Origin of the sequence: Enterobacter sp. ku-bf2 (genome assembly GCF_001742765.1) — a bacterium.
GTDB lineage: Bacteria > Pseudomonadota > Gammaproteobacteria > Enterobacterales > Enterobacteriaceae > Enterobacter > Enterobacter quasiroggenkampii.
The window spans coordinates 1-228,395 of the sequence record NZ_MDVW01000018.1 but is presented as its reverse complement, the minus strand read 5'-3'; the positions used below and the strand labels follow the sequence as shown (position 1 = coordinate 228,395).

The window sequence follows — 228,395 nt, the reverse complement described above, 5'->3', positions numbered from 1 at the left end:
GTGAGCTGGTGGTGAAGACCGGTGAGGGGGAGTGCCGGGTCACGCTTCCGGCGCCCCGTACCGCGTCATCTATACAGAATATCGGAGAACAACTGTGTCATTAAGAGCACCGTTATTATTGCTGATCGTCCTGTCCGTGAAGGCGATGGCGGCAGCCTGCTGGATAACCTCCATGACCGCCATTAACTTTGGCAACGTCGTGGCGGGCAATACCACCTCCGTCAACACCGAGGTCAAGTTTAGCTGCCAGGCCGACAACGAAGGCAGGACGGAATATCTCAACGTCTGCCTGAGCAGCGTAGACGCCCCGCCCTTTGAGATGATCTCGCCGGGGGATCAGGAGGGAAAACAGTACACCCTCCTCTTCCGCCTGCTGAACGGTGCTGCGCGATCTCAGGAGCTGGGGCCTGCCAGCAGCGGGAACCTGATTCAGCAAACTCTGGCCGCGGAGAGCAATGCCAACGTCAGCGGTACCTTTCCGCTTATCGCGACCATTCCGGCAGGGCAAAGCCAGCTTCCGGCCTACCACTATTACAACTACAACATGAATCTGCGTATCGCCTGGCACAGCGCCCTGCGTCAGGATGCCCTGCAAAACTGCTCGGACGGTTCCGCAGAGGGGGAGCAGGTGCAGGGCGGCACCAGCGCGCAGGCCGAAATCAGCCAGGGATGCTACATCGAGCGCGTGACGCCCCTTAACTTCGGCACCCTGACCAGCACCGCGACCCTGCGTCCGACGCGTTCCACCGCCACCCTGACCACGCGCTGTCCGGCCGGAACCGCGCTCACCCTTGCCATGGGCAAAGGCAACCATGCCAGCGGTAACCAGCGGCAGCTCTGCAACAGCGAGGGCCAGTGCCTGCGCTACGGGCTCTGGCAGGATGAGGCGGCCACGCAACGCTGGGGAGATCAAAGCAGCGGCGATGCGCTGCAGGTCACCAATCCCGCTGGCGGCACCCAGAACTACACCGTTTACGGCGAGGTCCCGGCGCAGCCGCTAACCGGCACCGGGGAATTTATTGATGACGTGATTATCACGCTGACTTATTAAACCACCCAAAATCCTGCCTGGATCAATGTTATCGGTAACAGTGGCGTTAAAATAGCCAGCAATGCAGCCCGGAAGGCGTAGGCCTTCTCTTTTTATTTTTTATCTCTGTTTTTATTACAAGAACTTATGAAATACCTGCTTGCTGACGCCATCGTCTACAACGACGAGGACGGTTCTGTTTCTCTTATCAATGCGCCGGACGATGATGCGCAGCTCCTCACCTGTACGGCCAATACCATCATGAAGCTGCTGGTTCAGCATCATGGGAACGTCGTTGAACGGGAAACCTTTCTCCAGGAAGTCTGGGATCGGCGAGGGCTCCAGGGGTCTAACAACTCCTTAAACCAGTACATCAGCATTCTGCGCAAGATGCTGGCGACACTGCTTCCCGACGCGCTGTTTATCGTTACCGTACCGAAAACGGGCTTTATGCTCAGCGCCGATGTCACGGTCACTCCGCTGGAGGAGGCTCCGCCGACCGCCGAAACGGCGAAACCTGCATGGCGCGTTCGCCCGGAAGGGCTGTTCTGCGGCGCGCTCACGCTGGTCGTCGTTGCGCTATGCCTCTGGATCGCGCTCATCAAGCCAGAAAATTCACAGCGGGAGATCCATCTGCTAACGCACATTGGCACCTGCCCGGTCTACACCTTTACGCCGCTGGCGGACGTGTTTCACGGGAAGGCGATTACGCTGGCGCAAACGCTTCAGAAGGACGGCCATCTTCCGTGCCTGAAAAATTCAATTTTCTACATGCACATTCAGAGAACGCTTTTCTACGGCCACGAAGGGCGGCTGGTGCTCTCCCAATGTTCCCTCACGCAGGGTAAAGCCAGCGCCTGTCGTACGCTTTACTATTACGAGTGGTGATATGAGACACAAAAAAGTTTGGCTAATCCTGATCCTCAACCTGCTGCTGCTGGGCACCGTGCTGGCATGGTACTTTCACACGCCCCCGCTGTCGGTGGCCTGTGACGGAAACTTGACCTTCTCCGACCGGCGCGACAGCCACGATTTCACCTTTGACGGTGAGATCATTATGCGTTTTCATCCCGACAAAACGGGGTACATCACGGTTAACGGCAGTGTGGTGAATGCCCCGCGCAGCTGGGAGATTTCCCGCCAGGAGATGTTTAAATGGCGTCACGTGGAAGGTGAACTGTATGAGATCGTTATTCAAAAAGTGGAGCGTTTTAGCCATGACGCCATGCCGCCCGGGGTCTTTGAAAAATACGTTGCCGGCCTGACGCTGGGCAATAAAAGGCTTCTGACGATCGAGCGCACGCCGGAAGACGCGCTGGTGATCAGCAATTTCTATTCGCCGGTGCTGATCTGCTCGGAATAATGTCGACGGGTCAGGTTATACTTGCCGCCATGACTCTTCGCATTCGCCCCACCACCCGCAACGACGTTGCTGCCCTGTCCGCCATTGAACGCGCGGCGGCCGGGCGCTTTCGTGACTTCCCGGCACTCGCCTGGCTTGCCGACGGCGAGGTCATTTCCGCTGAGCAACACCTCGGCTATGTCGAACGCGGGCTAAGCTGGCTGGCGCTGGCAAACGACTACCCCGTCGGGTTTATCCTTGCCGAAGCCCATCCGTCTTCACTGTTTATTGTCGAACTCTCGGTTGATCTGGACTGGCAGGGAAAAGGGATCGGCAGGCAGCTCATCGCCTGCGTGGCAGACCATGCCCGTAACAGGGGGCTGACAGCGCTGACGCTGACGACGTTCGGGGACGTACCGTGGAATGCGCCGTTCTATGCCCGGCTGGGGTTTGAAAAAATGACGACCCTGACGCCTGAAATGCGTCAGAAAAGGGAAGAAGAGACAGCGCACGGTTTCGCGTATGAAACGCGCTGCGCCATGCGCCTGCCTCTGTAATATCGCCCGGTGGCGCTGCGCTTACCGGGCCTACAAAACCACGAACCGTAGGCCGGGTAAGGCACAGCCGCCACCCGGCAAAAGCCACGAACCGTAGGCCGGGTAAGGCGCAGCCGCCACCCGGCAAAACCACGAACCGTAGGCCGGGTAAGGCGCAGCCGCCACCCGGCAAAACCACGAACCGTAGGCCGGGTAAGGCGCAGCCGCCACCCGGCACAACATACGGCGTTAGAACGTTTCCCAGTTATCACCTGCATCAGCGGTAACCGTTTTACGCGCCATCGCCGGTGCTGCAACGGTTTTCGCGGAAGCGAATTCGCGCGCTTTCATCTGCTCCTGCTGAATGCGGAACACCGCCACGGCCTGCGTCAGACGGCTTGCCTGCTCTTCCAGTGCGGCTGCCGCTGCGGCAGACTCTTCCACCAGCGAGGCGTTCTGCTGGGTCACGCGATCCATCTCAGCCACCGCCAGACCGACCTGGTCGATACCGCGGCTCTGCTCGTCAGACGCAGAGGCGATTTCGCCCATGATGTCCGTGACGCGGGTGACCGCATTCACGATCTCACCCATGGTTTCACCAGCGCTTTCGACCAGCGTTGAACCCACTTCAACGCGACCCACGGAGTCTTCAATCAGGCTCTTGATCTCGCGTGCCGCCTGGGCGCTGCGCTGGGCCAGGTTACGCACTTCACCTGCCACCACCGCAAAACCACGGCCCTGCTCGCCCGCACGCGCCGCTTCTACCGCCGCGTTCAGTGCCAGGATGTTGGTCTGGAAAGCAATGCCGTCGATCACGCTGATAATGTCGGCAATTTTCTGCGAACTGCCCGCGATATCGCGCATGGTCTGCACCACGTTATCCACCACTTTGCCGCCTTTCTGCGCGGTTTCGGAGGCGCTCAGGGCAAGATGGCTCGCCTGACGGGCGTTCTCGGCGTTCTGCTTAACGGTCGCGGTCAGCTGCTCCATGCTGGCAGCGGTCTCTTCCAGGGAAGCGGCCTGCTGTTCAGTACGGGAGGAGAGGTCATTGTTGCCCATCGCGATTTCACTCGCGCCGCTGTAGATCGCATTCGCGCCGTTACGCACGTCGCCAACGGTACGCACCAGCTCGCCCTGCATATGGCGCAGCGAGTCGGCCAGTTCACCCATCTCGTTGGTGCCCTGAACTTCAATACGCTTCACCAGGTCGCCGCTGGCGATATGGCGAATGTTATCGATCAGACGATTCAGCGGGGAGATCAGCGTCTGCTTGATGTTCAGCCAGACGGCCACGATCACCACCAGCACGGCAATCAGGACGCTGATCAGCACCCAGATAGCCTGGCTGTAGGAGCTGTTGCTGTCTTCGACCGCCATCTGGTACAGCTTGTCGTTCTGCTGCAAGTAGCTCACGTACTGCTTCTCAAAACCGTCCTGGTAACTCTGGGTCGGCTGGTCGAAGAAGGCGTTGATTTTGCCCGCGCCCAGCAGCTGGATCAGCTCCGCCAGCGCGCCGTGGTAAATATCATAGTTACGCTTGATCTCCATGGCATCCGCATCGCTTTGACGCGGATCGCGCGGCAGGGCTTCGTAGGCAGCCCAGTTTTTTTCCGCCTGCTTCAGAGACACAGAGGCGATTTGCATCAAATCGTTCACGGTCGCGCCGCTGCCGATATTGCTCTGATCCATCATGTAGCGGATACCCGCGCGGTTCAGGGTATTACGGGTTTGCAGCAACGCTACCCAGCTGGCGTTCAGCGTGGACTGTTGCTGGCGAATGGTTTGCAGAACGGTGAAATTCTCTTTGTCATTCTTCAGAGCATTAAAGAAAAGACCACCGGATGTGAGTTGTAAAAGGCCAAATATCGCTAAAACCAGCATTAAGCTGGTGACAATCTTGATACGGTTTAACATGTTTTCTCTTTCCTCAGACAGATACAGAATTTTCGGCCTGGAAAGGGAAAACTTTACGAAATTCATCCTGGAATTTGTGGTTTTTACTCTTCATCCCGCGCTGCGTTATGACGGTTTCCGAGTTCAATAAACTCTTCCAGCAGCGCCGTCAGCTGTTTCATCTTCTCCGGCGTATATTCCGCCTCAATCTGCTGATACGCCTCTTCCACCTGCGCCTGGGCGTGCTCATACAGCGCATTGCCCTCTTTGGTCAGCGAGACGTACAGCTTGCGCTGGTCGTTCACCGGCTTTAAGCGCAGCACCAGACCGTCGCGCTCCATGCGCGTCAGAATGCCGGTCAGGCTCGGGCGCAGGATGCAGGTGCGAAACGCCAGATCGTGAAAATCCATCGACGGATGTTCAGCCAGCACGCGCACAATACGCCACTGCTGCTCGGTCAGATTATGGCGCTTCACAATCGGGCGGAAGTAGGACATCGCCGCTTCCCGCGCCTGCAGCAGCGCGATGGTTAATGAATCATGCATAGCCTGTTCCCTTCACATCATTAACAAGTAAACAAACACGAAAAGATGTTTTTATAAACAACACGTTTTCTGCCAAAAAGTCTAACAGAAACCCATTAATTTTATTAACAAACTGATTTTACTATACATAAAAAAGAATATGTAAATTTATTGTTATTCATATCACAAATTTTTCACTTCTGATTGCGAAATAAACAGCAAAAGCATAAAACCAGATCATTAACATATTAATGAAATCCAAACCGGACCTCCGGCCTGAGGAGTATGTGAATGAAAGGTACCGTTTTTGCCGTCGCCCTCAACCATCAAAGCCAGCGCGAAGCCTGGCGTGAGGCGTTTGAAAAAGCCCCCTACAACACGCCGCCGAAAACGGCGGTGTGGTTTATCAAACCGCATAACACCGTGATTCGCGCGGGCGAGCCCATTCCGTTCCCGCAGGGGGAAACGGTGCTGAGCGGCGCCACGGTGGCGCTGGTCGTGGGCAAAACCGCCAGCAAGGTGCGCGTGGAGGACGCCGCGGAATATATTGCGGGATACGCGCTCGCCAACGAGGTGAGCCTGCCGGAAGAGAGCTTCTACCGCCCGGCCATCAAGGCCAAATGCCGGGACGGATTCTGCCCGCTTGGCGAACCGGTCGCCGTTGATAACGTGGATAACCTGACCATCATCACCGAGATCAACGGCCGCGAAGCGGACCACTGGAACACCGCCGATCTGCAGCGTAACGCTGCCGAACTGCTGAGCGCCCTGAGCGAGTTCGCCACCCTTAATCCCGGCGATGCGATCCTGCTCGGTACCCCGCACAGCCGCGTTGAGATCCGCCCGGGCGATCGCGTGCGTATTCTGGCGGAGGGGTTTCCGCCGCTGGAAAACCCGGTGGTGGATGAACGCGACGTCGCTAACACACACCGCACGCCGCCGCACGCCACGCTGTTTGCCCTCGGTCTGAACTATGCCGATCACGCCAGCGAGCTGGACTTCAAGCCGCCCACCGAGCCGCTGGTCTTTATCAAAGCGCCTAACACCTTCAACGGTGACAACCAGACCTCGGTGCGCCCGAACAACGTCGAGTACATGCACTATGAAGCGGAGCTGGTGGTGGTCATCGGCAAAACGGCGCGTAAGGTGAGCGAAGCCGAGGCGATGGACTATGTTGCGGGCTATACGGTCTGCAACGACTACGCCATTCGTGACTATCTCGAAAACTACTACCGCCCGAACCTGCGGGTGAAAAGCCGCGACGGGCTGACCCCCATATCCCCCAACATCGTGCCAAAAGAGGCCATTCCCGACCCGCACAACCTCGCCCTGCGCACCTTCGTGAACGGCGAGCTGCGTCAGGAAGGCACCACGGCGGATCTGATCTTCAGCATCCCGTACCTGATTGCGTACCTGAGCGACTTTATGACCCTGCAGCCGGGCGACATGATTGCCACCGGCACGCCGAAGGGGCTCTCCGACGTGGTGCCGGGCGATGAGGTGGTGGTGGAAGTGGAAGGCGTGGGACGCCTGGTGAACCGAATTGTGAGTGAGGAGACGGCAAAATGAAAAAGATAAACCATTGGATCAACGGAAAAAACGTCGCGGGCAGCGACTACTTCCACACCACTAACCCGGCCTCCGGCGAGGTCCTGGCTGAAGTGGCCTCCGGCGGTGAAGCCGAAATCCATCAGGCCGTTGCCGCCGCCAAAGAGGCGTTTCCGAAGTGGGCCAACCTGCCGATGAAGGAGCGCGCGCGCCTGATGCGTCGTCTGGGCGATCTGATCGACCAGAACGTCCCGGAGATCGCCGCCATGGAAACCGCCGATACCGGGCTGCCGATCCACCAGACCAAAAACGTGCTGATCCCGCGCGCCTCGCACAACTTCGAATTTTTCGCCGAGGTGTGCCAGCAAATGAACGGCAAGACCTACCCGGTTGACGACAAGATGCTCAACTACACCCTGGTACAGCCGGTGGGCGTCTGCGCGCTGGTGTCGCCGTGGAACGTGCCGTTTATGACCGCCACCTGGAAGGTCGCGCCCTGTCTGGCCTTAGGTAATACCGCGGTGTTGAAGATGTCTGAACTCTCCCCGCTGACCGCCGACCGTCTGGGCGAACTGGCCCTCGAAGCGGGTATTCCGGCGGGCGTGCTGAACGTCGTTCAGGGCTACGGAGCGACGGCAGGCGATGCGCTGGTGCGTCATCACGACGTGCGCGCGGTCTCTTTCACCGGCGGCACCGCCACCGGGCGCAACATCATGAAAAACGCCGGGCTGAAGAAGTACTCCATGGAGCTGGGCGGCAAATCCCCGGTACTGATTTTTGAAGACGCGGATATCGAGCGCGCGCTGGACGCCGCCCTGTTCACCATCTTCTCCATCAACGGCGAGCGCTGCACCGCGGGCTCGCGCATCTTCATCCAGCAGAGCATCTACCCGGAATTCGTCAAGCGCTTCGCCGAGCGCGCCAACCGCCTGCGCGTGGGCGACCCGACCGATCCAAATACCCAGATTGGCGCGCTGATTAGCCAGCAGCACTGGGAGAAAGTCTCCGGCTATATCCGCCTCGGCATCGAGGAAGGCGCAACCCTGCTGGCGGGCGGCCCGGACAAACCGACCGATCTGCCTGCACACCTGAAAGGCGGCAACTTCCTGCGCCCGACCGTGCTGGCGGATGTTGATAACCGCATGCGCGTGGCGCAGGAGGAGATCTTCGGGCCGGTGGCCTGCCTGCTGCCGTTCAAGGACGAAGCAGAAGGGCTGCGCCTGGCCAACGACGTGGAGTACGGCCTGGCGTCATACATCTGGACCCAGGACGTGAGCAAGGTACTCCGTCTGGCGCGCAATATCGAAGCGGGCATGGTGTTCGTCAACACCCAGAACGTGCGCGACCTGCGCCAGCCGTTTGGCGGCGTGAAGGCCTCCGGCACCGGCCGCGAGGGGGGTGAGTACAGCTTCGAGGTGTTCGCGGAGATGAAGAACGTCTGCATCTCCATGGGCGACCATCCGATTCCAAAGTGGGGGATCTGAAAATGGGTAAATTAGCGTTAGCGGCAAAAATCACCCACGTGCCGTCGATGTATCTCTCCGAGCTGCCGGGTAAAAACCACGGCTGCCGCCAGGGCGCTATCGACGGACACAAAGAGATCAGCAAGCGCTGCCGGGAGCTGGGCGTCGATACCATTATCGTCTTCGACACCCACTGGCTGGTGAATAGCGCCTACCACATCAACTGTGCGGACCATTTTTCGGGCGTCTACACCAGCAACGAGCTGCCGCACTTTATCCGCGACATGACTTACGACTACGACGGCAACCCGGAACTCGGCCAGCTGATAGCCGACGAGGCGGTGAAGCTTGGCGTGCGCGCCAAAGCGCACAACATTCCGAGCCTGAAGCTCGAGTACGGCACGCTGGTGCCGATGCGCTACATGAACGCGGATAAGCACTTCAAAGTGGTCTCTATTTCGGCGTTTTGCACGGTTCACGACTTCGCCGACAGCCGCAGGCTGGGCGAGGCCATCGTCAGCGCCATTGAAAAATACGACGGCACCGTGGCGGTGCTCGCCAGCGGCTCGCTGTCGCACCGCTTTATCGACGACCAGCGCGCGGAAGAAGGGATGAACAGCTACACCCGCGAGTTCGACCGCCAGATGGACGAGCGCGTCGTGAAGCTGTGGCGCGAGGGTCAGTTCAAAGAATTCTGCAGCATGCTGCCGGAGTACGCCGACTACTGCTACGGCGAGGGCAATATGCACGACACGGTGATGCTGCTGGGCATGCTCGGCTGGGACAAATACGACGGCAAGGTGGAGTTTCTCACCGAGCTGTTCGCCAGCTCCGGCACCGGCCAGGTCAACGCCGTTTTCCCGCTGTCCGCCTAAGGAGCCACCATGCCGCACTTTATTGCTGAATGTACCGACAACATCCGCGAGCAGGCCGACCTGCCGGGGCTGTTCGCCAAAGTGAACGAGGCACTCGCCGCCACGGGCATCTTCCCTATCGGCGGTATCCGCAGCCGCGCCCACTGGCTGGACACCTGGCAGATGGCCGACGGAAAACACGATTACGCCTTTGTCCATATGACGCTGAAGATTGGTGCCGGGCGCAGTCTGGAGAGCCGGGAGGCCGTGGGGGAGATGCTGTTTGGGCTTATCAAAGCGCACTTCGCGGAGCTGATGGCGAGCCGCTACCTGGCGCTGTCGTTTGAGCTCGACGAACTGCACCCGACGCTCAATTACAAACAGAACAACGTGCATGCGTTGTTTAAGTAGCGGACCCACACCGCCCGTACCCTACATCGTAGGCCGGGTAAGCGCAGCGCCACCCGGCAACAGCCGCATAAAGGATACTCCATGCTCGACAAACATACCCATACCCTGATCGCCCATCGTCTGCATCAGGCGGAACAGTCCCGGGAGCAGATCCGCGCGATCTCGCTGGACTATCCGGAGATTACGATTGAAGACGCCTACGCCGTCCAGCGCGAATGGGTGAGCCTGAAGATCGCCGAAGGCCGCGTGCTGAAGGGCCACAAGATCGGCCTCACCTCTAAAGCGATGCAGGCCAGCTCGCAGATCAGCGAGCCGGACTACGGCGCACTGCTGGACGACATGTTCTTCCATGACGGCAGCGACATTCCCGTCGATCGCTTTATCGTCCCGCGCATTGAAGTGGAGCTGGCGTTCGTGCTGGCAAAACCGCTGCGCGGCCCGAACTGCACGATCTTCGACGTCTATAACGCCACGGACTACGTCATCCCCGCGCTGGAGCTGATCGACGCCCGCTGCCACAACGTCGACCCGGAGACCCAGCGTCCGCGCAAGGTCTTCGACACCATCTCCGATAACGCCGCCAACGCGGGCGTGATCCTCGGCGGCCGTCCGATTAAGCCCGACGAGCTGGACCTGCGCTGGATCTCCGCCCTGCTCTACCGCAACGGCGTGATCGAAGAGACCGGCGTGGCCGCAGGCGTCCTGAACCACCCGGCCAACGGCGTGGCGTGGCTGGCCAACAAGCTTGCGCCGTACGACGTGCAGCTTGAGCCTGGCCAAATCATTCTCGGCGGCTCGTTTACCCGCCCGGTGCCCGCCAGCAGAGGCGACACCTTCCACGTCGATTACGGCAACATGGGCTCCATCAGCTGCCGCTTTGCCTAGGAGAGCACGATGCAAAACGCATTTAAAGCGGCGCTAAAAGCAGGCCGTCCGCAAATTGGATTATGGCTGGGGCTGACCAGCAGCTACAGCGCCGAGCTGCTGGCCGGAGCAGGCTTCGACTGGCTGCTGATCGACGGCGAGCACGCGCCGAACAGCGTGCAGACCGTCCTGACCCAGCTGCAGGCTATCGCCCCTTATCCGAGCCAGCCGGTGGTCCGCCCGTCGTGGAACGACCCGGTGCAGATCAAACAGCTGCTGGACGTGGGTGCACAAACCCTGCTGGTGCCGATGGTGCAAAACGCCGACGAAGCGCGTCTGGCGGTACGTGCCACCCGCTACCCGCCTGCGGGCATTCGCGGGGTGGGCAGCGCCCTGGCACGCGCGTCGCGCTGGAACCGCATTCCCGATTACCTGCAGCAGGCCAACGACGCCATGTGCGTGCTGGTGCAGATTGAAACCCGCGAGGCGCTGAAAAACCTGCCGCAGATCCTGGACGTGGAAGGTGTCGACGGCGTGTTTATCGGCCCGGCGGATCTGAGCGCCGACATGGGCTTTGCCGGCAATCCGCAGCACCCGGAGGTGCAGGCCGCTATTGAGCAGGCGATCGCGCAGATACGCGCTGCCGGTAAAGCTCCCGGCATCCTGATGGCGAATGAACCGCTGGCAAAACGCTATCTTGAGCTCGGCGCGCTGTTTGTCGCCGTCGGGGTCGACACGACCCTGCTTGCCCGCGGCGCGGAAGCGCTGGCGGCACGCTTTATCGAAACACCGGTTACGTCAGTTCATAACAATAAATCCGTCTACTAAACGTAAGATCTGGAGCGCATCATGACGACCTCTACCCTGCAAATGCATGATAATAAAGCTGTTGAACACCGCGTCATTCACAAGCTGTTCCGACGCCTGATCGTCTTTCTCTTTATCCTGTTTGTCTTCTCGTTCCTCGATCGCATCAACATCGGCTTCGCCGGGCTGACAATGGGTAAAGATCTGGGCCTCACGTCAACCATGTTTGGCCTGGCCGCGACGCTGTTTTACGTCACCTACGTGCTGTGCGGCATCCCGAGCAACATCATGCTGGCGAAGATCGGCGCACGCCGCTGGATCGCCGGGATCATGGTGGTATGGGGTGTGGCCTCTACCTGCACCATGTTCGCTACCAGCCCCGAAACCCTTTACGTCCTTCGCATGCTGGTGGGCATTGCCGAAGCCGGTTTTCTGCCGGGTATTCTGGTCTATCTCACCTGGTGGTTCCCGGCCTATCACCGCGCCCGCGCCAACGCGCTGTTTATGATTGCCATGCCGGTCACCATGATGCTCGGCTCGATCCTCTCCGGGTACATTCTGGCGATGGACGGACTGTGGAACCTCAAGGGCTGGCAGTGGCTGTTCCTGCTGGAAGGGCTGCCGTCGGTGGTGCTCGGCGTGGTGACCTGGTTTTACCTCAACGACACGCCGGACCAGGCCACCTGGCTGGAGGAGGACGAAAAGCAGGCGCTCAAAACGATGATCGCCCGCGAGCAGGAGGTCGCGATTGCCCAATCCGTCACGCCGCGTTCGACGCTGCGCGAGGTGCTGACCCCGGCGGTGCTGCTCTACACGCTGGCCTACTTCTGCCTGACCAATACGCTGAGTGCGATCAACATCTGGACGCCGCAGATCCTGCAAAGCTTCAACACGGGCAGCAGCAATATCGTCATCGGCCTGCTGGCGGCGATCCCGCAGTTCTGCACCATCCTCGGGATGATCTGGTGGAGCCGCCGTTCCGACAGGCTGAAAGAGCGAAAAAAGCACACCATCCTGCCGTACCTGTTCGCCGCGGCGGGATGGATGCTGGCCTCCGCGACGGATCACAGCCTGATCCAGCTGCTTGGCATCATCATGGCCTCAACCGGATCGTTTACCGCCATGGCGATATTCTGGACCACGCCGGATCGGGTTATTAGCCTGCAGTCCCGCGCGGTGGCGCTGGCGGTGATCAACGCCATCGGCAACGTCGGCTCCGCCGTCAGCCCGCTGCTGATCGGGATCCTGCGCGACGCGACCGGCAGCTTCAGCTCGGGGCTGTGGTTTGTGGCCGGGCTGCTGGTGGTCGGCGCGCTGGTGCTGACGCGCATTCCGATGACGCAGCGGGATCAACAGAGGAACGATCATGTGCCAGAACCCTATCGCCAACATTGATATCAGCAAGGAGTACGACGAAAGTCTGGGCACCGACGATGTGCACTACCAGTCGTTCGCCCGCATGGCGGCCTTTTTTGGCCGCGACATGCAGGCGCATCGTCACGACCAGTACTTTCAGATGCACTTTCTCGATACCGGGCAAATCGAGCTCCAGCTCGACGATCACCGCTATTCGGTGCAGGCGCCGCTGTTTGTCCTCACGCCGCCGTCGGTGCCGCACGCGTTTATCACCGAATCCGACAGCGACGGTCACGTGCTGACGGTGCGCGAGGATCTGATCTGGCCGCTGCTGGAGGTGCTCTACCCCGGCACGCGGGAGGCCTTTGGCCTGCCGGGGATCTGCCTCTCGCTTGCCGACAGGCCGGACGAGCTGGCGGCGCTGAAGCACTACTGGCAGCTGATTGCCCGGGAATCCACGGAGCAGTTGCCCGGGCGCGAGCATACCCTGGTCCTGCTGGCGCAGGCGGTGTTTACCCTGCTGCTGCGCAACGCGAAGCTCGACGACCACGCCTCAGGCGGCATGCGCGGCGAGCTGAAGCTGTTCCAGCGCTTTACCCAGCTGATCGACACCCACTACCACCAGCACTGGACGGTGCCGGAATACGCCAGCGAGCTGCACCTGACCGAATCCCGACTGACCGATATCTGCCGCCGCTTCGCCAACCGTCCGCCAAAACGCCTGATCTTCGACCGCCAGCTGCGGGAGGCCAGGCGCTTGCTGCTCTTCTCCGACAGCACCGTCAGCGAGATTGCCTGGCAGCTGGGGTTCAAAGATCCGGCCTATTTCGCCCGCTTTTTTAACCGCTTAGTGGGATGCTCGCCCAGCGCGTATCGGGCGCAGAAAGTACCGGTTTCCTGAACGCATCACGGTTCGTAGGGCGGGTAAGCGCAGCGCCACCCGCCGAAAAGCCGCCCAGATCACAAAACCACATCCCCCCCGAAAAGTACCCGTCGTTGTCCCAAACGTCCCTTCACGTTACGTCCCTCTCAGGCTTCAATTAAACAACAAAAACAAAACATAAATTTAACAACACTATTCCGATACGAGGTCCCTATGAAGCCTGAAGAGTTCCGCGCTGATGCCAAACGTCCGTTAACCGGTGAAGAGTATTTAAAAAGCCTGCAGGACGGGCGTGAGATTTATATCTACGGCGAGCGCGTCAAAGACGTCACCACCCATCCGGCATTTCGCAATGCGGCAGCCTCCATCGCGCAGATGTACGACGCGCTGCACAAGCCGGACATGCAGGACACGCTGTGCTGGGGCACCGACACCGGCAGCGGCGGCTATACCCACAAGTTCTTCCGCGTGGCGAAAAGCGCCGACGACCTGCGCCAGCAGCGCGATGCCATCGCCGAGTGGTCGCGACTGAGCTACGGCTGGATGGGCCGCACGCCGGACTACAAAGCCGCGTTCGGTTGTGCGCTGGGCGCCAACCCGGCCTTCTACGGCCAGTTCGAGCAGAACGCCCGGAACTGGTACACCCGCATTCAGGAAACCGGCCTGTACTTCAACCACGCCATCGTTAACCCGCCGATCGACCGCCACAAGCCAGCGGACGAGGTAAAAGACGTCTACATCAAGCTGGAGAAAGAGACCGACGCCGGGATTATCGTCAGCGGCGCGAAAGTGGTGGCCACCAACTCTGCCCTGACCCACTACAACATGATCGGCTTTGGATCCGCGCAGGTGATGGGCGAAAACCCGGACTTCGCGCTGATGTTCGTCGCGCCGATGGATGCCGAGGGCGTGAAACTTATCTCCCGCGCCTCCTACGAGATGGTGGCAGGCGCAACCGGATCCCCTTACGACTATCCGCTCTCCAGCCGCTTTGACGAGAACGACGCCATCCTGGTGATGGATCACGTGCTTATCCCGTGGGAAAACGTGCTGATCTACCGCGATTTCGACCGCTGCCGCCGCTGGACGATGGAAGGCGGTTTCGCCCGCATGTACCCGCTGCAGGCCTGCGTGCGCCTGGCGGTGAAGCTCGACTTCATCACCGCCCTGCTGAAGAAATCCCTGGAGTGCACCGGCACCCTGGAGTTCCGCGGCGTGCAGGCGGATCTCGGCGAAGTGGTGGCCTGGCGCAACATGTTCTGGGCGCTGAGCGACTCCATGTGTTCCGAAGCCACGCCGTGGGTCAACGGCGCGTATCTGCCGGACCACGCGGCGTTGCAGACCTACCGCGTGATGGCCCCGATGGCCTACGCCAAGATCAAGAACATCATCGAGCGTAACGTCACCTCCGGGCTGATCTACCTGCCGTCCAGCGCCCGGGACCTGAACAACCCGCAGATCGATCAGTATCTGGCGAAATACGTGCGCGGCTCCAACGGCATGGATCACGTCGAACGCATCAAGATTTTGAAGCTGATGTGGGATGCCATCGGCAGCGAGTTTGGCGGCCGTCACGAGCTGTACGAAATTAACTACTCCGGCAGCCAGGATGAGATCCGCCTGCAGTGTCTGCGCCAGGCGCAGAGCTCCGGCAACATGGACAAGATGATGGCGATGGTCGACCGCTGCATGTCCGAATACGACCAACACGGCTGGACGGTGCCGCACCTGCACAATAACAGCGATATCAACATGCTGGATAAGCTGCTGAAATAGCGCAGCGGGAGGTTTTCATGCAATCAGAACAACGCCTGCGTTTTCGCGACGCGATGGCCAGCCTGTCGGCCGCGGTCAATGTTGTCACCACCGAGGGTGAGGCCGGACGCTGCGGCATCACCGCCACCGCCGTCTGCTCGGTCACGGACACCCCGCCGTCGGTGATGGTATGCATCAACGCCAACAGCGCCATGAACCCGGTATTCCAGGGCAACGGCAGGCTGTGCGTTAACGTGCTGAACCACGAGCAGGAGATCATGGCTCGCCATTTCGCCGGGATGACCGGTATGACGATGGAGGATCGCTTTGCCCTCTCCTGCTGGCAGAAAGGCCCGCTGGCGCAGCCGGTGCTCAAGGGCGCGCTGGCCAGCCTTGAAGGCGAAATAAGCCAGGTGCAAACCATCGGCACGCATCTGGTTTATCTTGTTGAAATTAAAAACATCATCCTGAGTGATGCGGGCCACGGCCTGATCTACTTCAGGCGCCGTTTCCACCCGGTCATGCTGGAGACGGAAGCCGCCGTGTGATCTCCCTCGCGCTGGCCTTTTTTCCGGCCAGCGCCGCTTTCTGCAAAAACTCCTAAGGTTTCCGCTAAATCACGCCGTTATATACCCATAAGAGAAATTTTCTGTGCCTGAATACTGACAGGTTGTGTCAGTGCACCCGCATCATTCAGCGCATGCCTATATATACAGGATGACCTTATGGCTAAAACGACGCGGAGCCGCTCGGCTGAACGTCTGGTCGATATTCTCCTTGAGCTACATTTAAACGGTGTGGTAAACCGCAGTGCGCTAATGGAGAAATTTAAAATTACCGAGCGCACCGTCTATCGGGATTTAAATGCACTCTCTCCCATTGTTGAACATACCGGTAACGGGCTATATCGTCTGATTCATTCTGCACAATCGCCCGGCGGACAAGGATTGCACCACACTCTGGCTAACTTTCTGAATGCCGACAGCTTTTTCCCTGAAAGAAATACGGAATTCTGGCAAAAGCTTGAAACGCGCGTAGATGAAAACCATATTCTTATTCTTGGTAATGAAGCGGAACACACGTTAGAACGCGATATTCGCCGTCATTTAACGAAAGTTGAGAAATCGATTAAAAACCATAATGTTTGCCAGATCGTTTATAAGGGCAAAACCCGCCTGATTAATCCCTATAAACTCATTAACAAAAAAAATATATGGTATTTACAAGCCACCGAAAATAACCGGCTGAAATCCTTCTCATTGAGCCAGATTAGCTGGTTTGATATTCAGAAAACGACCTTCACTCCCGAAGAAAATGTCCTTGAGCTGCTGGAAAAAAGCCTTGATCCCTGGGTGTCCGAAGATACTTTCGCGGTGAAAATATTCATTAAAGATAATATTTCACATTACTTCCTGCGCCGCGATCTTCTGCCGGAACAGGAGTTGGTGGAGGAGCAACAGGGCGGCGTCACGCTGCGCTGCCAGGCGGCCCACGAGAACCAGATCCTGCCGCTGCTGTTCTACTGGCTCCCCCATATTCAGATACTGGAACCAAGCTGGCTGAAGGAGAAGCTCATCAGGACGCTGGAAAGCTATCTGGCCGTGGAGCGTACCCCGAATAATCAAGTGATCTCAATCACATAATTTCGCCCCCTGGCGGCGAGCCGGAACCGCTCGTCGCCCCCTTTGACCGCTCACCTGTCACTTTCAACCACTCATTCATTTACCGTCCTTTACGCGCGCGTTGATCTGGCACGATCGCTCCAGCATTAATCAATACCTCCTCACAACGAACCCTGACCCTTTTTTCTTTACATAAAAAACCAGGTCTTACTATGGATACTAAAAAACTACTGAAGCACGTGCCCTGGGCCTTACTCGGGATCCTCGGCGCTTTTTGTCTGGCGGTTGTCGCATTACGCCGGGGCGAACACGTAAGCGCCCTGTGGATCGTGGTCGCGTCGGTTTCCGTCTATCTTGTGGCTTATCGCTACTACAGCTTATACATCGCGCAGAAGGTCATGAAGCTCGACCCGACGCGTGCCACCCCGGCGGTCATTAACAATGACGGCCTGAACTACGTGCCAACCAACCGCTACGTGCTGTTTGGTCACCACTTTGCCGCGATCGCCGGTGCGGGCCCGCTGGTCGGCCCGGTACTGGCCGCGCAGATGGGCTACCTGCCGGGTACGCTCTGGCTGCTGGCGGGCGTGGTGCTGGCGGGTGCGGTGCAGGACTTTATGGTGCTGTTTATCTCTTCTCGCCGTAACGGCGCCTCTCTGGGTGAGATGGTCAAAGAGGAGATGGGCCGCGTACCGGGGACTATCGCCCTGTTCGGTTGCTTCCTGATCATGATCATCATCCTTGCGGTGCTGGCCCTGATCGTGGTGAAAGCGCTGGCCGAAAGCCCGTGGGGTGTCTTCACCGTCTGCTCTACCGTACCGATTGCGCTGTTCATGGGGATCTACATGCGATTCCTGCGTCCGGGACGCGTGGGTGAAGTGTCGGTGATTGGTATCGTACTGCTGGTCGCCTCCATCTACTTCGGCGGCGTGATTGCGCACGACCCGTACTGGGGCCCGGCGCTGACCTTCAAGGACACCACTATCACCTTCGCGCTGATTGGCTATGCATTTATCTCCGCGCTGCTGCCGGTCTGGCTGATTCTGGCCCCGCGTGACTACCTGGCCACCTTCCTTAAAATCGGCGTTATCGTCGGTCTGGCGATCGGCATCCTGCTGATCAACCCGGATCTGAAAATGCCTGCGGTAACGCAGTACATCGACGGTACCGGCCCGCTGTGGAAAGGCGCCCTGTTCCCGTTCCTGTTCATCACCATTGCCTGCGGTGCGGTCTCCGGCTTCCACGCCCTGATCTCCTCCGGTACCACGCCTAAGCTGCTGGCGAACGAGAAAGACGCACGTCTGATCGGCTACGGCGCGATGCTGATGGAGTCCTTCGTAGCGATCATGGCGCTGGTTGCCGCGTCCATCATCGAACCGGGTCTGTACTTTGCGATGAACACCCCACCGGCGGGTCTCGGCATTACGATGCCTAACCTGCATGAGATGGGCGGCGACAACGCGGCGCTGATTATGGCGCAGCTGAAAGACGCCAGCGCACACGCGGCGGCGACCGTCAGCTCCTGGGGCTTCGTGATTTCGCCTGAGCAGATCATGCAGACCGCGAAAGACATCGGCGAACCGTCCGTGCTGAACCGCGCCGGTGGCGCACCGACGCTGGCCGTCGGTATCGCACACGTGTTCCACAAAGTGCTGCCGTGGGCGGACATGGGCTTCTGGTACCACTTCGGTATTCTGTTCGAAGCGCTGTTCATCCTCACCGCGCTGGACGCCGGTACCCGTGCGGGCCGCTTCATGCTGCAGGACCTGCTCGGTAACTTCGTGCCGTTCCTGAAGAAGACCGACTCTCTGGTAGCGGGCATTCTGGGTACGGCGGGCTGCGTCGGCCTGTGGGGCTACCTGCTGTATCAGGGCGTTGTCGACCCGCTCGGCGGCGTGAAGAGCCTGTGGCCGCTGTTCGGTATCTCTAACCAGATGCTGGCTGCCGTGGCGCTGGTGCTCGGCACCGTGGTACTGGTGAAGATGAAGCGCACCAAATACATCTGGGTCACCGTGGTTCCTGCGCTGTGGCTGCTGCTCTGCACCACCTGGGCGCTTGGCCTGAAGCTGTTCAGCGCCAACCCGCAGCTGGAAGGCTTCTTCTTCATGGCTAACCAGTACAAAGAGAAGATTGCCGCAGGCGGCGCAGACCTGACAGCCCAGCAGATTGCCAACATGAACCATATCGTGGTGAACAACTACACCAACGCGGGTCTGAGCATTCTGTTCCTGGTGGTGGTGTACAGCATTATCTTCTACGGCATCAAAACCTGGTTGAAAGTGCGTAACGCTGAAGGCCGTACGGACAAAGAAACCCCGTACGTACCGGTGCCAGAAGGCGGCGTGAAGACCTCTTCACACCACTAACACAATGGCGGGTGGCGCTGCGCTGACCCGCCCTACAACGGTACTGTAGGCCCGGATCGCTGCGCGCCACCGGGCTTTTTCTTATCAGGACACGTTATGTTTGGTAACTTAGGCGAAGCAAAAAAATACCTCGGTCAGGCGGCGAAGATGCTGATTGGCATTCCGGACTATGACAACTACGTTGAGCATATGAAGACCAACCATCCGGATAAGCCATACATGACCTACACCGAATTCTTCCGCGAGCGTCAGGAAGCGCGCTACGGCGGAAGTGGAGAAGGCGGCGTCCGCTGCTGCTAAAGGAGAGACCATGACCCCGATTGCCGTTACCCTGCTGACCGGTTTCCTCGGCGCCGGTAAAACTACCCTGCTGCGCCACATTCTGAACGAGCAGCACGGCTTCAAAATCGCCGTCATCGAAAACGAATTTGGCGAAGTCTCCGTAGACGACCAGCTGATTGGCGATCGCGCCACGCAGATCAAAACCCTGACCAACGGCTGCATCTGCTGCACCCGCTCTAACGAGCTGGAAGACGCCCTGCTGGACCTGCTCGACAGCCGCGATCGCGGTGAAATCGACTTTGACCGTCTGGTGATCGAGTGCACCGGCATGGCCGACCCCGGCCCGATTATTCAGACCTTTTTCTCTCACGAAATCCTCTGCCAGCGCTACCTGCTGGACGGCGTGATTGCCCTGGTCGATGCGGTCCACGCGGACGAGCAGATGAACCAGTTCACCATCGCCCAGTCTCAGGTGGGCTACGCCGACCGCATCCTGCTGACCAAAACCGACGTGGCGGGCGAAAGCGTTAAGCTTCGCGAGCGCCTGACGCGCATCAACTCCCGCGCGCCGATTTACACGGTGACGCACGGCGATATCGACCTGTCTCAGCTATTCAACACCAACGGCTTTATGCTGGAGGAGAACGTCACCGCGAAACCGCGCTTCCACTTTATGGGAGACAAGCAAAACGACGTGGCGTCAATTGTGGTGGAGCTGGATTATCCGGTGGATATCAGCGAGGTTTCCCGCGTGATGGAGAACCTGCTGCTGTCGTTTGCCGACAAGCTGCTGCGCTACAAGGGGATGCTGTGGATTGACGGCGAGCCCAACCGCCTGCTGTTCCAGGGCGTGCAGCGCCTGTACAGCGCCGACTGGGACCGACCGTGGGGCGATGAACCGCCGCACAGCGTGATGGTGTTTATTGGTATACAGCTGCCGGAAGAGGAGATTCGGACGGCGTTTGCAGGTCTGAAGAAATAGCCTCCCCGCTTAACTATGCGCTCCGAACAATCCCCTCTCCCCTGTGGGGAGAGGGGTGAGCGGTAAACTTATTTCACTGCCTCCGGCAGCGTCACAATCCACAGCTCGCTGTCGGACTCCGGCTTCTTCAGCGGCTTCACGCTGAGCGTGGTTTCCACCGGTTTATCATCCAGCGTCAGCTTACCCTCCGCGTTTACCCGGTAATCCTTAAGCTTCTTGCCCTCGACCGGGTTTTGCATCGCCACCTTCACGCCAAAATCGTTATCGTTCGCCACCGCAAGCGTTTTGCTGTCGATCAGCGCCAGTCCTTCAGCCTTCTCCTGCTGCCAGCCCAGCGCGCGGAGATCGACCACCTGCGTTTTTGACGCAAGCGTAATGCCGCGCTGCGCCAGGGTTTTCTCATCATCAAATTCCGGGTACTCGCCCGGCTTGTCAAAGGCGGAAAGATCGCTCGCCTTGCTGAGATCCACCTTGTAAATCAGGTTACGCATTCCGTCGTTTTTATCGCTTCCCTGCTCAATCAGCAGGATGTGCTGATTATCGAGCGCCACGATGTCGCCGATTTTGGCGTCGCTATTTTTGTCGTAGGCCGCGCTGTCGATAGGGTAACCGTACATCGCGGTTTTGCCGGTCGTCGGGTCAAAGCTCACCAGACGGGTGAACAGCGCCTGCTTTTTGCTCTTACCGTCGATGTCCAGCGTGCTTTGCACCGCGGCGATAATCCGTCCGTCCGGCATCCGAGTCAGGCCTTCAAAGCCCCGGTTGGGCTGGCGCCATTTGATGATGTTTGGCAGACCGCCCGCGATAGATTTTTCCCCTTCCGCGGCCTGCGGCCCGTGGATCGCGAGGGTCTTGCCTTTGCTGTCGACGTTAATCAGGAACGGGCCGTACTCGTCGCACAGCCAGTAGCCGCCTTTGCCGTCCGGCGTGATGCCTTCCGTATCCAGTCCGCGGTTGTCACCCTTGAGCGTCTTTAAGGTATCGCTGAACGCCACTTCATTGGTGGAACCAATCACGCCGCTTTGCAGCGGCAGACCGTTAATCTCGCCTTTATCGTCATGCAGCGGGCGGGCATCAACCGCCTCCGCTTTGCCGTTCTGGACGCGGATGGTCATCAGCAGCGGCGCGAAATCTGGCGTGACAAATATTTTGGCTTCGTTTTTACCCATTTTTGGCGCATCGGCGTTGGGACCGCGATCGGTCACGGTCGCAAACGTCAGGGCATCGCCCTGCTTGCCCGTAAACAGCAGGCCAGAACCAATCCCCACCGGGAGCCCATTCGGGAACGCATCGGCAAACGCGCCGCTGTATTTCACATGGGAGCCCTCGGGGAAGCTGACGACATAGCGCTCAGCGGTAGGCTGTGCCGCCAGGCCAGAGAAAGAGAGCGCACAACCGATAAGCACAGGAATAATTTTTCTTTTCATATTGTTAGCATCCAGTAAGTGAAGCCAACAACGTAAAGAATAAACGTGTCAGAAAAATGACATGGAAAGGCAATCGGCATGGGCGAATGAACGTATATTCATTGCCCGGAAATGTAAGGTTGTGTTGTATTGTGTGTCATCTGAAATATTTTTGGAAATTATTAGAAACTCAATTAATTCACCTCTAATCACTATCCCTTCCTCGTTCAGTTTATGTTTAGTCAAAAAATTAAACGGTGCCTAAACGTCCGAACATCACGCGTTGACACCTCGACAATCAAACATCGATGCAACATTTCAAATAAAAAAGTTAACAATATCAGTATAAAACAGCGACCTTCATCACATTTGCAGTCATAAACATCGCTTGTTAAGGTGCCCCCAGATGAATTTAATGACGAGGCATAAAACATGAAAAAACTGAATATCCTTCTTCTTTCTGCTCTGACCGCCCTCTCGGGTTCCGCTCTGGCAATGGGTGGCAGCATTGAGCAGGGTAAAAACTTTACCAACCTCAACCTGGAAATGGGGAAATCCTCATCCGGCCTGTATGCCGAAAGCAACTGGCTTAAAAACACCGATGACGGTACCCAGACCGGCGGCGTGGGCGCAGGCTACAACCTGGAAGTAGGCCCGGTAATGCTGAATGCAGGCGCGAAAGCCATCTACATCGGCCCGAAAAAAGGCGATAACGGCGTGGCGTTCCCGATCGGCGGCGGCGTAAACGTTGCTCTGACCGACAGCATCCACGTGTACGGTGAAGGCTACGTGGCGCCAGAAGGGCTGAACAACAGCGTGAAAAACTATGTGGAAGCCAATGGTGGCGTAAGCTGGACGCCGATCGCGCCGGTGACCCTGAAAGTGGGCTACCGCCACGTGAGCGTTGATGGTAAAGACGGTCGTCCGAACCACACGCTGATTGACGGCGCATATGTAGGCGGTGGAGTCACCTTCTGATGAAACACCGCATGACCGCGCTTTGCGTTCTGAGCCTCACGCTGATGCTCACCGGCTGCGTCCAGTACAAATGGGTGAAACCGGGCGTCAGCGACGCGGAAATGAATAAAAAGCTCACGGAATGCGAAGCGCAGGCACTGATCGATCTTCCCCCGGATAACGTGGTGACCGGTTCGAGCTCGGAAAAAACGGACAAATCAAAAAAGAAAAAGGATATTTCCACGAGCTACACGGTTGAAGATGCGAATGAATATCGCCGGGATACGCTGGTTGACAGCTGCATGTTTAAAAGCGGCTGGGACAAGATCGAAGTGCAATAATCACCTTAAAAAAACCTGCCGGCTGGCAGGTTTTTTTATGATCTCTTACTGACGCACCACCACCAGCTTCTGGTTCACAAACTCTTTGATCCCCAGATCCGACAGCTCGCGTCCGTAACCGGAGCGCTTCACGCCGCCGAACGGCAGTTCTGGCGCGGTATCGGTAAGCCAGTTGATGTACACCATCCCGGTCTCGATCCGCGACGCCATTTTCTTCGCGCGCTCGATATCTTGGCTGAATACCGCCCCGCCCAGGCCGTAGTGGGAGTCGTTCGCCAGCGCGACTGCCTCGTCGTCGTTTTTCACCACGTACATCTGTGCTACCGGGCCGAAGAACTCTTCAAAGTACGCCGGGTTGTCGCGCGAGATGTTCGTCAGGATCGTCGGTTCAAAAAAGCTCCCGTCGCGCTGCACCGGCTTGCCGCCATAGTGCAGCGTCGCGCCGTTTTTCACCGCCTCGTTAACCTGTTTGGCCAACGTTTCTAGCGCATCTTTCGACGACAGCGGCCCCAGCGTGGTGCTTTCGTCCAGCGGGTCGCCAATCTTCACCTGCTTAAACGCCTCGGTGAATTTGCTCAGGAAGGCATCCGCGATCTTTTCATGCAGGATAAAGCGCTTCGCCGCGGTACAGACCTGCCCGGCGTTGTTGAGCCGCGCATTCACGCCAGTCTTGACGGCTTTGTCCAAATCCGCGTCATCCAGCACCACGAAGACGTCGTTACCGCCCAGTTCAAGGGTAGATTTCTTGATGTGCTTCGCCGCCTGTGCGGCCACCACGCTACCGGCTTTTTCGGAGCCGGTTAATGCGGCACCCTGCACGCGATCGTCGGCAATGATGTTCGCCACCTGCTCGGACGAGATAAACAGGTTAGTCCATGCCCCTTCCGGCGCGCCCGCCTCGCGGACCAGGTGGGCAAAGGTCTCGGCGCAGTGCGGCACGATGCTGGCATGCTTGGCGATTACCGGGTTGCCCGCCGCCAGGTTTGGCGCCAGGACGCGCATCAGCTGGTAATACGGGAAGTTCCACGGCTCAACGGCCATCAGCACGCCGATGGGGTGGTGCTCCACCCACGCTTCGCCGAGTTCGGATTGATACTTCACCGGAGCCAGGAACTGCTTCGAGTTGTCAGCGTAATAGCGGGCGATCTGTGCGCACAGCTTCACTTCGCCGCGGCTCTGTTCGATGAGCTTACCCATCTCCTGGCTGGCAATTTTCGCCAGCTCCTCGGTGCGCTCGTCGATCAGGTCGGCAAGCTTATGCAGCACCGGCAGGCGCTGGCTGATGTCGCCTTTCGCCCAGTCCGAATGGTAAAGCGCATCGGCCGCTTTCAGCGCCGCGTCGATATCCGCGTCGGTATGCGAGGGGTATTCTTTGATGAGCTGGTTAGTGGCAGGATTTACTGTCTGATAAGCCATGTCGAATCTCCTTGTTTTACCGCTTAGGGTATTAAGGTTAGTCAACATGACTGGCTGTGGACGTAAAGTTGGGTATATCCGGAAGGTTCTTAATGAAGCGCTGCCAGACGGTTCGCTGACGTGGTATAAAAAACGTCCAGAAGGAGTGCTTATGACCGATACCCGACACATCCGGCAGACTTTTCACCGCGCCTCAGGCCTTGAGCTGCGCAGCACGTGGCAGAGCACGCAGGCGTACAAACGCCACAGTCACCCTCAGCTCTCTATCGGCGCGATTATGGAAGGCCAGACCTGCTGCATTTGTCATGACAAAGAATACATCCTTAACCCCGGGGACCTCATCGTGATCCCGGCCTGTGCGCCGCACAGCTGCAACCCCGTCGCCGGGCAACCGCGCAGCTACCATATGCTCTATATCGACACCGATATTCCTCTGGCGCTCCAGGTGATTCGCGACCCTACGCTGTTTAAGCGCTACCTGGATATTGTTGAGATGATGTCGCCTGTATCCGTGGATACGCTGCTTTCAGCCCTGCCCCGCTGCGTGGAAAACGCAGATGCGCTTCGCTCAACCAGTCAGCACGTGCGGCAGGCGTTTCTTGCCGACCTGACCGCACCGCCTTCGCTTGACGAACTTGCCCAACGATTCTCGCTGCGCAAGGAGACGCTGATCCGCACCTTCCGGCAGGATACCGGCCTGACGCCGGGCAGCTTCCTCAACATCTCCCGCGTGGAGTTCGCCAAAGCGCGGCTACGTGCCGGGGACGACATCGCCGACGTTGGCTACCAGAGCGGCTTTGCCGACCAGAGCCATTTTCATAAGACTTTCGTCAGCTATACCGCCGCCACGCCGCGCCAGTACGCGACGGGCCGATCAATATCAGACAATAAATAACGTTGGCATCACCGTAGCCTGACCTCAGATTGTTAACCGAGGTTGCTATGGAACTGTTCTTCCCTTCTGCTTTTCTCGCCCTGGCGCTGGCGCATTTTGTTGCGCTGTTGAGCCCGGGGCCGGACTTCTTCCTGCTGGTGGGCTACGCGGCGCGCTACCGGCTGCGCGGCAGCGCTGGATTGTGCGTCGGCATCGCCGCGGGTAACGCGCTTTATATTGTTCTGGTGATTATCGGCTGGAACGCGTTGCGCCAGTTTGCATGGCTGTTTACGCTGATAGAGCTTTGCGGGGCGCTGTATCTGCTGTGGATCGGCTCGCATCTGGTGCGCAGCCAACCGCAGGCGATGAGGCTGAATGAAACCCGTCAACACTGCCCCTCGCTGCGCAAGCAGATCCTGCTGGGGCTCGGCTCGGCGCTGCTTAATCCGAAGAACGCGTTGTTCTATCTGGCGCTGATGACGGCGCTACTGGGGCCGGACGTGACGCTGCTTCAGCAGGCAACGTGCGGCGTCTGGATGGTGATGGTGGTGCTGGCGTGGGATCTGGCTCTGGTGTCGATGATGGGGCTATCGGCGGTGCAACAGAAGCTCAGCCGTGCGCTGTGGCTGATAGAGCGCACGGCGGGGGTGGTGCTGATGGGGTTTGGCGGGTGGGTGCTGTGGCGGGTGATATGAAAGAATCTTATCAGCCGTTTTCTATGCCCCTAACCGATAATCCCAGTCATCCGAATGAATAACGTTACCGTCACGGTAATGCCAGGTAATCTTTTCATAACGAAGCAAAACAAGCTCAAGATGACCCTGTTTTTCATGGTAAGTCTCTTTCACGTCATGCATTAATGAAAACACCGTGACGACCTTCACCGCTTCAAGCGTTATCGTGAAATAGATTTCTTCCTGACCGGCATCATTGATTCTGTACAGGTCGATAGTCGCTTTCCTGAACGTACCGCCCGTGCTGAGTGCTTTATAGAGAAAAACGCTGGAGGCATCAATTTCCTTCTCAATCAGAAAGGGACGATGCTGGCGTTTGCTCAATGCTCTGCCATTATGCAGGTCAGAATTATAGCTTACGTTATGATAGAGCCCTAAAACCTCAATCTGGTTTTCACGGCCATTAACTTTCACGCTGCCTTTTATGCTATTACCCGCATCGTCAGTTAATGACATATATCCCGGAATGGCCATTTACATATCCTTATCGAATGGAAAAGAGTGTTCAACAGTTGAGATCATAACGGCGAGACATCTTTTACCCTGCGGGCTTTTTATTTTGAACATCTCCCTGATTGAATCCACAAAAAGCTTATTACTTTCTGCCTCCGTTTCGGGGAAATTCGCAAACGCGCAAATTTGTTCAACAGTGAGTAACGGTTTATCGTCTTTTAAGATTGCTAAGACACCTTCAGGGTTATGTGGGATGGCTTCAGAAAGCGCCGCCTTTAAATCTTCAGCCGTACTGGCGTCCACTCCGGGTTCAAGGGCACTCGCCACGGCTAACCATGCCTGAGTTCCTTTACTTATCTCTGGTATGACATGATTCCACCATTCCGACTCACCCGTATCATTTGAATCCAGTTCCGCTACAACAGACATGGCGCCTTTGCCGTTTATCATCTGCAAGATCTGTTCAGGAGTGTGGTTTTTGGCAAATAAACCCATCGGTAAACACAAGAAGAATAGCGCAATAATATACTTCATTATCGCACCACCAGTATTGTATCACCCGAATCATAAATCATATGACGCTTGTCCTGACCGTTCATAATGATGCAACCTGCTGATGCAGTACCTGGCGGCTGGCCTTTTTTATCACCATGAATTTGAAAATGATCTCTACCAAAGGTATTGGTCCCCGCTATAGGCTCAAGAATAATGGCCTCAGCACTTTTATGATTATTCCACCCGGCAATAAAATAAATACCTCTGGGAATGGGGCCTCTGTTTCGTTGACTTTCACACTCTGGCTTATCTTTCGATTCACCCGCACCGCTGTAGCAGTTAGCGACAAACACACCATTATGGCTCAATACCCCCGTCGAAACTTTATACTCCCATGTCATCGATACCGTCTCCTTTCATAAATAGTCCTTTATCTTATGGCTAACAGGAGCGTTAAAATGACTACGACAGTCACAAAACATTACGTCCGAAAATAAATAAGCACAAAAAATATAGAAAAATTAATAATAGAAAATTTAGATGTATATATTTTTTATATAGACGCCATTGGTTCACACTGAGAATGCGTCTCCCCCTTACACCAGTTTTGCACTTTTGGTTCACTTGCCTCTATCCTTAACCCATGGAAAAAATTGCTGAACTCAAACGCGCCAAGCTGTTGGCGCTGTCGCTGCTGCTGGTTGCCGCCGCGGCCTTTATCACCACCCTGTTCCTGCCGCAGACCTTCTGGGTGCGCGGCGTCAAGGCCATTGCCGAGGCGGCAATGGTCGGCGCGCTGGCTGACTGGTTTGCGGTGGTCGCGCTGTTCCGCCGGGTGCCGATTCCCTTTATCTCCCGCCATACGGCGATCATCCCGCGCAATAAAGACCGGATCGGCGACAATCTTGGCCAGTTCGTGCAGGAGAAGTTTCTGGATACCCAGTCGCTGGTGGCGTTGATTCGCCGCTATGAACCTGCCCAGATGATTGGTGCCTGGTTCAGCAAGGCTGACAACGCCCAGCGCGTCGGGCTGCATCTGATGCAGGTGATGAGCGGTTTTCTCGAGCTGACCGACGACGGGCGCATTCAGCGCCTGCTCAAACGCGCGGTGCATAAGGCCATCGACAAGGTCGATTTCACCGAAACCAGCGCCGTGATGCTGGAGAGCATGACCAAAAACAACCGCCATCAGGTGCTTCTGGACACCATCATCAATCGCCTGATTACTTTGATTCAGCGGGAAAGCACGCGGGACTTTATCGCCGACCAGATCGTCCACTGGCTCAAAACCGAGCATCCCCGCAAGGCGATGGTGCTGCCCACCGAGTGGCTGGGCGATCAGAGTGCGGAGATGGTATCGAACGCGGTCAACACGCTGCTGGACGATATCAGCCACGACCGCACGCACCAGATCCGCCAGGCGTTTGACCGCGCCACGCTGAAGCTTATCGACAACCTGAAAAACGATCCGGACATGGCGGCCAAAGCCGACAACATCAAGCATTACCTGAAAAACGATGAGGCGTTTAACCGCTATCTGGGCGAGATGTGGGCCGATCTGCGCCAGTGGCTGAAGGCGGATATGCAGAGTGAGGACTCGCGCGTGAAGCAGCGCATCGCCAACGCCGGGCTGTGGTTCGGTGAAACGCTGACGAACGATGCGAACCTGCAGGCCTCGCTGAACGAGCATCTGGAGCAGGCCGCGCACCGCCTCGCGCCGGATTTTGCCGCGTTCCTGACACGCCACATCAGCGACACGGTGAAAAGCTGGGATGCCAAAGACATGTCCCGCCAGATTGAGCTGAACATTGGCAAGGATCTGCAGTTTATCCGCGTCAACGGCACCCTGGTGGGCGGGACGATTGGCCTGATCCTGTTTTTACTCTCGCAGCTGCCTGCCGTGCTGGGACATTAATCCGCTTTGGGCGGTGCGATGACGTAGCGCGTCGCCTCAAAACGGTTCAGGATCAGGTGCACCAGAAAGACCATCGTCAGCGTCGCCACCAGCGAAAAGGTAACGGAGGTGATGCGGTACAGATCGCTGAACACCAGGTCCGTGTCCGGGTGCATGTTCTGCCCGAACATTATCCCGATGGTGGTGATGCTGGAAAAGCCCACGCCCGCCCCCACCTTCTCCATCACGTGGAGTCGGGCACCAAACGCCAGCCCAAGGCCGATCAGCGGCATCATCAGCAGCATATGGCTGCTGTGATCGTAGAGGATCAGCTGCACCACCAGAATATAGAGACAGCCCAGCACCACGCCGACCACGCGCCAGATAGAGCTCATCACCGCGCCGCGATAGTGCATCGGGAACAGGATCAAAATCCCTGCCATCAGCGCCGAAAGCGAATCGCTTAAATCGCTGATCTGAAAAACGACGAATATCAGCGTCGCGACGGTGCCGGAGAGCAACGACTCGTGGCGCACGCGGGCGTCGTCTTTCTCAATCAGCGGCGGCGGCTTGCGGGGCTCCACGTCCGGCAGAAGATAGTTCATCAGCGCGCTCAGGCACACCGCCATCACGCTCGCTTCGATGTTGGAAAACAGCAGCGTGTGCCAGTTGGTGGTGGGGTAGCTCATAAAGTTGAGCATCACGCTCTGGCACACCACGCCCATCGAACCGAACAGAAACAGCGGGCCTTTACTCATAAAGCGAAAGCGCATCACGTACAGGGCAAAGACCACCAGCGTCATGATGATCGGCCATTGCGACAGATAGCCGATGATAATCACCATTTCAACGCAGTTGAGCGATGCGCTGAAGATAAACTGCTTCGCCACGTGGCGGTTAAACACCGGCACCAGCGAGAGCAGCATGATCGGATAGACCACGAAAAAGACGCCGTAGCTGGTGTTGTAGAAACTGGAGATGCTGAGCGCAATCATCCCGGCAAAGACGATGCGCAGGGTCTGGCGAAAGTCGTTTGCCGTGTAGACGATGTTGCCGTGCGGGGTAAAGACCCGCGCCAGGGTACTAATAGACATAGTGAAGCAGGCTTACCAGGTGAATCTGCATCCCGGAGAAGAAGCGCGCAAACGGCCCTTCGCTGTTGTAGAGCTGCACGGTCGCGCGGGCGCCGGTCGGCAGATGCTTCGGCAGCGCCTCGTCCAGCGTCACGTGAATGCGCATGCGCTGAGCGTCGCGCACCCAGCGGTTAGAGGTTTCCGGCTCGGAGAGCTGGCCGTTAACGGCCTCCTGACCTGCCAGGATCCCCGCGTCGCTGCTGGTGACGTGGGCGCGGAAAACGTGTCCCGGGAAGGCGTCAAACACCACGGCCGCATCGGTGCCCTGATGGGTATGGCGCAGGCTCTTCTCACGGAAATCGGCCACGATATCGGTCTGGTTGTTCACCAGCGCCAGCGCGGCGGAACCGGATGAAGCGTAGAAGCCGGGGCTCAACTGCAGGTTACTGATCGTACCGTCCGCCTGGGCGTAGACCTTCGTCCAGCCGAGATTCAGCTCTGCTTCATCCAGCGCGTTACGGTATTTTTGCAGCGTCACGTTGCGGTGCTCGTCCCGCTCGCCGCGCTGGATACGCAGGTTCTGGATGTTGGCCTGAATTGAGCTGACGGACTGTTCGCTGCTCTGCCAGGTCGTGCGGACTTTATCCAGATCCGCCTGCGAGACGTTCTGCAGCGTGCTCAGCTTCTGGTAGCGATCAAAGGTCACTTTGTCGTTACGCGCGGTCAGCACGGCGGTTTTCAGGCTGGCCTGCGCGGCGGCGATCTGCGCATCCAGCTGTTCGTTGGACAGGCGTGCCTGCTCGAGCGCAATTTGCGCCGCTTCCACCTTATTGCGAAACGGCGTGTCGTCGAGCTCAAACAGCAGATCGCCTCTCTTCACCTGGCTGTTGTTGTGGACATGTACCGCCGCCACGTAACCGGAGACACGCGGAGACACCGGCGTCACCACGCGCATCACGGTGGAGTCCGGCGTCAGCGGGATCCAGATATCCGCGACGATAAAGTAGACAAACATCAGCAGGAAAGAGGCAATACTCACCCTTACCCAGCGGGCAAACTTTTGTTCAGGGGTCATTATTTTTCGGTCTTGTTATCTTCTTCGCGGATTGTCCGCAAATTGCAGGCGATTTGATTCAACGTGGCGCTGAAAATGTCGAGATGTTCCGGCGCGATGTTTTGCGATACGCGCGCCTGATACGTCTCAATCACCTGAGTGAGCCTTTGTAACAGGGCTTTTCCCTCAGGTGTCAGCGTCAGAAGCCGGATGCGCTTGTCATAAGGCGATACAGCGCGCAGCAGGTATCCCTGCTTTTCCAGCTGTGTCAGGGTGCGCATCAGCGGCGGCAGTTCAATGCCCTGCACCTCCGCCAGCTCACTCATTGAGACGTTATCCCCGAGCTGATGAAGCTGCATCATCACCGTCCAGCTCGACTGGGTTAACCCGGTATCGAGAATGGCCTCGTCGATGACGGCACGCCACTGGCGCACGATCATCGCCATTCGCATGCCCATCGGCCTGCGGCAGAACAGTTCTTCTTCACTCATGGGGAAACCTCTCGTCACACACGGCCAAGATAATAGTTATCAGGGTAACTATCAAGAAACGAGAGGCGAAAGCGCAGGAATTGCGAAAGGTGTTACTGGAGGCGATGTACGCGTAGGCCCGGTAAGCGCAGCGCCACCGGGCGTTTTTAGCGGCTAAAAAGCCTCTTTACAGCGGCCTTCCCCGACGCCGTCACCACCACCTCCCGATACCCCGCCACCCGCTGGATCCAGCCTTTACTTTCCAGATGATCGAGCAGCAACGCGCCGGCTTCTCCGCCCAGGTGAAACCGCCGCTCGCTCCAGTCCAGGCAGGCGCAGCAGGCCTTCCGGCGCGGATGCGCGCTTAACGAAATGCCCAGCGTCAGGAACTGCTCCCGGCCATAGAGTGTCAACGCTGAACCGTCAGCCTCCAGCCAGCCTTCCGCCTGCATGAAATCATAGATCTGCACCGCCACCGCGCCTGCGAGATGGTCATAGCAGGTCCGGGCTTCACGCATGGCTTTCGGCGCGGTGGTTTCCGGCGGGGTAATGCGGCTCCACGAAAGCCCCATCATCTGCTCCACCAGCGCTGCCACGTCGTGCCCGGCAAGACGATAATAGCGATGCCGCCCTTGCGACAGGCAGGTTATCAGTTGCCCTTCAAGCAGTCGGGCGAGATGCCCGCTGGCGGTCGACGGTGCGACATCTGCCGCCGCGCTCAGTTCAGTGGCCGTCCACGCCCGCCCGTCCATTAGCGCACAGAGCATCTTCACGCGCGACGGATCGGCCATTGCAGCCGCCACCGCGGCAATCGCCTTTTCCAGCATCGCGCTGTTATCAGGGGGTAAACTCGTCTTAAGCATGGGCCGCCCAGGGTTCGGTGATCTCTGCGGCCAGCTTATCATCATCCGTCAGCAGAATAAGGTGATTCGCATGGTCGCTGTACTGAGTCAGGATAGACACACCGCGTGCCGCCAGCGCCGCTGCGATCTCGCCCAGCTCGCCAGGGCGTTCCTGCTTAAGCTTTCTGATCACCGGCTTTCGCACCGCCTGCACGGTAAACCCGGCGTCGAGCAGCACGCGTCGCGCTTTTTCCCCGTCTTCCACCAGGAAATGGGCATGTGTACCAAATACGCCACCGCCCTCCAGCCCCACGCCGTTGCGGCCCAGCAGCTGCCCAAAGCGCGCCAGTTCACCCGGGATATCGCGAAAAATGACATGAACGTCATACATCGGCGTGTCCTCCGGTTTCAGAGGTATATTCCCGCACGACCTGCGCCACCCGAATGCGGTAGTACGCAAAAATTGACTCCCGTCCTTCGGCCTGCGCCGCCTGATGAAAGACGTTCTGCTTCCAGCGGCGGACGGCCTCTTCATCCCGCCACCAGGAAAGGGAGAGGATTTTGCCCTCGGTCGTCAGGCTCTGGAACCGCTCGATATCAATAAAACCGTCAATGTCCGCCAGCAAAGGCTTAAGCTCTGCGGCAAGCTGAAGATAGCGCGCCTGATGGGCAGGCGCGGCTTTGGCTTCGAAAAGGACTGCGATCATGGTTTTCTCTCCGTTGTGATGTAGGGGAGAGAATGCAGGAGGGAAAAGCACAATGCTTCGGCAAGGAGCGAAGTGTTGCGCCGGATGGCGCTGCGCTTATCCGGCCTACGGCTCATGTAGGCCCGGTAAGCGCTGCGCCACCGGGCGGGTTTTAACCCACCATCGACCTCGGCTCCATAAACGCCCGAATTCCCCACTCACCCATCTCGCGCCCCAAACCGGAGTGCTTAAACCCGCCGAACGGCGCTTTCGGTTCATGGGCCAGGGTGTTCACCAGCACGCGACCGGCAACAATCTGCTGCGCCACGCGTCGTGCGCGGTCCACATCGCCGCCCAGCACCATCGCGCTCAGGCCGTAGTCGGTGTCGTTGGCAATGGCGATCGCCTCCGCCTCGTCACGATAGGGGATCACGCACAGCACCGGACCGAAAATCTCGTCGCGGGCAATGGTCATCCGGTTGTTCACGTCGGCAAACAGCGTCGGACGCACGAACCAGCCGTCCTGCGTGCCGTCCGGTCGTCCTTCACCGCCCGCCAGCAGGCGTGCCCCCTCTTCGAGGCCTTTACGGATATAGCCCTGCACCCGCAGCCACTGCTTCTCGCTGACCATCGGGCCGACGTCTGTCGCACTGTTGCGCGGATCGCCGGATTTCACCGCCGCCACGGCCTGCGCCAGCGCGGTTTCGATCTCCGCCTTACGCGAGTAAGGCACCAGAATGCGCGTCCCGGCCACGCACGCCTGCCCGCTGTTCATAAACCCGGCCTGGATCACCAGCGGGATCGCCTGCGCGAGATCCACATCATCCAGCAGGATCGTCGGCGATTTACCGCCCAACTCCAGCGTTACGCGCTTAAAGCTTTCCGCCGCGTTGCGCAGGATCGCCTTGCCGGTATTCGTGGAACCGGTGAACGAGATTTTTGCCACGTCCGGATGACGGCTAATCGTTTCGCCGACCGTCTCGCCGCGTCCGGTGACGATATTAAATACCCCTGGCGGTAATTCAGCATCGCGCAACGCTTCAGTGACAATCTGCGTTTGCAGGGCGCTCATTTCGCTCGGCTTGATCACCGCCGTGCAGCCCGCGGCGAGCGCGGCCGCCAGTTTGCCGCAGATAAACCCGGCATCGCTGTTCCACGGCGTAATCAGCCCGGCCACGCCAAGCGGCGTCATCTGCACCGTTGCGGCACCTGCGGGGGTGACAAACTCAAACGCCTCAAGCGCCTCGATGGCCTGCGCAATCACCTCTGCCGGATAGCTTGCCATCCACGCGGAGCGCGAGGCGGGCGCACCGTACTCCTCGACAATGGCGTCCAGCATCGCATCGTGACGGGCGGCCACGGCGGCGTGCATGCGCTTCAGCGCGGCGATGCGTTCCTGCTTTGTGGTCTGCGACCATGCCGGAAACGCCGCTTTTGCCGCCGCGATAGCGCGTTCAGCGTCAACCTCATCCGCCAGACGAACCTGGCCGATGACCTGCGCCGTCGCCGGATTGTACAAATCAAACCGCTCGGTACCGTGCGGGGTAACAAACTCGCCGTTAATAAAGATCTGTTCGATAGTGTGCATATCACCCTCCTCAGGCTGTGTGAGCACAGTCTGGCACGGCTTCTCCGTTGCGATAATCCACGCTATGCTGCAAGGGTTGTTTCGATTTTCAGGATAATCTATGCATCGTTCAGGTCTGACAGAGCTGGAAGTGGTGATGGCGGTGGTGCGGCGCGGCAGCTTTCGCGGCGCGGCACAGGAGCTGGGGATGTCCGCCACGGCGGTCAGCAACGCCATCGCCGGGCTGGAGAGCCGCCTTGAGACGCGACTTTTCAACCGCACCACCCGCAGCGTAGCGCTTACCGACGCCGGACAGCGCTACGTGGCGCGTATCGGCCCCGCCCTGCAGGAGATCCGTCTCGCCGGGGAGGCGATCCACAGCGAAACCGGGGAACCTGCCGGCACGCTACGGCTAAACGTGCCGAATCATATCGGCACCCTGTTTCTGGACCAGCTGCTGATCGACTACATGATCCGCTACCCGAAAATGCGCGTGGAAACGGTGAGTGAAGCAAGGATGATCGACATCGTTGCCGAAGGCTATGACGCAGGGATCCGCCTCGAAGAGTCCGTTCCGCAGGACATGATCGCCGTGCCGCTGACCGGAGAGATCCGCCAGCTCGTCACCGCCACGCCGGACTATTTCGCCCTTCACGGCATACCCGAGACGCCGGACGATCTGCTTTCACATCAGGGGATCGGCATGCGTATGGCGCACGGTGGGATCTACCGCTGGGAGCTGGCCCGTCGGGGGGAAACGTACGCGCTTGCCGTGCCGCCGCGCTTTGCGACGTCCGATCTTTTTGCCTCGATCCGCGCCGTGAAAGCGGGATTAGGGGTGGGATTTTTACCGGAACTCTATATTCGGGACGAGCTGAAAAGCGGGGAGCTGGTGAGCGTCTTAAACGACTGGACGCAGCCGTTTGCCGGGCTGCGCCTGTACTACCCCGGCCATCGCCACGTCCCGCCAGGGCTGCGGGCGCTGGTGGCGATGATCCGCGAGCGCGGAATTATTCCAGGTTAGCTTTATTCAGCCCGTACGCCGCATCCAGCGAACCGGGCGCCATGCGGGAGGTGATCCCCAGACGGTTCCAGGCGTTGATCGCCACGATGGCGAAGTTCAGCTCTGAAATCTCCACGTCCGAGAAGTGCTCCGCCACGCTGCGGTACAGCGCGTCACTCACCCCGTGAACGCCAATCTGGGTCAGCGCTTCGGTGAAGGCCAGCGCGGCTTTTTCACGGGCGCTGAACAGCGGGGACTCGCGCCAGGCTGCCAGATGGTACAGGCGCAGTTCGCGCTCGCCGGCGATTTTCGCCTCTTTTGAGTGCATATCCAGACAGAACGTACAGCCGTTCAGCTGCGACACGCGAATGTCGATCAGGTGCTTCAGCGCCGGATCGATGGAGGTTTTTGCTACCTCCATGCTCAGGGCAGACAGCGCGTTGGCGAGGGCAGGTGTAACTTTATGGTGGTTAACGCGAGTGCTCATGGTCTTTCCTCTTTTTGTGCGGCATGTGCCGTGCGATGAGGCAAATCTACGCCGTTCATGACATAGTAAAAAGATACAAAAAGCGTGAAATGAGGTAGGACATGAAGCCGGGCTATCACGAGATTTATTCCCGCTACCGCGACAACATCATGCGCGGCGTGCTGAAGCCGGGCGACAGGGTGCCTGCCATCCGCGTGCTGGCGGAAGAGCTGAAGGTGGCGCGTAAAACCGTCGAAACGGCGTACGCCATTCTGACGGGTGAAGGATATCTGGTGAGCCAGGGCGCGCGCGGCACGCGGGTTAACCCGGACTTACTGCTGCCGGATAAGACTGCCCCTGCGGAGCAGCCCACCGGGGCGCTTCCGGCCTCGCTCATCAGCCAGCGCGAGCGGGCCGGGTTTCTGCGCCCCGGCATCCCTGCCCTCGACAGTTTTCCGTATAAAAAATGGCTGCTGCTGGCGGGCCAGGCGACGCGCGCCATGCGTCAGGAGGAGATGCTCAACCCGCCGGTGCTGGGCTGGTATCCGCTGCGCCAGGCCATCGCCAGCTACCTCAACATCTCGCGCGGGCTCTCCTGCACCGCCGAGCAGGTGCTGATCACCAGCGGCTACAGCGGCAGCCTGCGGCTGATCCTCGACACCCTCGCCAGCCGCAGCGACAAGGTGGTGTTTGAAGATCCGGGCTATTTTATGGGCCAGCAGCTGCTCAAGCGGATCGTGCCGCGCCTGCACACCGTGCCGGTCGATCGCTGCGGCATCGACACGGACTACCTGCTGCGTCACCATCGCGACGCCCGTTTTGCCATCGTCACCCCGTCACACCAGAGCCCGCTGGCGGTGACGCTTTCCCTGCCGCGTAAGCAGCAGCTGCTCGACTGGGCCAGCCAGAACGAGGCGTGGATTATCGAAGACGATTACGACGGGGAGTTTCACTACACCCGCAAGGTGCTGCCGTCGCTGAAAAGCCTCGACCAGCACGACCGGGTGATTTTTATGGGTACCTTCAGTAAAACCATCATGCCGTCGCTGCGCATGGGCTACGTGGTGATGCCCGCCAGCACCGTCGGAGCCTTTACCGACTGCGCGGACATCACCACCAGCGGCCAGCCGGTGCTGACGCAAAAGATCCTCACCGCGTTTCTCAACGAAGGGCATTTTTTCCGTCATCTGAAAAAGATGCGCGCGCTGTATCAGACCCGCCGCGACTGGATGATTGCCGCCCTGCAGGAGGTGTATGGCGATCTGTTTTTCACCGAGCAAAACGACGGTGGGATGCATATCGTGGCGTTTCTGACCAAAGGAAGCCGTGATCGGGAAGTGGCGCGCTGCTGGCAGGAACAGCAGCTGCAGGTCAATGCGCTCTCGGAGTGGTATCGCGGGTCGGGCAAACGTTACGGGCTGGTGATGGGCTATAACAACGTGCGCTCGTATCAGGAGGCGCTGGATTTACTGGAAAGGCCGAAGCGGCAGACGTTTGCGCTGTTGCGCTGAAAATCGCCCGGTGGCGCTACGCTTACCGGGCCTACGGGATCGAGTAGGCCGGGTAAGGCGCAGCCGCCACCCGGCGACGACGTGGATCACACATCATATCGCGATAACCCAACGTCCTTGAGTTGCTCGTCGCTCATCTGGCTCAGGATGCGGCGGGTGCGGTTGATGCGATACCAGTTACGCAGCGTTTTTGCGATCCAGACAAACACAATAAACGGACGTTTTGAACGATTCTCGTAGAATTCCATGATGCTCTCCTCACTGTGTCAGTGGGGTTATCATCCCGGAAATCCACCCGTGCAATACAGATGCAAAAACAACTTTTGTTTAACATACAGATCCGCTAAAACAGTATCTGCATGGCAATTTTCGCAGCAATCTGTACTGGTTTTATAATCTGTATGGTGAAAACAAAGGATACAGCATGACACGCTACCAACATCTGGCCAATCTTCTGGCTGAACGCATTGAGCAAGGGCTGTATCGCAGCGGCGAACGTCTGCCGTCGGTGCGCACGCTGAGTCAGGAGCACGGCGTGAGCATCAGCACCATACAGCAGGCCTACCAGATCCTCGAAAACCTCCAACTGATCACGCCTCAACCGCGCTCCGGCTATTTTGTCTCACCGCGCAAAGCCCAGCCGCCCGTCCCGGCGATGACGCGCCCGGTGCAGCGCCCCGTGGACGTTACCCAGTGGGATGAGGTGATGATGCTGCTGGACGCCCGCGCCGACAAAGAGATGATCTCCTTCGGCGGCGGTTCGCCGGACATTAACCAGCCGAGCCTGAAGCCCCTGTGGCGCGAGATGAGCCGCATCGCGCAGCATAACCCTGGCGAGATGCTGAGCTATGACGTGCTTGACGGGCGTCTGGAGCTGCGCGAGCAGATCGCCCGCCTGATGCTCGACGGCGGCTCCACCGTTTCGGCAAGCGACATTGTGATCACCAACGGCTGCCACGGCGCGCTGTCGATTGCCCTGCTTTCGGTATGCAAACCGGGGGATATCGTGGCGGTGGAATCGCCGTCGTTTCACGGCACCATGCAGATGCTGCGCGGGTTTGACATCAAGGCGATTGAAATTCCCACCGACTCTGAAACCGGGATCAGCATCGAAGCGCTAGAGCTGGCAATGGAGCAGTGGCCAATCAAGGCGGTGATCCTGGTGCCCAACTGCAATAACCCGCTCGGGTTTATCATGCCGGAGGCGCGGAAAAAGCAGGTGCTGGCCCTCGCCCAGCGGCACGATATCGTGATTGTCGAGGATGATATTTACGGCGAGCTGGCGGCGGAGTACCCGCGCCCGCGCACCATTCATTCGATGGATATCGACGGCCGCGTGATCCTCTGCAGCTCGTTTACCAAAACCGTGGCGCCGGGCCTGCGCGTCGGCTGGATTGTGCCGGGACGCTACTACGACCGGGTAATGCACATGAAATACGCCGCCGGCGGATTTAACGTGCCGGGCACGCAGATGGCGGTGGCGGCGTTTATTCGCGACGGTCATTACCATCGCCATGTGCGCCGTATGCGCCAGATTTATCAGCAGAATATGGAAACCTACACCTGCTGGGTGCGGCAGTATTTTCCGGCAGAGATTTGCGTCACGCGCCCGCAGGGCAGCTTCCTGTTGTGGATTGAGCTGCCGGAGAAGGTCGATATGGTGTGCGTCAGCAAGCAGCTGTGCCGGATGAAGATCCAGGCCGCGGCCGGGTCGCTGTTTTCCGCCTCCGGGAAGTACCGCAACTGCCTGCGGATCAACGTAGCGCTGCCGCCGACGGAGAAACATCGCGAGGCGTTGAAGAAGCTGGGTGAAGCGATTGTGATTGCGATGGAGGAGTAGTGTTTTGCCGGGTGGCGGCTTCGCCTTACCCGGCCTACGTTCTTGCCGTTGTAGGCCCGGTAAGCGCAGCGCCACCGGGCAACAGGCCGCACTACTCGTCGAAGTACCAATACCCCTGGTTAATCAGCCCGGTGAGCTCTTCGACAAACGCCGGGTTTTTCAGCGCATCGCCCAGCTCGGCCTGACCGAGTTCGGTGTAGCGGCACAGCGCATCCGCCGCCTTCGCGTCTACCGTCTCAAGCTGTTCGCTGTTGATGAAGAAGCTGCCGTTGATGTTCAGCACGCGCAGGCCGCTCAGGCGAGACAGCGTTTCGCCGCCCTGCAGCGCGTCCAGCACCTCTTCCGGCGCGTACGGCGGCTCGGCGGCGGCAATATCCAGCTCGTGGCGCGGCGTGGAGACAAAACTGCCGAACCATTTTGTGAAATCATCTGGCTTGGCGATCATGTCGATCATCATCTGACGAATGCGATCGAGCTCGTACTGCTCCACGCGGCCCGGGTGTTCGCGGCAGGTCAGATCCGGATCGCTGTAGTGCTCGCCGCCCAGATCGTTTTCCAGCGCATAATCGGCGAAGCTGCTGATCAGATCGCGGCCGTTTGGCCCACGGAAGCCGACGGAGTAGTTAAGCGCCGTTTCATGGGTAAAACCGTCGTGCGGGAATCCAGGCGGAATATAGAGAATATCGCCCGGGGCCAGATCTTCGTCGATGATCGGCTCGAACGGATCCACATGCAGCAGCGCCGGATGCGGGCAGAACTGACGCATCGGCAGCTTGTCACCCACGCGCCAGCGGCGGCTGCCCATCCCCTGAATGATAAACACGTCGTACTGATCGATATGCGGACCCACGCCGCCGCCCGGTACGGAGAAGGAGATCATCAGATCGTCCAGACGCCAGTCCGGCAGAACGCGGAACGGACGCACCAACTCCGCCGCGGGCATATGCCAGTGGTTCACCGCCTGCGCCAGCAGCGACCAGCCGGTTTCGCCCAGATCGTCAAAGTGCTCGAACGGACCATTGCTGGCCTGCCATTTACCGTTGAAATGGCTCACCAGACGGCTATCGACCTCCGGCTCCATCGCCAGACCCGCCAGCTCGTCCGGGGTAATCGGGTCGACAAAATTCGGGAAGGCATTTTTCAGCACAACGGGTTGCTTTTGCCAGTATTTCTCAAGAAATTCCGGCCAGTTCAGGTTCAGTTGATACGCCATGGGTAGCACCAGTGAGAAGGGAAACAGGCGCGATTATAGGCAAGAAGGCAGAGGGGGAACTTGTCATGGGTCAAACCAGCACGTGTAGGTCGGGTAAGGCGAAGCCGCCACCCGACACAAACACGCCGCGAAAACTTAATCCAGCTTCAGCTCGTCATAGTGGGTAATCAGTTTACCCACGATACCGTAGTCCAGCGCTTCTGCCGGGGACATCCAGAAGTTGCGGTCGGTGTCTTTTTTCACTTTTTCCAGCGGCTGGCCGGTAGCGTCGGCGATCAGCTTGTTCACGCGATCCAGCATGCGGATGATCTCGCGCGCTTCGATCTCAATATCGGTCGCCTGACCGCGCACGCCGCCCAGCGGCTGGTGGATCATGAAGCGGGTATTTGGCAGCGAGTAGCGGTGCTCTTTTTTCGCAGCCAGGAAGATGGTGATCCCGGCGCTCGCGACCCAGCCGGTGCCGATCACGTGCACTTCCGGGCGAATGAATTTGATGAAGTCGTGGATGGTGTCGCCCGCTTCCACGTGGCCGCCCTGGCTGTTGATGTACAGCTTGATCGGATCGTTGCTGACGCTTTGCAGCAGGATCATCTGGGTGATCACTTTCTGCGCCAGCTCCTGGTTGATCTCACCGGAGATCACAATCGAACGAGACTCCAGCAGTTTTTGCTGCAGAGCGCCCGCGCCGTTTGACCCTTCCGCCTTTTCCTTGTCGCTTTCTTTCAGTGTGTAGTGCATTGTTATTTCCTCAGCTTGTCGCGCTCAAAACCAGAGTGTAGCCTGTTTTACCGATCAAAGTCCTCACAGACAAATAACGAGGGAGCTTATGCATATTGCCCATGTTGCACTGTGGACCCGAAACCTGAACGCCCAGGTTCAGTTCTGGGAAACGGTTTTTAATGGCCGCAGCAACGAACGCTACGTCAGTAAAAATCGTCCCGGGTTTGAATCAAACTTTATTACGCTGAATGACGGACCGACCATCGAGCTGATGACGCTGCCGGACCTGCCCGCAGCCCCGTCACATCCGGAGTTTATCGGCTGGGCGCATATTGCCATCAACGTCGGCAGCAAGGCGCAGGTGGACGACATGGCCGAACGGGCGCAGGCCAGCGGCACGTTGCTCAGCGCCCCGCGCATGACCGGAGACGGCTTCTATGAAGCGGTCATCGCGGACCCGGACGGCAACCGGATTGAGCTGGTCGGTGCATAACATCAGCGTTTCGTTCCTGAACTCGCCCGGTCACGGATCGCTATACTTCATATGATTATCATATTGTTAAATGATAATTATAATTAATGTGTTAAGATGAAAGTCAGCATAAACAGTCCCTTACGTCACTCCTGGGGGCTGTTTGCATCCTCGACATGTAAATCAGCACCGGGGCGGTGAATGGAACACATTGTGTATGTGGTTGATGACGATGACGCAGTCAGACAGTCCGTAATCGGGCTGCTGGAATCCGCGGACTTAAAAGCCATCGGCTTTTCATCGGCAGAAGCGTTTCTTCAGCACCGCTTTGAAGAGCTCCCCTCGTGCGTGGTCCTCGATATGCAGATGCCCACCATCTCGGGTTTTGAGGTGGCAGATGCCCTCAAGGACAGCGGGCGTGAAATCCCGATTATCTTTCTCACCGGCCACGGCACCATTCCGATGTCGGTGCGCGCCATAAAAGGCGGCGCTTACGAATTTCTCACCAAGCCCGTCGAATCCACCGCGCTTATCGACGCCATTGAGTCCGCGCTGCAGCTGGCGGAAAACAATGCCGAGCGCAATAAAGAGCACTACGCCCTGAAGCAGCGCCATCTCTCCCTCACGCCGCGCGAACACGAGGTGCTCACGCTGGCGATAAGCGGCATGCTGAACAAGCAAATTGCCGCCGAGCTGGGCGTCAGTGAGATCACGGTGAAAGTGCATCGCCGCCGCGTAATGGAGAAAATGCAGGTGCGCTCCGTGGCAGAGCTGGTCAGGGCCGTTGAGCGCCTGACCAAAAGCCAGCCTGCGGAGTAACGTTTACCCTTCCTGTACCGCCAGCGGCAGCGCAAAGGCAAACACCGTGCCGTAAGGCTCCCGGCGGCGCGCGCTCAGCTTCCCGCAGTGGCGCTCAATGATGCTGGCGCTGATGGTCAGCCCCATCCCCATCCCCTGTGGCTTGGTGGAGTAGAACGAGTCAAAAATCTGCTCCAGCCGCTCGGGCTCAATGCCGCTCCCGGTATCGGCGATCTCAACGATCGCTTTCCCGTCCGCGTTGCTGGTGCTGAGGGTGATGGTGCAGGCGCGATCCTTCACCTCGGCCATCGCCTCAACGGCGTTCATCACCAGGTTAAGCAGCACCTGCTGGATCTGCACCCTATCGCCGGTGATAAAGCTGTCCTGCGCCTTCAACAGGTAATCAACGCTAATGTGTCGCTGCTCCAGCTCGCTGCGGGAGAGCGCGATGATATGGTGGATCAGATAGTGCAGATCGATGCGCGAGAAGGTGGGATCCTGCTTGCGCGTCAGGGACTGGATGCTGCGAATGATCTCCCCCGCCCGAGCGCCTTCCGCGGCGATCTCTTCCAGCCCTTCCCGCACTTTATCCAGCCGGGCCGGCTCCCGGCTGAGCCAGCGCAGGCTCGCTCCGGCGTTAGAGACGATCGACATCAGCGGCTGGTTGATCTCATGGGCGATAGAGGAGGTCAGCTGCCCGACGGTGGTGGCGCGGGACACCCTCGCCAGATCCGCCTGCGCCACCCGCATGGCATCCTCCGCGGCGCGCTGGCTGGTGATATCGGTGATGATGCCGTAATACTCGTTCACCTCGCTGCCCACGCCCACCGGATCGCCAATCCCGAGGATATAGCGCGTTGAACCGTCGGTACGCTTCACCCGAAACTCCGCGCGCATGGAGAGCCCTTCGCGCACGCTCTGCGTGACGATGGTGCTGATGCGGGCGTAATCGTCTTCATGAACGAAGGTCAAAAATTCCGCCATGGAGATCATCTTTTGCTGCTCGGGCAGGCCGAGGATGCGGGCGTACTCCTCCGAGACAAACATCAGATCCTGCTCCAGCTCCCAGCGCCAGCTGCCGGTGTGGCTGATCTGCTCGCCCAGCATCAGCGAGGTCTGGCTGGCGCGTAGCTCTTTTTCCACCCGACGGCGCTGGATGTTCTCCCCCAGCAGCTCGGCGTACAGCCGCGCCGTCTCCAGGGAGACCGCAGCCTGCGCCCCCAGCAGGCTCACCACGCGAGAATGCTCGGCGGTGAAAACCTCCGGCATCAGGCGGTTTTCCAGGTAGAGCACGCCCACCAGCCGCGCCTGTTTGAACATCGGGACGCACATGACGGCCGCTCCCGAGGTCACCAGATAGGGATCCTGGCTGAAGGGGTGAAACTCCTCCGGCTTACCGGTGCGGATCTCCTGCCCGGTGCGGATCACCGCCGCCAGCACCGACAGGGGCATGTCGGTCGCCGTCGGCACGTCTTTCAGGATCCGCACCCGCACGCCGTCGGTGCTGGTCCAGGCGCTGGCCTCGATCTCCGGGATCAGGTTATCGCTCACGCGAAGCAGCAGGCCGCGCTGCGCCCCGGCGCGTTCGAGGAGGATCGTCATCAGGTTTTCGATTAAGCGCTCAAGATTGATCTCTTCCGACAGCGCGCGGGAGGCTTTGATGACGCTCTGCAGATCGCGGATGGTCTCGTTCTGGGCGAACGCCACCGTGTCATAGGCGCTCGCCTGCCCTGAGGCCAGCAGATGCGGGAAATCCTGCTCCAGCTGGCGCACCTTGGCCTGCGCGCCCGCCCGGCCCCAGGCGGCAATTGCGCCACGGAAGTGTGCGTCAGAGGCGGTTGGATAGCCGCAGGCCAGCGCAAAGCGGCCCGCCAGCTCGTGGGCCAGGGCATTAATCGGATTAAACCCGCCCTCGCGGGAGAGCCGGACCGCCTTCTCATACTGCTCAAGCGCGATGCTGTTCATCCCGTCCAGACGCACGATTTCGGCGTAGATCAGCGCCTCTTTATCCGCGAACGTGCCGGGATTAATGCGCGCCCAGAGGGCGATTTTGTCATAGTGAGCGTGAATGCTGCGACGGTGGTTCGCCGAGAAGGTCTCCGGCGTTAACTGACGCGAAAGCGCCAGCGCGCTGTAGAGATGGTAATCCAGCAGATGAATGTGCCCCGGCGCAGACCACGCGTACCAGCCCGCCATCTCCAGATCCGCCTGCGCGTCGGCATACTCGCCGCAGGTAAAGTGGGCCATGCCGCGGTAGAGCCAGTACCAGAACAGCATGGTGGAGGTCTGCTCCGGTGCCTGCTCCGGCGACGCGGGCAGCAATGCCTCCGGCAGCACCTGCGATGCGGTCCAGGTGCCGATAACAGGCGTGCGCAGGAACTCAACGTAGCCGCGCTGGACCATCAAAATGGTCTCCACGTCCTGGAAGTGGGTTTTACGCACGAACGCCAGGCCGCGATCGATGCTGGTCAGCACCCCGTCCAGGTGATCGCCCCGGGAGAGGAAATTAATGACCTGGTGGCAGGCCGCAAAGCAGGCCATCGTCATATCCCCGTGGGTCACCGCCGAGGTAAAGCAGGCCTTCGCGCACTCGATGGTAAACGATAAGGGCTGGGTCCAGACGCTGAGCTGGTCGAGCGGCAACAGGGTTTTAGCTTCGAATGCGTCGTAGCCGTGGCGATTCACCAGCTCGCGGGCCAGGGTGCCGTACTGGAAGCCGAGGCGATACTCGGCGTAGCGGTGGCCCATCAGCACGCCAAACCAGGCCATCGCCGTGGTGGAGGCGCCGGTAATACCGTGGTCGAGCGTCAGGTGCATCATGCGGCAAAGCAGTAAAAAGTGCAGGCGCGGACAGATGAAGCTGGCGCAAATGCTGGCGCTGTAAAGCAGGTTCATCACCGCTTCGGTTTCCGGGTTATCCATCCGCGAGAGCGGGACAAACAGGCTTTGCGGCGCGTCGCCCGCGCGGTTACAGAAGTGTTCCCAGGCCTCGTCGCAGTCGGCATCTTCCGGATAGCGGCCGATCTGAATACCAAAGACCCCCAGCCAGCAGAGCGCTGCCTCCAGCGCCAGACGGCTGTCCGACTGGCGAATGTACACTTCCACCAGCAGATTGGCCGCCAGCGCCTTTTCGGTCAGCCCGCCGGGGCACCCGAGAATGGCGTCACACAGCTCGCGGGTTCGCGCCAGGTGCCCCAGCGCAAACTCGCAGCCCGCCTCTTCGATATCGAGCATAAAGTCTGACACCGTCCCGGCGTTGCCCAGCGCTCGGGCTGTCTGGATATAGCTTAGCGCCGAGAGATAATCCCCCGAGCGTTTCGCGCGTCGCGCGGCCAGCAGGCTCAGCTCGCGGAACATCTGGCGCTGCGGGGCGGGCTGGATGCTGTCCAGCGCGGCCGTGACGTGATGTACGGCGCGAAACAGCAGCTCGTTCCCCGCCGCCTGCCGCGCGGCGTCAGCCAGCAGGCTGGCGGTGGTCAGATGAAGATGGCTTTTCTCATGCCGATCCAGCAGCGCAAAGGCGGCCTCCTGCACCCGGTCATGGGTGAAGGAGTACGCTTTCTCCGTCAGCACGATCAGCTGCGCCATGACCGCCGGATGCAGCGCGTAGCGCATTTCCGCCATCGATATACCAACCACGCGGCAGATCATCTCCATTTCGCCCGTGCCGCCGAGGCAGGCAAGGCTGCCCAGCAGGTGACGCGTCTCGTCGGGCAGCTCTTCCAGCTTCTCCAGCACCAGGGTGACGACGTTTTCGGTGTAATGCCGGGCGCGGATCGCCTGCAGATCGTAGTGCCACTTGTCCTGATATTTGTTGTGCACCACCAGCCCGTCATCGACGATGCGGCGGAAAAATTCGTGAACAAAGAGCGGGTTGCCCCCGGTCTTTTCATGGATCAGCGTGGCGAGGTCGGTCGTCGCCGTGCTGCGGGTGCGAAATACTGTCCCCAGCCAGCGGGACACGGCTTTGACAGAGAGCGCCTGCGGGACAATTTCGCTCGCGTGCTGTGCCGCCTCCGGCAGGCTCGCCAGCTGCTGTTGCAGTGCGGGTTCGGACAACGAACCGATGTCGCGGTGCGCCACAACCACCAGCAGCGGGATCGCGCCGCAGTTCACCAGCAAGTAGTTGAGCGTATGCAGGCTGGCGGCGTCGCTCCACTGGAGATCGTCGAGCACCAGCACCAGCGGGCAGCCCTGCGAGGCAAAGGTTTTCACCAGCGCCAGCACCATATGGCTGAAGCGCGCCCGGGCATCAATGGAAAACGTATCCGCCGGGAAGCGCGGCTTGCGCTCAAGCAGCAGGCCCAGCTCGGGCACGAGGCTGACGGCCAGCGCCTCGTGTCCTTCCAGGGCGCGAGAAAGACGGATTTTCCACTTCGCCACCTCGTCTGCCGGCAGGCCCAGCAGGTGCAGGGCCAGGGGGCGGAATGCGGAGCTTAATACGCCGTAGGGCAATGACGGTGAAAACTGATCCACTTTGCCCACCGCCAGCAGCACCGTACGCTGCTGGAGCGTTTTTAACGCCGTCGCAATGATGGAGGATTTGCCGATCCCCGACGGCCCGCCGATGGTCACCAGCTCCGGCACGCGGTTCTCCCCCACCCGCTCAAACGCGGCAATGACGTCATTCGCCTGCGGATGCGTCGCGAACAGCGAGTCCGCCAGAAGAATCGCCGGGGTGCGGTCCTGCTGGCCGGGGGTAAAGGCGACGATCTCACCCTCACCGGTCAACGTCGCCTGGCAGCGGCGGAGGTCGGCAATCAGCCCGTCGACCGTCTGGTAGCGGTTATCCGGGTGCTTCTCCAGCAGCTTCAGGATGATGGTCGACAGCATTCCCGGCACGTCCGGGCGTATCGCATCCGGAGCCAGCGGTGCCGAGGCAATATGGTAGTGAGCCCAGTTGGTCCGATCGTCCTCCCCCAGTTCAAACGGCAGGCGTCCGGTCAGGAGTTCATACAGCACCACGCCGAGGCTGTAGAGATCGCTGCGGCCATCGACGGGGCGCTGGGTGCGGGAGGTGTGCTCCGGGGACATATACGCCGGCGTGCCGCCTGAAACGGCAAGCCGGGTCTGCGCGAAGGCGCCGGAGAGGCTACATGAAAGGCCAAAGCTGCCCAGACGGCAGGTGGCATCGTGATGAACAAAAATATTGCCGGGCTTGATATCGCCGTGGATCAGGTTTTGCAGATGCATCTGTCGCAGAGGAACGCAGATCTGGATCGCCAGCTCGATAAAGCGCGCGATCCCCGAGATCGCCCTGCCCGCGCGCCGCGCCAGCAGCTCAAAGGAAAACGGGGCGTACACCAGCGCGAAGCGTCCCCGGTACTGGGTGGACGCGACGGCGCGAATGGCCCAGCTGTCCTGCAGCGCGTCACGCAGCGCAAACTCGTTTTTCAGCAGCCGGGTTGCCCGCTCTTCCTCTTCGTCGCTGACCGCGGTGGCGATAATGAACGAGCCGCCGGAATGAGGATGTCGCGCGTGCATCCAGGCGATTCCGCCCTCCTGCGCCAGCACGGTAAAAATCACATCCTCTTTAAGGACAAAAACCCGCCCCTGGTGAAGATTTCCCTGGGCGGGCCAGAATGCAGGCTGCTCGTGTTCGTTCATCCGCGATCCTTATTGTCGGCGGGCCAGCTCCCGCTGAATATGATCCAGCAGAATATCGATGTTAATCGGCTTACGCAAAAAAGCAGCGGCGCCCAGACCGAGAGCGTACCGCTGCATATTTTCATCAGCATGACCGGAGATAAAGAGCACGGGCGGAGGCGGTACGGCCAGCAGCCGCAGCTTGTCAAACAGCTCAAGGCCGCTCATGCCCCGGAGCTTGATATCGGTGATCACCAGCGCCGCGCCGGACAGGGCAAGCGGATGGCTCAGAAATACCTCTGCCGAATCAAACGTGTCGGTTGAATAGCCTTCCGACTCCAGGAGATTACTCAACCCGCTGCGGACGGAACGTTCGTCATCAATGATGGCAATGCGCCACGGCAGCGTCATGCTGTTATTCCTCTAACCAGTCATTTAACGTCGCGAGGGTCCTTCGCGGGCGCAGGGGGCGCCGTGCCGCTGATTTTCGGTACGCATTCGTGACGAAACCAGGCGAGGGTGAGCGGTTCGCGACTCAGTAAACGTCGTCCCACCGGGATAAGCTGTTCGCCCACCAGCATGCCGAACAGGCCAAGCAGGGCGACAACCGGCGGTGCCGGGGAATGGACGTCGAGCAGAGCGTAAATTACCCCAGCAACCACGCCACACACCAGCGAAATTATCCATGCTTTCATGATGACGCTCCCGTCTGCGATGCCGCCTGCGGAACGGTCACCTGAGGAGGTGGGGCGCCGTCGCGGGATAAGAGATGGCGCGTCGCCTGTTCACCCGCCAGCATCCCCAGCAGGCCAATCAGCGCCAGCGCGGGCGGCGCGGGGGAGCGCACCTTCAGCACGGCATACATCAGGCCAATCAACACGCCTGCCGCAAGGGATATCAGCCCAGTACTCATCGTGAACTCCAGAGAAAGAGGCAGCGGCGAGCCGGATGAGGGACCAGCCCGCCGACGGGACTTAGCGAGCCGGGACCGGCGCTAAGGTGCGGTGCTCGCTCTTCTGGCGAGACGGCGCTTTATGCACCATGGTGTAGGCGTAATCCACGCCCATGCCGTACGCGCCGGAGTGCTCGCGCACGATGTCCATCACCGCGGTGTAGGTCTCTTTACGCGCCCAGTCGCGCTGCCACTCCAGCATTACCTGCTGCCAGGTTACCGGGATCACGCCCGCCTGGATCATGCGCTGCATCGCGTAGTCGTGGGCTTCTTTGGAGGTGCCGCCGGACGCGTCCGCCACCATATAAATTTCGTAGTCGCCTTCCAGCATCGCGCACAGGGCAAAGCTGTTGTTGCACACTTCGGTCCACAGACCGGCAACCACGACCTTCTTCTTGCCGTTGGCCTTCAGCGCGTCGCGCACCTTCTGGTCGTCCCAGGAGTTCATGGAGGTGCGCTCCAGAATGTCCTGACCCGGGAACACGTCCAGCAGCTCAGGATAGGTGTTACCGGAGAAGCTTTCGGTCTCTACGGTGGTGATGATGGTCGGGATGTTGAACACCTTAGCCGCTTTCGCCAGCGCCACGGTGTTGTTTTTCAGCACCTGGCGGTCAATCGACTGCACGCCAAACGCCATCTGAGGCTGGTGATCGATAAAGATGATCTGACAGTTCGCAGGGGTTAACACTTCGAGCTTTGAAGAGGTCATAGCATTTTCCAGTGGTTAAGGGTAGAAATCGCCGCGAGCGCCGCGGCGATAAAGTCACCCTCATCCTGCGGTTTTCCTTCTCCGCGCGTAATTATCTCTTCGTATAGTTAACCTTAGGTATAGTTATACTTTGGTATACCTATCCTATTGTATAACTGGATCTTTGCCGAAACCGGTTCCCATAATCCTGACCATTCCCCTCTCAGTCAGGAGCAGTTATGGTTACCCTCGGTAAAGCCGATCTCATTCTGGTTAACGGCCAGTTTCACACCGTCGATCGCGAGAATCCTGTCGCGGAAGCCGTTGCCGTGCGCGACGGAAAATTTCTGGAAGTGGGTACCGTCGCCGAGGTGATGCAGCACCACGGCGACGGCACCAAAGTGGTGGATTTGAAAGGCCACACCGCCATCCCCGGCCTCAACGACTCGCACCTGCACCTGATCCGCGGCGGGCTGAACTACAACCTCGAGCTGCGCTGGGAAGGCGTGCCCTCCCTGGCCGACGCCCTGCGGATGCTGAAAGAGCAGGCGCTGCGCACCCCGTCGCCGCAATGGGTGCGCGTAGTCGGCGGCTGGACCGAGTTCCAGTTTGCCGAGCGCCGCATGCCGACTCTCGACGAAATTAACGACGCCGCGCCGGATACCCCGGTCTTCATCCTGCACCTGTACGACCGCGCCCTGCTCAACCGCGCCGCGCTGAAGGTGGTCGGCTACACCAAAGACACGCCAAACCCGCCGGGCGGGGAGATCCAGCGCGATGCCAACGGCAACCCGACCGGGATGCTGATTGCCCGTCCGAACGCCATGATCCTCTACGCCACGCTGGCCAAAGGGCCGAAGCTGCCGCTGGAGCAGCAGGTCAACTCCACGCGTCAGTTCATGCGCGAGCTTAACCGTCTGGGGCTGACCAGCGCCATCGACGCGGGCGGCGGCTTCCAGAACTACCCGGAAGATTACGAGGTGATCGCCGAGCTGCACGCGAAAAAGCAGATGACCATCCGCATCGCCTACAACCTCTTTACCCAGCGTCCGGGCCACGAGCTGGAAGACTTTGAAAAATGGACCGACATGCTCACGCCGGGCCAGGGCAGCGACTTCTTCCGCCACAACGGCGCGGGCGAGATGCTGGTCTTCTCTGCCGCCGATTTTGAAGATTTCCTCGAACCGCGCCCGGATCTCGCGCCGGGCATGGAGGACGAGCTGGAGCGCGTGGTACGCCATCTGGTGGAGCACCGCTGGCCGTTCCGCCTGCACGCCACTTATAACGAATCCATCAGCCGCATGCTGGACGTCTTCGAGAAGGTGAACCGCGACATTCCGTTCAACGGCCTGCACTGGTTCTTCGACCATGCGGAAACTGTGTCACAGGCCAACATCGACCGCATCAAAGCGCTCGGCGGCGGCATTGCCGTCCAGCACCGCATGGCCTTCCAGGGGGAATACTTTGCCGAGCGTTACGGCATCGAAGCCACCCGCCATACGCCGCCGGTGGCGAAAATGCTCGAGACCGGCGTGCCGGTGGGCCTGGGAACGGACGCCACCCGCGTGGCGAGCTACAACCCGTGGACAGCGCTCTACTGGCTGGTCTCCGGCCGCACCGTCGGCGGGATGCAGATGTACGATCACAGCGCCCGTCTGGACCGCGATACGGCCCTGATGCTCTGGACCCAGGGCAGCGCGTGGTTCTCCAGCGAGCAGAACCAGAAGGGGCAGATTAAAGTCGGCCAGCTTGCCGACCTGGCGGTGCTGAGCAAAGACTACTTCCGCGTGCCGGAAGAGGAGATCAAGGGCATCGAGTCCGTTCTCACGGTGGTCAACGGCGACATCGTCTACGCCGCGGGCAGCTTTGGCCCGCTCGCGCCGCCGGCCATCCCGGTCCTGCCCGAGTGGTCCCCGGTGGTCAAGGTGCCGGGCCACTACCGCAGCGCGCCGCCGCAGGCCGCACGCGTGGGTATGAGCGCCGTCCACCACTGCAGCGGGCCGTGCGGGGTTCACAGCCACCAGCATGACTTCGCCCGCACGTCAGCGATGCCGGTGTCCGACGATAACGCTTTCTGGGGGGCGCTGGGCTGCAGCTGCTTTGCATTCTGATGAAAAACACCACTATGCCGCCCCGGATCGACCTGGGGCTGTTCTTCCTGCGCCTGACCGGCAGCCTGCTGCTGCTGTACGTGCACGGCCTGCCGAAGGTGCTGCACTTCAGCGAAGAGCTGACGCGCATTGAAGATCCGTTCGGCTTCGGGCCTTACGCCAGCCTGATCCCGGCGATTGTCGCCGAGGTGATCTGCCCGCTGTTGATCATTGCGGGCGTCTACACCCGCCTGGCGTGCCTGCCGATTATCGCCGTGCTGCTGGTGGCGATGCTGGCGGTCCACCCGAACTGGTCGATTGCCGAAGGGCAATTTGGCTGGCTGCTGCTGATTATCTTCACCACTCTCGCCCTCACCGGGCCGGGCCAGTGGCGGCTGCAGCGTAAGGCAACGGAGAGGTTCGCATGACCCAGGTTAACGACGTTCGCGACGCACACGTCGAGACGACGCCCGCACCGACGGTTTCACCCTGGCAGCCGCTGAGCCAGCCGGTGTTCCGCATGCTGTGGATCGCCACGGTGGTCTCTAACGTCGGCTCATGGATGAGCGACGTCGGCATCAACTGGAGCATGCTGACCCTGAGCGCCGACCCGCTGGATATCGCGCTGGTGCAGGCGGCCAGCAGCCTGCCGATGTTCCTCTTCGCCCTGCCGTCCGGGGTGATGGCGGACATCGTTGACCGGCGTAAATACCTGCTCTTCTCCCAGCTGTGGGTGTTCATCGCCGCCGCCGGGCTGACGGTGCTCTCCTTCACCGGACACGTCACCCCAACCGTGCTGCTGGTGGCGACGTTTCTGCTGAGCGTGGGGGCGGCGATGAGCTCGCCGCCGTTCCAGGCCGTGCTGCCCGATCTGGTGAGCAAGCCGGAGCTGGGCGCCGCCGTGGCGCTGAACTCGCTCGGGGTGAACATCAGCCGGGCGATTGGCCCCGCCCTGGGTGGTTTCCTGCTGTCGCTCGCCGGGCCGTGGATGGTGTTTGCCCTGAACGCGCTGTCCGTGGTGGGCGTGGCGTGGGTACTGTGGCGCTGGCGTCCGGCCCCGTCCATTCAGCGTCTGCCGCCGGAGCACTTCTTCTCTGCGGTGCGCACAGGCATCCGCTACGTGCACGCCGCCCCGGTGCTGCGCAACGTGCTGGTGCGTACGGTGGCCTTCTTCGTTTTCGGCAGCGCAGGCTGGGCGCTGCTGCCGCTGGTGGCGCGCCGCGAGCTGGGCCTGGGCCCGGCGGGCTACGGCGTGATGCTGGCGTGCATTGGACTGGGGGCGATTGCCGGGGCCATCCTGCTGCCGCGCCTGCGCCAGCGGCTGAACGCTGACCGCCTGATGGTGGCCGCGAGTCTGGTCTTTGCCCTCACCATGCTGGCGCTGGCGTTTGTGCGCCACGTCTGGCTGCTCAACCTGTTTGAGTTCTTCACCGGCTTCGCGTGGATTGCGGTGCTCTCGACGCTGAACCTCGGCGCCCAGCGCAGCGCCGCCCGCTGGGTGAAGGCCCGCGCGCTGGCGGTCTACCTGACGGTGTTCTTCGGCTCGATGACCACAGGCAGCGCCATCTGGGGGCAGATAGCCTCCCGGTTCGGCACCCCGACCGCGCTGGTTGTCGCCACGCTGGGGATGGTGCTGGCAAGCGCCACCGTGTTCCGCTGGAAGCTAGAGAAAGACCCGGAATTGAACCTCGACCTGAGCGGCCAGCCGCTGGACGGCGTGGAGATCGACCTGCCGAACGAGCGCGGCCCGGTGCTGGTCTCGCACGAGTACATCATCGACCCGCACAACGCGAAAGCGTTTTTGCAGGCAGTGCACGAGCTGCGCCGGGTGCGACGCCGCGCCGGGGCGATGAGCTGGGCGGTATACGAGGATATCGAACGCCCCGGACTGTTTATCGAGACCTTCCTGATGGGCTCCTGGATTGAGCATCTGCGCCAGCAGGAGCGCCACACCATGAATGACCTCCTGCTGCAGAGCCGCGTTCTGGCTTTTCATCAGGGCACAACATCACCGGCAATTCGTTATCTGGTCGCGCCGGTATAACCATAACCATCACCTGCACAGGAACACACTATGGCAACGTTTAAGGCAAAAGACGGCACGCAGATTTACTACAAAGAAGGCGGCGCGGGCAAACCGGTTCTCTTCAGCCACGGCTGGCCGCTGGACGGCGACATGTGGGACAGCCAGCTGAACTACCTGGCCGAGCGCGGCTTCCGCGCCATCGCCTTTGACCGCCGCGGCTTTGGCCGCTCGGATCAGCCCTGGAACGGTTACGACTACGACACCTTTGCGTCCGACATCAACGACCTGATTACCACCCTGGACCTCCAGGACGTGACGCTGGTGGGCTTCTCCATGGGCGGCGGCGACGTGACCCGCTACATCAACAACTACGGCAGCGCGCGCGTGGCCGGTCTGGCGCTGTTGGGCGCGGTCACGCCGATCTTCGGCAAATCCGACACCTTCCCGCAGGGTGTGGATCAGAGCGTGTTCGACGGCATTCGCGACGGGCTGCGTAAAGATCGCGCCCAGTTCATCAGCGACTTCGCCACCCCGTTCTACGGCACCAACGCCGGGCAGACCGTTTCCGCCGGTGCCCTGACCCAGACGCTGAATATCGCCCTGCTGGCCTCCCTGAAGGGCACCATCGACTGCGTGACCGCGTTCGGCGAAACCGACTTCCGCCCGGATATGGCGAAAATCGACGTGCCGACGCTGGTGATTCACGGCAGCAACGACCAGATCGTGCCGTTTGAAAGCACCGGCAAGCTGGCGGCAGAGATGATCAAAAACGCCACGCTGAAGGTGTACGACAACGCGCCGCACGGCTTCGCGCTGACCCACCAGGACCAGCTTAACGAAGATCTGCTGGCGTTTGTGAAGTCGCTGTAAGTTCCCGGGGCTGACGCCAGAAGGCGTCAGCCTGAATATGCACTTCCGGACATACCAAATTTGAGCGTAGAACTCCCTCTCCCTTGTGACTAGTATTCCTTCATTTCAAAGGGAGACTACATAAGATGAATATCCAGTTTCATAAGCGGCTAACTCGAAAGTTTATCATCGCTATTTTAACATCCTCTTCATTTGTCACAGCCTGTACATTTAGCGTTATATGGTTCTATCTTGCGAATATTGACCGGCTTGATATTTTATATGATGCGTTGAGCGTGAGTAGCGCAGTAGGAATAATATTTGGATTTACCCTTGTCTCACTACTTGGCTTCAGCCTTGTCATTTTTATCTCATCTTTCCTTGCTTACTTAATTTACACCGCACATGAGAAAGAGTTTGTTAAATACGAAGGTTTGACACATAGCTTTACCTCAGTCTGTTTTGGTAATAGCGTTGTGATGTGCGTTGTGCTTATCGGAGCGTTCTGCTTACAATTTTTTCTGCATGTAAATGGTTTTATCGTTCTTGCCTTAGCGATAGCAATAATACTGGCCGCATCGTATGGCTTATGCTACAAGCTTATGTTCAACGTTCAGTCATATAAGGATGTTGATGATACGCGTGATGTAAAATATTTGCAGAAAAACGCCGTCAGGAACTGGCTGCCTCTGTTATTGATTGCCCCTGCTTTTACACAAATCTTCCCACTCATTTTTATCGCGGGTCAGCTAGATTTTAACGAAGAAAGTAATACGTTCTTACAGGTTATCATTTTCCTTGCACTCTCGGTCGCGATGATTATTGTGGGTATCTTCCCAGGAATGATCCTGATAAACGAAAAGAAAAATAAAAATTTATTGCAAATAATCATTTATACACTAATCATTATTCCTGTCAGCATGCTTGTCCTGACAATGATTTTCCGCCCCACCCCTAATATGATCATTAACATGACCATGAACCTTTCCGGCATTAGCGACTGGCGCACACATCAATATTACATAGATACTCACACTCACCCGCCAGCGATGTTTGATGGTTTAACATGGAACACACGTTACTATAAAGATATCCCTTCGAGATTCTTTATCACCGGCGTAAACATTTTCTCGCTTGGAAACATTCAGCTTATTTGCCCTACGCAAATCAATCATGCCAGATCGCTGAGCCTGAAAACTACGCCAGACAACTTTGACGAATATGACCTTCGCATAAAACGGTTAAAAAACACCGCTATGAAATGTATCCCGTTTAAGAAGGATGAGATACACCAATGGGATTCGCCTATAGCTGAACCTGTTTATTTTCAGAAAATTAAATCTACCGGTGATAGCCTTTTATTAAAGTTGCTTCATGATATCAAGTAGCTTTTTAAGAAACGCCCGCAGCGCGGGCGCTACTTAATCAATTCACCGTAAGCGGAGGATCATGCTTCTGCCCGGGCTCACCGCGTTATGGCCAAATTCGATGTGCCGACGCTGGTGATCCACGGCAGCAACGACCAGATCGTGCCGTTTGAAAGCACCGGCAAGCTGGCGGCAGAGATGATCAAAAACGCCACGCTGAAGGTGTACGACAACGCGCCGCACGGCTTCGCGCTGACCCACCAGGACCAGCTTAACGAAGATCTGCTGGCGTTTGTGAAGTCGCTGTAAATCTTAAAAAGCGAAGCCTGATGGCGCTTCGCTTATCAGGCCTACAAGGGCTGGTCCTGTAGGCCGGGTAAGGCGCAGCCGTCACCCGGCGCTTTCGCAGACGCGTTCCGCTCCGCCAGCAGCCGACAAATCTCCGCGTGCTTCTCCTCGGTAAAGGTAAAGCGCGACATGAAGCCCATTCGAATCAGCGACCCTATCGCCGGCAGCAGGCAAATCCCGAAGAAAAGCCCCGACAGCACACTCTCGCTCTGGATTTGCGCCTGCGGCACGTAGCCGATCATCGTCAGAAACACGCCGATTAACCCGCCGCCCACCGCTACCGACATCTTGCCGGTGAAGGTCTGGCCGGAGAAAGTGATCGCCGCGCAGCGCTTGTGGGTGTGGTACTCCGCGTACTCGATGGTGTCGGCAATCATCGACGAGGTGAGGATATTGGTCATCATCACGAACAGCGTGCTCAGGCCGAGCAGAATAAACAGCATCGTCACCTGCTGATAGCCGACAAACCACATCATCACGCGCACCGCCACGTCCAGCCCGCAGAGGATCATAAACAGCTTCCGTTTCTGCATCCGGCGCGTCAGCATCGGGGCGACCAGGCATAGCACCGCCGCGACTATCCCCATCACGCCAATCGCCATCTGCAGGCTGCCGTCGCCCAGGTTGTTGATAAAGAAGTAGATATAGAGCCCGCCCGCCACGTTGTGGAACACGCAGAAGAAGAACGACAGCAGGACGATAAACAGCGGCTTGTTCTGACGCAGGTTGTGGAAGGTGTCGCGGATGGTCACCTTTTCCGGGCTCGGCGGCACGCGCTCTTTGATCTGCATGAAGCCGTTAAGCATCAGCGGCAGACCCACCAGCATCATCACCAGCGCCGCCATAAAGTAGCCTTTGTCATTACTGTACTGGGCGAAGTAGGCTGCCAGCTTCGGGAAGAAGATGTTGGCGCAGGCAATCCCGGCGTTCACCCCGAGCATCGCTGCCGTCACCGCGCGGGTGCGCTGCCCGGAGTCGTTGGTCATCACCGACGACATCGACCAGAACGGGATATCGGAGATGGCGTACAGCGTCCCCCACAGGATATACGTCACCCCGGCGTAGAGGATTTTGGTGGTCATGTCCGCTTCGATTTTATAGAACGACAGCAGCGTGACGCCGGTGATCAGCAGCGGGGCGATCAGCAAAAAGTGGCGAAACTTGCCGAACCGGCTGTTAATGGTGTCCATAATGCTGGCAAACAGCGGATCGTGAACCGCGTCCCACGCGCGGGCAATCAGGAAGATGGTGCTCGCCGCCAGTGCCGAGATCCCCAGCACGTCGGTGTAAAAATAGTTAATAAACGAACCCACTAAACCAAAGCTAAAACACTGACCTAAACCATAACCAAAATAAGACCACAGCTCGCGAGACGGTATTTTCATTGTCGTTGCCATTGTTATATGCCTGCCTGGTTGCCCGGCGGTGGACCGCCGGGTCGATATTATTAGTCCTGCGCCTGCGGGGCGATCTTGCGCAGCTGCTGCATTAATGCGATTTCACGGCGCGAGAACGGAATGCCGTTCTCCTCAAACACGTCGTGGAACCAGAGACGGCAGTAGTCCGTGGACTCCTTCATCACCATCGGCCACGGCAGCCACGTCTGGGTTTTGCCGCGCACCAGCCCCCACTGGTACGGCGCGACCTTCGCCGCGTACATCAGCGGGAGCTGCTCTTCAATGGTGCTGCCCACGTGGCGCGCCAGCCATTCGGTGCAGAACAGCGGGCGACCGAGCGCCTGCAGTTGCTGAATAATCGCCGTCATGCGCCCGGTGTGGGTGTAGGCGTGGAAGCTCACCACGTCCGAGAGCGCCAGCGCGGTCTGGTCCAGCGGATGCTGGAAGAACGTCTCGCCCTCCTCTTCCGGCGGCAGACGCCACGCGCAGACGGTGAGCGGCTGGGTAGGGTCTTCTTCACGCACCCACTGGAATGCGAGCTTCATCAGCGCGTGGGCGCAGGTCTCCAGCTTCGCGTCGTACTGCACCTCCTGCGTGCCCGTCGCGAAAATGCCGCGGTTGCCCGGCTCGTTGTAGAGATCCCACAGCAGCACGCGCCCATCCTCGCGGAACTGGCGGACAACGTCGCGGATATAGCGCTCAATTTCTGCCCAGCAGTCCGGATCGCACACCTTGTTGCGCCCCGGACTCGCCGCCGCCTGGCTGTTGTGCTTGCCCGGCACCGGCGGCTTTTGCGGGCCAAGGTACGGCTCGTCGCCGGAGAAGCCGCAGTCGTCCATTAGGGTCAGCATGGTGCTGAACCCGTGGCCGTTGGCAATCGTTAAAAAGCGGTCGATGCGCGCCATCAGCCCGTCGCGGTCATGCTCCCAGACGATAAACGGCAGGTTGATGCGCAGGGTGTTATAGCCCGCGTCCGCCGCCCAGCCCAGCTCGCGGTCAATCGTCCCGGCGTCGAAGGTCTCCGCCTGCCAGATATCGGTCCAGTTCACCGCCGTCGACGGCAGATAGTTAAACCCGCACAGCCAGCCCTTCTGCTGATACCACGCCTGTGCCTGCTCCCTGCTCCACTGCTCTTTCATTACGCGTCCTCTTACTGATAATATTTAGCTAATAAATATTAGCCGTGGGATAAATGCGCAATTTCCCGCACGAAGAAAAGCGATGCCACTCACAAAGTTCACGCTTCGATGAATGAGAAACGTGATCGACGGCGCGTAAGCGTGCGGTTAGGGTATGATGCGAAGTCGCGAAAGGGAGAGGACGGATGAAGCGAAAAACAAAAGTGACGATGAACGATATTGCGCGGGCGGCAGGGGTGTCGCAGGCGACGGTATCGCTGGTGCTTAACCAGTCCCGCAACATCAAGCTCAGCGACGACACCCGTCATAGGGTGATTAGCGTCGCCACCGAGCTCGGCTACGACCGCCTCCCCGCCGTTCACGCCCCGCGCAACCAGGAAGAGATCGCCCTGCTGGTCAGCTCGCTGCAGAGCTTTGACCCGTTTATCGACGCCATCAGCCAGGCGCGGGAAGCGGCGTGGCGCAACGAGACCCTGCTCACCGTCTACGACTACGGCGACGACATCGAGCTGGCGCTGAACATCATCCGCCAGCTGGAGAAGCGCAACTGCATCGGGATTGTTCTCGCGTCTCCGGTCACCACGCTGGTGGACATGACCGCCTTCCAGGACTGCACCCGCATCCCGCTGGTGCTGCTCAACCAGCGCGACCCCGGCTCGCCACTGCTGCCGTCGTTTATCCCGGACGATTATGCCAACGCCTTCCAGGTGACTAAACACCTCATCGCCTGCGGGGCCACGCGCATCGCCCACATCACCGGCGAGAGCTGGATGGAGGCCTCGCGCCAGCGTCTGGCGGGCTACCAGGCCGCGCTGCAGCAGGCCGGACTCGCGTGCGACGACGGTCTGGTGCGCCAGACCAACTGGCAGTTCAGCGAGTCCTTTACCGCCACTGCCTCTCTGCTGGAACTGGCCGAGCGCCCGGACGCCATCTTCTGCGCCAGCGACTGGCTGGCGATTGGCTGCTATCAGGCGCTGGCGGTGAACGGCGTGCGCATCCCGCAGGACATGCTGCTGGCGGGCTACGACGACCAGAAGATTTCCGAGCAGCTCACCCCGCCGCTGACCAGTATCCAGCTGCCCTACAGCGAGCTGGGACGGCTGGCGGTGGAGTACCTGTGCAATCAGGAAGATGCCGCCACGCACGTGACGCTGGCGGGCAGGCTGAAGGTGCGCGCCTCAAGCCTCGTCTGAGCTAAACACCATCCCCGCGTAGGGCTTCTCGCGACACGCCGCCAGCCGCGCGGCGAGGCTGCCCACGTGCAGCTCCAGCTTGTGCCCGTCCGGGTCGAGAAAATAGAACGACGCCCCCTCGCTTTTGTTCTGCTTCCAAACGGTGATGCCCGCCTGCTCAAGTATTTGCGAGAACGGTTCAAAATCCTCCTCCGCCACGGTAAACGCGTAGTGGGTGTAGTCGCTCTCCTTCGGCGGCACGTACTGGCGCGCCTCGTCGTACGACAGGCAGACCCACAGATCGCCGCAGGTGAGGTAGGCCCCGGTATTCCAGCGGGCGTGCAGCGTCAGCCCCAGCAGCTCGTGCCAGAAGGTAACGCTTTTTTGCAGGTCGCTGACCGCGAGGGTCAGATGGTTGAGAGATTGCAGCATGACGTGCCCTTTTGTTTTTCGCGCCGGACGTGGTACGGTAAAAGCATGAACATAAACCACGCCGTCCTCACCGTAAACCGCTGGTGGCTGCCTTCTTAAAGGCGGCACGGAGTAGTTTTCCCCATTTTTAGATAGCCGCCGAAAGGCGGCTTTCTCATTTCTAAGACCCCTTTCGGCAACTGCACATTAAGGAGTCTTTATGAACGCACCCACCATCCTCACCGGCGACCGCCCAACCGGCCCGCTGCACCTTGGCCACTTCGTCGGATCGCTTCGCCAGCGCGTGGCGCTCCAGCAGACGCACAACCAGTTTGTGCTGATTGCCGACCTGCAGGGGCTGACCGACAACGGCAGCAACCCGCAAAAAATTCGCGACAACATCCCCGAAGTGCTGGCCGACTACCTCGCCGCCGGCATCGACCCGAACCTGACCACCATCTGCCTGCAGTCCGCCCTGCCCGCCCTCGCCGAGCTGACGATGCTGTATATGAACATCGTCACCGTCGCCCGCGTGGAGCGTAACCCGACGGTGAAAAACGAGATTGCGCAGAAGGGCTTCGCCCGCTCGCTGCCGGTCGGGTTTATGGCCTACCCCATCAGCCAGGCGGCGGACATCACCGCGTTTAAGGCCGAGTGCGTGCCCGTCGGCGACGACCAGCTGCCGATGATTGAGCAGACCAACGAGATTGTGCACAAGATGAACAGCCTGCTGCACGCCCCGGTGCTGCGCCACTGTAAGGCGATGCTGAGCGACACCAGCCGCCTGCCCGGCATCGACGGCAGCGCCAAGATGTCGAAATCGCTGGGTAACACGCTGCACCTTTCTGCCAGCGAAGAGACCATCCATCGCGCGGTCAGCGCCATGTACACCGACCCGAACCACCTGAAGGTGAGCGACCCGGGGCAGATTGAGGGGAACGTGGTATTTACGTACCTCGACGCGTTTCACCCGGACAAGGAGAAAGTGGCGGCGATGAAAGCGCACTATCAGGCGGGCGGGCTGGGCGACCGGGTTTGTAAGAACGAGCTGGAGGCGTGTTTGCAGGAGCTGATTGCGCCGATGCGGGAGCGGAGGGCGATGTATATGCGTGACAGGGGGGAGCTGATGGCGATGCTGAAGCGCGGGACCGAACGGGCGCAAGGGGTGACGCAGGCGACGTTGAGGGAGGTGAAGGTTGGGTTGGGGGTGCCGGTGTTTAGTTAAAGTCGATTTAGCGGTGGAATGCGGGGGATTAGCATGAAGCCGCTAACTTGATTATTGCGGAAATAAGCGAGGCGCAAAAATTCTTAAATACATTATTAGCAATTGTTGTTTGTCATTCTGTTAAGAACGCTATAGTCATAGACTCTTTATTTTTTAACCGTCTCGGCAAATGCTATGGGCAAGTTTATTATTTACATGCTGAATATATTATTCTGTGGTTATGTACTGGCTACATGCCTCATTTCTTTGGTTAGTTTTGATAACTGGGAGGACCGTACAATCGCAATAACAATCATATTAGGAAGTGCACAACTTATTGCGACATTACTTTATCGGGCACTGCCTCATAAGTTACATATTTTAGGGGGGATAGCTGAACTGATAGAAGGTCCGCTATTAGTTATTGGCGCAATTGTATGTCTGGATGTGTTAGAACCCTGGCCGATGAAGATTATTGGGATGTTTGCGTGGGTTATTTTTATGATGTTTCGGCCATCATTTACGAAAAGGAATAGAGAATGATATTCTCTGCCCGCACAAACGAAACGCTGGCGGGCAAGTTCAATATAACGTTATGCAGCAGAACCAGAGGTTGGACGTTCATTCCACGCATCGTGCGCTAACAAGTTACCGTCCTTGTACAAATGGGTAATCTTCTCATAATTAAACGCCACTTCCTCCATATGCCCCGTCCCCGGACAGCCTCGGGTGTCGTACATTACTGGACTCAGAGAAATGACCTTAACGTTCTCGAGCGTGATTCGGTAATACTCCTCCTCCTGCCCGGAATAGTTAATATGGTAAAACCTGAATTCAGCCGTTTTAAGCGTCTGACCCGTCGCTGCCGCCTTGAACAGATAGGGCGAAGAGCTGTCCAGCTCCTTGGTAAACTGAAACGGCGAATGTTGGCGAGTGCCGGTGACCTTTCCCGTTGCCGAGTCGGTTGGCAGGCTGAGGTTATGTTGTAATCCTCTTAGCTCAATACTTCCTTCCCTGTTTGCAACGTCACAGGAACCACAAATCATTGTGCCGCCGTCATTGGTAAAAAAAAGATGTACAGGTACGGCCATTTTATTGCTCCTTGCATTTTAGTCGTATAACCATTTTCCCGCTTTTGCGGATTCGATAAGCATTCCAATGGTGAAATCTGGAACCATCACCAAAGGGAATTTCTTGAATGGATTCCATGAAAAAGGCTCATCAGGATAGTAGGTGTTTATGTTAAAATTCCCTCTATCAACATCAAATTCTTTAAAAAACTCTTCCATTAAATCTTCTGCTTCAGTAACATCAAGCTGCATGTCAGTATCCAAATCAGTTTTTGCATTCAGTAATTTCTGCTTCGCTTCGTTATTCATCAGATAAACGCCGTTATAGCGTCTGGCTAAGGCGTAGATGCGCTGCTCAATATTCTCTACCATAGTTTGTCGCTGCCCCGTGCGATTCGATTATAATCACGTATTGCAGCATAGGTGATTAGTGATACATCAGCGACTAATATCACCATACCAACTAATGGAATCGTTCTTCCGATAAACGTACTGATTTGTGAAACCATCCTACAGCGTACAGTCCATGGCGTGTAGCCGCCAATCCATGTCGGGAGTTTGATTCCATACGGGAACTTTGCTTGTTTAAAATAACGCCTCATGGCTTTCGAGGCTCGGGACGTTCCTTCCTTCGCCCCCGCGGGTTTCTTTCTGGTCTTCTGATTATTAGCACCGCTGTATAGCGCAGCAATTCCAGCGACATCGTCAATACCAAAATGATCGGCAATTGACTCACAGTAAATCATAAAGAAAAGGCCGCCAGCGGTAAGATTTGTTCTGCCAGCATAAAAATACGTTCCATTTAGTTCTTCGGTTGTGTCCATAGTTCATTCAATTGAGTTAATCCAAGAAGAATCATAAATGTTGGACAATAATTAAATTGAGATCTCCAACATACTTCTGAAAATCCTCTTTATATAACCACAATGATAAAAAAACAGCCATAACATTCAGTTCAATAATGTTATTGAAAAAAAAGATTACGCCTTCCACTAATTTAAACACCCTCGATTCAGGATCAAGGGTGTTCCACTGCGTTATTATTTTGCCTGCCCTATATTGCGCTTAACTACCGGGATATCGCCAGTATCATTCAGTGCTCCCGGAAACGTCTTTAACCACTGCGCGACTTTCTGTTTATTTATATTCACCACACTCATACCTTCAAGGCATCCCCATAATTCTCTTGTATGCTGCGGCGTAATCACAATGCAGTCTTTCATGGCGCGGATTTTGACGGGCATGCCGTTGATAAAGCCTGCACGGGTTAACCACTCGCCGCCCAAAAGAAGGTATTTCATATCTATGCGGGAATAAAGTTCGCAGCAGGCGGCACTGTCCTGCGGCGTCTCAGCGCGGGGATGGACGGGCGCCGCATTGAGCTGGTTGCCGTGAAGTCGGCGGGCGCTGTTTTTGCGGATCAGCTCGCGGTTTTCAATCATGCCCGTGAAAGCGTCTGATTCTGTTTTGCAAACGGTAAACTCTGGCTTAAAATTCGTCGCAGCCATTTTCAACTCCTTTTCAGTTGTTTGTGGTTAGCGGTATGGGGGTGTTGCAGCACCTTCATATCGCGAATTCCTCGTTAAATATTCTTTGATACTTCCTTTTGCCGGTCGGCGTAATTTCTGATGCTCATTATACAGGGCTGAATATAAATACAGCGTTTTGTGTGGGGTAAATTTAGAATTTGCGAGGGGGATTCAGGAAATAGAGTTCTGTGGGGTAAGGTCATGTTTTTGTTGGTTACGGGTTGATTGGTCAGGGTTTTGCGAGCATCATCGCAATTATTTACCTTATTCCGTAACGCGATGGCTTCCAGCAAAACTCTCGAACAGGCAATTGCCGACATCACCATCTGGCGCAAAGGCGAACAGCGTGCGCCGCATAAGCCTTTATTGCTTCTGTACGTGCTGGCGAACTATCAGCAGGGGCATGCGCGACTGTTTGATTACGGAACAGAGGTCCACGAGCAGTTGCTTAGCCTGCTAGAACGCTTTGGCCCACAGAGGAAGGCGCATTACCCAAATATGCCTTTCTGGCGGCTCAAAGGGGATGGATTTTGGGATCTGAAGAATACTGAGTTCTGTTCGACCAATGGCAGTAAGCAACCGCCCGTTAAAGAACTTGTGGAACATAACGTCGCAGGCGGGTTTGATGAAGAACACTTTGCGCTGCTGAGTAAGAACAAAAACCTGGTCGGCTCGCTTGCGCAGCAGATTCTTGAAGCGCATTTTCCGGAAAGCATTCAGGAAGAGATCGCGGATGAGATGGGTTTTGATATTAAGCAGATCCGTAAGGTTCGCGATCCGCTGTTCCGCCAGCAGGTGTTGCGTGCGTATAACTATGAATGTGCCATCTGCGGATTCAACATGCGACATGATAACGCCTCCGTTGGACTCGAAGCCGCGCATATAAAATGGAAGCAGTTTGGCGGACCATGTGAGATCCCGAACGGACTGGCGTTGTGTGCAATTCATCATAAGGCGTTTGATAAGGGATCGATTGGGCTGGATGAGAGTATGCGGGTGCTCGTGTCTGAGGCGGTGAATGGGAATGGAATTGTTGGGAGACTTTTTTGGGATTTTGCCGGGAGGCAGATTGCTTTGCCGATGGTGAAAGGGAATTATCCAAGGGAAGGGTTTGTGGAATGGCATCGGAGGGAGGTGTTTAGAGGATGAGTGCGAAGGCCGGACTCGAATTTCAACGCTAATCAACTGAAATATAGACAGTTAATCATTAATTAATAATTGATGTATACTCAGTTGTATACTCATCTTTTTTGCTATAAAAATTAATGAAGTAATAAACCAAATTTTTCTCCTCAAGATCAGTAATGATAAAACCTATAGGTCTTAACCCAATCAGTTAGCTCGCCCTCCTCACAGTAGAGTATGCTCTTTTAACCAAACTAACTTAGTTATAGTCGGTTACGTTTAATGGCACTTCAAATTTTTTCCCGAAGCGACATGCCATAATCAAATCTCAAGCTAATGAAATTTGATTATGGTTACTACTCAAGAAAACAAAATTTTTGTCAGAATTATTATTGATATCATCACTTTAACCTAAGATAAAGTCCTAAATAATTTCCGTGTATCGCGCTTTTCCATGGTTTTCCATATAGCTTAAAACCATTTCTTTCTAATATGCGTACCATTCCTGGATTTTCAGTGATCTCAGTTGATGCCATCAAGTTACCCTCTCCAAAAAACTCTAACAAATTCGCAACTACATTACGAGCAAGTCCTTTACCTTCAAATTTTGGGGCTGTGTAGATATAACCCAACTCCCAATCAAATTCTGGTTCAAGTGAACTTACATCAGCTTTATGAGCAGAAAAATCCGATACGGTTTTACATTTAATTGCACCAATAGCAACTAGCTCTTCGTTGTAGAAAGCAAAACATATCGCCATGCACCTATCTGCTTTTATAGCCAAATCACCTTGAACCTTTCCTTGAGCTTTAAGCATTTCTGCAAAAGTCTCTCTATGAGAGTTAGAGATTCTGTCATTTACAACAACTTGGTATACAACTTCCATTTAACACCTCCTTAATCAGTATTTAAAAATATGTTTCATTTGAGAGTGCTTGGATACCTGAGCGATGCTGATAATGGCCCCGAATCCCGTATTGAAAGATGCCTGATTTCGTTTGTAAAATGAATCGCCACGGATAATCTAGACACTTCTGAGCCGTTGATAATACTGGTTTTCATATTCTGTCGGTGACATCTGATTGCTCGAACCATGCCGACGCTTACTGTTATAAAACATTTCGATGTAATCAAAAATATCGCTGCGGGCTTCTTCCCGTGTTCCGTAGATCTTTTTCTTTATCCGTTCGCGTTTCAGCAACTGGAAAAAGCTTTCTGCAACCGCATTATCGTGACAGTTACCGCGACGGCTCATGCTGCCCTCCAGACCATGTGATTTCAGGAACGACTGCCACTCATGGCTTGTGTACTGACTGCCCTGATCTGAATGAACCATCACCTGTTTTAGAGGATTACGTCGCCATATGGCCATCAGAAGCGCATTCAGGACAATGTCCTTTGTCATCCGGGATTGCATTGACCAGCCGATAATTTTGCGTGAGAACAGATCAACAACCACGGCAAGATACAGCCAGCCTTCGTGGGTCCTGATGTAGGTTATGTCCGTTACCCACCGCTCATCCGGAGCATCCGGATTGAACTGTCGCTGGAGCCTGTTGGGCGATACGATACTGACCTCGCCTTTGTGTGCCCGCGGGCTCCGGTACCCGACCTGAGCCTTTATCCCGGCACGATTCATCAGTCGCCAGACTCTGTTCACTCCGCACTGTTGCCCACTATCCCGCAAGTCCAGATGGATCTTGCGATAACCATAAACGCAACCGGACTCCAGCCAGAACTGTTTGATCTGTCCCGTCAGTCTCAGATCTATCTGGTGGCGCTGAGAATACGGTTGCTTAAACCAGGCGTAAAAGCCTCTGGGATGAACATCCAGCACCCTGCAGAGCAGACGAACAGGCCAGCAAAGGGAGTTGTCACGAATAAAGGCGTACCTCAGTCGGACAGCTTTGCGAAGTACGCCGCGGCTTTTTTTAATATGTCCCGTTCGTCAGTAACCCGCTTCAACTCCTTCTGGAGTCGGCGGAACTCGGCCTGAGCATCTGACTGTTCTTTGTTAGTGGATGAGTCCGGACCGTACTTCTTTATCCAGGCGTAAAGGCTGTGGGTGGTGATATCGAGACGTGTTGCAACGCTGGAAACAGAATGACCGCGATCAATAACCTGTTTGACTGCTTCAATTTTAAACTCTTCGGGATAACGTTTACCGCTCATGGGCACCTCTCTTTAAGTCATCTTAAATGACTCTGAGGTGTCTGTTAAACCCGTGGCGATTCAGCTTCTTCCGTAACTTCAGGTGTAAATCGTGGTGTCCCCATACACTCCCCCTATGCCCAGACTATATGGCCAGATCGTCTACCGAGGCGCAGTCAGCACACTTATCCTCCTAGCTTGATTTGAACTCTTAGCGAGACTTTGCACGGTGTTATCATAAAGGGAAACGATGATGCTAGGATTTCTTTGCGATTGAAAGCGATATCAACGAAAATGATGGCCCTTATGCCGTATAGCCAAGGTTACAAAACAACCAAAGCGAACACATTCTGCTCTGTGTATACAAACAATTCAACGCAACACATATAACGAGATTAAGGATTATAAAACAGATGACCATCAAACAAACTGCCAAACTCCAAGAACTTGTTAATAGGTTGCGCGAAATTTTTCAAATCGACCGTCCAGAGCTTGACTTTGGCATTTACAAGGTTCTAAACGCGCGAGCTACCGAGATCAGCTACTACCTTGAGCATCGCCTAGCCGCCAAGGCTAAAGCTGTGCTTAGTAAAAGTGCTAACACTCAATATGAACTTCTAGCTAGAGAACTTAAGGATAAAGAAGCACAGTACCAAGCAGATGGTATAGAACCTGATACTGTACCCAAAATCCAAGAATTGAGACGTCAATTGGCGCAAGAAAATACCGAAACGCTCGAGAATGAGAATGCCGTATTTTCACATCTGCTTACCTTTTTCTCACGCTACTATGACCAAGGCGACTTTATCAGCCAACGGCGCTACAAAGGCGACACCTATGCGATACCCTATGCTGGTGAAGAAGTTATTCTGCATTGGGCTAATAAGGATCAGTACTACACCAAGAGCGGTGAAAATTTTACCAATTATAGCTTTAAGCTGAAAGATGGCCGAGCTGTCAACTTCCGTCTAATAGCAGCAGATGTTGCTAAGGATAACCGCAAGGATAATGACAAGGAACGCAGATTTGTTATAGCAACACAAAGAACGGTCATACGTATTGATGATAATGGCGATGAGTATGAAGAAAAATTGCTACCGGTAGAAGAAGTTAAAGGTACGAACGAGGATGTATTGCTGATCCGGTTTGAGTACTCAGCTCAACCAAAAGGTATGAAACAAGAAACGCTGATAACAAAAGCGGTGGAAACCATTCTTGATCACCCAAATGTTAAGTCGCGCTGGTTAGATTTAACTAACCGAGCTCCCACTGAAAAGAATCCTCAGCGCACTTTGCTTGAAAAGCATCTGTTCGATTATACAACTAAGAACACTGCAGATTATTTTATCCACAAAGATCTAGGAGCCTTCCTTCGTCGCGAACTGGATTTTTATATCAAAAATGAAGTAATGAATTTAGACGATGTTCAAAATGCAAGCTCATTTTCTGACATCGAAAAAAATCTACGCATGATCCAATGTTTCCGAAGCATTGCGTTAGAATTGATTGATTTTCTTGCTCAAATAGAAAATTTTCAGAAAAAGCTTTGGCTAAAAAAGAAATTTGTAGTATCCAGTCACTATTGCATTACTGTCGATAGAATACCTGAGGAAATGTATCCTGAAATAATTGACAATGAGGCTCAATGGTCACAGTGGAATAAACTGGGCGTTTGGAACAAAAATGCTCCAGGTACAATTGATGATCTGAAATCATCATTATATCGCATGGTAGACACCAGTTTATTTAGCGACACGTTTAAAGCTAAAGTATTACGCGCATCACAAAACCTAGATAAAAACATCGATGGAATTCTTATTCATAGTGACAACTTCCAAGCTTTAAACTTAATGCAAGAGCGCTATAAGGAGAAGGTAAAATATATTTATATTGATCCACCTTATAATACAAACTCGACTCCGATTCTTTATAAGAATGAATACAAGCATTCCTCATGGGCAAGCTTAATGCAGGATCGCTTGCAAAAAGGGATGAAGTTATTAAAATTCGACGGAGTTAAAACAGTTGCTATCGATGACTCCGAAATGGTAAACCTATCAACTATACTTGAAGAGGTTGCACCAGAACATACTCTTTCGAGGATAACGGTAGTCCATAATCCAAAAGGATCTATTACACGAAATTTCAATAGAATTCATGAGTATGCTTTATTTTTAACTCGTGATGGTCTATCGGGTAGTATCGCAAGAACACTGGAAGAAAATAGCTCTCCACGTAAAATGCGCCGATGGGGTGAAAACTCTCGAAGAATTGATAGACGACTGTCTTTTTACCCGATATATCTCCAAAATGGTAAGATAGTTGATATTGGCGTTGTTCCAGAAGATGATTTTCACCCTTCCGGGAAGAATGTCATTATGTCTGATGGGCGTATTGAAGTTTGGCCTATTGATCAAGATGGGGTCGAGAGGCGCTGGAACTTCGGTCTCGATTCAATTCGCGACAATTTAGACCGTATCGCAGCTATTAATACAAAAGGTGAATGGGATCTTTTTGTTACGCACGAACAAACAGTACCAAAAACTGTCTGGTCAGGAGGAGAATTCGATGCTGGTAAATATGGTAATAGTCTTCTCATCAATATGCTTGGTGAAAAAAGATTCGATTTTCCAAAATCTATTAACTTAGTAAAAAAATGTGTTTCTCTAGCAACGCAAGGAGATTCTGACGCTATAATTTTAGATTACTTTGGTGGCAGTGGTACAACTGCACATGCTGTTATTGATCTAAAACGCCAGGCTATTTCAGCCGGTCAAAAAAGCAACACCAGTTTCATTTTAGTTGAACAGGGTGAATATTTTGATAAGGTAACTAAACCTCGTGTCATTAAAGCCGTATATTCACAAGATTGGAGTGAAGGAAAACCTGTTTCTTCTGAAACTGGTATATCCCAATGCTTTAAGATTATTAAACTTGAAAGCTATGAAGATACATTAAATAATTTGCAATTAAGCCGTTCTACCACTCAAGATGATCTGTTTGAAAAGCTGCCTCAACAAGCAAAAGATGATTATCTACTTCATTACATGCTTGAAGTTGAAAGCCGTGATTCTTTATTATCCGTAAAAGATTTCCAAAAGCCATTTGATTATATGTTGAATATCGCAATTGACTCCGCAGGAGCCTTTGCAAAACAAAAAATTGATCTAATCGAGACATTTAATTACTTAATCGGATTGGAAGTTAATCAAATCGATGCTCATATAGAGAAAGGCTATGCTACTGTAACGGGGATTCTACCTAATGGAGAATCCTGCTTGGTACTATGGCGAGATTGTGACAAACTTGATTATGAAGGTGTTAATAAACTTTGCGATCTACTGGCCATTAACCCAATCAATAATAAATATGATGTTGTTTATATCAATGGCGACCATAACATTCCAAACGTATTCACACAGACAATGGAAGAAGGTGGAAATACTCGCACTCTCAAACTGCGTCAAATTGAGTCAGAATTCCTCTCCCGAATGTTCTTTATGGAGGACAACTGATGTCTCGTCTGTCAAAAACTACTGAACGATTAACAAAAGTTAATAATATGAAACGTAGTTTTCACCAAGAATTAGTGCTTAATCGTTGGATGTTAGGCTTTTTCAAAGGAGGTGACCTCAGTGTACTCAAAGTTCGGCTTGGGGATGACAGACACGAAGGTATTGATGAGGACGGGCAATCTAAATTCTTTAGCGAACTTTCTCGCGACTTGTTCGAAGTTGAACGTGCATCCACCGCAGATTTTCGCCGCTATGATCTAAACATTGTTAGCCATTGGCAAAACATAACTCTTCAGCGCAATAAGCTGGAAGGACACGAACTGCAAATGAAATATTTCCAGTATCTGTCTTTACTATTCACTGAGATTTACCTGGATTGGTACTTTAATAAGCGCCAAGAGCTTCTGGATGGTTTGAATTATGAAATGGCCATTTATCGCAAAGAAAACGGAGCAGAGCCGTTCCAAGATTTTGATGTTGATGATTTAAACAAAATTGCCTTCTGGAATGCAACAGGTAGCGGCAAGACGCTGTTATTACATGTAAATATTCGACAGTATTTGCATTACTTCCAAGCTGGGCGTAATGATTATTATCCAAGCAAAATTATTCTTCTTACACCTAATGAAGGGCTCTCACGCCAACATTTAGAGGAGTTGAATCTGTCAGGCTTAACTGCTCAGCTCTTTAATAAAAATCAAACACTACATTACCCAGGAATAGTCGAAATAATAGACATTAATAAGCTTGGTGATGCAATGGGTGATAAAAAAGTTGCAGTGGAAGCTTTCGAAGGTAATAACCTAGTACTCGTAGATGAAGGTCATCGCGGTACTGGGACTGCTGCAGGTGCATGGATGAGCCGACGAGAAGTGCTTGTTCGAGGAGGTTTTGCCTTTGAATATTCAGCTACTTTTGGTCAGGCAGTAGCTAAAGGGATGATTATTTCAGCGGCTGAAGAGGACATACAGAAAAAGCGCGCTAAAATGCTCTTTGGCACAGTAAATTTAAAAAAATTAAATGACGAGCAATTATCACAACTAGTGCTAACTTTGGAAGATAAACGTCTAGCGAAGATCACAGCTACGCGGGAGATCTACGCAAAGTGCGTTTTATTTGATTATTCTTACAAATTTTTCTATGAAGACGGTTACGGGAAAGAATCATTAATTCTGAATATGAATGGAGTCGCTTACGAACATGAAGAAAATGCTCGGAAGTATTTCACCGCTTGTCTACTTTCTTTCTACCAGCAACTCTGGCTGTGGAGCAACAACCACGATCGGTTGATTGATTATAACATCGAAAAACCATTGTGGGTTTTTGTAGGTAATTCAGTTTCAGGAGAAGAGTCTGATATTTTAGAGGTTGTTAATTTCCTTTCCTATTTTCTGAATAATGATGCCACGATTAAATCATGGATAGCAGATTTCATTGCTGACAGAGCTCAAATATTGGATGCCTCTGGAAATAATATTTTCAAAGGACGATTCACTCCGTTGATGAGTTACTTGGATCAAATAGATACTTTATATCGTGATATCCTGATACGCGTTTTTAATAGCACCTCCAAACAACGCTTAAAGCTTGTTAATATTAAAAGTAGCAAAGGTGAATTAGCTCTACGTGTTGGAGATGCTGTACCGTTCGGACTAATTAATATTGGTGATGATACTGGTTTCTTTGGTATGGCTGAAGATTCCGAAAATTTTGATAATGAAAGGGATGATTTCGGTGGTGCGCTATTTTCTTCGTTAAATGAAAAGAATAGCCCGCTTAATATACTGATTGGCTCGCGAAAATTCACTGAGGGTTGGAGTAGCTGGCGCGTGTCAACTATGGGTCTTCTCAATATGGGCAAGGGAGAAGGCTCACAAATTATTCAATTATTTGGCCGAGGGGTACGCCTTAAAGGTAAGAATTTTTCTCTTAAGCGTACTCTCCCGCATGAACGCCCCAAAGGGCTACATTTAGAAAAACTTGAAACTCTAAATATCTTCGGTGTGCGTGCTAATTATATGGCGGCCTTTAAAGATTATCTGCGTGAAGAGGGTGTTACGCCAAGTGACGAGATTCTTGAATTAGATTTCCCAACGAGAAGCAATCTACCTAAAGGAAAGTTAAAAACATTAACATTAAAAGATGGTTATAAGGATAATCAGAAGTTGGGTTTCAAACGGACCTACTACCCTTGGCTGTATGAGATACCCGCACAATTTAAAGGGAAAATCAAGGAACCACATGTGGTTCTTGATCTTTACCCAAGAGTTGAAGCATTATCTACTTCCCGTAAAGGTTCTTCTCTTTTATCTGAAGCTCGCCATAAAGGGACACTTAACGCTGATTTATTTACTTTATTTAACTGGGATCGGATCTATTTAGCTCTACAGGATTACAAGCTACAACGAAACTGGAGCAACTTAAGATTAGAACGCCAGAAATTGATCGAGTTTTGTAATGGGCATACTAACTGGTATACTTTATTCGTTCCAAGTACAGAGCTTGAGGTAAACTCGTTTTCTGATATTAATAAACAGGAGGACATTCTCCTGCGACTTCTCATCGACTATACAGATCGCTTCTATAAAACACTTAAAACAGCGTATGAGGGGCAGTTTTATGATATTATTCATGTGGATGAGAATCATGGTTCTATGCTCAAACTCTATCAGTTTGATATAGAAAATAACGACAATGGTATAGAGTATTATAACAAATTAAATATTCTTAAGAATCTTGTGGCTGAAGGAAATATTGGTGAAGCTAGCAAATGGAATGCTTCCAATATGGTTGCAATAAGCTTTGAACGTCATCTTTACTATCCGCTATTAGCTTTAGAGAATAAGGAATCTCTTCCTCTGAAGATGCGACCTCAATCTTTAGACGCCCCTAGCGAATGGGATTTTGTTCATGGCTTACAGGAATTTTATAATTCTAAAGAAGGGCAAGATATCATTGGCCAGCGCAGTATTTATCTTTTGCGTAATGCTAGCAGAGAGGATAAAGGCTTAAGTTTTGCTTTAGCTGGGAATTTCTATCCTGATTTCTTGTTGTGGCTAGTAGATGATAAAACTGGTAAGCAATGGCTATCATTTGTCGATCCCAAAGGTCTACGTAACCTTGATTTGACCGATCCTAAATTGGGGCTGTATATAGAGGTTAAAAAACTAGAACGTAAACTAGCAGAACAGTCAGTACAACATGAATCAGAGCTGATACTAAATGCATTCATTTTGTCTCCGACGAAATTCTCAGAACTATTAAATATTGGAAATAAAATCCAAAAAACAGATCTTGAAGATAAAAATGTATTATTTATGGAAGATGGTCCGAATACTTATTTGAAGAAACTGTTTTCAAAAATTAAATAGATACAAAGTGATGCAAAGTCACTTCTAAGTTGAACTTGGAAGTGACTTATTTATGATTCAACTATTAGACATTTAACATTTATGGTAATAGAGGATATTCTTTTGCCATGACCTGCGAAAAATCCCAACCTAAAATAAACATTGACAAAACAATCATTTGATGACCCTATATCTTTCTGAAATACACTATTGGATGGAAATGGAGTCCCTAAATGATTTTATCTCAAATTATTTACCGACATTTTTTAAAGTTTGTAGAGCTAAAATCCCAGAGTTTTTCACTGGAATCACACGAAACGTTTTTGAAATGTAATGATAATACCGATTTATATTACTGCGGATATTACTCTGTCAAAGAACCCACACCTCCTTATAATGATGAAACCTGCAAATCTTGTAAAAATCATTTCCTAGCCAAAAGACCAAATATCGACCACGACGATGATATTGTTCGTGGAATAGGTATTGAAGTTTCTTTCATGAATTATTTAAATTTTATTTTTAAAATAAAGAAAACACAACTTGAATGTAAAAAAGCCGATGTTGAATATAAAAATATGCCTGATCTAAAAATAGAGGACAAATATAATGGAGAAGTTTTATTCTATATTGAAATGAAGTCTATATTCAAACCATTTGTAAAAATAAATAGCCTCGTAAGTAGTGATTTTTATTGCAATAGCCATTCCCTTACTTTAGATAGCGATGAGAAACTTGAAAAACAATTTAATCTTATTGAATCTAATGAAATTCAGGACAAAACCATCTACGTTTATTGGTATGATATCCCATGTTTAAAAGGCATATTTTGGTCTACTTATCGATATGTATTAGAATGCAAAAACACTCAGAGAGAATATATAAGACAAGCTGTTAAGGGTGATTATAGAGAGAATAGAAAATCAGGACATACACAAAAAATATATTTAAATATCAAAGAGATGAGTGATTTCGAGTCTTTAATTACTTGTATTTCAGGCCAAAGAATCATCCCCCAACTTAAAATAAATGATTACTCTGACATCGAGAAATACCTAATAAGCATAAATTAATTACTTTTACAAAAAAGATATTTTTTTATTTCACCAATAACAAAAACCATAAATATGCACAACAATACCTATGATTATATAAATAACCTCAATAAATTATTATTGAGGCATATATTTACGAAAGTGATAAAGATTAAAGAGGTAACTCACACCTATCATAGCCAATGCTTTGGAATTGATAAATCAAATGCTCGCGCTACATGATTCAATGTGTTTATAATTTCAGCATACCTTTCTTCATTTATCTTCGCCCCAGATCGTCGAGATTCTAAAATTACTTTCAATTCAGAAAGATCAAACATATCTAGTTTGTAAAAATTATTCCATGTAGGCTGCCCAAAAAGGTTATAAATAGTCTGAGTGCTATCCCTTTCGCTAGCAAGCCTTTTTTCTCCTACAATCTTTGTTAATGCTTCCTCAGCTTCCTCTTTATCCTCAAAAGTGTTAAGTAACTTCATTTTTCCTTTCTCGTAATAATTTAAAAATTTTAAAATACGTTATAGCTATATAAGAGTAGTAATATTCACTAAATCCTCGTTTTACAATCTTTCGCTACCAAAATCAAACGGACTAACCCCCCTCTCACGATTAACATCTAGAAAATCGGCCCACCACTGTACCATTAACCTACGCTCGTCCAAATGCTCAGCCTTATGGATGTAAGCAGCTCTTACAGAGTTACGCTCCATATGGCTCATCTGACGTTCTACCGCATCCCTCGACCACAACCCCGATTCAATCAACGAGCTACATGCCATCGTCCTGAATCCATGCCCGCATACTTCAACCTTCGTATCGTATCCCATCACGCGCAGCGCCTTGTTCACCGTGTTTTCACTCATCGGTTTACAAGGGTTGTGATCTCCAACGAAAACAAAATCGCGCTCGCCACTAAGCTTGTGAACCTGTTTGAGGATTGCTAAAGCCTGGTGAGACAATGGCACCAGATGAGGTGTGCGCATTTTAGAACCACGTTGAGAATGCTTCACTCCATCGATAGCTTCTCGTTCTGCCGGGATTGTCCACATTGCCCTTTCAAAATCGATCTCTGGCCAACGGGCAAAGCGCAACTCACTGGAACGAATAAAGATTAATAACGTCAGCTCAACAGCCAGACGGGTTAAAGGTCGTCCGGAGTAGCTATCAATTCGCTGGAGTAGTTCAGGTAAGCGTTTCAGTTCAAGTGCTGGTCGATGGACACGATTACTTGAAGCAACTGACCCAGCCATCTCCTGAGCAGGATTGTAATCGATCAAACCGCTTTACACTGCATAACGCATAATCGCATTGGTACGCTGCTGAAGACGCGAAGCCACTTCAAGACGCCCTGTAGCCTCAACTACTTTGATAGGGACAAGGAGATCGCGCGTACTAAAACTATCAATACTCCGCTTCCCAATTGCTGGGAACAAATTATCTTCCAGGCTCTTCAGCACCCGTCGGCTATGTTCTTCTGTCCATTTTTTATTTGCTGCGTGCCACTCTCTGGCAACTGACTCAAAGGTAATAGCCTCTTTCGTCAGCTCTTCTTTCACTGCACGTTTGTGTTCACGGGGATCGATGCCTGCAGCAACAAGCTTTCTGGCCTCTTCCCTTTTTTGACGAGCATCAGCCAGTGACGTTTCAGGATAAACCCCAAATGCCATCAGGTGCTGCTTACCACCAAAGCGAAAGCGGAACCGCCAGTATTTTGAGCCGTTAGGGTGAATGAGCAAAAACATGCCATCCCCATCGACAAGGGTATACTCCTTTTCCTGTGGTTTTGCAGAACGCACTTTGATATCTGTCAGAGCCATAAAAGTTCTCCTTCCATGTGCCGAAGTGAGTATACAACCATTATCGAACCAACATATATACTCGGTTCTATACTCACAAGCGTATTGATGTGGGTTGACTCAGATTGACTTCTGTTGAGTGAAAAAGCGAGGAAAGCCTTGCGGATACTGGATTTAGGGCACAAAAAAAGACGTCCGTTGACGTCTATTGATGTTCCGATGGTGCCGAAGGCCGGACTCGAACCGGCACGTATTTCTACGGTTGATTTTGAATCAACTGCGTCTACCGATTTCGCCACTTCGGCACTGAAGGGGATGCGGAAACGTTGTGGATTATACCTGTCGCGCGCCGCCATGCAAGCGACGACGCGCTAAACCCGCGCTAAGTGCCCAAAAAACCAGCGCTACCGTCACTCCAGCTCAGACACCGCCAGTCGAATTACTCTCGCCGCCTTCTGCTCCGGCAGCGCCAGCACCTTGGCCCACATCTCCTGCACCATATCGCAGGAGAACTTCTCTTTGCCCGCCGCCTTCTCCGGCATCTGCAGCAGCTGGATGTCCTCACCGTACTTATCGGCAAGCGCCTTCATAATCGGTCGCACATCCTCGACGGCCGCCTCGCGTTCGGCCGGGGTCACGGTGTGGCGGTTTTTGCCGTAGGCCGCGCGCATCATGTCAGCATCGGCCTGCATGCGCCGCGTCATCAGGTCTTTATCCAGCATGCGCATCGGGTTCACGCCGCCCTTCACCATCGGGTAGAGGAAGCGGAAGCAGGCGTCGTCGCTCACCTTCTGAATGGCGGCGGTCTGCTCCATGTTGATGGTCATGTAGTTCACCACGTTGGCGTCCGGGGCGTTTTGCAGGCGCGACATCTGCAGATGCAGGATCTGCGGCTGGATGGTGTCGATAATCTGCTGCTCCGGCTCGCCCGCTTTTTGCAGGGCGGCCATCTGGTCGAGGATGCGCTGATGCAGCGCGGGCTCCTGCTCCTTAATCACCTGCCAGGCGGGCATCGCGTTGAGGGTGGTATCAATCTGGTGTTCGGGAGCACGCTGCTTATCGAAGAATACCCAGAACGCCACGGCGGCAGCCGCGACGACGACAATCACAATACGGGTCCACGTTTTATTCATCTCGCATCCTTATCCTTTCGCTATGCCGGTTTACACCGGCACGCCGCTGTGGAAGCGAAACTCGTTGTCCGGTGTCGAGATAAGTGTGGCTTCAATTTCGCCAAAAAGCTGTATGCGCGGTGAGATATCGTCGTCGCTTACCTGCCGGGCAAGCGTCAGGTAGTCCTGATAGTGGCGCGCTTCCGAGCGCAGCAGCGAGAGATAGAACTTCTGCAGGTCGTCGTCGAGGGACGGGGCCAGCGCGGCGAAGCGTTCGCAGGAGCGGGCTTCGATGTAGGCGCCGCAGATGAGCTTGTCGATCAGCGTCAGCGGCTCGTGGGTGCGCACGTCCTTCAGCATCCCTTTGGCGTAGCGGCTGGCGGTGATTTTGACGTACGGAATATCGCGGGCCAGCATCGCCTCGCGCACCTGCCAGAAGTGGTGCAGCTCCTCTTTAATCAGCAGCACCATGCTGTCGATGAGAGCCTGGCCCCACGGGTCGTCGGTTTTGGGCATCACGCTTTTGCCAATCTGCTTGTGCAGGGCGATGAAGTCCGGCTCCGGGCCGTCGCGGAAGGTGAACTGTTCGTAGGGTTTGAGCCAGTCGAGCAGCGCGTCGGCACCGCTTTCGTCGGCGACGTATTTACGCACCAGCAGCAGCGCGGTCTGGGCGGCCTTGAGCTCGCACACCATGTGGTCGGTGAGCAGCAGCGGCAGGTTCGCCGGGTCGCGGGCTTTATCAATCCATGCTTGCGGGGTCGGGCACTGGAGGAAGTTGAGTACGGGGGCGAGTATCTGCGGGTAATCCATGGTTCTGCCTTGAAAAAAGCGGTGGCGCGCGCCACCGCCTGAAACGCTTAGTGACGCACGCCGTCGTCGTCTTCGTCGATGTAATCTTCGTCGTCACCTTCTTCGCCGTCTTCACCGTTCGGATCTTCGAAGTAGGTTCCCCAGCCGTCGTATTCCACGTCAAACTTCTCGGCCAGGTTCATCAGCTGTTCGACCTGCGCGTCGATCAGCTCCGCCTTCAGCGCGCCTTCGCTCAGGATGTCGCAGCAGATGACGGTGTCGCCCTCTTCCACTTCCAGCTCTTCCGGCTCGGTCACTTCGTAACCCAGCTTGAAGGCTTCCACGGCCATTTTTTCCAGCGCGTCGAAATCATCCGCAGAGAAATGGTGCTCGATGGTGTACAGCGCGTCCGGATCGCTACCGTCTTCCAGCAGCTCTTCAATAATCAGACGCGTCTCTTCGCGTTGCTCTTCCAGGTGTTCCGGGTTTGCCATGGCTCAATCCTCTTTAAAGTGCGGCAGATACTTCTATTTTCACACACGGACGGGTTTGCCTCCACCTTTGTTGGAAAGATTTGTGAAACGGGGTTGCAAATGAATAATTACACATATAAAGTGAATTTTAATTCAATAAGTGGCGTTCGCCATGTGAGGATAAAATGTCTGATCTGTACAAGAAACACTTTCTGAAATTGCTCGACTTTACCCCTGCACAGTTCACTTCTCTGCTGACCCTTGCCGCACAGCTCAAAGCCGATAAAAAAAATGGCAAGGAAGTACAAAAGCTTACCGGTAAAAACATCGCGCTCATCTTCGAAAAAGACTCGACCCGTACCCGTTGCTCTTTCGAAGTTGCCGCATTTGACCAGGGCGCACGCGTCACCTATTTAGGGCCGAGCGGCAGCCAGATTGGGCATAAAGAGTCAATTAAGGACACCGCGCGCGTGCTCGGGCGGATGTACGACGGCATTCAGTATCGCGGCCATGGCCAGGAAGTCGTCGAGACGCTGGCGCAGTATGCGGGCGTGCCGGTGTGGAACGGGCTGACCAACGAGTTCCATCCAACCCAACTGCTGGCGGACCTGCTGACCATGCAGGAGCACCTGCCGGGCAAGGCGTTTAACGAGATGACGCTGGTCTATGCGGGCGACGCGCGCAACAACATGGGCAACTCGATGCTGGAAGCGGCGGCGCTGACCGGGCTGGATCTGCGCCTGGTGGCCCCGAAGGCCTGCTGGCCGGAAGAGAGCCTGGTGGCGGAGTGCAGCGCACTGGCGGAGAAGCACGGCGGGAAGATCACCCTGACGGAAGACGTGGCGGCGGGCGTGAAGGGCGCGGACTTTATCTATACCGACGTGTGGGTGTCGATGGGTGAAGCCAAAGAGAAGTGGGCGGAGCGTATCGCGCTGCTGCGCGGGTATCAGGTGAATGCGCAGATGATGGCGCTGACCGGCAACCCGGACGTGAAGTTCCTGCACTGTCTGCCGGCGTTCCATGACGACCAGACCACGCTCGGCAAGCAGATGGCGAAAGAGTTCGATCTGCACGGCGGGATGGAAGTAACGGACGAGGTGTTTGAGTCGAAGGCGAGCATCGTGTTCGACCAGGCGGAAAACCGGATGCATACGATTAAGGCGGTGATGGTGGCGACGCTTGGGGAGTGATTGACTCCTCTGCGGTCTGGTGCCCTCACCCCGGCCCTCTCCCACAGGGAGAGGGAGAACACCCAGCCCGTAGGCCCGTGCAAGCGCAGCGCCGCCGGGCGAATCAGGCGGTGATGCGGCCTGGTGCCCTCACCCCGGCCTTCTCCCACGGGGAGAGAGAACACCCAACCCGTAGGCCCGTGCAAGCGCAGCGCCGCCGGGCGAATCAGGCGACGATGCGGCTGATGCCCTTTCTCCCACAACCCGCTCTACTCAATTGATTTTTCACCCCGAAAAAGGTACGTTTTCGCCTTAATTCCAGCGTGGACATACCAGCATTATGCCGATTATTCAGTCTGTTGAACGTGCGTTGCAGATCCTCGACCTGTTCAACGAGCAGGCCACCGAGCTTAAGATCACCGACATCAGCAAACTGATGGGGCTCAGCAAGAGTACCCTCCACTCGCTGCTGAAAACCCTGCAGCTTCACGGCTATATCGATCAGAACCCGGAGAACGGCAAATATCGCCTCGGCATGAAGCTGGTCGAGCGCGGCCATTTTGTCGTGGGCTCCATCGATATTCGTCAGAAGGCGAAAGGCTGGCTGACGGAGCTGTCCCAGCGGACCGGGCAGACCACCCATCTGGGGATCCTGGACGGGCGTGAAGGGGTCTATATCGAGAAGATTGAAGGCAAGCTGGCCGCCATCGCCTATTCGCGCATTGGCCGCCGCCTGCCGGTTCACGCCACCGCTATCGGCAAGGTGTTGATTGCCTGGCTGGGCGAGGCCGAGCTGAACGCTCTGCTTGAGGGCTATCAGTACACCACCTATACCCCTTCCACCCTCGCCTCTCGTGAAGCACTAATGAGCGCCCTGACGCAGACCCGCGCGCAGGGCTACGCCCTGGATAGCGAAGAGAACGAGCAGGGCGTGCGCTGCGTGGCGGTGCCGGTGTGGAACCACGAATCCCGCATCATCGCCGCCCTGAGCCTGTCGACGCTGACCTCGCGCGTGGACGACGCAGAGCTGGCTGATTTCCGCGAGCAGCTCCAGCAGGCCGGGCTCGAGCTGTCACGCGCGCTGGGCTACCCGGCCTGAGCCGTTAAACCGGCTCGTAGGTGAAGTAGTCAAAGTCTGCGTGGCAGCCATCTCCGCTGATGTCCTCGCAGTGCAGCCCCACAAACGCGCCAGTAAAGAAGCCGCGCCCGCCGATGTAGTCGTCCGACAGCTTCCACGCCTCATACGTCACCGGCACGGCGTGCCACGTCTCGCCGTCAAACGAGTAGCTGTAGCGGTAGACCAGCGTATCCACGTCCACGCGCAGCCAGACGCTCTCCGCATGTTCCGGCACCGGAATCGGCTGCTCGTGCAGCGGCCACGACGGCACGTTGTGGTCGAGCTGGATCACCTTAATCGTTCTGCCTTGCCCCTCCTCGTAGTCCACAAAGCAGTAGCTCCAGTTTTTGCTGTTGTAGTAGCAGGTCAGCCCCGCGCTCTGCTGGAAGTGGACCGGCCAAAACTGCATCCGCGTCTCCGCCCGGAAGGCGAAGTGCTGCCAGCGGCGCGCCACGGTCGACTGGGTGAAGGTCGAGTTGAGCGAGTCGTTGCCGTAGAGCCGTAAGTAGCCCGGGCGCGCGGTGAGCGAGCCGAGGGTGTCGTCGAACGGAATGCGCAGGGTCTGCAACTCCGGGTCAAGCGAACTGGCGTCGAAATCCTCCCGCCAGCTGCCCTGAACGGCTGCAGGCTGCTCCGCCACCTGCGGGCCTTTCACGGTCAGCTGCGCGTGCTTGCCGCCTTCCACGTACGGCCAGCCGTCGCGCCATTCAATGCGGGCGATACCGGTCTCGCGCCCCAGCGGGCAGTAGCCACGCCCGCCGGAGGCCAGCAGCGGCACGCCGGGCAGGCGCAGCGGGCGGCTGGTGAGGTAGGCCATGAACCACTCCCCCGTGTGGGTCTGCAGCAGCGAGCCGTGGCCGCTCTTCTGCAGCGGGTTCTCCGGCAGGTGCCAGCTGGTCATCATCGTCACGTCCGGGTGCAACTCGTACGGCCCGTCGATGTTTTTGGAACGCAGCACCACGACGGCGTGCTCGTAGCTGGTGCCGCCTTCGGCGACCATCAGGTAGTACCATCCCGCGTGGCGATAGAGGTGCGCCCCCTCGGTGTAGCAGAGCGGCGTGCCGGTAAACAGGGTTTTGCGCTCGGGCGAGAGGGTGCCGGTCTGCGGATCAAACTCCTGCAATACGATGGTGTTGTGCGGGTTGCTGTGGTGGCGCGGCCCCCACGGGCGGTAGAGATAATATTTGCGGCCATCGTCGTCGTGGAACAGGGACGGGTCAAACCCGCCGTTGCCCATGGGGATCGGCTCGCTCCACGGCCCCTCAATGGACGGCGCGGTGACGAGGAAGTTACGGCCATTTTTCCACGGCGAGTCGACAATCTTCACGTCGGTGTAGAGCAGCCAGAATTTACCGTCGGCGTAGCTCAGGCACGGCGCCCAGATGCCGCCGGAGTCCGGGTTGCCCTTCATGTCCAGCATCGACACGCGGTTCAGCGGGGTGCTGACCAGCGACCAGTTTTTCAGGTCGCGGGAGTGGTAGATGCGCACGCCCGGGAACCACTCGAAGGTCGAAGTGGCGATGTAGTAGTCCTCGCCCTGGCGGCACAGGGACGGGTCCGGGTTGAAGCCGGTCAGAATAGGGTTAGTGATTTGCATAGTGCCTCCGGTTAATGGGATGCGGCTGTCGCGGCGTCGGGAACGGCCTCGCCCTGCGCCGCGCGGTGCTTGATCAGCTGCTGGCTGATGGCCTCCACGCGGGCGTCGGTGAGCTTGTAGAACGACAGCATGATGAACATGCCCGCGTAGAGCACCACCGGCACCACGCAGAACAGAATTTTGATGGTGGTCAGCACCTCAACCGGCTGCACGCTGCTGCTGGCGGAGTAGTTGACGTACGCCAGGATCCAGCCCACCACCGCCCCGCCAATCGCCAGGCCAATCTTCAGGCTGAACAGGTAGGTGGAGAACACCAGGCCGTCGAGGCGGCGCCCGCTGCGGCTCTCCTCGTAGTCCACCACGTCAGAGGCCATCAGCCACTGCAGCGGCGTAGTGGTGTTAAAGACGAACAGGAACAGGATGTTGAGGGCGAAAATCAGCGCGATGTGCTCCGCCGGGGTGACGAAAATCAGCAGGCTGATCAGCGAGTAGGCGACGATGATCCACTTGAAGGCGGTGACGCGGTCGAAGCGCCCCAGCAGTCGGGAGGAGCAGAGCGAGCCAAACATGGTGGCGAGGCTGCCGTAGAGTAAGAACTGGGTCGCCATCTCCGGGTGATCCATCACGTATTTGACGAAGTAGAGCGTCGCCCCGCCGCGCACCACGTTGGAACAGGTCGCCATCATCTTGAACGCGCACATGATCCGCCACTGGCCGTTGCCGAGCAGCAGCCTGAGATCTTTCGCCACCGACGAGCCCGGCTGCACCTCAAAGGTGTAGCGCTCTTTGGTGGTGAAGAAGCAGACGTAGAGCAGCACCACGCCGGTCAGGCCCAGCACGCACATGGCGCCGAAATAGCCCACCTGCTCATCCCCCTTGCCGATGATGCTCACCAGCGGCAGGGCAATGCCGCTGATGGCGAGCGATCCCGCCGCCGCCAGGAAGAAGCGCCAGGACTGCAGAGCATGACGCTCTTTCGGGTCGGCGGTGATGACGCCGGGCATGGCGCAGTACGGCACGTTAACGAAGGTGTAGACCAGGGTCAGAAGAATGTAGGTCACGCAGGCGTAGATGATTTTGCCCTGCGCGGAGAAGTCCGGCGTGTAAAAGGTCAGCACGCAGACGATGCCAAACGGGATGGCGCCCCACAGCAGGAACGGGCGGAACTGGCCGTGCCGCGTGCGGGTGCGGTCGACCAGCAGCCCCATCAGCGGGTCGGTCACGGCGTCGAGCACGCGTGAGATTAAAAACAGCGTCCCCATAATGCCCGCCGACAGGCCGAAGACGTCGGTGTAGAAGTAGGCCAGCAGGAACATCGTGGCCTGCCAGACGAAGCCGCAGGCGGTGTCACCCAGCCCGTAGCCAATTTTGTCTTTCATGGTTAATTGCGTCATCAGAATTACACCCTTATGTAGTGTGCTGAATTACAACATCGTGTTAATGGAGTGTAATGAGCTGTTCAATTAACCAGCAATGGTCATATCTTATTTCTGAATTACGTTATTTTGCTTTTGTGACGCCAACGATATATCACAACTTATTGTTTATATTGATAAAATAAAGACAAGAAAAAGCCGTCCACGGAATATATTCCGTAGACGACAATCGCGTGAAAAATAATTAAAGTCCGAGCGCTTTTTTACCGGCGTTAATTACCTCGATAATTTTATCGGTATCATAAATACAGCCTTTCCAGGTGCCGCCGCTGACCGACTGTAATGCTGCCCACAGGCGGGTGTCGTCCGGCAAAAAGTCGTGGGCGTGCAGGTCCGGGTGCGTCTGCCGCCGAGCCAGCTCGCGCGCGCCCTCCTCCGGCGTCAGCGGGTTGTCCGCGGTACCGATAAAGTTCACGCTACCCGTTAACGTCAGTCGGTCGACAGCTATCTCGATGATGTCGTTATCGCGCAGCTTGCCAATCGGCCCGCCCGCCAGCGCCTCCGGCGACACGTGGCCGAAGCAGGCGCCTGTCGACACGCCCGAGAAGCGCGCATCGGTGATGAGCGATACCGTCTTGCCCCACGAGATATGCTTCAGCGCGGAGGTAAGCTGGTAGGTCTCTTCCATGCCGGTGCCGGACGGCCCGCCGCCGATCACCACCATGATATCGCCCTGCGCAATTTCTTCCCGCTTGATGGCCTTGATCGCCTGCGCTTCCGAGACAAACACCCGCGCCCGACCGGTGTGGCGGTAAACGCCATCTTCACCGACGACCGATGGGTCGATCGCCGTGGCCTTGATCACCGATCCTTCCGGCGCGATGTTGCCCGTCGGGAAGCAAACCGTCGAGGTCAGCCCTTTCGCTTTTGCCTTCTCCGGCGGCAGGATCACGTCATCCGGATCCACGCCATCCTGCTCGCGCAGGCACTGGCGGAAGCGCGCACGGCGCTCGGACGCCTGCCACCAGTCGAGGTTCTCGCCCACCGTCTGGCCGGTCACGGTCATGGCGTCCAGATGCAGCAGGCCAAGATCGCGCAGGTGGAGCATCACCTCCGGCACGCCGCCCGCGAGGAAGGCGCGCACGGTCGGGTGATAGTCCGGGCCGTTGGGCAGTACGCTGACCAGGCGCGGCACCTTACGGTTGACGCGCGTCCAGTGCTCTACGTCCGGGATTGTGCAGCCCGCCGCGTGGGCGATGGCCGGAATGTGCAGCAGTAAATTGGTCGAGCCGCCGAACGCCGCATGGATCACCATGGCGTTTTCGATGGCTTTGTCGGTGAGGATATCGCGCGTGGTGATGCCGCGGTTATCCAGCTCGCTGACCGCGCGCGCCGACTGGCGGGCGATCTCCAGCCATACCGCCTGCCCGGACGGGGCCAGCGCGGAGTGCGGCAGCGCCAGCCCCAGCGCCTCCGCGACCACCTGCGAGGTGCCCGCCGTGCCGAGGAACTGACATCCGCCGCCCGGCGACGCGCAGGCGCGACAGCCCAGCTCGGCGGCCTCCTGCAGGGAGAGTTCGTGGTTGGCAAAGCGCGCGCCAATGGTCTGCACCTTGCCCGCGTCTTCCCCCACGGTTGGCGGCAGCGTCGCCCCGCCCGGCACCAGAATGGTCGGCAGGTCGTGCATCGAGGCCAGGGCAATCATGGTCGCGGGCAGCCCTTTATCGCAGGTGGCGACGCCAATCACCGCCCGGCGTGTCGGAAGGGAACGGATCAGGCGGCGAAACACGATCGCCGCGTCGTTGCGGTACGGCAGGGAGTCGAACATGCCGTGCGTGCCCTGAGAGCGCCCGTCGCAGGGATCGCTGACGAAGGCCGCAAACGGGATCCCGCCGTTGCGGGTGATCTCCTTCGCCGCCGCCTGCATCTGCATGCCGATCTCCCAGTGGCCAGTGTGGTAGCCCAACGCGACCGGGCGTCCGTCCCCGGCGCGGATGCCGCCCTGGGTGCCGATAATCAGCACCTCTTTGCCGGTCAGCTTGTTGGCGTCCCAGCCCATCCCGGCGTTCTGCGTCATGCCGAACAGGTTGCCGCTGGGGGATTCCATCAGCATCTGCGGGGTCAGCGGCAGCGCGCCCTGCGGCCCCGCCGCGTGGGTGATCACCGCATAAAACGCATCGTCCTGTGGGGTGAAAATCTTCTCGATGGTCATGGTTATCGTCCGGCTCAGCAGAGCTTGAGCTGTTGCAGCAGGGTTTTCAGCTGCGCCTTGCGCGGCGCGTCCAGGGGTGACGCGGGCGGCAGCACGTGCGTGGAGATCGGGCGGCCGCAGAGCACAATCGCCTCTTTAATAACGTTCACAAACGGCGTATCCAGCTGATACATCTGCGGGATTTGCTGCAGGGTCTGATGATACTCAGCCGCTTTCGCCACGTCTTTGTCTCGCCAGGCTTTCAGAAGATTCACCGACACCTGCGGAGCAAAGTTGACGCTCGCCGAAATTGCCCCGTCGCCGCCGAGCAGCAGGGTATTAAACAGATGATCGTCGTAGCCGCAGAGCACGGTGAAGTGCGGGTGAGCGGCTTTGACGGTATGGATCATGCTGCGCAGGTGGGCAACGGAGTCGATGGTGTCTTTGATGCCAACGATGTTGCTGCGCGAATCGGCCAGGGTTTTCACCAGCGCCGGGGTCAGATCCTGCCCGGTCAGCGCCGGGAAGTTATAGAGCATCACCGGCAGCGTGACGCTGTCCGCCACCTGCTCGAAATAGCGGATCAGGTTCGCTTCCGACACTTTCCAGTAGTAAGGGTTGATCACCACGATGCCGTCCGCCCCCGCCTGCTGCGCGTGCTGGCTGAGCGCAATGGTTTCCCGGGCGTTGGTGCCGCCGGTGCCGATCAGGACCGGTACGCGACGATCGACATGATCGATGGCAAATTGGGCAATAGTTTTACGCTCTTCGGCGCTGAGCTGGGAAAACTCGCCGCCGCTGCCCAGGAAGAACAGGCCGTCAACGCCTGCCGCGATCAGATCGTCGATCAGCGCGGCGGTACCCTGCTTATCGAGCTGGCCATCGGCGGTAAAAATAGTGGAGACAGGGGGAATGATTCCCGTGAACAACGCGGACTGCGGCATGAGATCTCCTTGCTGAATCATTTCGTTCTACATTATAGAACAGCGTTCGTTAAATTAACGATCATACTATGACGCAGGAAAAGCGCAGGTAAATGAGAGATGCAGAGGGAGTGCGGGAAATTTAAGCTGGATCACATATTGCCCCCCCTCACCCCGGCCCTCTCCCCTGTGGGGCGAAGGGGAAAAGACGGCTCGGAGCAGTCCCCTCTCCCCTGTGGGGAGAGGGTTAGGGTGAGGGGTAAGGGTTACTCTACAAGCATCTTCACCACAACTTTCCTGACCTTAGCAGGCGCCCCCACCGCGCACAGCGGCTTGTGCACCTCACCCGGCCAGAACACCACAAAATCCCCTTCGCCCAGCACCACGGTTTTCTCCTGCTCGCCTTCCGGCAGGAAGGCGATGTCTTTGTCCGCCAGCCAGTCGGTGTCCGGCGTGCCGGGCGGCAGGGTGCTGAAGGTCATCCCTTCCTGCCCCTTCATCACGATCTGAATATCCAGATAGCGCGCGTGGTACTCGGCGCGACGCTCGGCGAACGGCTGGGTTGTATCTTCAGAGACCAGATAAAACAGGCTGTTGCCGTTGATGTCGTGCTTGCCGAGCGGCGTCGCGTCGGTGACGTGGGCTTTAACATGCTCAATGGCCTGTCGCAGTTCGTCAGGCAGCCAGGAGTGCAGATGGTGGATGTTGCCGATAATCATCAGAAAACCCTCGATATAAAACAACGTTTCATTTTCATCTTTTATACGAGAATCCTGGCTGCCATACCAGCGCTTTTTAGACGGGTTTTGCGCGAACGCATGTTTATCGGGAATGGTGTTAATTTGCTGTTAAGCCCTCGCAGGCATTTATGCAGTCATTATGCATATCTTCAGTTCTTCGTTATCACGGCCTTGCGCTAACTTACTGATCGTCATGCCTTAACAACAAAACTCGCTACAGCTTCACATTTTATCACTTTGATAATTTGCTATTAAATTCAATAAATATTTATTGATTTTCCTTAAGCCAAAAATAGTTAATTAGCAATATTGCATAGCCATTCCCCGCCGCCTTTAAACACAATTAAAATCAATGGCTTAACAAAATATTTCAAAGCATGAAATTCTACAAAACACTAACAACTGCAAATAATGACAACGGATAGTGCTTAGCTATTCACCTCGCCAGAATAACCAATTAATCATTATCTGATGCGAATCATGCAAATGAAAACAAACCGCTTAATATCCATTTTCGCGTGAGCAACATCACAATACAGATTATTTAACTGCCTAGTATGAATTACGAAATCAATTGAGCTTAGCCGCCATGAAATTAAATGCATCACATGGCGCATGCCCTTTTTATTCTGAAAAACAGTTAAAGGAATAATTATGGAAAAGCATTACGTCGGTTCTGAAATTGGTCAATTGCGTAGCGTTATGCTGCACCGCCCAAATTTAAGTCTGAAGCGTCTCACGCCATCAAACTGTCAGGAGCTGCTTTTCGATGACGTGCTCTCGGTTGAGCGTGCGGGTGAGGAGCATGACATCTTCGCAAACACGCTGCGCGAGCAGGGTGTGGAAGTCCTGCTGTTGACCGACCTTCTGACACAAACCCTTGATATTGCTGAGGCGAAAGCCTGGCTGCTGGAGACGCAAATCTCTGATTATCGCCTCGGCCCTACCTTTGCCGGCGACGTTCGCGGCTGGCTGGCGGATATGCCGCACCGCGAACTGGCGCGCAGGCTGAGCGGCGGATTAACCTACGGTGAAATTCCGGCAGCCATTAAAAATATGGTGGTGGATACCCACACGGCGAATGATTTTATTATGAAGCCGCTGCCAAACCATTTATTTACCCGCGATACCTCCTGCTGGATCTATAACGGCGTCTCTATTAACCCGATGGCCAAACCGGCGCGTCAGCGTGAAACCAATAACCTGCGGGCAATATATCGCTGGCACCCGGCGTTCGCCGACGGCGATTTTATTAAGTATTTCGGCGACGAGAATATTAATTACGACCACGCCACCTTAGAAGGCGGTGACGTATTAGTGATTGGCCGCGGCGCGGTATTGATCGGCATGTCCGAACGCACGACGCCGCAGGGCGTGGAGTTTCTCGCCAACAGCCTGTTCAAACACCGTCAGGCTGAGCGCGTGATCGCCGTTGAGCTGCCAAAACACCGCTCCTGCATGCACCTCGACACCGTCATGACCCACATAGACGTGGATACCTTCTCCGTCTACCCGGAAGTGGTGCGCAAAGACGCCCAGTGCTGGACGCTCACCCCGGACGGACGCGGCGGCCTGCTGCGCACCCAGGAAACCGACCTGCTGCACGCCATCGAGAAAGCGCTCGGCATTAACCAGGTACGTCTGATCACCACCGGCGGCGACGCCTTTGAGGCCGAACGCGAGCAGTGGAACGACGCCAATAACGTCCTGACCATCCGCCCCGGCGTGGTGATCGGCTACGAGCGCAACGTCTGGACCAACGAGAAGTACGACAAAGCGGGTATCACCGTGCTGCCCATCCCGGGCGACGAACTCGGACGCGGCCGCGGCGGCGCGCGCTGCATGAGCTGCCCGCTGGAACGCGACGGAATTTAAAGGAGCCATCATGGAACGAAAACCCACTCTGGTTGTGGCCCTGGGCGGCAACGCGCTGCTCAAGCGCGGCGAGCCGCTTGAAGCGGAGATCCAGCGCCAGAACATCGAGCAGGCCGCCCGTACCATCGCCGGGCTGACGGCGCATTGGCGCGTGGTGCTGGTACACGGCAACGGGCCGCAGGTCGGACTGCTGGCGCTGCAGAACAGCGCCTACGACAAAGTCACGCCCTACCCGCTGGACGTTCTCGGCGCCGAAAGCCAGGGAATGATCGGCTACATGCTCCAGCAGGCGCTGAAAAACAGCCTGCCGCAGCGGGAGGTGAGCGTTCTGCTCACCCAGGTGGAAGTGGATGCCGCCGACCCGGCCTTCAGCAACCCGACCAAGTACATCGGCCCGGTCTACAGCGAAGCCCAGGCAAAAACGCTGGCGGCGGAGAAAGGCTGGGTGTTTAAGGCCGACGGCAGCTACGTCCGCCGCGTGGTGCCGTCACCGCAGCCGAAGCGCATCGTCGAGAGCGACGCCATCACGGCGCTGATCCAGCGCGACCACCTGGTGATCTGCAACGGCGGCGGCGGCGTACCGGTGGTGGAACACGCCAACGGCTATCGCGGCATTGAGGCGGTAATCGACAAAGACCTCTCCGCCGCCCTGCTGGCGCGCCAGATCGAAGCCGATGCCCTGCTGATCCTCACCGATGCCGACGCGGTGTACCTCGACTGGGGCAAACCGACCCAGCGTCCGCTGGCGCAGGTGACGCCGGAACTGCTCAGGGGCATGCAGTTCGACGCCGGATCGATGGGGCCGAAAGTGGCCGCCTGCCGCGAGTTCGTTGAAGCCTGCAACGGCATTGCCGGGATCGGCGCGCTGGCCGACGGCGCGGAGATCCTCGCGGGCGAGAAAGGCACGTTGATTCGTAACTGAACACTCATTTTAAAAAGGATTTAGCCATGACCATCAACCTGAAAAACCGCAACTTCCTGAAACTGCTGGACTACACCCCGGCGGAGATCCAGTACCTGATTGACCTCGCCATTGAGCTCAAGGCCGCCAAAAAAGCCGGGCGCGAGAAACAAACCCTGGTCGGGAAAAATATCGCCCTGATCTTTGAAAAAACCTCCACCCGCACCCGCTGCGCCTTCGAAGTGGGCGCGTTCGACCAGGGCGCGCAGGTCACCTACCTCGGCCCAAGCGGATCGCAGATTGGCCATAAAGAGTCGATGAAAGACACCGCCCGCGTGCTGGGCCGCATGTACGACGGCATCGAATACCGCGGCTATGGTCAGGCCATCGTCGAAGAGCTGGGCGAGTACGCAGGCGTGCCGGTGTGGAACGGCCTGACCGACGAGTTCCACCCAACGCAAATCCTCGCCGACCTGATGACCATGCTGGAGCACTCGCCGGGCAAAACCCTGCCGGAGCTGAGCTTTGCCTATCTCGGCGACGCGCGCAACAACATGGGCAACTCCCTGATGGTGGGCGCGGCCAAGATGGGGATGGATATCCGCCTCGTCGCGCCGAAATCCTTCTGGCCGGAAGCAGGGCTGGTTGAGCAGTGCCGCGCCATTGCGAAAGAGACGGGCGCGCGCATCACCCTCACCGACGACGTGGAAGAAGGCGTGCAGGGGACCGATTTCCTCTACACCGACGTGTGGGTCTCCATGGGCGAGCCGAAGGAAGCCTGGGCCGAGCGCGTCAGCCTGATGAAGCCGTATCAGATTAACGCCCAGGTGATGAAGGCCACCGGCAACCCGAACGTCAAGTTCATGCACTGCCTGCCGGCGTTCCACAACGAGCACACCAAAGTGGGCCGCGAGATCGAGATGGCGTACGGGCTGAAGGGGCTGGAGGTGACGGAAGAGGTCTTCGAATCACCGAACTCCATCGTCTTCGACGAGGCAGAGAACCGCATGCACACCATTAAAGCGGTCATGGTGGCGACACTCGGCGACTAATCACCGCCCGGCGCGCCGCGGGTGCGCCGGGTTTAAGGAGAACATCATGGGCAAGTTTAAGTTTCCCTCCGCTTACACCATTCTCTTCTTTCTGATTGCCGTTGTGGCGGCGCTGAGCTGGGTCGTTCCCGCCGGTCAGTACCAGATGGCGATGAACGACACCCTCGGTAAAGAAGTCCCGATTGCCGGAACGTATGCGCACGTGGCGGCACATCCGCAGGGGCTGGTTTCCGTCCTGATGGCACCCATCGCCGGGCTGTACGATCCGGTTTCCGGCCAGGCCGGGGCGATCGACGTGGCGCTGTTTATCCTGATCATCGGGGGATTTCTCGGGATCGTCACCAAAACAGGGGCGATTGACGCCGGGATCGAGCGTGTTACCACCCGGCTGCGCGGACGCGAGGAGTGGATGATCCCGATCCTGATGGCGCTGTTTGCCGCGGGCGGCACCATTTACGGCATGGCCGAAGAGTCGCTGCCGTTCTACACCCTGCTGGTGCCGGTGATGCTGGCCGCCCGGTTCGATCCGGTTGTCGCCGCCTCCACCGTGCTGCTCGGCGCGGGGATCGGCACGCTGGGTTCCACCATTAACCCGTTTGCCACGGTCATCGCCGCCAACGCCGCCGGGATCCCCTTTACCAACGGCATCGCCCTGCGCGTGGCGCTGCTGGTCATCGGCTGGATCATCTGCGTGGCGTGGGTGATGCGCTACGCCCGCAAGGTGCGCAAGGATCCCTCGCAGTCGATCGTTGCAGACAAGCAGGAAGAGAACCTCGCCCATTTCCTCGGCAACAAGGGCGAACAGTCGCTGGAATTCACCCCGGTGCGCAAAATCATCCTGGTGATTTTTGCCCTCGCCTTCGCGGTGATGATTTACGGCGTTGCGGTGCTGGGCTGGTGGATGGCGGAGATCTCCGCAGTATTTCTCGCCAGCGCGATTCTCGTCGGCCTGATTGCCCGCATGAGCGAAGAGGAGCTGACGTCAACGTTTATCAACGGCGCGCGAGATTTGCTGGGCGTCGCGCTGATTATCGGCATCGCGCGCGGTATCGTAGTCATCATGGATAAGGGCATGATTACCCACACCATTTTGCACAGCGCGGAAGGGCTGGTCAGCGGGTTGTCCACGGTGGCGTTTATCAACGTGATGTACTGGCTGGAGGTCGTGCTGTCGTTTCTTGTGCCTTCTTCATCCGGCCTGGCCGTTCTGACGATGCCGATCATGGCACCGCTTGCCGATTTCGCTAACGTCAACCGCGACCTGGTGGTCACGGCTTACCAGTCGGCCTCCGGCATCGTAAACCTCGTCACGCCGACCTCAGCGGTGGTCATGGGCGGGCTGGCTATCGCCCGGGTGCCCTACGTGCGCTATCTGAAATGGGTGGCGCCGCTGCTGGCGATCCTGACGGTGGTGATTATGGTGGCGTTAAGTCTGGGGGCGTTGTTGTAATTTGCCGGATGGCGCTGCGCTTATCCGGCCTACGGATCGGTGCGGTGTCACCGGTTATTTCGGGAACTGATATGGGAAACATGATGGATTACGAAGAGTACTCTCCCAAAGAACAACTGCAGCTCACGGTGTGCCAGCGTTTGATCGCCGAAAAGAGTTATCTTTCGCAGGAAGAGATTCGCCGCGACCTGCAGGAGAGAGGGTTTGACAGCATCAGCCAGTCGACCGTTTCGCGATTGCTGAAGTTGCTCGGAGTCATAAAAATTCGAAATGCCAAAGGGCTAAAGATTTATTCGTTGAATCCTCAACTGCGCCCTGCCCCTGATGCCGCGCGTACCGTTTCGGAAATGGTGGTGAGCGTCGAGCATAATAGCGAGTTTATCCTTGTCCATACCGTCGCCGGATATGGCCGCGCGGTGGCGCGTATTCTGGATTATCACCAGCTTCCGGAAATATTAGGCGTGGTGGCCGGCAGCAGTATTGTCTGGGTCGCCCCCCGGGTGGTGAAGCGCACCGCGCTGGTGCATAAGCAAATTAATTATTTACTCAGAACGAATTAATATTCATAAAGAACCGTTTGCATTGAGTAAAGCGTGCATTAAATCGCTTGATCCGAAAAGCGAGCTGCGTATAATGCCCGACAATTTGCCGGGAGGAAGCATGGTCAAGCGTGTACGACATAACGTCTTACCGCGTCTGAAATCAGACGCTGGCCTGCCGTTTTTCTTCCCGTTGCTAAACCTATTCCCAGAGCCCCTCATTTGAGGGGCTTTTTTTTGCCCGGCGTCAGGAGATAAACATGAATCCGCTTTATCAAAAACACATCATTTCCATAAACGACCTCAGCCGCGAAGAGCTGGAACTGGTTCTGGAAACCGCGGCAAAACTGAAGGCCAATCCGCAACCGGAGCTGCTGAAGCACAAGGTGATTGCGAGCTGCTTCTTTGAAGCCTCAACCCGCACCCGCCTCTCCTTTGAGACCTCCATGCACCGCCTGGGCGCGAGCGTGGTGGGCTTCTCGGACAGCAGCAACACGTCGCTGGGTAAAAAAGGCGAGACCCTGGCGGATACCATTTCAGTCATCAGCACCTACGTCGACGCGATTGTGATGCGGCACCCGCAGGAGGGCGCGGCGCGTCTGGCAACCGAGTTTTCCGGCGGCATTCCGGTACTGAACGCCGGTGACGGTGCCAACCAGCACCCGACGCAGACCCTGCTGGATCTGTTTACCATTCAGGAGACCCAGGGCACGCTTGAGAACCTGAACATCGCCATGGTTGGCGACCTGAAATACGGCCGCACCGTTCACTCCCTGACCCAGGCGCTGGCGAAATTTAACGGCAACCGCTTCTACTTCATCGCACCGGACGCGCTGGCGATGCCGCAGTACATCCTCGACATGCTGGACGAGAAAGGCATTGCGTGGAGCCTGCATGCCAGCATCGAAGAGGTGATGAGCCACGTGGATATTCTGTACATGACCCGCGTGCAGAAAGAGCGTCTGGACCCGTCCGAATACGCCAACGTGAAGGCGCAGTTCGTGCTGCGCGCCAGCGACCTGGAAGGCGCACGCAACAACATGAAGGTCCTGCATCCGCTGCCGCGCATCGATGAGATCACCACAGACGTCGATAAAACGCCGCACGCCTGGTACTTCCAGCAGGCCGGAAACGGCATTTTCGCCCGCCAGGCGTTACTGGCACTGGTTCTGAATCGCGAATTAGCTCTGTAAGGGGAGACGACCATGACACACGATAACAAACTCCAGGTTGAAGCCATCAAGCGTGGCACCGTGATTGACCACATCCCTGCGCAGGTGGGCTTTAAGCTGCTGACGCTGTTCAAACTGACCGAAACCGACCAGCGCATCACCATCGGCCTGAACCTGCCGTCGGGCGAGATGGGCCGCAAGGACCTGATTAAAATCGAGAACACCTTCCTGACCGACGAGCAGGTTAACCAGCTGTCGCTGTACGCGCCGGACGCTACCGTCAACCGCATCGACGAGTATGAAGTGGTCGGCAAATCCCGCCCGAGCCTGCCGGATCGCATCGAAAACGTGCTGGTTTGCCCGAACAGCAACTGCATCAGTCATGCTGAGCCGGTTTCCTCCAGCTTTGCAGTGAAAAAACGCGCCGATGACATCGCGCTCAAATGCAAATACTGCGAAAAAGAGTTTTCTCATTATGTGGTGCTGGCCAACTAATTGAGGTTGGTAATGAAATCCCGGCTGTTATAATGGCCGGGAACATTCTTAACGCTGTAATTCTGGAGAAAACATGAGCAAAGTACTCGCGACGGAAAATGCACCAGCCGCTATCGGCCCTTACGTTCAGGGCGTTGATCTGGGCAGCATGATCATCACTTCAGGTCAGATCCCCGTAAACCCAAAAACCGGCGCGGTGCCGGAAGATGTCGCGGCGCAGGCGCGTCAGTCGCTGGAAAACGTGCAGGCTATCGTTGAATCTGCCGGCCTGAAAGTGGGTGATATCGTGAAAACCACCGTGTTCGTGAAGGATCTGAACGATTTCGCGACCGTTAATGCCACCTACGAAGCGTTCTTCACCGAGCATAACGCCACCTTCCCGGCGCGCTCCTGCGTGGAAGTGGCGCGTCTGCCAAAAGACGTGAAAATTGAAATCGAAGCGATTGCCGTTCGTCGTTAATTCGCTTTGTCGATAAAAAAAGGCAGCCCAGGCTGCCTTTTTTGTTGCTTGCTACTGATTCCGCGTGGCGCGCAGCAGCGTCTCCAGCGGATAGACCGCCGCAATCACCACTTCGTCCTGCACCTTCGCCGCGTTATCCAGCTCGCTCTGAATCGAGGCGATCTCTTTGTCATCCAGCGTGCCCTGACGCGCCACCAGATCCGTCAGCCGCAGGCCAATGGAGGCCAGCTTATCCACCTCCTGGATCACCGGCTTCATTGCCTTCAGCTGATAGCTGTTTTCGCTTAAGGCCAGCGCGTCGCTGGTGTTGCTCTGCCAGCGGTTAAAGACGTGGCGCAGGGCGTCGGCGCTTTCCGTGTCTTCCGCATCGCTCACCAGACGGTCCGCCCATTTGTGCATCTGGCGCACGGTGGCGCTTTCGGCGTTTAGCGCATCGGCGAAGCGGTTGAGCGGCTCGAACTGATGATAGTTTCCGGACTGGAACTTCAGGTGCTGACGGGTGTAATACTGCGCCGGTTCAATGGCCTGAGCGAGGATCTGCAGCGGCAGGGTGTCGGCATTACCGGCGAGTCGCGTGAACTGCATCTGCTGCTGGGTATGCTGCTGCAGCCCGACCGACACCGTCGACCAGCTGTCCATCGCCTGCAGGCGGGTGTACATGTTGTCGACATCGTTGACATCCTGCGCGGACCACAGCCGCTCCGCCACCGCAAACGTACGCGGCCACAGGCGGATATCCAGCACTGGCGCCACCACGTTTTCCGCCCACAGCGCCGCTTCGCCACCGAGCAGGTTGGCCTGGTTCGCCACGTCTGGCACGACGGGCGGAACGCCTTTCGGCACGTCGTCCAGACGCGTGCCGCTAATCGGGTAGCGCGTATTCCCGACAAGGAAATAACCGGAGAGTTTGTCGTTATCGACGGTGACGACCGGGCGCGTTTCGCCCATCCACATATCGACGGTAAACGTGACCTGGCTGTCATCGCGCCACTCGATGTTCTGCACCGCACGGCGCGATTTCCCGGCAAAATCAATAAACCCGCGCCAGCCGGCATCCCCTTTCACCAGGGTGAAGCTCCCCTCCACCGGCTTGCCCTTCAGGCGCGGCATGGAGAAGGCCCAGCTCTGGGCGCTGTCGGTATCCGCTATCACGTCCACGCCGTTTAAGCCCTGCGGGACGATCTCGTTGCGGTAGTGATAGGCGGTGGACTGGGGCTGGTCGAGATAAAAGCCGGTCGACAGAATGCCCTTGTAGCCATTCTGCGCCACCTGCCCCAGCGCGTCCTGCCCCTGCCAGGACTGGATCAGAATGCTTTTCGGTAAGTCAGGATGGTAGATCTCGTCCCAGCCGACCATCTTGCGGTGATGCTTTTCAAGGATCGTTTCCAGCTTGCGGTTGAAGTAAGCCTGCAGCGCGTGGCTGTCCGCCAGCCTGTTGTCGCGCATAAACTGCTGGATGGCCGGGTTCGCTTTCCACTGGCTGTCGTCCACTTCGTCGCCGCCGATGTGCAGATACGGATCGGGGAAGATCGCCGCCAGTTCGCTGACCATCGCGTCAGCAAAGATGTAAGTCGCCTCTTTGGTGGGATCGAGAACCGGCTTCAGCACGCCCCAGTGGCGTTCCATGGCGTACGGACCCGGCGCGCTCATCAGCTCCGGGTAGGCCACGGCAATCGCCGAGGCGTGGCCCGGCATGTCGATCTCCGGCACCACGCGAATGCCGCGCTCGGCGGCGTAACGCACCACCTCACGCATCTGTTCAGGCGTGTAGAACAGCCCGTCGCTGGCAAGCTGCGTCAGCTTAGGGTAGCGCTTCGAGCTGAAGCGCCAGCCCTGGTCGTCGGTCAAATGCCAGTGCAGCACGTTGAGCTTCGCCGCAGCCATGCCGTCGATCTGGCGTTTGATATCCGGCAGCGGGATAAAGTGACGTGCCGAATCGAGCAGCAGCCCGCGCCACGGGAAACGCGGCGAATCTTCAATGGTCACCCACGGCAGAGAGGTATTTTCCGCCCCGTTCTGCATCAGCTGGAGCAGGGTTTCCATGGCGCGCAAGGCACCGAAACGGGTGTTGGCGGAGATAGTCACGCCGTTGGCATCCACCGTGAGCTTATAGCTTTCGTCGCTGTCCGGCAGAGGCTGCGGCTTCACCTTTTTGGCAATCGCGATGCGGATAGTCGGTTTGTCTGGCTTTTCAGCCTGCGGCTGCAGCGTCCAGCCGGTTTGCAGGGCGATGCGCTGGCGCAGGCGGTTGGCGGCGTCACCGAGATCGTCCCCGCTGACGCTAATGGATACGTTGTTGCTGAGCACCAGCGCGCCCTGGGTCGTCGGGCGTTCGACCTTCGCAGGCCAGGGCATTAAAGGGAGATCCCCTGCCGGGGCGGCAAAGGCAGAGGCGCCGAGCATCAGCCCGGCGGTTAAGAGACTGTACCGTAACATGAATGTTCCTTATCTGACGGGCCAAATAAAGGCAAAACATTCTGTTAACATGCGCTCAATTTGTCGTCAAGCGAATGCGCCGACGGAGATCACAGGTTGTTGAATTTGGGAGGAAAGCTAGTGCCGGGTGGCGGCTTCGCCTTACCCGGCCTACGTTCTGATCGTAGGCCCGGTAAGCGCAGCGCCACCGGGCTTGCCGTTACTGCCAGCCATACCGACGCGCATAGAACCCTTTCACCATCTGCGTCAGCACCATGTAACCCGCGAGGATCGCCACCAGCCACGGGAAGTAGCTCAGCGGCAACGCCTGCAGCTGCAGGTAGCTCGCCAGCGGTGAGAACGGCAGCGCGATGCCGAGCGCCATCACAATCCCCGTCATCACAATCAGCGGCCATGCGGCACGGCTCTGGATGAATGGAATGCGGCGCGTGCGGATCATATGCACAATCAGCGTCTGCGACAGCAAACCGACCACGAACCAGCCGGACTGGAACAGCGTCTGGTGTTCCGGGGTGTTGGCGTGGAACACAAACCACATCAGGCAGAAGGTCAGAATGTCGAAGATGGAGCTGATCGGGCCAAAGAACAGCATAAAGCGCCCAAGATCTGCCGGGTTCCAGTGCTGCGGCTTCTGGATCTGCTCGTCGTCCACGTTATCAAACGGGATAGCCACCTGAGACACGTCGTACATCAGGTTCTGGATCAGCAGGTGCAGCGGCAGCATCGGCAGGAACGGCAGAAACGCGCTCGCCACCAGCACGCTAAAAACGTTACCGAAGTTGGAGCTGGCGGTCATCTTGATGTACTTGAGCATATTGGCAAAGGTACGGCGCCCTTCGATGACGCCCTCCTCCAGCACCATCAGGCTCTTTTCCAGCAGAATGATATCCGCCGCTTCACGGGCAATATCGACCGCTCCGTCTACGGAGATACCGATATCCGCCGCACGCAGAGCGGGCGCATCGTTGATGCCGTCGCCCATAAAGCCCACCACGTGCCCTTCGCGCTTAAGCAGGGTGACGATGCGCTCTTTGTGCATCGGCGTCAGGCGGGCAAACAGCGTGGTGCGCTGGGCAAGCTTTGCCAGCTCGTCATCAGAGAGATGTTCAATATCGCTCCCGACCACCACATCACCCGCGTCCAGCCCCACCTCGTGGCACACTTTCGCCGCCACCAGTTCGCTGTCGCCGGTGAGGATTTTCACGGTAATACCGCTCGCCTTCAGCGCTTTGAGCGCCGGTGCGGTGGTCTCTTTCGGTGGATCGAGGAAGGCGATGTAACCCTCGAGGATCAGATCGGATTCGTCGATACGCTGATAGTCCCCCTCGCGCGCCGGCAGGAACTTGCTCGCCACCGCCACCACGCGCAGCCCCTGACGGTTCAGGTTGTCGGTGACGCGCTTGATGCGGCGCAGCATGGTGTCGTCCAGCGGCACGATGTCGCCGTTATAGCGTACCTGCGTCGACACGTTCAGGATCTCCTGCAGCGCGCCTTTGCAGATCAGCTGATGCACATCCGTCTGCTCGCTCACCACCACCGACATGCGGCGGCGCTCGAAGTCGAACGGGATCTCATCCACCTTCTGCCAGCGGCCGGAGAGCGTGCGGGCTGACTCTTCATCTACCCCTTCCAGCACCGCGACGTCGAGCAGGTTTTTCAGCCCGGTCTGGTAATGGCTGTTCAGCCACGCGCTGTGCAGCACGCGCTCGCTGGTTTTGCCGGAGATATCGGTGTGGTTCTCCAGCACGATTTTGTCCTGCGTCAGGGTGCCGGTTTTATCGGTGCAGAGAATGTCCATCGCGCCAAAGTTTTGAATGGCGTCGAGGTGTTTGACGATCACCTTCTGTTTAGAGAGTTTCACCGCCCCGCGCGCCAGCGTAGAGGTGACAATCATCGGCAGCATTTCCGGCGTTAAGCCGACGGCCACGGAGAGCGCAAACAGCGCCGCTTCCCACCAGTCGCCTTTGGTGTAGCCGTTGATCAGCAGCACGATCGGCGTCATCACCATCATAAAGCGGATCAGCAGCATGCTGACGCGGCCAATTCCTTTCTGGAAGGCATTCGGCTCGCTCTCCTGCTCGCTGACGCGCCCGGCAAGCTGACCAAACCAGGTGTTGCCCCCGGTGGCGGTGACTATCGCCTGCGCGGTGCCGCTGACGACCGTGGTGCCCATAAAGCACAGGGTGTCGCACTCGAGCGGGTTCATCTGCTGCGGGTCGCGGCTGCGCGCCACCTTTTCCACGGGCAGGGATTCCCCGGTCAGGGAGGCCTGCGCGACGAAGAGATCGCGTGCCTGGATGATGCGTAAATCCGCCGGGATCATGTCCCCCGCAGCCAGCTTCACCAGATCCCCCGGCACCAGCTGGTCGATAGGCAATTCCACCCAGGCGTTTTCGCCGAGATCGTTGATCACGCGCGAGACGGTCGCGGTGTTGCTGACCATCGCCTTCAGGGCGTCCGCCGCTTTGGTGGAGCGGGCCTCCTGAATAAAGTTCAGCAGCGTGGAGATGCCCACCATCAGGGCAATCACCCCTGCGGCAAACAGATCTTCCGTCGCATAGGAGATGAGGCCGAGCACGGTCAGCAGCAGGTTAAACGGGTTGCGGTAGCAGAGCCACAGATGCACCCACCACGGAGACGGCTTTTGCGCCGGAATGAGGTTATCGCCATGCACGGCACGGATTTTTTCCACTTCTGCCGCGTTCAGCCCTTCCGGGTGCCCGCCAAAGGCGCGCCAGACTTCGTTTTCATCCATCGCCGCCACGTTCAGGCAGCGTTCGGTCAGGGACGCGGGGATCGCCGCCCCCGCCATGTTTTTGGCATTGGGCAGCGGGTCGCGCTGAACAAGACGGTGTGGCAGGTGGCGGCTCAGCAGGGCCTGCAGCTGCCGGGTGATATTTTTAAACATAGTCATTCCTCCGCATCCGCAAACGCGGACGCAGCTTTTCCTTCAGGCGTGGCAAAGCCGTACCTGAGAGGCACTCAATTTTTCAAGCAGGAACGTTTGGGACGTTGCTGCCTCACATCACCGGTGAGTCAGCAACAGGCTGGCTTACCGGAAAGAACGCATTCTCCCGTTCAGGAGAGGTGTGGGATCGGGATCCATGAAGCCTCCGGTAAGTAAAAAGTAGGGTGTCGCCGCGCAGTATAAGGATTTAAGCGTACCCTTTGTGACGATTCGGGCGGTATTATACCCCCCTGCAAATAAACCGAACGTAAACCAGACTTTGCCCATAGCGAAATCGCGCTATAGCATTAGGCTCAATTGACCATTTTGTCGTTGTTACAGGGAATACAGCATGCAGAACCGCCTTACGATTAAAGACATCGCGCGTTTAAGCGGCGTGGGGAAATCAACCGTCTCACGCGTGCTGAACAACGAAAGCGGCGTCAGCGAACGCACCCGCGAGCGCGTTGAGGCGGTCATGAATCAGCACGGTTTTTCCCCTTCCCGCTCCGCGCGCGCCATGCGCGGGCAGAGTGACAAAGTGGTCGCCATCATTGTCTCGCGTCTGGATTCTCTGTCTGAAAACCTCGCCGTGCAGACCATGCTGCCCGCCTTCTATGAGCAGGGATATGACCCGATCATGATGGAGAGCCAGTTCTCGCCACAGCTGGTGGAAGAGCATCTGGGTATGCTCCAGCGGCGCAACATTGACGGCGTGGTGCTGTTCGGCTTTACCGGCATCAAAGACGAGATGCTAAAACCCTGGCAGCCGTCGCTGGTGCTGCTGGCCCGCGATGCCCACGGTTTTGCCTCCGTCTGCTATGACGACGAGGGCGCGATTATCACCCTGATGCAGCGCCTGTTTGACGAAGGCCATCGCCACATCAGCTTCCTCGGCGTACCGCACGCGGACGTCACCACCGGCAAGCGCCGCCATGAGGCCTATCTGGCCTTTTGCAAAAAGCACAACCTCTCCGCCGTGGCCTCCCTGCCGGGGCTGGGGATGAAGCAGGGCTACGAGCAGGTCGCCAGCGTCCTGACGCCGCAAACTACCGCGCTGGTGTGCGCCACGGATACGCTGGCGCTGGGCGCGAGTAAATATCTTCAGGAGCAGCGTATCGATAACCTGCAGGTGGCGAGCGTCGGCAGCACGCCATTGATGAAGTTTTTGCACCCGGAAATTATTACCGTCGACCCGGGTTATGCCGAGTCCGGCAGACAGGCCGCCGCGCAGCTGATCGAGCAGATCAACGGGCGCGCTGAGCCGCGTCAGATCGTTATCCCTGCCCACCTTTCTTAACCCCCGCTCAACGGTTTATTGTGATCTTCGCCCGATTTCGGGAACGTTCCCATTTTCGCCGTCACGCTGAAGGAGTAGGCTTGCGCTCAGGTCATTACCCCCCTCACCATCTGTCATGAGGTTTCATGATGAGTAAAGTCAAACAAGCAGATATCGATCAGTTGATCGTCCTGGTCGGCGGCCGCGAAAACATCGCTACCGTCAGCCATTGCATTACCCGCCTGCGCTTCGTGCTGAACGATCCGGCCAAAGCTAACCCGAAGGCCATTGAAGAACTCTCCATGGTTAAAGGCTGCTTCACCAACGCCGGTCAGTTCCAGGTCGTGATTGGTACCGAAGTGGGCGATTACTATCAGGCTCTGCTGGCAACGACCGGGCACTCCTCCGCCGATAAAGAGCAGGCGAAGAAGGCCGCACGCCAGAACATGAAGTGGCACGAGCAGCTGATTTCCCACTTTGCGGAGATCTTCTTCCCGCTGCTGCCAGCGCTGATCAGCGGAGGCTTGATTTTAGGCTTCCGTAACGTCATCGGTGACGTGCCGATGAGTGACGGCAAAACCCTGGCGCAGATGTACCCGGCGCTGAAAACCGTGTACGACTTCCTGTGGCTGATTGGCGAGGCGATCTTCTTCTATCTGCCGGTGGGGATCTGCTGGTCCGCGGTGCGCAAGATGGGCGGTACGCCGATCCTCGGTATCGTACTCGGCGTCACGCTGGTCTCTCCGCAGTTAATGAACGCTTACTTACTTGGTCAGCAGGTGCCTGAGGTGTGGAACTTCGGCCTGTTTACCATCGCCAAAGTGGGCTATCAGGCGCAGGTCATTCCGGCCCTGCTGGCGGGGCTGGCGCTGGGCTTTATCGAAACCCGCCTGAAGCGCATTGTGCCGGATTACCTCTATCTGGTGGTGGTGCCGGTGTGCTCGCTGATTCTGGCGGTCTTCCTGGCGCATGCCTTTATCGGTCCGTTTGGCCGCATGATTGGCGACGGCGTGGCCTTCGCGGTGCGTCACCTGATGACCGGCAGCTTCGCCCCGATTGGCGCCGCGCTGTTTGGCTTCCTGTACGCCCCGCTGGTGATCACCGGCGTGCACCAGACCACGCTGGCCATTGATATGCAGATGATCCAGAGCCTCGGCGGCACACCGGTCTGGCCGATTATCGCCCTGTCTAACATTGCTCAGGCGTCCGCAGTGACCGGCATCATCATCGTCAGCCGCAAGCACAACGAACGCGAGATCTCCGTTCCGGCGGCCATCTCCGCCTACCTGGGCGTCACCGAACCGGCGATGTACGGTATCAACCTGAAATACCGCTTCCCGATGCTCTGCGCGATGATCGGTTCCGGTCTGGCGGGCCTGGTGTGCGGACTGAACGGCGTAATGGCAAACGGGATTGGCGTCGGCGGCCTGCCGGGCATCCTCTCCATCCAGCCCGCTTACTGGCAGGTGTTCGCCCTGGCAATGGCCATCGCGATTATCGTCCCAATGGCGCTGACTACCGTGGTTTATCAGCGTAAGTTCCGTCAGGGCTCGCTGCAGATTGTTTAACTTTCTCTTTCGGGGCGCAGTTGCGCCCCTTCGCATTTGCAGGAACACACTATGAATACCCTTCCTCACTGGTGGCAAAACGGCGTTATCTACCAGATTTACCCCAAGAGTTTCCAGGACACCACCGGCAGCGGCACCGGCGATTTACGCGGCGTGACGCAGCGTCTGGACTACCTGAAAACCCTCGGCATCGACGCCATCTGGTTGACGCCGTTTTATATCTCCCCGCAGGTGGATAACGGCTACGACGTGGCGAATTACACCGCCATCGACCCGGCGTACGGCACGCTGGATGATTTCGACGAACTGGTCGCCGAGGCGCACCAGCGCGGCATTCGCATCGTGCTGGATATGGTGTTCAACCACACCTCAACCCAGCACCCCTGGTTCCGGGAATCGCTGAACAAAGCGAGCCCGTACCGCCAGTTCTACATCTGGCGCGACGGCACGCCTGAGCAGTTGCCCAACAACTGGCGCTCCAAGTTTGGCGGCAACGCCTGGCGCTGGCACGCAGAGAGCGAGCAGTATTACCTGCACCTGTTCGCGCCGGAGCAGGCGGACCTCAACTGGGAAAATCCGGCGGTGCGCGCCGAGCTGAAAAAGGTGTGCGAGTTCTGGGCCGACCGCGGCGTCGACGGCTTGCGCCTCGATGTCATTAACCTGATTTCGAAAGATCAGGATTTCCCGAATGATGAGACGGGTGACGGTCGCCGCTTCTACACTGACGGGCCGCGCATCCATGAATATCTGCAGGAGATGAGCCGCGACGTCTTTACCCCGCGCAACCTGATGACGGTAGGCGAGATGTCCTCGACTTCGCTGGAGAACTGCCAGCAGTATGCTTCTCTCGATGGCCGCGAGCTGTCGATGACCTTTAACTTCCACCACCTGAAGGTGGACTATCCCGGCGGCGAAAAGTGGACGAAGGCGAAGCCGGACTTCGTGGCGCTGAAAACCCTCTTCCGCCACTGGCAGCAGGGGATGCATAACAAAGCCTGGAACGCCCTGTTCTGGTGTAACCACGACCAGCCGCGCATCGTGTCGCGCTTCGGTGACGAAGGAGAATACCGGGTTCACGCCGCGAAAATGCTCGGCATGGTGCTGCACGGTATGCAGGGCACGCCGTATATCTATCAGGGCGAAGAGCTTGGGATGACGAACCCGCACTTCAGCCGCATCACCGATTACCGCGACGTGGAAAGCCTGAACATGTTCGCCGAACTGCGCGCCAACGGCCGCGATCCGGATGAATTACTGGCAATCCTGGCGAGTAAGTCCCGGGATAATGGCCGCACGCCAATGCAGTGGGACGCGTCGCACAATGCGGGCTTTAGCGAGGGTGAACCGTGGATTGGCGTCTGCGATAACTACGAAACCGTGAACGCCCGCTCGGCGCTCGACGATGCGGGTTCCGTCTTCTATACCTATCAGTCGCTGATTAGCCTGCGCAAAACCCTGCCGGTGCTGACGTGGGGGGATTATGAGGATCTCCTGCCGGAACACCCTTCTCTGTGGTGCTACCGTCGCCAGTGGCAGGGACAGACCCTGATCGTTGCAGCGAACCTGAGTAATACGCCCCAGGAATGGCAGACAGATCTTCTCAGCGGTAAGTTGCAGGTGCTGATGAGTAACTACCCGACACCGCAAACGACGTCGCTGCGTCCGTTTGAAGCCGTCTGGTGGTTGCAACAGTAACCGTCCTGCCGGGTGCAGCCCTGCACCCGGCTTACTTTACTGTTTTTGTTGAATAATTAATCAGATTTTTCTCTCTCGCCTTTACAAATGCTGTAGCGCCCGCCGTTTGTACTCTCGCCTTTTTACTTTGTTCTGAATCAAATAAATCGCAAACATGTTTGATGCAAATCACTATATGTAGCACTTAAAATGCACACCGACCCAACATCTTGTATTTATCGTCTACTATTCCAACAACAAGACGGCGCTTACGCTGGCCGGAATTGTGGATAACACGAGCTGGGAACGCGGGAAGTCTTTGGCCTGGCGGGAAATGCGTCCGGTGAATACTTCTCCACCTCTGTGGATAACCTGTTTTCAAAAATGGAGTGATCATGACACCGCATGTGATGAAACGTGATGGCTGTAAAGTGCCGTTTAAATCAGAGCGCATCCAGGAAGCCATTCTGCGTGCAGCTAAAGCAGCGGGAGTCGATGACGCAGATTACTGCGCCACCGTCGCAGAAGTCGTTAGCAGCCAGATGAATGAGCGCAGCCAGGTCGATATCAACGAGATCCAGACCGCGGTTGAGAACCAGCTGATGGCAGGACCTTACAAGCAGCTGGCGCGCGCCTATATTGAGTACCGCCACGATCGCGACGTGCAGCGCGAGAAGCGCGGTCGTCTGAACCAGGAGATCCGTGGCCTGGTAGAGCAGACCAACTCCGCCCTGCTCAATGAAAACGCCAACAAAGACAGTAAAGTGATCCCCACCCAGCGCGATCTGCTGGCCGGTATCGTCGCCAAACACTATGCCCGCCAGCATCTGCTGCCGCGCGACGTGGTTTCGGCGCACGAGCGCGGCGAAATTCACTACCACGATCTCGACTATTCGCCGTTCTTCCCGATGTTCAACTGCATGCTGATCGACCTGAAAGGCATGCTGACCCACGGTTTTAAAATGGGCAACGCCGAGATTGAACCGCCTAAGTCAATCTCCACGGCCACCGCGGTCACGGCGCAGATTATCGCCCAGGTCGCCAGCCATATTTACGGCGGCACCACCATTAACCGTATTGATGAAGTGCTGGCTCCGTTCGTCACGGCAAGCTTCAACAAGCACCGTAAAACGGCTGACGAGTGGCACATTCCGGACGCTGACGGCTACGCGCACTCCCGCACCGAAAAAGAGTGCTACGACGCGTTCCAGTCGCTGGAATATGAGGTAAACACGCTGCACACCGCCAACGGCCAGACGCCGTTTGTGACCTTCGGCTTTGGCCTGGGCACCAGCTGGGAATCGCGTCTGATCCAGCAGTCCATTCTTCGCAACCGTATTTCCGGCCTTGGCAAAAACCGCAAAACTGCGGTGTTCCCAAAGCTGGTGTTCGCGATTCGTGACGGCCTGAACCACAAGTTTGGCGATCCAAACTACGACATTAAACAGCTGGCGCTGGAGTGCGCGAGCAAGCGCATGTATCCGGACATCCTGAACTACGATCAGGTGGTGAAGGTCACCGGTTCGTTTAAAACGCCAATGGGCTGCCGCAGCTTCCTCGGCGTGTACGAGGATGAAAACGGCGAGCAGATCCACGACGGGCGCAACAACCTCGGCGTGATCAGCCTCAACCTGCCGCGCATCGCGCTGGAAGCGAAAGGCAATGAAGACGCCTTCTGGGCGCTGCTGGACGAGCGCCTGCAGCTGGCGCGTAAGGCGCTGATGACCCGTATTGCCCGTCTGGAAGGGGTCAAAGCCCGCGTCGCGCCGATCCTCTATATGGAAGGGGCCTGTGGCGTGCGCCTGAAGGCGGACGATGACGTGTCTGAGATCTTCAAAAACGGTCGCGCGTCGATTTCGCTGGGCTACATCGGCATTCACGAAACCATCAACGCGCTGTTTGGCGATACGCACATGTACGACAGCGAAGCCCTGCGTGAGAAAGGCATCGCCATCGTTCAGCGCCTGCGCGACGCGGTAGACCAGTGGAAAGAGGAAACCGGCTACGGGTTCAGCCTGTATAGCACCCCAAGCGAGAACCTGTGCGACCGCTTCTGCCGTCTGGACACCGCCGAGTTCGGGATTGTGGAAGGCGTGACCGACAAAGGGTACTACACCAACAGCTTCCACCTCGATGTGGAGAAGAAGGTGAACCCGTACGACAAGATCGACTTCGAAGCGGCGTATCCGCCGATCGCCAGCGGCGGCTTCATCTGCTACGGCGAGTACCCGAACATTCAGCACAACCTGAAGGCGCTGGAGGACGTGTGGGATTACAGCTACCAGCACGTGCCGTATTACGGGACCAACACGCCTATCGACGAGTGCTACGAGTGCGGCTTTACCGGCGAGTTTGAATGTACGAGTAAAGGCTTTACCTGCCCGAAATGCGGCAACCACGATGCGGCCCGCGTCTCCGTGACCCGCCGCGTGTGCGGCTATCTCGGCAGCCCGGACGCCCGTCCGTTTAACGCTGGCAAACAGGAAGAGGTGAAGCGCCGCGTGAAGCATCTGGGGAATGGACAGATCGGTTAATCCGCTGCCACGTTAATGCCCGGTGGCGCTGCGCTTACCGGGCCTACGGACCGCTCTCTTTTGTAGGCCGGGTAAGCGCAGCGCCACCCGGCGTGGTTATTCGCGATGAACTATCACCAGTACTACCCCGTCGACATCGTCAACGGCCCCGGCACCCGCTGCACCCTGTTCGTCTCAGGCTGCGTCCACGAATGCCCCGGCTGCTACAACAAAAGCACCTGGCGCCTGAATTCCGGCAAGCCGTTCACCACGGAGATGGAAGATAAAATCATCAGCGACCTGAACGACACGCGCATTCACCGCCAGGGAATTTCGCTCTCCGGCGGCGATCCGCTGCATCCGCAAAACGTGCAGGATATTTTGAAGCTGGTGAAGCGCATTCGCCGCGAGTGCTCGGGAAAAGATATCTGGGTCTGGACAGGCTACAAGCTGGATGAGCTGAACGCGCAGCAAATGGAAGTCGTGGATCTGATTAACGTGCTGGTCGACGGCAAGTTCATGCAGGATTTAAAAGACCCGGCGCTCATCTGGCGCGGCAGCAGCAACCAGGTTGTGCATCATTTGCGTTGATCAAAGGCGGATGTTATCCATCCGCCCTTATCTCAAAAACGACTCAAACTCTCCATCGCCACCGCCTTAAAGCCGGCAAAATCCTCGCAGCTACAGAGACGTGACATCGCCCGCTCGCGCAGGAAGGTGACGAAGATATCGTAAATCGCCATCGCCTCTTCGTATTCGCTTTTGCTGATGGCAAGCAGGAAGATGACGTGCGCGGTTTCGTCGCCCCACTGCACGCCGTGCGGAGCCAGCACGGTGTAGACCACCGTTTTCTGCGCCAGCAGGCCGAGGGAGTGCGGCAGCGCGATGCCGTCGCCGAGCATGGTGCTGACGATAGCTTCACGCTCAACAACCGAATCCAGAAACTCCGCGCCAACAAAGCCTTCGGCCTCAAGCTGTTCACACAGCTCGCGGAACAGCGTCTGCTGATCGATCGGCTTGTCGATAATGCGGAAGTGGGCCGCGTCGAAGTATTTATCCAGCATCCACGGGCGGGTGCGGTCCACCAGCACCAGTTTGCCAATCTGTTCTAACTGATAGTCGGTCGGGAACGGGGCGATCATCACCACCGGTTTTGACTTTTCGCTGACGCGGGCGGTGGCGATCACAAAGTCTTCGCCAATCGTTTCCGCCAGCTCGTACTCGCGCAGGGTGAGCGTGCGCGTTACCTCAATCTGCGGGTATTTACGCTGCAGCACCGCCTCAATCATGCGCACCATCGCATTACCGGCGTCGCATACCAGCAGCACGCGCGGCTGACGCTGATAGCCAATGTTGTAGTGGCGCTCCAGTCCGACACCAATATGCAGCACCAGGAAACCAATCTCGTTTTCGCTGATCACATACGGCGTGTATTTGCCCCAGCTCGACACCGCGGCCAGCGTCATGTCCCACGCCATCGGGTAGTGCTGCTTGATGTTATCCAGCAGCGGATTGGGGATCATGATTTGATACCGCACGCGGGTGATCATGGTTTTAATATGCGTCAGCAGATCCGCGTGCAGCTGCGCGTCGCTAAGCAGGTTGTAGTTATAGTGGGTGTTGATGTAGCGCAGGATGTAGTTGACCAGCGCTTCATCGTCATCGGCATTAATCGCGCTGGGCGCGATCTCCTGGATCTGCCGCGCCGCAATGTGCACGCACAGCCAGCTCTCCTCCGACGGCGAAAGCGTTTTGCCCGCCAGCTGCTGGATGGTCACCGCGATATCCTTCGCCGCCTCGCGCACGTTCTCTTCCACGTCTTCGGCATGGAATTCCGGCAGCGGATAACCTTCGCTGATGCGACGTACCGACACCGCGCAGTACAGGCGCAGGAACAGCTCGCCTTCATCAGTCAGGCGAATGTGGTGACGCGTCAAGGCGTCGTGCAGCACCGGCACCATCTGCTCCGCCACGCCCGCATTCAGCGCCACGTCGGTCACCAGCGGGTTCAGGCTGTCCTGCTGCGCCAGCTCCCAGAGCAGATCGGTCAGGCACGCGCGGGTCGACATCTCGCTGCCAAACAGCTTCATCCCATGGCGCGGACGGGTTTCCAGCGTCAGGTTGTAACGATGAAACCACTCGCGTACCTCCGCCATGTCGCTTTGCAGCGTGGCGCGGCTGACGAACCACTCGTCCGCCAGATCCTCCAGCTTAAGCGAAAACGCCGAGGTGAGAAAACGCACCACCAGATAATGCACGCGCTCCGGCCCGGTCCGTGGGATACGCAGCGCGCGCGGGTGGGATGCCTGAAGCTGCTGATAGCGCTCGGCATCCTCAATTTTGAGCTGGTAGCCGTTGCCCCGGCTCAGGATAAACTGCGCGCCGTGGCTGGCCAGCAGCGCGTTCAGGGCGGTGATATCCGCACGGACGGTTCGCGTGGAGACCGACAGCCGCTGCGCCAGCTCGTCCTGCGGCAGCGTCTCGTTTTGCAACAGATCGAAAAGTTGCGCTAAACGTTGGTTCGGAAATCGCACGTCGTTGTCCTCTAACAGCTTAAGGTGAAATGACCATCTGGGATGGGCTGCCGACCGGGGTATAGTCCGGTTCGAAGCTCAATTTCCCGTCCTGCGCCACGCGGAAACGGGTAATGTTGTCGCTGCGCTGGTTCATGACGTACAGCCAGCGTCCCTGCTTATCGAGCGTCAGGGTGCGGGGATAATCACCACGCGTCCACACGTCATCCTGATGCGTCAGCGTGCCCTCTGCTGTTACGGTAAAGTGCCCGATGCTGTTATGCAAACGGTTAGCCACGTACAGCTGCCTGCCATCGGCGCTTAATGCGAGCCCGGCAGCAAAGCTGGTGCCTTTGTAACCTTCCGGCAGGGCAGAAACCGTTTTATCCTCTTTCAGGGTGCCGTTGGCGTTCACGGTATACCGGGTGAGCGTAGACGCCTCTTCGTTAATCAGCCACAGGGCATCGCCCTTCGGCGTAAAGACAAAGTGGCGCGGCCCGGCGCCTTTCGAGGAGGCGCTGATAAACGGTGGATCGTTCGGCGTCAGCTTTTCTGTCCGATCGTCAAAACGGTACTGATAGATGCGATCCAGCCCAAGATCGGTGGAAAACACGTACTTCCCGCTCGGATCGGCGGCGATCATGTGCGCATGGGGGCCGTTATGATCGCTGATCGCGAAACTGCCCTCCGCAGCAGCTTCGGGCTTCGCCGCGCCCGGTTCGCCTTGATCCTGATGTTTGTCCGTGGCTTCACCCAGGCTACCGTCTGCGTTAACGGGTAAAACGGCAATTGAGCCGCTGACATAGTTCGCCACCAGCAGATGCTGGCCGTTCGGCGTCAGGGAGAGATACACCGGCCCGGCACCGCCGGAGGCCACCTGATTGAGCTCGCTCAGCTCACCGTTATCGCCGACGCGCAGCGCCTGCACCACGCCCTGCTCCACTTCACTTGCCAGATACAGCGTTTTGCCGTCCTGTGAAAGGGTCAACTGCGCCGCATTCGGCAGTTTGCTCACCAGCGTTTTATCGTTCAGCGCGCCGGTTTGCGGGTTAACAGTAAAACGGTACAACCCTTCACCGTTCGGATTATAGGTACCCACCCAGGCATATTGCGTCTGGGCGACAGCGGCGGTGGCGAGCATCGAGAGTGAAGCGACAAGCAAGGTACGGGTGTGCATGGTGGCTCCTGTATATATGTGAGTTCTACTTCACCAGCTTCTTCGTCATCGCCAGCAGGGTACGCACATCTTCCGGACGCGTATCACCGCTGGCTTTGTCGATAATCGAGCTGTAGATATGCGGGATGATTTTGCTCACGCCCGCGTCGAGGGCGATCTGCAGGATCTCCTCATAGTTTTCCAGATCGATACCTCCGGTCGGCTCCAGCCAGAAGTCGTGACGGGCGCAGGCTTCCGCCACCGCTTTGTACTCGTCACGGCACTTCAGGCCGCCCATCGGGAAGTATTTGATAGAGCTGCCGCCGAAATCTTTCAGCAGAGCAATCGCCGTTTCAACCGGCACGATGCCGTCCGGCGCTGCGCTGCTCAGCGGGCCGGTGGAGATTTTAACCATCCCGACGGTGCCGGTCGGAGAGACCAGACCGTTAACCACAGAGTCGTTCTGTCCCAGCAGCGCGCGGCTGGTAGCCACGCCGGTAAAGACCTGGTTAACGTGCTGCGGCTGCACCTGACGGGAGATCTCGCTCACCATCGCCGACTGGTTCGGATCCCCCGCGCCGAGGCCAACGGAGAGCGCGTTATCTATCAGCGCCGCGTACTCGCGCATATCCGCTACCGCGCTGGCCACGTCCGGGTAATTTTTGGAGAGCACGCCCACCAGCACATGACCTTCCGCCGCCTCGTAGATGGCGCTGGCGTTGGCCTTCGACCCTGCCAGCACGTTCAGACAGACGCGGTCACGGTAAAAGTTGGGGGTCAGTTTCATGCGTTTTTCTCCTGTCCTAACACTTCGCTAATGCGGCGGTACACGATGTTCAGCTGATCAGCATTCACGCTGCGTACATCCGCTTCGATAATCCCTTCGTTGGCCTTGTAGCCACGGAAGTAAATGGCGTATTCGCCCTGCTTCAGCTTCGCCACCAGGTCACCCGTGCCGACGCCGGTGGTGGCTTCGTCAAATTTAATCTCGGTGCGGGCGATGTCGCGTCCGGCGCTGTCCCAGACCACGCGCGCGGTCACACCGTTCAGGGTGTTGAGCGCCTCGATAAACGGCGTCATTTTCGCCACCATCTCGTCGCCGCTCTCTTTGGTGGCCGTCAGATAGTGTTCGATGGCGCAGGTCAGGCCAAGAATGCCCTCTTTACCCACCTTCATGGCACGGCCAATGCCCGCCGTCTGGCGTTTGACCCACTCAACGTACTGGGTTTTGCCGATCACCAGCCCGCTGGTTGGGCCTTCGATCGCCTTCGCGCCGCTGTAGATCACCAGGTCCGCACCGGAGCGGTAGTAAACATGCAGATCTTCTTCCGCCGCGGCATCAACGATGAGCGGCAAGTCGTGTTTACGCGCGACAACCGCCGCCTGCTCGACGCTGAGCATGCTTTTCTGCACGCAGTGGTGAGATTTGATATAGAGGATCGCGGCCGTGCGCGGGGTGATCGCCGCCGCCAGCTGATCGGCGGAACATTCGTTGGCGTAGCCCGCCTCCACCAGCCTGCCGCCGCCCAGCGCGACCATGGTGCCCACCGGCGCGCCAAAGTTCACGTTGTGGCCTTTCGGCAGGACGATTTCGTTGTTCTCAATCGGGGTGACGTGCAGATTTTCCAGCAGCCAGTCGCTGTCTTTGACCAGCACCGCCGCCACGGACTGGGCAATGCCCGCCGACGCGCAGGAGACGACCGTCGCCCCTTCCACGTCCAGCAGCTTCGCGATGTACTCCCCGGTTTTATTGACCAGATCCTTCATCTCGAAATAGTGATTCATGCCGTCCATCGCCGCCTGTACCACCTCCGGACGCGGCGTGGAGACGCCCAGCGCCGTCATGCGGCCAGAGGTGTTGATAACCTGCTTTAAGCGGTACTTCTCATAAATCGAAGGCATTTTCCGTGCTCCCTTGTTCGGTCATGTAGCCCTTGCCCGCGCGGATCGCGGCAAGCGGCACCAGAATGTGTTCAGCCTGCAGGCTGTCGTTTTCGGCATCCGACAGCACCGTCGGCTGACGTTTGAGGATGAATAGCGTCAGGTCGGCGTCGAGACCCGGCTGAATGCGGCCCTTGCGCGTCAGGCGCAGGCCGTCGGCGGCATTCGCCGTGACGCAGTCAATCACCTGCGGCAATGACATGCCGATGGCGAGAAACTTCGACATCACGCTTGCCAGCGAGCCCACCGGGCCGTTGATGCGGTTGCGGCAGTAGATATCTGAGCTGATGGTGTGCGGCAGAATGCCCATCGCGATGGCGCGTTTTGCCACCTCAAAGCTAAAGCTCGCCGTGCCGTGCCCCACGTCCAGACGCACGCCGCGCTTCAGGGCAGAGGATATGGAGGCGCGCAGCTCGCCCGAGGGCGTCAGAATGCGGTTAGGCTTGCCGTTATAGCAGTGGGTAATGATGTCGCCGGAACTCAGGAGTTCGGCGATTTCGTCGAGATTTGGCGGGTTGTTGCCGATGTGCACCATCAGCGGCAGGTCGCCGTTCTCTTTCTGAATCGCTTTCGCGCGCGCCAGCGGCGTGATGCCGTTGTCACCGACCACGCTGCTGCTCATGCGTGCCTTCAGGCCGACGATAAAATCAGGGTGGCGCTTCACCGCCTGCTTCACCGCATCGGCATCAACATTAGCCATATTGGCCAGCTCGTTCTGGGCAATCAGCCCCACGCGGGAGATGTTCAGCAAAGCAAAAACCTCGGTGGAGGCCTTGCGGGTTATCGCGTAGAAATCGTCCACATCGTCGGCGCCGGTGCTGCCCGCGTCCACTACGGTGGTGACGCCGGTGGCAACGCCCACGCTGTCGGGTTCGTCGTGGTAAATCGGGGAATTCGGGTAGCAGTGTACGTGGGAGTCAATCCAGCCTGCGCTGACGAACACTTCACCGTTCAGCTCAACCGTTTTATGCGCGGGCGCGTTAATCTCGCCCAGCGCCGCGATTTTCCCGTCCTGAATGGCGATATCGGTCAGGGTATCGTCTGTGAGGCGCGCACGGCGCAGGAGTAAATCAAACATGAGGATCTCCTGATAAGGCGGGCGCCAGCGCGCCCGCGGGTATTAAAGGGCAACCGGGAACAGCCAGCCCAGAATCATCGCGCCGAGGATAGCGCCACCGGTAATCGGCTTCTGCCAGATGTAGAACAGCAGCGCACCCACCAGCGAGCCGACGCCGATTGGAATGGAGGCGGTCATGGCGCTGAGGATGATCAACGGCCCGAGGAAGCGGCCGGAGGCGTTGCCCGCGCCCATCATCACGTCTGCGCCGTAGGTGGAGTTGCTCTGGTTGATGGTGAACTTACGCGCCAGGATGATGACGTAGCCAATCGCCAGACCAATCACCAGGCCGGTGATCAGCGAAGCAATGAAGTTGGTCACCGGGAACATGATCCCCGCGCCCAGCAGCAGCGCCGGTACGCCGAGGCCTACGCCGGTCTGGATCGCCCCGCCAATGTCGAGAATACCGACCAGCGACCCTTCGATAATACGGGCGAACAGGAAGCTCGCGCCAAACGCTGCCACCGCGCCGTAAACGCCGGTATCAATACCCGCTTTCAGCATCGCCACGAAGGCCACTTCGTTAAACGCGCCGATGCCGTAGAGGTAGTACATGTGCGTCCCGGCAAACACGCCGGAGGAGAGCAGGCCAACGAAGATCGGGAACGACCAGTCGGCATACCAAAAACCTTTATTCTGTTCCATTTAGAGGCTCCTGTTATTTACCGCTGAGCGAGTTGTGGATCATGTCGAGCCAGTTCGGCACGGTCAGATGGAAGGATTCGATCATCTTCATGTCGAAGCCGCGGAAGAAGCCGCTCAGCACGAAGAGCAGCACGATAGCCGCCATCATCACTTTGGTGACGTGGTTCCAGCCGCTCTCTTCCACGCCTTTCCCGATCAGGATCCCCAGCACCAGGCCCGGTACGGCGTTGCCCATAATCAGCTGCGCCGCGCCGCCGAAGATGGTGGCCCAGAAGCCCGATTTTTTACCCGCATCGATGGCTGCCAGCCAGAAGATCACCGGCATGACGGTGTTCACCAGCAGGTTTGCCGCCGGCACCAGCACCTTCACGGCGGTGACCTGAAGCGCAGCGGGAACGGAGGAGGCGGTCAGGTTAAGGAAGGTCACGACGATCATGCCGATCACGCCGCAGGCAATCGCCATTTTGCGGGGATCGTGCAGCGTTTCGCCGACGTTACGGTTTTTGATCATCAGTGCAGCCGCACCCCAGTTCGGGATGATGCGGTGGTCAACGTCCTGTGTGAAAGCCCCTGCGGCCACGGAAGAGGCCCAGGCGTTAAAGAAGAAACCTAACCCAAAGGAGAAGTGGGACGCCGGATCCCCTTCACAGGAGTTCAGTTCCCCCAACGTACGAAACGCGCCCATACCCTGAGTGGTAGGCGCATGAAACATGCGTGCAGCCCCGGCGCCCACACCGACGCCAACCAGGCCGCCAATGATGAGCGATTTTATTAATATAATTAAGAACATCAGTCTGCCCTTTTATGAATAATCAGCGTTGCGTGACGAAATCCACCTGGTCGAGATTGATGGCTGTCACGTTGACGGTCACATCCAGCTCCACGCTGTAGGTGCGTCTTTCCCGGCGCAGAAAGAAGAACAGAAACGCTTCTTTACGCACCGCTTCTTGCGCCTGAACGACCTGCACATCCTGTGGCTCAATACGCAGTAAGATATGCGGTGAGGCTTTCATCACCGCGGCCTGAACGTGGTTGAGCGCGTCGGCAAAGGCGCGCGCTTTGGCGTCGCCCTTCCCCTTCACTCTCACCGTGGTTGTGAACTGTTCTTTCATGCTTATGCGCCGTATTTCTTCTGCCACGCCTGTACCAGACGCTCGCCAAGCTCTTCTTTATCCATAAAGCCAAAGCCCAGCACGTTGCAGCCTTCGTTGATGGCGGTCACGCCCTCTTCCACGGAACGCATGCCGTATTTGGCTTTGTAGCCATACTTGGTCTGGGCGGTGATGGCACCCGCGCCGCCGCTGCCGCAGAAAGAGATGCCGAAAGTGGCGTTTTCCGCTTTCATTACGTCGCCCAGCTTCATGTCTGCCGCCATGCCCGGCACAACCACCGCGCGTCCACCTGCTTTTTCCACACCGGCAGCCACTTTCTGACCTTTACCCAGGCGATCGCCAATCACGACTGTAATCTGTTCCATGTGTTGCTCCTTAAAGGTTGTCTTTTGCGACTTCAAAGTGAACGGAGAGCAGCCAGGCTTCTTCATCAGGAAGGTTGCCAAACTGCGCGACCACTTCACGGGCAAGCCGCATTGAATCCGGTGAAATTTCGTCAAACAGCTCTGCTTCAACCTCCGGCAGCGGCTCGCCGGTCACGGACCGGTGCGCCATGGCACGCACGTGGGAGGTGAGCATCTGCTCCTGTACTGCATTGGGGATGATGTTGTTCCGGGCCAGCAGGGCATAGACCTGCTGCAGCATGGTGTTTGCGAGTTGATCTGTTTGCACCGCCTGTTCCCCAACGTCGTTCATTACCGCTCCGTTAATCACTGGTCTTACCCCGTTAATGGCTCTGGATTAAAACTAACGGTGGGAGGGACGGGTTTGTAGCGAGTTGTTTTCCACTTCGAAGTGGAAAGGCGAGCCGCAGCAGTGATCTGTGCCACATAAATGCGCCGAATCTGGATAAATCGATGTATTCACGTGATGAATATCACGCTATTACGCGGGAACGAACGGGTAAGCAGAGTGGAAAAGATTCCGAGCAGGCTCGTAGAAATGTGACGTGGATAAGGTTTTCTTATGGGGATTGGGTAGAGTGGCGGCGGGTGCTTGAGACTGACCGTCTCAGGCATGGGACGGAAAGTGGAAAGCCCCTACCTGAATTTAAATCAGGGCGGGGCTGTAAACGACACGTCTAGCCACGTGATGTTTGCTACCTCGCCCGCTTTACAGCAAGGAGGCATCCATGAAACGCCAATCCCCAATTATCCGGGTTTTGATGATTGTTGCTTTGACAATAATCATCTTAACGCTGGTGACGAGGAAAACACTGTGCGAAATCCGTTTTCGAAACGGCTCGCTTGAAGTGACCGCGCGGATGGATTGTCGCTCCGGCCAGTAGGGAGCAAGGATGCGGAGGCGCGTCATGCGCCTCCGCATACGGGGAAGGACGTACAGCTCAGGCACCCAATTAACGATACTTTTTGTGGTACGTATTGCGCGTGGTCACAAACTGCTCGGCCGCCGCCTGGGCTTCTTTCACTTTGCCTTCGTTAGCGAGCTTCAGCGCGCCGTCGATCTGGCCGACCAGCACGTCAAAACCGTGGCGGTAGTCTTTCATCTCTGCACTGTCTGCCGCTTTGCTTTCCAGCTTCGGCGGCGTCGCTTTTTGGGCGTCCAGCGCCGCTTCACGCATTTTGGTCAGCGCGTCTTTCATTTCCGTCGCATTGTCGGTTTTCTGCACCACCTTCAGGTTTTGACCGAGGATGCCCATGTCGTCTTCAAGATCGGCAGCAAACGCAGAAGAGCCAAGAACCAGCGTTGAAGCTGCGACGATCGCTAACAGATGTTTACGCATTGCTCACTTCCTTTTTTATTATTAACAAAACGCTATCTCTATTGTCCGGCGATTTTCATTTCCGGAAGTAATACAGAACCACACTGTATATTGCTGCGTGTTTCAATATCGTTACCGACCGTAACGATATTGCGCCACATATCCTTCAGATTGCCAGCGATGGTAATTTCGCTCACCGGATACTGGATTTCACCGTTTTCCACCCAGAAGCCCGCCGCACCGCGAGAGTAGTCTCCGGTGATGCCGCTGACGCCCTGCCCCATCAGCTCGGTCACCACCAGACCGGTGCCCATCTCCTTCAGCATCTGCTCAAAGTTGAGGCCCTGCCCGGCAATGCGCCAGTTGTGAATGCCGCCCGCGTGCCCGGTGCTTTTCAGCCCCAGCTTGCGCGCAGAGTAGTTGGTCAGCAGCCACTGGGTCAGCACGCCGTCTTTGACAATGTCACGACGCTCGGTGCGCACACCTTCGCTGTCGAACGGCGTGGAGGCCAGCCCTTTCAGCAGGTGCGGATGTTCTTCGATGGTCAGCCATTCCGGCAGGATCTGCTTGCCCAGCGAGTCGAGCAGGAAGGTTGATTTACGGTAAACGGAGCCGCCCGCAATCGCGCCCACCAGATGGCCAAACAGACCGGTCGCCACTTCATTGGCAAAAATCACCGGCGCTTTCATGGTGGAGAGTTTACGCGGCGACAGGCGAGACAGCGTGCGTTCAGCGCATTCTTTGCCTACCCACTCCGGAGACTGCAAATCCCCCAGCGCGCGGCCAATGGTGTAGGCGTAGTCACGCTCCATGTCACCGTTCTCTTCGGCGATGACGCAGCTGGAGAGCGAGTGGCGGGTAGAACAGTAGCCCTGCAGCATGCCGTGGCTGTTGCCAAAGACTTTGATGCCGTAGTGGCTGTTAAAGCTGCCGCCTTCGGTATTGGTGATGCGCTTGTCGGCCTGCAGGGACGCCTGCTCGGCGCGCGCGGCCAGTTCAATGGCTTCGTCCGGGGTCACTTCCGCCGGGTGGAAAAGATCGAGATCCGGCGCGTCAAACGCCAGCAGGTCTTTATCTGCGACGCCGGCGTAAGGATCCGGCGAGGTGTAGCGGGCGATATCCAGCGCGGCCTGCACCGTACGGGCGATGGCATCCGGACTGAGATCGGTGGATGACGCACTGCCTTTGCGATTCTGGTGGTATACCGTGATACCCAGCGCGCCGTCGCTGTTGAATTCAACATTCTCCACTTCGCCATAGCGGGTGCTCACGCTAATGCCGGTGGTTTTGCTGACCGCCACTTCGGCGCCATCTGATTTTTCTGAAGCAAGCATCAGCGCGGTGGAGACGGCTTCTTCCAGAATCTTACGCTGCGCTTCAACTTGTGAGGTTACTTTCATCGCAAATGCCATACTGTAAGAGAGAGTTAACTGAAGTCTAACAGAGAACCGTTTTTCAGTGCGCGTCTTAACTGGTAACATTAGCCTCTTTTTTTAAGGAGCCTGACATGACTAAGCAGCCCGAAGACTGGCTCGACGACGTTCCCGGTGATGACATCGAAGACGAAGATGATGAGATCATCTGGGTCAGTAAAAGTGAAATTAAACGTGACGCCGAAGAGTTAAAACAGCTTGGCGCGGAAATGGTAGAACTGGGTAAAAACGCGCTGGATAAGATCCCGCTCGACCAGGATCTGCGAGATGCCATTGAACTGGCACAGAAAATCAAAAAAGAAGGCCGTCGTCGCCAGCTTCAGCTTATCGGGAAAATGCTGCGTCAGCGCGATGTTGATCCGATCCGCCAGGCGCTGGACAAGCTGAAAAACCGCCACAACCAGCAGGTTGCGCTGTTCCACAAGCTGGAGCAGATCCGCGATCGTCTGATTGAACAGGGTGATGACGCCGTACCGGAAGTGCTGAACCTGTGGCCGGATGCCGACCGCCAGCAGCTGCGTTCCTTGATCCGCAACGCGAAGAAAGAGAAAGAAGGGAATAAGCCGCCGAAGTCTGCGCGCCTGATTTTCCAGTATCTGCGCGAGCTGTCTGAGAACGAAGAGTAATCCGTTCCCCTCACCCCGGAGGGGCGAGGGGGAAAAGAACGTAGGCCCGGTAAGCGTGAGCGCCACCGGGCTTTTTTTTACGCGTCGGCGGCCGCTTCCGCTTTCTTCGCCAGCCCGTCCAGCAGCTTCTGATGGATCCCACCAAAACCGCCGTTGCTCATCACCAGAATATGGTCGCCAGGCTGAGCGGCTTTCACCACCATATCCGCGAGCGCATCCACATCTGCGCTCCAGTGTGCCGGCTGAATGCAGGCATCGGCCACTTCCGCGACCTGCCACGGAATATGCTGCGGCTGCAGCAGGAAGACTTCATCGGCACGTCCTAACGACGGCGCGAGATCGTCTTTGCAGATGCCCATCTTCATGGTGTTCGAGCGTGGTTCCAGCACCGCCAGAATGCGCGCGGTACCGCCAACTTTGCCACGCAGGGCGGCAAGCGTGGCCAGAATGGCCGTTGGGTGGTGCGCGAAATCGTCATACACGGTGACGCCGTGGGCTTCACCGCGCAGTTCCAGACGGCGGCGGGCATTGATAAACGAGCCCAGCGCATTCGCCGAATCCGCAGGCTGAACGCCCACGTGACGCGCTGCGGCAATCGCCATCAGGCCGTTGTGCATATTGTGTTCGCCCACCAGGCCCCACTTCACCTCACCCACTTTTTCACCGTCGAGCAGCACTTCCCACTCGGAGGCATCGGCATTGAGTTTCTTCGCCTGCCAGTGGCCCTGCTCGCCCACCAGCTCCTGCTCGCTCCAGCAGCCCATTGCCAGGGTCTGCTTCAGGTTAATGTCGTTTTCCGGCAGGATGATGCGGCCCTGGCCTGGAACAATGCGCACCAGGTGGTGGAACTGTTTCTGAATGGCCTTCAGGTCGTCAAAAATATCCGCGTGGTCAAACTCAAGATTATTGAGGATCAGCGTGCGCGGGCAGTAATGCACGAACTTAGAGCGCTTGTCGAAGAACGCGCAGTCATACTCGTCGGCTTCGATCACAAAGAACGGGCTGTCCCCCAGGCGCGCAGAAACGTCAAAGTTGCCCGGTACGCCGCCGATGACGAAGCCCGGCTTATAGCCGCAGGCTTCGAGGATCCAGGTCGCCATGCCCGCGGTGGTCGTTTTGCCGTGGGTACCGGCAACGGCAACCACCCAGCGGTCACGCAGGACGAAGTCATGCAGCCACTGCGGGCCGGACATGAACGGAATATTGCGTTCCAGTACCGCCTCAACGCACGGGTTGCCGCGGGTCATGGCGTTGCCAATGATCACCAGATCCGGCTCAGGATCCAGCTGGCTGGCATCGTAGCCCTGAATTAAAGCGATGCCCTGTTTCTCCAGAAGTGTGCTCATTGGCGGATACACATTGGCGTCCGAACCTGTCACCTCATGGCCCAGCGAGCGCGCCAGCATTGCCAGTCCGCCCATGAAAGTGCCACAAATCCCCAATATATGAATGCGCATACGTCACTATCCTTCTTCAATGTGGCGCACATTTTACTCACATGTCAGCGGGTGTGAAACGCATTTCAGGAAAATCCGTATCCTGCTGGCGCGATTCACCTCTGCGCTACTATTTGAATATTTGTTAAGATTGTTGGGCTTTAGTCGTTTTAGTGAACATACAATCGCTCTACTCACAAAGATGCAGGGAAAGTGTTATGAAAACGTTAGGTGAATTTATTGTCGAAAAGCAGCACGAGTTCTCTCATGCTACCGGTGAACTCACTGCTTTGCTGTCGGCAATAAAGCTGGGCGCTAAGATCATCCACCGTGATATCAACAAGGCCGGTCTGGTCGATATCCTGGGTGCCAGCGGTGCCGAGAACGTTCAGGGCGAGGTTCAACAGAAACTCGATCTGTTCGCAAATGAAAAACTGAAAGCTGCACTGCGCGCGCGCGACATCGTTGCGGGTATCGCCTCCGAAGAAGAAGATGAAATTGTTGTTTTCGAAGGGTGTGAACACGCGAAATACGTTGTTCTGATGGATCCGCTCGACGGCTCCTCCAACATCGACGTTAACGTTTCTGTCGGTACCATTTTCTCCATCTACCGCCGCGTCACGCCTGTTGGCACGCCGGTGACCGAAGAAGATTTCCTGCAGCCGGGCATTAATCAGGTTGCTGCCGGTTACGTGGTTTATGGCTCCTCCACCATGCTGGTGTACACCACCGGGTGCGGAGTGCACGCCTTTACGTACGATCCTTCCCTGGGCGTTTTCTGTCTGAGCCAGGAACGCATGCGCTTCCCGGAGAAGGGTAACACCTACTCCATCAACGAAGGCAACTACATCCGCTTCCCGAACGGCGTGAAGAAGTACATCAAATTCTGCCAGGAAGAAGATAAAGCGACGCAGCGCCCTTACACGTCCCGCTATATTGGCTCCCTGGTCGCGGATTTCCACCGTAACCTGCTGAAAGGCGGCATCTACCTCTACCCAAGCACCGCCAGCCACCCGGACGGGAAACTGCGTCTGCTGTACGAATGCAACCCGATGGCGTTCCTGGCCGAACAGGCGGGCGGCAAGGCGAGCGACGGTAAAGAGCGTATTCTGGAGATCGTGCCGGAAAGCCTTCACCAGCGCCGTTCATTCTTCGTCGGCAACAACCACATGGTTGAAGATGTCGAACGTTTCATCCGTGAGTACCCGGACGCATAATCCCTCTCTTCAGGGGAGCCGATCCGGCTCCCCTGGTCATTTATATATTTTACCGTATAAGTGTTTATAAAAAACATGCTTTAATCTTCGCCACTGCTCCTGCATTATTTCCATAACAGTTTGACAGATATTTCGTGGAGCAGAATCGCAATGAAAAATTATTCCCGTGCTAATACCGGTATTGATTTAAATCTTATCCCTGTATTTATTGAAATCGTCCGTTGCGGCAGCATGGCAAAGGCCTCTTTGCGTCTGGAGATGTCCCGTCCTGCGGTGAGTCTGGCATTAAAGCGTTTTAATCAACTCTTTGATGAGCCGTTATTTTTCCGTAAAGGTTTATATCTTGAACCGACTGAAAAAGCGTTAGCCTTAACCAGCTCGCTGGAAATATTAATGGGTGAAATTCACGATAATATCGGGGCGCTTAATTCCGGAAGGAATAAAACCCCGGCACAGAACGTACCGGGGCTGGGTAATATTATGCCGCGTTCTGAGTCGTCACTTTGAATGATGACATGGCTTCCATCAGCTGACGCGACTGCTCCTCAAGGGAGCGGGTCGCGGCGGATGATTGCTGCACCAGCGCCGCATTCTGCTGCGCGGTTTCGTCCATCTGGTTCACCGCAATATTCACCTGCTCAATGCCGCGGCTCTGCTCATGAGACGCGGTCGCAATCTCACGCATCAGTTTGGTCATACGCAGCACTTCGGTTGCAATCTCGTCCATCGTTTCGCCAGCCTGCTGGGCCAGCTCGCTGCCCTCGTTAACGTGGGTCTGCGAGTCGCCGATAAGCGTTCGAATCTCTTTCGCCGCGTCGGCGCTGCGGCTGGCAAGGTTGCGCACCTCGCCCGCGACGACGGCAAAACCGCGCCCCTGCTCGCCCGCACGCGCCGCTTCCACGGAGGCGTTAAGCGCCAGAATATTGGTCTGGAAGGCAATGCCGTCGATGACGCTCAGGATGTCAGCGATACGCGCCGAACTGCCGGAGATATCGCGCATTTTTTCAATCACGTAGCAGACCATTTCACTGCCGTGATCGGCCGTGTCGGACACCGATTTCGCCAGCTGGTGCGCCTGCTCGGCGTTATCGGCGTTGAGCTTCACCGTGGCGGTGATCTGTTCCATGCTGGCCGCGGTCTGCTCCAGCGAGGTGGCGGTGGATTCCGTACGCTCGGCGAGATCGCGGTTTCCCAGCGTCAGCTCGCGGCTGCCGGTGTCAATCTGCGCGCTGGCATCGCGTACCCGCAGAACCGAGTTCATCAGCGACTGACGCATCTCCTCTATCACCGCGTTAAGGCGGTTAAACTCCTGGCTCGCGGGTGCAGCCAGCGTATGGGTTAAATCGCCCGCTGCCACATTCTCCAGTTGAGCAATCGACGCCGAGAGCGGCTTGAGCAGCATATGGCGCAGCGCCAGCCAGGCCAGCACAATAATGCCCGCCGTCAGCAGCGCTGCGACGATAATCAGGATCAGGACGCGGGTTTTGCTCGCCTGCACGGCACTCACTTCCGCCAGACCTCGCGCTTCGCTCCATTTCTGAAACGCCTGCATGTCATTATCGAACGTTGACGCCAGCGGGATCAGCGTCTTCTCCAGCAGATCGTAATACCCGTCCGCGCTCTGGTCATTGAGGGTTTTCAGCATCGGGTTGATCCCCTGTTGGGTATACGTCCCCAGGCTGGCCGCCACCTTATTGAGCAGCTGTTGCCCCTGCTCGTCAGCCACGCCGCCGTCGATCACGCCCTTCAGCGTTTTCTGGGCCAGGGCGACTTCCTGGTTGATGTTTTTTACCGCGCTGGCCGCATCGTCCAGCATGCCGATTTCCATCATGCGGACGGCCTGCCCCGCTTCATTGCGCGCGCGCAGGATCAGCGTATAGCCTGAATTAAGCTGCACCATTTGCTCACCCTGAAGGTGATTAATACGCTGCAGCGAAGAAGAACTCTGTGTGAGGGCATAAATGCCAATGCCGCTGACAATCAGCAGCAGAAGGGTCATAACGGCCAGTAAAGAGAGCAAGCCGGTACGAATCGATAGCGTTTTCAGCATGATATTATTTCCGGTAGCGAGATATTTCTGGGCATAAAAAAAGAGTATCGGCCGCTACCGGAAAATGTTTAGACTTTAAGCAAATTCAGGGTGTTATCGCTCTGTTACCGATGTGTTTACGCGGGTAACAGGCGAGCTTTGACGGTTCTCCCAGAGCACCGTCAGACCACGCTGCAGGGCAATAAAAATAAACAGCAGAATGCCGATGGCGATCTTTGTCCACCACGAGCTGAGCGTGCCGTCAAAGTTGATATAGGTTTGTATCAGCCCCTGAATCGCCACGCCGAACAGCGTTCCCAGCACCGTCCCCACGCCGCCGCTGAGCAGCGTGCCGCCGATGACCACAGAAGCAATCGCATCCAGCTCAACGCCCACGCCTGCGAGGGCATAGCCCGCCTGGGTGTATACCGAGAAGACGATACCCGCCAGCGTCGCCAGGCCGGTCGAGAGCATATAGATGCGGATGGTGGTGCTGCGGGTCGAGATCCCCATCAGGTTGGCCGACGTGGCGTTGCCGCCAATGGCGTAAACCTGATTGCCAAACCGGGTACGGTGAGCAAGGAAGATGCCAATGACGACCACGCCCAGCATCAGCAGCCCCATCGCGCTCAGGCGGCCGCCGCCGGGGATCTTCCACGCCAGGCTGGAGAGCATGTCGTACACCGGATGGTTAATCGGGATCGACTCTTCCGACACCAGGTAGCTCACCCCACGGAGGAAGAACATTCCCGCGAGGGTAATAATAAACGCCGGAATCTTTAACGCGTCGATCAGCAGCCCCATAAAGGCGCCAAACGCGCAGCCCATCACCAGCACCAGCGGAAACGCCACCAGCGGCGAGATGCCCCAGAAGCCGATCGCCTTTGCGAGGAATACGCCCGTAAACGCGATCACCGAGCCGACGGAGAGGTCGATCCCGCCGGAGAGGATCACAAAGGTCATGCCGACGGCGATAATGCCTAAAAAGGCGTTATCGGTCAGGATATTGCAGATCACGCGCGTCGAGGCAAAGCCGGGGAACTGCGTCAGACAGTAGAGGTAGCCCAGCACAAACACGCCCAGCGTGATCATTAGCGGTAAATTACGTTTTATCATGGCCACGGATCCCCTTAATGATGCTGACAAAGCGCGGCGACTGGACGATCAGCACGCAGAGCACGACCACCGCTTTCACCACCTGGTTGAGTTCCGGCTGGAAACCGGAGAGCAGGATCCCGGTGTTCATGCCCTGAATAATCAGCGCGCCGATCACCGAGAGCAGCAGGTTAAAGCGTCCGCCCATCAGCGACCCGCCGCCGATGACCACCGCCAGGATCGCATCCAGCTCCAGCCAGAGCCCGGCGTTGTTGGCATCGGCTCCGCGGATATCCGCCGCGACGATCACCCCGGCGATGGCGGCGCAGATGCCGCTCAGCACGTAGGTCAGCATCACCATCAGCCGCGTGTTGACCCCGGCGTTGCGCGCGGCGCGGATGTTGATCCCGACGGCCTCAATGAACATGCCCAATGCCGTTTTGCGGGTGAAAAGCCAGAACATCACTAACGTCACCAGGGCAATAATCACCGGCGTCGGGAAGAACAGAAGGTTGCCGCTGCCGAGCCACGCCAGGCTCGGTGAGTTGAAGGTAACAATCTGGCCGGAGGTAATCAGCTGCGCGACGCCGCGCCCGGCCACCATTAAAATCAGCGTGGCGACAAAGGGCTGGATTTTCAGGACCGCCACCAGAATGCCGTTCCATAACCCGGCCAGCACGCCGGTACCTAAGGCTGCCAGCAGGACCACCGGCAGGCTGTGCCCGGCCACGGTCATGGAGGCGGCCGTGGCCCCGGCGATAGCCATCACCGCGCCGACGGAGAGGTCAATCCCGCCGGTGGCAATCACCAGCGTCATCCCGATGGCCAGCAGCGCCACGGGCGCGGCACGGTTTAAAATGTCTATCGGGCTGCCAAACAGGCGGCCATCCTGCACGATGATCTGGAAGAAATGCGGGGCAACCAGGCTATCAACCAGCAGCACCACCAGCAGCGCCGCGATTTGCGGCGTGCCGGTCGGCCAGTTGAAGCGGCGCTTTGACTCACCGGTTTGCGAAAGCGAACGGGACATCACGATTCACTCCTTATGCCGCGATGGCATTCATGATCGCCGGAACGGACAGCTTATCCAGCGGGATCTCTGCCACCTGTTTACGATCGCGCATAATGATGACGCGATCGGCATAACCCACCAGCTCTTCCAGCTCGGACGAAATGACCAGCAGCGCCAGACCGTCAGCGCACAGGGTCTCGATAAGCCGGATAATTTCGGCGTGCGCCCCCACGTCAATACCGCGGGTCGGTTCGTCGAGGATCAGGAACTGGGGTTTGGTCAGCAGCCAGCGCGACAGCAGCACTTTCTGCTGGTTACCGCCGGAGAGAAATTCAATGGGCTGTTCCGCGCTCGGGGTGCGGATGCCGAGCTGGCGTATAAAGCGTTCGGCAATGGCGTTCTGCTCTTTGCGAGGGATCGGCCGCAGCCAGCCGCGCTGGGCCTGTAGCGCCAGAATGATATTTTCCCGCACCGAGGCCGCGGCAATAATGCCGTCCGTTTTCCGGTCCTCCGGGCAGAAGCCGACGCCGAGACAGGAGGCCTGATGCGGCGATCGCAGGGTTTGCGGTTTGCCCTTGATCAGCGCGCTGCCGCTGTCGGCCGGCTTGATCCCGAAGATCACCTCGGCGGTCTCGGTTCGACCCGAGCCTAACAGGCCCGCCAGCCCGACAATTTCGCCTGGCCGCACCTCAAGGTTAAACGGCGAGATGACCCCTTTTTTACCGTAATCGCTGAACGCGGCGACCGGCTTCTCGCTCAGCAACGTGCGGCCCGCGCGCTGAAGGGCGTTGGTCTCCAGCTCGCGGCCCAGCATCATTTTGACCAGCTCGATCTGCGGCAGCTCACGGGTTTCGCGGCAGCCGACAAAGCTGCCGTTGCGCAGCACCGTAATGCGATCGCTCACCTCATACACCTGATCGAGGAAATGGGTAACGAAGATCAGGCTGACGCCCTGATCGCGCAGCTGGCGCATCAGGGTAAAGAGCATCTCCACCTCCTGGGTATCGAGGCTGGCGGTGGGTTCGTCGAGGATCAGCACCTTTGCGGAGAGATCGATCGCGCGACAAATGGCGACGATCTGCTGCATCGCCACGGAAAAGCGGTTCAGCGGCTCGCGGACGTCGAGGGAGAAGCCGTAGGATTCCATCAGCTTTGTCGCCCGCGCCTCCATCTCTTTACGGCGCAGCAGGCCAAAGCGTCGTGGCTCTCGGCCAATAAACAGGTTATCCGCCACCGACATATTCGGCAGCAGGTTCACTTCCTGATAGACCGTCCCGATCCCCAGCTGCTGGGCATGGGCGGTGTTTTTGGGTGAAATGGCGTTGCCTTCCAGCCAGATGGTGCCGCGGTCAGCGTGATAAACACCGGTCAGGGATTTAATCAGCGTCGATTTTCCCGCGCCGTTCTCGCCCAGCAGCGCCATGATCTCCCCGCGCCGCAGGCTGAAATCAACGTTATCCAGCGCCTTTACGCCGGGAAAGAATTTACTCAAGCCCTCTGTGCGGAGGATTTCCTGGTGTTGTTCAGTGGTCATGGTTTCCCCCTCACCCTGACCCTCTCCCCTGAGGGGAGAGGGGATTGATCGTGCCAATTGTTAATATCCAGCTCCGCCCTGCCTTTCTCCCTCTCCCCTCCGGGGAGAGGGCTGGGGTGAGGGGCGCGGGTCTTAGTAGCCCATATTTTTCTTCTTCTCTAACTCTTCTTTCGCCGTATCAGGCAGGTAGAGCGTGGACTTGGTGACCGTCACTTTCTCCGGCATCGTGCCGTCTTTCTTGAATTTCTCCAGCGCGTCGAATGCCGGGCCCGCCATGTTTGGCGTCAGCTCCACGCTGGCGTTGGCTTCGCCGTCGATCATCGCTTTATAGATGTCCGGCACGCCGTCGATAGAGCCGGTGAGGATATCTTTGCCCGGCTTCAGGCCCGCTTCTTTAATGGCCTGAATCGCACCGATCACCATGTCATCGTTGTGGGCGTAAACCATGCAGATGTTCTTGCCGTTGTTTTCAGCCTTAATGAAGCTCTCCATGACCTCTTTACCTTTGCTGCGGGTAAAGTCGCCGGACTGAGAGCGGATAATCTTGATGTTTGGCGCTTTCGCGATGGCTTCAGCAAAGCCTTTTTTACGGTCGATGGCCACGCTCGCCCCGACGGTACCCTGCAGCTCAACGACGTTACACGGCTTGCCGTCGACCTGTTTTACCAGCCAGTCACCAATTAACTGCCCTTCCAGCACGTTATTGGCCGTCACGGTGGTCATATAGAGAGATTTGTCTTTGACGTCGATGGAACGATCGAGCAGGAAGACCGGGATCTCAGCGTCTTTCGCTTCCTTCAGGACGGGTTCCCAGCCGGTCGCCACGACGGGGGCAATAAAGATGGCATCCACGCCCTGGGCGATAAAGGAGCGCACGGCTTTGATCTGATTCTCTTGTTTTTGCTGACCATCGGCGATTTTCAGGGTAATACCGCGTTTCTGAGCTTCGCTTTTCGCCACGTTGGTTTCTGCCGCTCGCCAGCCAGATTCAGAGCCGACTTGCGAAAAACCTACGGTTAAGGGAGCGGCCATCGCCATAGACGACATGGCTGCCGAAACGGCTGTGACCAGGAGTAAGCGCTTCCACATATGAACGTCCTCGTAGGGTGAGTTATTGTTGGTTAAAAGATGTTCTGCGGAATGACTATAGCCCATGAAATATGTAACGAATTGCGTTACATCACACTTCAGAAAAGTGAATAAAACGTTAATCACAAGTTTGTAATCGCTTTCATTTCTCCATGAAAAATGCGGCTGAGTTTATGGATTTTTCTGTCATGGAATCGGTCTGAAAAGTGGGAATAACGTGGAGAGAAGGCGAAAACAGGCGGAGACATTCAGCGCGAGTTGGCTATAATACCTGCCACTTGTTTACCATCCATTTTAAAGGACACCGACATGAGCTTACTCAACGTCCCAGCGGGTAAAGAACTGCCAGAAGACATCTACGTAGTTATCGAAATCCCGGCTAACGCAGATCCGATCAAATACGAAGTGGACAAAGAGAGCGGCGCCCTGTTCGTAGACCGTTTCATGTCTACCGCGATGTTCTATCCGTGCAACTACGGTTACATCAACCACACCCTGTCTCTGGACGGTGACCCGGTTGACGTGCTGGTCCCAACGCCATACCCACTGCAGCCAGGCGCAGTGATTCGCTGCCGTCCCGTTGGCGTGCTGAAAATGACCGACGAATCCGGTGAAGATGCGAAGCTGGTTGCGGTACCGCACACCAAGCTGAGCAAAGAATACGATCACATCAAAGATGTGAACGACCTGCCAGAACTGCTGAAAGCGCAGATCACTCACTTCTTCGAGCACTACAAAGACCTCGAAAAAGGCAAGTGGGTTAAAGTTGACGGCTGGGACAACGCAGAAGCAGCGAAAGCGGAAATCATCGCCTCTTTCGAACGCGCTGCTAAGAAGTAATTCTTACTGTCGATTAAAAAAAGCCCCGCATGCCGGGGCTTTTTGTTGCCCTGAAACTGTCACAAAAACGTCATAAAGAGATTTTATCTCGCAATATTAATTAGATATCGCTTTTTACCTGCCCTATCCCCTCTTCCCCCTTTAAAGTCTGCCTGCCGCAGGTCGATACCTCCCGTGATATGAGCACAATCGCGTTTTCACATAACAGGAAATCATGAAACTCAACACACTCACCATTGGACAGCGACTTGGCATTCTGGCGTCGCTTCTGTTGCTTGCAACGCTTTTTATTGGCCTGCGTGGCCTGCTGATCAATAGCGACAGTCAGGCGCAGAACGAACAGATTATGGCCATGGAACAGACCATCACCAGCAGCATCGATACCGCCCGCAATGCTCAGGTACAATTCAAAATTCAGGTCCAGGAGTGGAAGAACACCCTGATTCGTGGTGCTCAGGGACAAGAAGCGTTCGATAAATACAAAAAGGCCTTTGTCGCAGAAAGTCAGAACACGCAGGCACTGCTGACCCGGCTAAGCGAGCTTCTGCCGAAAATTGGCATGGATAATCGACAAGTGCTGGCAACGCGCGACATCCACGCCGGGCTGGAACAGAAATACCTGGCGGCACTGGCTACCTACCAGGTGGGAGATCCCACCAGCGCCCAGCGAGTGGACAAACAGGTTACAGGGATTGACCGCGAGCCGACAAAGATGATCGACAACGTTGTGGCCCATACGCTGCAGCATGCCCAGGCTATTCATGAGCAGACCATCGCCATAAACGAGGCGCAGTACCAGAAAACGAAATGGATGCTGATACTGGCAATGGTTCTCACACTGGCCGCCGGGATGCTCATTACCTGGTGGCTGATTCGAAGCATTACTCTTCCGCTGGCACAAGCTGTCACCATAGCACGTACCGTTGCCGCCGGTGATTTGCAGTCACGCTTTACCGTGGCCGGTCGAGATGAAACGGCTGAGCTCATGCGCGCTCTGCAGGAGATGAATGACAACCTCACTCGCATTGTCTCTGGTGTACGAAAAGGAACCGAAACCATCGCCACCGCATCAGCGCAGATTGCCAGCGGTAGTCATGAGCTTTCCTCACGCAACGAAGCACAGGCCAGTGCCCTGGAACAAACCGCAGCATCCATGGAGGAGCTGACGTCAGTTGTAAAAAGCAATGCAGAACATTCACGCACAGCCAGCGATCTTGCCCGTAATGCCCGCCAGGTAGCCCGCCAGGGAGAAGAAGCCGTTGAACGTGCAATACACACCATGAGTGAAATTCATAATTTCTCCAGCGAGATCAACTCCATCATCAGCATGATCGACAGTATTGCCTTCCAGACCAATATCCTGGCGCTAAACGCTGCAGTTGAAGCGGCGCGTGCAGGTACTGAAGGCCGCGGTTTTGCCGTCGTTGCAGCAGAGGTGCGCGCCCTGGCGCAACGATCAGCTGCCGCCGCCAAAGATATCCGTATTCTGATCGACCGCTCTGTTAACCGAATTGATGAAGGGAACGGGCAGGTGCAGCAGGCCGGTGCAGCGATGGCCGATATTCTGCATAGCGTAAGTAAGGTGAGCGAACTGATTGAAGCGATCTCGCATGCCAGCCATGAACAAAGCACGGGTATCGATCAGGTCAATGTGGCCGTGACGCACATGGATACAGCCACGCAGCAAAACGCAACCTTGTCACAGGAATCTGCCGCCGCAGCGCAGGCTATGCATCGACAGGCAGAACAGCTTCTGGAATCGGTGCAGATATTCAAGCTGCGTCATGACGCCGTTTAGCCCATAAAAAAACAACGCCACCTCACGGTGGCGTTGTTTTTTTCAGTACTGGTCTCTGTCTAACCAGTTACCGCTTACAATCCGCGTTAACCCTTCGACCGGACGCTGGTAGACATACATCCACGCACTTCCGTACGGCGTCTGGATCAACTGGCGCGCGTATTCACCGCCCCTGGTGCGCAAGGCATCAAGTTCGGCAAGTGTCGCGTTATCAATACGATAAACTTCACCCTGTACTGTTCCTTCGCCGGGAACCGCGCCTGGATAGTGGCCCAGGCTGTACAACTGGTAGTTCTCGATATTGTAATTCCCCAGCAGCAGGGCATTGGTCATCCAGTGACTGTTGCCTTGCTTGGTTCGTAAACTGCCGTAGACAAATATTCGCATTGCTAAAACTCAAACTGATAGAGCAGATCAAGTGCCTGGTCTACGCCGGACACTGCTTCCAGATATAGCTTAGGCATCAGGCGATAGCGTAACGTGAGTGTTGCCAGTGAGTCAAAGATCCCCACACCATATTTTACCTGCAGACCCGGCAGTACATAGCCGCTGACCACCACCTGCGAAGAGTCACCCACGCCCTGGGTGTCCAGCGCCAGATTGCTTACGCCGAACGTCTCGCCGATTTTACCCACAACCTGCCCACTTTGTGCAACCCCCAGCCCCACTAACATCGAGGTCATCGCCGCACTGTCGCTCTGACCGCTGTCGAGACCTTGTCCACGCAGCAGGTAAGAGAGAGCTTCCTGCTGGGACATCGCTGGGTCAGAGAAGATCTCCGCCTTCGGTTCGTCAGCAGAACCGGTGACGCGTACCCCAGCAATGACGTCGTTTTCCGTCGCTTCCGGGTTACGAATCGCTTCGATGTTCAGCAGGGGCTGATCCGGTGGACCGGAGAACAGCAGCTCGCCTTTACGGACAATCAGATCCTGACCATAAGCGTGGAAACGCCCTTCAGGAATATTGATTTGCCCGTTCAGGCCAAGCCCTTGTTTATCCTGCGCCACCTTCAGGTCGCCCGTAAGCCTCGCCTTCAGCCCAAACGCATCCAACCGCACGTTATTCCCCACGTGCACGATAAGGTTACTATTAATCGGTATGCCAGCGCTCTTCTGTTCGACAGGTTTCAGATTTTCATTGAGCATAACTTCATCACTTGAGACGCCGACCGCACTTTCCGGCACATCGTGAACCACGATGCGCGCCCACGGCACGTCGACGCGACCGTCAAGCGTGAAGAGGCTTGGCGTGGCTTCAAAGACCACATCAGGCGAGACGTCCAGACGCACCATCGGCGGTACGGTGATGCGCACCTTACTGCCTTTCGCGGCAATACGGGCGCGCCAGTTATCGAGCTGGCTCCAGTCCGCGTCGCCGCTCAGGTTGATTTGCCCTTGCTGCGTCAGTACCGAGCCGCTTAGCGTCGAGCTCATACCGTTGAAGTTCATGGCGATCTGGCTGGGCTGCATGTCAAACGGCATAAAGTTGCCGTCAATATCCACGCCGCTGAGCCGCAGCTGGCCGAACAGCTGAGGGCTTTGTGCATTGCCCGCCAGGCGCAGGTTGGCATTCACCATGCCCTCGGCTTTTTCCCCGCGTGCGAAAATCGGGTTCACCATCGCCAGGTTGAAGTTGCGGATAGTGACGTTGCCACCCAGATTTCGCCGTCCCTGTGGGTCGGTAATTTGAACCTTCCCGTCAAACTGACCGTTATTGGTGAGGCGAATCAGCCACCCCAACTCTGCACGGTTGTTATGCAGGTCCGCGCTCAGGTTCAGGGTGTCGAAGGCCACCGGCAGCGGCGCGTCATTCACCTCCTGCGTCACCTTCACGTTACGCCCGGACAGCGTGACGCTACCCTGCGGCAGCCCCTCTTTGGTGGTGTCCCAGGCGACATCGGCTTTCCCGCTGAAGACGCCGCTCGCCTGCGTGGTATCCGGCATAAACGGTTTTAGCATCGCCAGATCGAAGCGGTTGAGGTTGATCTGCGCGCGCCCTTCCGCGCCCGCATCGATGGTCTGCGGCACGCACAGTTCCGCATTCGGGTTGGTCCAGCAGTGCGGCCCAATGCTGATCTTCTGCTCGGCGTTGCGGTAGTCCAGAGCAATGGCGCGCGACAGCGCCAGCGGCCCGACCGGCGTATTGAAACGGGTGTTATCCAGCGTCCCTTTCCAGCGCTCCTGTTTGCGGTCGAAGCTGCCGATCAGGTGAAGCTGGCCGGAGACTGGCTCGCCCTGCACCCGCAGCTGGAGGTCGTGCTGCTTCTCGTTCCCTTTCGCGTCCAGGGTGACCAGGCTGATGTTCACGTCCGGCTGGGAAATACGCTCCACGCGCAGGTTCAGGTTACCGCCGATCTGGTCGGTGGATTTCACATCCCCTTCCACGCGGACGCGGGCAACGCTTAGCTCTTGCCAGCGCAGGTTATTGGCGGTGATATCCGCCAGCAGCTGCGGTGCGTCTACCGTGCCGCGCACCTTCACGAGTCCTTTCGCCGTACCGCCAAGCCCCGGCAGGGCGTTATCCAGATTCGGCGCGTCGATGGTGGCATCCAGATTAAGATCTTTCACCCCCAGCTCGCCTTTGATATCCGCCGTGTTGCGCCCCAGGGCCACGTGCAGGCCCGGGATAACCCACTGCAGATAACTGTTGCCTTTCACCGAGCCTTCAACGTTTACCTTGTTCTGCTTCACGTTCCCGGTGAGCTTGATCTCCGGCACGTCCATCTGCCACGTGCCGCCGTACAGGCTGCCGCGGGTTTTGATCAGACCATCGAGCTTCGATGGCCAGTCCGGCACCTCTTTGGCGGTGTTAATGCCCGTCAGCTTCAGCTCGCCGCGCCAGCTGATCGCCTGCTGCCAGTCGAGCAGCGCGGTCAGCTCGGTTTTACCTTCCAGCGCCGCGACGGTCAGCTTGTCGAGGTTGACCTGCTGTTCGTTGCCCTTCGCATCCAGGGTGATGTTCGCGGGCGGCACGCCCTGCCCCTTCACCGCGGTGCGGAACGAGAGCGTGTAGTCGGTCATCTTGCCGCTCAGCTTCAGCTTCAGGTCATCGGCCTGGAACTGCTTTTCGCCAGTGAACGGCCAGGAAAGCTGCTTGCTGACAACCTCAAGATTGAGCGGCAGCCCGGCTTCCGCCAGCTGGGTTTGTGCACGCAGGGCCATATCCACCGGGCCGGAGAGATTCACGCCAACATCGAGCTTATCGCGCAGCGCCCCGCCCACCTTAACCTTCACTTTCTCGCCTTTCAGCGGGTCGATGTTCAGGGTGCTATTCAGCGTGATATCCACCGGCCAGCTGTCGCGCAGCAGGGCATTACCTGACGCATTCACCGAGCCCTGGTTGGTGTCGATATCCAGCGCGTCGAGCTTCATGTTGCCGTCAATGCTGCTGACCTTCAGCAGCATGTTATAGACCGTCAGGTCGGTATCGCCCGTCAGACGCAGCTGTTCGCCTTTGAATTCCTCAATGTTAAGGTTCAGCGGCAGATGAACGTCGGTCATTTCCGGCAGCACTGGCTTCGAGAAGAGGTCTTTCAGCGTTTCGCCCAGCGGCTTCTCTTCCGGCTGCGGGTTCTGGATCTTCGGCTCGACGATCTCTTCCTGCGCCACGTCGGCCACTTTCGGCAGCGCGATCAGCAAGCCCTGCAGGGACGTTGGCGTCAGGGTGAGGTTTTTCTCCTGCCAGCGCAGGCCGGAGGTGAAATCCATCACGGACACGGTGGTGTCGTCGATTTTGATATTGATGTTATCGAGCGCGACCCGATAAAGCGCGATCGGGTAAGGCGTGGAGAGATTCAGTGGGCCGCTGTCCTCTTCTTCAACCGGCGCAGACTTCGGCATTTTCTTCGAGTCTATCGCCACGTTGACATCTTTTAGCGACAGATCGTTGACGCAGAGCTTGCTGTCCCGCAAACAGCCCAGCTTCACCGCCAGGTGAAACTCCCCGGCGTTAACCGCCACGCCCGGCTGCTCATAGCGGATGTTCTTCAGGCGCAGGTCACGCCAGCCGCCCGTCACCTGGCCAATTTCCAGCCCCGGCACCCAGCGGTTCGCGGCGTTAAACAGCAGATGCAGCCCGGTCGTCGTTCCTACCAGAAACGCCACCGTCCCGAGCAGCAGCACGATAAAGATCAGCACTCCGAGGCTTATTTTCTTCCATAAACTCATAATTCAGGCCCCAGACCGATGTAAAACTGTAATCCGTGTTCATCTTTGTCGCCCACCGGCACGGCGAAATCGAGCTTGATGGGCCCGACGGGTGACTGCCAGCGCACGCCGACGCCCGCGCCGGTTTTAAAGTCGCTGCGGCGGATATCGTTCACCGCTTCACCGCCGTCAACAAACATGGCGCCCCACCACTTTCCGCTGACGTTGTACTGGTACTCCAGCGAGCCCGTCGCCAGTTTTGACGCACCGGTCAGCTGGCCCTTTTCGTTCTCAGGTGAGATCGATTTGTACTTATACCCGCGAATGCTGCGGTCGCCCCCGGCGAAGAAGCGCAGATCCGGCGGAACGCGCTCGAAATCGCCCGTTTCAATCCAGCCGAGATTGCCGCGCATCACAAAGCGATGTTTATCGTACAGCGTGCGGATCCAGACGTTTTGCGCCTGAAAGACGGAGAAGTCCACGTCGGAGCCCCAGGCGGTGTTGGAATAATCGATGGAGTAGCGCTGTGAGTCGCCCCAGGTCGGCATCAGGCCCCCGCGCGAGCGGGTGCGGCTGATCATCACCCCCGGATAAAGCAGCATAGTGGTGTTGGTGACGTTAGCCTGGGTAAAGTGATCGAGGCTCCAGCGCAGGTTAATGGCGCGCTGCCAGCCGCTGGAGAGATCCCAGAAGCGGGAGACCGCAAGCGTCGTCGAGTCCTGCTCGGTGTCGTTCAAATCGGTGCGCTTAAAACCGCCCTGCAGAAGGTAATACTGCTCAAGCGGATTTTTCAGCAGCGGCATTTTGTAGCTGAAATCCAGCTGCTGCTCGGGCGCTGAGAGGCTCAGGCTGGTGGTCAGGCTGTGGCCGTACGAGTTCACCCACGGTTTTTTCCACGAGGTTTTCACCCGTGGCCCCACGTCCGTCGAGTAGCCCACACCGGTCTCAATGGTGTTCTCGGTGCGCGGCGAAACAACGCCATGCAGCGGCAACACCTTGGTTTTGCGAGACTTATCAAATTCCGGTGCGACAACCACGGAGTTAAACCAGCCGGTAGCGGAGAGGCGTCGGTTCAGCTCTCCGAGGTCGCTCGACTGGTAGTAGTCCCCTTTTTTGAAGGGCACGAGGTTTTGCAGATACTCTTCACGAATTTGCGAACCTTCGAACGTCACGTCGCCAAAGCGGTAACGTTCTCCGCTGTCGTAGTCGATATCCCAGAAGGCCTGACGTCGCGCCAGCGCAATGCCCAGCTGGCTTTTGTTGAACTGGCTGTCAAAGTAGCCCTTACGCAGGGAAACGCTGGTCAGCTCTTTTTTGAAATGGTCGTAGTCGCCGTGGTTAAGCACGGTACCGATTTTCGGCCGCGTGCTGAGCAGGTCCAGATAATCCCGGTCGGTACGCGCCCCGCCGCGCAGGATAACGTTCGTGCCGCCAATCAACACCGGCTCGCCCGGCGAAACGCGGGCAATAAGCACCTGGCGCCCCTTCTTTGGAGGCGGACGGAGGTCAAAATCAATGGTGGGTTCGTAATAACCCAGCGCTTTCAGCCCCTCGCGGATCGCATCATCGACGCGCGCGCGAAAACGCCGGTCCGGCGTCACCTCATCACTCTGGATGGTCGATAACTGCGCACGTACGTTTTTTTGTAGCGCCCCGGATAACCCCTCAACCTGCAAACGGACATTCGCCGCGCTGGCAATCCCGCTTGTCAGCAACACACTGACTAAACATAACTGGCGGATTTTTGTCACGTTTTCTCCTGAATATCCCTGTTTCCACCCTGGAAGCAAATGAAGTGCCGCTCCGCGGCAAAATACGGCCTGTTGGCCAAAAACCCGAATCGCGGGTTGAAAATGGGTGTAACACCCAAATATTTCTTATGATTAAATCTAGTCTCATTCAGCGCATTTATTGTGTTCAATTAAACGCTTCGTGACAACCTTAACTGAAACATCGCACCCCGGGAGGCCCCATCGTGAGTTTATTCGACAAAAAGCATCTGGTTTCACAAGCAGATGCATTACCGGGACGCAACACCCCTATGCCTGTAGCGACCTTACACGCCGTCAATGGCCATTCTATGACCAACGTGCCCGATGGCATGGAAATCGCCCTGTTCGCCATGGGCTGCTTCTGGGGCGTTGAGCGCCTCTTCTGGCAGCTGCCCGGCGTTTACAGTACGGCAGCCGGCTACACGGGCGGTTACACGCCGAATCCAACCTACCGCGAAGTCTGCTCCGGCGAAACCGGCCATGCGGAAGCGGTACGCGTGGTCTATGACCCTGCGGTAATCAGCTATGAACAGCTCCTGCAGGTCTTCTGGGAGAATCACGACCCGGCGCAGGGCATGCGTCAGGGCAACGACCACGGCACGCAGTACCGTTCGGCTATCTATCCGCTCACGCCTGAGCAGGATGCCGCCGCGCGCGCCAGCCTGGAGCGTTTCCAGCAGGCCATGCGTGAGGCGGGCGATACGCGCGAGGTGACCACGGAAATCGCGACGGCGAAACCGTTCTACTACGCCGAGGACGATCACCAGCAGTATCTGCATAAAAACCCGTACGGCTACTGCGGCATCGGAGGCATCGGCGTTTGCCTGCCGCCACAGCTGGCCTGATCACTGATCCAGCGCCACGCGAGCCGCGTGGCGCGTGGCATTGCTGACCGAGCCGTAATCCATCACTTTGCCCTGCAACAGCAGGTTAAAGACCGGTGCCTGCGGTCGGTTGAGCCGCGTTTGCAGCAGGTGAACGGCCTCAATTCCCAGCTCGCGGCAGGGCACCGTCACGCCCGTGACCGGTTTTTCCAGACGGTGCGCTAAATTCCATGCAAAATCGGTCGTGATGAGCGAAATGTCTTCCGGAATGCGCAGCCCGTGTCGCGTCAACGCCCTTACCACCCCTTCCGTCATGCTGGTACTGTTCGGGAAAATCACCTCCGGCCACTGCGAGCGGTCATGATTCACTAACCACGCATCCAGCGCCTGCTCGGCCTCTTCTGCGGTAAACCACTCCGTCACGAGCAAATCGCGCTGGGGATCGAAGGCGACATGAAAATGACGGTACGCCTCTTTGATGCCGTCCAGACGCGCGTACAGCGTATCCCGCCGCAGGCAGGTGAGCGTGAGCACGCGGCGATGCCCCTGCTCGAAAAGGTACTGCATGGTGGTGAAGCCGATCGCCCGGTGATCGGGTGACACGGAATCCAGTACCCGATCCCGGTCAACGGAATTAATTAACACGCAGGGCTTATTCAGGGTACTTGCCAGTTTAAATATGGTGGAATCATCAGTGCCAATAATAATTATCGCGTTAATATTCTTATGGCTGGCCTTTTCCATAAAGACTTTCACATCGGCGTGCTGCTCTTCTAAACCACAGCACGTGACCCACACATTATGCCGCGCGCAGGCTTCAGCAATTCCTTTCGTCACTTCCAGATAAAAAATATCCCCGCGTCCCTGAAAGGTTCTTTCCGGTGCAAAAACAGCGATACCGTTAATGAGCAGTCTTCCGCTCGCCATAGACTCCAGCACACCGAGCTCCCGCGCGGTGCGAACGATCGCCTCCCTGGCTTTATCGCTGGTGTAAGACTTGCCGCTTAATACCCGCGAAACCGTGCTGACGGAATAGCCCGTCAGGGCCGCAATTTCCTCCATTTTTAACTTGCCCGGCATAGTGTGACCTCGCTCTCATTCAGTTTTTGCAAATATTTGCAGAAACAGTCCTTTGATTTTAAAACCAAATTTCAAAACGCCTGGAGATTACTTAATCACCTTGCGAGTATTCTCACAAAAACACATTGTCGCTACCGCTCCCCTTTCCTATTTTCCGGTCATCACTCATTTCAACTGAAATTAAGGTGTGACATGGAGAAGGTACGTTTTGGCATTATTGGAATAGGTAATATCGGTACGGTCCACGCGCGTTATTTACTGGCGGGTACGGTCAGCGACGCCTGCCTTGCCGCAGTTTGTGATAATGCGCCGGAAAAGCATCCGGCCATTCGCCAGCTGGTCGGCACCCTCCCCGTGTTCAGCGACGCGCAGGAGATGCTCCAGAGCGGGCTTATCGACGCGGTGATTGTCGCTACGCCCCACTACGAGCATCCGCGCCTGTCGATGCTGGCGATGCGCAACGGCATCCACACCCTGTGTGAAAAACCGGCGGGCGTGTATACCGCCCAGGTACAGGAGATGAACGCCTGCGCCCAGGCGTGCGATGTGGTGTTCGGCATCATGTACAACCAGCGCCCGAACCCGCTCTACCAGAAGGTGAAAGATCTGATCGACAGCGGCGAGCTGGGTGAGATCCGCCGCTCCAACTGGATCATCACCAACTGGTATCGCTCGCAGAGCTATTACAACTCCGGCGGCTGGCGCGCCACCTGGAAAGGAGAAGGCGGCGGCGTGCTGCTCAACCAGGACCCGCACCAGCTCGATCTCTGGCAGTGGCTGGTCGGTATGCCGGTCCGTCTGCGCGCATTCTGCCAGTTCGGCAAGCATCGCGATATCGAAGTGGAAGACGACGTCACCGCCTATGCCGAATATGCCAACGGCGCGACGGGCGTGTTCATCACCACCGTGGCGGAAACGCCGGGAACCAACCGGCTGGAAATCGTCGGCGATCGCGGCAAGGTGGTCGTCGAAGAGGGCAAGCTGCGCTACTGGCGGCTGCGGGAATCTGAAACCGCCTTCAACGCCCGCTGGCAGAACGGTTTTGGTGAGCCTGAATGCTGGGAGGTCAAGCTTCCCGTGGCCCCGGAATGCAGCGAACACCACGTCATTACCGCCAACTTCTGTGCCGCCATCCTGCGCGGCGAGCCGCTCATTGCGCCGGGTCTGGAAGGGATCCACGGGTTGACGCTCTCCAACGCCATGCACCTCTCCACCTGGACAGACGACTGGGTCGAGTTCCCGCTCAACGAAAAACAGTATCTGCGCCTGCTTCAACAACGCATCAGCACCTCAGTGGCTAAAGAGACAGCCAGCGTCACGCTGGACGCCTCAGGCACCTGGTAACTCCGGAGAAGAATTAATGTTAAATGTCGCTATTGTGGGAACAGGGAATATCTCGCACAACCATATTCAGGGCTATTTGCAGTTTGGCCAACGCTGCCGGATCGTCGCGCTGGTTGATATTTATCCGGAAAAAGCCCACGAGAAAAAAGCGCGCTACGGCCTGACGGATGCCCGCGTGTATGACAGCCACCAGCAGATGCTGTCGTCAGAACCGGATATCGACATCGTCGACGTCTGCACGCCACCCTACGTCCACGCAGAGATCAGCATTGATGCCCTGAACGCGGGCTGCCACGTGCTGTGCGAAAAACCGATGGCCGCCTCGCTGGAGGAGTGCGACGCGATGATCGCCGCACAAAAGGCCAGCGGCAAAATGCTCTCCATCATTGCCCAAAACCGCTTTACCGATGCCTTCTGGCGCTTAAAAGCAGCGCTGGATTCGGAGCTTGCGGGCAAGGTTTGCCACGCGCAGGTGGACTCCTTCTGGTGGCGCGGACACTGCTATTACGACCTGTGGTGGCGCGGCACCTGGGAAAAAGAGGGCGGCGGCTGCACCCTTAACCACGCGGTTCACCACATCGACGCCATTCAGTGGATGCTGGGCTTTCCGTCCGAGGTGGTGGCGATGATGACCAACGTGGCGCACGACAACGCTGAAGTCGAAGACCTCAGCGCCGCGATCTTCAAATACCCCAGCGGTGCGCTCACCCAGCTTACCGCCTCGGTCGTGCACCACGGGGAAGATCAGAAAATCATTATTCAGGGTGAGAAGGCACGCATCTCCGCGCCGTGGCAGGCCTTTGCCAGCGTCAGCGCCGACAATGGCTTCCCGCAGGAAACCCACGACCAGCAGCGCGAAGCGCAGCTCGACGCGGTGTTTAAGCAGACGCCGAAGCTCGAGTGGACGCTGCACGCCGGGCAGATTAATGACCTGCTTTCTGCCATCGAGCACGGCACGGCACCGTTAGTGGATGGGTTACAGGGCAAACGCTCGCTGGAGCTGATCGCCGCGATCTATAAATCCGCCATTACCCGCACCGTGGTCTCGCTGCCGATTCAGCGCGACGACCCGTTTTACCGTACCGGTGGGACGAGCGCCCTTGCTCCCCGTTTTTATGAAAAATCCGCAAGCGTCGCCAACTTCAGCGAAGTGGGTGCGATTCCCCTTGGCAAAGACCTGGATTAAGGAGTGACACCATGAACAAAAATGACGGAATGAACTACGCGCCGGTGGGTAAACCTCAGCCGGTTGTCCGCGAGGGGGAGTTTGTTTTTGCCGCTGCCGCGCTCGACCACGGCCATATCTACGGCATGAGTAACGGCCTGATTGAAGCCGGGGCCACGCTGAAGTGGGTGTACGACCCCGATCCGGCAAAAGTGGATAAATTTATCCAGCAATACCCGCAGGTCAACGTGGCGGAGTCGCTGGAGGTGATACTCAACGACGACGAAGTGCGCCTGGTGGCCGGTGCGGCCATCCCGTCAGAGCGCTGCGCGCTGGGGCTAAAAGCGATGGCGGCCGGCAAGGACTACTTCACGGATAAAGCCCCGCTCACCACCCTTGAACAGCTGGCGGATGCCAAAGCGATGGTTGAGAAAACCGGCCGGAAATACGCCGTGTACTACAGCGAACGTCTCCACGTGGAGAGCGCGGTGTTTGCCGGACAGCTGGTGCAGCAGGGGGCCATTGGCCGCGTCGTTCAAACCCTGGGGACAGGCCCGCACCGGGAAGGGATCGGCCGCCCGGACTGGTTCTACGATCGTCGCTACTTCGGCGGCATTCTGTGCGACATCGGCAGCCACCAGATTGAGCAATTTCTGTTTTACACGGGTAACCGTAACGCCACCGTGGTCGCCAGTCAGGCACGCAATTTCAACCATCCGCAGCATCCGGCATTTGAAGATTTCGGTGACGCAACAATCAGGGGCGAAAACGGCGCCAGCGGTTATTTCCGCTGCGACTGGTTCACCCCCGACGGACTCTCAACCTGGGGCGATGGACGTCTGACGCTGCTCGGCACCGACGGGTATATCGAGATCCGCAAATATGTCGATCTCACCCGCGGCGAGCAGGACGTGGTTTATCTCGTCAATAAAGAGGGGGAATTCCGCTATCCGGTCGCCGGACAGGTCGGGTTCCCGTTCTTTGGCGAACTGATCCTCGACTGTCTGCATCGTACCGAAAACGCCATGACGCAGGCGCACGCCTTCAAAGCGGCCGAGCTCTGCGTGAAGGCCCAGATGCTGGCCAACGCGACGGAATAACGGGAGGCGACAATGACGATCCTGAACACGGCGGTTATCGGTGCCGGAGCGATTCACGGCTGCCATGTGAATGCGTTGCGCCTGCTCCCCAACGTCGCGCTACGCGCGCTGGTCGACATCGACAGCGTCAAAGGGCTGGAGCTGGCAATGCGCTATCAGTGCCGCTTCTATCAGGATTACCGGGAAATGCTGCTGGATGATGCCATTGACGTGGTCCACATCTGCACGCCGCATTTCGAGCATAAAAGCATGATCCTGGCGGCGCTCGCCGCCGGGAAACATGTTTTCTGCGAAAAACCGGTGGGCATGAACAGCAGCGAACTCGTGGATATCACCCGCGCCGCCGAACAGGCGTCGGGTCTGCTCGGCGTGTGCTACCAGAATCGCCTCAACCCCACCAGCCTGCGCATTCGCCAGATGCTGGAGGAGGGCGAGCTGGGGAAAATGCTCAGCATTAAGGCCGTGCTGACGTGGTCACGCTCGGGCGCGTACTACACCGAAAGCCCGTGGCGCGGGCGGCTGGCAACGGAAGGTGGCAGCCTGCTGATCAACCAGGCCATTCATACCCTCGACCTGATGCAGTGGTTTGCCGGTGGCGTAACGCACGTGAAAGGCGTGGTGGACAGCGGCGAGCTGGCAGACGTGACCGAAGGGGAAGACAGCGCAATGGCCACGCTGCACTTTGCCAACGGCGCGCGCGGCCTGTTTTACGCCAGCAACTGCAATACCACCGATTCCCCGCTTCTGATGGAGATCCACTGCGAAAAGGGCTCGCTGCTGCTGCATAACAACGTGCTCTGGTGCATCACCCGCGGCGAGCGCCTCAGGCTGGCCAGCGATGACTCTCCCGACGGCTCGGTCAAAAGCTACTGGGGACTGGGGCACGAGCAGGCGATCCGCAGGTTTTATCACGCCATCACCCACCCGGGGCACACGGATTACACCAACATCCGTGAAGCCGGACATTCACTCACGCTTGTGGAGGCTATTTACCGCTCATCTCAATTAAGACAATGGATAGATATCAATAACTAGAACGTAATTTGTATTCCAGCACTCAATAAAAAAACGACCCGAAAAACGGGTTAATCATTACCCTACACTGGATATTATTATGGTCAAACCAACTGAACGTAGAGTGGGTTATGGCGTAGCGCTCGGCTACGGCGTAACCGATCTTTTTGGCGGAGGCGCTTTCGCCATTATCGGCACCTGGCTGTTATTTTTTTACACCACCTATTGCGGACTCTCAGTCATTGAAGCGGGATCAATATTCGCCATTGCCCGCGTGATTGATGCGCTATTAAGCCCGATAATGGGTTATATCACCGATAACTTCGGGGATACCTGGCTCGGGCGTAAATTTGGCCGTCGCCGCTTCTTTTTATTACTCAGTTCACCGCTCATGTTTTTGTATGCCCTGTTATGGCTGACGGACATGGGTTACTGGTACTACCTGGGCACCTACCTCTCTATTGAGCTGCTGTCGGCGATGGTGCTGGTCCCCTGGGAGACCCTGGCGGCTGAAATGACGAACCGGTATGAAGAGCGTAGCCGCCTGTCCGGCGTGCGGATGATCAGCTCCCAGCTGGGCGGTTTTCTTGCGGTATCCGTTCCCGGGGTGATTATGCAGTTCACGGGGAAAGATAATCCGTTTACCTATACCCTCACCGGGCTGATATTTTCCTGCGTGTTCTGCCTTGCGGTATTTATTACCTGGTACACCACCTGGGAAGCGAAGGATGTGCAACAGGAATCCAGTTTTAAAGTGGATAACCAGCGCAGCGGCGGGCTACTGAATCACCTGAAATATCTGGTGCTGGATCTCTTTTCCTCCTTCCGTATCCGCGCGTTCCGCCTGCATATTATTATTTATATCTTTTCGTTCACGGCGATGGACGTGTTCGGTTCGGTGTTTACCTATTATGTCGTGTACTGTCTAAGCCAGGATGCGGCTGCGGTATCAGGCTGGCTGAGCATTGCGGCCTTCGCCTCGGTCCCCGGCACCTATGGGTTTATGCTGTTGCTGAACCGGCTGAACGTCACGCCGTCTGCCGCACTAAGGCTCTCCTACGGCTGTATCTTCCTGGTGCTGGCCTTCCTGTTTACGGTCTACCTCACCAAAACGCAGGTACCGACGCTGCTGTTCTCCGCGGTCTTTATTCTGCTCGGTGCCGCCCGCTCTGGCCTCTACTATATTCCGTGGAATATCTACAGCTTCATTCCGGATATTGACGAGATGGTGACCCAGCAGCGCCGCGAAGGGATTTTTGCCGGGGTGATGGTCCTGACCCGCAAGAGCACCGTGGCGATTGCCATCATGATTATTGGCCTGGTGCTACAGGAGTCCGGATTTGTGAAGGGCAGCGGCGCGCAGCCTGAAAGCGCGCTGGGGGCGATTATCGGCCTGATGATCTTCGCAACGGCAGCTCTGCTGGCGGTAAGCTTCTTCACCACCTACAGGTTCAAGCTCACCCGTGAGACGCACAAGCTGCTCCTCAAGGAGATTGCGCGCCGTAAGCTGGGTGGCGATTACCGCGACTGCGATGCCAGCACCCGCGTGGTGATTAAACAGCTCACGGGCTATGAATACGATCAGGTATGGGGAGGCGATGCCACCCGTCGGGCGGTGGGCGATGTCCGCCTGTCTACCGTGAAATAACGCGATGTACCGGACAGCGCCCGCTGTCCGGTCTGTTTTATGCCAAAAATGTGACCTCTGGCAGATTTACATCTCTTTACGCTATACTACCCGCTGAAATAATCGGCTCAACGCTACGAGCTGGTGTTCAATGTGTTTCCACACAAATGGTATCAACTCCCCTTCTGAGGATCTGGCGAGAAGCCGGATAAACTATGTTAAACAGTATTTTAGTAATACTTTGTCTGATTGCCGTCAGTGCATTTTTCTCGATATCCGAGATCTCGCTGGCCGCGTCCCGTAAAATCAAACTGAAGCTGCTTGCCGACGAAGGCAACATCAACGCCTCACGCATTCTCAAAATGCAGGAAAACCCCGGTACGTTCTTTACCGTGGTGCAAATTGGTCTGAACGCGGTGGCCATTCTCGGCGGTATCGTGGGCGATGCGGCGTTTTCCCCGGCGTTTTATAGCCTCTTTGCGCAGTATATGTCCGCCGAATTGGCCGAACAGCTGAGCTTTATCCTCTCCTTCTCGCTGGTGACCGGGCTGTTCATCCTCTTCGCCGACCTGACCCCGAAACGCATCGGTATGATTGCGCCAGAAGCTGTGGCTTTGCGTATCATCAACCCGATGCGCTTCTGCCTGTTCGTGTTCCGCCCGCTGGTGTGGTTCTTCAACGGCCTGGCAAACGTCATTTTCCGCATCTTTAAGCTACCGATGGTGCGTAAAGACGACATAACCTCTGACGATATTTATGCGGTCGTGGAAGCCGGCGCGCTGGCCGGGGTGCTGCGCAAGCAGGAACATGAGCTGATTGAGAACGTATTCGAACTGGAATCCCGTACCGTGCCCTCTTCCATGACGGGCCGTGAAAGCATTATCTGGTTCGATTTACATGAAGATGAGCAGAGCCTGAAGAACAAAGTGGCGCAGCATCCACACTCTAAGTTCCTGGTCTGTAATGAAGATATCGACCACATCATCGGTTACGTCGACTCCAAAGACCTGCTGAACCGCGTGCTGGCGAACCAGAGCCTGGCGCTGAACAGCGGCGTGCAGATCCGCAATACCCTGATTGTGCCGGACACCCTGACGCTCTCAGAAGCGCTGGAAAGTTTCAAAACCGCCGGGGAAGACTTCGCGGTGATCATGAACGAATACGCGCTGGTGGTGGGTATTATCACCCTCAACGACGTCATGACCACGCTGATGGGCGACCTGGTAGGCCAGGGGCTGGAAGAGCAGATTGTTCAGCGTGACGATAATTCATGGCTGATTGATGGCGGCACGCCGATTGAAGACGTGATGCGCGTGCTGGATATCGACGAGTTCCCGCAGTCCGGAAACTACGAGACCATCGGCGGCTTTATGATGTTTATGCTGCGTAAAATCCCGAAACGCACCGACTCGGTGAAGTTCTCCGGCTACAAGTTTGAGGTGGTGGATATTGATAACTACCGCATCGACCAGCTGCTGGTGACGCGTATCGACAACAAACCGACCGTACTGGTGCCGAAGCTGCCGGATGCGGAAGAGAAGGTGTCGGCGTAACGTTCCTGCCCCCACAAACATCAACGGCTCCCATCGGGAGCCGTCTTTTTATCTACTACTACTGCATAGCACGTTGGTTAAGCCATCTCAGTTTGCAGACGCATAACCTGACGGTTGACTTCGGACATCACAGACAGGTGCTGTTTGTCCTTCACTTTTGGGACAAGGATTTTGCCCTTATCAAACTCAAAAGCGCCAACATCCTTGATATACAACCGTCCACGGAACAGGATCTTCACGTACTTCGCCACCTGAAGCGGGTTGTAGCGTTGGAAAATTTTCATTCTTGTATCTCCTGCGAATCATACGCTCTTGCGGTGCCACAATCGGCCCGACTGTCCTGAGCGCAAATTTTAATGCCCAATGACTATAGACCAGAACTACGGTGTTACCCAGTGTGCATAAGTTTATTTACCGTTTGATTACAATTATTCAGAATAATCTTTGCAAAGCGTGACTGAGCGCAGTATAAGCCGTCGTTTTTTCATGGATATGTGCGTTCACCCGCAAACTGGCATCGGGATTGCGGGAAAACCACATTGATCGCACTTATCATTAAAAGCGTATGACCAAGTGGTCGGATCACCTGCAAACAATAAGGAAACGCCATGACCCTACGTAATATCCTTGCAGCAGCCTGCCTGCTGCTGCCCCTGTGGGCGAGTGCTCACAACATTGAAAAAGGACAACGTGTACCGCCAGTCGGCATTGCTGACCGGGGAGAATTGATTCTCGACAATGATAAGTTTAGCTACAAAGCCTGGAATAGCGCGCAACTCGCGGGCAAAGTGAGAGTTGTACAACATATTGCCGGTCGTACATCTGCAAAAGAGAAAAATGCCAGCCTGGTGGAAGCGATCAAGGCCGCAAAATTCCCTCACGACCGCTACCAGACCACCACGATCGTGAATACCGATGACGCCATTCCGGGTTCCGGGATGTTTGTGCGCTCAAGCCTTGAGAGCAATAAAAAGCTCTATCCGTGGTCGCAGTTTATCGTCGACAGCAACGGCGTCACCCGTAAGGCCTGGCAGCTGGAGGAAGAGAGCTCCGCGATTATCGTGCTGGATAAAGAAGGTCGCGTACAGTGGGTAAAAGACGGGGCGCTGACCCAGGAAGAGGTGCAGCAGGTTGTCGACCTGCTGCATAAGCTGCTGGCTCAATAAATAGAGACGCGGAAGCCGGGGTTGAGGAAGGATTCGCGCGGGGTGTAGTCCAGCGGCTTGCCCTGCCAGTCATGAACATGCGCCCCGGCGGCCGCAGCAACCGCATGCCCGGCGGCGGTATCCCAGACGTTCGTCGGCCCAAAGCGGGGATAGAGCTGAGCCTGTCCTTCCGCCACCAGGCAGAATTTCAGCGATGAGCCAATCGAGGTGGTCTGGTGTTCACCCAGCTGCTGCAGGTACTCCTGCAGCTCGCTGTCGCTGTGCGAGCGGCTAATCACCACCAGCGGCGGACGCGCATCGCGCACCTGGATCTGCTTGCGCACGCCGCACTCTTCTTTCCACGCCTTCCCTTCTGCAGCACTGTACATCACCTTCATGACCGGCGCGTAGACCACGCCCAGCACCGCTTTACCCTTCTCAATCAGGGCGATATTGACGGTGAATTCACCGTTGCGCTTGATGAACTCTTTTGTCCCGTCCAGGGGGTCCACCAGCCAGTAACGCTGCCAGTGCTGGCGTTCGTCCCAGCTTTGCGGCGCTTCTTCTGACAGGACGGGGATGTCCGGCGTTAAGGCCTGTAACCCTTTCAGGATCACCTTATGCGCCGCGATATCTGCCGCCGTGACCGGAGAGTCGTCCGCTTTGCTGACGACCTCCATAGGTTTAATACCGTCATACACCTGCATGATGGCATCTCCCGCATCCCGTGCGAGCTGACAAATTTTATCTAGCATTTTCCACCTCTTTGTTAACGCAGTGAGGTTAACTCTTTGTTTTAGTTATATCGTAATGTGAACAATTCCGCTATCTGTGAAGCAATTCCGGTTTCAGGTTGCTTTTTTCTGTCAGGATTCACATTTATGTAAGCAACGCGTTATAGATACATACTCTTTTGTGGCCTGGATCGAAAAAAGGACTCTTCTGATGATTAAGTTTAGCGCAACGCTCCTGGCGACGCTGATTGCGGCGAGCGTGCAGGCAGCGACGGTTGATTTACGTATTCTGGAAACGACCGATCTGCACAGCAATATGATGGACTTCGATTACTACAAAGATACCCCGACGGAAAAATTCGGACTGGTACGCACGGCAAGTTTGATCAATGCCGCACGTGGCGAAGTGAAAAACAGCGTGCTGGTCGACAATGGCGATCTCATTCAGGGCAGTCCGCTCGGGGATTACATGGCGACTAAGGGGCTGAAAAAAGGCGAGGTCCATCCTGTTTATAAAGCGATGAACACCCTGGACTATACCGTCGGTAACCTTGGCAACCATGAATTCAACTACGGTCTGACATACCTGCACGATGCCCTGGCAGGTGCAAAATTCCCGTACGTTAACGCCAATATCATCGACGTTAAGACCCAAAAGCCGCTCTTTACCCCTTACCTGATTAAAGAGACCGAGGTTGTCGATCGGGACGGGAAAAAGCAGACGCTGAACATCGGCTATATCGGTTTTGTCCCACCGCAGATCATGACATGGGATAAGGCCAACCTCGACGGTAAGGTGACCGTTAACGACATCACCGAAACCGCGCGCAAATACGTGCCGGAAATGCGTGAGAAAGGCGCCGATCTGGTGGTCGTTGTCGCCCACTCGGGTCTCTCCGCCGACCCGTACCAGGCCATGGCAGAAAACTCCGTTTACTACCTGAGTGAGGTTCCGGGCGTCGATGCGATCCTGTTCGGCCACGCCCACGCGGTCTTCCCGGGCAAAGACTTCGCCAGCATCAAAGGGGCGGATATCGGGAAAGGCACGCTCAACGGCGTGCCGTCGGTGATGCCGGGCATGTGGGGTGACCATCTTGGCGTAGTGGATCTGGTGCTGAATAACGACGGCGACCGCTGGAAGGTGACGCAGTCAAAAGCCGAAGCGCGTCCGATCTACGACGCGGCAGCGAAGAAATCACTGGCGGCGGAAGATAAAAAACTGGTCGACGTGCTGAAGCACGATCACGACGCCACGCGCGAATTCGTCAGCAAGCCGATCGGTAAATCCGCCGACAACATGTACAGCTTCCTGGCGCTGGTGCAGGACGATCCGACCGTCCAGGTCGTCAACATGGCGCAGAAAGCCTATGCCGAACACTTTGTGCAGGGCGATCCGGATCTGGCGAAGCTGCCGGTCCTGTCGGCCGCTGCGCCATTTAAAGTGGGCGGACGTAAGAATGACCCGGCAAGCTATGTTGAGGTCGAAAAGGGCCAGCTCACCTTCCGTAATGCCGCCGATCTCTATCTCTATCCGAATACGCTGGTAGTGGTTAAAGCCACCGGGAAAGAGGTAAAGGAGTGGCTGGAGTGTTCTGCCGGACAGTTTAACCAGATTGCCCCGCGCAGCAGCAAGCCGCAGTCGCTGATTAACTGGGACGGCTTCCGCACCTACAACTTCGACGTGATCGACGGCGTGAACTACCAGATTGACGTCACCCAACCGGCGAAATATGACGGTGAGTGTCAGGCGATCAACCCGCAGGCGGAGCGCATTAAAAACCTGACCTTCAATGGCAAGGCGATCGACCCGAATGCCACCTTCCTGGTGGTGACCAATAACTACCGTGCCTACGGCGGTAAGTTTGCCGGTACGGGAGATAGCCACATCGCCTTTGCCTCGCCGGACGAGAACCGCTCGGTGCTGGCGGCGTGGATCAGCGCGGAGTCGAAAAAAGCGGGAGAAATTCATCCGGCGGTGGATAACAACTGGCGTCTGGCGCCGATCCACAGCGATACGCCGCTGGATATCCGTTTTGAAACGTCACCGTCCGATAAGGCAGCCGCGTTTATCAAGGAGAAGGCGCAATATCCGATGAAACAGGTCGCGACGGATGATATTGGGTTCGCGATTTATCAGGTGGATTTGAGCAAGTAAAAGCAAAACGGCAACGCACGTTGCCGTTTTTGGTGTTTGTTCCCTCTCCCTGTGGGAGAGGGCCAGGGTGAGGGCATCAGGCCGCACATACCCGGCTTTTACGCCGCGCGATCGTCCCTGTTCGCCATCACCTTCGGCGTATTTACCTCAATCCAGTCCGCCAGCGCGGCGACTTTTTCGCTGACCTCGATACCCATCGGCGTCAGGCTATACTCTACGTGCGGCGGCACGACCGGATACGATACGCGATCGACAAACCCGTCCTGTTCCAGCGCCTGAAGCGACTGGGACAGCATCTTTTCGCTCACCCCGCCCATTTTACGGCGCAGATCGCTAAAGCGATGCGTCCCCTGGCGCAACGCCAGCAGAATCAGTACCCCCCAGCGGCTGGTCACGTGTTTGAGCACCTCTCGTGAAGGGCACTGTTCCGCGAAAAGATTGCCATCGCGCATTTGTTCGCTGAGCGTCGGTATCGTTGTTTTCATACTTACCTTTTTGTACGTACTTACTAAAAGTTAGCTATGGTGCTAGTGTGCCACAACACCAGACAAACACGAAGGAGATTCATCATGATCGCGATTACCGGCGCCACCGGCCAGCTTGGCCATCTCGTTATCGAACAGCTGTTGAAAACCGTACCGGCTAACCAGATTGTAGCTATCGTACGTAACCCGGCGAAAGCGCAAGCCTTAAGCCAGCAGGGAATTGTGGTGCGTCAGGCGGACTACACGGATGAAGCCGCCTTCGCCGCCGCGCTGAGCGGCGTGGATAAGCTGCTGTTGATCTCGTCCAGCGAAGTCGGCCAGCGCGCAACCCAGCACCAGAACGTGATTAACGCCGCCAAAACGGCAGGGGTGAAATTTATCGCCTACACCAGCCTGCTGCACGCGGATACCTCACCGCTCGGCCTGCACGTTGAACACGTTGCCACAGAAAAAGCGCTGGCGGCGTCCGGCATTCCTTATGCCCTGCTGCGCAACGGCTGGTATACCGAAAACTATCTGGCGAGCGCGCCGCCTGCGCTGGAACACGGCGTGTTTATTGGAGCGGCAGGCGAGGGTAAAATTGCCTCTGCCACCCGCGCAGACTATGCCGCGGCGGCAGCCAAAGTGATCGCTGAAGAGGGCCACGCGGGCAAGGTGTATGAACTGGCAGGCGACCACGGCTGGACGCTGAGCGAACTGGCGGCTGAACTCAGCAAACAGAGCGGGAAGCCGGTCACCTACCAGAATCTCAGTGAAGCGGATTTTGCCGCCGCGCTGAAGAGCGTCGGTCTGCCTGCCGGTCTGGCCGATATGCTGGCGGACTCCGATGTCGGGGCCTCCAAAGGCGGGCTCTTTGACGACAGCCATACGCTGAGCAAACTGATCGGACGCGCCACCACGCCGCTGGCGCAGAGCATTAAAGCCATCCTGTAATTGTTACGGGATGGTTATTTTTTGTGGCATCCCCTCTGGTCATCTCTGATAATGAAAAGATGACCCACGAGGAGGCTTACCGTGCAAGGCGTACCGGAACAGTTTAATGATGAAAGAGACAGCGCGCGCTTTCGCCATCTGGCGCAGCTGCCGGGCCTGGAGCTGTACCACGCGCACATTTCTGACTACGCCTTTGAGCCTCACACCCATGAAGCCTTCGGGATCGGCACGATTGAAACCGGTGCCGAACGCTTTCGCTATCGCGGTAGCCAGCATCTCGCGGCGGAAAAATCCGTCGTTACCATGAACCCGGACGAGATCCACACCGGCGAATCCGCCACCGAGGGCGGCTGGCGCTACCGGATGGTCTATATCGAACCCGATCTGCTGGAAGAGGTGACCGGTCTGCGGCACTGGTGGTTCAGCGACGTGACCCGTCATGACCCGTTGCGCTCGCAGCAAATTGGCAGGCTTATTTACGGCTTGTGGCACACGGACGATCCGCTTGCGCAAAAAGGATTACTGCTGGATCTGATTGAGACCTTCCAGCCGTTTGCCCATCACGCGCCGCGGGTTCAGGAACGCGCGCACCGCTTCGAACGGGTACGCGAGTACCTGCATGACAACTATATGCGCGCCCTGACGCTGGACGAGCTGGCCAGCGTCGTTTCACTCAGCCCGTATCATTTCCAGCGCCAGTTCAAAGCCCATTTTCACGTGACGCCGCATCAGATGCTGATGGCCATTCGCCTCTGGCGCGCCAAAGCGTTCCTCACCCACGGCATGCCCGCCGCAGAGGTCGCCGCCGCAACCGGACTGACCGATCAGTCGCATCTGACCCGCGCGTTTACCCACCGCTATGGCATTACCCCCGTGCGCTACCAGAAGCAGGTCACCCGGCGCTAATGCGCAACCTCATACAATACGCGCGCATTTGCCCCTCCTACACTGAGAACAGCGTAAATACCTGTGGATGGAAAAATGATTAGTGGAGTGTTGTATGCCCTGCTGGCCGGGATGATGTGGGGGCTGATTTTTGTCGGCCCGCTGATCGTGCCGGAGTACCCGGCGATATTGCAGTCGACCGGACGTTATCTGGCGCTGGGGCTGATTGCCCTGCCCCTGGCGTGGCTGGGGCGCGCGCGCTTGCGTCAGCTCAGCCGTCAGGACTGGGGCACCGCGCTGGCGCTGACCATGATGGGCAATCTTATCTATTACGTTTGCCTCGCGAGCGCCATTCAGCGTACCGGTGCGCCGGTATCGACCATGATTATCGGCACGCTGCCGGTCGTCATCCCCGTCTTTGCTAACCTGCTTTACAGCCACCGCGATGGCAAACTGGCGTGGTCAAAAATGGCACCGGCGCTGGTCTGCACTGCCCTGGGGCTGATATGCGTCAATATTGCCGAGCTGCGTCATGGGCAGGGGGATGTTGACCTGTGGCGATACGGCTCTGGCATTCTGCTGGCGTTCATTTCCGTGGCGTGCTGGGCCTGGTATGCCCTGCGCAACGCGCGCTGGCTGCGTGAGAATCCGGACAAGCACCCAATGATGTGGGCGACGGCGCAGGCGCTGGTCACGTTGCCTGTATCTGTCGTGGGGTATCTCGGCGCATGCCTCTGGCTGGGCCATCAGCAGCCGGACTTCGCCCAGCCCTTCGGGCCAAGACCGTGGGTGTTTATCGGCCTGATGGTGGCGATTGCGGTGCTGTGTTCATGGGTGGGCGCGCTGTGCTGGAATATTGCCAGCCAGAAGCTGCCGACGGTGATCTTAGGGCCGCTGATTGTCTTCGAAACCCTGGCCGGGCTGCTGTATACCTTCCTGATGCGCCAGAGCGTGCCGCCGTTGTTCACGGCCTGCGGGATCGTGCTGTTGGTCGTGGGCGTGGTGATGGCGGTGAGAGCGAAGCCGGAAAAACCGAGGGTTGTTCCGGCGTCGGAGATGTGAGTATTGCCCGGCGGCGCTGCGCTTGCAGGGCCTACAAAACCGTAGGCCCGGTAAGGCGTAGCCGCCACCGGGCAAGACCTTAAAACGTTTCCCAGTTCCCTTCAGGTGCCGTCGCTACGGGCTGCGCTTTTGGCACATAGGTTTTCACCGGCGCCGCTTTAACCGCCTGATTGCGGGTGATTTTGAACACCGCCACCGCTTCGTTCAGACGTGCAGCCTGATCTTCCAGCGCTGCCGCTGCGGCCGCAGACTCCTCCACCAGCGAGGCGTTCTGCTGAGTCACGCGGTCCATTTCGGCTACCGCCTGGCCCACCTGGTCAATACCGCGGCTCTGCTCGTCAGAGGCCGAGGCTATTTCGCCCATGATGTCGGTGACGCGGGTAACCGCATTGACGATCTCGGCCATCGTGGCCCCGGCTTCGTTAACCAGCTGCGAACCCGCATTCACGCGTTCGCCGGAGTCGTCGATCAGCGCTTTGATCTCTTTCGCCGCCTGAGCACTGCGCTGGGCAAGGGTACGCACTTCCCCTGCCACCACCGCAAAACCACGGCCCTGCTCGCCTGCACGGGCCGCTTCCACCGCCGCGTTGAGCGCCAGAATATTCGTCTGGAAGGCAATACCGTCGATCACGTTAGTGATTTGCGCGATCTTGCTGGAACTGGTGGCGATCTCATCCATCGTACGTACGACGCCTTCCACCACGTTGCCGCCCTTCTTCGCCGTTGAGGAGGCGTCCAGCGCCAGACGGGAAGCCTGACGCGCGTTATCGGCATTCTGCTTCACGGTTGCCGTCAGCTGCTCCATGCTGGCTGCCGTCTCTTCCAGAGACGCGGCCTGCTGCTCGGTGCGGGAAGAGAGATCGTTACTGCCTGCAGAGATTTCGCCTGCACCGGTGTAAATGGTATCTGCGCCTTCACGCACTACGCCCACGGTGTTTGCCAGCGAAGTTTGCATCTCCTGCACGTTGCGCGCCAGGATAGCCATTTCATTTTTACCGTCGGCCTGAATCGGCTGGGTGAGATCGCCTGCCGCAATGGCGCGAATATGGTTGATCACCTCTTCCAGCGGCAGCAGCAGCACGCGGCGCATCGCAATCCAGCTGGAGATAATCACCACAATCACCAGCAACATGACCGCAGAGAGGATCCACAGGATGCGCTTGTAATCACTTTCGTTATCCTGAATGCCTTTATCCGTGAGCGCAGCCTGCGCTTCACGCCATTCACGATACACCGTCTGCATCGCGTTCTGTTTTTGTTCGGCATTCTGCTTGAACATATCTTCCAGATTGCCCTGGCTCAGCAGAACGTTCATTTGCGTTAGCGTTGCAGAGTAAATGCGGTACTGCTCTTCGAGTTGGTTAGTCAGGCTCTCATCCAGGCCTGGCGTGTTCGGCAAGGCATAGTATTTATCGTAATGAACCTGCGCTTCAGTCAGCAGATTTTTCGCCGTGGTCACCAGCTCATTCAGCTGACCGCCGTTAATTTGCGAGGCCATGCTGCTTTGCAGGCGCAGCATCCCGCGGTTCAGGGTGACGCGCGCCTGGTTCAGACTGATCCACGCATCAGTAAACTCCGCCACGTTCTTGCTGGAGAGCTGCGCCACGGTGAAGTTGTCTTTATCGTTGTTCAGGGCGTTGATAAAGATACCGGCGGAAATCACTTGCATGATGCCGAGCACAAGCAGCACCGAAATCAGAAGGGTAATGACTTTTATACGTTTAAACATGCGTTGCCTTTGTTATATGCAGGTTTGTCTGACGTGGATATATCGGCAGGCACAGCGGGTTGTTTACTGTTTCTCCACCTTTAAAAAGTTTCGAAACCACTTTCCTGAGCCCATTCAGAGAGTTAAATCGGATATTTTTTTGTGATCTACATCTCATTTTTACCCGTCCCTCTAAAGGGTTATAGCGCCACCTTAAAGATGCATTTAATATGCACCTTATATTATTGAGAATGAGGTAACTGCTATGGCCTTTCGCGACCAACCCCTCGGCGAGCTGGCGCTCTCCATTCCTCGCGCTTCTGCGCTGTTCCGTAAATACGATATGGACTACTGCTGCGGCGGTAAGCAAACCCTGGCGCGTGCGGCGTTACGCAAAGAGCTGGACGTTGAGGTGATTGAAGCCGAGCTGGCGCAGCTGGCCGCACAGCCCATCGACAAAGACTGGCGAACCGCTCCGCTCGCGGAAATCATCGACCATATCATCGTGCGTTACCATGACCGTCACCGTGAACAGCTGCCGGAGCTGATCCTGCAGGCGACCAAAGTCGAGCGCGTCCATGCCGACAAACCTTCCGTACCGCGCGGTCTGGCGAAATACCTGACCCTTCTGCACGAAGAGCTTTCCAGCCATATGATGAAAGAAGAGCAGATCCTCTTCCCGATGATTAAACAGGGAATGGGAAGCCAGGCGATGGGGCCCATCAGCGTGATGGAAAGCGAGCATGATGACGCAGGCGAACTGCTGGAGGTGATCAAACATACCACCCAAAACGTCACGCCGCCGCCAGAAGCGTGCACAACGTGGAAAGCGATGTACAACGGCATTAACGAAACGATCGACGACCTGATGGAACACATCAGTCTGGAGAATAACGTTCTGTTCCCGCGGGCATTGGCGGGGGAATAAAAAAGCCCGGTGGCGCTAGCGCTTACCGGGCCTGCAACGTCCTCGAACGTAGGCCGGGTAAGCGTCAGCGCCACCCGGCAACATGCTTAACGCATGCCAGCCATACGTTTCTTACCGATAAACATCCAGCCCAGCCCCAGCGCGATAAACCACAGCGGCGTGACGATCAGCGCCTGACGGGTATCATCTTCCAGCGTCAGCAGAACCAGCACGAAGACGAAGAACGCCATGCACACCCAGCACATCAGCTTGCCCAGCGGCATCTTGTAGATCGATTTTTCATGCAGGTGTGGGCGCTGTTTGCGGTACACCAGATAGGAGCAGAGGATAATGGTCCAGACGAACATAAACAGGATCGCAGAGACCGTGGTGATCATGGTGAATGCGCCAATCACGCTTGGGTTCACGTAGAGCATCACCACACCACCCAGCAGACACATGCAGGAGAAGGTCAGCCCTTTTGCCGGTACGGCACGCTTAGAGAGCTTGGCGAACGCGCTCGGCGCCACGCCTTCCTGCGCCAGACCAAACAGCATACGGCTGGTTGAGAACACGCCGCTGTTTGCGGAAGAAGCCGCAGAGGTCAGCACCACGAAGTTAATCAGGCTCGCTGCCGCAGGCAGACCTACCAGCACGAACAGCTCAACGAACGGGCTCTTGCTTGGCACCACCGAGCTCCACGGCGTCACGGACATAATGATAATCAGCGCGAAGACGTAGAACATGATGATGCGCACCGGAATGGAGTTGATGGCGCGCGGCAGGGACTTCTCAGGATCTTTGGTTTCCGCAGCGGTTGTTCCGACCAGCTCAATCCCTACAAACGCGAACACCGCAATCTGGAAGCCGGCAAAGAAGCCGCTGATGCCTTTCGGGAACCAGCCGCCGTCATTCCACAGATGGGTAAACGACGCCTGAACGCCGGTTGGTGACTGGAAGTGGGTGAGCACCATCACCAGGCCCACCACGATGAGCCCGACAATGGCCACAATTTTGATCATTGCGAACCAGAACTCCATCTCACCGAACATTTTAACGGTGGCGAGGTTAAGGCTCAGCAGCAGAACGATGACCGCCAGCGAGGCCACCCAGTCCGACAGCCCCGGGAACCAGAATTGCGCATAGGCGGTAATCGCCACGACGTCCGCCATACCGGTCACGACCCAGCAGAACCAGTAGGTCCAGCCGGTAAAATAGCCCGCCCATGGTCCGAGCAGGTCTGAAGCGAAATCGCTGAAGGATTTGTATTCAAGGTTCGAGAGCAGCAGTTCACCCATTGCACGCATCACGAAGAACAGCATAAAACCGATAATCATATAGACGAATATGATTGACGGTCCGGCGAGACTGATGGTTTTGCCTGACCCCATAAACAACCCGGTACCGATGGCACCCCCGATGGCAATGAGCTGAATATGACGGTTTGTAAGATTGCGCCGTAGCGACTGTTCAGACGACGCCTCTTCGTCGGCGACGACTTTGACCTGATCTACCATGTGATATTTTCCTGTTTATGCCTGTCTGTGTTGTTAAGGCTCTTCTGGCCTTTAAATACGCCAAAAAAATGGCGTTCCCTTGTAAGGGCTAATCGATATTAGGTAAGAATCGGCGGGATGAATACTATGATTTAGATATTATGTTAATAATATGTTGAAAGTGAGTGTCATATCACTCATACAGCGCGAAACAGCTCACAAAAATACACGCAACAGTTTCGTTTGCAAGATAAAATATTGATTCCGGCTTAACTATAGGTTTTCACGCTATTTTCCCCTCCCCAGCCGGGGAGAGGAAATAAGAAAAGTCGATTACAGAATTTCCAGCAGCTCAACTTCAAAGACCAGGGTGCTGAATGGCGGGATGGACGCGCCAGCGCCGCGCTCGCCGTAGGCCAGGTTGTGCGGAATAGTCAGTTCCCATTTAGAACCCACTGGCATCAGGGTCAGCGCTTCGATCCAGCCTGCGATAACGCCATTCACCGGGAACTCAGCCGGTTCGCCGCGCGCCACGGAGCTGTCGAAGACGGTACCGTCGATCAGCTTACCGGTGTAGTGTACGCGAACGTGGTCGGTACGCGCCGGGATTGCGCCATCACCCTGATTGATCACGCGGAACTGCAGACCAGACTCGGTGCTGTTCACGCCTTCACGCTCACGGTTCTCTTCCAGATATTTCACACCTTCGGCGGCCATCTCTTCAAAACGTGCGCGACGCACGGCGTCAGCACGTTCGTGGATTTCACGCAGCGCACGGTGCACAACGTCAACCGGAACGGCAGGCTGTTTACCTTCCAGCGCGTCAGCGATACCCGCCACCAGCGCTTCGGGTAACAGACCTTCCAGGCCGGATTCGCTCAGCTGCTGTCCTACCTGCAAGCCGATACCGTAACTTGCCTGCGCTTCGATAGTGTCAAAAGTCGGGGTGGTCATGGGTTTTCCTTCCATCACATTTAAAGTAGCGGGCAGCATATCAGCCATGCCCTTATGGGTAAAACTTTGTCTGAAGTTAAGGTGACAAACCGCGACGAAACAGAAACAATAGAGAGAACCAGGATTAATCCCGAACTGATGTCACGGATGTCGGGTTTACTACGCCGTTCAGGCAGTTAGCAAACTATACTTCGGGGCACAGGATAAAAAATACGCGGAGCAGGAGGAGTGCCATGCCCGGGCGATTTGAACTGAAACCTACCCTGGCGAAAATCTGGCAGGCGCCGGACAATTTTCGCATCATGGACCCGCTGCCGCCTCTGCATCGCAGAGGGATCATCATTGGTGCGCTGATGGTGATTGTGGGCTTCCTGCTTCCTTCCGGTGGCGATGATGTTGATACCGCCCCCGTCACCCGCAATGCTCAGCTGGATATTCAGTCGCAAACCCGACCGCAGCCTGACGCACAGCCGATGCAGACGCAGCTCGTCACCCCGTCTAACGACCCGGGTCAGGTCGCGCCGGTTGAGCCAGAGCCCATTCAGGACGAACAGCCGCAGGAACAAGCCGCCGCCCCGTCTCAGCCTCAGGCGCAACAGCCCACCGGCATTGAGCAACAGTGGCGTTCCTATCGCGTAGAACCGGGTAAAACGCTGGCGCAGCTGTTCCGTGACCACAACCTGCCGCCGACAGACGTGTATGCCATGGCGAAAGTGGAAGGTGCGGGTAAGCCGCTCAGTAACCTGCAGAATGGCCAGATGGTGCAAATACGCCAGAATGCCAGTGGGGTGGTGACAGGGTTAACGATTGATACCGGAAATGGACAACAGGTGCTGTTTACCCGCCAGCCGGACGGCAGTTTTATCAGGGCACGTTAAGGACTGGGATCTGTAAAAAGCAAAACGCCGGCACAAGGCCGGCGTTTCAACGTGAGCAGAGTAAAAAATTACTCAGCTACAACGTTAACAACCAGTTTAGCGAACACTTCGCTGTGAACCTGGAAGTCAACTTCGTGCTCACCAGTGGTACGCAGAACGCCGTTCGGCAGACGAACTTCGCTCTTAGCCACTTTAACGCCTGCTGCAGAAACTGCATCAGCGATATCGCGGGTACCGATGGAACCGAACAGTTTACCTTCGTCGCCAGCTTTGGACGCGATGGTAACGGTGCCCAGTGCGTTGATTGCTTCAGCGCGAGCATTAGCAGCCGCCAGAACGTCAGCCAGTTTGGCTTCCAGTTCAGCGCGACGTGCTTCGAAAAACTCTACGTTTTTCTTGGTAGCTGGAACAGCTTTACCCTGTGGAACCAGGAAGTTACGAGCGTAGCCCGCTTTAACGTTTACCTGATCACCCAGGCTGCCCAGGTTTGCTACTTTATCAAGCAGAATAACTTGCATTACCTTATCCTCTTAAAGTCGTATTAATGGACCGTGCCCGATTACTGATGACGATCAGTGTACGGCAGCAGGGACAGGTAGCGAGCGCGTTTGATAGCGCGAGCCAGCTGACGCTGATATTTTGCACGAGTACCGGTGATACGGCTTGGGACAATCTTACCGCTTTCGGTGATGTAGTTTTTCAGCGTTGCGATATCTTTATAGTCGATCTCTTGAACGCCTTCCGCGGTGAAACGGCAGAACTTGCGACGACGGAAATAACGTGCCATATGGCTAGTCTCCAGAATCTATCAAATCAATCTGCTCGGCATGCAGAACCATTTTGCTCAGACCGTTCTTTGCCTTGTGGCAAGAGATGAACCCCTGAACGATTACTGCACTACCGACCGTTAAACTGTGAGTAATGGCCTGGTTTTCGTGTCCGCTAATAATAACGGGCATTTGGCACCACGCCTGCCGGTGAAACCCGGCTTCCTCTTGCACAGAACGATGCTCAAGCACGAACTGGCAATGCGGAATTCCTGATGGACTGACCTTTCGAAGGGGAGCCCTGCATACGATGCCGGACAACGCCAGACGGTTGGTCATCAGAAATTACTCTTCAGAATCCCCAGCATCAGAATCATCTGCGGTTTCGTTTGCGAAATCATCGCGACGCTCACGGCGCTCGTCTTTCGCTTTAACCATCGGAGATGCTTCGGTAACTGCGTGTTTAGTACGCATAACCATGCTGCGGATAACGGCATCGTTGAAGCGGAAGTTAGTTTCCAGCTCATCGATCACTTCCTGCGGCGCTTCAACGTTCAGCAGAACGTAGTGAGCTTTGTGCAGTTTGTTGATCGGATAAGCCAGCTGACGGCGGCCCCAGTCTTCCAGACGGTGGATCGTGCCCGCTGCTGCAGTGATTGCACCAGTGTAGCGCTCGATCATACCCGGAACCTGTTCGCTCTGGTCAGGATGGACCATAAAAACGATTTCGTAATGACGCATCGAATTGCTCCTTACGGATTATTCAGCCTCCTGTCTGGGTCAGCCGAGGCCCGGGGAGGCAAGGAACGTGTTAAAGGTCGGCTGAAAAATTGACGCGTCATAATACTTGCGCGCCCCCGGAAACTCAAGCTGATTGCACAAATAATTCGCACAAAGCGCGAAGCGGGTCTAAGTGGGTGATTTAAAATTACTCACACCCGGAAGCGGTGTTTTTTTGAACAACTGCATCAGAAATGGTCACGCTTCCCCGCCGGAGGAATGATTACACTTTAATCAGAGATCACCTGAACAGAAGAAGGAGTCCCCCTCTCAGAGCACGCAGTCGTGGAGCGCATATCATGAAACAAATCGCATTAGCCCTAATGGCAGCGCTTTTGCTCAGTGCAAACGCGATGGCAGCCATCAAGATAGACAGCCGACAGGCCAGAAACATGGATGATGTGCAAAGCTTGGGCGTCATTTACATCAATCATAATTTCGCCACGGAAAGTGAAGCAGATCAGGCCCTTAATCAAGAAACCGATGCACAGGGCGCAACCTATTACCACGTGATGTTAATCCGTGAGCCCGGCAGCAACGGCAATATGCACGCCAGTGCAGATATTTACCGATAACGCGTTAACGCTAGCACCAGGAAAGCCAACAACGAGAACATAGCCATAGTTGACGTTGCCCCCTGCCCGGGGGCTTTTTTTTGTGAATGGCTCCGGAATACCACCGGTTACAACTGTTTTTCGGTATTCCAGAGCACTTATTCACTTCTGCCCGTAATAGGCATTCGGGCCGTGCTTGCGCATGAAATGCTTATTCATCAGATAATCATCAATCCCCTGGAGCTGTGGGTTGATGCCGCGAGCAATCCACGCCATGCGTGCCACCTCCTCCATGACAACCGCATTGTGAACGGCGTCGTGGGCATCTTTTCCCCAGGCGAACGGGCCGTGCTGATAGACCACAATACCCGGCGTATGCAGCGGTTCGCTTTCACCCAACGTTTCGATGATAACCTTCCCGGTGTTGAGCTCGTATTCGCCTTCCACTTCAGCCTGCGTTAATGCGCGCGTGCAGGGGATGTCACCAAAGAAGTAGTCCGCATGCGTTGTTCCCAGCGCCGGAATCGCCAGCCCCGCCTGTGCCCATGCCGTGGCATGGGTCGAGTGGGTATGCACAACGCCGCCGAGTGAGGGATAACGACGATAAAGCGCCAGATGGGTCGCCGTATCTGAAGAGGGACGCCATTTTCCCTCTACGACGTTTCCGTCAAGATCGACCACCACCATATCGTCAGCGTTCATGGTGTCATACGCCACACCGCTAGGCTTAATCACGATCAGCCCCTGCTCGCGATCGATAGCGCTGACGTTACCCCAGGTGAAGGTGACCAGGCCATAGCGGGGCAGATCCATGTTGGCTTCAAAGACCTGCTGTTTAAGCTTAAGCATGTTCAGCCTCCAGTAATCCCGCGCGCGCCATACGCTCGCGCACCCAGTCCCGCGCCTTTGCTACTTCCGCCGCAGGGTTTTCCGACGTTTCGCTCCACATCTCGATCAGATAAGGCCCGCAATAGCCGGTCTGCCTGAGCGTCTCGAAACACCGTTCGAAATCCACCACCCCGGTGCCGAACGGTACGTTTTTAAACACGCCAGGACGGGTATCTTTGACGTGCACCGCCACGATATGCCCCATACCTGCCTGCAGTTCCATCTGCACATCGTTATCCCATGCCGACAGGTTGCCGATATCAGGATAAAGCTGGAACCACGGGTTATTCAGATAGTGCGCGTAGCCCAGCGCCTTGCTGATGGAGTTCATCAACGGGTAGTCCATGATCTCCATCGCCAGCGTGACCTGCGCACGGCTGGCCATCTCAACGCTCTCCTTCAGCCCGTCACGGAAACGACGGCGCGTTTCATCGTTGGCTTCCTGGTAATAAACGTCATAACCCGCCAGTTGGATCACGCGGATACCCACGTCCTGCGCAAAGCGAATGGCTTTACGCATGATCTCCAGCCCCTGAGCGCGCACAGCATCATCTTCGCTCCCGAGAGGGAACCGGCGGTGGGCGCTCAGGCACATCGACGGCACGCGTACCCCCGTTTCGGCGATGGCGCTCACCAGCGCCAGGCGCTGTTCACGGCCCCAGTCGAGACGAGAGAGGCGTTCGTCCGTCTCATCCACGGACATTTCGACAAAATCGAAGCCCAGCTGTTTTGCCAGCTGTAACCGCTCCAGCCAGCACTCCCCCGCAGGGAGTGCCTTTTCATAGATACCAAGCGGGACCTGTTTGGACAACATACCCGCTCCTTAGCCCCAAAGCTGAGCGATTGAGCGTTTGAACTGACGCGCCGCTTCCACCGGAGACGCCGCATCACGAATGCTGCGACCGGCAATAAAGACGTGAATCGGAATGCCCTTGAACAGCGGCAGATCTTCCAGTGCCAGACCGCCGGTAACGGTGACTTTAAAGCCCATATCCGCCAGACGTTTGATCGCGCTGATATCCGCTTCGCCCCACGCCACCCCTGCGGCCTGCGCGTCGCGGCTGCGGTGATACACCACCTGTTGTATACCCGCATCACGCCACTCCTGGGCCTGTTCCCAGGTCCAGAAACCGGTCAGCTCAATCTGCACGTCGCCGTTAAACTCTTTTGCCACGTCCAGCGCGCCTTTGGCAGTGTTGATATCCGCACAGCAAATGACGGTGACCCAGTCGGCGTTGGCTTCGAAGCACATGCGGGAGAGGATTTTGCCTGCGTCGGCTATTTTGGCATCTGCCAGCACGATTTTGTGCGGATAAAGCGCCTTCAGGTCGCGAACGGCGCGAACGCCCTCGCCCACGCAGAGAATGGTACCCACTTCGATGATATCGACTTCTTCCGCAATCAGACGGGTCGTTTCATAAGCGTGGGACAAGGTCTGGTTATCAAGCGCAACCTGCAACATGGGTAATGACATTTTCAATTCCTCTTAAACAGCCGCCGCTGTGGCGTTATCAATTAAATCCAGCACGTCCTGCTCGGTACGGCAGGCGCGTAAACGGTCGAAATTGGCTTCGTCATCAAACAGATTGACGATCTGCATGATGCCCACCTCCTGGTGGGTGTTAGCGTCAACAGCGGCCATGGTGATCAGGATGTCGACCGGGTCGTTATCTTCGTGGTTAAACACCAGCGGCGTTTTCAGCGTCACCAGCGCGAAGCCGGTTTTCTTGACGCCCTCTTCCGGGCGGCCATGCGGCATCGCCAGGCCCGGCGCAATCACAAAATAGGGGCCATGCTGCGCCACGCCATCCAGAATGGCCTGGTAGTAACGCGGCTCGACAACGTCAGCCTTAACCAGCAGATCCACGCTCAGCTTTACCGCTTCCTGCCAGGTGCTGGCCTCAGCCTGTAAAAGGATGGAGTTATTCTCTGCCAGCGAATCACGTAGTTTCATATGGCGTCCTTACTTCACGTCTTGTGGGAAGTGCTCTTTAATCACTTCCAGCAGTTTTGGTCCGAAATCCGCAGGCGACAGCATGTTGCGCACGCCCACCACGTATTTATTACCCGACACACTGATTTCGCCGGCGATATGAGTAGAGGCGATGATGATGTCCGCGCCGTTCAGCTCACTTTTGTATTCACCCACTGCGCAGCTGTTCACCGTGTGGTCGATGTTGGACTGGGTTAAAAACTGGTCCACTTTCATCTTCATGATCATGGAGCTGCCTTGCCCATTACCACACACAGCCAGGATACGTACGGTCATAATCGAAACTCCTTAATGAGCAGAGACTTCTGCTGTTTGTTTTTCCGCGTCTTCTTCTGCTCGCAGCGAACGGCCAGCGAAGAACATATAAGCCAGAGCAATCAGGATGATGATGGCCATAAAGACCAGCCCGATGGAGGCAAAGCCCTGCATCATCGGCGGTGCCAGAATTGACCAGTCCGCCATGCCCATCCAGGCGCTCATACCGGTGAGCTTGACCGCCCACACGCAGCCGAAGATTTCCACCATGCCCATCACCAGGCAGATTTTGAGCGCCGCACGCCAGCCGCCGAAGTGGTTAGCGAATACGCCGATGGTGGCGTTGGAGAAGAACATCGGGATAAAGCCTGGAATAATCAGGATTGAGGAGCCGCAGCCGACCAGAATGCCCACCGCAATCAGCTGGCCGATAGTGCCCCACATAAAGCCCCAGACCACCGCGTTTGGCGCAAAGCTATAGATAGCGGCGCAGTCGATGGCCAGTACCGCGCCAGGGATCAGGCGCTGGGAGATACCGTTGAACGCTTCCGACAGTTCGGCGACGAACATACGTACGCCCTGAGTGATGATGAAGATCGCCACCGCGAAGGAGAAACCGGTCTGCAGGATGTAAACCGTCCAGTGGGTTTTGCCTGCCATCGCCTGCACCACGTCAATACCGAAGGAGAGCAGAATGGCCCCGAAGAAGATGGTCATGACAATTGCGGTCGAAACGATGTTGTCGTGGAAGATATTCAGCCAGCCAGGCAGCTTGAGGTCTTCAACGCTCTCTTCTTTTTTGCCCAGGTATGGCGCAACTTTATAGGCAATCCAGGAAGCAAACTGCTGCTGATGGCCGATGGAGAAACCGCAGCCGTCCGTCACTTCCTGAGTCGGCTTGTACATCATGTTGGAGGTGATACCCCAGTAGAGCGAGACCAGCACCGCGGTGCAGATAATCGTGGTCCACATTGGGTAACCGAAGATATAGAGAGAAACCGCGATCAGCCCCGCCTGCTGGAACATGATGTGCCCGGTGAGCATGATGGTGCGAATGCCGGTAATACGGCGCAGGAGAACGTAGATGATGTTCAGCGCCAGGGCGAGCAGCACTGCATACCCCACCCAGCTATAGGCATCACCCATGCGCTCGATGGTCGCCATCATTGAGGCGTAAGTGTCAGAAATCGCACCGTTGATGCCATACACTTCGGACATTTTGGCGACGACCGGCTTAAAGGTGCTGGTCAGAATGCCAGACCCCGCCTGTAACAGCATGAAGCCGATAATGGTTTTGATGGTGCCTTTAATAATCACGCTGACGCTTTTGCGCAGCAGGATATAGCCCAGACACGTCACGATACCCAGCAGCAGCGGGGCGTTGGTCATTACCTGATTAAAGAACACGGTAAAGACGTTGTAGAGGATCTCCATAACTCTCTCCAGAAATGAGAACACGAGGGGTAATCCCTGTGCGGTTGGTGTCATCACTCTATTAATCACAAATAATCACCACAAGATTGCATTTGATTATTTGTGACGTATCACGCAATTTATTTCCATGCAGTTAATAATGATTTTCACTACCGCATCATTGAAACTAATTAATCCTTATAATTCATCAGATTAATGAGTTATGCGTACTACTTTAACAAGTAAGAAGCGGAGAATCTGTGAAGTTGAACGGATAAAAATCCGCATTTTTACCATTGCAAAGCGCGTCAAATGGTGCCAGCATTAATCACAACAAATCACCATGTGATTACTTTTGATTAAACCAGGAGTCAAAAACGATGAGTAAAGTGAACACCATCACCCGTGAGTCATGGATTCTGAGCACCTTCCCGGAATGGGGCAGCTGGCTGAATGAAGAGATCGAGCAGGAACAGGTTGCTCCTGGTACCTTTGCGATGTGGTGGCTGGGCTGCACCGGTATCTGGCTGAAATCAGAAGGCGGCGCCAATATCTGCGTCGATTTCTGGTGCGGCACCGGCAAGCAGAGCCACGGCAACCCGCTGATGAAAAAGGGCCACCAGATGCAGCGCATGGCGGGCGTGGAAAAACTGCAGCCGAACCTGCGTACCACGCCGTTTGTGCTCGATCCGTTTGCCATTCGCCAGATCGACGCCGTGCTCTCCACTCACGATCACAACGATCATATCGATGTGAACGTGGCGGCAGCGGTGATGCAAAACTGTGCTGACGATGTGCCGTTTATCGGGCCGCAGACCTGCGTGGATCTCTGGATTGGCTGGGGCGTGCCGAAAGAGCGCTGCATCGTGATGAAGCCTGGCGACGTGGTGAAAATTAAAGATATTGAAATCCATGCGCTGGATGCCTTTGACCGTACAGCACTGATTACCCTGCCTGCCGATCAGAAAGCCGCGGGTGTACTGCCGGACGGTATGGATGAGCGCGCGGTTAACTATCTGTTTAAAACCCCTGGCGGCTCCCTGTACCACAGCGGCGACTCTCACTACTCTAACTACTACGCGAAGCACGGTAACGAGCACCAGATCGACGTGGCGCTGGGCTCCTACGGTGAGAACCCGCGCGGCATTACCGACAAAATGACCAGCGCCGACATGCTGCGCATGGCGGAAGCGCTGAATACCAAAGTGGTGATTCCGTTCCACCACGATATCTGGTCAAACTTCCAGGCCGATCCGCAGGAAATCCGCGTGCTGTGGGAGATGAAGAAAGACCGCCTGAAGTATGGCTTCAAGCCGTTCATCTGGCAGGTCGGCGGCAAGTTCACCTGGCCGCTGGACAAAGATAATCTTGAATATCACTACCCACGTGGTTTCGATGATTGCTTCACCATTGAGCCAGACCTGCCGTTCAAGTCCTTCCTCTGATTGTGCAGCCACATCGCCAGACTTGATGTCTGGCGATGTCATATTTCTTTTAGTAATTTCACGCTATTTCAAATATCATCTTTTCAAATCAATTCTTATCGGAATAGCTCATGACGGAAGCGCAACGGCATCAAATTCTCCTGGAACTCCTGGCGCAAACCGGGTTTATCACCGTCGAGAAAGTGATCGAACGTTTAGGGATCTCCCCGGCAACGGCGCGGCGGGATATCAACAAGCTGGATGAAAGCGGCAAGCTGAAAAAGGTCCGCAACGGCGCGGAAGCGATCAGCCAGCAGCGCCCTCGCTGGACGCCAATGAATATTCATCAGGCGCAAAATCATGATGAAAAAGTGCGGATTGCCAGAGCCGCGTCGCAGCTGGTGAATCCCGGTGAGAGCGTCGTGATCAACTGCGGCTCCACGGCATTTCTGCTGGGCCGTGAAATGTGCGGCAAGCCGGTGCAAATCATCACCAACTACTTACCGCTCGCTAACTATCTGATCGACCAGGAGCATGAGAGCGTGGTGATCATGGGCGGGCAGTACAACAAAAGCCAGTCCATCACCCTTAGCCCTCAGGACAGCGAAAACAGTCTCTATGCCGGGCACTGGATGTTTACCAGCGGCAAAGGCCTGACGGCAGATGGCCTGTATAAAACCGATATGCTGACCGCGATGGCGGAACAAAACATGCTCAACGTTGTGGGCAAGCTCGTTGTGCTGGTCGACAGCAGCAAAGTGGGCGAGCGCGCTGGCATGCTGTTCAGCCGTGCCGAGCAGATCGACATGGTGATCACCGGCAAAGGCGCCAACCCTGAGATCCTCCAGAAGCTGGAAGATCAGGGCGTAAAAGTGCTGCGCGTTTAAAGGTGCTGGCGGAAAAACGCCACCGTAGCGTCCAGCGCCGTGGGCGTGATGCGGTGGCGGACGCCCGCTTCCCACAGACAGGTGAGATTACCGTCCAGGCCTGCATTCATTAACGCCTGCTGTAGTCGGAAGGTTCCCTCAGGCGGGACCACATCATCCGCGTCGCCGTGCCACAGCAGCAGCGGGCGATCCGCCAGGCGCGGCAATGCCCGGGTCACGTCCCACTCTTCGAGCGTCGCGGTGATTTCCGCTAAATCCTGAGGGGGAAAGAGCGTCTTCGCCAGCGACGTAAAATAGCCCGAGCCCATCAGGCAGGCGACCGACTTCACTTCCGGATGATGCGTCATAATCCCCAGCGCCGTCATACCGCCCATCGACGCTCCGGCCACGGCCAGACGATTCTCTGCCACCAGCCCTGCCTCATAAAGCGCATCGCGCAACCCGGCAAACTCGGTCAGGCTCCCGTGCAGAATGTGCCAGAACTGCCCAAGACGCGCCTGTTCGTTACCCATAAAGCGGGCGCCGTGGTCAGGCGCATCCGGCATCACCACGCGAAAACCCGCCTGCGCCAGCGCAACCGCAAAATAACTGTAAACCAGCTTCGATGAGGTAAACCCGTGATAAAAAACCACAACAGGCAGCGGTTTATCACGTTTACCCGCTGGCATAGCGTGTAAAATTTCATGGTCGCCGAGCTGGCGTATTTCAATTTCAATCATTGTCGACCCTGTACGAATGTATGATTCATAATGTTGAGAACTGGGTTACGCTTTCACATCATTTTCATTCGAAATATACGTCCCAGATAACACTTCGGGAACATTCCCCCAAAACTAAATTCACAGACAACTACACTATGGCTATCAGGAAACGAGATATGGTTATGCGCAGGTTTGCTGCTTTAGTGCTGGTGTTTCTGCTCAGTGGCTGTAGCGCGCTGCAGGGAACGCCGCAACCCGCTCCACCGGTCGCCGATCATCCACAGGAGATTCGTCGTAATCAGACGGAAGGATTACAACGAATGGGCACCGTCTCCGCGCTGGTTCGCGGCTCCCCGGATGACGCAGAAGCGGCCATCAAAGCACAAGCCGTCGCCGCCAAAGCAGATTATTACGTCATCATTATGATCGACGAAACCATCATAACGGGACAGTGGTATTCACAGGCCATTTTGTACCGTAAATAATGGTTTTCCTTTGAACGAGATTTACACTGCTTTGCGTCCATAGACATTTTCCTGTCCACAATAAACTCCATGCCCGCGTCAATGGAAGGGAGTTTATTCGCGAAGGATTGCCCGGCGGATACCGGAGATATGTGAAATGGAGCTGACGATGAAACGAACTCTTGCTTTGACCTCTCTGTTGCTCTCAGCAGGCCTGGTGAGCACCACTGCGCAGTCAGCAGAATTCGCCAGTGCTGACTGTGTAACTGGCCTGAATGAAATTGGCCAGATCTCCGTGAATAATATCTCGGGGAGCCCGCAAGACGTTGAACGCGTTGTGGCATTAAAGGCCGATGAGCAGGGTGCTTCATGGTATCGCATCATCCAGATGCAGGAAGATAACCATATCGACCACTGGCGGGTACAGGCCATTCTCTACGTGTAATATTCCTCCTGATAAAAGCCACTTATTTTTAGTGGCTTTTCGCTTTTGCAAATTTTTTATCTAATCAAAAACCAATCAATAACAACAAAATAACATTTTGTTACATTAATTCAGTAAACGTAATCCCCGCTCTGCCGTTGAAGAACCATACCTTTTCAATGATGAGCAATTTATGATCAACGTTTTTCGTCGTGCAGGCCTGGGGGCGAAGCTGTCGCTGCTTACGGGCGTCAGTGTCGCCACGCTGTTTCTGCTTTTCACTTTTCTGCTCAGTCAAAAAGCCAGCCAGCAGCTTGAAGCCCTTGCGGTAGAAGACCTGCATAATCAGTCCACCGGCATGGTCGACATGGTGCAGATGTTTAACACCAGCCTGAGTGAAGAGGTTGAGAGTTATACCCGGCTGTTTACTACCTTTTTACCGCAGCCCCTGAATAGTGATCCTTCCCAACCCCAGACGATCAACGGGCTCAGCGTCCCGCTTCTGAAAGGCGGCGACACCGGGCTACATGAAAATAACACCCTGTCGGACGACTTCCTGAACCGTACGGGAGCCATCTCGACGCTGTTTGTACGCAGCGGAAACGACTTTGTTCGCGTAGCGACCTCCCTGCGCAAAGAGAATGGCGAGCGGGCAATGGGCACCGTGCTGGATACTTCCAGTCCGGCCTTTGCCGCCGTCAACAAAGGTGAAGTCTACCGCGGCCTGGCGCTGCTGTTTGGCAAACGCTACATCACCCAGTATCAGCCCGTAAAAAACGCCGAAGGACAGGTCATTGCGATCGTCTTTGTCGGGGTGGACATCACTCACTCCTGGAACGTCATGCGCGAGAAAATTCTCAACCGCCGCCTGGGTGAGAGCGGTCACTTCTTCGTGCTGGATCGCAGCAACGGCAAAACGCGCGGGCAATACCTGTTCCATGCCGGTGAAGAGGGACAGCTGCCGAAGTGGGACGACGCGACGCAGCAGCAGCTTCTGGGTGACAAGCCCGGCACGCTGGAACGCGTAAGCGACGACGGCCGCACGCTGAAAATGGCGTATACCCCGCTGCCAGGCTGGAACTGGACTATTGTCGGCGAAGTGGATAAATCGGTGCTGCTCTCAAGCGTTACCGCCATGCGCGATCGTTTCCTGCTGGCCGGCGTGGTCTTATCTATCCTGTTTGCTGGTCTGTTCGTGGTCATTATTCGCCGCGTGCTGACCCGACCGCTGCGCAATGTGATCCATCTTGCCCGGCAATATGCCGCAGGGGATCTCCGTTCCAGCCTGCCCGTGACGCGCCAGGACGAAGTCGGCCAGCTGATTGACGCCATCAACGGCATCGGCGGCGGCCTGCAAAAAATTGTCCTGCAGGTCCGCGAGGCCGCAGGCGAGATCCATTTGGGCACCAACGCGCTGGCCGCCGATACCGGCGAGATTTCTGAGCAGATCAACAAGCAGGCCAGCAGCGTGGAAGAGACCTCCGCCAGCATGGAGCAGCTGGCCGCCACCGTGCAGCAAAATGCCGCCAACATGGAGCAAACGCAGCAGCTGGTGGGTGAAACCTCGCTCGCGGTGCATCAGGGCGGTGAGACGGTCACCCACGCGGTGTCGACGATGGACGACATTCGCGAAGCGTCAAAACGCATCGAAGACATCACGCGCGTGATTGAGTCTATCGCTTTCCAGACCAATATCCTGGCGCTGAATGCGGCAGTGGAAGCGGCCCGCGCGGGCGAGCATGGGAAAGGGTTTGCGGTGGTCGCGCAGGAAGTTCGCGCCCTGGCAGGACGCAGCGCTAACGCGGTGAAGGAGATTGAACAGCTGATTGGCGATACGCTCAGGAAAGTGAGTGAGGGCCATGCGCTGTCTGAAAAGACGCGCCTGGCGATGGATGACATCATCATTCATATCGATAACATCAGCCAGCTGGTCACCGAGATTAACCATGCTTCACGCGAGCAGTCCGCCGGGATTGGCCAGGTGAATCTCGCCATGACCCACATTGGCGAAGCGTCGCATATTAATGCCGATCGTATCTCACGCAGCGAACAAACGGCTCAAACGCTGCGTGAGAAGGGATCACATCTGGCCCAGCTGGTAAGTCTGTTCCAGCTAAAAGACTAACCGACTCTGCCCGTCGCACGCAGCAGCAGGTCATTTTGCACCTTCTCGCTCATCAGCGTGCCGCCACGGGTATCCAGCATCATGCGGCACCATGCCTGCGCCACCGGGGGCGATGCGTGCCGCAGCATTTCGCTCCCGGCACCCAGCAGGAAAAGCTGCTGCGCAATTTCCCGCCCCTGCGCCTCCTGCGGTTTACGCAGTTTTTGCTGAAGCTGTCGCCAGCTGCGGTCGAAGTGTCTGTCCTGCCCTTTGACCTGTGCAAACTCATCGGCAAGCAGATCGTGAATACCCGGCTGCTTCGCCAGCACGCGCAGCACGTCCAGGCACATGATGTTGCCGGACCCTTCCCAGATGCTGTTCACCGGCATCTCGCGATACAGGCGGGGAAGTTCGCTCTCCTCGCAGTACCCGACGCCGCCCAGCACCTCCATCGCTTCAGCCACAAACGGGATGCCCGCTTTGCACACGCTAAATTTCGCGGCCGGGGTAAACAGCCGCGCCCATGCCGCCTCCTGCGGATCCGCGCGTTTATCCCACGCCCGCGCCAGGCGGAACAGCAGCGCCGTTTGCCCCTCCAGCACCAGCGCCATCCGGCTTAGCACTTCGCGCATGAGCGGCTGATCGATAAGATTTTTGCCGAAGGTCTGCCGCTGATGCGCATGGTACAGCGCCACGGACAACGCACGGCGCATCAGTCCATGGCTGCCCAGCGCGCAGTCAAAGCGCGTCAGACCGCCCATTTTGAGGATCTGCCGTACCCCTTCGCCCTCTTCCCCCAGCAGCCAGCCGGAGGCATCGAGAAACTCCACCTCGCTGCTGGCGTTGGAACGGTTCCCGAGCTTGTCCTTAAGGCGCTCCAGCCGGACGGCGTTGCGCTGTCCATCAGGCAAAAAGCGCGGCACAAAAAAGCAGGACAACCCGCCCTTCGCCTGCGCCAGCACGAGATGTGCATCGCTTTGCGGGACGGAGAAAAACCATTTATGTCCCACTAGCCGGTAACTGCCGTCGCCGCATTTTTCCGCTTTGGTGGTGTTGCTCAGCACGTCCGAGCCGCCCTGCTTTTCCGTCATCCCCATACCGATCAGCAGGCCGCGCTTTTGCGCGCCAGGCGCAAGATGCGGATCGTAGCGATCGCTGAGTAGCGGCGTCAGCCAGTCGTGAAATATTTTGGGAAGCGCCTGCTGCAGAAGCGGCGTGGCGGCAAACGTCATGGTGACCGGGCAAAGCGTGCCCGCTTCCACCTGAGCATGAAGCACAAAGCGTGCGGCCCGCGCGACAAACGACCCTTTACGCGCCTCCTCTTCCCATGCCAGGTTATGTACCCGATTGGCACACAGCCCCTGCATCAGCAGGTGCCATGCCGGGTGAAAGCGGACGTCATCCAGTCGCTCTCCGGTGGCGTCATAGCGAAGCAACTCCGGCGGATTTACGTTCGCCAGCCTGCCCAGCTCCAGCGACTCTGCGGTGCCTAACTGCTGCCCGATGCTGGCGAGCAGCTCAATATCCCACTCGGCACCCTCGCGCGAAACTGCATCACGCAGCGCGCAGTCCGAGAGAAAAAGGTTGCTGTTAGAGAGTGGTGCGGGTTGATTGAAAACGGTATGGGTCTGCCAGTGCATACTGTCTCCCTCCTTCAGTGGCAATGACGATAAGTATGGACAGACCGCGCATACGCTGCATGGGAGGGGAGTCACACGTTCACGATCCCGCTGATATCATTCGTGAAATAGCTCACAGAACATAAGAATAAACTATTTCATGACTTCGCTTTTGTTGAATAATTTATTCTTACCCTTTTCAGTGAGGATCGTTATGCAACCGGATGCGCACAAGCGAGCATTAATTGCCGGCTCCATTGGTAACTTTATCGAGTGGTATGAGTTTGCGGTCTACGGTTTTCTGGCGACCGTCATTGCGAAGAACTTCTTCCAGCTTGAAGGGGAAGCTGGGCTTACCAGCCTGATCCTCACCTACGCCTCATTCGCCATCGCCTTCTTCTTCCGTCCGCTGGGTGCGGTGGTGTTTGGACGCATCGGCGACCGAATTGGCCGTAAGCCGACGCTCATTATTGTGCTGGTGCTCATGACGCTCGCTACAGCCGCCATCGGCATTGTGCCGGTCTACGCCAGTATCGGGATTGCCGCACCGCTGATCGTTACGCTGCTGCGCATCCTGCAGGGACTGTTCGCGGGCGGCGAGTATGGCGGTGCGGTCTCGCTGATGACGGAGTTCGCTCCGCGCGGCAAGCGTGGCCTGTACGGCGCGTGGCAGTCCTTTACTGTGGCGCTGGGGCTGTTAGCGGGTGCAGGCATCGTGGCGCTGCTCTCTGCCCTCCTCACGCCTGAGGCCCTGCACGACTGGGGCTGGCGCATTCCTTTCTTCCTGGCGCTGCCCATGGGCGTCGTTGCGCTGTGGCTTCGTGTCAGTATGGAAGAGACACCCAGCTTTGTGCAGCAGCAGGACAAACCGGCTGTCGCTCAGGCGGATATTGCCGCCACGCTCCGGGCCATCGTGATGGGGATTGGCCGCGTGATGGTCTGGTCTGCAGCGGGGTATACCTACCTGGTGATTATGCCGACCTATCTGCAGTCGGCGCTACACACCGGGTTTAACCAGGCGCTGCTGATCGCGGTGATTTCGAACGTTGGGTTTGCGCTGACCATCATTCCGTCGGGGATCCTGAGCGATAGGATCGGGCGTCGCACGGTGATGATTATCGCCACCGCGCTGCTGCTGATCCTCGCCCTGCCGCTGCTGAAACTTCTGCAGGCGGAGTCCAGCACGCTGGCGGTGAAAGCGATAGTGGTATTGATTGCGGGCGGTCTGGTGGGCATGCTGGCAGGGCCGGGTCCGGCGATGCTCTCTGAGATGTTCCCGACGCGCGTACGCTATACCGGGCTGGGGCTGGCCTACTCGTTATCGAACGCGATTTTCTCAGGCTGTGCGGGGTTAATTATTACCGGGCTGATTAAGCAGACGGGTAACCTGGATATTCCGGCGTACTACGTGATGGCAACGGCGGTGGTGAGTATTTTCGCGCTGATGACGCTGAGGAAGGATGACCATTTACGGTCGTTAGAGGAGTGAGGTTAATGCCCGGTGGCGCTACGCTTACCGGGCCTACGGTACCGTGCCTTTGTAGGCCGGGTAAGGCGAAGCCGCCACCCGGCACAACAGGCTACCCTCGCTGACGCACCGCTTCAAACAGGCAAATACCCGTCGCAACAGACACGTTCAGGGAGGATACGCTGCCTGCCATCGGGATGCTGATTAGCTCGTCGCAGTGCTCGCGGGTCAGACGACGCATGCCTTCACCTTCCGCCCCCATCACCAGCGCCAGACGGCCGGTCATTTTGCTCTGGTACAGTGTATGATCCGCTTCACCGGCGGTACCGACGATCCAGATGTTCTCTTCCTGCAGTAGACGCATGGTGCGCGCCAGGTTGGTCACGCGGATCAGCGGAACGTTTTCCGCCGCGCCGCAGGCCACTTTCTTCGCCGTCGCGTTCAGCTGCGCGGAGCGATCTTTCGGCACGATCACCGCATGCACGCCCGCCGCATCCGCGCTGCGCAGACACGCGCCGAGGTTGTGCGGATCGGTAACGCCATCGAGGATCAGGAAGAATGGATTCTCCAGCCCAGCGATAAGATCCGGCAGATCGTTTTCCTGATACTGACGGCCCGGCTTCACGCGGGCAATAATGCCCTGGTGCACCGCCCCGTCACTTTTTTCATCCAGGAACTGGCGGTTCGCCAGCTGGATCACCACGCCCTGTGCTTCCAGAGCGTGGATCAGCGGCATCAGACGTTTGTCTTCACGCCCTTTCAGAATAAACACTTCCTGAAAACGCTCCGGTGCGCGCTCGAGAAGGGCCTGCACCGCGTGGATGCCGTAAATCATTTCACTCATTGATGGTTCTCGTAATAAGTATTTCCCCTCTCCCGGTTGGGGAGAGGGTCAGGGTGAGGGGAGAATTTACTCCGCCTGCTTTTTCTTAGCCGCGCGCTTCGCTTTGGTGGCGGCCGCTATTTTCTGTGTCTTCGCGGAAGGTTTCTTCGCTGAACGGGCTTCTTTCTTCGCCGCCTTCGGCTTCTGCTTCTTCTCGCCGCGGAACGCGCTGTCCGGCTCGAAGTTCACCTTCTTACCGGCCTGACGGCGCTTGCCGCTCGTTTTGCCATTTCCGCCTTTTTTCGCTCTTTCGCGCTCGGTTTTACCGACGTTACGCGGGGCGCGCTCGCTGGAGATCAGGCTGAAGTCGATTTTACGGTCGTCCATATTCACGGCCTCAACCTTCACTTCCACGCGGTCACCCAGACGATAGGTCTGGCCGCCAGATTCGCCGATCAGACGCTGGCCGACCTGGTCGAAGCGGTAGTAGTCGTTATCCAGGCTGGAGACGTGCACCAGACCGTCGATAAACAGCTCATCCAGACGAACGAAGAAGCCAAAGCCGGTCACGCTGGCAATCACGCCTTTGAAGACGTTGCCGACCTGGTCCAGCATAAAGTCACACTTCAGCCAGTCCGCCACGTCGCGGGTGGCTTCATCGGCACGGCGTTCGGTCATGGAGCAGTGCTGACCCAGCTGCAGCATCTCTTCCATCGAATAGTGGTAGCCACCGGTTTCGGTGGTGTTCCCTTTATGTCCCTGCTCCTGCGCCAGCAGATACTTGATTGCACGGTGCAGAGAGAGGTCAGGGTAACGACGAATCGGCGACGTAAAGTGGGCGTAAGACTGCAGCGCCAGGCCGAAGTGACCGCGGTTTTCCGGATCGTAAATCGCCTGCTTCATTGAGCGCAGCAGCATTGTCTGCAGCATTTCTGCATCAGGACGATCGCTAATGGATTCCAGCAGCTCGGCGTAATCGCGCGGCTCTGGCTTGTTGCCGCCCGGCAGCTCCAGGCCCAGTTCGGCCAGCACGGAGCGGAACGCGGTGATGGCTTCCGTCGACGGTTTATCGTGAATACGGAACAGCGCCGGTTCTTTGGCTTTCTCAACGAAGCGTGCCGCCGAGATGTTCGCCAGAATCATACACTCTTCGATCAGCTTGTGCGCATCGTTACGCTGGGTCTGTTCGATACGCTCAATGCGGCGCTCAGCGTTGAAGATAAACTTCGCTTCTTCGCTCTCAAAAGAGATCCCACCGCGCTCTTCGCGCGCCTGATCCAGCGTTTTGTAGAGGTTATGCAGCTCTTCGATGTGTTTGACCAGCGGCGCGTACTGTTCGCGCAGATCCTGGTCGCCCTGCAGCATATGCCAGACCTTGGTATAGGTCAGACGCGCATGCGAACTCATCACCGCTTCGTAGAACTTGTAGCCGGTTAAGCGCCCTTTGTTGGAGATGGTCATCTCGCACACCATACAGAGGCGGTCAACCTGCGGGTTCAGGGAACACAGGCCGTTAGAGAGCACTTCCGGCAGCATCGGTACAACCTGCGACGGGAAGTAGACCGAGGTACCGCGGCTGCGCGCTTCGTTATCCAGCGGGGTGTGCGGACGAACATAGTAGCTTACGTCTGCAATCGCTACCCACAGACGCCAGCCGCCGCCGCGTTTTTTCTCGCAGTAGACGGCGTCATCAAAGTCACGGGCGTCTTCACCGTCGATCGTGACCAGCGGCAGGGAGCGGAGATCCACGCGGCCCGCTTTGGATTCTTCCGGCACTTCTTCACGCAGGCTTTCGATCTGCTCTTCAACCGCTTTCGGCCAGATGTACGGAATTTCGTGGGTGCGCAGCGCCATATCAACGGCCATGCCGGTGCCCATATTATCGCCCAGCACTTCGACGATTTTACCTACCGCTTTGGTGCGACGGGTTGGGCGCTGGGTGAGTTCCACCACCACTACAAAGCCCATGCGGGCACCCATCACCTCTTCAGGTGGGATCAGAATATCGAAGCTCAGACGGCTGTCGTCCGGCACCACGAACCCCACGCCCGCGTCGGTAAAGTAGCGGCCGACAATCTGGCTGGTTTTTGGCACCAGCACGCGCACGACGCGCGCTTCGCGGCGGCCTTTACGGTCGGCGCCCAGCGGCTGCGCCAGAATTTGGTCGCCGTGGATGCACATTTTCATCTGTTCAGATGAGAGATACAGATCGTCTTTACGGCCTTCTACGCGCAGGAAGCCGAAGCCATCGCGGTGACCAATGACGGTCCCTTTCAGCAGATCGAGGCGTTCTGGCAGCGCGTAGCACTGGCGGCGGGTAAAGACCAGTTGCCCGTCACGCTCCATCGCGCGCAGGCGGCGGCGAAGGGCTTCAATTTGCTCTTCACCTTCAATGTTTAATTCAACAGCAAGTTCTTCACGATTGGCGGGTTTTTCGCGTTTTGTTAAGTGTTCAATGATGAACTCGCGGCTGGGGATAGGATTCGCGTATTTTTCGGCTTCGCGTTCCTGGAAAGGATCGTGTGACATGTCGGTTCCTCCGTTGTCAGCTCCGGTGGAAATTTTCTTCATTCCACCAGCAATAATTTATAAAGCGGTTGATTCTCTTCAACCAAATCGGCCAGCGTGTAGTTATCCAGTTCCATGAGAAAACTTTGCACGGCCTTAGAAAGCGCCTGTTTCAGGCGGCAAGCGGGCGTGATGTGGCAGAACTCGCTGCTGCAGTTCACCAGAGAGAGCGGCTCCAGTTCACGTACCACATCGCCAACACGAATACTCTGTGCCGGTTTACCAAGACGGATCCCACCATTCTTCCCGCGGACGGCAGCAACGTATCCGGCACGACTAAGTTGATTGATTATTTTGACCATATGATTACGGGATACGCCGTAGACCTCTGTGACTTCAGAGATACTGGTCATTTTCCCATCGGGTAACGACGCCATGTAGATCAGCGCGCGTAAGCCGTAATCGGTGAAACTTGTTAACTGCACATCAACCTCAGGAAAAAGGGAAATCGCGGACAAACCGCAGAGATATTCATTAATGATGATAAACCAGCCAGATAGTTAGCGGCTAATTTATTTGACAGACGGGGCGAAAAAGCGGAGATCCAGGAGCGGTCGCCGGATGGCGCTACGCTTATCCGGCCTACGGGTCTCCCCGCAGGCCAGCAGTCACGAAGATTATGCGTCGAACGGGTCGCGCAGGATCATCGTTTCAGTACGATCCGGGCCGGTAGAAATAATATCGATCGGCACTTCGGTCAGTTCTTCAATACGCTTGATGTAATCCAGCGCCGCCTGCGGCAGGCCGCTACGCTCTTTCACACCGAAAGTGGTCTCAGACCAGCCCGGCATGGTTTCGTAGATTGGCTCAATGCCTTCCCAGTCGTCAGCAGCCAGCGGAGTGGTGGTCACTTCGCGGCCATCTGGCATACGGTAGCCTACGCAGATTTTCACTTCTTTCAGGCCGTCCAGTACGTCCAGCTTGGTCAGGCAGAAGCCAGACAGGGAGTTGATCTGCACTGCACGACGCACGGCAACCGCATCCAGCCAGCCGGTACGACGACGACGACCGGTGGTCGCGCCAAACTCGTTACCCTGCTTGCACAGGAACTCGCCGGTTTCATCAAACAGTTCGGTCGGGAATGGACCCGCACCCACGCGAGTGGAGTACGCTTTGATGATACCCAGAACGTAATCCACATAACGTGGACCCAGGCCAGAGCCGGTCGCCACGCCACCTGCGGTGGTGTTAGAGGAGGTGACGTACGGATAGGTACCGTGGTCGATGTCCAGCAGCGTACCCTGCGCACCTTCGAACATGACGAAATCGCCACGCTTGCGCGCCTGGTCCAGCAGATCGGATACATCAACAACCATACCGGTCAGAATGTCTGCAATCGCCATGACGTCATCCAGCACTTTCTGGTAGTCAACAGCGTCAGCTTTGTAGAAGTTCACCAGCTGGAAGTTGTGATATTCCATCACTTCTTTCAGCTTTTCAGCGAAGGTCGCTTTGTCGAAGAGGTCGCCCACGCGCAGACCGCGACGTGCAACTTTATCTTCGTAAGCCGGGCCGATACCACGACCGGTGGTGCCGATCGCTTTCGCGCCACGCGCTTTTTCACGCGCAACGTCCAGCGCCACGTGATAATCCAGGATCAGCGGGCAGGCTTCGGAGAGCAGCAGACGCTCACGAACAGGGATACCACGGTCTTCCAGACCTTTCATCTCTTTCATCAGCGCCGCTGGAGACAGCACAACGCCGTTACCGATGATGCTGGTGACGTTTTCGCGAAGAATGCCTGATGGAATAAGATGGAGGACGGTTTTTTCACCGTTGATTACGAGAGTATGGCCTGCGTTGTGACCGCCCTGGTAGCGCACAACATATTTAGCCCGTTCAGTCAGAAGATCAACAATCTTCCCTTTACCTTCGTCACCCCATTGGGTGCCCAGTACGACGACGTTGTTACCCATTTTTTTCAAAATCACCGTTTGCTTAAAAATGGATTCTACCATCGCTTTTTCAGATATACAGCACTTTTTGACCTCAAAATACGCCGATTGCGCCTACTTTTTGATCAGCCAATCGTTTTCCTCAACATGTAGTAGATCACGATGCCCGCAACCACAAGACCGCCGCCAAAACGACGTAAAATATTATCCGGCAGTTGGCTCATGGTGGCGATCATTCGACGCCAGGCGCGTGGATAGAGCATCGGTCCCAGACCTTCCAGCACCAGGACCAGGGCCAGCGCGAGCCAGATCGTTGAATTCATTTTTTTTCCTTATAAAAGAAAACCACCGCTCCATGGGGAGCGGTGGTTTGAATACTCAAACGAGCCTGAGTTTATCGCGTTGCGTTAGTCGGCGTCTTCATATAACGGAAGAAATCGCTGTCCGGGCTGAGCACCATCACATCCTGGTTGCTCTGGAAGCTATTCTCGTAAGCACGCAGGCTACGGATAAAGGCATAGAAGTCAGGATCCTGGCTGAAGGCATCAGCAAAGAGTTTCGCGGCTTCCGCATCACCTTCACCGCGCAGGATACGGCCCTGGCGCTCAGATTCCGCCAGCGTCTTGGCCACTTCGTAGTCCGCAGCAGCACGCAGCTTCTCCGCCTCTTCCTGGCCCTGTGAACGGTGACGACGGGCGACCGCTTCACGCTCGGCGCGCATACGGTTGTAAATCGCCTCGGACACTTCCACCGGCAGGTTGATCTGCTTGATACGCACGTCCACCACTTCGATACCCAGCGCAGCCATACTGTTCGGGTTGATCACCGGCACTTTACCGTTGGTTTCTGCCTGAACGCGTTCAGCCGCTTTGGCAATTGCATCGTCAGCTGCTGGCGTTGAAACTTCATCTTCAGTGCCCGCGGTGCCGGAGTTCAGCGCATCGCGAACTTCCAGGGTCAGACGCCCACGGGAGTCGGTCACGATGTCTTTCACATCCAGACGACCAATCTCGGAACGCAGACGGTCAGAGAACTTACGTTTCAGCAGCACTTCCGCCTGAGAAACGTCACCGCCGCCCGTTGCCAGGAAGTAACGGCTGAAATCACTGATGCGCCATTTGATATAGGAATCAACGATCAGGTCTTTCTTCTCTTTGGTCACGAAACGGTCGGCCTGGTTATCCATGGTCTGGATACGCGCATCCAGCGTTTTCACAGACTGAATGAACGGCACCTTGAAGTGCAGGCCCGGTTCGTAAATGACCGGACGTTTGTCGCCATCACGCACGACGCTGCTGAACTGGAACTTGATCCCACGCTCGCCCTCTTTCACCACAAAGATCGAGGTATAAAGCACGACCAGTACGATGACGATGATCGCAATAACTGACTTACGCATCCTTATTCCCCCTGACGCTGGTAGTCGTTACGCTGCGCGTTAGCACGGCGTTGGTCCATAATGTCACCATCGTTCGAAGAAGGCGTTGTGTTCGTGCTGGCGCTGCCCGTTGAGGATGGCGGCAGACGCAGCAGGTTGTTCGCACCGCTGTTATCTTTTGCTGCCGGAGCAGAACCGCCTTTCAGCATCTGATCCAGCGGCAGCACCATCAGGTTTCCGCCTTTACTGTCGTTAACCAACACTTTGCGGGTGTGGCTCAGCACTTTTTCCATGGTCTCGATATAGAGACGCTCACGGGTAATTTCCGGCGCCGCTTTATATTCAGGCAGGATCTTCGCAAAGCGAGCCACTTCACCCTGTGCTTCCAGGATGGTCTGGGTCTTATACGCACGCGCTTCTTCCAGAATACGCTGCGCCTGACCGTTAGCACGCGGCTGAACTTCGTTGGTATAGGCTTCTGCTTCACGAATGTACTGCTGTTCGTTTTCACGTGCAGCAATCGCATCGTCAAAGGCCGCTTTTACCTCTTCCGGCGGACGGGCAGCCTGGAAGTTGACGTCCAGCAGGGTAATACCCATGTTGTACGGACGAATGGTCTCTTCCAGCTCACGCTGGGTATCGCTACGAATAACGGTACGACCTTCGGTCAGAATGCGGTCCATGGTGTATTTACCGATCACACCACGCAGGGCGCTGTCGGTCGCCTGACGCAGGCTGTCATCGGCACTGGTCACGCTAAACAGATAACGCTCAGGATCGGTTACGCGGTACTGCACGTTCATCTCAACGCGCACGACGTTTTCGTCAGAGGTCAGCATCACGCCAGAGGCGGCCAGTTCACGGACGGATTCCACGTTGACCGCAGTCACGTCGTCAATGAAGGTCGGTTTCCAGTTCAGGCCCGGCTCAACCAGATGGCTGAACTTACCGAAGCGGGTCACCACACCGCGTTCCGCTTCTTTAATGGTGTAGAACCCGGTAGCAGCCCAGATGATTACCACTGCAGCGGCAACGATACCCACTACGCGGCCACCCATTTGCGGGCGCGGCCCCTGGGTGGAATTTCCACCTGAGCCAGAACCTTTACCTCCGCCAAGACCACCAAGCTTTTTGCTCAGCTTGCGGAAGATATCATCCAGATCCGGCGGCCCCTGCTCGCGACCACCTTTGTTGCCATTTCCCCCAGAGTTGCCGCCTTGATTATTGCTGCTTCCCCACGGGTCGCGGTCCTGTCCGTTATTACCGGGCTGATTCCACGCCATGTATATGCTCCATATTTGTTATGCAAGGGCGAATTATTCAGGCATCCCCTTTCTGATCAGACGATATAGTCGACCAGCGCAGGTTCTTGTTTACAGAGGCGACGCCAGTCAACGATCGGCATACGCACCTGCATCCCCACGCTGCCGTCATCCTCCATCCACTCTTTTTCTATCGCCTGAAGCTGATAAAACCGGCTGCGCAGCCTGCCTTCCTGTGGCGGCAGTCGCAGCGTGTGCTGAGCTACCTCACCGGAAAGACGTTCTGTCAAAGCCTGGAAAAGCAGTGGCACACCAATACCGGTCTGGGCAGAAAGCCAGACCCGAATCGGTTTGTTCTCTTCATCTCTGTCGATACGCGGTTCGAAATCGTCCAGCATATCGATCTTGTTCATGACCAACAGCGTGGGAATTTCGTGGGCGTCGATCTCTTCGAGCACCACGTTTACCGCGTCGATGTTCTCCTGCACGCGCACGTCTGCCGCATCAATCACGTGCAGGAGCAGCGTCGCCTGTCGCGTCTCCTGCAGGGTGGCCTTGAATGCCGCCACCAGGTCATGCGGCAGGTGACGGATAAACCCTACGGTATCCGCCAGCACCGTTTCACCGACGTCTGCGACGTCAATACGGCGCAGCGTAGGGTCCAGGGTCGCAAACAGCTGGTCTGCGGCATAAACCTGGGCCTCGGTTATCTGGTTAAACAGGGTGGATTTACCGGCGTTGGTATACCCCACCAGCGACACCGTCGGGATGTCGGCTTTCGTTCGTGCCCGACGCCCCTGCTCACGCTGTTTCTCAACCCTTTCCAGACGTGAGAGGATCTGGGTAATTCGGCCACGCAGCAAACGACGGTCGGTTTCGAGCTGGGTTTCACCCGGGCCGCGCAAACCAATCCCGCCTTTTTGTCTTTCAAGGTGGGTCCAGCCACGCACCAGACGCGTTGCCAGATGGCGCAGCTGCGCCAGCTCAACCTGCAGTTTCCCTTCGTGGGTACGTGCACGCTGAGCAAAAATGTCTAAAATCAATCCCGTGCGATCGATAACACGGCATTCGCAGAGAGCTTCCAGGTTGCGCTCCTGGGCTGGAGACAGCGCATGATCAAACAACACGACTGACGCGCCGGTTGCTTTTACGGCATCCGCAATTTCGACTGCTTTACCTTCACCAACAAAATACTTTGGGTGCGGCGCTTTACGGCTACCGGTAATCACCTGCATTGCTTCGACACCGGCGGAAGAGACCAGAGATTCAAACTCCTGGAGGTCTTCCATATCTTTGTCTTGCGAAAAATAGATGTGTACCAGCACCGCCTGCTCACCGGCATCATAACGGTCAAACAAGCGTAAACCTCTCTAAAAAGATCAGCGGGGAACGCAGGATCCCTGGCTCCCCGTGTGGATAACAGTGCGAAACCTTATTCGGTCTCGTCGCTGTCCTGCGCTGGCGTTGAAGAACCCTGCGCGTTGCTGCCATGATGGTAGTTACTACCTGTGCCGCCGCCAGCGTTATTGCTGTGATGAGATACCGGACGGGACGGAACAACAGTAGAAATAGCGTGCTTGTAGACCATCTGACTGACCGTGTTTTTCAACAGAATCACGAACTGATCGAAAGACTCAATCTGACCTTGCAGCTTAATACCATTCACCAAATAAATAGAAACTGGAACACGTTCCCGACGCAATGCGTTCAGGAACGGATCTTGTAAAGATTGCCCCTTAGCCATTCTATCTTTTCCTTATATGCTTGTTTTGTACTTAGAACCTTGCGATTCTGAAAAATTGCGCACGATACGTCTCAATTGTACACATTCAGTGAGCGATATCACCAACAACCTCAATCACGTCGTTTAACGCCTGTTGTGGTTTTTCACTGTCTAACCAGTGAACCCCTTCCCAACCGCGCAACCAGGTGATCTGGCGCTTCGCTAACTGTCTCGTGGCGCAAACACCTCGATAAACCATTTCATCGTATGAAATCTCACCTTCAAGATACGACCACATCTGGCGGTATCCCACACAACGAATGGAAGGCATGTCCGTATGCAAATCTCCACGGGCAAATAACGCCCGCACTTCTGCTTCAAAATCTGAAGCTAACATCTGATGAAAACGCTGCTCAATTCGCTGATGGAGCAGTTCACGGCTCGCCGGGGCGATGGCGAACTGATGCACCTGATACGGCAGAGCGTCTCCTGACGTTTGCGTCAGTTCCGTTAAAGTTTTACCCGAAATGAAAAAAACTTCCAGTGCCCGGGAAAGCCTTTGCGGATCATTTGGATGGATCCGTGCTGCGGCAACCGGATCAATCTCCGCCAGTTGCTGATGCAAAACGTCCCAACCCTGCTCTGCCGCCTGCTGCTCAATTTTCGCTCTTACTTCCGGGTCCGCGGATGGCAGAGGTGATAACCCCTCCAGCAGCGCCTTGAAGTAGAGCATGGTTCCGCCAACCAACAGCGGTATACGCCCCGCCGCCGTTATCTCGGCCATCTCGGCTAAGGCATCCCGGCGAAAATCCGCTGCGGAGTAAGCCTGAGCCGGGTCGAGTATATCCAGCAAACGGTGCGGTGCCGCACGCAGCTCTTCTGCGTCAGGCTTCGCCGTGCCGATGTCCATCCCCCGGTAAATGAGGGCGGAGTCGACGCTAATCAACTCTACAGGCAAAACTTTACGCAACTCAATGGCGAGCGCCGTTTTGCCGGAGGCCGTTGGGCCCATTAAAAAAATTGCCTTAGGCAGGCTCGCCTTACTTACATCAATCATGTTTCAGGGCGTTCATCGCCGTTTGTAAATCAACAGGTTGTAATAATCCACCCGGCGGCGTTTTCACCAGATGCGGACAGAGGCGTTCCACCTCCGCCAGCACGCTAATGGCCTGTGCCATGCTCCACGGCGTGTGTTCGCTTGCCAGATGACGGGCGATCCACTGCGCGGTGTTAGCGGCATCAAACGCTGTTTGCTGCGCCAGGTAGCCTATCAGTTCAGGAATCAAGTTTTGTAAATTTTGTTGGCGTAAGGGTAAAGGCACTGCACGAATTGTCACATGTTGCGGTTCGAGCACAGTTTCAATCCCCATCTGCGCCAGCTGCGCCTCGGCGCGCTGTAATACCCTTGTTTCATCAGGGGATATTTTCAGGCGAACCGGAATTAATAGCGGCTGCGCACAGGCGGCATTTTCGCCCGGCGTGAGCTGCACCTGTTTGAGCCAGCGTTCGGCCACCGGCAGTGCCAGAAGCATCAATTTACCGTCACGCTCCAGCAGCGCCATATCCGGCGCGATGATCGTCAGCACACGACCAAAACTCTGGCTGTGGCCGTCCAGAGAAGGCTGAGGCGCCGGAATGGATGTTTTACGCTCCACGGCCGGCGTTTCCAGCAGTTTGCGGTACAACGCGCCCTGCTGCTTTTGATAGCCGGGTTGGGCATTCGGGTAGTTAGCACCCGTTGGACGCGGTGCGCCCCCGGCGGAGGAAAAGCGCGGCGCTTCCGGTTCACGCGCGACGGCGGGCTCCGCAAAATGGTTGCGGCCCGCCGCGACGCGGTTTTCCGGGATTGGGCGTGGCGCCGGTTCTGCGTGTTCCAGCGGCAACGACGTTTCCACCTGCTGCTGCAGCACGCTCAGCACGCCCTGATAGATAAAATCATGCACCAGTCGCGACTGGTGGAACCGCACTTCGTGCTTGGCAGGATGGACGTTCACATCCACCTGATGCGGGTCGATGTCCAGATAAAGCACGAAAGCAGGCTGCTGATCGGCCCCGAGCTTGTCTTCACAGGCCTGGCGAATGGCGTGATTGATGAGACGGTCGCGCATCATGCGGCCGTTGACGTAGCAATACTGGATCTCCGCAAACGCAGCGCTGCTCGCGTTCGGATCGGCTACCCAGCCGCGCAGCGCCAGATCGCCGTGCTGCCACTCAATGGCCAGCGCCTGTTCCAGAAACGGGGTCCCGCAAATGGCGCCCAGCCGTCGCTCTTTCTGTCCACCTTCCGCCACCGCGCGATACTGGCGCATCACCTTGCCGTTGTGGCTGAGGTTGATGGTGACATCGAAACGCGCCAGCGCGATACGGCGGATGATCTCGTCGATGTGTCCGAATTCGGTCTTCTCGGTACGCATGAACTTGCGTCGGGCGGGGGTGTTGTAGAAGAGATCTAATACTTCAAGCGTCGTGCCGACAGGGTGCGCCGCGGGTTTGACCGTTACATCCATATCGCGCCCTTCGGCGTACGCCTGCCAGGCTTCCTGCTGTTCGGCGGTACGGGAGGTCAGCGTTAAGCGCGAAACCGAGCTGATACTGGCCAGCGCTTCACCGCGAAAGCCGAGGCTAATAATCGCCTCCAGGTCATCCAGAGAAGCAATTTTACTGGTGGCGTGACGGGCCAACGCCAGCGCCAGCTCCTCTTTTTTTATGCCACAGCCGTTATCACGAATGCGGATAAGCTTCGCGCCACCGCGCTCGATATCAATATCAATACGGGTCGCGCCCGCATCAAGGCTGTTTTCCACCAGCTCCTTCACGACCGACGCAGGACGTTCCACCACCTCACCGGCGGCGATTTGGTTCGCAAGCTGCGGCGGCAGAACCTGAATCGGCATGAATTCTCCTTAGTTGGTCGCGGTCATCTCACCCGGCAGCGCTGCGCTGGCCGTCTGGCCTGCGCCACTCTGTGGCGCAGACTGCAGCGGATGGGCATCAAAGTATTTACGCAGACCGTTATAAATCGCTTCGGCAATTTGCTGCTGATAGCTGTCGCTTCCCAGCAGACGCTCTTCACCGTTGTTACTGATAAAGCCCGTCTCTACAAGGATGGACGGGATATCTGGCGAGCGCAGAACGCCGAGGCTGGCATGTTCAGGACGACGCTTATGCAGCACGCCAATACTTTGCAGTTGGTTCAATACGTTAGTGGCGACATCATACCCGACGCGCTGAGAATGACCGAATTGTAAATCCAGCACCGCCTGGCTGAGATACGGGTCTGACTGGCTGTTTGCCAGCACATCGCCCGCGCCGCCCAACAGTTCGGACTGCTTCTCATGCTCTTCCAGCCAGTTGGCCATTTCGCTGTTGGCGCGACGGTTCGAGAGTACCCATACCGAGGCGCCGGTCGCGTTACGGTTTGGCGCAGCATCCGCGTGGATGGAGACCAGGAAGTTCGCATTCTGCTTACGAGCGACATCCGAACGCCCCATCACCGAAATGAAGTAATCCCCGTCGCGGGTCAACACGCCTTTGAACATAGGGTCGTCGTTGAGCAGCGCACGTAGCTTACGGGCAATGGCGATGGTGACATTTTTCTCTTGCGTCCCACCCGGGCCAATCGCACCCGGGTCCTGTCCACCGTGACCGGCATCAATGGCGATAATCACTTTGTCACCGCTGGTCGCAGCACGGCGCGTACTCACCGCCGGACGGGTCACCGTATTGCTGCTGGTTGCCGCAGTGATGCGATCGTTCTGCGATTTAAACGGATTACGCGCGGGTTCAGCAGGACGCGGCGTATACACCGGTTCTTCCACGCGTTTGGCAACGACAGGCGGCGGTGGAGGCGGCGGCGGGACATCGGCATTGATGGTAAAGACCACCGTATAGTTCGCCCCGTTTTGCTGCTTCACCGCCTTCGTTTTGCCCTTTTCGGTCAGATCGACCACCAGGCGTAACGACTGGCTATCCTGCGGCGTACCAGAACGGATACTTTTCACCAGGTTGTTGCCGCTGAACTGCAGCGGGAGTCCCTGGATCACGCCTGTCTGTTTGATATCCAGCGCCACGCTGTGGCTGTCTGGCTGTGAAAACGCATACTCAGGATCGCCCATAAAGCTGAACGTGATCCGGGCCTGGCTTTCGCCGTTCGATACCTGAATATCTGAAAGATTTGCCGCCTCGGCCTGCGCGCACAGCAGCACGGTGGCAGCCAACAACCAACCTTTAACGCGATTTATCATCCCGTCATCCCTACGCTTAACCGGCCAGACGCGCCAGTAAGGAACTGCCTGATGAGGAAACAGCACTGATGCGTGCCTCACGCCCTTGAGCCTGGTAATCTAAGTGAATTTCGACATCCGGGTCAGGCAGCACACCCGCACCTTGTTGCGGCCACTCCACCAGGCAAATGGCGTCGTTGGCAAAATAATCACGGATCCCCATAAATTCCAGCTCCTCAGGATCCGCAAGGCGGTATAAATCGAAGTGGTACACCATGAGATTTTCAAGGGTGTACGGTTCTACCAGCGTGTAGGTTGGGCTTTTCACATTCCCGTTATGCCCTAACGCCTGCAAAAAACCCCGGCTGAAGGTGGTTTTACCCGCCCCTAAATCACCATACAGATAAATGACGGTTGCCCCCTGACAGGCCTGCGCCACGCGCTTGCCGAGTTCTAAAGTGGCTTGTTCATCAGGTAAAGGAATCGCTCGATTAGTCATTTTCTACGTCAATCACATCCGGGTTAACAACACGCCGCAGCGTGCAAAAGAGATCGGTGGCCAGCATACCGCGTGTACCGTAACGCGCAGCCAGTTTATCCGCCGCAACGCCGTGAGCCACGCAGCCCGCACAGGCTGCATCATAAAGGGGAAGTTTCTGTCCAAGCAATGCGCCGATGATGCCGGAAAGCACATCGCCCATGCCGCCGCTCGCCATGCCCGCATTTCCGGCATCAATAATGCCCTGCGTCTCGTCACAGGCGACAACGGTTCCCGCCCCTTTTAAAACGGCAACACCTCCGTAACGTTTTACCAGACGCTGAGCAGAAAGTAAGCGATCGCTTTCAATTTCTGCCACGCTGCAGTTAAGCAGCCGCGCGGCTTCGCCGGGGTGTGGCGTCAGAATGCGATTGTGACGCTTATCCGGGTTTATTGCCAGAAGGTTAAGCGCGTCGGCATCCCACAGCATCGGTTTACGAAAATTCTCGACCTTTTGCAGAGCCTGTTTACCCCACGCCTGCTGTCCAAGCCCGGGACCGATCACCACCACATCCGCCCATTCGAGGCTTTCCTCTAACGTCTGAAGCGTAAGCTCATGGACCATCAACTCCGGTCGGGCAGTGATGATTGGCGCAATATTCTCAATGCGAGTGAGCACTCGCACTAATCCGGCGCCGCTGCGCAGGGCTGCTTCACCGGTCATGCGAATCGCACCTGCCGTACCGTGGTCGCCGCCCACAATGACCAGCCTGCCGTGATCGCCCTTATGGGAGGTCGACCGGCGCGGCGGGAGCCACGCTGGGAGCTGCGAGGCGTCAAAGCGTGACAGTTTCGTTTCCTGCCCGGCGAGCCAGCTCTCCAGTCCCAGCGCACTGTGGTGCAGCACGCCGACGACATCCCGCGCTTTGCCGGTCAGTAACCCCGGCTTGAGGGCGATGAAGGTCACCGTATGTGCCGCCTGAATCACCGCCCCCGGCGTCGCGCCGGTTTGTGCCATCAGGCCAGAGGGAATATCCAGGGCGACTACCGGCGCGGAATGTCTGTTAGCGTGTTCAATAAGCGCGGCAACGTTTTCGCGCGGCGCGCTGCGCAGCCCGGTGCCCAGCAGCCCGTCAACAATCAGATCAACATCCTCTGGCCAGACGATATCAGGCGCATGAATCACACCGCCTGCGTTCAGCCATGCCTCCCGCGCCGCGCTGGCCTCTTCCGGCAGCGGTTTATCACTTTCGAGAGCCAGCAAGGTCACGCGGAGACCCGCAGCCACCGCGAGACGGGCAACGACGTAGCCATCACCGCCGTTGTTGCCGTGCCCGCACAGAATCAGCCAGTGAGCGGCCTGGGGGAAGGCGCTTCGGGCTACGTCAAACGCCGCCTCACCCGCGCGCAGCATCAGTTCATACAGGGTAATCCCGAGGCTATCTGCGGCCTCTTTTTCGGCGCGCCGGAGGTCATCCGCATGCCAGATGGAATGTGGTATACTTGCGGGGTTTTTCTTCACCGTATGGTCCGTCATGTCACAGCCCCTCGATCTCAATGAATTAGCGCAAAAAATAAAACAGTGGGGTGCTGAGCTTGGCTTCCAGAAGGTGGGCATTACCGATACCGACCTTTCTGCCAGCGAGCCGAAACTGCAGGCCTGGCTGGACAAACAATACCACGGCGAAATGGAGTGGATGGCGCGTCATGGCATGATGCGCGCCCGTCCACACGAGCTTTTGCCGGGCACATTACGCGTCATCAGCGTGCGCATGAATTATCTGCCCGCCAACGCGGCCTTTGCGCGCACGCTAAAAGACCCCTCGCTGGGTTACGTTAGCCGGTACGCCCTGGGACGTGATTACCATAAGCTTCTGCGTAACCGTTTAAAAAAACTCGGGGAAACTATTCAGCAGCACTGTGTTTCGCTGAATTTTAGACCCTTTGTCGATTCCGCGCCTATTCTTGAGCGTCCGATCGCCGAAAAAGCAGGGCTTGGCTGGACAGGTAAGCACTCACTTATCCTTAGCCGCGACGCCGGATCGTTCTTCTTCCTCGGTGAACTGCTGATCGATTTACCGTTGCCGGTAGACGGCCCGGTAGAGGAAGGCTGTGGCCGCTGCGTGGCCTGTATGACCATCTGCCCTACCGGCGCCATCGTTGAGCCCTACACCGTTGATGCGCGCCGCTGTATCTCCTACCTGACTATCGAACTGGAAGGAGCCATTCCAGAGGAATTCCGACCGCTTATCGGCAACCGCATCTACGGCTGCGATGATTGCCAGCTCATCTGCCCATGGAACCGCTATTCGCAGCTTACTGACGAAGAGGATTTCAACCCGCGTAAGGCGCTCCATGCCCCGCCGCTCATTGAGCTGTTCGCCTGGTCCGAGGCCTGGTTCCTGAAAGTGACAGAGGGTTCGGCTATTCGCCGTATCGGCCATCTGCGCTGGCTGCGAAATGTCGCCGTCGCGCTGGGGAATGCCCCGTGGGATGAAGCCAATATTCGGGCGCTTGAAAGCCGTCGAGGTGAGCACCCACTTCTTGATGAACACATAGAATGGGCGATTGCGCAGCAGATAGAGAAGCGTAATGCCTGCGTGGTCGAGGTGCAGCTACCGAAGAAACAGCGTCTGGTGAGGGTGATTGAGAAAGGGCTTCCGAGGGATGCCTGAACTATTCACAGCCTGTGAATAAAATTACAAACTCAAGCGCCATCTGGGCTGGAGATGAGGTCAAGTGATCTCAATAACATTTTGAAATCAAATTTTATACTGAAAATACAGTGTGTTATGAAGATATTATTCACCCTGCTAAGTTTTAACCCTGTTTCGGTTAAGCGCAGTTTCTGTGGATAACTCTGTTCACAAGAGTATTTCAGAGACAATAGAAAACGTCCCCAGCGACGCTTTTCGCTGTGGATATTTTAGAGATGAAGAAGAATTTGGAGCGGGAAACGAGACTCGAACTCGCGACCCCGACCTTGGCAAGGTCGTGCTCTACCAACTGAGCTATTCCCGCTTGGGTGGTCCGTGCTGTGGAAGCACTTTCAAATTTTGGAGCGGGAAACGAGACTCGAACTCGCGACCCCGACCTTGGCAAGGTCGTGCTCTACCAACTGAGCTATTCCCGCTTGGGCAGTCTGTGCTGTGGAAGCACTTTCAAATTTTGGAGCGGGAAACGAGACTCGAACTCGCGACCCCGACCTTGGCAAGGTCGTGCTCTACCAACTGAGCTATTCCCGCAAATCTGTACTGCTTTTGTTGCTGTCGTAACGTGTAATTCTCTGTCGTTACGGGAGGCGCATTATACGAGAAATCCTTTTAGCTGCAACCCCCCTTAAAGCGATTTTTTCGAAATTCAGTTCAAATGCTTATTTAATGGGCAAGCTGAACAATTTAACGACAAAAAACCGGCCACGCAAGGCGCCGGATCTCAAAATCACAGCTTAATAAAGTTTTCGCGGTAGTAGGAAAGCTCCGCCACGGACTCTCGGATATCGTCCATCGCCTGATGCGTCCCCTGCTTTTTAAAGCCGTCGAGGATTTCAGGCTTCCAGCGACGCGCCAGCTCTTTCAACGTGCTGACATCCAGATAGCGGTAGTGGAAGTAAGACTCCAGCTCCGGCATGTACTTAAACAGGAAACGACGATCCTGACCGATACTATTCCCACAGATAGGCGATTTGCCCGCCGGAACCCACTTTTTCAGGAACTCAAGCGTCGCCAGCTCCGCCTCACGGTCACCCATGGTGCTCGCCTTCACGCGCTCCACCAGACCACTGCCGGTGTGGGTACGCACGTTCCACTCATCCATCAACGCCAGCTGGTCATCGGACTGATGCACCGCTATCGTTGGCCCTTCCGCCAGGATATTCAGGTTGGCGTCCGTCACCAGGGTTGCAATTTCAATGATGCGATCGCGCTCGGGATCCAGCCCGGTCATTTCGAGATCGATCCAAATCAGGTTGTTTTCATCCGCGCTCATGTTATTTTCCACCCTTCTCGCATAACCGGCAGTAGCAGGTTAACTAGTATTAATTAGAGTGTATCATAGAGGTTTTGCCCCCTACGGGCGACCAGGAGCCAGTGCGATTGAGTAAAAATAAACTCTCCAAAGGGCAGCAGCGCCGCGTGAATGCCAATCACCAGCGCCGTCTTAAAACCACTGCGGAGAAGGTCGATTACGACGACAACCTGTTTGGCGACCCAACGGAAGGCGTAGTCATCAGCCGTTTCGGTATGCACGCTGACGTGGAATCCGCCGATGGAGCGATTCACCGCTGCAACATCCGCCGGACCATTCGTTCTCTGGTGACCGGCGACCGCGTCGTCTGGCGGCCGGGGAAAGAGGCGGCGGAAGGCGTGACGGTAAAAGGTATCGTTGAAGCGGTCCATGAGCGCACGTCCGTGTTAACCCGTCCCGATTTCTACGACGGGGTCAAACCGATCGCCGCCAACATTAACCAGATTGTTATCGTATCGGCGATTTTGCCCGAATTGTCGCTCAATATTATCGACCGATACCTCGTCGCCTGCGAAACGCTGCAGGTTGAGCCGATTATCGTGCTGAACAAAATCGATCTGCTGGACGACGACGGAATGGCCTTCGTCAATGAGCAGATGGATATCTATCGCAAGATTGGCTACCGCGTCCTGATGGTCTCCAGCTACACCAAAGATGGCCTGAAACCGCTGGAAGAGGCGCTTACCGATCGCATCAGCATCTTTGCGGGCCAGTCCGGCGTGGGCAAATCGAGCCTGCTGAACAACCTGCTTGGCCTGCAACAAGAGATCCTCACCAACGATGTCTCTGATGTCTCGGGCCTGGGCCAGCACACCACCACCGCGTCACGCCTGTATCACTTCCCGCATGGGGGCGATGTCATCGACTCCCCGGGCGTGCGAGAGTTCGGTTTATGGCACCTGGAGCCGGAACAAATCTTTAACGGATTTGTCGAATTCCATGATTATTTAGGCGCTTGCAAGTACCGCGACTGTAAACACGATAACGACCCAGGCTGCGCTATCCGTGAAGCGGTTGAGAAAGGCGAAATTGCGGAGACCCGCTTCGAGAATTACCACCGTATTCTTGAGAGCATGGATCAGGTAAAAACGCGTAAAAACTTTTCTGATTCTGATAACTGACAACTAAGCTAAGCATCGCTAAAATCGTCCCCTTTTTTCAGGTTCCGGCGGCTTAACGCCGGATCAGGAACGACAAAACAATGGCCTGGAGGCTACCTTGTTAAACGCATTTAAACTTTCGCTTCAATACATTCTGCCAAAACTGTGGCTCACTCGCCTGGCGGGCTGGGGCGCGAGCAAACGCGCAGGCTGGCTGACCAAACTGGTCATCGACCTTTTCGTAAAATATTACAAGGTCGATATGAAAGAGGCGCAGAAGCCGGATACCGCCAGCTACCGCACCTTCAACGAATTCTTCGTGCGCCCGCTGCGTGACGACGTGCGCCCGGTGAACACCGACCCTAACGTCCTGGTGATGCCTGCAGACGGCGTGATCAGCCAGTTGGGTAACATCGAAGACGACAAAATTCTGCAGGCGAAGGGCCATAACTACAGCCTGGAAGCGCTGCTGGCGGGTAACTACCTGATGGCGGATCTGTTCCGCAACGGTACCTTTGCCACCACCTATCTGTCACCGCGCGACTACCACCGCGTGCACATGCCGTGTAACGGCATCCTGCGTGAAATGATTTACGTCCCGGGCGATCTGTTCTCCGTGAACCACCTCACCGCGCAGAACGTGCCAAACCTGTTTGCCCGTAACGAGCGCGTCATCTGCCTGTTTGATACTGAATTCGGCCCTATGGCACAGATTCTGGTCGGTGCGACCATCGTCGGCAGCATCGAAACCGTCTGGGCTGGCACCATTACCCCACCGCGCGAAGGCGTGATCAAACGCTGGACCTGGCCTGCCGGTGAAGCGGAAGGCTCTGTGGCCCTGCTGAAAGGCCAGGAGATGGGTCGCTTTAAGCTGGGCTCCACCGTGATCAACCTGTTTGCGCCGGGCAAAGTGAAGCTGGCTGAACAGCTTGAAAGCCTGTCGGTGACAAAGCTGGGCCAGCCGCTGGCGGTCTCTACTGAAACCTTCGTGACGCCAGAGGCAGAACCGGCTCCGCTGTCACAAGAAGAGATCCAGGCCGAGCACGACGCCAGCCCGCTGGTTGACGACAAAAAAGACGAAGGCTAACAACAGAAGGATCGCTGACGTGCGCCCGATTATCGTTCTACTGATGGCCTGGTGCCTCAGCATGGGGGCGTACGCAGCGACAGCCCCCGACGCCAAACAGATAACCCAGGAACTGGAGCAGGCAAAAGCGGCCAAACCCGCTCAGCCAGAGACCGTCGAGTCGCTCCAGTCCGCACTGAACGCGCTTGAGGAGCGGAAAGGCTCTCTTGAGCGCGCTCAGCAGTATCAGCAGGTTATCGACAACTTCCCCAAACTCTCGCAGACGCTGCGCGCGCAGCTCAATAATTTGCGTGACGAACCGCGCGATGTGCCCGCAGGGATGACCTCCGACGCACTGAACCAGGAGATCCTGCAGGTCAGCAGCCAGCTTCTGGAAAAGAGCCGCCTAGCTCAGCAGGAGCAGGAGCGAGCGCGCGAAATTGCCGACTCTCTCAGCCAGCTTCCGCAGCAGCAAACCGACGCCCGTCGCCAGCTTAATGAAGTTGAGCGCCGCGTGGGTACGCAAAACGGCAACACGCCGCAGGCACAGGCCCAAAATCTGGGCCTGCAGGCAGAATCGGCTCGCCTGAAGGCCCTTGTCGATGAGCTTGAGCTGGCGCAGCTTTCCGCCAATAACCGCCAGGAGCTGTCGCGGATGCGCTCAGAACTCGCTCAGAAGCAGAGCGAGCAACTGGACGCGTATCTTCAGGCCCTGCGCAACCAGCTCAACAGCCAGCGCCAGCGTGAAGCGGAGCGCGCGCTGGAAAGTACCGAGCTGCTGGCAGAAAACAGCGATAACCTGCCTGCCGGCATCGTCCAGCAGTTTAAGGTCAACCGTGAGCTTTCGGCCGCGCTGAACCAACAGGCGCAGCGTATGGATCTGGTGGCCTCGCAGCAGCGTCAGGCCACCAATCAAACCCTTCAGGTTCGCCAGGCGCTTAACACCCTGCGCGAGCAGTCCCAGTGGCTCGGATCGTCAAACCTGCTGGGCGAAGCGCTGCGCGCCCAGGTCGCGCGGCTGCCGGAAATGCCCAAGCCGCAGCAGCTGGATACCGAAATGGCCCAGCTGCGCGTTCAGCGGCTGCATTTTGAAGATCTTCTCAACAAACAGCCGCAAATCCGCCAGATCCGTCAGGCTGACGGACAGCCTCTGACCAGCGAGCAAAACCGCATTCTTGAAGCCCAGATGCGTACCCAGCGTGAACTGCTGAACTCTCTGCTCCAGGGCGGGGATACGCTGATTCTGGAGCTGACCAAGCTAAAAGTGTCCAACAGCCAGCTGGAAGATGCGCTGAAAGAGGTGAACGAGGCGACGCACCGTTATCTCTTCTGGACGTCCGACGTGCGTCCGATGACCTTCTCGTGGCCAATTGAGATTGTCCAGGATCTGCGCCGTCTGATTTCGCTGGATACCTTCAGCCAGCTGGGACAGGCAAGCGTAATGATGCTCACCAGCAAAGAGACCATTTTCCCGCTGCTGGGGGCGTTGATTCTGGTGGGCTTCAGCATTTACTCGCGCAGACATTTCACCCGCTTCCTCGAGCGTTCCAGCTCCCGGGTGGGGAAGGTTACCCAGGATCACTTCTGGCTGACGTTGCGCACCGTATTCTGGTCGATTCTTGTCGCCTCCCCGCTGCCGGTGCTGTGGATGACGCTGGGCTATGGCCTGCGGGAAGCCTGGCCCTATCCGCTCGCGGTAGCGATTGGCGATGGCGTCACCGCCACGGTACCGCTGCTGTGGGTGGTGATGATTTGCGCCACCTTTGCGCGACCCAATGGCCTGTTTATCGCCCACTTTGGCTGGCCGCGTAATCGCGTGGCGCGCGCCATGCGTTACTATCTGATGAGCATCGGGCTGATTGTGCCGCTGATTATGGCGCTGATCATGTTCGATAATCTCAACGACCGCGAATTCTCAGGCTCGCTGGGCCGCCTCTGCTTTATGCTGATATGTGGAGCGCTGGCCATCGTCACGCTCAGCCTGAAACGCGCGGGTATCCCGCTCTATCTGGATAAAACCGGCAGCGGCGACAACATGTTCAACCGGCTGCTCTGGAACCTGCTGCTCAGCGCACCGTTGATTGCGATGCTGGCAGCCGCGGTGGGTTACCTGGCGACGTCGCAAGCGCTGTTGGCTCGTCTGGAAACCTCGGTGGCCATCTGGTTCCTGCTGCTGGTGGTATATCACGTGATCCGCCGCTGGATGCTGATTCAGCGCCGCCGTCTGGCGTTTGATCGTGCCAAGCATCGCCGGGCGGAGATCCTCGCCCAGCGCGCGCGGGGTGAGGAAGAGCCAAACCACGTCAACAGTACGGAAGGCACGACGGAGGCGGATGAGGTCGAGCTGGATCTGGATGCCATCAGTACCCAGTCCCTGCGTCTGGTTCGCTCCATTCTGATGCTGATTGCCCTCCTGTCGGTCATCTTCCTGTGGTCGGAGATCCACTCCGCATTTGGCTTCCTGGAGAACATCTCGCTGTGGGATGTGACCTCCACGGTGCAGGGCGTTGAAAGCCTGGAGCCGATCACTCTAGGGGCAGTGCTGATTGCCATTCTGGTGCTTATCATCACCACCCAGCTGGTGCGCAACTTCCCGGCGCTGCTGGAGCTGGCGCTGCTGCAGCATCTGGATTTAACGCCGGGTACGGGCTATGCGATCACGACCATTACCAAGTATCTGATCATGCTGTTTGGTGGACTGGTTGGCTTCTCGATGATCGGCATTGAGTGGTCGAAGCTCCAGTGGCTCGTCGCAGCGCTCGGCGTCGGGTTAGGTTTTGGTTTACAGGAGATCTTCGCCAACTTCATTTCTGGCCTGATCATACTGTTCGAAAAACCGATCCGTATTGGCGATACCGTCACGATCCGCGATCTGACCGGCAGCATCACGAAGATCAACACCCGTGCGACGACGATCAGCGACTGGGATCGGAAAGAGATCATCGTGCCAAACAAGGCGTTTATTACCGAGCAGTTCATCAACTGGTCGCTGTCAGACTCCGTTACCCGTGTGGTGCTGACGGTACCGGCCCCGTCGGACGCTAACAGCGAAGAGGTCACCCAGATCCTCTACACCGCCGCGGAGCGCTGCTCGCTGGTGATCGACAACCCGGCGCCGGAAGTCTTCCTTGTGGATTTACAGCAGGGGATTCAGATTTTCGAGCTGCGTATCTACGCCGCCGAAATGGGCCACCGTATGCCGCTGCGCCATGAGATCCACCAGCTGATTCTGGCGGGCTTCCGCGAGCACGGTATTGATATGCCGTTCCCACCGTTCCAGATGCGTCTGGAAAGCCTGGACGGGCGTAAAACGGGAAGAACGCTGACGTCAGCGGCGCGTACGCGCCCGGCGGGCAGTCTGTAACGCGTCTCCCCTCCCTTTCGGGAGGGGAATATTCCCGCTACGCCACTTCTGCGATGTACGCTGTCGCGCGTCGACGGTAATTCTCATAAATCCCCATCGCTAACAGCGAGAAGAAGATTGGGCCGCCCACCATCCACAGCGCGCTGTTCCAGTCGTTCGCCTCAATCACCGGCTGAATAATGGTGAAGATGTTGGCAAACGCCACCACCAGCAGCACCACCGTGGTGGCCAGCAGCGTTGCCGCGCGGGTTTTGAAGATCACAAACGGACGTTCAAGATCCTGCTTCGCCTTAAAGAACGGGAACGCCAGGGTCAGGAACAGGTACGGCAGGGTCATCGACACGTTCGCCATCAGGGTCAGCTTGTTGTAAAACGCAGACGCCGTATCGCCGCCAAATGACACCAGCAGAATGAACGCACATACCAGCAGGCACTGCATCCACATCGCGTTAGCAGGCATCCCCGTCGTGTTGAGCTGGGTCATGCGCGCAGGCCACAGCGCCTTCGGCGTACCCTGAATAATCGCTTTCAGCGGCGAATAGATCAGCGTGAAGAATGCGCCGGTATAGGCGAGGAACATCGACAGACCGGTAATACGCGCAAACCAAATGCCCAGCGTTGCCGCCGCATCCGGCGTCAGGTTCATCGCCTGCCCCAGCGTCATCCCCAGGCTTTTCATCAGCACATAGGTGATGTTCCCGAGGTTGGTGGTGCTGTTGCTCAACACCTGTTGCCAGTTGGTGCTGACCCCCCAGAGGAAAATCGCCAGCGAATAGCCGATGGAAATCACGATGGCGGCAAAAATAATGCCTTTGGCAAAGTTTTTCTCCGGGTTCTCGGTCTTGTCGACCAGACCGCCAACGGCTTCAATGCCGCCGTAAGCGAAGATAGCAAACACCACGAAGGAGAGCATAGCCAGCCCGGACTGGTAACCTGGATTAGGCGATGAAACGAAGTTCACCTCCTGCGCAAAATGACCACCGTTCAGGCACAGGATAGCGATACTCACCAGCAGCAGCACCAGGTTCAGGCACATCACGGAAATACCGCCCACGGCAGTAATCCGGGCAATTTTATTGATGCCTTTAGACGCCACCAGCGTCACGACAACCATCCAGCATACCGCCAGAATCCCGACGACCTGCGTGGAGCTCAGCCCGGCTAACGACCAGACCTGGGTTTTATCGGCGCCGAAAACAAACGTCGAGAACGGCACCCAGACTTTAGCGGCCGTACTGACCATCCAGACGACGTAGGATGAGAACCACATAAACGTACCGATAAAGGCATAACGCGGGCCGACGCTGTTGTTCATCCATGAGTAAATCCCGCCCTCTTCTTTCCGGTAAGCCGAGCCCATCTCCGCCATCATCAGCGCAAACGGGATAAAGAAGAACAGAGCAGAAACGATATAAAACGGCGTCGCGCTATAGCCCATCAGATAGAACGCGGAGGGGCTGTTGGCAAAGCCAAACACTGAGGTAAATATCATCAGGATGAGCCCGGTGAGGGTCATCTTTTTGAGTGAGTGGGACATAGAACCATCCAAAGCGGAATTAAACTGCGCGGATGGTAGCAGAAGACCAGACTAATATTGTGGCTATAAGGGCCAAATTAAGAAAAAGACCCGTGTATTGATAATATGGCAGTTTTTAATGTGGCAGGGCCAAGTGACCGAGTAGGCCGGGTAAGCGACAGCGCCACCCGGCAATTCTTTAAGCGCGATCGACCGTAAAGGCAATCACATCGCCCAGCTGCTCGGCGCCCAGCGCCAGCATCACCAGACGGTCTACGCCCAGCGCCACGCCGGAGCAATCCGGCAGGCCCGCTTTTAACGCTTCCAGCAGGTTGGTATCGATCGGCTGCTGTGGCAGGCCGCGCGCGGCGCGCTTGCGGTTATCCTGCTCGAAACGCTGCGCCTGCTCGCGGGCGTCGGTCAGTTCGTGGAAGCCGTTCGCCAGCTCAATACCTTTGTAATAGACCTCAAAACGCTCAGCGACACGATGGTCTTCGGTACTGATCTGCGCCAGTGACGCCTGGCTTGCCGGGAAGTGATAGACAAACGTCGGACGGTCTTTGCCAATCTGCGGTTCCACGCCGAAGGTGAACAGCAGCTGCAGCAGCGTGTCGCGATCCTCTTCGGTATCCGCCACGTTGCTCAGATCCAGTTTTGCCGCCACTTCGCGCAGCTGGGTTTTGTCCGCCGACAGCGGATCGATTTCCAGATAGCGCAGGAAGGCCTGCTGATAAGAGAGCGTTTCAGCTTCAGAGCAGTCCAGGACCTGCTGCAGCAGATCGTCCACCTCATTCATCAGGCGGTACATATCATAATGCGGGCGGTACCACTCCAGCATAGTGAATTCCGGGTTGTGGTGACGCCCCATCTCTTCATTACGGAAACTGCGGCACAGCTGATAGACCGGACCACACCCCGCCGCCAGCAGGCGTTTCATGTGATATTCCGGGCTGGTCATCAGATACAAATTCATGCCCTGAGAGTGGCCGGGGCCAACAAAACGGGTTTCAAACGGGACCAGATGAATATCCGTTACCGTTGCCTGACTCATGCACGGGGTTTCCACCTCCAGGACGCCGCGGTCGGCAAAGAAACGGCGGATCTCCGTCATAATTGCAGCGCGTTTTAACAGATTAGGGATGGATGCGCTCGGCTCCCAGGTGGCCGTTTCGCTCATGAGTTGTTCTCCGATTTCAGACAAGGGCACGAAGTCTACTCGTTAGCAGGGACAGAGACAAATTTTGCGCAGTAAAAAAGCGCATTTCATTTAGGTGAACAATTGCGTGATGCAATTCATCAATCTCAATGATAAATCGCCGGACAGAACAGCAAAAAAATCGAACACGTCAAATTTCCCTGACATCTACACGGTTATACTGTTTTACCCATAAAGGAGCAGTGGAAACGCTTTCGCAATCGTCCTTTTGGACGGGTGAACTACCTTTAGTTTGTCGCGTTGCGAAATAACAAAAATCTGGAGGAATGTCGTGCAAACTTTTCAGGCCGATCTTGCCGTAATAGGCGCTGGCGGGGCTGGATTACGTGCTGCGATTGCTGCAGCGCAAGCTAATCCCAACGCTAAAATCGCATTGATTTCAAAAGTCTATCCAATGCGCAGCCACACGGTGGCCGCAGAAGGAGGGTCCGCCGCCGTTGCGCAGGATCATGACAGCTTTGAATACCATTTCCACGACACGGTTGCAGGGGGCGACTGGCTTTGTGAACAGGATGTCGTTGACTACTTTGTGCACCATTGTCCAACGGAGATGACCCAGCTTGAGCAGTGGGGTTGCCCGTGGAGCCGCCGTCCGGACGGCAGCGTCAACGTTCGCCGCTTCGGCGGCATGAAGATCGAACGCACCTGGTTCGCTGCCGATAAGACCGGCTTCCACATGCTGCACACCCTGTTCCAGACCTCCCTTCAGTTCCCACAAATTCAGCGCTTCGATGAGCATTTCGTCCTCGACATTCTGGTGGATGATGGACACGCGCGCGGCCTGGTGGCGATGAATATGATGGAAGGCACGCTCGTCCAGATCCGCGCCAATGCGGTGGTGATGGCGACGGGCGGTGCGGGCCGCGTTTATCGTTATAACACCAACGGCGGCATCGTTACCGGCGACGGTATGGGTATGGCGCTCAGCCACGGCGTGCCGCTGCGCGATATGGAATTCGTGCAGTATCACCCAACAGGTCTGCCAGGATCCGGCATTCTGATGACGGAAGGCTGCCGCGGTGAAGGCGGTATTCTGGTCAACAAAAACGGCTACCGCTACCTGCAGGATTACGGCATGGGTCCGGAAACCCCGCTCGGCGAGCCGAAGAACAAGTACATGGAGCTCGGCCCGCGCGACAAAGTCTCTCAGGCTTTCTGGCACGAGTGGCGCAAAGGCAACACTATTTCCACGCCGCGCGGCGATGTGGTCTATCTCGATCTGCGCCATCTGGGCGAGAAAAAACTGCTGGAACGTCTGCCGTTCATCTGCGAGCTGGCGAAAGCCTACGTCGGCGTCGATCCGGTGAAAGAGCCGATTCCGGTACGCCCAACGGCGCACTACACCATGGGCGGGATCGAAACCGATCAGCAGTGTGAAACCCGTATTAAGGGTCTGTTCGCCGTGGGTGAATGTTCCTCCGTGGGCCTGCACGGCGCCAACCGTCTCGGCTCAAACTCGCTGGCCGAGCTGGTCGTCTTTGGCCGCATGGCGGGCGAGCGCGCGATGGAGCGGGCGGCAACCGCAGGCGAAGCCAACGGTGCCGCGCTGGATGCACAGGTCGCCGACGTTGAAAAACGTCTGAAAGATCTGGTGAACCAGGAAGGTAACGAGAACTGGTCTAAGATCCGCGACGAGATGGGCCTGTCGATGGAAGAAGGCTGCGGTATCTACCGTACCCCTGAGCTGATGCAAAAAACCGTCGACAAGCTGGCGGAACTGCAGGAGCGCTTCAAGCGCGTGCGCATCACCGATACCTCCAGCGTTTTCAACACCGACCTGCTCTATACCATCGAACTGGGCCACGGCCTGAACGTGGCGGAATGTATGGCGCACTCTGCGCTGGCGCGTAAAGAGTCGCGTGGGGCGCATCAGCGTCTTGATGAAGGCTGTACCGAGCGTGACGACGTCAACTTCCTGAAACACACGCTCGCCTGGCGCGATGCGGATGGCACCACACGTCTGGACTACAGCGAAGTGAAAATCACCACGCTGCCACCGGCTAAACGCGTGTACGGTGCAGAAGCAGAAGCCGCCGAGAAGAAGGAGAAGGCGAATGGCTGAGATGCAAACACTCAAAGTTGAAGTGGTGCGCTACAACCCGGAAGTGGACGCCGCACCGCACAGTGCTTTCTATGAAGTCCCTTACGACGAGCAAACCTCCCTGCTGGACGCGCTCGGCTATATCAAAGACAACCTGGCGCCAGACCTGAGCTACCGCTGGTCCTGCCGCATGGCGATCTGCGGCTCCTGCGGCATGATGGTCAACAAGGTGCCGAAGCTGGCCTGTAAGACCTTCCTGCGTGACTATACCAAAGGCATCAAGGTCGAAGCCCTGGGCAACTTCCCGATTGAACGCGATCTGGTGGTCGATATGACCCACTTTATCGAAAGCCTGGAAGCCATTAAGCCCTACATCATCGGCAACCCGCGCACGCCGGATCAGGGGCCAAACACCCAGACCCCGGCTCAGATGGCGAAATACCATCAGTTCTCCGGCTGCATCAACTGCGGTCTTTGCTACGCTGCCTGTCCACAGTTTGGCCTGAACCCCGAGTTCATCGGCCCGGCCGCCATTACCCTGGCGCACCGCTATAACGAAGACAGCCGCGACCACGGTAAAAAAGAACGTATGGCGCAGCTTAACAGCCAGAACGGCGTCTGGACCTGTACCTTTGTGGGCTATTGCTCCGAAGTCTGTCCGAAGCACGTCGACCCGGCCGCCGCTATTCAGCAGGGTAAAGTGGAAAGCTCGAAAGACTTTCTTATCGCTACCCTGAAACCACGCTAAGGAGTGCATGATGACGACTAAACGCAAAGCCTATGTGCGGCCTGTGCCGTCCACCTGGTGGAAAAACCTGCCGTTTTATCGCTTCTACATGCTGCGTGAAGGCACGGCGGTACCGGCGGTCTGGTTCAGCCTTGAGCTGATGTACGGCGTTTTTGCCCTCAAGCATGGACCGGAAACCTGGGCCAGCTTCGTCGGTTTCCTGCAAAACCCGATCATAGTGATTCTGAACCTGATCGTGCTCGCGGCCGCGCTGCTGCATACCAAAACCTGGTTTGAACTGGCGCCAAAAGCGGCGAACATCATTGTAAAAGGCGAGAAAATGGGGCCAGAGCCGGTAATTAAGGGGCTCTGGGCGGTGACGATTCTGGTCACCGTGGTCATTCTGTTTGTCGCACTGTTCTGGTAAGGAGACTATTGTGATCAATCCAAATCCAAAACGTTCTGATGAGCCGGTCTTCTGGGGCCTCTTTGGCGCAGGCGGCATGTGGAGTGCCATCATTGCCCCCGTCATCATTCTGCTGGTCGGCATTATGCTGCCGCTGGGGCTGTTCCCGGGCGATGCGCTGAGCTACGAGCGCGTACTGGCGTTCGCGAGCAGCTTTATCGGCCGCGTGTTCATCTTCCTGATGATCGTCCTGCCGCTGTGGTGTGGCCTGCACCGTATTCACCATGCGATGCATGACCTGAAAATCCATGTACCGAGCGGGAAATGGGTATTCTACGGTCTGGCGACCATCCTGACCGTGGTGACGCTGATTGCGGTGGTCACCCTCTGACGCCTCTGGCCCGCCATCCGGCGGGCCTTTTATTTCTGCATCTTCCCCACCAGCCACTGGGCAAACTCACTCATTGCGGGCGTTTCTGCGCGTGACTGCAGCCTCGTGAGCCAGTAGCTGCCAAGGTCAATCTGCGTCGCAAAAGGTTGCACAATGCGCTCACTGTTCAGCAGGTGGGTAAACATATCGACAGGGGCAATCGCTATGCCCGCGCCTGCCTGCGCGGCTTCCAGCATGGTCACGGACGAATCAAACACCATCACCCGGTGCGTCGGTGAAGGCAGGTGTTCTCCCGCGGCCTGCATCCAGGCGGTCCACTCGTCGCGCCGGTAAGAACGCAGCAGGGTAAACTTCAGGATATCGGCAGGAGTATGCAACGCGGCAGCGATATCAGGCGTGCAAAGCGGTGCCAGCGGCGCAGAACAGAGAAATGTCGCTTCCGTGCCGTGCCACGCCCCTCCGCCATAGCGAATGGCGTAATCAAGCCCCTCGGCAGCCGGATCGACGCGATTGTTGTGCGTCGACAGCTGAAGATCGATATGCGGATAGCAGCGACGAAAGTCAGCGAGCTGCGAGAATAACATCCCCGTAGCAAAGGTACCCACCACGCCAATTTTCAGCTTCTCTTGAGCGCGCTGGCTGGCAAAGCGATCCAGCATTCCGGCAATTCGGTCGAACGAGTCATTCAGTACCGGCAGCAAATTCTCGCCTTCCGTGGTCAACATCAGCCCACGGGAAACGCGGACGAACAGCTGGCAATTCAGGTGCTGCTCCAGCGCCTTTACGTGCTGGCTAATCGCGGAATGGGTGACATTCAGCTCGATAGCGGCATGCGTAAAACTGAGGTGCCTGGCGGCGGCTTCAAACGCCCGCAGGGAATTAAGAGGAAGATAGCTGCGCGTCATGGTCTCGTCCGTTAGAAAAATTAACAGCTAATGCTAAATTTAACCGTTTGTCAGCCACAGTCAAATCTCACAGACTACAGCGGTCTGACGGGCCCGGACACTCCCTTGAACTGCTATTACGGAAGATAACTAATGATGAAAAAAACCCTAAGCTGTGCCCTGCTGCTCAGCGTTGCCAGCGCTGCATTCGCCGCACCGATGTCCGAAAAACAGCTGGCTGAGGTGGTGGAACGCACCGTTACGCCGCTGATGAACGCGCAGGCCATTCCGGGTATGGCGGTGGCGGTGATTTATCAGGGTCAGCCGCACTACTTTACCTTCGGTAAAGCTGATGTTGCAGCGAACAAACCCGTCACCCCGCAAACCTTGTTCGAGCTGGGTTCGATAAGTAAAACCTTCACCGGCGTATTGGGTGGTGATGCGATTGCGCGCGGTGAAATAACGCTGGGCGATCCGGTGACCAAATACTGGCCTGAGCTCACGGGCAAGCAGTGGCAGGGCATTCGCATGCTGGATCTGGCAACCTACACCGCAGGCGGTCTGCCGTTGCAGGTGCCGGATGAGGTCACGGATACCGCCTCCCTGCTGCGCTTTTATCAAAACTGGCAGCCAAAGTGGAAGCCGGGCACCACGCGTCTTTACGCTAACACCAGCATCGGTCTTTTTGGCGCGCTGGCGGTCAAACCCTCCGGCATGAGCTATGAGCAGGCCATGACGACGCGGGTCTTTAAGCCGCTCAAGCTGGACCATACCTGGATTAACGTCCCGAAAGCGGAAGAGGCGCATTACGCCTGGGGATACCGTGACGGTAAAGCGGTCCACGTTTCGCCAGGGATGCTGGACGCGGAAGCCTATGGCGTAAAAACCAACGTGCAGGATATGGCAAGCTGGGTGATGGTCAACATGATGCCGGACTCCCTTCAGGATTCCCCACTTAAGCACGGTATCGCCCTGGCACAGTCTCGCTACTGGCGCGTGGGAGCCATGTATCAAGGATTGGGCTGGGAAATGCTGAACTGGCCGGTCGACGCCCAAACGGTGGTCGGGGGCAGCGACAATAAGGTGGCGCTGGCGCCGTTGCCTGCAAGAGAAGTGAATCCACCGGCACCACCGGTTAAGGCCTCCTGGGTCCATAAAACGGGCTCTACCGGCGGATTTGGCAGCTACGTGGCATTTATTCCTGAAAAGCAGCTCGGCATTGTGATGCTGGCGAATAAAAGCTATCCGAACCCGGCACGCGTTGAGGCGGCATACCGTATCCTCGACGCGCTGCAGTAAAACATTGCCGGGTGGCAGCTTCGCCTTACCCGGCCTATAAAATCCACGGTGTGCGGCGAAATACCCCGCACACTCTTCCGCATTTTTCCTGCTGTCATCTACACTTAACAAAAAACAGTAAGGAAACTCCTATGCGCATTCTGCCTGTTATCGCCGCGGTGACAGCCGCGTTTTTAGTGGTTGCCTGCAGTTCTCCTACCCCACCGCCTGGCGTTACCGTCGTCACGCCTTTTGATGCACAACGCTTCCTTGGAACATGGTATGAAATCGCGCGCCTCGACCATCGGTTTGAGCAGGGCTTAGAGAAGGTCACTGCGAATTACAGTCCGATGGATGATGGCGGTATTCAGGTGATCAACCGGGGCTATAATCCCGATCGTGAGATGTGGCAGCAGTCGGTTGGGAAAGCGTACTTCACTGGCGACCCGCGGCGGGCCGCGCTCAAGGTCTCTTTCTTTGGCCCGTTTTATGGCGGCTATAACGTGATCGCGCTCGACAGAGAATACCGTCACGCGCTGGTCTGCGGGCCGGATCGCGACTACCTGTGGATACTCTCCCGCACGCCAACTCTTTCACCAGAAATGAAGCAGCAGATGCTGGACGTCGCGACCCGGCAAGGGTTTGATGTGTCAAAACTTATCTGGGTAAAACAGCCCCATTAGTGGGTGCTGAGCTTAAGCCCAACGATCCCGGCCACAATCAACGCGAGGCTGGCGATACGCGCCAGACTCGCTGACTCGCCAAGCAGCAGAATGCCGGTGATGGCAGCTCCCACCGCGCCAATACCCGTCCAGACGGCATAAGCCGTTCCCACAGGCAGAGAGCGCATCGCCCAGGATAACAGAACGATACTGACGATCATGGCGGTAACGGTAATGACGCTGGGCGTCAGGCGGGTAAATCCGTGGGTGTACTTGAGACCAATCGCCCATACCACTTCGAGCAGGCCAGCAATAAAAAGAATGATCCAGGACATGTCAGGCTCCTTAACTTAATGCAAGTTGGGGCCGTCCCCGGTGAAAGAAACGCTTACGGGTCGTCCCGTAAGGCAGAGATTACGCCCCCTATTGTGGTTAGCGTGCTATTTTTTTTCAATCATTTTTTGCTGAACACGTTAAGGCAAGAAATAGCCGCAGTATGGCGCGGAGTTCCCGCTTTTAGCACTCATCCGACTTCTCTATGATGATGTGCTTTCTGATGGCAGGAAGCCAAACCACTAGCCGACTGCGAATAAAATATGTTCAAAATTCTTTTGATTGACCGTTGTCACTTCACCCGCGCGGGGTTTGAAGCATGGCTCAATCATTCCGGTTTGTTCCCGGGACACTACGTTGTGACCGGGCTGAATAATCTGTTTCTTGCCAGAGAACACATTCTGCAATGGAAACCTGCGCTGGTCATCGCTGACCTGTACGGCTTCAGGCAGGATATTCACCACTTTCAGCAGCTCTCTTCTCTGCTTAACGCCAGTGAACGATTACCGTTTATTTTACTGCAGTCGGGAGAGGACAGCGGCATGACCGACTGGCTTGGGAAGTTCCCGGTGTGGTCGTCACTGTTGAAAAACGCCAGTCTCAAAGAAGTGGCGACGGTCATCAACGACGCATTACGCTCGCGCGCAGGCGCTGACAGACCAACGGCGGCGGCCCCCTTGCTGACCCGCCAGGAAGAGAAGGTGCTGACATTGTGGATGGACGGCGCAAGCAATCAAAAAATTGCCGCTCACCTGAGTATCAATGGAAAAACGGTTTATACCTATAAACGCAATATCCGCATGAAATTACATATGGATACGCGTTTTTCTCCGTTCTTATCCCTGCAGGAATCAGAAAGCTGACGGTACGAAACCCGGGTGGTCCCGTACCGTTTATTCGTTACTGCTGAGCTTTTGTTGCCGCACCAGAGATTGCGCTACCACCTTCAGAAATATCCTGACCGACGCCACGCGTGGTATTACAGGCCGTTAACACTGAAGAAAGTACCAGGACTGAAAAGATCGCTGCAATTGTCTTCTTAACCATAATATCTTCCTTTTATAGCCAAAGTTGTTTTGTGTATAGCAACTTAAGGATAGACAAAATCCCGCCGGTTGACGGAAAAGGACACATTTTTAGGAAAATTAGACGAACTTAGCTGGCGGCGTGAGAAATGATATGACCCAGATCCTGGATATCTTGTCCCATTCCACGCGTGGTGTTACAGCCGGAAAGTAATGCACTGGAGAGCGCTAACAGAAGCAGAATTTTAACGGTACGTTTCATCATCCCTGCCTGCAAAAATCAGGCGCAGCGGGCGCTGCGCCTTCAGTCATACGTAAATTACTTCACGCGGGACACGTATTCGCCGGAGCGAGTATCCACTTTGATCACTTCGCCAGTCTGTACGAACAGTGGCACTTTCACCACTGCGCCGGTAGACAGTTTGGCTGGCTTACCGCCGGTACCTGCGGTATCACCCTTCAGACCTGGATCGGTTTCAACGATTTCCAGTTCTACGAAGTTTGGTGGGGTCACCGCGATAGGCTGGCCGTTCCACAGGGTCACGATGCACTCAGCCTGATCCAGCAGCCATTTAGCGCTGTCACCTACCGCTTTCTCATCAGCAGAGAGCTGTTCGAAAGTGGAGTTGTTCATGAAATGCCAGAACTCACCATCGTTGTACAGATAGGTCAGGTTCATATCAACAACATCAGCGCCTTCAGCAGAGTCAGTAGACTTGAAGGTTTTCTCAACACGGGTACCGGTCAGCAGACGGCGCAGCTTAACGCGTGCGAATGCCTGGCCTTTACCTGGTTTAACGAATTCGCTGGCTTCAACCGCGTACGGTTCGCCGTCCATCATGATTTTAAGACCAGCACGAAAATCGTTGCTATAGTACGTTGCCATAAGGCCCTCTAAATTTGTTAACTGGTAGCTAAGCCACAAAATGGCGCATATTGTAACCCTAAACACCCCGTCCAGAGAAGATTGGTTATCGCAACTTGCCGATGTAATCACCAGTCCTGATGAATTGCTGCGTCTTTTAGACCTCGATCAGCACCCAGAGTTGCTTGCAGGCCGCGAGGCAAAGCGCCTTTTCGCCCTGCGCGTTCCCCGTGCGTTTGTGGCGCGGATGGAGAAAGGTAACCCCGACGATCCGTTATTAAAACAAACGCTTACTTCGCAGGATGAATTCATTACTGCACCGGGATACAGCACCGATCCGCTGGAAGAGCAGAACAGCGTGGTGCCGGGTTTACTGCATAAGTATCTCAACCGCGCCCTGCTGCTGGTCAAAGGCGGATGTGCGGTAAATTGTCGTTATTGCTTCCGCCGGCACTTCCCGTATGCCGAAAATCAGGGCAATAAACGCAACTGGCAGGTCGCCCTGGACTATATTGCCGCCCATCCGGAGCTGGATGAGATTATTTTTTCCGGCGGCGATCCACTGATGGCGAAAGATCATGAGCTGGACTGGCTGCTGACTCAGCTTGAAGCTATCCCGCACATTAAGCGCCTGCGCATTCATAGCCGCTTACCGATTGTCATTCCGGCACGGATCACCGACGACCTGGTGTCACGCCTGGAGCAGTCCCGCCTGCAGGTGCTGCTGGTGAATCATATTAACCACGCGAACGAAATTGACGATGCGTTTTGCGCGGCGATGGCGCGACTGCGTAAAGCGGGCGTGACGCTGCTGAATCAGAGCGTGCTGCTGCGCGGCGTGAATGACAGCGCCCGCGTGCTGGCCGATCTGAGCAATGCCCTGTTTGATGCGGGCGTGATGCCGTATTACCTGCACGTGCTGGATCGCGTTCAGGGCGCGGCGCATTTCATGGTGACGGATGAAGAAGCACGGCAGATCATGCGCGAACTGTTAACGCTGGTTTCAGGCTATATGGTGCCGAAGCTGGCACGTGAGATTGGCGGAGAGCCGAGCAAGACGCCGCTGGATTTGCAGCTGCGGCAGCACTAAAAAGGCAGGTGGCGCTACGCTTACCTGCCCTACAGGGCCGGGCGCAGCGCCATCAGTACATTACATCAGTTCGGGCACTTATAGACCTGGCCCGTCATCTGGCTGGCGGTCGGCACGAAGCTGGACAGCATACTCTGCGTTGGGCTGCTTACGCCGTAAATCACGTTGCCGCCCATTGCCGCAGCCTGATTACGCAGGGCATTCGCCGCACCGCGCATTGAGCCGCCTTCTTCGCCATGCTGCCCTGACATCCAGTTACTTTGCTCACCGGTTGCCGTGCCTAACAGCTGGCATTCAGTGCCAGGCTTATCTTCCACAAAGCGAACGCCCTGGCCCGCTGCCGACAGCTCATTGCTGGAGCTACACCCCGCCAGCAGCAGTGCTGCCCCTACAATCCCTGCACAGACTTTTACGCGCATGTTATTCCTCGTTTTCAATAAGCTGGACAGTAGTTGTCCGTGTGTAAATCTTATACCTAAAAGATGACCAAAAGAAAAACGTTGAGCAATTCTGCGGGCCTGATTCCAGTCATCCCTTCCCTGATATCCTAAATGAATTCTGATATTGGCCTTTGGGATATCGTGTTTTCTTCTCCGATCGTTTTTAGTGATGCGACGTACAACTTTTGTACGCAACGAAAAGGAGGTTACATGAGTGCATCATCCTCAGGAGAGGAAAGAGTGACGTGGGTGGGCTATCTGGCGTTTGGGCTGACCATCGTTTTTTTCTCCGGTTTTTTCGCAAAAAGCACTGACTGGTGGCGCGTGCTGGACTTTACCGTCTTAAACGGCAGCTTTGGCCCGGTTAACGGCGCCCTGACGTTTCGCGGAACGGGCGGAACGGGGGCGAAAGACGGTTTCCTGTTTGCCCTTGAGCTGGCTCCCTCGGTCATCTTATCGCTCGGTATTATTGCCGTCACCGAAGGTCTGGGCGGGCTGCGTGCCGCGCAGCAGCTTATGACACCTGTTTTACGTCCGCTGCTTGGTGTGCCGGGCGTTTGCTCCCTGGCGCTGATTGCCAACCTGCAAAACACCGATGCGGCGGCAGGGATGACCAAAGAGTTAACCGATGAAGGCGCGATTACGGACCAGGAGCGCGCTATTTTCGCCACCTTCCAGACCAGCGGTAGCGCCATCATTACTAACTATTTTTCTTCCGGTGCCGCGCTCTTCACCTTCATTACCGTCCCGGTAATTACGCCGCTGGCCGTCATTCTGGTGTTTAAGTTTGTTGGCGCGAACGTCCTGCGCCTGTGGATCGCCCACATGGAAAATCGTCTTCAGGAGGAAGAACATGATCGCCCAGCCGCGTAAAAATATCATGGATATGTTTATTGATGGCGCCCGCCGCGGCTTTACCATCGCCACCACCAGCCTGTTGCCGAACGTCGTCATGGCGTTTGTCATCATTCAGGCGTTCAAGGTCACCGGCCTGCTGGATATTGTCGGCAAACTATGTGAGCCGATTATGGCGCTGTGGGGCCTTCCGGGCGCGGCGGCAACGGTTCTTCTGGCCTCGGTGATGAGTATGGGGGGCGGCGTGGGTGTCTGCGCCAGCCTGGTCGCCGCCGGCACGCTCAACGGCCACGATGCCACCATCCTGCTGCCGGCCATCTATCTGATGGGCAATCCGGTGCAAAACACCGGTCGCTGCCTGGGGACCGCCGGCGTGAACCCAAAATATTATCCGCATATTATTACTCTTTGCGTCATTAATGCCCTGATCTCGATGTGGGTGATGCAGCTACTCTTCTGAGGAGATAAAAATGGATTTTTCAGTGCTGACCCCCCACCTTTTCCGCAACGCGCATCTCTTCGCTCCGGAGGATAAAGGACGTTGCGATCTGCTGATCGCTGCGGGGAAAATCGTGGCGATCGAAAAAGCGAACCAGGGAACAACGAGGCCAGACTGCCCGGAAACCGATCTCGCCGGGGCGGTGGTTTGCCCGGGGTTTATCGACCAGCATGTGCATTTGATCGGGGGCGGCGGTGAGGCAGGCCCTCACACCCGCACGCCAGAGGTTCGCCTGTCTGCACTCGTGGCCGCAGGCATCACCTCCGTTGTGGGCCTGCTCGGCACCGACGGCGTAACCCGTCATCCTGAATCGCTGCTGGCAAAAACGCGGGCGCTCGAACACGAAGGGATCAGCGCATGGATGCTGACGGGCGCGTACGGGCTGCCTTCACCGACAATCACCGGCAGTGTCGAAAAAGACGTGGCGCTGATTGACAAAATTATCGGCGTGAAATGCGCAATCTCTGACCATCGTTCTTCCGCGCCAGCAGACCACCAGCTCGCCAGTATGGCTGCCCAGTCCCGCGTAGGTGGGCTGTTGGGTGCCAAAGCGGGCATATCCGTGTTTCACCTCGGCAACAGCCCAAAGCTGCTGGAGCCGCTATTAAGCATCCTGCATAACGCCGACGTTCCCCGCGTAAAACTGCTGCCAACCCACGTTAACCGCGCCCAGGCGCTGTTCCATGCCGCGCTGAACTATGCCCGCGAAGGCGGCTTTATCGACATCACGACCAGCATCAGCGAACCGATTGACGCCGCCAGCGCCATCGTGATGGCCCGCGAGGCGCAGGTGCCGTTTAACCGGCTTACGCTCAGTTCTGACGGTAACGGCAGCCAGCCGAAATTTGACGAGAGCGGCAATCTGGTGGGTATAGGCGTGGCGGGGTTCGAATCCCTGCTCGAAACTCTGCAACAGCTGGTCAACCGACATCAGTTGCCGCTGGAAGAGGCGCTTCTTCCGTTTACGCAAAACGTGGCGGCGTTTCTCGGTCTGGAACATAAGGGCAGGATCGCGCCCGGATGCGATGCCGATTTCCTGGTGCTGACGGATGACCTGCAGATCCGCGACGTCTGGGCCAAAGGCCGCCAGATGGTGCGTGAAGGTGCCGTGTGCGTCAAAGGGACTTTCGAATAGCACGCAATAAAAAACCCCGGGCATTTCTGCCCGGGGTTCGTTCTGAGAGGTTCAGAACAACATGATTACATCATGCCGCCCATTCCGCCCATGCCACCCATACCAGCAGCACCTAAGTCAGGCGCATCGCCTTTTGGCAGGTCGGTCACCATGCACTCAGTGGTGATCATCAGACCAGCAACAGAGGCCGCGTACTGCAGAGCAGAACGGGTCACTTTAGTTGGGTCCAGGATACCGAAGTCGATCATGTTGCCGTATTCTTCGGTTGCAGCGTTGTAACCGTAGTTACCTTCGCCCGCTTTAACCTTGTTCGCCACTACAGATGGCTCTTCACCGGCGTTAGACACGATCTGACGCAGAGGGGCTTCCATTGCGCGCAGCGCAACTTTGATACCCACGTTCTGGTCTTCGTTCTGAGCAGTCAGGCCAGCCAGTTTAGCGGCAACGCGCACCAGCGCAACGCCACCACCTGCAACCACGCCTTCTTCTACCGCAGCACGGGTCGCGTGCAGGGCATCGTCAACGCGAGCTTTTTTCTCTTTCATTTCAACTTCGGTCGCAGCACCGACTTTGATTACCGCAACGCCGCCTGCCAGTTTCGCTACGCGCTCCTGCAGTTTTTCACGGTCGTAATCGGAAGTCGCTTCTTCGATCTGCTTACGGATCTGAGCAACACGGCCCTGAATAGCGGCTTCTTCACCCACGCCATCGATGATGGTGGTGGTGTCTTTGTTGATCACAACGCGTTTCGCCTGACCCAGGTCTTCCAGAGTCGCTTTTTCCAGCTCCATACCGATCTCTTCGGAGATGACGGTACCGCCAGTCAGGGTAGCGATATCCTGCAGCATCGCTTTACGGCGATCGCCGAAGCCAGGTGCTTTAACCGCAGCCACTTTCACAATGCCGCGCATGGTGTTAACCACCAGGGTCGCCAGCGCTTCGCCTTCAACGTCTTCAGCGATGATAACCAGCGGTTTGCCTGCTTTCGCAACGGCTTCCAGCACTGGCAGCATTTCGCGGATGTTGGAGATTTTCTTGTCAGCCAGCAGGATGAACGGGCTTTCCAGCTCAACAGCGCCAGTCTCTGGCTTGTTGATGAAGTATGGGGACAGGTAACCGCGGTCGAACTGCATACCTTCAACCACGTCCAGTTCATCTTCCAGACCGGTACCGTCTTCAACGGTGATCACGCCTTCTTTACCGACTTTATCCATCGCTTCCGCGATCAGTTTACCCACGGTTTCGTCGGAGTTAGCGGAGATGGTACCTACCTGAGCAATGGCTTTAGAGTCAGAGCACGGTACGGACAGCGCTTTCAGTTCTTCAACAGCGGAGGCGACAGCTTTGTCGATACCACGTTTCAGATCCATTGGGTTCATGCCCGCCGCAACGGCTTTCAGACCTTCGGTGATGATCGCCTGCGCCAGAACGGTCGCGGTGGTGGTACCGTCGCCTGCAGCGTCGTTCGCTTTAGAGGCAACTTCTTTCACCATCTGCGCGCCCATGTTTTCGAACTTGTCTTCCAGCTCGATTTCACGTGCTACAGAAACACCATCTTTGGTGATGGTTGGCGCGCCGAAGGATTTATCCAGCACTACGTTACGGCCTTTCGGGCCCAGGGTCACTTTAACTGCATCTGCCAGTACGTTTACGCCGCGGAGCATTTTTACACGAGCGTCGTTACCGAATTTTACGTCTTTAGCTGCCATGTTCTTATTTCCTCAAATTCTCGTGCGTAAATTACGCTTCAACAATTGCCAGAATGTCGCTCTCGGACATGATCAACACTTCTTCATTGTCGATCTTCTCGGATTTCACGCCGTAGCCATCGTTGAAAATTACGATGTCACCAACTTTAACGTCCAGCGGCTGCACAGTTCCGTTTTCCAGGATGCGGCCCTTACCGACAGCGATGATTTCGCCACGCGTTGATTTGGCTGCTGCAGAACCGGTCAGAACGATGCCGCCAGCAGACTTGGTTTCAACTTCTTTACGTTTGACGATCACACGATCATGTAACGGACGAATACTCATTGATAGCTCTCCTTTGAGAAAGTCATTATCAGTTATGGATGACGCCGGCCCGCATGCGGTTTTCCGACTAGTGCCCTGAGAGATGGGGATAGCTTTTTACCCCTTCAAGGGGGAGTTGAAAAAAAAATTTGCGAAAGTGTTACCATCGCCTCTCTTTTGGTATTGGCAGGGCGATGTCAATGAGTGGACTCAAGCAGGAGTTGGGGCTGGCGCAGGGTGTTGGCCTGCTCTCAACCTCCTTGTTAGGTACGGGCGTGTTTGCCGTACCCGCACTGGCGGCGCTGGTGGCAGGAAATAACAGCCTGTGGGCGTGGCCGGTGTTGATTGTACTGGTTTTCCCGATAGCCATTGTGTTTGCCATCCTGGGGCGGCATTTTCCCAGCGCGGGCGGCGTGGCGCACTTTGTCGGCCTGGCCTTTGGCGCACGGCTGGAGCGAGTGACCGGCTGGCTGTTTCTCTCCGTCATTCCGGTTGGCCTCCCGGCGGCGCTGCATATTGCGACAGGTTTTGGGCAGGCGCTGTTTGGCTGGCATCATGAGCAGCTGTTGCTGGCCGAGCTGGGGACGCTGGCTATCGTCTGGTGGGTGGGCTCACGCGGCGCCAGCTCCAGCGCCAACCTGCAGACGCTGGTTGCAGTGCTGATTGTCGCGCTTGTGGCCGCTATCTGGTGGGCGGGCGATATCACCGTAAAGGAAATTCCCTTCCCGGCGGTAACAGATATCGACCACGCGCAGCTTTTTGCCGCGCTCTCCGTCATGTTCTGGTGTTTTGTCGGTCTGGAAGCCTTTGCCCATCTGGCGTCGGAATTTAAGCAACCTGAACGTGATTTCCCCCGCGCGCTGATGATCGGCCTGCTGCTGGCGGGTACGGTCTACTGGGCGTGTACCGTGCTGGTGTTGCACTTCCACGCGTTCGGCGCGGATCTCGCCGCCGCGGCATCGCTGCCGGATATCGTAGTTGAACTGTTTGGTGTGAAGGCGCTGTGGATCGCCTGCGTCATCGGCTATCTGGCCTGTTTTGCCAGCCTCAACATTTATATCCAGAGCTTTGCCCGTCTGGTGTGGTCGCAGGCGCTGGATAAACCTGATAACCGCCTCGCGCGCCTGTCTAAACGCCAGCTGCCGCTGAATGCCCTGAATGCCGTACTGGGCTGCTGCGTGCTGAGTACGCTGTGTATTTACGCCCTGAAGATCAATCTGGATACGCTGCTCGTCTACGCCAACGGCATTTTTATTATGATCTACCTGCTGTGTATGCTGGCGGGCTGCCGTTTGCTGAAAGGTCGTTATAAAGCACTGGCGGTTGTTGGGGGGCTGCTGTGCCTGCTGCTGCTGGCGATGGTGGGATGGAAGAGCATGTATGCCATCGTCATGCTGGCGGTGTTGTGGCTGGCGCTTTAGTAGGCCCGGTAAGCGAAGCGCCACCGGGCAACAAAATCACCGATCGTCTTTGTGATCCAGACGGTCGTGCTGTTCATCCTTACGCTGATATTCCCCTTCAAACGTGTCGCCTGGCCCGGTGCTGAACCCACCGCCGGGCATACGGCTAAAGCGCAGATGCGGCAGCAGCTTCATGGTGAGGTGTTTTTGCACCGGCGGCAGAAGCAGCAGAAGGCCGAGGAAGTCGGTGAAGAACCCTGGCAGAATCAGCAGCAGCCCCGCAATAATCAACGACACGCTTTTGATCATCTCTTCCGCCGGGCTTTCGCCTGCGGCCATCTTCTGCTGCATTATCAGGAAATTTTTGAAACCCTGATTACGCACCAGCGACATGCCGATGACGGAGGTGAAAATCACCAGAATCAACGTCAGCAGGACGCCCAGCACATGGGCAACCTGGATGAAAATGGAAATCTCAATGTAAACATAGAGAAAGAAAGCAATAAACGGTATCCAGCGCACTGGCATCTCCTGTGTGGCAGAGGCCATCGGGCCCCTGTCTGAATGTTTTCGCGACGCGCGTTTGTATGAGATGGTGACGGTTAGCGAAAATTCAATCAGTTTGCACGGATATTTTTTTTGGAAATATTAAAGCGGTGACCCATTTCACAGATTAATAATTATCATGGAATCGGCTCGATAATAAGTGATCCAGCTTACGGCAATTCGCTATCATCAGCATATGATCTCGAGCATCTGGCTGATTGAGGGAATAATCGTCGGCCAGAAAATATTCAAAACCACATAAATACTGTGTGTTTAGTACAATCCATCGGCAGCTTGAAAAGAAGGTTCACATGTTAAACAACATTCGTATCGAAGAAGACTTGTTGGGTACCAGGGAAGTTCCAGCGGATGCCTACTACGGTGTCCACACTCTGAGAGCGATTGAAAACTTCTACATCAGCAACAGCAAAATCAGCGACATCCCTGAGTTTGTTCGTGGCATGGTGATGGTGAAGAAAGCCGCAGCCCTGGCCAACAAAGAGCTGCAAACCATTCCTAAAAGCGCGGCAAATGCGATTATCGCGGCCTGCGATGAAGTGCTGAACAACGGCAAATGCATGGATCAGTTCCCGGTTGACGTCTATCAGGGCGGCGCGGGCACTTCCGTCAACATGAATACTAACGAAGTACTGGCAAACATTGGCCTGGAGCTGATGGGTCACCAGAAAGGTGAATACCAGTACCTGAACCCGAACGACCACGTCAACAAATGCCAGTCCACCAACGACGCCTACCCAACCGGCTTCCGTATTGCGGTGTATGCCTCCGTGGTGAAACTGGTGGATGCGATCAACCAGCTGGGCGATGGCTTCCAGCGTAAAGCGGTTGAGTTCCAGGACATTCTGAAAATGGGTCGTACCCAACTGCAGGATGCGGTGCCGATGACCCTCGGTCAGGAATTCCACGCGTTTAACGTACTGCTGAACGAAGAGACCAAAAACCTGCTGCGTACCTCCGAGCTGCTGCTGGAAGTGAACCTGGGCGCCACCGCCATCGGTACGCGTCTGAACACCCCGGATGGCTATCAGCAACTGGCGGTACAGAAGCTGGCTGAAGTGTCCAACCTGCCGGTTGTGCCTGCAGAAGACCTGATTGAAGCGACCTCCGACTGCGGCGCCTACGTCATGGTACACAGCGCGCTGAAACGTCTGGCGGTGAAACTGTCCAAAATCTGTAATGACCTGCGCCTGCTCTCTTCCGGTCCGCGCGCTGGCCTGAACGAAATCAACCTGCCAGAACTGCAGGCGGGTTCATCCATCATGCCGGCCAAAGTGAACCCGGTCGTGCCAGAAGTGGTGAATCAGGTTTGCTTTAAAGTCATCGGTAACGATACGACCGTGACCATGGCCTCTGAAGCGGGCCAGCTGCAGCTGAACGTGATGGAGCCGGTAATTGGCCAGGCGATGTTTGAATCTATCCACATTCTGACCAACGCTTGCTACAACCTGCTGGAAAAATGCATTAACGGCATCACGGCGAATAAAGAAGTTTGTGAAGGTTATGTCTATAACTCCATCGGGATCGTCACCTACCTCAACCCGTTCATCGGCCACCACAACGGCGACATCGTCGGTAAGATTTGTGCCGAAACCGGTAAGAGCGTGCGTGAAGTGGTGCTGGAGCGCGGGCTGTTGACCGAAGCCGAGCTGGACGATATCTTCTCGGCCCAAAACCTGATGCACCCGGCATATAAAGCGAAACGATATACCGATGAAAGCGAACAGTAACCGTTCAGGCTAGGCTTCTTAAGGCACGTCACTTGTGACGTGCCTTTTTTCTTTTTAGGCGTTACCAAAATACAACAATTCAATATCAACTTGTTAATAAGCAAGGCAGGTCCTTATGTTTGGAGCAGAACTCGTCATCGTCTTGTTGGCGATTTATTTGGGAGCACGACTCGGGGGTATCGGCATCGGTTTTGCCGGCGGTCTTGGAGTGCTCGTTCTTACCCTTATCTTTCAGATTAAACCCGGCGCTATCCCGTTCGATGTTATCGAAATCATCATGGCTGTTATTGCCGCTATTGCCGCCATGCAGGTGGCAGGCGGTATGGACTACCTGGTAAGCCTGGCGGAACGCATGCTACGCCGCCACCCTAAATACATTACCTTCCTTGCTCCGCTGGTGACCTGGTTTATGACCATTCTCGCCGGTACTGGCCACACCGCTTTCTCCACGTTACCGGTGATTACCGAAGTGGCGAAAGAACAGGGTATCCGTCCGTCGCGTCCGCTCTCTATTGCCGTCGTCGCGTCCCAGATCGCCATTACCGCCTCGCCGATTTCCGCGGCGGTGGTCTTCTTCGCCGGTATCCTGGAGCCGATGGGCGTGAGCTACCTGACGCTGCTGGCGATCTGTATCCCGGTGACGCTGATTGCGGTGATGATTACCGCTGTGCTGTGCAACTTCCTCGGCGCTGAACTGAAAGACGACCCGGTTTATCAGGAGCGTCTGGCAAAAGGTGAAGTGAGCCTGCGCGGCAGCCAGGTCTTCGAACTGAAGCCACATGCAAAACGCTCCGTGCTGCTGTTCCTGATTGGTATCGTCGCCGTTATGTTCTATGCGACCGCCATCAGCGATACCGTGGGCCTGATCCAGAACCCGGTCCTGCCGCGTAACGAAGCGATTGTGGTGTTCATGCTGACCATCGCAACGCTGATTAGCATCACCTGTAAAATTGATACCAGCGAAGTGCTGAACGCCAGCACTTTCAAATCCGGTATGAGCGCCTGCGTGTGCGTGCTGGGCGTGGCGTGGCTCGGTGATACCTTCGTGAAAGCGCACATTAGCGACATTCAGACCGTAGCAGGCGACCTGCTGCATAACTACCCATGGCTGCTGGCGGTCGTGCTGTTCTTTGCGGCTACCCTGCTTTACTCTCAGGCAGCGACCACCAAAGCGCTGATGCCTGCGGCTCTGATGCTGGGCGTCACCCCGTTAACCGCTATCGCCTCGTTTGCTGCTGTTTCTGCCCTGTTCGTGCTGCCTACCTACCCAACCTTGCTGGCGGCCGTTGAGATGGACGACACCGGCTCAACCCGTATCGGTAAGTATGTGTTTAACCATGCGTTCCTGATCCCGGGCGTGGTCGCCATTTCACTCTGCGTGATCCTCGGCTTTATCATCGGTGGCGTGGTGCTGTAAACCGTTCCCGGTTGTAAAAATAGTTAAAATCGGGCCGCTCTGCGGCCCGTTTCATTAATGACCAACCGCCTTGCGTGATATAGTGAAACCTTTCGTGATGAGGAGGTCGACTTGTGAACACGCCTGATGCCGTTGTCGTACTGTGTACCGCCCCTGATGAAGCCTCTGCCCAGGATCTCGCCGCCAAAGTGCTGGCCGAAAAACTGGCAGCCTGCGTCACGCTCCTCCCCAGCGCGACCTCTCTTTACTATTGGGAAGGTAAGCTGGAGCAAGAGTACGAAGTCCAGATGTTGCTCAAAACCAATCTGGCGAATCAGCAGGCACTCCTGGACTGCCTCAAATCTCATCATCCTTACCAAACCCCGGAGCTGCTGGTCCTGCCAGTGGTTCATGGCGATAACGACTATCTCTCATGGCTCAACGCTTCCTTACGCTGATCCTGCTGCTGTGCAGCACATCAGTATTTGCCGGGTTGTTTGACGCGCCCGGCCGTTCGAACTTCATTCCTGCCGATCGGGCGTTTGTTTTCGATTTTCAGCAAAACCAGCATGTCCTTACGCTTAACTGGCAGGTGAAAGAGGGCTATTACCTCTATCGCAAGCAGGTAAGCATTACGCCTGCTCAGGCCAGCGTGGGCGCTTTACAGATGCCCTCTGGCGAGTGGCATGAAGATGAGTTTTACGGCAAAAGCGAAATCTATCGCCAGCACCTGAGCGTGCCTGTTACGGTGAATCAGGCGGATAAAGGTGCGACCCTGACGGTGACCTATCAGGGGTGCGCGGATGCCGGATTCTGCTATCCGCCTGAAACAAAGGTAGTTCCGCTTAGTGAAGTGAAAGCCTCTGCCACGGTTCCCCCTCTTCCTTCAGGCGAGAAGCGTGAAGCTCCCACTGACCTTCCGTTCTCCGCGCTGTGGGCCTTGCTGATCGGTATCGGCATTGCCTTTACGCCGTGCGTGCTGCCGATGTATCCACTCATCTCTGGGATTGTGCTGGGCGGCAAACAGCGCCTTTCCACCGCCCGCGCGCTGCTGCTGGCCTTTATTTACGTGCAGGGTATGGCGCTGACCTACACGGCACTCGGCCTTGTGGTCGCCGCTGCCGGGTTGCAGTTCCAGGCCGCACTTCAGCACCCTTATGTGCTGATTGGCCTGTCGGCGATATTTATCCTGCTGGCACTGTCGATGTTTGGCCTGTTCACGCTGCAGTTACCGTCAGCTCTGCAAACCCGCTTAACGCTGATGAGTAATCGCCAGCAGGGTGGTTCGGCAGGCGGCGTGTTTATGATGGGGGCCATCGCCGGACTGATTTGCTCCCCTTGCACCACCGCACCGCTGAGCGCCATCCTGCTCTATATTGCCCAGAGCGGCAATCTGTGGCTTGGCGGCGGTACGCTGTACCTTTACGCGCTGGGCATGGGCCTGCCGCTGATTCTGGTTACGGTTTTCGGCAATCGACTTCTGCCGAAGAGCGGCCCGTGGATGGAGACGGTGAAAACCGCGTTTGGTTTTGTCATTCTGGCGCTGCCGGTGTTCCTGCTGGAACGTATTACGGGTGACGTGTGGGGCACTCGCCTGTGGGCGATGCTCGGCGTAGCGTTCTTCTCCTGGGCGTTTATCGTCAGTCTGGGGGCGAAAAAAGCGTGGATGCGCCTGGTGCAAATCCTCCTGCTCGCCGCCGCGCTGGTGAGCGTACGTCCTCTTCAGGACTGGGCGTTCGGCTCGCCGGTCGGCCAGACGCAGGCGCATTTAAACTTCATCCAGATTCAGAACGTTGATGAGCTCAACAGCGCGCTCGCACAGGCAAAAGGCAAGCCGGTGATGCTCGATCTCTATGCCGACTGGTGCGTCGCCTGCAAAGAGTTTGAAAAATACACCTTTAGCGATCCTCAGGTACAAAACACCCTGAAAGAGACTGTTCTGCTCCAGGCGAACGTAACCGCCAATAATGCGCAGGATAAGGCTCTGCTGAAGCAGCTTAACGTGCTTGGGCTGCCAACCATCCTGTTCTTCAATCAACAGGGACAGGAGCAGCCAGAACAGCGTGTAACCGGCTTTATGGATGCCGCGGCATTCAGCGCGCATTTGCGCAATCGCCAACCGTAAACAACACTGTAAACGTAACACACCGTTGGGAATAGCGGAGGAGACAACCGTGCAACGCGAAGACGTACTGGGACAAGCCCTGCAATTACTTGAGATTTATGGGATCGCCAGCACCACGCTTGAGATGGTAGCCGACCGTATCGATTACCCCCTGGATGATCTTAAGCGCTTCTGGCCGGATAAAGAGGCGCTCGTTTATGATGCTCTACGCTATCTCAGCCAGCAGGTTGATATCTGGCGCAGGCAGCTGATGCTGAATGAAGAGCTGACTGCGGAACAAAAGCTGCTGGCGCGCTATACCGCCCTGACGGAATGTGTCAGCAACAATCGCTATCCGGGTTGCCTGTTTATTGCGGCCTGTACGTTCTATCCCGATCCCGACCATCCTGTCCACCAGTTGGCGGATCAGCAAAAACGGGCAGCGCATGACTTCACTCACGAGCTGCTGACCCGTCTTGAAGTGGATGACCCGGCAATGGTGGCGAAACAGATGGAGCTGGTGCTGGAGGGCTGCCTGAGCCGCATGCTGGTGAACCGTAGCCAGGCCGACGTAGATACGGCGCACCGACTGGCGGAAGATATTCTGCGCTTTGCTCAGTGCCGTATGGGTGGGGCATTGACGTAAGCGAGCCTGTTAAATTTGCCCTATTCGACGCGTAAACCATCAGATTGCCGCAAAGTTAAGCAATTGAACAGCTTTTCCCGAAATAATGTTGACGATAAGGCGCGATTGCGGTTTAATGCGCTCCGTTGCCCGGATAGCTCAGTCGGTAGAGCAGGGGATTGAAAATCCCCGTGTCCTTGGTTCGATTCCGAGTCCGGGCACCACTATTTAAAGAACCCAGCCTATGGCTGGGTTTTTGCTTTTCTGCGTTTATAAATCCCTTCTTTAGTATTCTTGCTTCTTTTTACCGTGGGATCGTGCGGTCTGCCATGCCCGGTGGCGCTGCGCTTACCGGGCCTACAAAACCATCCGGCATGATTTCTGACGCACAAAGCAAAAAACCCCGTACCTTACGGTACGGGGTTCTTCTTAATTGATGCCTGGCAGTTCCCTACTCTCACATGGGGAGACCCCACACTACCATCGGCGCTACGGCGTTTCACTTCTGAGTTCGGCATGGGGTCAGGTGGGACCACCGCGCTAAAGCCGCCAGGCAAATTCTGTTAATCTGTATCAAGGCTGAATTTTGATTGTTCGTCTCTTCGCCAAAACATCTTCGGCGTTGTAAGGTTAAGCCTCACGGTTCATTAGTATCGGTTAGCTCAACGCATCGCTGCGCTTACACACCCGACCTATCAACGTCGTCGTCTTCAACGTTCCTTCAGGAGACTTAAAGTCTCAGGGAGAACTCATCTCGGGGCAAGTTTCGTGCTTAGATGCTTTCAGCACTTATCTTTTCCGC

At 56.6% G+C, this 228,395-nt stretch carries 215 protein-coding genes, 5 tRNA genes, 2 rRNA genes and 3 pseudogenes (1 of these 225 running past the window's edge); 108 read left to right on the top strand and 117 right to left on the bottom strand.

Features of this window, described 5'->3' with window-relative positions; all coding sequences use genetic code 11:
- The 5 genes from BFG58_RS16105 to BFG58_RS16085 form a co-directional block, all read left to right on the top strand.
- Positions 1-104, top strand: the 3' end of a protein-coding gene (locus tag BFG58_RS16105) for a fimbria/pilus outer membrane usher protein (RefSeq protein WP_254665204.1). The gene continues 2,185 nt to the left of window position 1, outside the view; 104 of the gene's 2,289 nt are visible here — the last part of the coding sequence; its start codon lies beyond the left edge, outside the window; the stop codon is at positions 102-104.
- Positions 95-1,051: a spore coat U domain-containing protein gene (locus BFG58_RS16100; RefSeq protein ID WP_069720123.1), complete on the top strand. Its 957-nt coding sequence runs from the start codon at positions 95-97 to the stop codon at positions 1,049-1,051. The genes BFG58_RS16105 and BFG58_RS16100 overlap by 10 nt, the downstream gene beginning before the upstream one ends.
- 126 nt (positions 1,052-1,177) lie before the next feature.
- On the top strand, positions 1,178-1,918 hold the full coding sequence (locus tag BFG58_RS16095) for a winged helix-turn-helix domain-containing protein (protein WP_069720122.1): 741 nt from the start codon (positions 1,178-1,180) through the stop codon (positions 1,916-1,918).
- 1 nt (position 1,919) lies between these two features.
- On the top strand, positions 1,920-2,393 hold the full coding sequence (locus BFG58_RS16090; RefSeq protein ID WP_069720121.1) for a hypothetical protein: 474 nt from the start codon (positions 1,920-1,922) through the stop codon (positions 2,391-2,393).
- Positions 2,394-2,422: 29 nt separating this feature from the next.
- On the top strand, positions 2,423-2,929 hold the full coding sequence (locus BFG58_RS16085) for a GNAT family N-acetyltransferase (RefSeq protein WP_069720187.1): 507 nt from the start codon (positions 2,423-2,425) through the stop codon (positions 2,927-2,929).
- 228 nt (positions 2,930-3,157) lie between these two features.
- Here BFG58_RS16085 and tsr read toward each other — a convergent pair whose 3' ends face one another.
- Together tsr and hpaR are read right to left on the bottom strand one after the other, a co-directional pair.
- The gene (tsr, locus tag BFG58_RS16080) at positions 3,158-4,822 is read right to left on the bottom strand and encodes a methyl-accepting chemotaxis protein (protein WP_069720120.1); all 1,665 of its coding nucleotides are present in this window, start codon (positions 4,820-4,822) and stop codon (positions 3,158-3,160) included.
- Between the two features lie 83 nt (positions 4,823-4,905).
- Positions 4,906-5,346, bottom strand: a complete 441-nt coding sequence (hpaR, locus tag BFG58_RS16075) for a homoprotocatechuate degradation operon regulator HpaR (RefSeq protein ID WP_045907716.1) — start codon at positions 5,344-5,346, stop codon at positions 4,906-4,908.
- Between the two features lie 270 nt (positions 5,347-5,616).
- Here hpaR and hpaG point away from each other — a divergent pair, with 270 nt between their 5' ends.
- The 14 genes from hpaG to yjiA all read left to right on the top strand — a co-directional run bounded on the left by hpaG (position 5,617) and on the right by yjiA (position 20,518).
- Complete coding sequence (hpaG, locus tag BFG58_RS16070) at positions 5,617-6,894, top strand: 4-hydroxyphenylacetate degradation bifunctional isomerase/decarboxylase (protein ID WP_069720119.1); 1,278 nt, start codon at positions 5,617-5,619, stop codon at positions 6,892-6,894.
- Positions 6,891-8,357: a 5-carboxymethyl-2-hydroxymuconate semialdehyde dehydrogenase gene (gene hpaE / locus BFG58_RS16065; protein WP_025912116.1), complete on the top strand. Its 1,467-nt coding sequence runs from the start codon at positions 6,891-6,893 to the stop codon at positions 8,355-8,357. Before hpaG ends, hpaE begins: the two co-directional genes overlap by 4 nt.
- Positions 8,358-8,359: 2 nt before the next feature.
- On the top strand, positions 8,360-9,211 hold the full coding sequence (hpaD, locus tag BFG58_RS16060) for a 3,4-dihydroxyphenylacetate 2,3-dioxygenase (RefSeq protein ID WP_069720118.1): 852 nt from the start codon (positions 8,360-8,362) through the stop codon (positions 9,209-9,211).
- A 9-nt stretch (positions 9,212-9,220) separates the two neighbouring features.
- Positions 9,221-9,601, top strand: coding sequence for a 5-carboxymethyl-2-hydroxymuconate Delta-isomerase (locus tag BFG58_RS16055; RefSeq protein ID WP_069720117.1), 381 nt, complete (start codon positions 9,221-9,223; stop codon positions 9,599-9,601).
- An 81-nt stretch (positions 9,602-9,682) separates the two neighbouring features.
- Entirely contained in the window at positions 9,683-10,486 is an 804-nt protein-coding gene (hpaH, locus tag BFG58_RS16050; protein WP_069720116.1) for a 2-oxo-hept-4-ene-1,7-dioate hydratase, read from the top strand.
- Between the two features lie 9 nt (positions 10,487-10,495).
- Positions 10,496-11,293, top strand: a complete 798-nt coding sequence (gene hpaI / locus BFG58_RS16045) for a 4-hydroxy-2-oxoheptanedioate aldolase (RefSeq protein WP_045907712.1) — start codon at positions 10,496-10,498, stop codon at positions 11,291-11,293.
- A 21-nt stretch (positions 11,294-11,314) separates the two neighbouring features.
- Entirely contained in the window at positions 11,315-12,667 is a 1,353-nt protein-coding gene (hpaX, locus tag BFG58_RS16040; RefSeq protein ID WP_069720115.1) for a 4-hydroxyphenylacetate permease, read from the top strand.
- Positions 12,639-13,529, top strand: a complete 891-nt coding sequence (gene hpaA / locus BFG58_RS16035; RefSeq protein WP_044597194.1) for a 4-hydroxyphenylacetate catabolism regulatory protein HpaA — start codon at positions 12,639-12,641, stop codon at positions 13,527-13,529. Before hpaX ends, hpaA begins: the two co-directional genes overlap by 29 nt.
- 195 nt (positions 13,530-13,724) lie before the next feature.
- Entirely contained in the window at positions 13,725-15,287 is a 1,563-nt protein-coding gene (hpaB, locus tag BFG58_RS16030; protein ID WP_008501307.1) for a 4-hydroxyphenylacetate 3-monooxygenase, oxygenase component, read from the top strand.
- A 17-nt stretch (positions 15,288-15,304) separates the two neighbouring features.
- Positions 15,305-15,814, top strand: coding sequence for a 4-hydroxyphenylacetate 3-monooxygenase reductase subunit (locus tag BFG58_RS16025; protein WP_045907710.1), 510 nt, complete (start codon positions 15,305-15,307; stop codon positions 15,812-15,814).
- A 177-nt stretch (positions 15,815-15,991) separates the two neighbouring features.
- Positions 15,992-16,909 (top strand): YafY family protein, encoded by a 918-nt coding sequence (locus BFG58_RS16020; RefSeq protein WP_069720114.1) that lies wholly within the window; start codon positions 15,992-15,994, stop codon positions 16,907-16,909.
- 191 nt (positions 16,910-17,100) lie between these two features.
- Entirely contained in the window at positions 17,101-19,254 is a 2,154-nt protein-coding gene (locus BFG58_RS16015) for a carbon starvation CstA family protein (protein WP_024908297.1), read from the top strand.
- A 96-nt stretch (positions 19,255-19,350) separates the two neighbouring features.
- A complete protein-coding gene (locus BFG58_RS16010; protein WP_003856610.1) occupies positions 19,351-19,554 on the top strand; it encodes a YbdD/YjiX family protein in 204 nt (67 codons plus the stop codon).
- Between the two features lie 10 nt (positions 19,555-19,564).
- Complete coding sequence (gene yjiA / locus BFG58_RS16005; RefSeq protein WP_069720113.1) at positions 19,565-20,518, top strand: GTPase; 954 nt, start codon at positions 19,565-19,567, stop codon at positions 20,516-20,518.
- Positions 20,519-20,586: 68 nt separating this feature from the next.
- On the opposite strand, the gene BFG58_RS16000 is transcribed toward yjiA, so the two are convergent.
- The gene (locus BFG58_RS16000) at positions 20,587-21,945 is read right to left on the bottom strand and encodes an esterase-like activity of phytase family protein (RefSeq protein ID WP_069720112.1); all 1,359 of its coding nucleotides are present in this window, start codon (positions 21,943-21,945) and stop codon (positions 20,587-20,589) included.
- A gap of 411 nt (positions 21,946-22,356) precedes the next feature.
- Here BFG58_RS16000 and BFG58_RS15995 point away from each other — a divergent pair, with 411 nt between their 5' ends.
- Both BFG58_RS15995 and BFG58_RS15990 read left to right on the top strand, forming a co-directional pair.
- Positions 22,357-22,902 (top strand): YfaZ family outer membrane protein, encoded by a 546-nt coding sequence (locus tag BFG58_RS15995; protein WP_047746519.1) that lies wholly within the window; start codon positions 22,357-22,359, stop codon positions 22,900-22,902.
- A complete protein-coding gene (locus tag BFG58_RS15990; RefSeq protein ID WP_008501314.1) occupies positions 22,902-23,222 on the top strand; it encodes a hypothetical protein in 321 nt (106 codons plus the stop codon). The genes BFG58_RS15995 and BFG58_RS15990 overlap by 1 nt, the downstream gene beginning before the upstream one ends.
- A 45-nt stretch (positions 23,223-23,267) precedes the next feature.
- On the opposite strand, the gene BFG58_RS15985 is transcribed toward BFG58_RS15990, so the two are convergent.
- Entirely contained in the window at positions 23,268-24,638 is a 1,371-nt protein-coding gene (locus BFG58_RS15985) for an NAD-dependent succinate-semialdehyde dehydrogenase (RefSeq protein WP_063622618.1), read from the bottom strand.
- Between the two features lie 151 nt (positions 24,639-24,789).
- Between BFG58_RS15985 and BFG58_RS15980 the strand changes: the two genes are divergently transcribed.
- A complete protein-coding gene (locus BFG58_RS15980; protein ID WP_063622620.1) occupies positions 24,790-25,533 on the top strand; it encodes an AraC family transcriptional regulator in 744 nt (247 codons plus the stop codon).
- A 47-nt stretch (positions 25,534-25,580) separates the two neighbouring features.
- Positions 25,581-26,207 (top strand): LysE family translocator, encoded by a 627-nt coding sequence (locus BFG58_RS15975; protein WP_063622622.1) that lies wholly within the window; start codon positions 25,581-25,583, stop codon positions 26,205-26,207.
- Positions 26,208-26,228: 21 nt separating this feature from the next.
- Here the strand turns inward: BFG58_RS15975 and tssD are convergent, their stop codons facing one another.
- From tssD to BFG58_RS15960, 3 genes are read right to left on the bottom strand one after another with little or no spacing between them, the layout of a single operon-like run.
- Positions 26,229-26,720 (bottom strand): type VI secretion system tube protein TssD, encoded by a 492-nt coding sequence (gene tssD / locus BFG58_RS15970; RefSeq protein ID WP_063622624.1) that lies wholly within the window; start codon positions 26,718-26,720, stop codon positions 26,229-26,231.
- On the bottom strand, positions 26,721-27,233 hold the full coding sequence (locus BFG58_RS15965; protein ID WP_063622626.1) for a hypothetical protein: 513 nt from the start codon (positions 27,231-27,233) through the stop codon (positions 26,721-26,723).
- Positions 27,233-27,595, bottom strand: coding sequence for a tlde1 domain-containing protein (locus tag BFG58_RS15960; protein WP_063622627.1), 363 nt, complete (start codon positions 27,593-27,595; stop codon positions 27,233-27,235). Before BFG58_RS15960 ends, BFG58_RS15965 begins: the two co-directional genes overlap by 1 nt.
- 242 nt (positions 27,596-27,837) lie before the next feature.
- On the opposite strand from BFG58_RS15960, the gene BFG58_RS15955 reads away from it, so the two are divergent.
- Positions 27,838-29,109 (top strand): DUF445 domain-containing protein, encoded by a 1,272-nt coding sequence (locus tag BFG58_RS15955; RefSeq protein ID WP_063622629.1) that lies wholly within the window; start codon positions 27,838-27,840, stop codon positions 29,107-29,109.
- Here the strand turns inward: BFG58_RS15955 and BFG58_RS15950 are convergent.
- From BFG58_RS15950 to BFG58_RS15920, 7 genes are all read right to left on the bottom strand, one after another.
- A complete protein-coding gene (locus BFG58_RS15950) occupies positions 29,106-30,182 on the bottom strand; it encodes a DUF2955 domain-containing protein (RefSeq protein WP_048028649.1) in 1,077 nt (358 codons plus the stop codon). The genes BFG58_RS15955 and BFG58_RS15950 overlap by 4 nt on opposite strands.
- Positions 30,172-31,239: an HlyD family secretion protein gene (locus BFG58_RS15945; RefSeq protein ID WP_139125316.1), complete on the bottom strand. Its 1,068-nt coding sequence runs from the start codon at positions 31,237-31,239 to the stop codon at positions 30,172-30,174. The genes BFG58_RS15950 and BFG58_RS15945 overlap by 11 nt, the downstream gene beginning before the upstream one ends.
- Positions 31,236-31,706 (bottom strand): MarR family winged helix-turn-helix transcriptional regulator, encoded by a 471-nt coding sequence (locus BFG58_RS15940; protein ID WP_024908312.1) that lies wholly within the window; start codon positions 31,704-31,706, stop codon positions 31,236-31,238. Before BFG58_RS15940 ends, BFG58_RS15945 begins: the two co-directional genes overlap by 4 nt.
- A 146-nt stretch (positions 31,707-31,852) precedes the next feature.
- On the bottom strand, positions 31,853-32,548 hold the full coding sequence (locus tag BFG58_RS15935; RefSeq protein ID WP_024908313.1) for a helix-turn-helix transcriptional regulator: 696 nt from the start codon (positions 32,546-32,548) through the stop codon (positions 31,853-31,855).
- Positions 32,541-32,918 carry an amino acid-binding protein gene (locus BFG58_RS15930; protein ID WP_048028657.1) on the bottom strand — a complete coding sequence of 126 codons (378 nt, stop codon included), beginning with the start codon at positions 32,916-32,918 and terminating at the stop codon, positions 32,541-32,543. Before BFG58_RS15930 ends, BFG58_RS15935 begins: the two co-directional genes overlap by 8 nt.
- Positions 32,911-33,234: an antibiotic biosynthesis monooxygenase gene (locus BFG58_RS15925; RefSeq protein WP_048028659.1), complete on the bottom strand. Its 324-nt coding sequence runs from the start codon at positions 33,232-33,234 to the stop codon at positions 32,911-32,913. Before BFG58_RS15925 ends, BFG58_RS15930 begins: the two co-directional genes overlap by 8 nt.
- A gap of 151 nt (positions 33,235-33,385) precedes the next feature.
- Positions 33,386-34,801, bottom strand: coding sequence for an aldehyde dehydrogenase family protein (locus BFG58_RS15920; protein WP_069720111.1), 1,416 nt, complete (start codon positions 34,799-34,801; stop codon positions 33,386-33,388).
- A 100-nt stretch (positions 34,802-34,901) separates the two neighbouring features.
- Between BFG58_RS15920 and BFG58_RS15915 the strand changes: the two genes are divergently transcribed.
- Positions 34,902-35,804 carry a LysR family transcriptional regulator gene (locus BFG58_RS15915; protein ID WP_063622634.1) on the top strand — a complete coding sequence of 301 codons (903 nt, stop codon included), beginning with the start codon at positions 34,902-34,904 and terminating at the stop codon, positions 35,802-35,804.
- Here BFG58_RS15915 and BFG58_RS15910 read toward each other — a convergent pair.
- Entirely contained in the window at positions 35,791-36,270 is a 480-nt protein-coding gene (locus BFG58_RS15910; protein WP_014882392.1) for a carboxymuconolactone decarboxylase family protein, read from the bottom strand. The two genes, BFG58_RS15915 and BFG58_RS15910, sit on opposite strands and share 14 nt — an antisense overlap.
- Positions 36,271-36,371: 101 nt before the next feature.
- Here BFG58_RS15910 and BFG58_RS15905 point away from each other — a divergent pair, with 101 nt between their 5' ends.
- Positions 36,372-37,760 (top strand): PLP-dependent aminotransferase family protein, encoded by a 1,389-nt coding sequence (locus BFG58_RS15905; protein ID WP_063622636.1) that lies wholly within the window; start codon positions 36,372-36,374, stop codon positions 37,758-37,760.
- Positions 37,761-37,846: 86 nt separating this feature from the next.
- Here the strand turns inward: BFG58_RS15905 and BFG58_RS15900 are convergent, their stop codons facing one another.
- Complete coding sequence (locus tag BFG58_RS15900) at positions 37,847-38,008, bottom strand: DUF1127 domain-containing protein (RefSeq protein ID WP_022650337.1); 162 nt, start codon at positions 38,006-38,008, stop codon at positions 37,847-37,849.
- A 176-nt stretch (positions 38,009-38,184) separates the two neighbouring features.
- On the opposite strand from BFG58_RS15900, the gene BFG58_RS15895 reads away from it, so the two are divergent.
- Positions 38,185-39,600: a PLP-dependent aminotransferase family protein gene (locus BFG58_RS15895; RefSeq protein ID WP_063622637.1), complete on the top strand. Its 1,416-nt coding sequence runs from the start codon at positions 38,185-38,187 to the stop codon at positions 39,598-39,600.
- 91 nt (positions 39,601-39,691) lie between these two features.
- On the opposite strand, the gene BFG58_RS15890 is transcribed toward BFG58_RS15895, so the two are convergent.
- Both BFG58_RS15890 and BFG58_RS15885 read right to left on the bottom strand, forming a co-directional pair.
- Entirely contained in the window at positions 39,692-40,813 is a 1,122-nt protein-coding gene (locus BFG58_RS15890) for a cupin domain-containing protein (protein ID WP_063622639.1), read from the bottom strand.
- 135 nt (positions 40,814-40,948) lie between these two features.
- Positions 40,949-41,551 carry an ATP-dependent Clp protease proteolytic subunit gene (locus tag BFG58_RS15885; RefSeq protein ID WP_024909504.1) on the bottom strand — a complete coding sequence of 201 codons (603 nt, stop codon included), beginning with the start codon at positions 41,549-41,551 and terminating at the stop codon, positions 40,949-40,951.
- 88 nt (positions 41,552-41,639) lie between these two features.
- Between BFG58_RS15885 and BFG58_RS15880 the strand changes: the two genes are divergently transcribed.
- Both BFG58_RS15880 and BFG58_RS15875 read left to right on the top strand, forming a co-directional pair.
- Complete coding sequence (locus BFG58_RS15880; RefSeq protein ID WP_063622641.1) at positions 41,640-42,026, top strand: VOC family protein; 387 nt, start codon at positions 41,640-41,642, stop codon at positions 42,024-42,026.
- Between the two features lie 180 nt (positions 42,027-42,206).
- Positions 42,207-42,824, top strand: coding sequence for a response regulator transcription factor (locus BFG58_RS15875; protein ID WP_063622643.1), 618 nt, complete (start codon positions 42,207-42,209; stop codon positions 42,822-42,824).
- Between the two features lie 3 nt (positions 42,825-42,827).
- Here BFG58_RS15875 and BFG58_RS15870 read toward each other — a convergent pair whose 3' ends face one another.
- The 5 genes from BFG58_RS15870 to BFG58_RS15850 form a co-directional block, all read right to left on the bottom strand.
- Entirely contained in the window at positions 42,828-48,410 is a 5,583-nt protein-coding gene (locus BFG58_RS15870) for an AAA family ATPase (RefSeq protein WP_069720110.1), read from the bottom strand.
- Positions 48,411-48,419: 9 nt separating this feature from the next.
- Complete coding sequence (locus BFG58_RS15865; RefSeq protein ID WP_008501346.1) at positions 48,420-48,800, bottom strand: response regulator transcription factor; 381 nt, start codon at positions 48,798-48,800, stop codon at positions 48,420-48,422.
- A 20-nt stretch (positions 48,801-48,820) separates the two neighbouring features.
- Entirely contained in the window at positions 48,821-49,084 is a 264-nt protein-coding gene (locus tag BFG58_RS15860; protein ID WP_024909507.1) for a XapX domain-containing protein, read from the bottom strand.
- Positions 49,081-49,302, bottom strand: a complete 222-nt coding sequence (locus tag BFG58_RS15855; RefSeq protein ID WP_024909508.1) for a DUF1427 family protein — start codon at positions 49,300-49,302, stop codon at positions 49,081-49,083. The genes BFG58_RS15860 and BFG58_RS15855 overlap by 4 nt, the downstream gene beginning before the upstream one ends.
- A 61-nt stretch (positions 49,303-49,363) precedes the next feature.
- Positions 49,364-50,050, bottom strand: a complete 687-nt coding sequence (locus BFG58_RS15850) for a hydrolase (protein ID WP_008501349.1) — start codon at positions 50,048-50,050, stop codon at positions 49,364-49,366.
- Between the two features lie 218 nt (positions 50,051-50,268).
- Here BFG58_RS15850 and BFG58_RS15845 point away from each other — a divergent pair, with 218 nt between their 5' ends.
- The 6 genes and pseudogenes from BFG58_RS15845 to BFG58_RS15820 form a co-directional block, all read left to right on the top strand.
- Positions 50,269-52,140: an amidohydrolase gene (locus BFG58_RS15845; RefSeq protein ID WP_069720109.1), complete on the top strand. Its 1,872-nt coding sequence runs from the start codon at positions 50,269-50,271 to the stop codon at positions 52,138-52,140.
- Positions 52,140-52,547 carry a DoxX family protein gene (locus tag BFG58_RS15840; RefSeq protein WP_032649971.1) on the top strand — a complete coding sequence of 136 codons (408 nt, stop codon included), beginning with the start codon at positions 52,140-52,142 and terminating at the stop codon, positions 52,545-52,547. Before BFG58_RS15845 ends, BFG58_RS15840 begins: the two co-directional genes overlap by 1 nt.
- Positions 52,544-54,163 (top strand): MFS transporter, encoded by a 1,620-nt coding sequence (locus tag BFG58_RS15835; RefSeq protein ID WP_069720108.1) that lies wholly within the window; start codon positions 52,544-52,546, stop codon positions 54,161-54,163. The genes BFG58_RS15840 and BFG58_RS15835 overlap by 4 nt, the downstream gene beginning before the upstream one ends.
- Positions 54,164-54,193: 30 nt before the next feature.
- Positions 54,194-55,015, top strand: a complete 822-nt coding sequence (locus BFG58_RS15830; protein WP_039265314.1) for an alpha/beta fold hydrolase — start codon at positions 54,194-54,196, stop codon at positions 55,013-55,015.
- 125 nt (positions 55,016-55,140) lie between these two features.
- The gene (locus BFG58_RS24350) at positions 55,141-56,382 is read left to right on the top strand and encodes a hypothetical protein (protein WP_047646544.1); all 1,242 of its coding nucleotides are present in this window, start codon (positions 55,141-55,143) and stop codon (positions 56,380-56,382) included.
- Positions 56,383-56,457: 75 nt separating this feature from the next.
- Positions 56,458-56,670 (top strand): annotated as a pseudogene (locus tag BFG58_RS15820) (alpha/beta fold hydrolase); the annotation flags it as partial.
- Positions 56,671-56,711: 41 nt separating this feature from the next.
- Here BFG58_RS15820 and BFG58_RS15815 read toward each other — a convergent pair.
- Both BFG58_RS15815 and BFG58_RS15810 read right to left on the bottom strand, forming a co-directional pair.
- A complete protein-coding gene (locus BFG58_RS15815) occupies positions 56,712-58,106 on the bottom strand; it encodes an MFS transporter (protein WP_069720107.1) in 1,395 nt (464 codons plus the stop codon).
- 50 nt (positions 58,107-58,156) lie between these two features.
- The gene (locus BFG58_RS15810) at positions 58,157-59,245 is read right to left on the bottom strand and encodes a cellulase family glycosylhydrolase (protein WP_069720106.1); all 1,089 of its coding nucleotides are present in this window, start codon (positions 59,243-59,245) and stop codon (positions 58,157-58,159) included.
- 185 nt (positions 59,246-59,430) lie between these two features.
- Here BFG58_RS15810 and BFG58_RS15805 point away from each other — a divergent pair, with 185 nt between their 5' ends.
- On the top strand, positions 59,431-60,438 hold the full coding sequence (locus BFG58_RS15805) for a LacI family DNA-binding transcriptional regulator (RefSeq protein WP_069720105.1): 1,008 nt from the start codon (positions 59,431-59,433) through the stop codon (positions 60,436-60,438).
- Here BFG58_RS15805 and fosA read toward each other — a convergent pair.
- The gene (fosA, locus tag BFG58_RS15800; protein ID WP_069720104.1) at positions 60,424-60,849 is read right to left on the bottom strand and encodes a FosA/FosA2 family fosfomycin resistance glutathione transferase; all 426 of its coding nucleotides are present in this window, start codon (positions 60,847-60,849) and stop codon (positions 60,424-60,426) included. The genes BFG58_RS15805 and fosA overlap by 15 nt on opposite strands.
- A 199-nt stretch (positions 60,850-61,048) precedes the next feature.
- Here fosA and trpS point away from each other — a divergent pair, with 199 nt between their 5' ends.
- Both trpS and BFG58_RS15790 read left to right on the top strand, forming a co-directional pair.
- Positions 61,049-62,053: a tryptophan--tRNA ligase gene (gene trpS, locus BFG58_RS15795; RefSeq protein WP_069720103.1), complete on the top strand. Its 1,005-nt coding sequence runs from the start codon at positions 61,049-61,051 to the stop codon at positions 62,051-62,053.
- A 174-nt stretch (positions 62,054-62,227) separates the two neighbouring features.
- Positions 62,228-62,575, top strand: coding sequence for a hypothetical protein (locus BFG58_RS15790; RefSeq protein ID WP_069720102.1), 348 nt, complete (start codon positions 62,228-62,230; stop codon positions 62,573-62,575).
- A gap of 50 nt (positions 62,576-62,625) precedes the next feature.
- On the opposite strand, the gene BFG58_RS15785 is transcribed toward BFG58_RS15790, so the two are convergent.
- From BFG58_RS15785 to BFG58_RS23445, 4 genes are all read right to left on the bottom strand, one after another.
- A complete protein-coding gene (locus BFG58_RS15785; RefSeq protein WP_069720101.1) occupies positions 62,626-63,123 on the bottom strand; it encodes a type VI secretion system tube protein Hcp in 498 nt (165 codons plus the stop codon).
- A gap of 18 nt (positions 63,124-63,141) precedes the next feature.
- Positions 63,142-63,474 (bottom strand): DUF1493 family protein, encoded by a 333-nt coding sequence (locus tag BFG58_RS15780; protein WP_069720100.1) that lies wholly within the window; start codon positions 63,472-63,474, stop codon positions 63,142-63,144.
- On the bottom strand, positions 63,468-63,926 hold the full coding sequence (locus BFG58_RS15775; protein WP_048965584.1) for an STM2901 family protein: 459 nt from the start codon (positions 63,924-63,926) through the stop codon (positions 63,468-63,470). The genes BFG58_RS15780 and BFG58_RS15775 overlap by 7 nt, the downstream gene beginning before the upstream one ends.
- A 216-nt stretch (positions 63,927-64,142) precedes the next feature.
- Positions 64,143-64,610: a SymE family type I addiction module toxin gene (locus BFG58_RS23445; protein WP_083261496.1), complete on the bottom strand. Its 468-nt coding sequence runs from the start codon at positions 64,608-64,610 to the stop codon at positions 64,143-64,145.
- A 300-nt stretch (positions 64,611-64,910) separates the two neighbouring features.
- Here BFG58_RS23445 and BFG58_RS15765 point away from each other — a divergent pair, with 300 nt between their 5' ends.
- The gene (locus BFG58_RS15765) at positions 64,911-65,780 is read left to right on the top strand and encodes a phosphorothioated DNA-binding restriction endonuclease (RefSeq protein WP_069720099.1); all 870 of its coding nucleotides are present in this window, start codon (positions 64,911-64,913) and stop codon (positions 65,778-65,780) included.
- 377 nt (positions 65,781-66,157) lie between these two features.
- Here BFG58_RS15765 and BFG58_RS15760 read toward each other — a convergent pair whose 3' ends face one another.
- Positions 66,158-66,643 carry a GNAT family N-acetyltransferase gene (locus BFG58_RS15760; protein ID WP_049268568.1) on the bottom strand — a complete coding sequence of 162 codons (486 nt, stop codon included), beginning with the start codon at positions 66,641-66,643 and terminating at the stop codon, positions 66,158-66,160.
- Between the two features lie 138 nt (positions 66,644-66,781).
- A protein-coding gene (locus tag BFG58_RS15755; protein ID WP_139125315.1) for an IS3 family transposase occupies positions 66,782-67,929 on the bottom strand; the annotation gives its coding sequence in 2 pieces (ribosomal slippage) (positions 66,782-67,692 and positions 67,692-67,929; 1,149 coding nt in all).
- 392 nt (positions 67,930-68,321) lie between these two features.
- On the opposite strand from BFG58_RS15755, the gene BFG58_RS15745 reads away from it, so the two are divergent.
- The 3 genes from BFG58_RS15745 (at position 68,322) to BFG58_RS15735 (ending at position 75,846) form a co-directional block, all read left to right on the top strand.
- Positions 68,322-71,423, top strand: a complete 3,102-nt coding sequence (locus BFG58_RS15745; protein WP_069720096.1) for a DNA methyltransferase — start codon at positions 68,322-68,324, stop codon at positions 71,421-71,423.
- Positions 71,423-74,794 carry a DEAD/DEAH box helicase family protein gene (locus tag BFG58_RS15740; protein ID WP_069720095.1) on the top strand — a complete coding sequence of 1,124 codons (3,372 nt, stop codon included), beginning with the start codon at positions 71,423-71,425 and terminating at the stop codon, positions 74,792-74,794. Before BFG58_RS15745 ends, BFG58_RS15740 begins: the two co-directional genes overlap by 1 nt.
- A 212-nt stretch (positions 74,795-75,006) precedes the next feature.
- Positions 75,007-75,846, top strand: coding sequence for a hypothetical protein (locus BFG58_RS15735; protein WP_069720094.1), 840 nt, complete (start codon positions 75,007-75,009; stop codon positions 75,844-75,846).
- Between the two features lie 155 nt (positions 75,847-76,001).
- Here BFG58_RS15735 and BFG58_RS15730 read toward each other — a convergent pair whose 3' ends face one another.
- From BFG58_RS15730 to rraB, 6 genes and pseudogenes are all read right to left on the bottom strand, one after another.
- On the bottom strand, positions 76,002-76,304 hold the full coding sequence (locus BFG58_RS15730; RefSeq protein WP_069720093.1) for a hypothetical protein: 303 nt from the start codon (positions 76,302-76,304) through the stop codon (positions 76,002-76,004).
- Positions 76,305-76,385: 81 nt separating this feature from the next.
- Positions 76,386-77,642: pseudogene (locus BFG58_RS15725) on the bottom strand (tyrosine-type recombinase/integrase).
- Between the two features lie 199 nt (positions 77,643-77,841).
- Positions 77,842-77,926: transfer RNA gene (locus BFG58_RS15720), tRNA-Leu, on the bottom strand.
- 105 nt (positions 77,927-78,031) lie between these two features.
- Positions 78,032-78,754, bottom strand: coding sequence for a topoisomerase II (locus tag BFG58_RS15715; protein ID WP_069720092.1), 723 nt, complete (start codon positions 78,752-78,754; stop codon positions 78,032-78,034).
- Between the two features lie 30 nt (positions 78,755-78,784).
- Complete coding sequence (miaE, locus tag BFG58_RS15710; protein ID WP_069720091.1) at positions 78,785-79,543, bottom strand: tRNA isopentenyl-2-thiomethyl-A-37 hydroxylase MiaE; 759 nt, start codon at positions 79,541-79,543, stop codon at positions 78,785-78,787.
- Between the two features lie 47 nt (positions 79,544-79,590).
- Positions 79,591-80,016 (bottom strand): ribonuclease E inhibitor RraB, encoded by a 426-nt coding sequence (gene rraB, locus BFG58_RS15705; RefSeq protein WP_025759886.1) that lies wholly within the window; start codon positions 80,014-80,016, stop codon positions 79,591-79,593.
- A 99-nt stretch (positions 80,017-80,115) separates the two neighbouring features.
- Between rraB and BFG58_RS24210 the strand changes: the two genes are divergently transcribed.
- From BFG58_RS24210 to xynR, 3 genes are all read left to right on the top strand, one after another.
- Positions 80,116-80,211, top strand: a complete 96-nt coding sequence (locus BFG58_RS24210; RefSeq protein WP_213014347.1) for a hypothetical protein — start codon at positions 80,116-80,118, stop codon at positions 80,209-80,211.
- Positions 80,181-81,185 carry an ornithine carbamoyltransferase gene (argF, locus tag BFG58_RS15700; RefSeq protein WP_069720090.1) on the top strand — a complete coding sequence of 335 codons (1,005 nt, stop codon included), beginning with the start codon at positions 80,181-80,183 and terminating at the stop codon, positions 81,183-81,185. The genes BFG58_RS24210 and argF (BFG58_RS15700) overlap by 31 nt, the downstream gene beginning before the upstream one ends.
- Positions 81,186-81,504: 319 nt before the next feature.
- Complete coding sequence (gene xynR / locus BFG58_RS15695; RefSeq protein WP_069720089.1) at positions 81,505-82,263, top strand: DNA-binding transcriptional repressor XynR; 759 nt, start codon at positions 81,505-81,507, stop codon at positions 82,261-82,263.
- Positions 82,264-82,267: 4 nt separating this feature from the next.
- Here the strand turns inward: xynR and BFG58_RS15690 are convergent, their stop codons facing one another.
- The 5 genes from BFG58_RS15690 to BFG58_RS15670 form a co-directional block, all read right to left on the bottom strand.
- Complete coding sequence (locus tag BFG58_RS15690; protein ID WP_069720088.1) at positions 82,268-83,878, bottom strand: glycoside hydrolase family 43 protein; 1,611 nt, start codon at positions 83,876-83,878, stop codon at positions 82,268-82,270.
- A gap of 11 nt (positions 83,879-83,889) precedes the next feature.
- Positions 83,890-85,272 carry an MFS transporter gene (locus BFG58_RS15685; protein ID WP_023619136.1) on the bottom strand — a complete coding sequence of 461 codons (1,383 nt, stop codon included), beginning with the start codon at positions 85,270-85,272 and terminating at the stop codon, positions 83,890-83,892.
- 226 nt (positions 85,273-85,498) lie between these two features.
- On the bottom strand, positions 85,499-87,466 hold the full coding sequence (gene yagF, locus BFG58_RS15680) for a xylonate dehydratase YagF (protein ID WP_069720087.1): 1,968 nt from the start codon (positions 87,464-87,466) through the stop codon (positions 85,499-85,501).
- Positions 87,467-87,480: 14 nt separating this feature from the next.
- Positions 87,481-88,389 carry a 2-keto-3-deoxygluconate aldolase gene (yagE, locus tag BFG58_RS15675; RefSeq protein ID WP_069720086.1) on the bottom strand — a complete coding sequence of 303 codons (909 nt, stop codon included), beginning with the start codon at positions 88,387-88,389 and terminating at the stop codon, positions 87,481-87,483.
- Positions 88,390-88,634: 245 nt separating this feature from the next.
- Positions 88,635-89,087 (bottom strand): YhcH/YjgK/YiaL family protein, encoded by a 453-nt coding sequence (locus BFG58_RS15670; protein WP_069720185.1) that lies wholly within the window; start codon positions 89,085-89,087, stop codon positions 88,635-88,637.
- A 675-nt stretch (positions 89,088-89,762) separates the two neighbouring features.
- On the opposite strand from BFG58_RS15670, the gene arcA reads away from it, so the two are divergent.
- From arcA to BFG58_RS15645, 5 genes are all read left to right on the top strand, one after another.
- Positions 89,763-90,983 (top strand): arginine deiminase, encoded by a 1,221-nt coding sequence (gene arcA, locus BFG58_RS15665; RefSeq protein WP_008501384.1) that lies wholly within the window; start codon positions 89,763-89,765, stop codon positions 90,981-90,983.
- 10 nt (positions 90,984-90,993) lie between these two features.
- Positions 90,994-91,905, top strand: a complete 912-nt coding sequence (gene arcC, locus BFG58_RS15660; protein WP_069720085.1) for a carbamate kinase — start codon at positions 90,994-90,996, stop codon at positions 91,903-91,905.
- A gap of 26 nt (positions 91,906-91,931) precedes the next feature.
- Positions 91,932-92,936 (top strand): ornithine carbamoyltransferase, encoded by a 1,005-nt coding sequence (gene argF, locus BFG58_RS15655; RefSeq protein ID WP_008501386.1) that lies wholly within the window; start codon positions 91,932-91,934, stop codon positions 92,934-92,936.
- 46 nt (positions 92,937-92,982) lie between these two features.
- Positions 92,983-94,386: a YfcC family protein gene (locus tag BFG58_RS15650; RefSeq protein ID WP_045908063.1), complete on the top strand. Its 1,404-nt coding sequence runs from the start codon at positions 92,983-92,985 to the stop codon at positions 94,384-94,386.
- 80 nt (positions 94,387-94,466) lie between these two features.
- Positions 94,467-94,946, top strand: coding sequence for an arginine repressor (locus BFG58_RS15645; RefSeq protein WP_039024059.1), 480 nt, complete (start codon positions 94,467-94,469; stop codon positions 94,944-94,946).
- On the opposite strand, the pseudogene BFG58_RS23910 reads toward BFG58_RS15645, so the two are convergent.
- A pseudogene (locus tag BFG58_RS23910) lies at positions 94,943-95,067 on the bottom strand (hypothetical protein). The gene BFG58_RS15645 and the pseudogene BFG58_RS23910 overlap by 4 nt on opposite strands.
- On the opposite strand from BFG58_RS23910, the gene BFG58_RS23440 reads away from it, so the two are divergent.
- The 4 genes from BFG58_RS23440 to ridA all read left to right on the top strand — a co-directional run bounded on the left by BFG58_RS23440 (position 95,047) and on the right by ridA (position 97,052).
- On the top strand, positions 95,047-95,151 hold the full coding sequence (locus BFG58_RS23440) for a pyrBI operon leader peptide (RefSeq protein ID WP_022646880.1): 105 nt from the start codon (positions 95,047-95,049) through the stop codon (positions 95,149-95,151). The pseudogene BFG58_RS23910 and the gene BFG58_RS23440 overlap by 21 nt on opposite strands.
- Before the next feature lie 34 nt (positions 95,152-95,185).
- Entirely contained in the window at positions 95,186-96,118 is a 933-nt protein-coding gene (pyrB, locus tag BFG58_RS15640) for an aspartate carbamoyltransferase (protein WP_069720084.1), read from the top strand.
- 12 nt (positions 96,119-96,130) lie between these two features.
- Positions 96,131-96,592, top strand: coding sequence for an aspartate carbamoyltransferase regulatory subunit (gene pyrI, locus BFG58_RS15635; protein WP_045908062.1), 462 nt, complete (start codon positions 96,131-96,133; stop codon positions 96,590-96,592).
- Positions 96,593-96,665: 73 nt separating this feature from the next.
- Positions 96,666-97,052, top strand: coding sequence for a 2-iminobutanoate/2-iminopropanoate deaminase (ridA, locus tag BFG58_RS15630; protein ID WP_008501391.1), 387 nt, complete (start codon positions 96,666-96,668; stop codon positions 97,050-97,052).
- A gap of 51 nt (positions 97,053-97,103) precedes the next feature.
- Here the strand turns inward: ridA and BFG58_RS15625 are convergent, their stop codons facing one another.
- A complete protein-coding gene (locus tag BFG58_RS15625) occupies positions 97,104-99,488 on the bottom strand; it encodes a beta-N-acetylhexosaminidase (protein ID WP_069720083.1) in 2,385 nt (794 codons plus the stop codon).
- 199 nt (positions 99,489-99,687) lie between these two features.
- Positions 99,688-102,396, bottom strand: a complete 2,709-nt coding sequence (mgtA, locus tag BFG58_RS15620) for a magnesium-translocating P-type ATPase (protein ID WP_045335516.1) — start codon at positions 102,394-102,396, stop codon at positions 99,688-99,690.
- 391 nt (positions 102,397-102,787) lie between these two features.
- Between mgtA and treR the strand changes: the two genes are divergently transcribed.
- The 5 genes from treR to nrdG all read left to right on the top strand — a co-directional run bounded on the left by treR (position 102,788) and on the right by nrdG (position 110,060).
- A complete protein-coding gene (treR, locus tag BFG58_RS15615) occupies positions 102,788-103,735 on the top strand; it encodes a trehalose operon repressor TreR (RefSeq protein WP_032651468.1) in 948 nt (315 codons plus the stop codon).
- Positions 103,736-103,863: 128 nt separating this feature from the next.
- Positions 103,864-105,282, top strand: a complete 1,419-nt coding sequence (treB, locus tag BFG58_RS15610) for a PTS trehalose transporter subunit IIBC (RefSeq protein WP_023310193.1) — start codon at positions 103,864-103,866, stop codon at positions 105,280-105,282.
- 51 nt (positions 105,283-105,333) lie between these two features.
- Complete coding sequence (gene treC, locus BFG58_RS15605; RefSeq protein ID WP_069720082.1) at positions 105,334-106,977, top strand: alpha,alpha-phosphotrehalase; 1,644 nt, start codon at positions 105,334-105,336, stop codon at positions 106,975-106,977.
- A 374-nt stretch (positions 106,978-107,351) separates the two neighbouring features.
- Positions 107,352-109,490 (top strand): anaerobic ribonucleoside-triphosphate reductase, encoded by a 2,139-nt coding sequence (nrdD, locus tag BFG58_RS15600; RefSeq protein ID WP_063622677.1) that lies wholly within the window; start codon positions 107,352-107,354, stop codon positions 109,488-109,490.
- 105 nt (positions 109,491-109,595) lie between these two features.
- Positions 109,596-110,060 carry an anaerobic ribonucleoside-triphosphate reductase-activating protein gene (gene nrdG, locus BFG58_RS15595; RefSeq protein ID WP_069720081.1) on the top strand — a complete coding sequence of 155 codons (465 nt, stop codon included), beginning with the start codon at positions 109,596-109,598 and terminating at the stop codon, positions 110,058-110,060.
- 32 nt (positions 110,061-110,092) lie between these two features.
- Here nrdG and BFG58_RS15590 read toward each other — a convergent pair whose 3' ends face one another.
- Genes BFG58_RS15590 through BFG58_RS15545 form a run of 10 tightly spaced genes read right to left on the bottom strand, consistent with a single transcriptional unit; the run spans position 110,093 to position 118,667 of the window.
- Complete coding sequence (locus tag BFG58_RS15590; protein WP_048225373.1) at positions 110,093-112,003, bottom strand: transcription antiterminator; 1,911 nt, start codon at positions 112,001-112,003, stop codon at positions 110,093-110,095.
- A gap of 19 nt (positions 112,004-112,022) precedes the next feature.
- The gene (locus BFG58_RS15585) at positions 112,023-113,159 is read right to left on the bottom strand and encodes a lactonase family protein (RefSeq protein WP_069720080.1); all 1,137 of its coding nucleotides are present in this window, start codon (positions 113,157-113,159) and stop codon (positions 112,023-112,025) included.
- Between the two features lie 25 nt (positions 113,160-113,184).
- A complete protein-coding gene (locus BFG58_RS15580; protein ID WP_023334305.1) occupies positions 113,185-113,925 on the bottom strand; it encodes a KDGP aldolase family protein in 741 nt (246 codons plus the stop codon).
- Positions 113,922-115,040: a DgaE family pyridoxal phosphate-dependent ammonia lyase gene (locus BFG58_RS15575; protein ID WP_069720079.1), complete on the bottom strand. Its 1,119-nt coding sequence runs from the start codon at positions 115,038-115,040 to the stop codon at positions 113,922-113,924. The genes BFG58_RS15580 and BFG58_RS15575 overlap by 4 nt, the downstream gene beginning before the upstream one ends.
- Positions 115,024-116,157 (bottom strand): amidohydrolase/deacetylase family metallohydrolase, encoded by a 1,134-nt coding sequence (locus BFG58_RS15570; protein ID WP_069720078.1) that lies wholly within the window; start codon positions 116,155-116,157, stop codon positions 115,024-115,026. Before BFG58_RS15570 ends, BFG58_RS15575 begins: the two co-directional genes overlap by 17 nt.
- Before the next feature lie 42 nt (positions 116,158-116,199).
- On the bottom strand, positions 116,200-116,841 hold the full coding sequence (locus BFG58_RS15565; protein WP_003856081.1) for a DUF4310 family protein: 642 nt from the start codon (positions 116,839-116,841) through the stop codon (positions 116,200-116,202).
- Between the two features lie 13 nt (positions 116,842-116,854).
- On the bottom strand, positions 116,855-117,631 hold the full coding sequence (locus BFG58_RS15560; RefSeq protein WP_008501408.1) for a DUF4311 domain-containing protein: 777 nt from the start codon (positions 117,629-117,631) through the stop codon (positions 116,855-116,857).
- 22 nt (positions 117,632-117,653) lie between these two features.
- Positions 117,654-117,953: a DUF4312 family protein gene (locus BFG58_RS15555; protein WP_006810338.1), complete on the bottom strand. Its 300-nt coding sequence runs from the start codon at positions 117,951-117,953 to the stop codon at positions 117,654-117,656.
- A 2-nt stretch (positions 117,954-117,955) separates the two neighbouring features.
- Positions 117,956-118,318: an SFCGS family glycine-rich protein gene (locus BFG58_RS15550; protein ID WP_023293430.1), complete on the bottom strand. Its 363-nt coding sequence runs from the start codon at positions 118,316-118,318 to the stop codon at positions 117,956-117,958.
- 10 nt (positions 118,319-118,328) lie between these two features.
- On the bottom strand, positions 118,329-118,667 hold the full coding sequence (locus BFG58_RS15545) for a glycine dehydrogenase (protein ID WP_086374949.1): 339 nt from the start codon (positions 118,665-118,667) through the stop codon (positions 118,329-118,331).
- Between the two features lie 418 nt (positions 118,668-119,085).
- Between BFG58_RS15545 and BFG58_RS23430 the strand changes: the two genes are divergently transcribed.
- Entirely contained in the window at positions 119,086-119,241 is a 156-nt protein-coding gene (locus BFG58_RS23430) for a Hok/Gef family protein (protein WP_045908049.1), read from the top strand.
- Between the two features lie 69 nt (positions 119,242-119,310).
- On the opposite strand, the gene cybC is transcribed toward BFG58_RS23430, so the two are convergent.
- Both cybC and pmbA read right to left on the bottom strand, forming a co-directional pair.
- A complete protein-coding gene (gene cybC, locus BFG58_RS15535) occupies positions 119,311-119,697 on the bottom strand; it encodes a cytochrome b562 (protein WP_069720076.1) in 387 nt (128 codons plus the stop codon).
- Between the two features lie 38 nt (positions 119,698-119,735).
- Positions 119,736-121,088: a metalloprotease PmbA gene (gene pmbA / locus BFG58_RS15530; protein ID WP_032643854.1), complete on the bottom strand. Its 1,353-nt coding sequence runs from the start codon at positions 121,086-121,088 to the stop codon at positions 119,736-119,738.
- A 95-nt stretch (positions 121,089-121,183) separates the two neighbouring features.
- Here pmbA and yjgA point away from each other — a divergent pair, with 95 nt between their 5' ends.
- Positions 121,184-121,735 (top strand): ribosome biogenesis factor YjgA, encoded by a 552-nt coding sequence (yjgA, locus tag BFG58_RS15525; protein ID WP_008501414.1) that lies wholly within the window; start codon positions 121,184-121,186, stop codon positions 121,733-121,735.
- 77 nt (positions 121,736-121,812) lie between these two features.
- Here the strand turns inward: yjgA and mpl are convergent, their stop codons facing one another.
- Positions 121,813-123,192: a UDP-N-acetylmuramate:L-alanyl-gamma-D-glutamyl-meso-diaminopimelate ligase gene (gene mpl, locus BFG58_RS15520; protein ID WP_069720075.1), complete on the bottom strand. Its 1,380-nt coding sequence runs from the start codon at positions 123,190-123,192 to the stop codon at positions 121,813-121,815.
- A gap of 197 nt (positions 123,193-123,389) precedes the next feature.
- Between mpl and fbp the strand changes: the two genes are divergently transcribed.
- A complete protein-coding gene (gene fbp, locus BFG58_RS15515; protein WP_008501416.1) occupies positions 123,390-124,388 on the top strand; it encodes a class 1 fructose-bisphosphatase in 999 nt (332 codons plus the stop codon).
- A 150-nt stretch (positions 124,389-124,538) separates the two neighbouring features.
- Entirely contained in the window at positions 124,539-124,895 is a 357-nt protein-coding gene (locus BFG58_RS15510) for a LysR family transcriptional regulator (RefSeq protein WP_024907284.1), read from the top strand.
- Here BFG58_RS15510 and BFG58_RS15505 read toward each other — a convergent pair.
- The 5 genes from BFG58_RS15505 to ytfQ form a co-directional block, all read right to left on the bottom strand.
- Positions 124,867-126,438: a methyl-accepting chemotaxis protein gene (locus tag BFG58_RS15505; protein ID WP_045908047.1), complete on the bottom strand. Its 1,572-nt coding sequence runs from the start codon at positions 126,436-126,438 to the stop codon at positions 124,867-124,869. The genes BFG58_RS15510 and BFG58_RS15505 overlap by 29 nt on opposite strands.
- Positions 126,439-126,531: 93 nt before the next feature.
- Positions 126,532-127,533: a galactofuranose ABC transporter, permease protein YjfF gene (gene yjfF, locus BFG58_RS15500; protein WP_069720074.1), complete on the bottom strand. Its 1,002-nt coding sequence runs from the start codon at positions 127,531-127,533 to the stop codon at positions 126,532-126,534.
- Positions 127,520-128,545, bottom strand: a complete 1,026-nt coding sequence (gene ytfT, locus BFG58_RS15495; protein WP_175430176.1) for a galactofuranose ABC transporter, ATP-binding protein YtfT — start codon at positions 128,543-128,545, stop codon at positions 127,520-127,522. The genes yjfF and ytfT overlap by 14 nt, the downstream gene beginning before the upstream one ends.
- 10 nt (positions 128,546-128,555) lie before the next feature.
- A complete protein-coding gene (ytfR, locus tag BFG58_RS15490; protein ID WP_008501421.1) occupies positions 128,556-130,058 on the bottom strand; it encodes a galactofuranose ABC transporter, ATP-binding protein YtfR in 1,503 nt (500 codons plus the stop codon).
- Positions 130,059-130,190: 132 nt separating this feature from the next.
- Positions 130,191-131,147, bottom strand: coding sequence for a galactofuranose ABC transporter substrate-binding protein YtfQ (gene ytfQ, locus BFG58_RS15485; protein WP_014882271.1), 957 nt, complete (start codon positions 131,145-131,147; stop codon positions 130,191-130,193).
- Positions 131,148-131,456: 309 nt separating this feature from the next.
- Here ytfQ and ppa point away from each other — a divergent pair, with 309 nt between their 5' ends.
- Positions 131,457-131,987 carry an inorganic diphosphatase gene (gene ppa, locus BFG58_RS15480; protein WP_008501423.1) on the top strand — a complete coding sequence of 177 codons (531 nt, stop codon included), beginning with the start codon at positions 131,457-131,459 and terminating at the stop codon, positions 131,985-131,987.
- Positions 131,988-132,201: 214 nt separating this feature from the next.
- A complete protein-coding gene (locus tag BFG58_RS15475; RefSeq protein ID WP_069720072.1) occupies positions 132,202-133,785 on the top strand; it encodes a methyl-accepting chemotaxis protein in 1,584 nt (527 codons plus the stop codon).
- 42 nt (positions 133,786-133,827) lie between these two features.
- On the opposite strand, the gene BFG58_RS15470 is transcribed toward BFG58_RS15475, so the two are convergent.
- The 3 genes from BFG58_RS15470 to tamA are packed head-to-tail and all read right to left on the bottom strand — an operon-like array spanning position 133,828 to position 139,681.
- Positions 133,828-134,172 carry a gamma-glutamylcyclotransferase gene (locus BFG58_RS15470; RefSeq protein WP_014830431.1) on the bottom strand — a complete coding sequence of 115 codons (345 nt, stop codon included), beginning with the start codon at positions 134,170-134,172 and terminating at the stop codon, positions 133,828-133,830.
- Between the two features lie 2 nt (positions 134,173-134,174).
- The gene (gene tamB, locus BFG58_RS15465) at positions 134,175-137,951 is read right to left on the bottom strand and encodes an autotransporter assembly complex protein TamB (RefSeq protein WP_069720071.1); all 3,777 of its coding nucleotides are present in this window, start codon (positions 137,949-137,951) and stop codon (positions 134,175-134,177) included.
- Positions 137,948-139,681, bottom strand: coding sequence for an autotransporter assembly complex protein TamA (tamA, locus tag BFG58_RS15460; protein ID WP_045908043.1), 1,734 nt, complete (start codon positions 139,679-139,681; stop codon positions 137,948-137,950). Before tamA ends, tamB begins: the two co-directional genes overlap by 4 nt.
- A 224-nt stretch (positions 139,682-139,905) precedes the next feature.
- On the opposite strand from tamA, the gene msrA reads away from it, so the two are divergent.
- Positions 139,906-140,547: a peptide-methionine (S)-S-oxide reductase MsrA gene (gene msrA / locus BFG58_RS15455; RefSeq protein ID WP_048027915.1), complete on the top strand. Its 642-nt coding sequence runs from the start codon at positions 139,906-139,908 to the stop codon at positions 140,545-140,547.
- Here the strand turns inward: msrA and BFG58_RS15450 are convergent, their stop codons facing one another.
- Entirely contained in the window at positions 140,548-141,606 is a 1,059-nt protein-coding gene (locus BFG58_RS15450) for a LacI family DNA-binding transcriptional regulator (RefSeq protein WP_048027913.1), read from the bottom strand.
- Between the two features lie 192 nt (positions 141,607-141,798).
- Between BFG58_RS15450 and BFG58_RS15445 the strand changes: the two genes are divergently transcribed.
- The 6 genes from BFG58_RS15445 to BFG58_RS15420 all read left to right on the top strand — a co-directional run bounded on the left by BFG58_RS15445 (position 141,799) and on the right by BFG58_RS15420 (position 149,409).
- On the top strand, positions 141,799-142,950 hold the full coding sequence (locus BFG58_RS15445) for a Gfo/Idh/MocA family protein (protein ID WP_048027911.1): 1,152 nt from the start codon (positions 141,799-141,801) through the stop codon (positions 142,948-142,950).
- A 16-nt stretch (positions 142,951-142,966) separates the two neighbouring features.
- Positions 142,967-144,136 (top strand): Gfo/Idh/MocA family protein, encoded by a 1,170-nt coding sequence (locus BFG58_RS15440; protein ID WP_069720070.1) that lies wholly within the window; start codon positions 142,967-142,969, stop codon positions 144,134-144,136.
- An 11-nt stretch (positions 144,137-144,147) separates the two neighbouring features.
- Positions 144,148-145,215 carry a Gfo/Idh/MocA family protein gene (locus BFG58_RS15435; RefSeq protein WP_069720069.1) on the top strand — a complete coding sequence of 356 codons (1,068 nt, stop codon included), beginning with the start codon at positions 144,148-144,150 and terminating at the stop codon, positions 145,213-145,215.
- A gap of 12 nt (positions 145,216-145,227) precedes the next feature.
- On the top strand, positions 145,228-146,250 hold the full coding sequence (locus tag BFG58_RS15430) for a Gfo/Idh/MocA family protein (protein ID WP_048027905.1): 1,023 nt from the start codon (positions 145,228-145,230) through the stop codon (positions 146,248-146,250).
- Positions 146,251-146,329: 79 nt separating this feature from the next.
- Entirely contained in the window at positions 146,330-147,877 is a 1,548-nt protein-coding gene (locus BFG58_RS15425; protein ID WP_069720068.1) for an MFS transporter, read from the top strand.
- A gap of 194 nt (positions 147,878-148,071) precedes the next feature.
- Positions 148,072-149,409 (top strand): hemolysin family protein, encoded by a 1,338-nt coding sequence (locus BFG58_RS15420; protein ID WP_008501429.1) that lies wholly within the window; start codon positions 148,072-148,074, stop codon positions 149,407-149,409.
- A 77-nt stretch (positions 149,410-149,486) separates the two neighbouring features.
- On the opposite strand, the gene BFG58_RS15415 is transcribed toward BFG58_RS15420, so the two are convergent.
- Complete coding sequence (locus tag BFG58_RS15415) at positions 149,487-149,693, bottom strand: DUF1107 domain-containing protein (protein ID WP_008501430.1); 207 nt, start codon at positions 149,691-149,693, stop codon at positions 149,487-149,489.
- 324 nt (positions 149,694-150,017) lie between these two features.
- On the opposite strand from BFG58_RS15415, the gene BFG58_RS15410 reads away from it, so the two are divergent.
- On the top strand, positions 150,018-150,575 hold the full coding sequence (locus tag BFG58_RS15410) for a YtfJ family protein (protein ID WP_023617831.1): 558 nt from the start codon (positions 150,018-150,020) through the stop codon (positions 150,573-150,575).
- On the opposite strand, the gene cysQ is transcribed toward BFG58_RS15410, so the two are convergent.
- Positions 150,569-151,309, bottom strand: coding sequence for a 3'(2'),5'-bisphosphate nucleotidase CysQ (gene cysQ, locus BFG58_RS15405; protein WP_023617832.1), 741 nt, complete (start codon positions 151,307-151,309; stop codon positions 150,569-150,571). The genes BFG58_RS15410 and cysQ overlap by 7 nt on opposite strands.
- A 190-nt stretch (positions 151,310-151,499) precedes the next feature.
- Between cysQ and BFG58_RS15400 the strand changes: the two genes are divergently transcribed.
- A complete protein-coding gene (locus BFG58_RS15400) occupies positions 151,500-153,443 on the top strand; it encodes a bifunctional 2',3'-cyclic-nucleotide 2'-phosphodiesterase/3'-nucleotidase (protein ID WP_069720067.1) in 1,944 nt (647 codons plus the stop codon).
- Positions 153,444-153,541: 98 nt separating this feature from the next.
- Here the strand turns inward: BFG58_RS15400 and BFG58_RS15395 are convergent, their stop codons facing one another.
- On the bottom strand, positions 153,542-153,928 hold the full coding sequence (locus BFG58_RS15395) for a helix-turn-helix domain-containing protein (protein ID WP_023331869.1): 387 nt from the start codon (positions 153,926-153,928) through the stop codon (positions 153,542-153,544).
- A gap of 84 nt (positions 153,929-154,012) precedes the next feature.
- Between BFG58_RS15395 and BFG58_RS15390 the strand changes: the two genes are divergently transcribed.
- The 3 genes from BFG58_RS15390 (at position 154,013) to BFG58_RS15380 (ending at position 156,808) form a co-directional block, all read left to right on the top strand.
- Positions 154,013-154,861 (top strand): SDR family oxidoreductase, encoded by an 849-nt coding sequence (locus tag BFG58_RS15390; RefSeq protein ID WP_045907982.1) that lies wholly within the window; start codon positions 154,013-154,015, stop codon positions 154,859-154,861.
- 81 nt (positions 154,862-154,942) lie between these two features.
- The gene (locus tag BFG58_RS15385) at positions 154,943-155,767 is read left to right on the top strand and encodes an AraC family transcriptional regulator (RefSeq protein ID WP_048225327.1); all 825 of its coding nucleotides are present in this window, start codon (positions 154,943-154,945) and stop codon (positions 155,765-155,767) included.
- Positions 155,768-155,842: 75 nt separating this feature from the next.
- Complete coding sequence (locus BFG58_RS15380) at positions 155,843-156,808, top strand: DMT family transporter (RefSeq protein WP_048027884.1); 966 nt, start codon at positions 155,843-155,845, stop codon at positions 156,806-156,808.
- 79 nt (positions 156,809-156,887) lie between these two features.
- Here the strand turns inward: BFG58_RS15380 and BFG58_RS15375 are convergent, their stop codons facing one another.
- On the bottom strand, positions 156,888-158,537 hold the full coding sequence (locus BFG58_RS15375) for a methyl-accepting chemotaxis protein (RefSeq protein ID WP_069720066.1): 1,650 nt from the start codon (positions 158,535-158,537) through the stop codon (positions 156,888-156,890).
- A gap of 244 nt (positions 158,538-158,781) precedes the next feature.
- On the opposite strand from BFG58_RS15375, the gene ytfE reads away from it, so the two are divergent.
- Positions 158,782-159,444: an iron-sulfur cluster repair protein YtfE gene (gene ytfE / locus BFG58_RS15370; protein ID WP_069720065.1), complete on the top strand. Its 663-nt coding sequence runs from the start codon at positions 158,782-158,784 to the stop codon at positions 159,442-159,444.
- Positions 159,445-159,530: 86 nt separating this feature from the next.
- Here the strand turns inward: ytfE and cycA are convergent, their stop codons facing one another.
- Entirely contained in the window at positions 159,531-160,940 is a 1,410-nt protein-coding gene (gene cycA / locus BFG58_RS15365) for a D-serine/D-alanine/glycine transporter (protein ID WP_008502891.1), read from the bottom strand.
- A 312-nt stretch (positions 160,941-161,252) separates the two neighbouring features.
- Entirely contained in the window at positions 161,253-161,873 is a 621-nt protein-coding gene (fklB, locus tag BFG58_RS15360) for an FKBP-type peptidyl-prolyl cis-trans isomerase (protein ID WP_008502892.1), read from the bottom strand.
- A 233-nt stretch (positions 161,874-162,106) separates the two neighbouring features.
- On the opposite strand from fklB, the gene BFG58_RS15355 reads away from it, so the two are divergent.
- A complete protein-coding gene (locus BFG58_RS15355) occupies positions 162,107-162,751 on the top strand; it encodes an OapA family protein (protein WP_045907977.1) in 645 nt (214 codons plus the stop codon).
- A gap of 68 nt (positions 162,752-162,819) precedes the next feature.
- Here the strand turns inward: BFG58_RS15355 and rplI are convergent, their stop codons facing one another.
- Genes rplI through rpsF form a run of 4 tightly spaced genes read right to left on the bottom strand, consistent with a single transcriptional unit; the run spans position 162,820 to position 164,259 of the window.
- Positions 162,820-163,269 (bottom strand): 50S ribosomal protein L9, encoded by a 450-nt coding sequence (gene rplI / locus BFG58_RS15350; protein ID WP_008502894.1) that lies wholly within the window; start codon positions 163,267-163,269, stop codon positions 162,820-162,822.
- A 41-nt stretch (positions 163,270-163,310) separates the two neighbouring features.
- Complete coding sequence (gene rpsR, locus BFG58_RS15345) at positions 163,311-163,538, bottom strand: 30S ribosomal protein S18 (protein ID WP_000135199.1); 228 nt, start codon at positions 163,536-163,538, stop codon at positions 163,311-163,313.
- A gap of 4 nt (positions 163,539-163,542) precedes the next feature.
- A complete protein-coding gene (gene priB, locus BFG58_RS15340) occupies positions 163,543-163,857 on the bottom strand; it encodes a primosomal replication protein N (protein ID WP_008502895.1) in 315 nt (104 codons plus the stop codon).
- A 6-nt stretch (positions 163,858-163,863) separates the two neighbouring features.
- Positions 163,864-164,259 carry a 30S ribosomal protein S6 gene (rpsF, locus tag BFG58_RS15335; protein WP_014830397.1) on the bottom strand — a complete coding sequence of 132 codons (396 nt, stop codon included), beginning with the start codon at positions 164,257-164,259 and terminating at the stop codon, positions 163,864-163,866.
- Between the two features lie 338 nt (positions 164,260-164,597).
- On the opposite strand from rpsF, the gene yjfY reads away from it, so the two are divergent.
- Complete coding sequence (yjfY, locus tag BFG58_RS15330) at positions 164,598-164,873, top strand: DUF1471 family protein YjfY (protein WP_045907976.1); 276 nt, start codon at positions 164,598-164,600, stop codon at positions 164,871-164,873.
- Between the two features lie 141 nt (positions 164,874-165,014).
- Here the strand turns inward: yjfY and BFG58_RS15325 are convergent, their stop codons facing one another.
- Genes BFG58_RS15325 through ulaA form a run of 6 tightly spaced genes read right to left on the bottom strand, consistent with a single transcriptional unit; the run spans position 165,015 to position 169,422 of the window.
- On the bottom strand, positions 165,015-165,701 hold the full coding sequence (locus BFG58_RS15325; RefSeq protein WP_048027876.1) for an L-ribulose-5-phosphate 4-epimerase: 687 nt from the start codon (positions 165,699-165,701) through the stop codon (positions 165,015-165,017).
- Positions 165,694-166,554, bottom strand: coding sequence for an L-ribulose-5-phosphate 3-epimerase (locus BFG58_RS15320; protein ID WP_045907974.1), 861 nt, complete (start codon positions 166,552-166,554; stop codon positions 165,694-165,696). Before BFG58_RS15320 ends, BFG58_RS15325 begins: the two co-directional genes overlap by 8 nt.
- 9 nt (positions 166,555-166,563) lie before the next feature.
- Complete coding sequence (gene ulaD, locus BFG58_RS15315; RefSeq protein ID WP_008502901.1) at positions 166,564-167,214, bottom strand: 3-keto-L-gulonate-6-phosphate decarboxylase UlaD; 651 nt, start codon at positions 167,212-167,214, stop codon at positions 166,564-166,566.
- Positions 167,215-167,226: 12 nt separating this feature from the next.
- Complete coding sequence (gene ulaC / locus BFG58_RS15310; RefSeq protein WP_024907321.1) at positions 167,227-167,694, bottom strand: PTS ascorbate transporter subunit IIA; 468 nt, start codon at positions 167,692-167,694, stop codon at positions 167,227-167,229.
- A 9-nt stretch (positions 167,695-167,703) separates the two neighbouring features.
- Positions 167,704-168,009: a PTS ascorbate transporter subunit IIB gene (ulaB, locus tag BFG58_RS15305; protein WP_003856022.1), complete on the bottom strand. Its 306-nt coding sequence runs from the start codon at positions 168,007-168,009 to the stop codon at positions 167,704-167,706.
- A gap of 12 nt (positions 168,010-168,021) precedes the next feature.
- Positions 168,022-169,422: a PTS ascorbate transporter subunit IIC gene (ulaA, locus tag BFG58_RS15300; protein WP_032675818.1), complete on the bottom strand. Its 1,401-nt coding sequence runs from the start codon at positions 169,420-169,422 to the stop codon at positions 168,022-168,024.
- A 359-nt stretch (positions 169,423-169,781) separates the two neighbouring features.
- Here ulaA and ulaG point away from each other — a divergent pair, with 359 nt between their 5' ends.
- Positions 169,782-170,846, top strand: a complete 1,065-nt coding sequence (gene ulaG, locus BFG58_RS15295) for an L-ascorbate 6-phosphate lactonase (protein WP_010427455.1) — start codon at positions 169,782-169,784, stop codon at positions 170,844-170,846.
- Between the two features lie 110 nt (positions 170,847-170,956).
- A complete protein-coding gene (gene ulaR / locus BFG58_RS15290; protein WP_045907973.1) occupies positions 170,957-171,712 on the top strand; it encodes an HTH-type transcriptional regulator UlaR in 756 nt (251 codons plus the stop codon).
- Here ulaR and yjfP read toward each other — a convergent pair.
- Positions 171,709-172,431, bottom strand: coding sequence for an esterase (gene yjfP / locus BFG58_RS15285; protein WP_045907972.1), 723 nt, complete (start codon positions 172,429-172,431; stop codon positions 171,709-171,711). The genes ulaR and yjfP overlap by 4 nt on opposite strands.
- A 137-nt stretch (positions 172,432-172,568) precedes the next feature.
- Between yjfP and bsmA the strand changes: the two genes are divergently transcribed.
- From bsmA to BFG58_RS15270, 3 genes are all read left to right on the top strand, one after another.
- On the top strand, positions 172,569-172,898 hold the full coding sequence (gene bsmA, locus BFG58_RS15280; protein ID WP_072052249.1) for a biofilm peroxide resistance protein BsmA: 330 nt from the start codon (positions 172,569-172,571) through the stop codon (positions 172,896-172,898).
- Positions 172,899-173,046: 148 nt separating this feature from the next.
- Positions 173,047-173,322, top strand: coding sequence for a DUF1471 family protease activator YjfN (gene yjfN / locus BFG58_RS15275; protein ID WP_008502907.1), 276 nt, complete (start codon positions 173,047-173,049; stop codon positions 173,320-173,322).
- Positions 173,323-173,494: 172 nt separating this feature from the next.
- On the top strand, positions 173,495-175,426 hold the full coding sequence (locus BFG58_RS15270) for a methyl-accepting chemotaxis protein (RefSeq protein WP_069720064.1): 1,932 nt from the start codon (positions 173,495-173,497) through the stop codon (positions 175,424-175,426).
- Here the strand turns inward: BFG58_RS15270 and BFG58_RS15265 are convergent.
- Positions 175,423-177,045 carry an isovaleryl-CoA dehydrogenase gene (locus BFG58_RS15265; RefSeq protein ID WP_069720063.1) on the bottom strand — a complete coding sequence of 541 codons (1,623 nt, stop codon included), beginning with the start codon at positions 177,043-177,045 and terminating at the stop codon, positions 175,423-175,425. The two genes, BFG58_RS15270 and BFG58_RS15265, sit on opposite strands and share 4 nt — an antisense overlap.
- A gap of 193 nt (positions 177,046-177,238) precedes the next feature.
- Here BFG58_RS15265 and BFG58_RS15260 point away from each other — a divergent pair, with 193 nt between their 5' ends.
- The gene (locus BFG58_RS15260) at positions 177,239-178,513 is read left to right on the top strand and encodes an MFS transporter (protein ID WP_069720062.1); all 1,275 of its coding nucleotides are present in this window, start codon (positions 177,239-177,241) and stop codon (positions 178,511-178,513) included.
- 91 nt (positions 178,514-178,604) lie between these two features.
- Here the strand turns inward: BFG58_RS15260 and rlmB are convergent, their stop codons facing one another.
- The 14 genes from rlmB to nnr all read right to left on the bottom strand — a co-directional run bounded on the left by rlmB (position 178,605) and on the right by nnr (position 194,379).
- Positions 178,605-179,336, bottom strand: a complete 732-nt coding sequence (gene rlmB / locus BFG58_RS15255; protein ID WP_063622710.1) for a 23S rRNA (guanosine(2251)-2'-O)-methyltransferase RlmB — start codon at positions 179,334-179,336, stop codon at positions 178,605-178,607.
- A gap of 66 nt (positions 179,337-179,402) precedes the next feature.
- The gene (gene rnr, locus BFG58_RS15250; protein WP_069720061.1) at positions 179,403-181,844 is read right to left on the bottom strand and encodes a ribonuclease R; all 2,442 of its coding nucleotides are present in this window, start codon (positions 181,842-181,844) and stop codon (positions 179,403-179,405) included.
- Positions 181,845-181,882: 38 nt separating this feature from the next.
- Complete coding sequence (gene nsrR, locus BFG58_RS15245; protein WP_010427492.1) at positions 181,883-182,308, bottom strand: nitric oxide-sensing transcriptional repressor NsrR; 426 nt, start codon at positions 182,306-182,308, stop codon at positions 181,883-181,885.
- 192 nt (positions 182,309-182,500) lie between these two features.
- Positions 182,501-183,799, bottom strand: coding sequence for an adenylosuccinate synthase (locus tag BFG58_RS15240; RefSeq protein ID WP_006178975.1), 1,299 nt, complete (start codon positions 183,797-183,799; stop codon positions 182,501-182,503).
- Positions 183,800-183,903: 104 nt separating this feature from the next.
- Positions 183,904-184,101 carry a DUF2065 domain-containing protein gene (locus BFG58_RS15235; RefSeq protein ID WP_003855996.1) on the bottom strand — a complete coding sequence of 66 codons (198 nt, stop codon included), beginning with the start codon at positions 184,099-184,101 and terminating at the stop codon, positions 183,904-183,906.
- Positions 184,102-184,172: 71 nt separating this feature from the next.
- The gene (hflC, locus tag BFG58_RS15230) at positions 184,173-185,177 is read right to left on the bottom strand and encodes a protease modulator HflC (protein ID WP_008502916.1); all 1,005 of its coding nucleotides are present in this window, start codon (positions 185,175-185,177) and stop codon (positions 184,173-184,175) included.
- A 2-nt stretch (positions 185,178-185,179) separates the two neighbouring features.
- A complete protein-coding gene (hflK, locus tag BFG58_RS15225; RefSeq protein ID WP_045907965.1) occupies positions 185,180-186,439 on the bottom strand; it encodes an FtsH protease activity modulator HflK in 1,260 nt (419 codons plus the stop codon).
- Between the two features lie 56 nt (positions 186,440-186,495).
- On the bottom strand, positions 186,496-187,776 hold the full coding sequence (hflX, locus tag BFG58_RS15220) for a ribosome rescue GTPase HflX (RefSeq protein WP_023310136.1): 1,281 nt from the start codon (positions 187,774-187,776) through the stop codon (positions 186,496-186,498).
- A gap of 74 nt (positions 187,777-187,850) precedes the next feature.
- On the bottom strand, positions 187,851-188,162 hold the full coding sequence (hfq, locus tag BFG58_RS15215) for an RNA chaperone Hfq (protein ID WP_008502919.1): 312 nt from the start codon (positions 188,160-188,162) through the stop codon (positions 187,851-187,853).
- 85 nt (positions 188,163-188,247) lie between these two features.
- A complete protein-coding gene (miaA, locus tag BFG58_RS15210) occupies positions 188,248-189,198 on the bottom strand; it encodes a tRNA (adenosine(37)-N6)-dimethylallyltransferase MiaA (RefSeq protein WP_047073328.1) in 951 nt (316 codons plus the stop codon).
- A complete protein-coding gene (gene mutL, locus BFG58_RS15205) occupies positions 189,191-191,035 on the bottom strand; it encodes a DNA mismatch repair endonuclease MutL (RefSeq protein WP_069720060.1) in 1,845 nt (614 codons plus the stop codon). The genes miaA and mutL overlap by 8 nt, the downstream gene beginning before the upstream one ends.
- A gap of 9 nt (positions 191,036-191,044) precedes the next feature.
- Complete coding sequence (gene amiB / locus BFG58_RS15200) at positions 191,045-192,385, bottom strand: N-acetylmuramoyl-L-alanine amidase AmiB (RefSeq protein ID WP_069720059.1); 1,341 nt, start codon at positions 192,383-192,385, stop codon at positions 191,045-191,047.
- Positions 192,386-192,401: 16 nt separating this feature from the next.
- A complete protein-coding gene (gene tsaE / locus BFG58_RS15195; protein ID WP_013095283.1) occupies positions 192,402-192,863 on the bottom strand; it encodes a tRNA (adenosine(37)-N6)-threonylcarbamoyltransferase complex ATPase subunit type 1 TsaE in 462 nt (153 codons plus the stop codon).
- Positions 192,856-194,379: a bifunctional ADP-dependent NAD(P)H-hydrate dehydratase/NAD(P)H-hydrate epimerase gene (nnr, locus tag BFG58_RS15190; protein WP_069720058.1), complete on the bottom strand. Its 1,524-nt coding sequence runs from the start codon at positions 194,377-194,379 to the stop codon at positions 192,856-192,858. Before nnr ends, tsaE begins: the two co-directional genes overlap by 8 nt.
- Between nnr and queG the strand changes: the two genes are divergently transcribed.
- Entirely contained in the window at positions 194,378-195,517 is a 1,140-nt protein-coding gene (gene queG, locus BFG58_RS15185) for a tRNA epoxyqueuosine(34) reductase QueG (RefSeq protein WP_069720057.1), read from the top strand. The genes nnr and queG overlap by 2 nt on opposite strands.
- A 270-nt stretch (positions 195,518-195,787) precedes the next feature.
- Here queG and BFG58_RS15180 read toward each other — a convergent pair.
- From BFG58_RS15180 to orn, 4 genes are all read right to left on the bottom strand, one after another.
- Positions 195,788-195,863 (bottom strand) — tRNA-Gly (locus tag BFG58_RS15180).
- A 36-nt stretch (positions 195,864-195,899) separates the two neighbouring features.
- A tRNA-Gly gene (locus BFG58_RS15175) sits at positions 195,900-195,975 on the bottom strand.
- A gap of 36 nt (positions 195,976-196,011) precedes the next feature.
- Positions 196,012-196,087, bottom strand: a tRNA-Gly gene (locus BFG58_RS15170).
- A 196-nt stretch (positions 196,088-196,283) separates the two neighbouring features.
- Positions 196,284-196,829 (bottom strand): oligoribonuclease, encoded by a 546-nt coding sequence (orn, locus tag BFG58_RS15165; RefSeq protein ID WP_045909541.1) that lies wholly within the window; start codon positions 196,827-196,829, stop codon positions 196,284-196,286.
- A 107-nt stretch (positions 196,830-196,936) separates the two neighbouring features.
- Here orn and rsgA point away from each other — a divergent pair, with 107 nt between their 5' ends.
- From rsgA to mscM, 3 genes are all read left to right on the top strand, one after another.
- A complete protein-coding gene (rsgA, locus tag BFG58_RS15160; RefSeq protein WP_008502927.1) occupies positions 196,937-197,989 on the top strand; it encodes a small ribosomal subunit biogenesis GTPase RsgA in 1,053 nt (350 codons plus the stop codon).
- Between the two features lie 97 nt (positions 197,990-198,086).
- Positions 198,087-199,055, top strand: coding sequence for an archaetidylserine decarboxylase (asd, locus tag BFG58_RS15155; protein WP_023293460.1), 969 nt, complete (start codon positions 198,087-198,089; stop codon positions 199,053-199,055).
- A gap of 19 nt (positions 199,056-199,074) precedes the next feature.
- Positions 199,075-202,398, top strand: a complete 3,324-nt coding sequence (gene mscM / locus BFG58_RS15150) for a miniconductance mechanosensitive channel MscM (RefSeq protein ID WP_045909543.1) — start codon at positions 199,075-199,077, stop codon at positions 202,396-202,398.
- 37 nt (positions 202,399-202,435) lie between these two features.
- Here mscM and yjeM read toward each other — a convergent pair whose 3' ends face one another.
- Both yjeM and epmA read right to left on the bottom strand, forming a co-directional pair.
- Positions 202,436-203,935, bottom strand: a complete 1,500-nt coding sequence (gene yjeM, locus BFG58_RS15145) for a glutamate/gamma-aminobutyrate family transporter YjeM (RefSeq protein ID WP_045909544.1) — start codon at positions 203,933-203,935, stop codon at positions 202,436-202,438.
- 178 nt (positions 203,936-204,113) lie between these two features.
- Entirely contained in the window at positions 204,114-205,091 is a 978-nt protein-coding gene (gene epmA / locus BFG58_RS15140; protein WP_069720056.1) for an elongation factor P--(R)-beta-lysine ligase, read from the bottom strand.
- 310 nt (positions 205,092-205,401) lie between these two features.
- On the opposite strand from epmA, the gene frdA reads away from it, so the two are divergent.
- The 4 genes from frdA to frdD are packed head-to-tail and all read left to right on the top strand — an operon-like array spanning position 205,402 to position 208,695.
- Positions 205,402-207,192, top strand: a complete 1,791-nt coding sequence (gene frdA / locus BFG58_RS15135; RefSeq protein WP_069720055.1) for a fumarate reductase (quinol) flavoprotein subunit — start codon at positions 205,402-205,404, stop codon at positions 207,190-207,192.
- Positions 207,185-207,919: a succinate dehydrogenase/fumarate reductase iron-sulfur subunit gene (locus BFG58_RS15130; RefSeq protein WP_045909547.1), complete on the top strand. Its 735-nt coding sequence runs from the start codon at positions 207,185-207,187 to the stop codon at positions 207,917-207,919. Before frdA ends, BFG58_RS15130 begins: the two co-directional genes overlap by 8 nt.
- Before the next feature lie 10 nt (positions 207,920-207,929).
- Positions 207,930-208,325 carry a fumarate reductase subunit FrdC gene (gene frdC, locus BFG58_RS15125; protein ID WP_008502933.1) on the top strand — a complete coding sequence of 132 codons (396 nt, stop codon included), beginning with the start codon at positions 207,930-207,932 and terminating at the stop codon, positions 208,323-208,325.
- Between the two features lie 10 nt (positions 208,326-208,335).
- The gene (frdD, locus tag BFG58_RS15120) at positions 208,336-208,695 is read left to right on the top strand and encodes a fumarate reductase subunit FrdD (protein ID WP_032662398.1); all 360 of its coding nucleotides are present in this window, start codon (positions 208,336-208,338) and stop codon (positions 208,693-208,695) included.
- Between the two features lie 29 nt (positions 208,696-208,724).
- Here the strand turns inward: frdD and ampR are convergent, their stop codons facing one another.
- Positions 208,725-209,600: a LysR family transcriptional regulator AmpR gene (gene ampR / locus BFG58_RS15115; RefSeq protein WP_069720054.1), complete on the bottom strand. Its 876-nt coding sequence runs from the start codon at positions 209,598-209,600 to the stop codon at positions 208,725-208,727.
- 132 nt (positions 209,601-209,732) lie between these two features.
- Here ampR and BFG58_RS15110 point away from each other — a divergent pair, with 132 nt between their 5' ends.
- Positions 209,733-210,878, top strand: coding sequence for a cephalosporin-hydrolyzing class C beta-lactamase ACT-111 (locus tag BFG58_RS15110; RefSeq protein ID WP_069720053.1), 1,146 nt, complete (start codon positions 209,733-209,735; stop codon positions 210,876-210,878).
- Between the two features lie 131 nt (positions 210,879-211,009).
- Positions 211,010-211,540, top strand: coding sequence for a lipocalin family protein (locus BFG58_RS15105; RefSeq protein WP_045909551.1), 531 nt, complete (start codon positions 211,010-211,012; stop codon positions 211,538-211,540).
- Here the strand turns inward: BFG58_RS15105 and sugE are convergent.
- Positions 211,537-211,854 (bottom strand): quaternary ammonium compound efflux SMR transporter SugE, encoded by a 318-nt coding sequence (gene sugE / locus BFG58_RS15100; protein ID WP_008502938.1) that lies wholly within the window; start codon positions 211,852-211,854, stop codon positions 211,537-211,539. The two genes, BFG58_RS15105 and sugE, sit on opposite strands and share 4 nt — an antisense overlap.
- Positions 211,855-212,115: 261 nt before the next feature.
- Between sugE and BFG58_RS15095 the strand changes: the two genes are divergently transcribed.
- Complete coding sequence (locus BFG58_RS15095) at positions 212,116-212,715, top strand: LuxR family transcriptional regulator (RefSeq protein ID WP_048027839.1); 600 nt, start codon at positions 212,116-212,118, stop codon at positions 212,713-212,715.
- Between the two features lie 37 nt (positions 212,716-212,752).
- On the opposite strand, the gene ecnB is transcribed toward BFG58_RS15095, so the two are convergent.
- From ecnB to efp, 3 genes are all read right to left on the bottom strand, one after another.
- Positions 212,753-212,899 (bottom strand): lipoprotein toxin entericidin B, encoded by a 147-nt coding sequence (ecnB, locus tag BFG58_RS15090; protein ID WP_003025482.1) that lies wholly within the window; start codon positions 212,897-212,899, stop codon positions 212,753-212,755.
- 108 nt (positions 212,900-213,007) lie between these two features.
- Positions 213,008-213,139 carry an entericidin A/B family lipoprotein gene (locus BFG58_RS15085; RefSeq protein WP_024907352.1) on the bottom strand — a complete coding sequence of 44 codons (132 nt, stop codon included), beginning with the start codon at positions 213,137-213,139 and terminating at the stop codon, positions 213,008-213,010.
- 57 nt (positions 213,140-213,196) lie between these two features.
- Positions 213,197-213,763: an elongation factor P gene (gene efp / locus BFG58_RS15080; RefSeq protein WP_008502940.1), complete on the bottom strand. Its 567-nt coding sequence runs from the start codon at positions 213,761-213,763 to the stop codon at positions 213,197-213,199.
- 40 nt (positions 213,764-213,803) lie between these two features.
- On the opposite strand from efp, the gene epmB reads away from it, so the two are divergent.
- A complete protein-coding gene (gene epmB, locus BFG58_RS15075; protein WP_049122278.1) occupies positions 213,804-214,832 on the top strand; it encodes an EF-P beta-lysylation protein EpmB in 1,029 nt (342 codons plus the stop codon).
- Between the two features lie 65 nt (positions 214,833-214,897).
- Here the strand turns inward: epmB and BFG58_RS15070 are convergent, their stop codons facing one another.
- On the bottom strand, positions 214,898-215,251 hold the full coding sequence (locus tag BFG58_RS15070; RefSeq protein WP_045909554.1) for a DUF4156 domain-containing protein: 354 nt from the start codon (positions 215,249-215,251) through the stop codon (positions 214,898-214,900).
- Positions 215,252-215,482: 231 nt separating this feature from the next.
- On the opposite strand from BFG58_RS15070, the gene BFG58_RS15065 reads away from it, so the two are divergent.
- Genes BFG58_RS15065 through iadA form a run of 3 tightly spaced genes read left to right on the top strand, consistent with a single transcriptional unit; the run spans position 215,483 to position 217,761 of the window.
- A complete protein-coding gene (locus BFG58_RS15065) occupies positions 215,483-216,145 on the top strand; it encodes a nucleoside recognition domain-containing protein (RefSeq protein WP_069720052.1) in 663 nt (220 codons plus the stop codon).
- The gene (locus tag BFG58_RS15060; protein ID WP_069720051.1) at positions 216,126-216,587 is read left to right on the top strand and encodes a YjiG family protein; all 462 of its coding nucleotides are present in this window, start codon (positions 216,126-216,128) and stop codon (positions 216,585-216,587) included. Before BFG58_RS15065 ends, BFG58_RS15060 begins: the two co-directional genes overlap by 20 nt.
- A gap of 10 nt (positions 216,588-216,597) precedes the next feature.
- On the top strand, positions 216,598-217,761 hold the full coding sequence (gene iadA / locus BFG58_RS15055; RefSeq protein ID WP_069720050.1) for a beta-aspartyl-peptidase: 1,164 nt from the start codon (positions 216,598-216,600) through the stop codon (positions 217,759-217,761).
- A 65-nt stretch (positions 217,762-217,826) separates the two neighbouring features.
- On the opposite strand, the gene groL is transcribed toward iadA, so the two are convergent.
- Together groL and BFG58_RS15045 are read right to left on the bottom strand one after the other, a co-directional pair.
- The gene (gene groL, locus BFG58_RS15050; RefSeq protein WP_047748209.1) at positions 217,827-219,470 is read right to left on the bottom strand and encodes a chaperonin GroEL; all 1,644 of its coding nucleotides are present in this window, start codon (positions 219,468-219,470) and stop codon (positions 217,827-217,829) included.
- Positions 219,471-219,501: 31 nt separating this feature from the next.
- Positions 219,502-219,795 carry a co-chaperone GroES gene (locus tag BFG58_RS15045; protein ID WP_003855929.1) on the bottom strand — a complete coding sequence of 98 codons (294 nt, stop codon included), beginning with the start codon at positions 219,793-219,795 and terminating at the stop codon, positions 219,502-219,504.
- A gap of 179 nt (positions 219,796-219,974) precedes the next feature.
- Between BFG58_RS15045 and yjeH the strand changes: the two genes are divergently transcribed.
- On the top strand, positions 219,975-221,195 hold the full coding sequence (yjeH, locus tag BFG58_RS15040; protein WP_069720049.1) for an L-methionine/branched-chain amino acid transporter: 1,221 nt from the start codon (positions 219,975-219,977) through the stop codon (positions 221,193-221,195).
- A gap of 36 nt (positions 221,196-221,231) precedes the next feature.
- On the opposite strand, the gene BFG58_RS15035 is transcribed toward yjeH, so the two are convergent.
- Positions 221,232-221,696, bottom strand: a complete 465-nt coding sequence (locus BFG58_RS15035; protein WP_023616652.1) for an FxsA family protein — start codon at positions 221,694-221,696, stop codon at positions 221,232-221,234.
- 335 nt (positions 221,697-222,031) lie between these two features.
- On the opposite strand from BFG58_RS15035, the gene aspA reads away from it, so the two are divergent.
- From aspA to BFG58_RS15005, 6 genes are all read left to right on the top strand, one after another.
- A complete protein-coding gene (gene aspA, locus BFG58_RS15030) occupies positions 222,032-223,468 on the top strand; it encodes an aspartate ammonia-lyase (RefSeq protein ID WP_003855923.1) in 1,437 nt (478 codons plus the stop codon).
- A 115-nt stretch (positions 223,469-223,583) separates the two neighbouring features.
- Positions 223,584-224,885 carry an anaerobic C4-dicarboxylate transporter gene (locus BFG58_RS15025; protein ID WP_024907357.1) on the top strand — a complete coding sequence of 434 codons (1,302 nt, stop codon included), beginning with the start codon at positions 223,584-223,586 and terminating at the stop codon, positions 224,883-224,885.
- Positions 224,886-224,998: 113 nt separating this feature from the next.
- Positions 224,999-225,322 carry a divalent cation tolerance protein CutA gene (gene cutA / locus BFG58_RS15020; RefSeq protein WP_069720048.1) on the top strand — a complete coding sequence of 108 codons (324 nt, stop codon included), beginning with the start codon at positions 224,999-225,001 and terminating at the stop codon, positions 225,320-225,322.
- Positions 225,298-226,989 carry a protein-disulfide reductase DsbD gene (locus BFG58_RS15015; RefSeq protein ID WP_069720047.1) on the top strand — a complete coding sequence of 564 codons (1,692 nt, stop codon included), beginning with the start codon at positions 225,298-225,300 and terminating at the stop codon, positions 226,987-226,989. Before cutA ends, BFG58_RS15015 begins: the two co-directional genes overlap by 25 nt.
- Before the next feature lie 49 nt (positions 226,990-227,038).
- Entirely contained in the window at positions 227,039-227,614 is a 576-nt protein-coding gene (locus BFG58_RS15010) for a transcriptional regulator (protein ID WP_021240733.1), read from the top strand.
- 127 nt (positions 227,615-227,741) lie between these two features.
- Positions 227,742-227,817: transfer RNA gene (locus tag BFG58_RS15005), tRNA-Phe, on the top strand.
- Positions 227,818-228,031: 214 nt separating this feature from the next.
- Here BFG58_RS15005 and rrf read toward each other — a convergent pair.
- Together rrf and BFG58_RS14995 are read right to left on the bottom strand one after the other, a co-directional pair.
- Positions 228,032-228,147: ribosomal RNA gene (gene rrf / locus BFG58_RS15000) — 5S ribosomal RNA — on the bottom strand.
- A 72-nt stretch (positions 228,148-228,219) separates the two neighbouring features.
- Positions 228,220-228,395 (bottom strand): 23S ribosomal RNA (locus tag BFG58_RS14995); the annotation flags it as partial.

Bases quoted from the DNA above. Each gene is read 5' to 3' on its own strand.
- BFG58_RS15475 (WP_069720072.1), top strand. From the start codon at position 132,202: ATGAAACTCAACACACTCACCATTGGACAGCGACTTGGCATTCTGGCG.
- BFG58_RS15875 (WP_063622643.1), top strand. From the start codon at position 42,207: ATGGAACACATTGTGTATGTGGTTGATGACGATGACGCAGTCAGACAG.
- sugE (WP_008502938.1), bottom strand. From the start codon at position 211,854: ATGTCCTGGATCATTCTTTTTATTGCTGGCCTGCTCGAAGTGGTATGG.
- BFG58_RS15950 (WP_048028649.1), bottom strand. From the start codon at position 30,182: ATGTCTATTAGTACCCTGGCGCGGGTCTTTACCCCGCACGGCAACATC.
- BFG58_RS15585 (WP_069720080.1), bottom strand. From the start codon at position 113,159: ATGCACACCCGTACCTTGCTTGTCGCTTCACTCTCGATGCTCGCCACC.
- BFG58_RS15925 (WP_048028659.1), bottom strand. From the start codon at position 33,234: ATGATCGCAGTCCTTTTCGAAGCCAAAGCCGCGCCTGCCCATCAGGCG.
- cybC (WP_069720076.1), bottom strand. From the start codon at position 119,697: ATGCGTAAACATCTGTTAGCGATCGTCGCAGCTTCAACGCTGGTTCTT.
- BFG58_RS15380 (WP_048027884.1), top strand. From the start codon at position 155,843: ATGATTAGTGGAGTGTTGTATGCCCTGCTGGCCGGGATGATGTGGGGG.
- BFG58_RS23445 (WP_083261496.1), bottom strand. From the start codon at position 64,610: ATGGCTGCGACGAATTTTAAGCCAGAGTTTACCGTTTGCAAAACAGAA.
- ulaB (WP_003856022.1), bottom strand. From the start codon at position 168,009: ATGACCGTACGTATCCTGGCTGTGTGTGGTAATGGGCAAGGCAGCTCC.
- BFG58_RS15265 (WP_069720063.1), bottom strand. From the start codon at position 177,045: ATGCACTGGCAGACCCATACCGTTTTCAATCAACCCGCACCACTCTCT.
- BFG58_RS15470 (WP_014830431.1), bottom strand. From the start codon at position 134,172: ATGCGAATATTTGTCTACGGCAGTTTACGAACCAAGCAAGGCAACAGT.
- pyrI (WP_045908062.1), top strand. From the start codon at position 96,131: ATGACACACGATAACAAACTCCAGGTTGAAGCCATCAAGCGTGGCACC.
- treB (WP_023310193.1), top strand. From the start codon at position 103,864: ATGAGTAAAGTCAAACAAGCAGATATCGATCAGTTGATCGTCCTGGTC.
- fbp (WP_008501416.1), top strand. From the start codon at position 123,390: ATGAAAACGTTAGGTGAATTTATTGTCGAAAAGCAGCACGAGTTCTCT.
- BFG58_RS15070 (WP_045909554.1), bottom strand. From the start codon at position 215,251: ATGCGCGTAAAAGTCTGTGCAGGGATTGTAGGGGCAGCACTGCTGCTG.
- epmB (WP_049122278.1), top strand. From the start codon at position 213,804: ATGGCGCATATTGTAACCCTAAACACCCCGTCCAGAGAAGATTGGTTA.
- iadA (WP_069720050.1), top strand. From the start codon at position 216,598: ATGGATTTTTCAGTGCTGACCCCCCACCTTTTCCGCAACGCGCATCTC.
- hpaR (WP_045907716.1), bottom strand. From the start codon at position 5,346: ATGCATGATTCATTAACCATCGCGCTGCTGCAGGCGCGGGAAGCGGCG.
- ytfR (WP_008501421.1), bottom strand. From the start codon at position 130,058: ATGACCACTGAACAACACCAGGAAATCCTCCGCACAGAGGGCTTGAGT.
- hpaH (WP_069720116.1), top strand. From the start codon at position 9,683: ATGCTCGACAAACATACCCATACCCTGATCGCCCATCGTCTGCATCAG.
- tsaE (WP_013095283.1), bottom strand. From the start codon at position 192,863: ATGACTAATCGAGCGATTCCTTTACCTGATGAACAAGCCACTTTAGAA.
- BFG58_RS16090 (WP_069720121.1), top strand. From the start codon at position 1,920: ATGAGACACAAAAAAGTTTGGCTAATCCTGATCCTCAACCTGCTGCTG.
- yjfF (WP_069720074.1), bottom strand. From the start codon at position 127,533: ATGATAAAACGTAATTTACCGCTAATGATCACGCTGGGCGTGTTTGTG.
- BFG58_RS15435 (WP_069720069.1), top strand. From the start codon at position 144,148: ATGAACAAAAATGACGGAATGAACTACGCGCCGGTGGGTAAACCTCAG.
- BFG58_RS15740 (WP_069720095.1), top strand. From the start codon at position 71,423: ATGTCTCGTCTGTCAAAAACTACTGAACGATTAACAAAAGTTAATAAT.
- BFG58_RS15855 (WP_024909508.1), bottom strand. From the start codon at position 49,302: ATGAGTACTGGGCTGATATCCCTTGCGGCAGGCGTGTTGATTGGCCTG.
- BFG58_RS15415 (WP_008501430.1), bottom strand. From the start codon at position 149,693: ATGAAAATTTTCCAACGCTACAACCCGCTTCAGGTGGCGAAGTACGTG.
- pmbA (WP_032643854.1), bottom strand. From the start codon at position 121,088: ATGGCATTTGCGATGAAAGTAACCTCACAAGTTGAAGCGCAGCGTAAG.
- BFG58_RS15565 (WP_003856081.1), bottom strand. From the start codon at position 116,841: ATGGAACAGAATAAAGGTTTTTGGTATGCCGACTGGTCGTTCCCGATC.
- BFG58_RS15735 (WP_069720094.1), top strand. From the start codon at position 75,007: ATGATTTTATCTCAAATTATTTACCGACATTTTTTAAAGTTTGTAGAG.
- BFG58_RS15440 (WP_069720070.1), top strand. From the start codon at position 142,967: ATGTTAAATGTCGCTATTGTGGGAACAGGGAATATCTCGCACAACCAT.
- BFG58_RS15980 (WP_063622620.1), top strand. From the start codon at position 24,790: ATGACCGATACCCGACACATCCGGCAGACTTTTCACCGCGCCTCAGGC.
- priB (WP_008502895.1), bottom strand. From the start codon at position 163,857: ATGACCAACCGTCTGGCGTTGTCCGGCATCGTATGCAGGGCTCCCCTT.
- BFG58_RS15870 (WP_069720110.1), bottom strand. From the start codon at position 48,410: ATGAACGAACACGAGCAGCCTGCATTCTGGCCCGCCCAGGGAAATCTT.
- BFG58_RS15670 (WP_069720185.1), bottom strand. From the start codon at position 89,087: ATGATTATCGGCAACATCCACCATCTGCACTCCTGGCTGCCTGACGAA.
- BFG58_RS15730 (WP_069720093.1), bottom strand. From the start codon at position 76,304: ATGAAGTTACTTAACACTTTTGAGGATAAAGAGGAAGCTGAGGAAGCA.
- tsr (WP_069720120.1), bottom strand. From the start codon at position 4,822: ATGTTAAACCGTATCAAGATTGTCACCAGCTTAATGCTGGTTTTAGCG.
- BFG58_RS15505 (WP_045908047.1), bottom strand. From the start codon at position 126,438: ATGCTGAAAACGCTATCGATTCGTACCGGCTTGCTCTCTTTACTGGCC.
- ytfE (WP_069720065.1), top strand. From the start codon at position 158,782: ATGGCCTTTCGCGACCAACCCCTCGGCGAGCTGGCGCTCTCCATTCCT.
- BFG58_RS15390 (WP_045907982.1), top strand. From the start codon at position 154,013: ATGATCGCGATTACCGGCGCCACCGGCCAGCTTGGCCATCTCGTTATC.
- BFG58_RS15110 (WP_069720053.1), top strand. From the start codon at position 209,733: ATGATGAAAAAAACCCTAAGCTGTGCCCTGCTGCTCAGCGTTGCCAGC.
- hpaB (WP_008501307.1), top strand. From the start codon at position 13,725: ATGAAGCCTGAAGAGTTCCGCGCTGATGCCAAACGTCCGTTAACCGGT.
- BFG58_RS15830 (WP_039265314.1), top strand. From the start codon at position 54,194: ATGGCAACGTTTAAGGCAAAAGACGGCACGCAGATTTACTACAAAGAA.
- treC (WP_069720082.1), top strand. From the start codon at position 105,334: ATGAATACCCTTCCTCACTGGTGGCAAAACGGCGTTATCTACCAGATT.
- BFG58_RS15955 (WP_063622629.1), top strand. From the start codon at position 27,838: ATGGAAAAAATTGCTGAACTCAAACGCGCCAAGCTGTTGGCGCTGTCG.
- rnr (WP_069720061.1), bottom strand. From the start codon at position 181,844: ATGTCACACGATCCTTTCCAGGAACGCGAAGCCGAAAAATACGCGAAT.
- BFG58_RS15015 (WP_069720047.1), top strand. From the start codon at position 225,298: ATGGCTCAACGCTTCCTTACGCTGATCCTGCTGCTGTGCAGCACATCA.
- BFG58_RS15985 (WP_063622618.1), bottom strand. From the start codon at position 24,638: ATGGCTTATCAGACAGTAAATCCTGCCACTAACCAGCTCATCAAAGAA.
- BFG58_RS15690 (WP_069720088.1), bottom strand. From the start codon at position 83,878: ATGCAAATCACTAACCCTATTCTGACCGGCTTCAACCCGGACCCGTCC.
- tssD (WP_063622624.1), bottom strand. From the start codon at position 26,720: ATGGCCATTCCGGGATATATGTCATTAACTGACGATGCGGGTAATAGC.
- BFG58_RS16025 (WP_045907710.1), top strand. From the start codon at position 15,305: ATGCAATCAGAACAACGCCTGCGTTTTCGCGACGCGATGGCCAGCCTG.
- BFG58_RS15895 (WP_063622637.1), top strand. From the start codon at position 38,185: ATGACACGCTACCAACATCTGGCCAATCTTCTGGCTGAACGCATTGAG.
- rpsR (WP_000135199.1), bottom strand. From the start codon at position 163,538: ATGGCACGTTATTTCCGTCGTCGCAAGTTCTGCCGTTTCACCGCGGAA.
- efp (WP_008502940.1), bottom strand. From the start codon at position 213,763: ATGGCAACGTACTATAGCAACGATTTTCGTGCTGGTCTTAAAATCATG.
- BFG58_RS15130 (WP_045909547.1), top strand. From the start codon at position 207,185: ATGGCTGAGATGCAAACACTCAAAGTTGAAGTGGTGCGCTACAACCCG.
- hpaI (WP_045907712.1), top strand. From the start codon at position 10,496: ATGCAAAACGCATTTAAAGCGGCGCTAAAAGCAGGCCGTCCGCAAATT.
- ulaC (WP_024907321.1), bottom strand. From the start codon at position 167,694: ATGAAACTACGTGATTCGCTGGCAGAGAATAACTCCATCCTTTTACAG.
- ridA (WP_008501391.1), top strand. From the start codon at position 96,666: ATGAGCAAAGTACTCGCGACGGAAAATGCACCAGCCGCTATCGGCCCT.
- BFG58_RS16020 (WP_069720114.1), top strand. From the start codon at position 15,992: ATGGCTAAAACGACGCGGAGCCGCTCGGCTGAACGTCTGGTCGATATT.
- xynR (WP_069720089.1), top strand. From the start codon at position 81,505: ATGCCGATTATTCAGTCTGTTGAACGTGCGTTGCAGATCCTCGACCTG.
- BFG58_RS16010 (WP_003856610.1), top strand. From the start codon at position 19,351: ATGTTTGGTAACTTAGGCGAAGCAAAAAAATACCTCGGTCAGGCGGCG.
- mutL (WP_069720060.1), bottom strand. From the start codon at position 191,035: ATGCCGATTCAGGTTCTGCCGCCGCAGCTTGCGAACCAAATCGCCGCC.
- BFG58_RS24210 (WP_213014347.1), top strand. From the start codon at position 80,116: ATGAATAATTACACATATAAAGTGAATTTTAATTCAATAAGTGGCGTT.
- hflK (WP_045907965.1), bottom strand. From the start codon at position 186,439: ATGGCGTGGAATCAGCCCGGTAATAACGGACAGGACCGCGACCCGTGG.
- BFG58_RS23440 (WP_022646880.1), top strand. From the start codon at position 95,047: ATGGTCAAGCGTGTACGACATAACGTCTTACCGCGTCTGAAATCAGAC.
- BFG58_RS15930 (WP_048028657.1), bottom strand. From the start codon at position 32,918: ATGTATGACGTTCATGTCATTTTTCGCGATATCCCGGGTGAACTGGCG.
- hpaA (WP_044597194.1), top strand. From the start codon at position 12,639: ATGTGCCAGAACCCTATCGCCAACATTGATATCAGCAAGGAGTACGAC.
- yjfY (WP_045907976.1), top strand. From the start codon at position 164,598: ATGAAACAAATCGCATTAGCCCTAATGGCAGCGCTTTTGCTCAGTGCA.
- ulaA (WP_032675818.1), bottom strand. From the start codon at position 169,422: ATGGAGATCCTCTACAACGTCTTTACCGTGTTCTTTAATCAGGTAATG.
- BFG58_RS15555 (WP_006810338.1), bottom strand. From the start codon at position 117,953: ATGAAAGAACAGTTCACAACCACGGTGAGAGTGAAGGGGAAGGGCGAC.
- BFG58_RS15095 (WP_048027839.1), top strand. From the start codon at position 212,116: ATGTTCAAAATTCTTTTGATTGACCGTTGTCACTTCACCCGCGCGGGG.
- rlmB (WP_063622710.1), bottom strand. From the start codon at position 179,336: ATGAGTGAAATGATTTACGGCATCCACGCGGTGCAGGCCCTTCTCGAG.
- queG (WP_069720057.1), top strand. From the start codon at position 194,378: ATGTCACAGCCCCTCGATCTCAATGAATTAGCGCAAAAAATAAAACAG.
- hpaD (WP_069720118.1), top strand. From the start codon at position 8,360: ATGGGTAAATTAGCGTTAGCGGCAAAAATCACCCACGTGCCGTCGATG.
- rraB (WP_025759886.1), bottom strand. From the start codon at position 80,016: ATGGCAAACCCGGAACACCTGGAAGAGCAACGCGAAGAGACGCGTCTG.
- BFG58_RS15910 (WP_014882392.1), bottom strand. From the start codon at position 36,270: ATGAGCACTCGCGTTAACCACCATAAAGTTACACCTGCCCTCGCCAAC.
- tamB (WP_069720071.1), bottom strand. From the start codon at position 137,951: ATGAGTTTATGGAAGAAAATAAGCCTCGGAGTGCTGATCTTTATCGTG.
- ecnB (WP_003025482.1), bottom strand. From the start codon at position 212,899: ATGGTTAAGAAGACAATTGCAGCGATCTTTTCAGTCCTGGTACTTTCT.
- BFG58_RS15840 (WP_032649971.1), top strand. From the start codon at position 52,140: ATGAAAAACACCACTATGCCGCCCCGGATCGACCTGGGGCTGTTCTTC.
- BFG58_RS15395 (WP_023331869.1), bottom strand. From the start codon at position 153,928: ATGAAAACAACGATACCGACGCTCAGCGAACAAATGCGCGATGGCAAT.
- BFG58_RS15355 (WP_045907977.1), top strand. From the start codon at position 162,107: ATGCCCGGGCGATTTGAACTGAAACCTACCCTGGCGAAAATCTGGCAG.
- BFG58_RS15815 (WP_069720107.1), bottom strand. From the start codon at position 58,106: ATGGCAACGACAATGAAAATACCGTCTCGCGAGCTGTGGTCTTATTTT.
- BFG58_RS15425 (WP_069720068.1), top strand. From the start codon at position 146,330: ATGGTCAAACCAACTGAACGTAGAGTGGGTTATGGCGTAGCGCTCGGC.
- yjfP (WP_045907972.1), bottom strand. From the start codon at position 172,431: ATGATTGAAATTGAAATACGCCAGCTCGGCGACCATGAAATTTTACAC.
- BFG58_RS15375 (WP_069720066.1), bottom strand. From the start codon at position 158,537: ATGTTTAAACGTATAAAAGTCATTACCCTTCTGATTTCGGTGCTGCTT.
- BFG58_RS15775 (WP_048965584.1), bottom strand. From the start codon at position 63,926: ATGGACACAACCGAAGAACTAAATGGAACGTATTTTTATGCTGGCAGA.
- BFG58_RS15920 (WP_069720111.1), bottom strand. From the start codon at position 34,801: ATGCACACTATCGAACAGATCTTTATTAACGGCGAGTTTGTTACCCCG.
- BFG58_RS15270 (WP_069720064.1), top strand. From the start codon at position 173,495: ATGATCAACGTTTTTCGTCGTGCAGGCCTGGGGGCGAAGCTGTCGCTG.
- BFG58_RS15260 (WP_069720062.1), top strand. From the start codon at position 177,239: ATGCAACCGGATGCGCACAAGCGAGCATTAATTGCCGGCTCCATTGGT.
- BFG58_RS15940 (WP_024908312.1), bottom strand. From the start codon at position 31,706: ATGAGTGAAGAAGAACTGTTCTGCCGCAGGCCGATGGGCATGCGAATG.
- BFG58_RS16015 (WP_024908297.1), top strand. From the start codon at position 17,101: ATGGATACTAAAAAACTACTGAAGCACGTGCCCTGGGCCTTACTCGGG.
- cysQ (WP_023617832.1), bottom strand. From the start codon at position 151,309: ATGCTAGATAAAATTTGTCAGCTCGCACGGGATGCGGGAGATGCCATC.
- BFG58_RS16095 (WP_069720122.1), top strand. From the start codon at position 1,178: ATGAAATACCTGCTTGCTGACGCCATCGTCTACAACGACGAGGACGGT.
- BFG58_RS15025 (WP_024907357.1), top strand. From the start codon at position 223,584: ATGTTTGGAGCAGAACTCGTCATCGTCTTGTTGGCGATTTATTTGGGA.
- BFG58_RS15845 (WP_069720109.1), top strand. From the start codon at position 50,269: ATGGTTACCCTCGGTAAAGCCGATCTCATTCTGGTTAACGGCCAGTTT.
- BFG58_RS15995 (WP_047746519.1), top strand. From the start codon at position 22,357: ATGAAAAAACTGAATATCCTTCTTCTTTCTGCTCTGACCGCCCTCTCG.
- BFG58_RS15650 (WP_045908063.1), top strand. From the start codon at position 92,983: ATGGGCAAGTTTAAGTTTCCCTCCGCTTACACCATTCTCTTCTTTCTG.
- miaE (WP_069720091.1), bottom strand. From the start codon at position 79,543: ATGGATTACCCGCAGATACTCGCCCCCGTACTCAACTTCCTCCAGTGC.
- fklB (WP_008502892.1), bottom strand. From the start codon at position 161,873: ATGACCACCCCGACTTTTGACACTATCGAAGCGCAGGCAAGTTACGGT.
- BFG58_RS15760 (WP_049268568.1), bottom strand. From the start codon at position 66,643: ATGGAAGTTGTATACCAAGTTGTTGTAAATGACAGAATCTCTAACTCT.
- BFG58_RS15430 (WP_048027905.1), top strand. From the start codon at position 145,228: ATGACGATCCTGAACACGGCGGTTATCGGTGCCGGAGCGATTCACGGC.
- BFG58_RS15580 (WP_023334305.1), bottom strand. From the start codon at position 113,925: ATGAAACTGACCCCCAACTTTTACCGTGACCGCGTCTGTCTGAACGTG.
- BFG58_RS15960 (WP_063622627.1), bottom strand. From the start codon at position 27,595: ATGACATGGGAGTATAAAGTTTCGACGGGGGTATTGAGCCATAATGGT.
- BFG58_RS15885 (WP_024909504.1), bottom strand. From the start codon at position 41,551: ATGCACTACACACTGAAAGAAAGCGACAAGGAAAAGGCGGAAGGGTCA.
- BFG58_RS15240 (WP_006178975.1), bottom strand. From the start codon at position 183,799: ATGGGTAACAACGTCGTCGTACTGGGCACCCAATGGGGTGACGAAGGT.
- fosA (WP_069720104.1), bottom strand. From the start codon at position 60,849: ATGCTGCAATCTCTCAACCATCTGACCCTCGCGGTCAGCGACCTGCAA.
- yjgA (WP_008501414.1), top strand. From the start codon at position 121,184: ATGACTAAGCAGCCCGAAGACTGGCTCGACGACGTTCCCGGTGATGAC.
- BFG58_RS15105 (WP_045909551.1), top strand. From the start codon at position 211,010: ATGCGCATTCTGCCTGTTATCGCCGCGGTGACAGCCGCGTTTTTAGTG.
- arcC (WP_069720085.1), top strand. From the start codon at position 90,994: ATGGAACGAAAACCCACTCTGGTTGTGGCCCTGGGCGGCAACGCGCTG.
- ulaG (WP_010427455.1), top strand. From the start codon at position 169,782: ATGAGTAAAGTGAACACCATCACCCGTGAGTCATGGATTCTGAGCACC.
- epmA (WP_069720056.1), bottom strand. From the start codon at position 205,091: ATGAGCGAAACGGCCACCTGGGAGCCGAGCGCATCCATCCCTAATCTG.
- hpaG (WP_069720119.1), top strand. From the start codon at position 5,617: ATGAAAGGTACCGTTTTTGCCGTCGCCCTCAACCATCAAAGCCAGCGC.
- BFG58_RS15400 (WP_069720067.1), top strand. From the start codon at position 151,500: ATGATTAAGTTTAGCGCAACGCTCCTGGCGACGCTGATTGCGGCGAGC.
- BFG58_RS15085 (WP_024907352.1), bottom strand. From the start codon at position 213,139: ATGAAACGTACCGTTAAAATTCTGCTTCTGTTAGCGCTCTCCAGTGCA.
- BFG58_RS15445 (WP_048027911.1), top strand. From the start codon at position 141,799: ATGGAGAAGGTACGTTTTGGCATTATTGGAATAGGTAATATCGGTACG.
- ampR (WP_069720054.1), bottom strand. From the start codon at position 209,600: ATGACGCGCAGCTATCTTCCTCTTAATTCCCTGCGGGCGTTTGAAGCC.
- BFG58_RS15235 (WP_003855996.1), bottom strand. From the start codon at position 184,101: ATGAATTCAACGATCTGGCTCGCGCTGGCCCTGGTCCTGGTGCTGGAA.
- hpaX (WP_069720115.1), top strand. From the start codon at position 11,315: ATGACGACCTCTACCCTGCAAATGCATGATAATAAAGCTGTTGAACAC.
- BFG58_RS15410 (WP_023617831.1), top strand. From the start codon at position 150,018: ATGACCCTACGTAATATCCTTGCAGCAGCCTGCCTGCTGCTGCCCCTG.
- BFG58_RS15975 (WP_063622622.1), top strand. From the start codon at position 25,581: ATGGAACTGTTCTTCCCTTCTGCTTTTCTCGCCCTGGCGCTGGCGCAT.
- yjfN (WP_008502907.1), top strand. From the start codon at position 173,047: ATGAAACGAACTCTTGCTTTGACCTCTCTGTTGCTCTCAGCAGGCCTG.
- BFG58_RS16085 (WP_069720187.1), top strand. From the start codon at position 2,423: ATGACTCTTCGCATTCGCCCCACCACCCGCAACGACGTTGCTGCCCTG.
- BFG58_RS15805 (WP_069720105.1), top strand. From the start codon at position 59,431: ATGAAGCGAAAAACAAAAGTGACGATGAACGATATTGCGCGGGCGGCA.
- hfq (WP_008502919.1), bottom strand. From the start codon at position 188,162: ATGGCTAAGGGGCAATCTTTACAAGATCCGTTCCTGAACGCATTGCGT.
- BFG58_RS15810 (WP_069720106.1), bottom strand. From the start codon at position 59,245: ATGAAAGAGCAGTGGAGCAGGGAGCAGGCACAGGCGTGGTATCAGCAG.
- BFG58_RS15835 (WP_069720108.1), top strand. From the start codon at position 52,544: ATGACCCAGGTTAACGACGTTCGCGACGCACACGTCGAGACGACGCCC.
- BFG58_RS15645 (WP_039024059.1), top strand. From the start codon at position 94,467: ATGATGGATTACGAAGAGTACTCTCCCAAAGAACAACTGCAGCTCACG.
- yagE (WP_069720086.1), bottom strand. From the start codon at position 88,389: ATGCCGCAGTCCGCGTTGTTCACGGGAATCATTCCCCCTGTCTCCACT.
- hpaE (WP_025912116.1), top strand. From the start codon at position 6,891: ATGAAAAAGATAAACCATTGGATCAACGGAAAAAACGTCGCGGGCAGC.
- trpS (WP_069720103.1), top strand. From the start codon at position 61,049: ATGAACGCACCCACCATCCTCACCGGCGACCGCCCAACCGGCCCGCTG.
- yagF (WP_069720087.1), bottom strand. From the start codon at position 87,466: ATGACCATCGAGAAGATTTTCACCCCACAGGACGATGCGTTTTATGCG.
- BFG58_RS15320 (WP_045907974.1), bottom strand. From the start codon at position 166,554: ATGTTGTCCAAACAGGTCCCGCTTGGTATCTATGAAAAGGCACTCCCT.
- BFG58_RS15865 (WP_008501346.1), bottom strand. From the start codon at position 48,800: ATGACGCTGCCGTGGCGCATTGCCATCATTGATGACGAACGTTCCGTC.
- yjiA (WP_069720113.1), top strand. From the start codon at position 19,565: ATGACCCCGATTGCCGTTACCCTGCTGACCGGTTTCCTCGGCGCCGGT.
- argF (WP_008501386.1), top strand. From the start codon at position 91,932: ATGACCATCAACCTGAAAAACCGCAACTTCCTGAAACTGCTGGACTAC.
- aspA (WP_003855923.1), top strand. From the start codon at position 222,032: ATGTTAAACAACATTCGTATCGAAGAAGACTTGTTGGGTACCAGGGAA.
- nnr (WP_069720058.1), bottom strand. From the start codon at position 194,379: ATGACGGACCATACGGTGAAGAAAAACCCCGCAAGTATACCACATTCC.
- BFG58_RS15325 (WP_048027876.1), bottom strand. From the start codon at position 165,701: ATGCTTAAGCTTAAACAGCAGGTCTTTGAAGCCAACATGGATCTGCCC.
- ppa (WP_008501423.1), top strand. From the start codon at position 131,457: ATGAGCTTACTCAACGTCCCAGCGGGTAAAGAACTGCCAGAAGACATC.
- nrdG (WP_069720081.1), top strand. From the start codon at position 109,596: ATGAACTATCACCAGTACTACCCCGTCGACATCGTCAACGGCCCCGGC.
- BFG58_RS15780 (WP_069720100.1), bottom strand. From the start codon at position 63,474: ATGGTAGAGAATATTGAGCAGCGCATCTACGCCTTAGCCAGACGCTAT.
- BFG58_RS15060 (WP_069720051.1), top strand. From the start codon at position 216,126: ATGATCGCCCAGCCGCGTAAAAATATCATGGATATGTTTATTGATGGC.
- cycA (WP_008502891.1), bottom strand. From the start codon at position 160,940: ATGGTAGATCAGGTCAAAGTCGTCGCCGACGAAGAGGCGTCGTCTGAA.
- ulaR (WP_045907973.1), top strand. From the start codon at position 170,957: ATGACGGAAGCGCAACGGCATCAAATTCTCCTGGAACTCCTGGCGCAA.
- BFG58_RS23430 (WP_045908049.1), top strand. From the start codon at position 119,086: ATGAAACGCCAATCCCCAATTATCCGGGTTTTGATGATTGTTGCTTTG.
- BFG58_RS15935 (WP_024908313.1), bottom strand. From the start codon at position 32,548: ATGCTTAAGACGAGTTTACCCCCTGATAACAGCGCGATGCTGGAAAAG.
- groL (WP_047748209.1), bottom strand. From the start codon at position 219,470: ATGGCAGCTAAAGACGTAAAATTCGGTAACGACGCTCGTGTAAAAATG.
- BFG58_RS15790 (WP_069720102.1), top strand. From the start codon at position 62,228: ATGGGCAAGTTTATTATTTACATGCTGAATATATTATTCTGTGGTTAT.
- BFG58_RS15890 (WP_063622639.1), bottom strand. From the start codon at position 40,813: ATGGCGTATCAACTGAACCTGAACTGGCCGGAATTTCTTGAGAAATAC.
- BFG58_RS15450 (WP_048027913.1), bottom strand. From the start codon at position 141,606: ATGCCGGGCAAGTTAAAAATGGAGGAAATTGCGGCCCTGACGGGCTAT.
- rpsF (WP_014830397.1), bottom strand. From the start codon at position 164,259: ATGCGTCATTACGAAATCGTTTTTATGGTCCATCCTGACCAGAGCGAA.
- mpl (WP_069720075.1), bottom strand. From the start codon at position 123,192: ATGCGCATTCATATATTGGGGATTTGTGGCACTTTCATGGGCGGACTG.
- BFG58_RS15900 (WP_022650337.1), bottom strand. From the start codon at position 38,008: ATGGAATTCTACGAGAATCGTTCAAAACGTCCGTTTATTGTGTTTGTC.
- BFG58_RS15785 (WP_069720101.1), bottom strand. From the start codon at position 63,123: ATGGCCGTACCTGTACATCTTTTTTTTACCAATGACGGCGGCACAATG.
- BFG58_RS15905 (WP_063622636.1), top strand. From the start codon at position 36,372: ATGAAGCCGGGCTATCACGAGATTTATTCCCGCTACCGCGACAACATC.
- BFG58_RS15880 (WP_063622641.1), top strand. From the start codon at position 41,640: ATGCATATTGCCCATGTTGCACTGTGGACCCGAAACCTGAACGCCCAG.
- yjeH (WP_069720049.1), top strand. From the start codon at position 219,975: ATGAGTGGACTCAAGCAGGAGTTGGGGCTGGCGCAGGGTGTTGGCCTG.
- BFG58_RS15685 (WP_023619136.1), bottom strand. From the start codon at position 85,272: ATGACGCAATTAACCATGAAAGACAAAATTGGCTACGGGCTGGGTGAC.
- BFG58_RS15625 (WP_069720083.1), bottom strand. From the start codon at position 99,488: ATGTTACGGTACAGTCTCTTAACCGCCGGGCTGATGCTCGGCGCCTCT.
- BFG58_RS15560 (WP_008501408.1), bottom strand. From the start codon at position 117,631: ATGTTCTTAATTATATTAATAAAATCGCTCATCATTGGCGGCCTGGTT.
- BFG58_RS15575 (WP_069720079.1), bottom strand. From the start codon at position 115,040: ATGCCTTCGATTTATGAGAAGTACCGCTTAAAGCAGGTTATCAACACC.
- BFG58_RS16055 (WP_069720117.1), top strand. From the start codon at position 9,221: ATGCCGCACTTTATTGCTGAATGTACCGACAACATCCGCGAGCAGGCC.
- BFG58_RS15860 (WP_024909507.1), bottom strand. From the start codon at position 49,084: ATGAAAGCATGGATAATTTCGCTGGTGTGTGGCGTGGTTGCTGGGGTA.
- BFG58_RS15915 (WP_063622634.1), top strand. From the start codon at position 34,902: ATGCATCGTTCAGGTCTGACAGAGCTGGAAGTGGTGATGGCGGTGGTG.
- frdC (WP_008502933.1), top strand. From the start codon at position 207,930: ATGACGACTAAACGCAAAGCCTATGTGCGGCCTGTGCCGTCCACCTGG.
- BFG58_RS15420 (WP_008501429.1), top strand. From the start codon at position 148,072: ATGTTAAACAGTATTTTAGTAATACTTTGTCTGATTGCCGTCAGTGCA.
- BFG58_RS16000 (WP_069720112.1), bottom strand. From the start codon at position 21,945: ATGAAAAGAAAAATTATTCCTGTGCTTATCGGTTGTGCGCTCTCTTTC.
- ulaD (WP_008502901.1), bottom strand. From the start codon at position 167,214: ATGTCATTACCCATGTTGCAGGTTGCGCTTGATAACCAGACCTTGTCC.
- BFG58_RS15990 (WP_008501314.1), top strand. From the start codon at position 22,902: ATGAAACACCGCATGACCGCGCTTTGCGTTCTGAGCCTCACGCTGATG.
- treR (WP_032651468.1), top strand. From the start codon at position 102,788: ATGCAGAACCGCCTTACGATTAAAGACATCGCGCGTTTAAGCGGCGTG.
- amiB (WP_069720059.1), bottom strand. From the start codon at position 192,385: ATGATAAATCGCGTTAAAGGTTGGTTGTTGGCTGCCACCGTGCTGCTG.
- BFG58_RS15550 (WP_023293430.1), bottom strand. From the start codon at position 118,318: ATGGAACAGATTACAGTCGTGATTGGCGATCGCCTGGGTAAAGGTCAG.
- BFG58_RS15570 (WP_069720078.1), bottom strand. From the start codon at position 116,157: ATGTTTGATTTACTCCTGCGCCGTGCGCGCCTCACAGACGATACCCTG.
- yjeM (WP_045909544.1), bottom strand. From the start codon at position 203,935: ATGTCCCACTCACTCAAAAAGATGACCCTCACCGGGCTCATCCTGATG.
- mgtA (WP_045335516.1), bottom strand. From the start codon at position 102,396: ATGTTTAAAAATATCACCCGGCAGCTGCAGGCCCTGCTGAGCCGCCAC.
- bsmA (WP_072052249.1), top strand. From the start codon at position 172,569: ATGGCTATCAGGAAACGAGATATGGTTATGCGCAGGTTTGCTGCTTTA.
- BFG58_RS15510 (WP_024907284.1), top strand. From the start codon at position 124,539: ATGAAAAATTATTCCCGTGCTAATACCGGTATTGATTTAAATCTTATC.
- hflC (WP_008502916.1), bottom strand. From the start codon at position 185,177: ATGCGTAAGTCAGTTATTGCGATCATCGTCATCGTACTGGTCGTGCTT.
- arcA (WP_008501384.1), top strand. From the start codon at position 89,763: ATGGAAAAGCATTACGTCGGTTCTGAAATTGGTCAATTGCGTAGCGTT.
- argF (WP_069720090.1), top strand. From the start codon at position 80,181: ATGTCTGATCTGTACAAGAAACACTTTCTGAAATTGCTCGACTTTACC.
- BFG58_RS15065 (WP_069720052.1), top strand. From the start codon at position 215,483: ATGAGTGCATCATCCTCAGGAGAGGAAAGAGTGACGTGGGTGGGCTAT.
- BFG58_RS15745 (WP_069720096.1), top strand. From the start codon at position 68,322: ATGACCATCAAACAAACTGCCAAACTCCAAGAACTTGTTAATAGGTTG.
- orn (WP_045909541.1), bottom strand. From the start codon at position 196,829: ATGAGCGCGGATGAAAACAACCTGATTTGGATCGATCTCGAAATGACC.
- BFG58_RS15715 (WP_069720092.1), bottom strand. From the start codon at position 78,754: ATGAATAAAACGTGGACCCGTATTGTGATTGTCGTCGTCGCGGCTGCC.
- BFG58_RS15045 (WP_003855929.1), bottom strand. From the start codon at position 219,795: ATGAGTATTCGTCCGTTACATGATCGTGTGATCGTCAAACGTAAAGAA.
- BFG58_RS15765 (WP_069720099.1), top strand. From the start codon at position 64,911: ATGGCTTCCAGCAAAACTCTCGAACAGGCAATTGCCGACATCACCATC.
- rplI (WP_008502894.1), bottom strand. From the start codon at position 163,269: ATGCAAGTTATTCTGCTTGATAAAGTAGCAAACCTGGGCAGCCTGGGT.
- BFG58_RS15965 (WP_063622626.1), bottom strand. From the start codon at position 27,233: ATGAAGTATATTATTGCGCTATTCTTCTTGTGTTTACCGATGGGTTTA.
- miaA (WP_047073328.1), bottom strand. From the start codon at position 189,198: ATGATTGATGTAAGTAAGGCGAGCCTGCCTAAGGCAATTTTTTTAATG.
- BFG58_RS24350 (WP_047646544.1), top strand. From the start codon at position 55,141: ATGAATATCCAGTTTCATAAGCGGCTAACTCGAAAGTTTATCATCGCT.
- ytfQ (WP_014882271.1), bottom strand. From the start codon at position 131,147: ATGTGGAAGCGCTTACTCCTGGTCACAGCCGTTTCGGCAGCCATGTCG.
- nrdD (WP_063622677.1), top strand. From the start codon at position 107,352: ATGACACCGCATGTGATGAAACGTGATGGCTGTAAAGTGCCGTTTAAA.
- pyrB (WP_069720084.1), top strand. From the start codon at position 95,186: ATGAATCCGCTTTATCAAAAACACATCATTTCCATAAACGACCTCAGC.
- BFG58_RS15850 (WP_008501349.1), bottom strand. From the start codon at position 50,050: ATGACCTCTTCAAAGCTCGAAGTGTTAACCCCTGCGAACTGTCAGATC.